This is a genomic window from Halomonas sp. HAL1 (assembly GCF_030544485.1).
Classification (GTDB): domain Bacteria; phylum Pseudomonadota; class Gammaproteobacteria; order Pseudomonadales; family Halomonadaceae; genus Vreelandella; species Vreelandella arctica.
The window spans coordinates 2918003-3147785 of the sequence record NZ_CP130610.1; the positions used below are offsets into that span (position 1 = coordinate 2918003).

The window sequence follows — 229783 nt, forward strand, 5'->3', positions numbered from 1 at the left end:
CTTGACCTTCCGCCAGGGCAGGCACGCTACAAAACTGGCGGTGGGCACGGCGGCCATAATGGTCTACGCGATATCATTAGCGCGCTAGGCGATCAAAAGCAGTTTCACCGGGTACGTATCGGCATTGGCCACCCTGGGGAGGCACGCCAAGTCACTAATTATGTACTAGGGCGGCCCGGCAAGGCCGAACAAGAAGCGATCACTCATGCCATTGATGAGTGCATTACCACGCTGCCATTAGCGCTAGCGGGAGACTGGGCCAAAGCGATGAACCAGTTACACAGCCTTAAGTCAGAATAAACGCTGTCGAAAGCTGGCTGGCAACGCCGGTAGCTGACGGCTAGTGCATCTCGTAGAATGGCGATTATATTTACGCCCTACCACCTTATTTTCAGGAACATTTTATGGGTTTCAATTGCGGCATCGTCGGTCTGCCTAACGTCGGCAAGTCCACGCTATTTAATGCACTGACGAAGTCAGGCATCGATGCAGAAAACTTCCCTTTCTGCACCATTGAGCCAAACGTCGGTATCGTTCCGATGCCGGACCCGCGTCTTGATAAGCTCGCCGAGATCGTCAAGCCGCAAAAGGTACTGCCGACCACCATGGAGTTCGTCGACATTGCTGGCCTGGTCGCCGGGGCTTCCAAAGGCGAAGGGCTGGGCAACAAATTCCTGGCCAACATCCGTGAAACCCAGGCGATAGCCCATGTGGTGCGCTGCTTCGATAACGACAATGTTATCCACGTGGCGAATCAAGTCGATCCTCGTGCCGATATCGAAACGATCAATATAGAATTGGCGCTGGCCGACCTGGATACTGTCGAAAAAGCTAGCCAACGCTTGGTTCGTTCGGTGAAAGGGGGAGATAAAGACGCTATTGCCACCAAGGCGATTCTTGATCGTATTCAGCCCCACGTTGCGGAAGGCTTGCCGCTGCGCAGTTTTGGCTTGAGCGAAGAAGAGCAGCGTCAGGTGAAAAGCTTCGGCTTTTTAACCCTGAAGCCGACCATGTACATCGCCAACGTCAACGAAGACGGTTTCGAGAACAATCCTTACCTGGATATTGTTAACGAGATTGCCGCCGAAGAAGGCGCGTTGGTAGTGCCCGTGTGCAATCAGCTGGAAGCTGAAATCGCCGAGCTGGACGATGAAGAGCGCTCCATGTTCCTGAGCGAGATGGGCATGGACGAGCCGGGCCTTGATCGCGTGATTCGTGCGGGTTACTCCCTGCTAGGCCTGCAAACCTACTTCACAGCTGGTGTTAAAGAAGTTCGCGCCTGGACAGTGAAAGAAGGCGCAACAGCCCCAGAAGCAGCAGGCGTCATTCACACCGACTTCCAGAAAGGCTTTATTCGTGCCGAAGTCGTCGCTTATGACGATTTTGTTTCGCTGGGTGGCGAGCAAGGCGCTAAAGATGCCGGTAAGTGGCGTCTGGAAGGCAAAGAGTACATTGTTAAAGATGGCGACGTAGTGCACTTCCGTTTTAACGTATAAACGGCCACGCCAACATTCTTAGCAATAAAACATTGACTAAAATCAGTGTTATCAGTATCATTCGCCCCCGTTGAAAGGCTACGTAGCTCAGCTGGTTAGAGCACATCACTCATAATGATGGGGTCCCCTGTTCAAATCAGGGCGTAGCCACCAAAGCTTATTGAAAAGCCCGCTGATTCTGTCAGCGGGCTTTTTTTGCTTTAACTCGGCTGTGGCTATAGGCGCAACACGATCAACTCAACGTGGTGCGGTTTAAAAATTGCGTCAGCGCGCGAGTAAGGTACTCCACATCTTTAGTACCTGCAGTTTCTCGAATGGAGTGCATCGCCCATTGCGGGATACCAACATCAATAGTGGGTACGCCTAACTCGGTCGCGGTAATCGGTCCAATCGTGCTGCCGCAACCCATATCAGCCCGGGTCACGAACGACTGCACCGGGACATCCGCTTCACGACACACATCACGAAACAGCGCGCCGGTAACGCTATTAGTGGCGTAGCGCTGGCTCGCATTCACTTTGATCACCGGGCCGCCGTTAATCGCCGGGCCGTGGCGCTCATCGTGCTTGTCGCGAAAATTGGGATGCAGCGCATGGGCGTTATCGCACGAGATCATCAGCGACGACTGAATCAGCTGAATCAGTGACTCATCACTGCCCTTTTCACTTCCCTTGCCTCCCAGCTGACCATTAATGCGTTTTAGCACATCTGCCAGGAAAGGGCCTTGAGCTCCACAGGCGCTGGCACTACCCACTTCCTCATGGTCATTGGCCACTAGCACAGCCCCTTGACTACCATCGCTCTCTAGCAGCGCTTCTAACCCTATGAAGCAGGAAAGCAGGTTATCCAGTCGGGCGCTCGCCACCAGCTCTTGCTTGACGCCAACGAGTGATGGTGGCTGCACATCGTAAAAACCCAGCTCAAAATCAACCACTTCTACGGCACTCAGGCCGTGCTGCTGCTCTAGCCACTGCGCCACTAACTCGGCTAACGTGGCTGCCTCACTTTGCATCAACACCGGCGCCATTTGTGTCTGCGGATTTATCGGGCGGCCGCTGTTCACATCTCGATCAAGGTGGATCGCTAAACTTGGGATGGTGGCAATAGCACGATCGACATTGAGCAGCACGCTTTCTAAGCGCCCATCAGCGTGGCGCACATGAACGCGCCCTGCTAACCCTAGATCACGGTCAAACCAAGGCGCCATCAGCACACCGCCGTATACCTGTACGCCTAACTGCAGCCAACCCGCAGAACGCTGAGTAGCATTGGGCTTTAAATGTAGGCCGGGGCTATCGGTATGCGCACCAATCATGCGCAATTCGGTTAATCTAGACTCAGGTAATTGAAACGCAATAATGGCTGAGTCGTTACGGGTAACGTAGTAGCGCTTGCCCGGCGTCAGCTGCCAATTCGCCTTTTCTTCCAGCCGCTGAAAACCGGCTTGCTCCAATCGCGAGGCCATATTGCCTGCAGCATGCCAGGGTGTCGGTGATTGACGCAGAAAGTCACAGAGACGTGTTAAACGATCAGCGTTGAAAGTCTCGGACATGGAAATCCTCTTAACAGTAATGATTGAGTCTCATAGCGCAGGCGACCTGCTACAATACTCCCTCGACCTACGCAACTCATGGGTCACATTGCGTGTCTAGGGAAGAATGAGTGTACACAAATCCGGGAGAGCTTGACTGATGAGCTTGTTTGCAACGCTTTCGCGTTCGGTCGCCCTGGCTGTCATGCTGGTTGTTTCCAGCCCAGCCGCCTTGGCGCAACTCGAGCCGACCGACGAACAACGCCAGGCGGCAGTGGAAATTGCGGACTCGCTCCGCTACGGACACTATGCTGACGTAAATTTTGACGAAGCATGGTCGCAAGACACATTCCAACGCTATTTGGACATTCTTGACGGTCAGCGCGCTTACCTACTGCGCAGTGATATCGAAGCCTACCGCCATCTAGAAACCAGCATGGCAGACGCCATTTTTAGTGGCGATCTAGACGACGCTTTCAATCTGTATAACACGTTTAGTGAACGTCAACGCACTCGTGTTGAGTCGCTACTTACTCAGCTCGACGAAGGCCTTGATTTTAACTTTGAGAGCAATGAACGCTTAGAAATTGATCGTGAGGAGTCCCCATGGGCCTCCCGGCAAAGCGAACTCGACGAGCTATGGCGCAAACGGCTCAAAAATGACGCTTTAACCCTTGCCTTAACCGACCAGGACAGCGAACAGATTGAAACCAATCTGCGTCAGCGCTATGAAGGCCAACTGACCCGCCTGGAGCAAACCGAGCCTGAAGACGTGTTTGGCGTACTCATGGCAGCGGTCACTGGTAGCATCGACCCGCACACCGGCTACCTCTCCCCCCGCCAGGGTGAGTCGTTTGATATTCAGATGAGCCTCTCGCTTGAAGGGATCGGCGCCCTGCTTCAATCGGACGGCGAGTACGTTAAAGTTGCAAGCTTAGTACCCGGTGGCCCAGCAGAGCGCGCAGGCGTTTTGGAACCAGCAGACCGCATCATCGCTGTTGGCCAGGAAGAAGGCGAGATGGTTAATGTCGTCGGTATGCGTCTGGATAACGTTGTTGACTTAATTCGTGGTCCTAAAGGCTCCATCGTTCGTTTAGATGTGGTACCTGCCCAAGCAGTCGATATGACTCGCTCGCAAATCGTTGAAATTACCCGCGATACCGTCAGCCTTGAAGATCAAGCTGCCAGCAGTGAAATCATTGAAGTCGAACGCAACGGCGAGCCGCACCGCCTTGGGGTCATTAACGTGCCCACGTTCTACGTTGATTTTGACGCTTGGCAAGCCGGTGAAGAGGAGTATCGCAGTACCACACGCGATGTTGCCAAAGAAGTCGAACACCTTAAAGAAGAGGGCGTAGAAGGTATCGTGCTTGATCTGCGCAACAATGGCGGTGGCGCCCTGCAGGAAGCCAATTCATTGATCGGCTTGTTTATCGATCGCGGCCCCACCGTACAGGTACGCGACGCCCAGGGCCGCATCCAGCTCTACGGCGACAGCGAAGCAGGCACGCTCTATGACGGCCCGTTAGGCGTCTTAGTGAACCGCCTCTCTGCCTCTGCATCGGAAATTTTCGCTGGCGCTATTCAGGATTACGGCCGCGGCCTAGTGCTCGGTACGCCTACGTTCGGCAAAGGCACCGTGCAAACACTTAATGACCTGAGCCATGGCCAGATCAAGCTAACTCGCGCCAAGTTCTACCGTATTTCTGGCGATAGCACCCAGAACCGCGGCGTAGAGCCGGATATCGACTTCCCCAGCTTGATCGACCCCGAGCGTATTGGTGAAAGCAGCCTGGATAACGCACTAGCATGGGATACCGTTCAGAACGTTCAATATCGCCGCTATGGCGAACCTGAAAACATGCTGGAGCAACTCATTGCCCAACATGATGCCCGTGCGCAGGATAATGCCAATTTCCGCTATCTTGAACGCCAGTCCACACTTGCTCGTCAGCTACGCGAACAGCACACCAGCGTGAGCTTAAACCGCGAACAGCGCGAGCGTGAAATGGAAGCCCAGGAAGCCGAACAGCTCTCACTGGAAAACCAACGCCGCCGCGCGCTGGGCCTGGAAGAGCTGGATGAGTGGATGGACGCTAGGATAGACGCCACGGCAGGAATAGGCGGCGAAGAGAGTGATGATGCTGCTGCCTCACAAGAGAGCGAAAGCGAAGAGGATGAAGCACTGGCCGTCGATCGCGCCTACGTGCTGGAATCAGCAGAGATACTTCTCGATTACGTCCATTTGCAGGATTCTCAGCGGTTAGCGGCCAAGCGTTAACACGCACGGTTAAAGCACACTGAGAAAAAACGCCGACTCCTTTATAAGGGTCGGCGTTTTTATTGCGCTATTTTTTTAATCTATTTTTTAATCGCCTGCCTCTGCATCGCGTTAACACAGCGCCGCTCGGCGGGCAGGCCGATCACCCATTCGCGTTAAGCGCTGCGTGAGTGCCGCTAATTGCACAGCGCTGCCTTGGGTGCCCGCCTGAACAATATCGTGGGCCCAGGCAGGTAATTGAGAGGCAAGGCGGTAATAGACCCACTGCCCCTCACGCTGATCGCTAAGCAACCCACATTGACGTAACTGAGCCAAGTGCCGTGATACTTTGGGCTGTGACTCCTGCAGCGCATGGGTCATTTCACACACGCACAGCTCCTGCTCTTGAGCAATTAGCAGCACCAGCATCAAACGCGTTTCATCGCTTAAACACTTAAATACTTGCAGCGCCTGAGGCGCAGTAACGTTGCCCACCATAAATTTCCTAAACCAATGGATTATCAATGTAGTTTACGTCACTAAATCGGTTGACGGTAAGCACCGATACTTCTAATGGCGAACCGGCTCACAACGCCAGACACGACAAAACTGCCTAGGCATTAGCTGGCAATGGATATAGCAAAGGAGAAAAGGAAACACTAGAAATGAACACTTTCAGTCAACGCAGAGAAAACTGGGCGCTAATGAAAAGCAAATAAGAAGGGGGAAATTAATTGGCTCCTCGAGCAGGACTCGAACCTGCGACCCAATGATTAACAGTCATTTGCTCTACCAACTGAGCTATCGAGGAATCATGCACTACCCAGAACGGTACGCCGTAAAAAGGCAGTTAAAGAGATACTAACGGTATTACAACTTGGCTCCTCGAGCAGGACTCGAACCTGCGACCCAATGATTAACAGTCATTTGCTCTACCAACTGAGCTATCGAGGAACATCATAAGTTGTCGTGTTTTAAGCAAAGCCCTTCGCCTTAAAGCGGTAGCGAAGATTGGCTCCTCGAGCAGGACTCGAACCTGCGACCCAATGATTAACAGTCATTTGCTCTACCAACTGAGCTATCGAGGAACTGCTCAAACACGGTGCGTAGTATACCCATTGAAATGTGGTGGTCAAGTATCGATTATGGCCGAATGCTAGCCCCAGGTTTCTTGTGCCCGTATAATGGGGATATCCAAAAGTGGCATGGCCCACTATCCGACACTCCATTCATCCTCGTCCCTTGACGACTCATAGATGACAGGTACCGATGGCGAAGAAGCTCTTCATCAAAACGCACGGCTGCCAAATGAACGAGTACGACTCCTCCCGCATGGCGGATCTACTCGGCGAATCTCACCAGCTCGAACTCACTGATAATGAGCGTGAAGCCGATGTCATTCTGTTAAACACCTGCTCGATTCGCGAGAAAGCGCAGGAGAAAGTTTTTCATCAGCTGGGCCGCTGGAAAAAACTTAAAGATGCCAACCCCGATCTAGTGATTGGCGTGGGTGGCTGCGTGGCCAGCCAAGAAGGCGAAGCCATTCGCAAGCGCGCACCGCACGTGGACATGGTATTTGGGCCGCAAACCCTGCACCGCGTCCCCTCAATGCTGGATGCCCGCAGCAATAACCAAATTGCCGCCGTGGATGTCACCTTTCCTGAGATCGAAAAGTTCGACCATCTGCCCAAGCCCTCCTCCGATGGCGCCACCGCATTCGTGTCGATCATGGAAGGCTGCTCCAAGTACTGCACCTTCTGCGTGGTGCCTTACACCCGTGGCGAAGAAGTTTCACGACCCTTCGAAGCGGTTATGGATGAAGTCATCCACCTTTCCGATCAGGGCGTGCGTGAGATCAATTTGCTGGGCCAGAACGTGAATGCCTATCGCGGTGAGAATCAGCTTGGCGACGAGATCGACCTGGCCGAGCTGATTGCCTGTGTGGCGGCAGTAGACGGGATCGATCGCGTCCGCTTCACCACCTCGCACCCGGTTGAGTTTACCGACAGCCTCGTAGACGCCTTCGCCGATATCCCAGAGCTGGTGAGCCACCTACACCTGCCGGTACAGTCGGGTTCAGACCGTATTCTTACCGCCATGAAGCGCGGGCATACGGCGGCGGAATACATCGAAAAGATGGAGCGTATCCGCGCCAACCGTCCGGATATCAGCTTCTCTTCAGACTTTATCATCGGTTTCCCCGGCGAAACGGAAGAAGATTTTGAAGCGACGATGAACCTGATTCACCAGATTGGCTTCGACCACTCGTTTAGCTTCGTTTACTCCGCACGCCCCGGCACACCTGCTTCCGGCCTGCCAGATGAAACACCAGAAAGCGTGAAAAAGCAGCGCCTGGCAATTCTGCAGGAGCGGATAATTCAGCAAACTGCGCAAATTAGCCGCCGCATGGTGGGTAGTACGCAGCGTGTACTGGTTAACGGCTTTTCGCCCCGTGACCCTGGCCAACTCTCAGGGCGTACCGAGAACAACCGCGTGGTGAACTTCCGTGCCGCCAACCCTACCGAGCTAATCGGCTACTTTGTCGATGTGGAGATCACCGAGGCCTTCCCCAATTCGCTGCGCGGCGAACTGGCCTCACCCGAGCGCTATTAAACGTTCACTTAGCATAGATCATTGCCCCGCTTCAGGCGGGGCAGTAAGCTGAACGATACACACACTAACGAGGGGTTCCCCACTCTTGAGCCAGCCAACACCTCAGGCCAATCGCATCATCACCTTAAGCCTTGAACCCAATGATCCGCAGCGCCTTGCTAGCCTTTGCGGCCAGCAGGACGAGCATTTGAAGCTGATTGAAAGCCGCCTGGACGTGACGCTGCGCAACCGAGGCAATGTGTTCCAACTGGCGGGCCCCGCCAATCGCATTAAAGCAGCGGCAAACGTACTGGAACATCTCTACCGCGAAACGGCATCCAGCGAACTTGAAGCCGATACCGTCCACCTCTTCCTACAGGAATCGGGGCTTGAAGCGATAGAAGATGAAGAAGATGGTAGCGGTAGCAGCGACGAAGTGATCATGCGCACGCCGCGCACCATGATCAAACCGCGTGGCCTTAATCAGCAGCGCTATGTGTCCAGCATCCGCGAACACGATATCAATTTTGGTGTTGGCCCTGCGGGCACAGGCAAAACTTATCTAGCGGTCGCTGCGGCGGTTGAAGCGCTCAATCAACAGGAAGTACGCCGCATTCTGCTTGTGCGCCCTGCCGTCGAAGCGGGTGAGAAACTTGGCTTTCTACCTGGTGACCTGGCCCAGAAAATCGACCCCTACTTGCGTCCTCTTTATGACGCTCTGTACGAGATGATCGGTTTTGAACAGGTGGCCAAACTGATTGAGCGTCAGGTAATTGAGATTGCCCCGCTGGCCTATATGCGCGGTCGTACGCTCAACAACTCCTACATCATTCTGGATGAGAGTCAGAACACTACGCCAGAACAGATGAAAATGTTTCTGACCCGGATTGGTTTTGGTTCCACCGCCGTCATTACCGGCGATGTGACCCAGGTCGATTTGCCCAAAGGGCAGCGTTCAGGGCTGATTCAGGTGCTCGACGTATTGAAAGACACCCCAGGCATTGGCGTTACTCACTTTGCCGCCAAGGATGTGGTTCGCCACCCGTTGGTTCAGCGCATTATCGAAGCCTACGACATGTTCGAGTCTCAGCAAGAAGTGGAAGAGCGTGCCCGCCGTGAAGTGCGCCAGCAAGAACGTGATGCCCGCATGCAAACGCGAGAAGGCTCCTGGGATAGCTCGCGATGAACGAGCCTACGAGTGATGAGCTAATAATTGATCGTCAGGCAGCGATCAACGAACCCCTGCTCCCCTCTCTGACACAGCTCACCCACTGGGTGGGCTGTGTTTTTGCGCACCACCCCGATGACCAGCGTCGGGAAGTGACTATCCGCTTCGTGGATGAGAGAGAAAGTCAGACGCTTAACCGCGACTACCGGGGCAAAGACAAAACCACTAACGTGCTGTCGTTTCCCTTTGAGAGCCCGCCCGGGGTTGAATTACCGCTACTGGGTGATCTCGTGATTTGTCACGCTGTGGTGGCTCAGGAAGCTCGCGAGCAGCGCAAACCGCTTGAGCATCACTATGCTCATATGGTCGTGCATGGCATCTTGCATTTAATGGGCTACGATCATATTGATGATCAGGAAGCAGAAGAAATGGAGCAGTTCGAGCGCGAACTATTGGCTGAGCTGAACATTCCCGACCCTTATGCTGACAATACCTCCGATGGCATTAATGGCTAAACGCTTTGGGTTTTTATTATTTGATAGTGGGTGCGTTAATTCAGGTAACAACGAATCTGGTACTATCCCCCGCATCAGTGATAAAACAGCTACCTGACAACGCCGTAAATAAGATAGCAACTGTCTGCCCGCAAACGAGAGAATTGACGCATGAGCGAAGACCGATCGAGCAACCCCAATCAAAAATCCTGGCTCGAGAAAATCTTTGGCGCCCTTTCCGGAGACAATGACGAACCCAGCTCACGCGATGAGCTGATGACGTTTTTACGCCATACCGCAGGGAAACTAAAGCTGGACCAAGACGCCATCATGATCATCGAAGGCGCGCTTGAGATCAGCGACCAGCAAGTACGCGAAGTGCTGATACCGCGCTCCCAGGTCTCAGCCATCGCGCTGGATCAAACCAGCGACGGCTACCTACCCCTCATTCAGGAAACCGGTCACTCCCGCTACCCGGTGATTGGTGAAAACCTGGATGATGTGAAAGGTATTCTGCTGGTAAAGGATCTGTTACCGCTACTTTCCCAAACGCAGGCCCAGCGTGACGCTTTCAAACTTGATGACATCTTGCGCCCAGCGATGTTTATTCCTGAGTCAAAACGCCTTAACAGCCTGCTCAAAGAGTTTCGTGATACCCATAATCACATGGCCATCGTCGTTGACGAATACGGCGGCACTGCGGGCATTATCACCATTGAGGATATCCTTGAGCAGATTGTCGGCGACATCGAAGATGAACACGATACCGACGAAGAGGATGATATCCGCGAGATCGAAAATGGCCGTTTTGCCATTCGCGCGCTAACCCCCATCGAAGACTTCAACGAACGCTTTGACACTGAGTTCTCCGACGATGAGTTCGATACGGTTGGCGGCCTGGTAATGCAACAGTTCGGCCATCTGCCTCGGCGCGGAGAACATACCATTCTTGGTGGCTGGCGATTTGTGATCCTCAATGCTGACACCCGTCGTATTCGTCTCCTCGAAGCCTACCGTGACACTCGTCGTGAAGACGAAGAAGATGATGACCAGGAAAACAAGCCAGCCTAGTCGCTGATCGTCACTCTGCTCTCTATCCGCTTTCTCGCACTTTACCGTAGATAGGTTATCGCTATGGGTTTCCCCCCCGCGTTTTTGTTACAGCTGCTTGCCGCCCTGATTGCTGGTGGATTCACCACCCTTACGGCCTCACCGTTTGAACTGTGGTGGCTTGGCCCGGTGGCCATTGGTTTACTTTACACGGGCCTGCACACGTTAACCCCCGCTCAGGCGGCCCTAAAGGGGTGGCTATATGGCGTGGCGCTCTTCGCCAGCGGCACTTCGTGGGTGTATGTCTCTATTCACGACTATGGCTATACCGGTGTACCACTGGCCGTTTTCCTAACCGCGCTGTTCGTGACGATTTTGGCGCTGTTTTTTGCCGGCACCTTCTGGCTCTACCGCCGCTTCACCTCCGCCCGGTTAGCGTTCATCAGCTTTGCAGGCGCCTGGGTGTTGGGCGAGGTGCTACGTACCTACCTGTTTACCGGCTTTCCCTGGCTGCTGCTGGGCTCTGGCTATGTCGATTCGCCACTAGCCGCCTGGGCACCCGTTGGTGGCGTCTATCTGCTTTCTCTATTAGTAGCACTTAGCGGTGCGCTTGGTGCTGAACTACTGCTGCGCCGCCGGTGGTGGGCACTCGCACCACTGGCAGCGATTTGGCTAGTCCCGTTGGCATTGCCTCAGCAGTGGACCACGCCAGTAGATGAGCCCACTCGTGTCGCCCTGTTACAAGGTAATCTGCCGCAGCTGTTGAAGTGGACCCCTGAAGGGCAACGGGAGGCCGCTAACACCTACAGCGAACTAACTCGCGAAGTTGCCGACGACGTTGACCTGATTATCTGGCCTGAAACCGCTCTGCCGATGATGGAAACCCAGGCCCGCCCAGTGCTGGAACGAGTGCAATCTAACCTACCGCCCGATGTCGCCCTGCTCACCGGCATCGTTCAGCGCGACGACCAAGAGCGCTATTTCAATAGCGTCATTGGCGTAGGCAATGTAGAGGGCAGCTACCAGAAAGAGCACTTAGTGCCTTTTGGTGAGTACTTGCCGCTGGAAAGCGTACTCCGCGGGGCGATCGATTTCTTTGACCTTCCAATGTCGACCTTTACCAAAGGCGAGCACGAGCAAACACCCATGCAGGCCGCGGGGATAAATATAGGCAATGCGATCTGCTATGAAATTATCTACCCGCAGTTAGTTGCCCGCCGCGCGCAAGACAGCGGTGTTATCATGACGGTCTCCAACGACACTTGGTTTGGCGCCTCAATTGGCCCTCATCAGCATTTGCAGATGGCCCGACTGCGAGCGCTAGAGAATGGTCGCTATGTGGTCCGCGCCACCAGCAACGGTATTACGGCGATTATCGACCCCAAAGGCCATATCGTTGAGCGCGCACCGCAGTTCGAAACGACTCTGATAACCGGTGAATTCTACGCCATGGAAGGTTTGACACCGTTTACCCGCACAGGCAGTTGGCCCGCTTGGCTGCTAGCAGGCTTGTTGCTTTTATCCGGCGTTGCTGCGCGAGGCGGCCAACGTGACGCAAAAAGCTGATACAGAAAAAACTGATACATAGTACTCGCCCGTAGCAAAATGGCCCGCGTCCTTTGTAGGACGCGGGCCATTTCGTTGGTTCAAGCTAGCGCTATAGGCAAGTGAATGCCAATAGATTAGGCAGCGCTGTTTTTCAACGTCGCCATATCAATCACAAAGCGATAGCGTACATCGCCTTTTTCCATGCGCTCAAAGCCTTCGTTGATGTTGTTGATATCCAACATCTCGATATCACAGGTAATGCCTTGGTCAGCACACAGCTTGAGCAGCTCTTCGGTCTCTGCAATGCCGCCAATCAGCGAACCGGCAACTACACGACGTTTGAAGACCAAGTTAAAGGCTTCAATGGCTGGCTCAATAGGTTCAAGCAAACCGACAATAATGTGCGTACCGTCGTACTTCAGCGACTTCAGGTAAGGGTTAAGGTCATGCTGTACGGGTACGGTGTCTAGCATAAAGTCGAAGGTTTCAGCCACGGCATCCATCTGCGCCTGGTCGCTGGAAACCACCACGTGGTCAGCACCGTTGCGCTTAGCTTCTTCAACCTTGGCATCTGAGCGGGTGAATACGGTGACTTCCGCACCCAACGCCTTAGCCAGTTTAACGCCCATATGGCCTAAGCCACCCATACCAATCACACCAACTTTATGGCCTTTACCGACGCCATGATGCTTGAGCGGTGAATAGGTCGTCACGCCGGCACAAAGAATCGGCGCTGCTGAGGCTAGATCGATGCCATCAGGCATCTGCAGTACAAAGTGCTCACTCACTACGATGGAGTCGGAGTAGCCACCCTGGGTCATAGTGCCGTCTTGGCGGTCTTCGCTACCATAGGTCATGGTGAAGCCTTCCAGGCAGTACTGCTCTACGCCATCTTTACAGGCGGCACAGGTACGGCATGAATCCACCATGCAGCCAACGCCGACTAAATCACCGGCTTTAAAACGTGAAACTTTATCGCCGACCGAGGTCACGCGTCCGACAATTTCATGGCCGGGGACGACAGGGTACTGGCTCATTCCCCAGTCATTGCGGGCAAAGTGCAGGTCGCTGTGGCACACGCCACAGTAGAGAATTTCAATCGCCACATCGTCCGGGCGCGGTTGGCGACGGTCAAAGTTGAACGGTGCTAACGGTTTGTTCGCAGCAAATGCTGCAAAGGATTTGGCTTGGTTCATCGGTGGGGCTCCATCTTGACTTCACAACCAGACTTAAAAACTGTTTTTTTTCAAAACCAACTTTCAAAACAGCAGACATTTCCCCGCGTGCGAGATATGTCGATAGTATTGGCCTAATCCATGAGGATAGCGATGAACGAAGCTACGTCATTTTTGCCAATTACTCCGATAACACGTAATAAAATAACAAAAAATAGCTTAAAATCGCTATGATTATGCAAAAGCTACCAGAAACCAGAGAGAACCCCATGGCCTCCACCGCTCAGGCTGGCAATGCGCTGGCTACGGTTATCGCACCACTCGTCAAAAGCGACGGTATCAGTCAAACGACTCTGCCCGGCGTATCGTTACTCTGTTTAAGCCGCCACCAAGTGCGTACGCCGCTTCTCTATGAGCCAAGCCTTACCATTATTGCCCAGGGGCAAAAGATGGGGTATCTGGGCGATCGTGAAATCCACTACGACCCCGGCCACTATTTAGTTCAAACGCTGCCCATGCCGTTTGAGTGCGAAACTTACGGTTCACCGGAAGCCCCGTTGCTAGGTATATCGGTACGCCTGGACCCGGCACTGTTGAGCGAGATGGTGACCGCCATGGGCGAGGCGGTACAACAGAACCAAACGCCACTGCCAATGGCATCAGTCGCCATGAACGATGGTATGCAAGACGCCGTACAGCGTTTGGCGCGCACACTGCATGCGCCTGTTGAATGCAAAACGATGGGCACGGCGCGTATTCGTGACGTGGTATTCGAGGCATTAAAGGGGGAGCAAGGCCAAGCGCTAAGGGCGTTGGTATTGGGGCATGGCAACTATTCGCGCATCGTGCAGGTGCTTTCGAGGCTTCATGCCAATTTTGCTGAAGACTTTAGCATTGAACAGCTGGCAGCCCAGGCCAATATGAGTCCGTCGACATTTCACCAGCACTTCAAGCAGATTACCCGCGCGTCACCAGCTCAGTACTTAAAGCGGCTGCGCTTAATCAAAGCCCAGCAGTTACTTTTGCAGGACAACCACAACGTCAATCAGGCCGCTGCGGCGGTTGGCTACCGCAGCGTGCCTCAGTTTAGCCGCGACTATAAGCGCTATTTTGGCGAGCCTCCGCTTCAACATCGTCGACAGGAACAGGCGTTACAGGCCTGACATTGGGGCGCCATAGCGTTTTACAGTCACTACTGATTACTTGGCAAAGTCTATTTTGCAAAGATCTGGCTCATATCTTTGAACGCCTTGAACTCCAGGGCGTTTCCGCAAGGGTCGAGCAGGAACATCGTGGCCTGTTCACCCACTTCGCCTTTGAAACGTACGTAAGGCTCAATCACAAATTGTGTATCCCGCGCTTTCAGGCGCTCGGCCAACGCTTCCCATTCGTCCCATTCTAGAATCACCCCGAAGTGCGGCACCGGTACATTGTGCCCATCCACCGGGTTGGTGTGAGCGCTCTCTTGCCCCGGCGTTTTGGGTTGCTCGTGAATGACCAACTGATGGCCGAAGAAATTAAAGTCAACCCACTGCTCACTGGAACGCCCCTCTTCCAGGCCAAAAACGTCATTATAGAATGCCCGTGCCAGCGCAACATCGTAAACAGGAATCGCCAAATGAAAGGGTGAAAGGCTCATCGTCATCTCCAGCTTAAGTCGGTTTATGGGGATTGAGTGACACTTTGTGCTGCCACGCTGTATTCATCCTAGGGCGACGCATGGGAAAATAAAATCAATAACTATTTGGCTGATTCACAAAAAGGATTTATCAATGATCCGTGAGCTAAAGACGCTGATCGCGGTTGCCCAGGAAGGCACCTTTGCTGCAGCGGGTAACAAAATTGGCCTGACTCAAGCAGCGGTCAGTGCGCAGATGAAACGCCTTGAGGGAGAGCTAGGCATTGCCCTGTTTGAACGCAAAGGGCGTGCCGCCATATTGACCCAGCGAGGGCAAGAGACGTTGAAGCAAGCCCACGCCCTGCTGACGCTGTATAGCACGCTGGGCGTGTCCATGTCAGGCCAGCCAGCCACACAACGGATCAATATCGGCGCCATCGCCTCCATCCAGCGCTCGCTACTGCCTGATGCGCTCGCGCGCTTTCATCACGCTTATCACGATTGCTGTACCCGCGTAGTACCGGGGCTTTCCATGGAACTGGTAAATCAGGTCGACGCTGGCGAACTGGATATGGCAGTGATTATTCGCCCGCCCTTTTCGCTACACAGTGATTTGCGCTGGACACCCCTAGCTCACGAGCCTTTTCGGTTAATCGTGCCACCGCATATCAACGGCGATCAGTGGCGAGAACTGCTCTCCAACCAGCCGTTTATCCGCTACGACCGTGCCTCCTTTGGGGGCAGGCAGGTGGAGCGCTTTCTACGTGATAACCACTGCAATGTGCGCGAGGTGTGCGAAGTCGACGAACTGGAAGCGATCATTAAGCTGGTCGCCAAGGGGGTAGGCGTGGCCCTGGTGCCCGAGGCCATCGCCCACTCACGTTGGCCAGCCGGCGTGCGTTCGATTGATTTAGGCGAGCGTACCTTTCATCGTGATATAGGGCTGATTCATCCTACCAGTGGTCATTTGAGCGAACCCGCCCGAGCGCTTTCCCAATTGATTGGCGAAATCGCCCAGGGACCTGTGCACTAAAATGCAATAACGACCAGCGATTAACGCATATAAAAACGCCACCTCCAATGAGAGAGGCAGCGTTCTAGCTCTTGAGATTAAGTGCTGAAGAAGAGGACGTTACACTTCTGTAATGATCTCTTCTTCACTTTCGGTTTCAGGCTCTTCGCTTGCTTCACCCTCAATATCGTCAGTGGTTTTATCTTGCCCATCATCTTCGCTGGCTGGCTGCTGATCGTTACTATCACTAACTGCCTGAAGGTTTAAGAGCTCATCAAGCTGGAGCGTTTGCGCAGTATAAGCACGCATTTCACTGAGCAGCTCAGGATTGTCCGCTAAGTGCTGCCCATAAGAGGGCACAATCTCGTTAAGGGTTCGCTGCCATTTGGCGCTTGCAATCTGCTCGGGGAAAACACGGTCAAGTAAGTTGAGCATGATGGACGGGGCCGTGGAAGCACCCGGCGATGCACCTAACAGTGCGGACATGGTGCTATCTTGCGATGTCACGACTTCGGTACCGAACTGCAGTACGCCACCACGCTCTTCATCTTTTTTAATGATTTGTACCCGTTGACCTGCTGTCCACAGCGCCCAGTCGTCCTGGTTTGCTTCAGGGTAGTACGCCTGCAATGCTTCAAAGCGATCATCGTCGGACATCAGTACCTGACCAATCAGATAACGCACCAGATTAAAGTTATCCATTCCCACTTCAGCCACTGGCCAAGTGTTCTGCAGCGTCAGCGAGCTGAACAAGTCGGTCCAAGAACCTTCTTTCAGAAACTTGGTGGAGACTGCCGCAAAGGGGCCAAAAAACAGCGCAGGCTCCCCGTCCAGGTTGCGCCGATCCAAGTGCGGCACGGACATGGGCGGAGAACCTTCACCCGCTTTACCATAGGCCTTCACGTCATGCTGGGCCACCACGTCTGGATCGGTGGTGTAAAGGAATTCTCCACTTACCGGAAAACCTGCGTAAGCTTCGGCTTCAGGAATGCCAGATTCCTGTAGCAGCAATAACGCAGCACCACCCGCACCGATAAAGACGTAGCGGGAATCGACGCTGGTTTCCCCACCGTTGACGAGATCTGCCACGGTCACTTTCCAGGTATCGTCATCATTGCGCTCTAGACCGCGCACTTCACTGCTAAGACCCAGCGTAAAGTGCTCACTTTGGGCCAGTGACTCGACCATTTGGCGAGTTTGCGCGCCATAGTTAACTTCGGTACCCATCTGCATGCGCGTTGCTGCTACGGGCGTATCGCTACCTTCACGCCCTGCCATCACCAGCGGCATCCACTCGGCCAGTTCGGCGCGGTCTTCAGAGTACTCCATGCCCGCATATAGGGGGTTTTGCGTCATCGTCTGGTAGCGCTTACGCAAGAAGTTGACGTCGTCGCCTCCCCAAACCACCGCAATGTGAGGCACACTTTGGATAAATGAATCAGGTTCACTCAGAAGGCCAGCATCTACCTGATGAGACCAAAACTGACGGGAGACTTCGAACTGTTCGGTTACCTTAGTGGCACGCTCAATTTGAACTTGACCGTCAACTTCCGGGGTATAATTTAGCTCCATGAAGGCCGAGTGCCCACTACCGGCATTGTTCCAGGCGTTGGAACTCTCTTCTGCAACTTGATCCAAGCGCTCATAAAGGTGGATATTCCACTCAGGCTCAAGCTCTTGCAAATAGGTACCCAGCGTAGCGCTCATGATGCCGCCGCCAATCAGTACCACATCAACAGGCTCGTCTGCAGCAAGGGGCATCGCAGCCAGTGCCAGCAGCGGTGAACAAAGTAAAAGTCTAAAACGTTTTTGCATGTCATGTCCCTGACGATACAGAAAGGACGCGCCGGAACGGTAGGCGCCCGGCATTGAGGGGTATTATTTATCGACCAAAGTCTAACAAAATTTCGGCATGCCGGAAATATGCAATCTTACTTAAATGAGAATGAGGGTATTTTAAACCATGAAACCAGAGGATCTGGAAAAGCTGGTCACCCGTACCATGCCCTTTGGCAAGTATGAGGGCCGCCTGATCGCCGACCTCCCCGGCCCCTATTTAAACTGGTTTGCCCGGGAAGGGTTTCCCTCTGGCGAGATTGGCCAACTGCTGCATTTGATGCACGAAATCGACCACAACGGGCTTGGCCCGTTACTTGACCCGCTGCGTAAAAAGCCTAGCCAGCGCGGCGAAACTTAACGCTGGCAATCGTCGCGCTCGTTAAGGGCGCTCTGAAACTCAGCCCGGTAAGCCGACTCGTGGAGGGTCGAATCTTTGGGAAAACGGCCTAAAGCGACAGCTAACTCAAAAAAGCCCGTAGCGGGTAACCCATCGCCCCGGCGGCTGACGACTAAGGCGGCGATAAAAGGTGTTTGTTGCGCGGCGTCTTCACGCATTAACTGTTCAAGCGCTTGGGTAACCTGGGCAATGGTGCGCGGCGGCGTCAGCCCCAGCTCGGTGGCCACCTGCTGGTAGGTCATTGGCAGGGTTTCTTGCGGTGCGCTGAGAAGCAACTGACGCAAAGTGGTTATGTGATCGGTCATGTACATCCTATCGTCAGGTATCAAACATTCAGATTGCCAATTGGCGTTGTATTTGTGCTAAGAATAGCTGAATACGATGTGACAAGGAGGGAACATGGCAACGCAACTGAAAGCGTCACACCCGCGCGGTGGCCGCTGGCCAGGCATACTGGCAGGTTTAGCCATTCTGCTGCTTGTAGCGGCGGTACTGATGATGGCGGGCGCAGGCCCGGCTTATCGGGGCGAACTTATCAGCCTGGGCGAGGCGTTTAACTTACTACGTAACGGCGTCTATGCCGCAGGTGGTGCGGTGGCAGTCAGCATCATTACGCTGCTGCTGAGCATGCTCGCTCGTCGCTTCACATCAGCCTTGATGGCCTCAATGGTCATTATCGCTGCGGCGGCGCTGCTTTTTGTGCCTTGGCAGCACTGGCAACGTGCCCAAGAGGTACCGGCCATTCACGACATCACCACCGATACCCAGAACCCACCTGCTTTTGAAGCCTTAGCCAACGCACGGCGTGCTGCACCTAACGCGGTCGATTACCCTGGTGAGACAACCGCCCTGCAACAGCGAGCAGCCTACCCTCACATCAAGCCGATAATTGTAGATGAATCTCCGCAAACCGTACTGGCAGCTGCCCAAGCAGCGGCGGAAGAGTCTGGCTGGCGCATCGCCCGAATTACCGACAATCACATAGAGGCCACCGCAACCACGCGCTGGTTTGGCTTTGAGGATGACGTGGTTATTCGATTAACCGAGCTGGACCAGGGTGTGCAGGTCGATATGCGCTCGGCTTCACGCCTGGGCGCAAGCGATGTGGGCACCAATGCAGCGCGTATTGAAGAATTTTTAAGTGCGCTGGAAGCACGGCTCGAATAACGGCTCTACTTCCTTCCCAGTCCCCTTCTCAGCCGCCGTTTTTAATGTAAGGAGTCCTGCCTGTTGCCAGCTTCACGCGCTAAAATTTGCTCCGCGTCCAGCGTGGCTATGGGTACTTGGTGCTGGACTGGAATATCGCCGCTCAATTGAAGCGCTTGGTAACGCAGGGCGCAAACGCGTAAAAACGAGGTGAAGTTACCCAAATCGTGCCCGGCATCGATCGATTCATGATACAGCCGGGTAATCATCTGGGCAGTATTCATTCCATCTCGCTGGGCGATCTCTTCAAGAATGTGCCAGAAATAGTTTTCCATCCGCACACTGGTGACCATGCCATCGATACGCAGCGAGTGCGTCGCACTGCGCCACAGCTCGGGATTGGCTTGAATAAAGAGTTTACACATAGGTGTTGCCTCTCGGCGTAATCTGTTCAAACGTATGTTGCAAACTACAAGCATAGCGGGGAAAAACATAGCGCGCCCAGCCGGGGCTGGGCGCAAAGGTAATTATGATAGTGCGGCTAGCTTTACTTATTTAACAATGCCATAAATTGCGCCAGCCATGCCGGGTGGGCAGGCCACGCGGGAGCGGTGACCAGATTGCCATCGGTCACCGCATCCGTCACTTCCAAATTGGCGAAGTGACCACCAGCAAGTTCTACCTCCGGCTGGCAGGCCGGGTAAGCGGAGCACTGCCGGCCCTCAAGCACTTTTGCAGCAGCCAAGAGCTGCGCACCATGGCAGATGGCCGCCACGGGCTTGTTGGTCTCGAAAAAGTGCTGAACCATCGTCAGGACTTCCTTGTTGAGACGAAGGTATTCCGGTGCGCGGCCACCCGGTACAACCAGGGCATCGTAATCGGCAGGGTTCGTGCTGGCGAAATCAGCATTGAGTGCGAAGCGGTGCCCAGGCTTTTCAGAATAGGTTTGATCACCTTCAAAGTCATGAATCGCGGTTGCCACAGTATCGCCCGAGGCTTTACCAGGGCAGACAGCATCTACCTGGTGGCCGACGGCCATAAGTGCCTGAAACGGCACCATGGTTTCATAGTCTTCAGTGAAATCGCCGGTGATCATTAAAATGCGCTTGCTGCTCATCTCAGTACTCCTTTTACCTATTTATCTTATGGTTATTGATCGAGTGTGTGAGCACACGCGAGGCGTGTGAAATGAGACTAGCAAGCGCTTTCCACCAGCAGGTAGTAATTGCTTACTACGTTGTAATTTCTTCCTTCTGCGGGAGTGACAGATGACGCTGTCCTGCCGTATCGCTTACCCGAAAGCGCCCTGCCAGTGAATGCATATCACCGGCACGATCATCCAGTGTATGACTGGCTGTCGTGGCTTCTTGTACCAAGCGGGCATTTTGGTGCGTCACCTGATCCAATTGCGAAATCGCTTGGTTGATCTGGTCAATGCCTGCCGACTGTTCGTGGGTCGCCCCAGCGATCTCGGTAACATAGCGCGTCACCTCACCCAGGCTATCAATGATCTCCTGAAGGTGCTTACTGGATGCGTTGACGAGTTGCTCGCCCTCGCTAACCTTAGCGACACTATCATCTACTAAATGACGAATTTGGGCCGCCTCTTCAGCGCTGCATCGCGCTACTTAAGCACTTCCTGAGCCACCACATCGCCCAACCGGGCGGCTTCAACGGAGGCACTCAGTGCCAAAAAGTTGGTTTTAAAGGCAATATTTGAAATGAAGAATAAAATTAAGTTATATAAATTAAGCAACTGTTAATCAGGACGTTCTATCGCAAAACGATCGCTAATGCGGATGTAGTCGCTGCCCGCTAGGCGACCTACTGGTTTGAGAAGGTCCATATCCACATGGCGGCCGTCCCATAACGCGTCATCAATATGAATGGAAACCACTTGCGCCAGTACCAACGTACCTGCCAAGGGTTGGTCACCGAACCGAATCATATCGAACAGTTTGCAGCCAAACGCTACAGGCGCATTAGCAATCCGCGGAACGCTCACACCCGGCATAGCAGCCTTTTCAAGCCCGGCCAGGGTAAACTCATCCTCTCCTGGCGGCAGGCTGGCACTAGTGGTATTGAGCGCTTCAATTAACGCTTCACTCCCCACATGCACAACGCATTCTGCAACGTCATTTAAATTACGCACCGTATCTTTAAGCTCACCGCTGCCATTGAGCAGTGGTGAAAACGCCAGCACCGGCGGGTTGACACTAGCGACATTGAAGAAGGAAAACGGCGCTAAATTAGTATTTCCCTGCTTATCCTGGGTAGACACCCAGGCAATGGGCCTTGGGCAAACAACGCCGGATAACAAACGGTAAATAACACCGGGGCTTAGGGGGGAATCATCTAACAGATAGTTACTCATTTTTGACTCCTTGGCGGTTAGTGTTCAGGTTAGTATCACTTTATAACAACAAGGCCCACTAGGCCCTGTTTTACTATTATCGATGCGACCAGTTTAAGGAATCCTCTCCATGAAGATTGTTATCCCCGATGACTACCAGGACTGCGTGCGCAGTTTAGATGCCTTCAAGCAGCTAGAAGGCCACGATGTAACGGTCTATCACGACACCCTTACCAACCTGGACGCGCTAAGTGCGCGTTTTCAGGACGCCGAGGCGTTAGTGCTGATTCGTGAACGCACGCCTATCACGGCTGCCCTACTGGCGCGCCTGCCCAACCTGAAAGTCATTAGCCAAACGGGTGGTGGTGCAGCGCATGTGGATATGGCGGCCTGTCGCCGCCATGGCGTCACTGTCATGGCGGGCACTGGATCGCCTTATTCAGCGGCAGAATTAACCTGGGGTTTAGTCCTGGCGGCAATGCGTCATATACCGGCAGAAGTTGAGAATCTGAAAGCGGGCCGCTGGCAGCGCACGTTAGGTACCGGCCTTAAAGGACGCACACTAGGCATTTTTGGCTACGGAAAAATCGGCAGCCTAGTGGCACGCTATGGTCAGGCGTTTGAAATGAACGTGTTGGTGTGGGGTCGGGAAGGCACCCGCCAACGCGCCGTTGAAGCCGGGTTAGAAGTGGCCGAAAGCCAAGCTGCGTTGTTTCAGCGCTCAGATGTGCTGAGCCTGCACCTTCGCTTGAACGACGAAACCCGCGGTATCGTCACTGCTGAATCACTCGCCCAGATGAAACCTACATCTCTGCTGGTAAATACCAGTCGTTCACAGTTAGTGGTGCCCGGTGCGCTTGAGCAGGCGCTTATAGCTGGGCGCCCTGGTCAGGCAGCGGTGGATGTCTTCGATGCGGAACCGGTCATTGAAAACTCGTTGCTGGCATTGCCTAATCTAGTCGCCACGCCTCACCTTGGCTATGTAGAAAAAGATAGCTATGAGCTCTATTTTGGCGATGCCTTTAGCAACCTGCTGGCTTACATGGATGGTCAACCGATTAACAATTTAGCGGACTAACAGTGCGCGCTAAGTAGGCTAGCCATCCCCGTCTCTGTGCCAATTGTGCTAGCCTTATGGGTTCACAAGTAACACAGGGGCCATTAATGCTCACCATTTCTAATAACGTTACCCTGGCTGATTGGGAGATTGATATCAGCCAAATTCGCGCCCAAGGTGCTGGCGGCCAGAACGTCAATAAAGTCGCTTCAGCAGTACATCTACGCTTTGATATTCTGAGCTCTACGCTGCCGCCTCTGTATAAAGAGCGCTTAATGGCGTTATCGGATCAGCGCATTAGCAAAGAGGGCGTGGTAATTATTAAAGCCCAGAGCCATCGAAAGCTTGAACTCAATAAAGAAGATGCGCTGGCACGTTTAAAAGAGCTGATTCAGAGTGCCACCAAGCAGCAAAAAGCACGCCGCCCCACCAAGCCCACCAAAGGCTCGCAGCGCCGTCGTGTTGATCACAAAACCCGAAAAGGGAAAATCAAGTCATTGCGCGGTAAAGTGTCGGCGTCATAATGCGCCAGCCAGTTCTTCAGAGCCTATCTTAATGAGCACATCTTCTACCGTTCGCCCACTCTCGCCGTGCGTGCAGATCTGCCAGATCGAGCCATCCACTTCATTGTGCAATGGCTGCGGCCGTACGCTAGATGAAATTGCTGTCTGGGGTGCCATGACCGAGGCCGAAAAAGCCCCGGTATGGGAACGCTTGGAAAGCAAAGGCTATGTCTCTGATGGCCATGTTTCTAAAGACCAGGTTTCCAAAGACCAGGTTTCCAAAGACTAAGTTTTCACAGACTACGACTCTAAAGACAATGCCGCAGGCTGATGACGGTCACTCAAGATATGATGCAACTCACCGCACGCCACCATCGGGTCGTCACAGTTGATCACAATATCCGAGCGCGACAACACGTAACTGCGGCCGGTAATGGTATTTTCCACTACTTGGTAAGCGCCTTCCTGATGCGTGCCAATGAAGGTGCCGATAAACCCCGTTTCACGCAGTGAAACCGTCTCTAGTTTGTCGCCTATACTCAAACGCCCTTCATAGTTCATCAATGCCAGGCGTGCCGAGGTACCAGTACCCGTTGTACTACGGCAAATAACGCCAGGATGAACATAGGTGGTTGAGCGTGAACGTATATAACCTTCCGTTACCTTCTCTTCAGGTCCCATAAAGTGCAAAAACGGCAGTGGCCCTACGTCACCCAGCGTGTAGTGGGAAAAGCCTCGCTGCGCTTTAATCGCTTCGACGATTTTATAGGCACACTCGGATAGCGCACGCTCTTCATCACGCGTCAGTTTAAAGCCCAATTCAGTGGCATCCACTAACGCATAAAAACCGCCGCTGTAGGCGATGGAGTATGTGACATCACCGATGCCCGGCACATCAATCGTATCGCGATAGGTGTCGATATAGCTGGGCAAGCCGCCACAGGTAACTGACTCCACCACGCCGTTATGCACTTTGGCTTCGATCTGCACCAAACCTGCCGGCGCTTCCAGCTTAAAGCGCTGTATCCCTTCCTGCTTGGGCACAATACCGCTCTCCAGCACAGCTGTCGCAGTACACAAGGTGTTAGAGCCAGAGTAAATGGGATAGCCCATTACTTCCATAATGATATAGCCCGCGACCGCTTCCGGGTGGCTGGTAGGCACTAACAAATCGACTGACATTTCTGGAATGCCGTAGGGCTCTTCAAGCAGCAAGCGACGTAAACCGTCGGCGTCATCGCGCAGGTACTCCATCTGCTCGCGTACAGTGGCGCCAGGCAAAATATCGATGCCACCGGTGACAATACGGCTAACATCGCCACCGGCGTGAGTATCCATTAACTGGATAGTATGGAGGTTAGGCACTAGTGGCGCTCCTGAGCGTCAGAAGAGGAATTTTCGAGGGCGAACGGAGCACCATGAGAGGCCCACTGGGCATCGGGAACAAGCACAATTTTACCCAGATAGTTGCTGTCCCGATTAACAAAATAGCGCTCGGCCGCATGCAGGTCGGAAAGCTTAAATGCCGCATGAAGCACAGGCTTTAATTCACCGCTGCGTATCCATGCCACAAGCTGTTCGGCCTCTTCACGGGTGCCGTGGGAAACGCCAAAAATCTGCACTTGGTACAGATAAACGCGCGTCCACATCATTTCGCTCAGATTGCCACCGCTGGCACCCGCAATGGAAAGGCGCGGGTAGCTCTTACGCCCCTGCATATCGACAATCATGGTATCGATAAATAGATTGGTCATTTCACCGCCGACCAGATCCATCACCGCATCGATCGGTTTACCGCTGGTCGTTTCCAGCACGCGATCCACAAATGTCGGCAAGTCGCCACGGTCAATCACCGCTTCTGCGCCTAGTGCTTTGAGTGCGTCAGCTTTGTCTAGCTGGCTTACCGCATAGGGAATAGCGCCCACAACGCGGCAGAGCTGAATCAGTGCGGTCCCCACGCCACCGCTGGCGCCACTGACCAACACGCGCTCACCAGCACTCACCTTGGCGGCGGTCATCATGTGGTAAGCGGTTTGATACGAACACATGCCCATTGAGGCAAGCTCTGCATCGTGCAGCTCAGGATTGGGCACATGATAGAACTGTTCAGCAGGGACAGCGATATACTCAGCAAAGCCGCCATCGGCGCCATGGCCGTAGTAATCAGGAGTGAGGTTAATATCACGGCGCTCGTCGGCGTAGATATTAAAATCGAGCAGCCCTCGCTGGCCAATGCGCTCAGCATCGACCCCCTCTCCGACCGCCACGATACGACCTGCCACATCGGCCCCTTGAATACGCGGGAAGGTAAGCGTCGGGGTGCCACCCATGGCAAAGGAAGTCACATCACCTTTATCTTTGGTGGGATAAAGGCCTTCACGCGCTTTTCGGTCAGTATTGTTCTTTGCTGTCGCCGTCACCTGCACCAGCACTTCGCCCGCCTTGGGCTTAGGTGTAGCGACATCCGGATGGTACTCCAATTTGTCGATACCGCCATGTCCAGTCAATAGCATGGCGGCCATCGTCGGCGGCACCGTGTGTTCAGTTTCGGCCATGAGCTGACTCCTTAATATGGGTATATTGGCGCTCAAATGACAATAACAAACTCTTGCCGAGTCTCAAAAGCCATATAAGCGGCAATGGCGGCAACGCGTGGTTGCGAGGCCGCCAGAAGAACAAAGCACACTTATTAATATTAGCCAATACAGATATTAATTAAACATAAGCATTAGCTAAAGACAGGGACACCAATCAACACGGTGTGCAAGTAAAAAGCAAAGACGACATACGCCACCAGCCCGATGAGTACGGTAGAAATAGTAGCCATTTTCGTGGTGCTAACTGGCGCAGCTGACGTCAAACGATCACGCTTTTTGGCAGCTTTAAACGCCAGGATTGCCCAGATAAGAAAGGCTGCAAAAAAGATAATATCGCCTAAGCGGCCGTTGGCTAGCAGGTGGGCAAACGCCCATATTTTTACTGACAGCATCATCGGGTGGCCAAGCTTGGCCTTAATAGCATTATGGGGAACATACGCCGCCACTAGCATAATAAAGGCAGGCAGCATGAGCAGCGCGACCGCATGGCGCATTCCCATGGGTGGTTGCCACACATAAATAGGGTCAAGGCGCATCTGGCCAAACCCATAAATGGCAACCGCCAAGCCGATCACGGACACTGCCGAGTAGGCTATTTTCCACGTGGTTTCGCCGAATTTGGCAATTTGCTGCTGACGCCAATTTTCAGCGAAAATACGCACAGAGTGGCTGCCTAAAAAAATCAGCAGCCCGATGATCATTATGGTCATGAAAAATGCTCCCAGTGAAAATGCTAGTCGACGGCTTGATGCCTTATAGTCTTGGTCGCTGCAGAGGATGCCACACTCACCCCTCAACCACCTATGCATGCGTCAACTTTTCGTTTCCTGGCGAGTCGCTCACTGACAAGCTTAAAACCAGTGTTTGCGTTTAAATAACCAAATCAATATCCCGCCGATGCCCAGCATCGCTCCTAAGACAAAAAAGTAGCCATACTCATAGCGCAGCTCGGGCATATTTTCGAAGTTCATGCCGTAAATCCCAGCAATAAATGTCAGGGGTACAAAAATTGCGGTAATAACGGTGAGAACACGCATGGTGATATTTAGCTGATGAGAAGAAATAGAGATATAGCCATCGACTAAGTCACCACAAATGTCATAGTACATCTGGGTCAAGGTATAAAGACGTTCAAAGCGGTCCGCCACATCGTTAATAGCGTGCAGGGTTTCGCTCTCTTCGCGGGGCAGATGCTCGTAGTCATAAGCCGTCAGTTCTTGAGTAATACCTTTGTGGTAACTAAAAATGCGGCGCATTTTGACCAACCGAGAACGATAAGTAATGATCTTGCGCATCAAAACATCGTTGCCGTTTTCTAACAGTTCATCCTCTAGATCGCTTAATTCAGTTTCAAACTCAAGTAGGCTATCGATATAAAACCCAGCGGAGATATACATAACGCGCAGCGCGACCTGCTCCGGCGAATGCGCCAAAAGTGCTCTGCCGTGCTCGTTAAACAGCCGCTCAATGCTTAACGCTTCACCAGGATGGAGCGTAACCAAAAACCGTTCGCCCACAAAAAAACAGACCTGTTGAGGTAAATAGTTCAGCTCGGCATCGAAGGAGGAGATGCCGCGATAAATAATCAGCGTATGGTTATCAAACTCTTCTATTTTAGGTGGATGGCGCTCTTTATGGGCATCTTGAATCGCCATCGGGTGAAACTCGAATGCCTCTAAAATCGACCGTTCGCTCTGCTGGGTTTCTCCCTGCATATCAATCCAGATATGGCTTCCCGGCGTAGCCCGCCACACAGCCATTAGGCTTTCACCGCCCTCATGGGTCTCGCCTTCAGGCGTGGTCAGAATAGTTCGAATCATGATCGTCCTTGAATATTTCCGGTCTTTCTTAAGAAGCACTACCCAAAGGCTGCACTATGCGAACTTGGGCTTTTCCCAAGCGCTTGGCATCATACATGGCAACATCGGCTCGCTTTAATAGCTCGTTGGCCGTTTCAGCACTAGTTGGCATGTACATGACAACACCTATGCTTGCACTGATATTCAGCGCCGCATTGCCAGCAGCAAACGGCTCTTCAATCACCTGTATTAATTTTTTGGCCAACGGCTCAATCGCCATGGACTCACTGCTTTCTAATAGCAAGACAAACTCATCTCCGGCCCACCGCGCTATATAGTCGGTTTCACGGACGGTCTTCACCAATCGTTTAGCCATCACGCGCAGCAGCTCATCCCCCATGGCATGGCCATGAGTGTCGTTAATCGCTTTAAAACCGTCCAGATCCATGAATAAAACTGCTAAGGGCTTTTGAGTACGCCGAGTACGGGCCATTGCATCAGGCAGGCGTTCATCTAGGGCGCGCCTGTTAGGCAGTTTAGTTAATACGTCTTCACGGGCCTGTTGATCGCGCAAACGCTCTAGCTGCTGTCGTTCGGCAATATCATGGATAAAAAGACTGCGTCGCTCGCGGCCATCAATTATTAATGTCTTGATGCGAACCTCGACGGGCAGTTCCCTGCCATCATGGCACCGCGCTGTATAGGTGATAGGGGCTTGATCACTCTCAGTTGGCAAGCCATTAGGAAAGAGTAATTGTGTGACTGGCCTTGCCAGCACCGCTTTGCGTGGCCAACCAAACATTAGCTCAGCCGCTCGGTTCCAATCGAGAATGACGCCCTGTGAATCAATACTGATATAGGCGTCATAGGCGGATTCAATGACTAGGTTGAGCTCGTTGGTGCGCCGTTCAATTTGGCACTCCATGCTGTAATGAAGCTCGCTCAACGCTCGCTGAGATTCCTGTGCTTTTTTTCTCTCTCTGATCAGCCGTTCACGCAGGCGAATTTCATCAGTCACAATCGCCGCTAAATCTTTCAAAGCCGCCAGTTCCTGCTCACTAAGAGTACGAGGTTTAATATCAATCGCGCAGAGGGATCCCAACGCAAGTCCATTGGAGGTGCACAGCGGAATACCCGCATAAAAGCGAATCCCATTCGGGGCGGTCACATGGGGGTTCTGCGCAAAGCGAGGGTCCTTGCGTGCATCTTCAACAATTAACGGCTCTGAGGCCGTCACTGTATAAGCGCAAAAAGCCACATCTCGCCCTGTCTCGCGGGTTTCCACGCCCACGCGCGACTTAATCCACTGACGCTCAGCATCAATCAACGTGATCGTTGAGATAGGCACATTTAGTAACTGGGTAACCAACCTGGTGACGCGGTCAAACGCCGGTTCATCCGGGGTATCTAATAGTTCAAGCTCATAAAGAGCGGCTAACCGCGCCTCTTCATTAGATGCTGTGGGGTAGCTCATTGTCATGTCACCCATTCAGGGAGGTGTAGGTCTACCAGCATATCGCGACCAGCACTTTCCTGCTTACTGCTTATTGTTTTTACTCATACTCGCGAGCAACACACTAACCAGCGTAGAGGCGACTATCGCGCCGACAAACGGCCCCAGCGTAGGAATACTGCCCGGAAAACTGGCAGCTACCACTCCCGCGATGGGACTGCCCTGACTAAACCACCCTGGAATAATGGCGCCCAGCAATCCTGCAACGCCTCCCGCGATAGCCGCGAAAGGGGTCATGCGTTGCCACAGACCTAGCAGCACAGGTACCACAATAGCGGCACACAGTAAGTCAGCAATCAAGAACAGCCGCAGTACCGACAACCCCTGTAAAGCAATCACTACTACCGGCATCATCAATGCAATCGTGACCCAGCGGGCAGCGGCGATGGAAACACCCCGCTGTTCGCTGCGCGACACCACCAGGGAGGCGATACCATTTTGTAACGTATCAACACTGGAGGCTACCAAAGTGACTGCCAGCACTAAAGCGGGGAGTGTCAGCCAAGCTGGGGCCTCCGTTAGCAGGGCGAAAAACGGCATCGGCGGCTCGCCAAGGGGAACCCCACTCATTGTCGCCAGCATGCCCAAACCACCAATTAGCATCACAACAACGACGGTCATACCGCCGCCTAGCCAAGCGCCACGGCCCAGGCTTTGATCATCCCTTGCCGCCCAAACGCGCTGCCAATACCCCTGATGAAAAAGGTTCGCTGCGGTGACGGCGATGACCAGCGTTAACGCAACGCTCAGCGCGCTGGTAACGGGGATTGAAGGCAGCGTTGCCTCGCTAGGCATTGTGGGTAGGCGCCATAACGTAACGCTACCCACCGCCAACAGAAGCGCTAGCAACAGCCATGCCTGCCACCGGTCCGTGGCAAGGCTGGCGCGCAAACCGCCAACCGCCGTATACACCAGAGTGGTGAGGGCAACGCCAATAATCACCAGCGCGGGCGGCACATCTGACAATAGCGCTGTGATGGCCCCTATGGCGGTGAGCTCCGCTGCCAGAAAACAGGCCATATAGCCAACCGACACTAACGTTACCCAGCGCCGCACGCCTGGGCCATAGCACGCTTCTGCAAACTCGGCGATGCTGCGCCCTTCCGGCAACGCACGGCGAATTTTTGGCCCGTAGAGTCCTAACACAATAAACGGCAGTGCCGACCCGAGCGCATAACCTGCTAATGCGAGGGGGCCAACAAAGGCGCCAATTTCGGGCGGGGCAAAGAGTATCCACGCCCCCATGCCGGAGGCAAGAAAGGAGAGACCAAGGGTTGAAGCTGTTTGTGAGTTGCGAGCCGTCACATAATCATCAACGGGGCCATCCACCCAGCGAGCCCGTAGGCCTAAATAAGCAAAGCAGCATAGCGCCGCGCCAAGCACGGCTGACGTCAGATATAGCATGTCGCACTTCCTCCGCCGGTACGAACCGGATCAGGTTCCAGGGTCTGCGCAGCGCGCATTCTCAGCCCTTGCAAGCAGGGCTCCCCTGGCGACAGTGAATGAAGACGGTATCGTCAACCAAAAACGCGCCTTAGTAAAGTTTCGCGTCTTGGTAAGATTTAAGGTGTGTTGGCAGCCTCTGCGCGGGGCACTCGCCCCATCAAATAGAACTCCGCATTGGGCGGCGTACCCGCCAGGGTGACCAATCGATTCGACAGACCAAAAAACGCCGCGATGGCGCCTATATCCCAGCAGTCCTCTTGGCTAAAGCCTTCTTGCCGCAGGCGCGTGCGCCACTCATCGGTCATTTCACCGACCTCAATGGCACAGTGCATGGCAAAGTCGAGCATGACTCGGTGGCGCTCACTAATCGGTGCCACGCGATGGTTGATGGCGACCTGATCCGCAAGCAGCGGGTCTTTGCTATAGATGCGCACCAGTGCCCCATGCGCCACCACGCAATACAAGCAGCGATTGCGCGCACTGGTAGCGACCACAATCATCTCTTTCTCGGCTTTAGTGAGCGTGTCAGATTCACGCTCCATTAGCGCATCATGGTAGGCAAAGAAAGCACGAAACTCAGCAGGACGATGGGCCAACATTAAAAATACATTAGGCACAAACCCTGCCTTTTCCTGGACGGCCAAAATAGTATGGCGAATATCGTCGGGCAGATCATCTAACGTTTCTGGTACATTAAAACGGCTTAATGGAGCAGACATAATCACCTCTTTATTGTTAAGTTTAACCATCTCATAAAAACGACTTAGCCTTTACGTAACAAAACGCTAACTTAAGTGACTTTTAATTAGCGGCCCTGCTCGCCATACTGATGTAACGACCTGCAATAGCTGGCATAAAAGAACCGCGCGCATAACGCTTAATAATCAGTTCGTTCAAAGGGACACTGACATGAGCCATAACGAAGCAAAAGAACACATCTCCGGTCGTCTAAACGAACTGTTTTCTGACCCCTACCAAGCGTTTGAAAATGATACGGATGAGCGCCAGCTACATATTCGGATCATGCTGCATATGTTACTGGCCCGCCCCATGACGCGGGGCCAAATGACCTTGAGAGTCATTCATGGCTGGGAAAATGGTGGGTTTGAGCCCGACGATCTTCAGCATGTCGACTACACCCTCAGTAACGTTTCTGACTTCAAACGAGCAGTGCAGGATTTTGAACACGCCTCCAAGCACAACACACCTTTACCTGCTGACCAAACCGCCATTCTAGCTGCCCCGCTAGCCGATGCGATTGCAGAGGCCAGAGCAGAAGGTCAAGACCTCGCCAACGGCATTCGTCATACACCAGCGCGCTGGCCAGCGTTTGAGGGCGGCTTGGCACTCTATACGCTGTTTAAAATGTACCACCGCCTGATTTATGGCGAAGATGACACCTACCGCTGCTCGCAATGCATGACGCCGCTTGGTTTGCGCGAAATACATGAGTTTCACCTTGAAGAAGGTGAGTTCGCGCTGCTGGTGCCGCCAGCCCAGGACTTCATGAACGAACACTCCCTGCTGGTGCTGCATGAAAGCCAACTTGGCCCCATTGAACAACTGTTGGAAGAAAGCTTGCCGTTGTTTGATAACTTTTAAATCACGATATGCCGATTCATCGGCTCGGCTTTGGCCGCACCCGCTATCAATTGACCCCGCTTAATGCGGGGCCAGCATCAGGCATTGAATAGTGCTTCATTTAGCCAAGCGAAATCGTACTATTAATGCCACTGGAAACATTCTCTGGTTCAAACCAACGCGCTGTGACGGTTTTGGTTTGCGTCCAGAAGGCAATCGCCTGTTTGCCGTTAGGCCCTAAATCCCCCAGCTTTGATGCCCTCGAACCGGTGAAGCTGAAGTAGGCAACCGGTACGGGGATGGGCACATTGATACCAATCTGACCCACGTCGATATCGGTTTCAAAACGGCGAGCAATCCAACCAGAGTTAGTAAAGATAGAGGTGCCATTGCCGTTGGGGTTGGCGTTGATAAATTCGATCGCTTCATCGAGGGTTTCAACACTGACCACACACAGCACAGGCCCAAAAATCTCTTCGCGGTAAATGGTCATATCCGCGGTCACATCCGAAAACAGAGTGGGGCCCACGAAGTTACCGTTGGGGTAGCCGTCCACTTGAACATTGCGACCATCGACCATCAGTTTGGCGCCCTCTTTTTCGCCTGCATCGATTAAACGCAGCACACGATCACGAGCAGCCGGCGATACCAGTGGCCCTAAATCGGCATCCAACTGGGTGCCCGGCCCCACTTTCATCGCCCGCGCCGCCTCAACAATGTCGCTTAGCCATTCGCGTGCCTCACCGACTAGCACCACCACCGAGTTGGCCATGCAGCGCTGGCCAGCCGCACCAAAGGCTGAGCCCAACAGGTTGTTAATCGCCTGACTGCGGTTAGCATCCGGCATCACCACGCAGTGGTTCTTGGCCCCCATCATCGCCTGCATCCGCTTGCCCGCTGCCGCCGCGCGGTTATAAAGCAGCGAACCCACGTGGGTAGAGCCAATGAACGAGAGCGCTTTGATATCCTGATGGTCAGCAATTTGATTAGCCACATCCGGACCACCGTGTACCACATTGAGCACGCCGGGCGGGATGCCGGCTTCGTGAGCCAGTTCGACTAAGCGCATAGTGGAGCTTGGGTCTTGCTCTGAGGGTTTGAGAACAAAGGTATTGCCGGTGGCAATCGCCAGCGGAAACATAAAGCACGGCAACATAATGGGGAAGTTGAACGCGGTAATCCCTGCGCCCACACCCAGCGGCTGATGCATGGTGTAAACATCCACCTCGTTGGCAGCGTTTTCAGCCAGCTCTCCCAGTTGCAGCGAGGTAATCGAGCAAGCGTGCTCCACCACTTCCAAGCCGCGACCTACTTCACCTTCCGCATCCGGCAGGGTTTTGCCGTGCTCTTCAGTAATCAGCGCCGCCAGCTCTGCGGTATTGTCATGAATTAACGCCTGAAGCTTAAGCATGATGCGCATTCGCTTGCCAAGCGGCACTTTACGCCACTCCTTGAAAGCCTCCTTAGCATTACTGATGGCACGCTCCACTTCGTCAGCGGTGCAAAACGGCACCCGCGCAACGACCTCTTGTGTAGCGGGGTTAACCACATCGCGCCATTCCTGACTTTGCGACGGTACGGGCTGACCATTGATATACATGGGTATTTCGCGAACGGACATAACGTTGCTCCTGTTTATAGTTTTGGTTGTGGTGGCTGTGATGGTTGTGGCTATGGCTGTAATTGTTATGGCTGTGATTGCTGTCATAAAGCAGTGATTGGCTGCGCATCGCGGTAAGCAAGAACACAGGGTATAGCAGCAAGTTGACGTTAACGTCAACCAAGTATCCTACGAGTAAACAAAATCTGCCGTATGGCGTCAATTAGCCTTTCCATTGTTATTCCGTGCTGGCTATGCTTCGGCTAATCAGGGGCGCCGTGGCTTTTCAAACCGTTCACGGCAAACGCTACGCATAACGTGTTTAAGCACAGGGAATTAACGATGCAGACCTTCAGCTGCCGCTGTGGCAATCCACTTTTCTATGAAAACACCCACTGCCTTACCTGCCAGTCAGACGTCGGCTGGTGCCCCGTCTGTAGCAATATTGTCGCGATTGAGCCGTTGGACAACGGTGGCTATCGCTGCGCACACCCTGGTTGCGATACAGCGCTGATGAAGTGCCACAACTACGCCGTTGAGAACGTCTGTAACCGCATGGTGGTGATGGAACACGGCCAAGCGGATGCCCTATGCGATTGCTGTCGTTATAACGAGGTAATTCCCGACCTCAATATTGAAGGTCATCGTGAACGCTGGGCGGCGCTTGAAGCAGCGAAGCGGCGGCTATTTCATACCCTCGATCTACTCAAGCTGCCACACGGCACTAAAGACGATGCTATTAACGTGCCGCTAAGCTTTTCATTTATGGCCGACGCCCTCCCCGACCAGGGGTTATGGCGCTCTACCGCGAAGCAAGAGAAGGTGTATACCGGCCATGCCTCGGGCCATATCACTATTAACGTCAAAGAAGCCGATGACGTTGAGCGTGAACGCTTGCGCGTCGATATGAACGAATCACACCGCACGCTCATCGGTCACTTCCGTCATGAAATTGGCCACTATTATTGGGATGTACTGGTAAAGGATCGCGATGAAGAGGCGTGTCGTGCGGTGTTTGGCAACCACCATCGGCCAAGCTATGCCGAAGCGTTAGAGCGCTACTACCAACAGGGCGCTCCCAGCGACTGGCCTGAGCGTTTTATCTCTGCCTACGCCACCATGCACCCCTGGGAGGATTTCGCCGAAACCTTTGCCTATTACTTGGATATGGTGGCTGTGCTGGATACCGCACTGCACATGGGCATTACCCATGTCGAATACGACGGCAGCCTGGACAGCATGCTGATGGCTTTTCATCAGGTCGGCTTAGCGGTGAACGAACTCAACCGGGATATGGGGCTGCTCGACCTATCGCCGACGGTGCTCGCCCCCGCCGTGCGCGATAAGCTGGCGTACCTGCATCAACTGATCCAAGCCGCCAGCCCTGTTGAGCGCTAGCCCGTCAATCGTTGTCGTTGTCCCCCGCGTGGCTTTGGCTTTGCGTCTGACTCTGCGTTTGTGCCACTCGGGGCACAGTGTCGTCATTCACAAAGTAGGTCGCACTCAGCGTATCGTGAATGGCGGCAAAGCCAATTTGCAGCTCGTCGATAAAGGCATGCAGCTTGCTCGGCGAATGGGCAAGCGCTTGGATATCGGCATCGACTACGTCCGCGCGAACCAGCGAAACCGTGGCCGCGGGGCGGTCTTGACGGGGAAGCAAAGTAAGCTCATGACCTAGCGTTTCTAGGCTGCAGGCAATCGAACGTGGCAGGTTGGGGTCTTGGAGCAAAAAGCGCAGCACATCCGGTCCCCGCACGCGTAAACGCACCTGCTGACGGTACATTTGATACGCGGTGAGTGATTTAAGCACACTCATCCACTGCAGGTTTTCAAATGGCAGCAGCTCCTCAGGGTTTTGCGGCAGCAAGCTGGCAGAGCGCACGTCCACAATGCGCGTCGTCATATCCGCCCGCTCCAACTGGCGCCCTAATTCAATAAACGTACGCGCCGGGCCATGACTCAAGGTGCCCTCAATGAGCCCCGTTAACGCTTGGCAACCACGAATCACGCTTTTGAGAAAGCTATCGCGGCGGCGCGGGCTAACGCCATGTTCAGCATGGTCGACGACGCTCAGATAGAGCTGATTAACCTCCTCCCAAATCTCCCGAGGCACCACATCCCGGGTGGTTCTGAGGTTCTCGCGAGCACTGGCGAGGGCGGAGATAATCGAAATATCATTCTCGGTATCGGCACATAAAAAATGTACGACATTGCGCTCATCGAAGTCTGTATGGCGTGCGGTGAAGGCTTCCAGGCTGCCGGTCATTTCGATAAGTGGGGCCCAACCTAACGGCAAGCGTCCCGGCAAATCCAGCATAAGGTGGCTGTTAACGCTCAATAGGCGCGCGGTATCTTCCGCTCGTTCAATATAACGCGCCATCCAGTAAAGATTCTCAGCAACGCGTGACAGCATGGCGTTAGGCTCCTTTCACCGCGGCCGCTGCCGCCTTATCGTCGGTTTCTACAATCCAGGTATCTTTACTGCCGCCGCCTTGTGAAGAGTTCACCACCAGCGATCCTTCTATCAAAGCCACCCGCGTCAAACCACCGGTCGTGACATGAATTTCAGGCCCTGAGAGTATGAAAGGGCGTAAATCCACATGGCGCGGCTGCGGCAACCCATTCGCTAGCGTAGGCGTAGTAGAAAGCGCCAGGGTGGGCTGGGCCATATAATTGCGTGGATTTGCCTTGATCAACTGCGCAAACTCATCGCGGGTCTCTTTGGTTGAGCGCGGGCCAATCAACATGCCGTAGCCGCCCGACTCATTAGCGGGCTTGACGACCAATTCATCCAGGTGGTCGAGCACATAGCGGCGGTCGTCTTCAAACATGCACAGGTAGCTCGGCACGTTGGGCAACAGCGGCTCCTGATCGAGGTAATAACGAATCAGCGCAGGGACGAAAGCGTATACCACCTTGTCATCCGCCACCCCAGCGCCCGGCGCGTTGGCCAGCGCGACTTTACCCGCCCGCCAAGCGCGCATCAGGCCCGCCACGCCCAGCATAGATTCAGGGTTAAACGCTTCCGGGTCTAGAAACTCATCATCAACACGGCGGTAAATAACATCCACGCGGCGCATGCCCTCGACGGTCTTGCAATTACCCACAAGTCGATGATGCATCTGGATTGGCAGCTTGGAATCCAGCAACGAGATCTGCTAAGCGGATGAAGCCTCGCCATAGAACGGTGGATCCTGGGAGAGGATCACTTGAGCGATCCAGATAACCACCCAGGCGAGCGACAGCGGTCATATAAAAAGCTGTATCGCGTCGTGTGCCTTGTCTGTTTGACGGCATTGATCGGTCGAGAAGAGCTCTTTCAATATCAGTAAAAACAGCTGCAGGAGAGGTCGTTGAGGATTGGCGCCGCAGTATAGTCAACCATGATATTCGCCAGGACACGACACAGCAGAGCGCAATGCAGTTGGCAAGTCGATCTGCGGTAGCGAGACGTATATCCTCAATGCGGCAACCCGTTTTCAGCGTCTTGAAGAATGTCTCGATATTCCAACGCCGTGAATACCAAATAAGCTTTTGCACTGCGTCGGCGTGAGTGGCAACGGGAAGGTTAGTGGCCAACTTCCAGATTATAGGGAACGCCCTTCGGGCGGGTTTTTCTCTTCTGCAAAAATAATACCAAGCTTCTGTTTTGGGTATTTTTTCTGTTTTCCAATCGGTGGACAAACTGTCATCTTTGCATGCTTGACCGATAGGGTCGCCTGCTGTTGATTGCCTCGCTTGTCACGAAAGTGAATATCGTGTGTTCCACTGACCTGAGTCTCGGCCATCACTTGAGAAATCGTAGTGCCTCCCTCCTCGGCGAGACGATCAACGCAACTGCGGATCAAAAAGTAAGTGCCAAGATCTTGAGCCAGACAAAAGAGTTCAAAAATGTCACTCTCGCGATCACCGATATGCACGCACCGTTCAGGTGAACCTGCAAGCTCAGTAGAACGCTGCAGGTTGTCGAGCCAACGCATGCTTTCTTTCTGCTCGATGGGTACGCGGGTCGGATTAACTTTGCGCTTGAGAGCTTCTGTGCCTTTGAATTTATTCCGCGTCCAGAATTTGGCAGCTGTCAGGCCCAAGGGCAGCCCTTCCGTTGTGATAGCCAGACTAGCGTGCATTAAAAGCCCGCAGACGGTATGTTTAAGGTGCCGTCCTTCTTTCATCTTGCGCCCGGTTGATTCATTGATGAAACCAATCTTCTCAGGTGACGAGCGCTTGAAGGAAAATTCGGTTGTATCCTGCAGGATCAATATGGGGCCATCGGTGGCTTGGATGCGCAAAGCAGAGGCGGCAAAATGTCCCTCCAAAATCTTGTCCTCGCTGACATTCTCATTCGCGAAGAAGCGATAGGCGGCCTTGGTATTGGCCCAGTCCTGGAATGCGGTGGGTAGTGATTTGTCTGGCCGATCACCGAGTGCTTCCAGCATGACAGCCAACCTTTGATTCAGTCGCGCGTCCCCCAAGTCGCAGCCAGTCATTTCCTCGTTCACCCAGTGTTGTCCCATATTGATACCTCTTATCATATCGAACGAACTGAGAAGCCAAAAAAACACATCGGGCTTTACTTTATCAACGGTATGCTTATGTAGCTGATGACTTGTGGGTAATTGCAAGCTCGACGGTGCGCATATACACCACATCATCGTCATCCACTAACAGGTCACTTCCCTGCACCAGTTCAACACCCATTTGCTGGGCAAGATAGGCGTGCTCGAAGTAGGCAGAGTTATAAATCCCTGGGGTCAGCACCACAATTTGCGGGTCATCGCCAGGGCGCGGCGACATCGACGCTAGCATGTCGTAAAGCTGCGCCACGTAATCATCAACCGGCAAAATCTTGCCCGAGGCGAATAACTCCGGCAGCACTCGCTTAGTGACATTGCGATTTTCAAGCATGTAAGAAACGCCGGAAGGAATGCGCAGGTTATCTTCCAGCACATAAAGCGTACCGTCGCCATCGCGCACCAGGTCTGACCCGCACACATGGGCCCACACGCCGTGAGGGGGATTAATGCCTACACACTGAGGGCGAAAATTAACCGACTGCGCCAATACCTCAGCGGGTAACACTTTGTCCTTGATCACCTTTTGGTCGTGGTAGAGATCATCAATAAATAAGTTTAGCGCCTGCACGCGCTGCTTGAGCCCCGCCTCGGTTTTACGCCACTCATTGGTGGGAATAATGCGCGGCACAATATCAAACGGCCAGGCACGGTCGATCATTGCCCCTTCTGAATAAACGGTGAAGGTAATCCCCATAGTACGGATGGCGATCTCCGCCGCCGTTTTCCGCTCTGCTAACTCTTCTGCGCTAAACCTTGCCAACATGTTGCACAATTCACCCGCTGACTCGCGTGGCTGACCGGGCGCGGCCATCAGCTCATCGTAAAAATCACGACACGCATAGTTATTCCAATTCACTTGGCTCATGGGCGCTCTCCTGGCGCTGGGGTGGAAGCGGCAACTTCCTCAATGCTCAGTGTAGGCCTGCCGCGTGCAAAACAATCAAACAATTGAGAGCAAAATACGTACCATCTTTTGCGATATTTCAACGTTCGCTTACTTAAACACTACTCAAACATTACTTGGCAGAGCATCAGCGCCCAACAAACCCCTTTTATGCTTTTTTTTGGTGCGGCCAGTTGGCTTCAAGTTGGTGCATAACGCCATTTCCACTTTAGTTAAACGCCTTACTTAATATAGCGGCTGCAAAAAAGTAAAAGTGGAACGATACTTGCGAAACGTTCGGTTATTCCCTAACCCAGCCGACTATCCGGTTAATAACGGTTCTCTTGAGGGTGGCCCATGACCATTCGCGTTGCCTTGTACCATCGTACGACATACCACTTTGACCGCCCGGTGCGTCTATCACCCCATGTTATTCGGCTACGTCCGGCGCCCCACTGCCGCACCCATATTGAGTCGTACTCGCTCAAGCTCTCCGGCGAAGACCACTTTTTAAATTGGCAACAGGACCCGTTTGGCAACTTCAACGCCCGCGTGGTGTTCCCAGAACCGCGTAAAGAGCTAACCATCGCCGTCGAGCTGATCGCCCCGATGACGGTGATTAATCCGTTCGATTTCTTCCTGGACGACATTGCGCAACAGATTCCCTTCGATTACCCGGAAGCGCTGCGCCAGGAACTGGGCCCCTATCTTGAAATCACCGAGTCCGGGCCGCGCTTGATGGAGTGGCTCAAGGGCGTGCCCCGCGAACCGACCACCACCGTCGATTTCCTGGTCGCACTTAACCAGCGCCTACAAGACGATATCGGTTACCTGGTGCGCTTGGAGCCCGGTGTACAAAGCTGTGAAGAGACCCTGTCCCTGGCCAGTGGCTCGTGCCGCGATAGCGCCTGGTTGCTGGTACAGATTTTTCGCCATCTAGGCCTCGCGGCACGCTTTGTATCGGGCTATTTGATTCAGCTTAAATCCGATGTCAAAGCACTCGATGGCCCCAGCGGTACAGAAGTAGATTTCACCGATTTACACGCCTGGACCGAAGTGTTTCTACCTGGTGCAGGCTGGGTAGGCCTTGACCCCACCTCGGGCCTGTTTGCAGGCGAAGGCCATATCCCGTTGGCCGCAACCCCCACCACGGGTAGCGCAGCCGCCATTACCGGTTTTTCGGATAAGTGCGAAGTCACGTTCGATGTGACCATGGAAGTGGAGCGTATTCACGAAGACCCACGGGTCACCAAACCGTATAGCGATGAGCAGTGGCAGCGTATCTGCAACCTCGGCGACGACGTGGATGCCGAGCTTCTTCAGCAAGATGTGCGCCTGACCATGGGTGGCGAACCTACCTTTGTATCGGTCGACGACATGGAGAGCCCGCAGTGGAATACCGAAGCGCTCGGTGAGCACAAGCGCGAGCGGGCCGAAGCACTACTGACGCGCCTTCAGGCCGCCTACGCCCCCGGCAGCGCGATTCAGCAGCAGCAGGGCAAGTGGTACCCCGGCGAACCGCTACCCCGCTGGGCGCTGGCCTGCTACTGGCGTAAAGATGGCGTGCCGCTATGGCGCGACCCCCGGTGGCTGGCCTGCCTGGAGGCTGCCCCGAAAGTGCACGTGGATAACACCATGGTGCAACGCTTTACCAAGGCACTCAGCGAGCGGCTGGGTGTGGCCGAACGTTACTGGATACCGGCGTACGAAGATGCCTACTACTACCTTTGGAAAGAGCAGTCGCTGCCAGTTAACGTTGACCCACGCGAAGCCAACCTCAAAGACGATGCCGAGCGCCACCGTTTAGCCCGCCTATTGGAACAAGGCTTAGACGAAGTCGTTGGTTACGCTCTGCCACTGCGCCACTCGATCAGCCAAGCTCACCGCTGGGAAAGCGGCCGCTGGCCACTCAAGCGCGACCATCTTTTCCTGGTGCCCGGCGACTCCCCCATGGGGCTGCGCTTACCGCTTTCGGCGTTGCCCTGGGCTGACCCAGATGAGCAGCCCCAGCCTGAATCACTGTTCGCACCGCGCCCTGAGTTGGGCGATATTCACGGCGAAGTCGCCCGGCGCAACGCTGAGCAGCTGCATATCAGCGATGCCGAACGCCTGGGGCGATCCAGCCACCCCAGCCCATCGCACCCTGAAGGCGAAGATGTCCAGCAGCAGCCACGGGCAGAAAGCGATCGCGAGAGTGGCATTATTCACACCAGTCTATGCGTGGAACCCCGGGATGGTCGCCTGCATATTTTCCTGCCACCGCTCACCAGCTTAGAGCACTACCTGGACCTGCTCAGTACGGTTGAAGAGTGTGCTAAAGAGCTCGCTTGCCCGGTGATGGTAGAGGGCTACTCACCGCCTCGGGATCCGCGTCTGGAAAACTTTATGATCACCCCCGACCCAGGCGTGATCGAAGTGAATATTATGCCTGCGGCCAGCTGGCAAACCCTGGTCGCGCAAACCGAACGGCTCTACGCTGAGGCACGAGAAACTCGCCTGGGCACCGAAAAATTCATGCTCGACGGACGCCACACCGGCACCGGCGGTGGCAACCACGTCACGCTAGGCGGCCTGACGCCTGACGATTCGCCGTTCTTACGTCGCCCAGATCTGCTCGCCAGCTTAGTGACTTATTGGCAGCATCACCCTAGCCTCTCTTATCTGTTTTCGGGTCTCTTTATTGGCCCAACCAGCCAAGCGCCGCGGGTGGACGAAGCGCGTCACGAAGCACTTTATGAGCTGGAAATCGCGTTACAGCAAATGCCCGAAGGTGACGTAGTACAACCTTGGTTGGTCGATCGCTTACTGCGCCACCTGTTAACTGACCTAACCGGCAATACTCACCGCGCCGAGTTCTGTATCGACAAACTCTACTCGCCGGATAGCGACAGCGGTCGACTCGGCTTATTAGAACTACGCGGTTTTGAGATGCCGCCCCATGCGCGCATGGGACTGATGCAAATGCTGTTAATCCGCGCCCTTGTCGCGCGCTGCTGGAAAACGCCCTACCGCGCCAAGCCCGTGCGCTGGGGAAGCGCACTGCAAGATCGCTGGATGCTGCCTCACTACCTGTGGAATGATCTTGACGACGTGCTGGCCGATTTACGCCACCACGGCTTCGACTTCGACCTTGAGTGGTTTGCCCCCTTCCTGGAGTTCCGTTTCCCGCTGCATGGCCGTTTGCATACGCCCATGCTAGACATCGAGCTGCGCCAAGCCATCGAACCCTGGCACGTGCTGGGCGAAGAGGCCTCGGCAGGCGGCACGGCTCGCTATGTGGACTCCTCGGTGGAGCGCCTGGAAGTCAAAGTCAGCGGCATGAGCGGTGACCGCTACGTGGTGACATGCAACGGACGCCGGGTACCGCTTTCAGCCACCGGCAGAAACGGGGAAGCAGTCGCCGGGGTGCGCTACCGCGCCTGGCAGCCGCCCTCGGCATTGCATCCGCAGATTCCTATTCATGCACCGCTGGTATTTGATGTAATTGATACCTGGAATCAGCGCTCTGTAGCGGGCTGTACCTATTACGTGGTGCATCCGACCGGGCGTAATTTCGACACTTTCCCGGTCAATGCGTTTGAAGCCGAAGCCCGTCGACTGGGGCGTTTTAGTGCCAGTGGCCATAGTCATGGTCATCAAGCTCCCAAGCTGGAAACCCCCAGCCTGGAACTGCCACAAACGCTCGATCTGCGCTGGACGCCTAGCTAATGTTTTTAACTAAGGAGCCCCTGATTAACGTAATGAGCGAAGGCCAGACAAGGCAAAAATTAACGAAAAAGCGGAGTTTACAGGGTGTAAATGAGCATTTTGAGGCGATTTTTAACGCCGTATGGCCAAGCGTAATAGTTAATCAGCGGGTTTCTAAGCTAATGCTTTTCTCTTAATAGCCAGTGCTGGATAATCCGCCCCCTTACCTCTCAGGATTACAAGGATAATGACGGCCCCTGTCTCACCCGCACTTCTCGCGCCCGTGGCTAACGGGCTCGTTGAAGATTACTTGAACCAGCTAGGCAAGGGACAGCCCGGCACGTATGACGCCATGCTCGATAGCCAAGGGCAGTTACGCCCTGGCTGGGAAAGCTTACTGGGCTCGCTAGAGGGCATGGGCCCCACGGGGCGTTTACAGCAGCATGAAGAGATTCAGCGCCTGCTGGCCGAAAACGGCGTCATTTTTAATATGCATGATGAAACCCAAGGGCGTTCGTGGCGGCTCGACCCACTACCCTGGGTGATTGATGAAGTGCAGTGGCAAGCGCTGGAGGCGGGGCTTACTCAGCGCAGCCGCCTGCTGACCGCCCTTTATAACGATATATACGGGCCCAAAACACTCTTTGACCTAGGCCTGTTGCCGGCTCAGGAACTGCTTGCGTCACCGCTTCTCTTGCTGCCCTGCCATCGTTCGCTACCCAACGACCGTGCACCGATCGGTTTTCACGGTGTGGATGTTATTCAGGACACCCAAGGACAATGGCGAGTTATGTCCGACCGGCTACAGGCACCGTCAGGTACGGGCTTTGCGCTTGAAAATCGCATATTAATGGCCCGCGCCCTCCCCGGCATGTACCGTAATGCGCCCCTAAAGAGGTTGGCGGGTTTCCTGGATTTGCATCACCGAACGCTCATCGCCATGGCCTACCAGCACCGCGATAATCCCACCCTGATTCTATTAACGCCGGGGCCAGCGAGCCCGCGTTATTTTGAGCACGCCTATTTGGCTAATTACCTTAATATCGCGTTGGTAGAAGGGCAGGATTTGGTGGTGCGCGATACGCAGGTTTGGCTGCGCACTCTAGGCGGCTTGCAACCGGTCGATGTGATCTTACGCCATTGCGATGACGCTTACTGCGACCCGCTGGAGCTGCGCGGCGATTCGCAGCTCGGCGTGCCGGGGCTGTTACAAGCTATGCGTTCAGGCGGTGTAGCGTTATCGAACGCACTGGGTGTGGGCATTTTAGAAGCCCCGGTATTAGCTGACTACTTGCCAGCACTGTGCGAACACTTACTGGGTGAGACACTGTTGCTACCCAACGCTGATGCCTCTACGCAACCGGCCAGCGCACCGATATTTGACAGCCACCTGCAGCGACTTGAGCCCACGACGTTAAACCTGCGCTGCTTTGTGACCCACACCCCGGCTACCGTCAACCGCAGCACGGCGGACGAATACCAGGTGATGCCCGGCGGTTTAGCCTGGGTCGGTGCGCCTGGCTCGCCCTCACTGAGCACCAGTATTGTCAAAGATGTGTGGGTCACCGCAGCCTCACCCCAGCCGCATGTCAGCCAGCTGCGCCAAGCCCGCGGCCCGGTGGTGGCGACGCGGGATGGGACGGATCTACCCAGCCGGGTGGCTGAAAGCCTGTTTTGGCTAGGCCGCTACGGTGAGCGATTAGACACCCGCGCCCGCTTGCTGCGTGAAGCACTGCTAAGGCTAATGGAGTACGACCAGGACGCGATCGCCGACCAGCTGTTGGATGAGCTGCTGTTAGCCCTGGATATCACCACACTCAGCAAAGACGACGAGCACCGCTTACAAGCGCCACTGATCGGTTTTGAACAGAAGCGTGCGGCACTATTGGCGCAGTTCGATGACGTGGAGCCCCAAGCGCTGCAGCCACTATTCTCGCAATTAATGCGCAATGCACGCAGCGTGCGCGACCATTTAGGCGACGACTCCTGGCGGGTCGTGCACCAGTTGCGCCAACGCATGGCCACCTTCAACCCCAGCTTGGGAGCCAGCGCGGCGCGGCGCGCTTGCGAAGGACTATCGGCCCAGCTGGCTGCGTTTTTCGGACTCTGCAACGAAACCATGCCGCACCACTATGGCTGGCGGTTCATGGATATTGGCCGCTTCCTGGATCGCGTGCTGGGCTTGCTCTCGCTACTCAAACTTACCCTGAATGCGCCGCATTCGCCGGGCTTGGCACTGTGGGAAGTCGTGCTTGCCACCACCGATAACTTTACCGCTTATCGACGCCGCTACCGCAGCGAACTACACCCAGCGGCGATTCTTGACCTACTGCTGTTCGACGAGACTAACCCACGCTCGGTGGGTTATATGCTCAAGCGCATTGAGAGCCAGATGGATCGCCTGCCCGGCACTACATCCCCCTACCGTAACGCCGAACGCAGGCTGTTGATTCAGGCGAATGCAGCGCTCCATCTTGCCGATATTGATCGTTTGAGCCATTTAGCGGATACCCCCGAGGCGCAAGAGGCGTTAGAACAACTATTGGACGCCCTGATTGAGCCCCTGAGTGCGCTTTCTGAAGCGATCAGTCAAAGTCATTTCAGCCATGTGGAACGACCTCGCCAGCTAGTCAGCATGGAGCCAGACGCATGAACTACACGTTGCGGCATACCACCCGCTACCACTACAGCGCTCCGGTAACGTTGTGCCATAGTGAAGCGCGGGTGCTTCCACGCAAAACGCCCCATCAGCAGTGTGGCGCTTCAAAATTGCATATTAGCCCTGCGCCGCAGGTACAAAAGGAGCGCTGCGATATATTCGGCAACCGGGTGCTCTATTTCGCCATGGAAGAGGTACATCAAACGCTGGATGTCACCGTGGTAACACCACTGAATACTCAACCGCTCACCGCCCTGCCAACTGTTTCACCAGCGTGGGAAAACGTTGCCCAGCTGCTGAGCCAGGACAACAGCTTTGACGTTCAACTCTACCGGTTGGACTCACCGTTTATCCGTCGTAACGACGAGCTAGCCGCCTTTGCCCGTAGCTGCTTCACCCCAGGCAGACCACTTATTGAGGCGGCGCTAGCGCTAAATGAGTTGATTTATAGCACTTTTGAATACGACCCCAGCTTCACTACGCTGGCGACACCGTTAAGCGAGGTGCTCGCCAACCGGCGTGGGGTTTGTCAGGACTTCGCCCACCTGGCGATTGGCGCATTACGCTCGGTAGGACTCGCCGCACGCTACGTCAGCGGTTATCTGGAAACCCAGCCACCGCCCGGGCAGCCGCGGCTGATCGGCGCTGATGCCTCCCATGCGTGGCTGGCGACCTGGATTCCCGAGTGGGGCTGGCTGGCGCTTGACCCCACCAATGGCTCAGTGGCTGGTGAACAGCACCCCGTGCTGGCTTGGGGGCGAGATTATGCAGATGTCGCGCCGCTCAAAGGGGTTATGAACGGCGGCGGCGAACACCGTCTGGAAGTTGAAGTCGATGTCATGCCATTAGCTGTCTAATGCAAACAACCCCCGCCTAAGGTATAAAAGAGGCTCGGTTAGCTTGCTTAGGGAAGGTTTAATGCAGCACGAGGTAAGTAGTAACAATACAAGGTATACGCCTCAGAGGGCTTCCCAGTGCCTGCTTTTAGGCTGTTTTTTAATCCTCCTGTTTGGCGCTATTGAGCAATTCCATAAACCGCATTTTGCCGTCTTTCAACAAGCCGATGAAAACATACTGCGCCAGTCAACCCATTACGGTGTTGCCCCGCTTCCCGCTAAATTGCGCATACAAAATGATTCATCCAAGCGTCAAGCGGATGAAGAGCTTTTACAATTATTTGAACTCTCTTCTGGCGATGCGTTGCCGCCAAACGTCTATGACATACGCCTACTGACGTTATCTTACGGCCCTATTTTAAACCGAGTAGCCCCCAGCTACCTGTGTTCCTGCCGCACCTTGTTACCCCCCAATCGAGCGCCGCCGATCGTGGCAAGTTAATTCTCGGTGGTTTAATTGTTGCTGGCGGCCCTAAAGGGCTTACTGCCAGTGCGTGCGATAGGTACCGTTTAAAAGGGTTGCCCTTTATGTTTCCCGTTGATCAGCTTATTTTACTTGCTGCCATTTTGATATTAGTCGGCATTGTGTCGAGCAAGCTATCCGCCCGACTTGGCCTACCTGTTCTAGTCCTTTTTTTAGTCATCGGCATGCTTGCCGGAGAGAGTGGGATCGGTGGTATCGCCTTCGACAATCCCGTGGGCGCTCATGCGCTAGGTACGTTGGCGTTGGCCATGATCCTATTCGATGGCGGGCTTCAAACCCCTACTTCGTCGATTAAAAAAGTCTGGAAACCTGCCTCATTACTTGCCACGTTCGGGGTATTAATCACCGCACTGATCACTGGCTTAGCAGCCGCTTATATCTTAGGCCTGCCGCTGCTGGAAGGCTTTTTGCTGGGTGCGATTGTCGGTTCTACAGATGCGGCAGCGGTCTTCTCGCTACTGCGTAATGCCGGCATACATATTAATAAAAAGCTGAAATCGACCTTAGAAATTGAAAGCGCCTCCAACGATCCCATGGCCATTTTCTTAACCGTTGGGCTGTTGGAGGTACTGGTTAATGATATGGCGCCAGGCCTAGGATTACTGAAGCTTTTTGTGCTGCAAATGGGGGTAGGCGCCCTGGTGGGCATTGGGGTCGGTTGGGCGTCAGTTAAAATCATTAACCGCATACACCTTGTTGCTTCTGGGCTCTATCCGGTGCTGGTCGCGGCCTGTGGTTTCCTTTCGTTTGGCATTTCAGCCAACGCCGGTGGTAGCGGTTTTTTGGCCATTTTTTTGACCGGTGTGTTCATAGGCAATCACCGGATCGCCTTCCAACGTAGCACTTTCTTGTTTCACGACGGGCTTGCATGGTTAAGCCAAATCGTGATGTTCGTGGTATTGGGTCTGCTGATTAACCCGGTGTCATTACTGGATGTGTGGCTGGAAGGTTTATTGATCGCTGCAGTGCTTATTTTGGTAGCTCGCCCTATCGCCGTCCTCCCTATCATGAAAATGTTTGGCTTTAATGCCCGTGAAGCCAGCTTAGTCGCTTGGGTAGGCTTACGCGGTTCAGTGCCCATTATTTTAGCTATTTTTCCGCTTATGTTTGGCTTGGAAGGGGCAGAATTAATTTTCAACGTCGTGTTTTTCGTGGTGCTTATTTCAGCCACTATTCAGGGAACCACGCTGCCTATCGTAGCGCGTCAACTGAGGCTGACCGAAAAGCCACCGGCAGTACCAGCCGCCAGCCTTGAAATTACCGCACTTGAGGAAGTAGATGCCGACATTGTGGAGTACACCTTGAGTGATCACCCGCGTGCGGCGGGGCGGCGGCTTTCACAAATGGCCCTCCCGGATACCACCGTTGTCGCCATGATCACCCGTGGAAAAGATGTGATCCCCCCACGGGGCTCGACAGAGCTAATGGCGGGTGACCATCTATTTGTGGTGCTACGACCGGAAACACGAGCCTTTATTGACTGTGTCTTTTCAGAGGCCGTTGGGGTCGTCAGCGACGAACTGCCTGACCAGGAGCTAAAGCTCAAAGGTAGCACCAAAATAGACGATTTATGCCATTCGTATGGCTTGTTGATCAAAGCAGAGGATGGACAAACAACGCTGGATTCGCTGATTCGCGATACTCTCCCCAGCCAGCCTGAGGTGGGAGTCTCAATACACATTGATGGAATGAGGCTGACGGTACTGGAAACACTCGGTGGCCGCATTACCACCGTGGGTTTAACGGTAGAGAAAAAGCCTAGCGAATAGGGGAAGAAACAGCGCTTAGCCTCGCAAGAGGCTAAGCAAGCAGCAGCGTTTAAGCCGAGGCGGTTTCGTATGCAGCCTTGAGACGATAAAACTCTTCTACAATAGCGGCCATTTCATCGGCGTCGTAATCGCATAGGCCGCTCACGACAAGCTTCTTAGAGCCCACCCCCACCGCTTCACCAGCGGACTCGATCGAGAACTCCAAGCGGGCATCGGCACGCTTACCGTGAACCTCTAGCGAAGAGTGGTTCAGCGTCAATCCCGGCGAAAAACCATCTAAACGCTCAAGTGAAAAACCCATGCTATCGTAGATCACCAGCGGGCGTTTAGGGTTAAACATAACCCCATGTTGCTCCATTAAAGGTTTGAGATAGTGCGGAAAATTTTTACCTGAAAACGCCACATAACAGCGTGCAAACGCTTCCACCACAGCGGGATCGTGGGTAATGTCACCACTACGCACTACCTGTAAGTAACCTTTGCCGCTCTCATCACAGACATGAAGTGTACCGTCGTCTGCTTCGCTGAACTTTAGCGGTGTATCGGCGCCCACCATGTTGGTGAAGCGAAATTCCATTTGCCGCGACAACCCAAACTTTGTGAGCACCAATGCAAACAGCAGATCACCGGGCACACAAAAGCGGCGTGCATCCGGATTATGAATAGGGTTGTAGTCACCCGCCACGCCTTTGGCGAAGCGACTGGCCTGCTCTGCGGAGATCACCACATACTCTCCACGCTGCGTATAAAAATCCTTGAACATGGCGTTTGTTGCCTGCCTAGCGTTGAAATCGAAAACCCGTCACTGCCCAACGCCGCGCATAATGCCATAAAACACGCCCCAACAGGAGTTATCTGCTAGGGAAGCCACTATGTCAGACGTGAACACTCGTAAAAATCGCCTACCCCGACTGCTTTTCAGGGTGTTGATTGGCTTGCTATTTATCATCCTGATCTGGGTAGCGGGCAGCTATTGGCTGCTTAATAGTCAGTGGCTACCCAAACGCATTTCCCAATTTGAAGGCATCGACATCCGCTGGGAGCAAGGAGCCAGCCGACACCCTGGCCGCTGGGAAGTCGAGGGGCTGTATCTCGCACGTGAAGATGAAGCCTTACCCATCTCCATTGAGGCTGAACGCGCGACCCTTTCGCTCTCTTTGCTGGCCCTGCTACGCGGCGAGCTGCATATTAATGCCCTCGATGCTGAGGGCATTCGCCGCCTGACCGTCGGTGATATCGCGCTGGAAGCGGAAGGCCAGCTACACGTAGTAGAGACCACATTGAGTCGCGACACCCTAGCTATCCCTAATGTTTCGCTCGCCATTACTAATGGTCGTTTAGTTCGCCTGAGTGATCAAGCAACCCTAGTGCACGATATTGATCTTACCGCTGATGCGACACTCGACACGATAACCCCCGTCAACGCCACCAGTGGCCAACTTAACCCCAAACTGCTGGCGGCGCTTTCGGCACAGCTTCAGTTGAATGCCCAAGCGGATGCCTGGGATGTCTTTATGCCCTATTTAGACGCCCTGCCCTGGCTAACCCTGGAGGGGCGTGGCGCACTCACCGGCACACTTGAGCTAACCGCTGGTAAGTTACAGCCCGGTAGCGAATTAATGCTGGACGCGCCAGTGTTGCGCTTAGCGGTAGATGAGCAGCGTTTACGTGCTCCAAGCGACTCACCCCGCTGGCTAATCGCTGACAACCCACCACCACGTCACACCGCCACCGGTAAAGGCCAGGTTCGCTTGGCAGTTGAGAGCGATCAACTGCATTTTTCGACCCAGCTTGCCGATGTTGAGCTAGCTGAAATAGAACTGGCTGAAGTAGAACTGGACGAGCCGCACCCCTATGCAGAGCACGCTGAGCTTCGCCTGGCGACCCAAATTCCCAATCAACGCCTGGATCAGCTCGACCTTCCCACAGCGGCTACCTTGGCATTACAGGGCGATATCATCCGTTTGGACATGCTTGACCGTTATCTTACGGCGTATGCTGACGAACAGGGCATCCGCCTTTCTGGCCATGGCCAAATGGATGCCTCAGCCAGCATTCGCGAGTCGCGCCCATACGATGCTCAACTGAACATTCAAGCACCGGAACTGGCAGCCGATACGCTCGGCTTTATCGCCCAAGGCAGCGGTTCACTCAATGCCCGGTTAACGCCGCAAGAGATAATGGAAGCCACGCTCATCTTTAACGATGCCACGCTGCATCACCAAGAGCGCCTGCTACTTGACGACGCTGACATCAACATTATCGCCACAAGCCCTATTAATCCGCAAAAAGCGCCTGATGAAGCCACCGCCATGCTCAGCTGGCAAGCGGCTCGCCTGCCCGATGTTAGCGTGTTACAGAGCTATTTAGCGGCCATTTTACCCACCCCTGCACCTCTGCAGTTGCTTAGCGGCCAAGCCACGAGTCACGGCCAGCTCACTATGACGTCAGAGCAACTCAGCGGTGAGGTGCATTTAGCTGGAAACGGGCTAGCGACTCGCTGGCAGCACGGCGAACAGGCGGGCACGTTAACCAGTGATATGCAGCTATTCCTGCCACTCCAGCAAGTAGCGATGGATGGTTCAGAGTTGAACATCAGCGGCACCCGGCTGAGCTGGCAAGTGGCCGATATCGACCGACCTAGAGAGCGCCTAGAGAGCGTATTAGTGTTAACCGACGGACGTTTTCAGCGCCGCAATAGCGTGCCTAGTGGTCAGTTTGCACTTGAAGGTAGTGTGCAACGGCTAGGCTTTTTAAATGCGTTTCTGCCTGACGCCCATGGTTTGGCCATTGCTGGCGAAGGCCAGCTCTTTGCTCAGGGCGCCTTTCGCGATAACCGCCTGCTGGCACCGACTCGATTGCGGGTCAATGCCGACCAGTTAGAAGTCACTTTTTTAGACTATCTCACCACCGGACGCGGCGAACTCACCGCCCAGTTGGATAGCACCGAGCAGGCCCAGCTCACGCTTGGCATTCCCCGCTTTGACTTAAAGCGCCAAGACGATGACAGCCCACACATGCAGGGGCGCCACTTTGCCCTCACCACGCAAACCAAGCAGTTTAGCGAAGTGCTTGAATCGCCCCAACCCGAGCACTTCACCACGCGTATTGCGCTACCGTTTACCGAGGTGCCCGACTTCACCCGTTACAACCGCTACCTGCCAGAAGGGGCGGGCATCACCTTGCTTGATGGGCAAGCCAGCCTAGCCAGCGAATGGCTGCTGGAGGGCTTGAACGCCCAAGGAGAAATAACGCTGCGCGCCTTTGGTGCCGAGCTGGCGCTACTGGATCAGCGCCTACGTGGCGATATGCACTTGTATTTGCACCTAACCGACGGCGATCTGAATACACGCCGCTTTACTGCTAATGACTCTTTCCTACGCCTGGAAAACGTTAACCTTCAGAGTGAAAACGGTTCATCGGATGCGGGTTGGTGGGTGCAACTTTCCATGTTTGATGCGCAGTTAGCGTGGGAAGACCCTGTTCGACTAGCCAGCCAACTACGTTTGGAAATGCGCGATACGGGCTTGCTCGCCCGGCTATTTCTCGCCCGAGCAAGGGATAGCGACTGGTTAGGGCGACTGTTAAATGTTCACGATATCGAGGGCACTGCACAGCTAGAGATCAGCGGCGAGCAGATTAGCCTTAGCGACTTGACGCTCACCGGCGGCCCACTACTGCTGCTTTCGGATGTCGCTCTGGCAGACCGCAGTGCCAATGGCGCGCTCTATGCGCGCCTTGGCGTGCTTGGATTAGGGGTTGAACTTGAAGACAGCGAACCAACCTTGCGCTTTATTCAACCGCGCCGCTGGTTTGACCGCTGGCGGGAGGCGAATGGCAGGTAACACAAATAACCGTTGCCTAGCGTTTTTTGCGCTCACGACGAATCATCCTGACTCGTTCTTTAGCTTTTTGCGGCGTGGAGAGCGGCGCTGCCGTCTCATCATGGGTTTTCGGGGGCACCGTGACCCAGGCAAATACCGGCAACGCCAAATGCCAATGGATCGCCGCCAAACGTAGCCCTAATGTCACGCTTAATGAAGCGGCAATCGCTATAGTGAGCGGCACACTCAAAGCATGCAGTGCCACGTAAACGATCCCTCCCGCCATCGCAGCGGTGGCATAGATCTCTTCGCGCAATACCATGGGAATTCGTTGGGCCAGCACATCACGGATCATGCCGCCCGCCACGCCAGTCATCATGCCCATCAACACTGCCACCATGCCAGACGTGCCCAGCAGCAGTGCTTTATGGGCGCCAATAACGGTGAACAGCGCAAGGCCGAACGCATCAGCGATTGGCAAAAAGCCCCGCGACAGGCGGTGGATATAGTGAAAACCCATTACCGACACACCCACGGTGGCTAAAATCACCCACAGGTAGGTCGGGTCTGTCACCCAGAACACTGGCCGAACGCCGAGCACTAAATCACGCAGCGTACCCCCGCCAATACCGGTCACCGCTGCCAACACCAGCATGCCGATCGGGTCCATGCGCGAACGGCACGCCAAAATCACGCCCGACAGCGCGAACACGATGACACCCGCCATATCCAGCCAGTAGACAACGCCCGACACGCCCTTCTCCTTTATTTTCACTGTTTATGAAGGCAGGCAGGATAGCACTCTCCTCGACATGATTGGCACAACTCAGTGGCGACATCACGTTTAGAGGCCTTGACGTTTCAACCACGCTTTCAAAAAAGCAATTTCACTCTCCTGAGCGGCAATAATTTCCTCGGCCAGTTGACGGATCTCGTCGTCTTCGCCGTGTTCCAGCACAATTTCCGCCATGGCGATGGCGCCTTCGTGGTGGGGGATCATGCCTTGCGCGAAGTCGACATCGGGATTTCCTGTGAACGCCATTGCCATGTCTTCATGCATACGCTCACTGGCAGCTTGGTAGGCGGCTACGGCAGTGTTGTCGCCGTGGGTATCAGCGGTGGCACTGTGCTCGCCGTGGCTGCCATGGTGTCCATGCTCTTGGGCATAGATAGACGGCGCGATCAGCACTCCAGCTACGACACATAGGCTTGCAGCCGTTTTCAAAGCGAAGAGTGGTCGGGATGTGGACAATGGGCTGTCGGCATAAATCGGCATAGCAATGCTCTTTTGGGCAATAGTAGTAATTAAAGTTTAAAACCTACAGGCAGCCCACAGGTCAAGACGTGCCAAGTGGGTTACCCTGTAAGCATCACCGATACATTGCATTGGAGAGCACATGGACTGGAATCCGGCTTACAGCTGGCTGGTACTCGCCCTACTATTAAGTTTGGCAGAGCTGACTTCTGGCGCGATGGTACTGCTTGCACTGGGTATTGCCGCAGCGCTAACGGCGGCCGTTACTGCGCTGGGGTTAACGCTCCCATGGCAACTGCTTAGCATGGCTATTTTTACCGGGGTACTGCTGCCGCTATGCATTATGGTCATTCGTCCTCGTTTCTCTCCCCGTGGCGTGGCTTACGGCACCACGGGCACGGGCGTCGAGAAAGGTAATCGCTACACCACCCTACGTCGAGATTTTGATGATGCCACGGGCATTAAAGTTAACGGCGATTTCTACCGTCTCCGCGTCGTTGAAAGCGGTGAAACCGAGCTACCCAGCGGTACGCTGGTCATATTTAAACGATTTGAAGGCACCACTGCGCTAGTCGCGTTACATCAGCCTGATGACATAGCCCCTCACGAAGACGATTCCCAACGCAAGGAGCCTTAACAATGGATTTACCTATTAGCCCAGGTTTATTAATAAGCCTTATTATTGTGGTGATCGCGGTACTGATCATTTCAAAAGGTCTGATCATTATTCGCCAATCGGAAGTCATGGTGGTAGAGCGCCTTGGTTCATTTCATCGCGTTTTAGAAAGCGGTATCAACATCATCATTCCGTTTATCGAACAACCTCGTGCGATCACCATGCTGCGTTATCGCAAAATGGGTGAGGATTATACCGCCATCACCACAGACGAAACCCGTATCGATCGCCGCGAAACGGTGATGGATTTCCCAGGCCAGCCGGTCGTTACCACCGATAACGTCACCGTGCGCATTAACGGCGCCCTTTACTATCAGATCATTGACCCAAAGCGGGCGGTCTATGAGGTAGAGAACATGAGCCAGGCCGTCGAGGTTCTGGCAAAAACCACGCTGCGCTCAGTGGTCGGTAAAATGGAGCTGGATAAGCTGTTTGAGTCTCGCGCAGAGGTGAACAACGAGATTCAGGCTGCCATGGAAGAGCCTGCTTCCAAGTGGGGGGTCAAAATCTCCCGTGTAGAAGTGCAGGATATTGCCATGCCGGAAGAGGTGGAAACCGCCATGCGTCTGCAGATGGCCGCGGAGCGTAAACGCCGTGCCACCGTTACCGAAGCAGAGGGTGAAAAATCAGCGGCAATTGCCATGGCCCAGGGCCAGCGTGAATCTTCGATTCTTAACGCTCAAGGCGATAAAGAGTCCGCTATTCTGCGCGCTCAGGGTGAGCAGGAATCCATCAAACTAGTGCTTAGCGCCATTGGCGATAGCGAAGAGAACAAGCGTACGGTGGTGGGCTACCTGCTCGGCCAAAGCTATATCAAGGTACTGCCCAACATGGCGAAGAATGGCGAGCGGGTATTCGTGCCTTATGAATCCTCTGCACTGCTTGGTTCGATGGGCATGTTCCGTGAAATGGCGGGATCACCTGAGGACACGGTGGCTAACCACCTCAAAAGCCGAAGCGGCAGTGACAGTGACTTCCGAAGTGGAATCGTCGGTGGTGCCGTCAGCGGCCACTAATAGCGCCATCAAGAAACCGCAGGAATTACCTTAAGCCGGGCCCCGCGGGTCCGGCTTTTTTGCTGCGACTCGCCGACGAAGCACTTTATCTGATCAAGCACAGCGGCCGTAACCGCTGTGTAGTATGGGCTGAATCGCATCACGCTCAGCAGTTCATGCTGGCCCCAGCAGGCATTTCCATCGGCCTGGCGACTAGGGTGAATCGGTCGCCAGAAAGTGATCAATAAACACTGCGTAGTCCTGCTCAGTGCAGTCGGCGTAAGCGACTGCCAGTGTTGATACTACCTCCACGAACTGTGCTTCCCGCCCTTTTAACCGCTGACCTACCGCCTTAGCAAAGCGTGTCGCGTCACCTCGATTAAGCGCCTGGGCACCGCGCAGGTGTTCACGGGCAAGAATTTCCCCCCACTGCTGCGCCAGCTTTTTATACGACTTACCACCAGAGAGCTTATGGGTCGGCATGTCTTTCTTGAACGGCGAGCGCTCGCGAACCGAAAACACCTTGCCGTTCATGGTTAGCCAGCCAAGATAAGCATCCGGGTGCTCGGCAATGGCATGGAATGCCGCAGCATGGCGGATACCTTCATTGGGAAATAGCTTTCGCCATGCCTGCTGCTGTGGCTTGTCCATCAGCTGGAACGCTTCTGGCGACACCTGCTCTTTGATATCCAGAATGATATCGTCGTGCTCGTGCTCAACGCCTCCTTCAATCAATACGTAGTAGCGCTCCACGCCCAGCGAGCCGGTACCTGCATCCAGACGTCGAGCCGTATCTTTCACACGAAAATGGTGAGGGTCGCTCTCTTTAAAGGCGTGTTGCAGCGTTTGCTGGTACTCCTGCTCAATCAGTCGGCCTAGCTGGCTGGCGACATCCGCCGGTAGATTAGCGAGTTTACCGGGCCGTTCGGCAAATTGACGGCCTTTCTGATCATCAAGCGTCGTCCACTTTTCGAGCATCCGCGCACGGCTCTGTTTATCCGCCACCTTATTCATGAACGGCTTCAGCGGGCCCTTGGCGGTGTCGAGAGTTACGGCGTGAATGGGTTTACCATCGACATGATCCGCCAGCGTTTGGTAATAGCCCTCTATTAACTTTTTAAGGGCTTTATCAATCGCCTTGGCATCCAGCTCCGCGTTCTCGCGACCATCCAGTACCAAGCTGATAGCCAATCGCCAAACGTCGTACTGGTAATCGCCAATTAACGCATCGTCGAAGTCGTCCATACCATAGCGCACCTGATCATCATGATGCCCATAAGCGCCAAAGTTATAGGCGTGAGCATCGCCTTGCAGCCATGTTTGGGTTTCCGGCCAGCCGCCGAACAGGGCAAAGCGCCAATCATGCCAAACGTCTTGCCAGAAAAGATGATTGCTTCCCCGATAAAATCGGTAAGGCGACGCAGCCATTTTGGCGTACTTGGCTTGGCGCGTGGCCGTGGCCAATGTCTTGTTCGCCTGATGGGTTGCCTCAATCACTTGCTGAGGGCGGTTATGTCCAGTCAGTGCATGGCTCATTGCGTTGCCTTTGTTAGTGCATTCATTCGCTGTGTTTGCCCGGTGCGTAAAAAGCGCTCGGAGCATAAAAGCGGTTATCTGCAAGGGTAAGCGATGAACATGAATAGATTAAGTCAGCGTTTACTATCCACCCTTGCGCCCTAAGCGTGTTAACCCGCGTGGAGCTGCGATACGAAAGAAGCGCTCAACCACTTCTGCGTTGGTAGATGGCGTCATTAATGAGATCACAACAAATACCGGCAGATTGAGCATTAGCCCCCAAAAGCCTGCATGAATACCCATCGGGTGTGGCCAAAGGATAGTAAATGCTGTGGTAATCAAAAAGCCCACCACGATACCGGCCATCACGCCCAGGCGAGACGCTCGCGGCCAGAAGAACATCCCGATGAACGCAGGCATTACCTGGGAGGCAAAGCCCAGCCCCACCAACAGAATCATCACCAGGCTACCGGGTTCGGCAATTGCCAGTGGCGCTATCACCAAGAACATGATGGGTAGGATCAACAGTCGCGCCAACTTGCCGGTGACAGCGTCGGATAACTTCAACACGGGCTGAATCACATCCTTACTGAGCGACAACGACACCGAGTGAATAAAAGGTTCGCTGGAGGACATAGAGGCCGCCAGAGTGCCCGCTCCCAGCAACCCGACCAGTACGACAGGCAAATGCTGCATGGCGTATTCGAGTACCACAGTATCGGCGCGGGCGAGTTCAGGCAGCGAAAAAATGCCGATGAAGCCCACCACTACCATCGGCAAAATCACTACGTAATAAGTGGGCAGCCACGTCGCGCTACGACGAATGGTGCGCGCGGAGGAAGCGCTCATCCACTGCGTCCAGACGGGTGGCATGAACGAGAACATCGAAACGATGATCGAGGTCGTCCAGAAACTAAAGCTCATATCACCACCGGCGCCTGGCAAGGTGAGAAACTCGCTATGCTCGGTCTGAATACGTTCGAACACCCCAGCAAAACTCAACCCGCCAGTGGCGCTATGTACGGCCCACAGGCCGACGGCCCAGGCAACGATTAGCATCAGCACGCCTTGAAAGGCATTGGTGCGGCCAATCGCCCGCTGTCCGCTGACGTAGAGATACACGGCAATACAGGCCAACACCAGCACGACTCCCAGCCAAATCGGCATCAAGCCGCCGCTCATCACAAACAAAATATAGGCAGAGCCGATAGTTTGAAGCACCGCATAGGCAACAGAGCCGATCGCCATAACGAGTGCCGCCAGTGCCCCCAGTGCAGGACTCTGGTAACGGTCAGATATAGCGCTTGCTTGGGTTACGTGACCAAACTGCTCGCCGAATTGCCACACTTTCGGGCCGAAGTACCATGCGACCAACGCGAGATAGGCAAGGTAAATCGCTACATAAAATACCGCGACACCTTTGGAATAAGCCCAACCGGGCGCACCCATGAAGGTGTAAGCACTCACACTACCGGCGGCGATCAGCAGGTAGAGCGTTACCGGCCCCATGCTGCGACCCGCTACGCCCCACTCCTCCAGGCTGTTCATGGAGCGGCCTGCCTTGGCGCGCAGGCCAATCACCATCGCAATGGCCACATACGTCAGCGTTATCAGCAATGGCCAAGGGCTATTCATGGTCGTCTCGCTCCACAATCCGATTACCGATCAGCATGACCACCACGCAGGCAAAAATAACCAGATAGCTCCATACCACCATTAACGGGAGCCCCAACACTAGCGTTGCCTGGTTCACCAGGCCAATCACTGGCCAGGTTCCCGCCAGCACCAGTGCCACGAAAGCAATCAATAACCCCCACCCTGCCCGAGAGGTGGGCAGTACCAAAAAGCGTCGCATGAGCATTCCCTTCGTTATTAATGATTAAACGTATTCAGAGGCAGAGCCATGTAAAGACCGATGTTAACTGACAGTTGCCATTACGCTGGCAGCATCGGCCAGCGTAATGGCAACGCCAGGCGCGTCTCCAATTGATGAGCCAATTTCAGCACGAAATGATCGTCGAAACGTGGGCCAATCAACTGCACACCAATAGGCATGTTAGCGGCCAGGGCCGGTGACGTTGCTGGACTGCTGAATCCAGCGTTAAGCGAGATTGCAGGCTGCTCCCCCATGTTCCAGGGCACGGTGTAGGCAATATGCTCGAACGGTTGGCGCGGATCATTGCTGGGTGATGGCCACTCGGCAGGAAAGGCGATAGTGGGCGTTGAGGGTGAGATTACCGCATCGACCTTATCAAATACCGCTTCAGTAGCACGCCGCATGGCCATCGTCTGCTGAAACCCCTGCAACGCGGCTACGCCACTTAAACGTTCACCACCATCTGCCCAGGCCAAAATCGCAGGCAGCACTTTTTCGCGCTCCTCAGAGGAGAGCTTTAGCAGCTCTCCCCACTGACGAGCCTGCCAAAATTGATCCAGCCCATCCAGCATCTCTCGAGTCAACACTGGTGCTAACGGCACCAGCGTTGCACCTGCGGCTTCCAGTTGCTTTGCTGCCTGCTCGACATGACGGCGAATCTCGTCATCCAGCGGTAAGCCGCAGCCTGCCTCCATCATCACCCCTATGCGCAGGCCCTTCATCTCTAGCGATAAATCCAGCCAATCGATCTCTTCCGGCGGCAGGCGCATTGCATCGCGCCGATCCGTCCGGGCCAGCGCTGTCATCATTAGCGCGGCATCTTCTACACTGCGCGTCATGGGCCCTGCACAACGGCCCACATAATACGGGTCTATCGGTATACGACCCAGGGTCGGCTTAAATCCCACTACGCCGCACCACGCGGCGGGCAACCGTATCGAACCACCGATATCGGTACCTACGTGCAGCGGCCCAAACCCGGCAGCCGCCGCAGCGCCTGCGCCCGAGCTGGAACCGCCGGTATTACATGCCAGCTTCCAGGGATTACGAGTCAGGCCATGAAAGGACGATAGCCCTGATGACAGCATGCCAAAATCAGGGCAGGTGGTTTTCGCCACCACCAGCGCATGGTCTTCCGCAAGCCGCGCAGCCGGAGGCGCATCTTCTCGAACAACGGCCTGCTCCCCCAGCCCTGTCCCTCCAGGAACTGGCATTCCCTTGGTGGCAATCAGCTCTTTCAGGGTTATCGGCACTCCATCCAGTGCGCCGCCTGGCTCGCCTTTGGCCCAACGCCGGGTCGAGGCCTCCGCGGTTTCCAGCAGCGACTCGGGGCGATAGGTGTAAAGCGCGTTGATATGCGGTTCCCATTGATCAATATGGGAAATCAGTGTTTCAGCAACATCCAGAGGAGAAAATGCTTGAGTGCGGTAACCTTCGAGTAATTGAGTAGCGGTCAACTGGTGTAGTTCGGGCATCACATCACCTTTGCTGTTGTTATCATGTCGTCATTACCACTAATGTCAGCATGAACCCACTCAGTGCCTTCTGCTATTTCAATATTGACCACAGCGTGTCCACTTTTTGTGTGCACATTGCTTTCAAGACGACGCTTCCGTCATCGTTTGCAGGGCACTCGCCAGTAAATCAATCTGACGGCTGATTGCCGTGGGGGCGATATGTAACTGAGCTGCGGCTTGGCGCAAGGAGTGGCAATGGGCAACCGTATCGAAGTACCGCAGAGCCCGGCCGCTGATCATAACTACCTCGATCTCTCAGATGGCCAGTCCGCGACTACGCTGGTATTAGCGTTGTGGGTGTAAGGCCGTTGGAGGGTGATATCGCTTTGCATTCATGGCACTCAGTTTTTTTAGCACAAGCGAATACAGTAGCGATAAACGAAACGCCTCGCTAGAGGAAACGACTCAAACAGCTTTGTAGTGAAAACAACATGGTTTAAAGAGCGCTATTACTGTTCGCCCAACGCCTTTTCAAGCGGGCTGCCTGCCAAGGATTGCCCCCACTTATCCCCATGCACCAGTTCGCTCAATGGTAAGCGGGAGCGCCAGCCTTTGGCTTCAAGCTCCGGCTGATCTAAAAACTCGCTCACATAGCCAAGGCAGAGATACGCCAGAGGATAGACATGTTCAGGCAAATTCAACGCCGCGCTTAGCTGCTCTTGATCGAGAATACTCACCCAGCCAACGCCAATACCTTCTGCCCGCGCCGCTAGCCAAAGATTTTGCACTGCTAAGCAGGTACTAAACAGGTCGGTATCGACAATGCTATTGCGCCCCAGCACATGCGGGCCGCCCCGGCTTCGGTCACAGGTAATACAGAGATTGAGTGGGCTTTCCAGAATGCCTTGCAGTTTAAGGCTGCGGTAATGCTCCTTGCGCTCGCCTTCAAAGCGCTCGGCGGCCTTCCGGTTCTCCTGCTCGAACATCGCCAGCACGGTTTCCCTGACGTCACGACTTTCAATCACGATGAAATCCCAGGGCTGCATAAACCCTACTGACGGCGCATGGTGTGCAGCTTCTAAAAGACGGGCCAGCACATCAGGGGGAATCCGGTCGGGCAGAAATTGCGAGCGCACGTCGCGCCGTTCGTGTATGGCGCGGTAAAGCCCACGGCGCTCAGCATCGGTAAAACGGTGATTCGAGGTGGTCATGGCGCTTGTCGGACCTTTTGCTGATCTGATTTATAGACGAGTGAAGAGTCTACACGAGGTCAGCCCAGCCTCCATCGCAATGGCGTTGTTTGGCGTAATACGCCGTCCTCGTCCCAGTCATCCCACCCAGCAAATGGGATGGCCAGCTCATTCTCCAGACTCTTCAGCCGAAATATCCAGGCCGCTTTACAAGCCTCCAGGTGACCCGGGAGGTCAGCTTCCGCTTGATAACGAATACCGCCGCCCTGAATGCCGTAGTTCACCTGGGGCGCCAGTACGTCAAAGCCAACGTAGTACAGGGATGAATGAATCGGCCAAAGCCAGTGAACCATGTCGCCTGCACGACCAAAGGGCTGAAATGTCTTTTCAGGCGAGCCCGTGGTCACTGAAAGTATGGCCCTCTTGCCACGATAGTAGCCTTTATCGTAACGCATGCGACTCGTGTAGCGTCCTCCATACACCAGCACCCGATCAAACCAGCCTTTCAAAATGGCAGGCTGGGCGTGCCACCATAAGGGAAACTGGAAGATCACCAAGTCAGCCCACTCCAACCGCGCCAACTCCCGCTGGACGTCCTGCGGCAATGTGTTTTCTTCGTGGTGAGCCCGCTGCTCATTGAGGGGATAGAAGTAGTCCGATGCCACAGCGCTATGCGGATAGTGCCCAGCGCGCTCCACTGGATCAAACTGCTCAGCATAAAGATCATCCACTTCCACTGTGTGACCCTCGCCTATCAGCTGTGCTACCGCTTCATCTACTAGGCCGCCATTAAACGACTTGCATTCAGGATGAGCCAAGACGATCAATACATTCATACTGCGCTTCCCCTATCGATTGGTTCAACGACACACTAACCTGTTCATATATGTTCAAAAATTGGCTAAAAATGAGAACCAGGCTTGCATGAATGAACAACGGATAAGATGGGACGACCTAGAAATTGTGCTAGCGATTGCCGAGGCGGGTTCGCTATCCGGCGCCAGCCGAACGCTGCGGATCAGCCACGCCACTGTTTTCAGGCGCCTGAGCGAGATGGAGAGACGTCTGGGCGTTACTCTTTTTGAGCGCAGCCGTAACGGCTATACGCCGACCATGGCGGGCGACGATTTAACAGCGTCGGCCCGCCGCGTGCAGCATGAGATCAACGGCGCAGAGCGCCGAATCATCGGGCAGGATTTAACGCTTACCGGTAGCCTGCGAATCACCACGACCGACACACTTTTCACGGGCCTGCTCTCCCCGCTGCTGGCAAGCTTTCGACAAACCTATCCGGCTATCACGCTGGAAGTGGTCATCTCCAACCAGCTTCACAGTTTGACGCGACGTGAGGCCGATATCGCGATCCGTCCGACTCGAACACCACCCGAAACCCTAGTAGGTCGCAAGGCAGGCGATATCATCCTGGCAATGTATGGTCAAAAGGCATATTGGCGAAACACGCCGTTGCCATTGGATCCTGCATCCTTGGCAACAGCGAACTGGATAGGCCCGGATGTATACCTAGGCGATACAGCACTTGAACAGTGGATGGTGGGTAAAAACGCGGCCTACCGGCTGGATAGCATGCTGGGGATGCAATTGGCGGTACGCCACGGGGCGGGCATTGCGGTACTGCCTTGCTATCTTGGTGATGCCGATGAAGCGCTACTCAGGCTCAGCGAACCGATTGATGTGTTGACGACTCAGCTCTGGCTACTCACCCATCCAGATTTACGTCATGTGGCCAGAGTGCGCGCGTTTATGGAGGCGATCACTGAAGGGCTGCGCGGAGGGTAACCACAAGCTCTGGTGCCTGATCGATGGATCAAGTGACAGCGCCCCCCTATGGCAAGAGCGATCACTCCTGCTCAAACTCCGCCAGGAACTGCGTCAGCAACTCATCCAGTTGCTGACGTTGTTCGTCAGTCAGCCCACTCACTAGCTGCGCCTGTGTCTCTACATGGGCAGCCACCGCTTCGTCTATCAGATCAAATCCGCGCTGCGAAAGAGAGATCAGAAAACCGCGACCATCATCAGGGTTCTTGACCCGCTCGATCAGTCCTGACTTTTCCAATTGATGGATACGGTGAGTCATGGTGCCTGAGGTCACCATGGTGGATGCCATCAAATCGCTCGGCGATAGCGCATAGGGCGTCCCCTCTCGGCGCAGCGTGGCCAATACGTCAAAGCCCGCATCCGTCAGACCATATTTTGCCCAGGTCTTCTCCATCGCGCGCATCAAGGTGTGGTTCAGCCGTTTGACCCGCCCGATGGTACCCATCGGGGCTACGTCGAGGTCGGGCCGTTCCTGCCGCCACTGTTTGAGTATGTGGTCTACATGATCCATCGGTGTATTTTGCACCCAGTTATCTTGACGTCAAGATTAATCACACATAACTTGATATCAAGATATCAATTAAAACGCCGCTCTCGAGAACTTCGCCAATGCCACCATCCAGCGCCACCCGTACGCCTTCAACCAAACGAGCCTGGCTTGCTCCGCTACTGTACTTGTTGTCAGGGGGTGCTTTGCTGGGTCTATCGACTAATTTGGCTAAATTTGCCAACGATATGCAACTGCCCGCGCTCTCTTTTCTGTATTGGTCAATTTCAGGGGCGGCACTTATTCTGCTTGCGCTCGCCGCCTATCGCCGCAATCTGCCACCGTTGACCGTTCGTAGCGTCGAGTACTACCTGATCTCTGCGCTGCTGGGCGTGGCGGGCGCCAACCTGCTCTTCTTTTCGGCTATCCCCCATGTCGGAGCAGGGTTTGTGGCATTGATCATCACGCTGCCACCGCTGCTCACCTACGTTGGTGCGTTGACGTTAAAAATGGAGCGCTTTCAGCTCTTGCGTGCGGCTGGCGTCATGTCAGCCCTTGCGGGAGCCTTCACCCTGGCTTTCCATAAGCTTTCCGCCCCTGATGCTGACTACCTTTGGATTCTTCTCGCCTTGATTGGCCCTGTGCTGCTGGCCATCGGCAACCTCTATCGAACCCTGCGCTGGCCAGTGGGGGTATCCAGCGATGCGCTGGCGCCAGGGATGCTGATAGCTGCCTCTATTCTGCTGCTGGGGGTGGGCCTACTGCCAGGCTTCTCACTTCACGTGCCCATGGATCGATCTCTGCCGATGTTTTTGATTGCCATCCAGGCGGTGGTTTTCGCGGGTCAGTTTTTACTGCTCTTCCTGCTACAGAAAAGCGGCGGCCCGGTATTTCTGAGCTTGCTGGGCTCTGTCGGTGCCGTGGTGGGTGTGCCGGTCGCCATCCTGTTACAGGGAGAAACCGCCCCCGAAGGCTTGCTGCTTGGCATCTTATTGATTGGTGCCGGTATCGCCCTGCTTAATATTGGTAAAGCGAAGCAGGTGCCTAATAGATCAGCCTAAACGGTGGGCCTAAGTGATGGGGTGATGATCATGGCAGGACGCTGTGGAGAGGGAGTCACAAGAGCCGTTATACCATCCTACTTACTGCTACAGAATGAGACGCTCCATGGAGTGCATTCCTCCTGCGGTTTTCACTATCCTAAACCCCATGCGCTCGTACAAAGCGATGGCTGGATTGATACAAAACACGCGAAGCCGAAGTAAGTGAATGCCCGCGTGCTGGGCAGTTTCACCCGTGAAGCGGATCGCCTCTGCACCCAAGCCTTGGCGCTGCCACGGCGGGGCAATTTGTAGTTCCCGAATATAGTAGGCGTTTTGATCGTGATTGATGCATAGCAGCCCCACGCGTGACGCGTTTATGACTAACGCGTAGCTGTCCAACTCGCCCCACTGTCTATTAAACAGATCGATATCCCATCGCATATCCAACTGCTTATAGTAGCTAGACATATTTTGACGAATTAGTTTTTCCGCGAACGCCTTGTCGTCAGTCGGCCGAATGATAGGCGTCATATCTCGACTCCTGGTGCTTGCTTCAGGTCTATGTGATGGCCCTTCCTTCGCGTTGCATGGACACTATCAATATTGAATCCGCTTACGCTATTCCTACCCCAACTGAAACGGATACACAGGGCCGATCTTGAGCAACTGGGTGAGTTCATCCAGTGCCGCAAGCGACTCCTCCGCCAGCTGTGGGTCGGCGAGATCGTCAGGAGCTAGGCGATCACGGTAGTGGCGCTCCACCCACGCGGTCAGATCGGTGTACAGTGCATCATTGAGCAGCACGCGGCCAGAGAGCGCGGCACGTTCGGCTTCCGTTAGCACCACGCGCAAGCGCAGGCAGGCGGGGCCGCCACCGTTGCGCATGCTCTGCTTGACGTCTTTTACGATCACTTCGCCGATGGGGTTATTGCCCGCCAGGATGAGATCCTGGATCGTCCGCCAGACCGCTTCTCGCTCCTGACATTCGCCGGGTACCACCAGCGTCATGGTGCCGTCCGGGTTGGAGAGCAGTTGGGAGTTGAAGAGATACGATGCGACCGCGTCTTCCATGCTCACCGCCTCGACCGGCACGCGCACGGGAATCAGCGGCGTGTTCATTTTCGCACGCAACGCATCGAGCGTGCCCTCTTCGTCCAGAAAGGCCATTTCGTGGTAGAGCAGCACGGGGCCGTTGCCCACTGCAATGACATCGTTATGGAACACGCCAGCATCGATGGCATCCGGGTGCTGCTGGGCGAAGACGGTTTGCGCTTCCGTAAGCCCGTGCTGGCGGGCTACCGCTTGGCTGGCTTCCAGGGTCTGCCGGGCAGGATAGCGCTGGGGTTCACGCTCGCCGCTACGCCCGTCACCAAACGCTTGGCGGCCATAGACAAACAGGTGAACGCCTGGCTCACCGTATTCGCCGCCAAGGCGGGTGTGATTGGCCGCGCCTTCATCGGAAAAGGCCGGCGTGGCAGGCAGCACGGGATGATGAGCAAAATGTTGCTCATCATGGAAAATAGCTTGCAGTACCCTTCCGGTGGTTTGCGGCTCCAGGTAGCGGTGAAAGCTTGACTGCAGATTGGCCGGCGTGAAGTGCACCCGGCCATCCGTTGCGTCGACACTGGGAGTAATCGTGCCTGCGTTAGCGGTCCACATGCTGGAGGCCGAACATACCGCCCGCAGCAGCTGCGGTGCCTCGATAGCAGCGCGGGCCAGCACATCGCTATTACTGCCGCTGAAGCCTAGATCACGCAGTGCCCCAACATCAGGCCGCTGCTGTGGGGGTAGCACGCCCTGAGCGTAGCCCGCATCCATCAGTGACTTCATCTTGGCCAGCCCCTGGAGCGCGCCCTCCTTGGGATTGGAGAGCAGGCCACCGTGGCTCATCGAAGCGACGTTACCGACGGCCAGCCCCGAGTAATTATGGGTAGGGCCGACCAAACCGTCGAAATTGACTTCCCTGATATGGCTGAAGGCACTGCCGTTCATAGACTCACTCCTGGTGGCAAGGTTTCAGGCATCTCCAGAGTGTCGGCTTCCATGGAAGCAACCGGATAAGCGCAGTAGTCTGCCGCGTAATAAGCGCTGGGGCGGTGGTTGCCGCTGTCACCTACGCCGCCAAAGGGTGCATCGCCGGAAGCGCCGGTGGTCTGGCGGTTCCAGTTAACGATGCCCGCGCGAATGCGCAGCAGGAAGTCGTCCCAATCCGTCTGCTCACCCCCAATCAGTCCTGCTGAGAGCCCGTAGCGAGTGTTGTTGGCAAGCGAGAGCGCTTCATCCCAATCGCGATAGCGATGGATTTTCAGCAGCGGCCCGAAGTGCTCCTCGTCGGGAACGTCCAGGCCCGTCACGTCGATCAGCGCGGGGCTCAACAGGCTGGTGTTCTCTACCAGGCGACGCATGCGATTGATCACCGTGCCCCCCATGGACTCCAGTTCCTCTTGCGCCTTGAGCAGGCCATCTGCAGCGGCCACGCTCACCAAACCGCCATAGAATGGCGCAGGGTTCTCTTCGAACTGGCCCGCCACGTGCAGCTTAGCGATCGCCTCGGAAAGCGCATCGATCAGCCGGTCGCCCACGGCGCCCTCCGGCACCATCAAACGACGAGCGCAGGTGCAGCGCTGGCCACCGGAGAGAAACGCCGACTGCAGAATGGTGAGTACCGCTGCACGCTCGTCATCAATGTCCTTCACTACCAGCGGGTTATTGCCACCCAGTTCGAGCGCCAGGATTTTATCCAACTGCCCGGCAAACTGCTGATGCAACATGCCGCCCACCTTGGCGCTGCCGGTAAACAGCAGGCCATCAATACCGGGGTTGCCTGCCAGCGCTTGACCAACGGCGACGCCTCCCTGCACCAGATTGATCACCCCAGCAGGCAGCCCGGCTTCCAGCCAGCACTGAAGGGTTAAATCGGCGGTCAGCGGGGTCTGGTCGCTGGGTTTGAAGACGACGGTGTTGCCCGCCAATAGCGCAGGAACCATATGGCCGTTAGGCAGGTGGCCTGGGAAGTTATAGGGGCCGAATACCGCCATCACGCCGTGGGGGCGATGGCGCAATACGGCTTTTGTATTGCCAACGGCTTTTTCACGCTCACCGGTACGCTCGTTATAAGCCTTGACCGATAGTGCGACCTTGCCCACCATCGCACCCGCTTCAGTGCGCGCTTCCCAGAGGGGTTTGCCGGTTTCAGAGGCAATCGCCACGGCTAGCGCCTCCCCTCGGGATTTCAGCACCTCGGCAAAACGCTCGACGAGGGCCTGGCGCTCGGCAAAGGGAGTGCGCGCCCAGCCAGGAAAGGCGCTGCGGGCAGCCTTTACGGCGATCTTGACCTGATCCGCGCTGGCCGTGGTGGCCTGCCAGAGCAGCTGACCGGAAACGGGATCATGCTTGCTCAACGACGCGGCGTCGCCTGCTAGCCAGGCGCCATTGATAAGTTGCTGCTGTTGGGCGTGCATCGTTCTCTCCTTGCCATGTAAATGCGGGCTTATGTACGTACAGGCTTTCGGGCTCAGGTTTCCAACAGGCGAAGGTAATCACCGGTAGCGACACCCAAGCGGCTCGCTTCCTGCTCGTTAAGCACGATAGTGTTGTCGTCGGCGGGCGCGCGACCTATCCAGCTGGCAGTAAAGTTCAGCATATGGGTGGTAGCCGCCAGCCAGCGGCTGACGCTCTCTTCACGGGCAGCGGCAGACACCTCAACCTGACATAGCCTTGAATTACGGATAGCGCGCACATCATCGATGTAAGCTTCCACCGTGGGACCACCGTCGAAAATGTCGATATAGCCTTCCCAGCGCAATCCCTCTTTCTTCAACATTTCCAGTGCTGGGCGGGTGTGGCGATGTACCTGGCCGATACAGGCGCGCGCCTCTTCGGCCATAAAGGTAGTGTAGATCGGGAACTTGGGCATCAACTCACCGATAAAGCTCTTCTGCCCCAAGCCGGTGAGTCGGTCCGCTTCGCTGAAATCCATGGGGAAGAAGTGTTTGCCCAGGCTCTCCCAGAAAGGGCTGGTGTTGTTCTCGTCGAACACACCGCGCATTTCCGCCAACACTTTATTGGGGAATCGATCACGAAACTGGGCGATAAACAGCCAGCGCGCTTTGGAAAGCAGCGCGCCGTTGCGTAAGTGGCGATTTGCTTCACCACGATACTCTGGGCGCAGGAACAGCGAGCACACCTCGGCATCGCCGGTGTGGTCGGAGCTTAAAAACAGCGTGTCGATGGTGCGGTGAAGATCCAATTGAATGGATGAGTGCGCCAAAGTACCCAGCCGATAGTTGTAAAACGGCACTTCGCGCCCTACCTGGCCTTCAATGGCACAACAGCCAGCAAGTTCGCCGCTCTCTTCATCTTCAAGAACAAAAAAGTAGAGCCGGTCATCCACCGGGGTGCGCTCTTCAAAGGCACTGGCGGCGGCTTCTATCTTGCCAGCCAGAAACTCGCGGTTATCCGGCAGCGAGGTAAACCCTACCCCGGCCTGCTGCGCAAGCGCCTGCAGCCCATCCAGGTCATTGCGGGCAATGGGTCGAATGCGCATTACATTTCTCCTTCATCGAGCGCGTCCACCGCGGCGGGTAAGGTAAGCGGTGCGGCCAGCACGGCTCGCCCTTCCGAAACGCCCAGCCGCTCGGCGTGCTCCGCCGACAGCATCAGCTGGCCCGTGGGCGACAACGCATAACGCGCGACGATACAGCGGAAATCACCCAGCTTCTGGTTGGCAATCATCGCCGGTTCGGCATCTGGCAAAGCGTGTTCGGGACGTATGCGCACCGGGTGCCAGGCGGCTCGACGAAAGGTTTCCAGCCGCTCACGCTCGGCTTTGACAATCGGCCCAGCGTCGAAAATATCCACATGGCGCGAACGCACAAAACCCTCTGCCAGCATCTCTTCCAGCGCCTCTTCATGGGCGGGGTGTTCACGACCAATGGCGGCCCTCGCCTGGGGCGTCAACAGCGGCAGGTAGAGCGGGAATTGGGGCATCACTTCGGCGATGAAACTTTTCGAGCGCACCCCCGCAACGTGGTTGATGTCCTGGAAGCTGCGGGCAAAGAAGTGCCTGCCGACGCTTTCCCAAAACGGCGATTCACCGCGAGTATCCAGGTAGCCGGGGAACGCGACCGCCAGGATGCGCGAAAAGCGCTCTGGATATTGGGCAATAAACATCAACCGCGCCCGACGCAGCAGATTCTCGGCACTGGTGCCCTTATAGCGGGGATTCAGCGAAAAAGCGCACAGCAGGGTGGCATCCGAAACTTCGTGGGAAAGTGCCAGTGTCTGAACTTCACGACGCACATTCAACTGCTGCGAGGCGTGAATAAGCGTTTCCTGACGATAGGTATAGTAAGCCTCATTGGCACCTGCCTGGGCACGGATAGTGGCCGTTCCCAACACTTCCTCACGACTATCGTCAGCGAGCACAAAGGTATAGTGCTCGTTTTCTGGAAACTCGACCTCGCCATTGAAAGCCTCCTGGGAGCGCGCGATGCGCTCCTGAAGCCGCTCGCGATTGGCAGGCAAGTTGGTCAACCTGGGCACTGCATGCTCAGCCAACTGTTCGAGCGCCGGGAGATCCGACGCTTTAACGGGTCGCACTACCAGCATCTTCGACGCCCCCTCTGTTAACCCAGTAGGCTGCTCACTCATGCTGAGGCAACTAGCCGCTCAATGGCACGCTCTAGCCGAACCATGCCTTCGGCGATATCCGCCTCGGGAATCACCAGCGAAGGTGCCATGCGCAGTACATTGGGTCCTGCAATCAGGGCCATCAAGCCCTCTTCGATGGCCAGCGGCAGAATGTCCTTGGCGCGACCTTCATAGGCATCCGACATCTGGGCACCCATCAGCAGGCCCATACCACGAATCTCCTTGAACACCCCGTGCTTGCGGTTGATGGTTTCCAGATGCTCGCGGAACAGATCGTGGCGCTTTTTCACCCCATCCAACACTTCAGGGGTATCGATAAACTCGACGGCCGCCAGTGCCACGGCAGACGCCAGCGCATTGCCGCCGTAGGTGGAGCCGTGAGTACCAATGACCAGCGACTTGGCGACGTCATCGGTGGCCAGCATGGCGCCAATGGGGAAACCACCGCCCAGCGACTTGGCGCTGGTCAGGATATCCGGGGTGATGCCGTAGTTCTTGTAAGCGTAGAGCTCACCGCTGCGACCCACGCCGGTTTGCACCTCATCAAAAATCAACAGCGCGTTATGTTCGTCACACAGATCGCGCAAGCCCTGGAGAAATGCTGGTGTTGCGGGCACGATGCCGCCCTCGCCCTGCATGGGCTCGACCATGATCGCGCAGGTGTCGTCGCCCATCAGCGCACGAACGCTTTCCAGGTCGTTGTAGTTGGCGTGATGAATGCCGCCCGGCACCGGGCCAAAGCCCTGGGAATACTTGGGCTGGCCGCCCACGCTGACGGTAAAGAAGGTACGACCGTGGAAAGATTGATAAAACGAGATGATCTTGTCTTTCTGTTCGCCATGGTTATCGACGGCCCAGCGGCGTGCCAGCTTCAGCGCGGCCTCGTTGGCTTCACCGCCTGAAGAGCATAGAAACACTTTATCAGCGAATGTACGCTCGACCAGCGTTTTGGCCAGGTTCAATGCGGGCTCGTTGGTAAACACGTTAGAGAGGTGCCAGAGCTTTTCGCCCTGCTCTTTCAGCGCATTGACCAGCACCGGGTGACAGTGACCCAGGGAGTTGACGGCGATGCCCCCAGCGAAATCGATATATTCCCGCCCCTGCTGATCCCACAAGCGGCTACCTTCACCGCGCACGGGAATGACCTGCTGCGGAGAGTAGTTGGGCGTCATGTAGTGGTCGTAATCTTGACGGCTTGGGGTATGACTCATGGCGCGTTATCTCCGGTGGAGGAAAGGAATGAAAACAGTATAAGGGGCCAACGCGGTTAACCGCTTTCAGCAATGGGACGGCAAATTATGAATAGCGACGCCCATTGAGTCGCGTTAACGCCTTGAAGAACGCTATAAGACCCCCATACTTATTGGCAAGCGATAAAGTCATGCTTGGATAGCGAGGTATCGCGACGTACTGACACTCAGGAAGAGAGGAGTACACCCTATGCAGATTGATCTAAGCGGTAAGCACGCCATCATTACCGGCTCGACGGCGGGTATCGGCTTTGCGATTGCCCAAGGGCTTGCCAACGCTGGCGCCAAGGTTGTCGTCACAGGCCGTTCGCAGGCACGTGTAGAGGAGGCAATAGCCAGCATTAAACAGGATGCCCCGAATGCCCAGGTAGAAGGCGTAGCCGCCGATCTCGGCACCGCTGAAGGCTGCCAAACACTGATCCAGCAGCAACCCAGCGCAGATATCCTGATCAATAATGTGGGAATTTTTGGTCCACAGGACTTCTTCGAGGTTGATGACGCGACCTGGCAACAATTTTTCGACATCAATATCATGAGTGCCGTGCGCCTTTCTCGCCATTATGCCCAAGGCATGCGCGACCGCGACTGGGGCCGCATCCAGTTTATCTCCAGTGAATCGGGCATCAACATCCCGACCGAGATGGTGCATTACGGCATGACGAAATCAGCACTACTATCGGTTTCGCGCGGGCTGGCCAAAGTGCTCAGCGGCACGCAGGTAACTGTCAACGCTATCTTGCCTGGGCCAACGCGCTCTGAAGGCGTGCTCACGATGATTGGTGAAATGGCAGAGAAAGAAGGCATTTCTCAGCAGGAAATGGAGGCACGCTTTGTTAAAGAGAACCGCCCGACTTCTATCATCCAACGCTTAGCAACACCTGAAGAAGTGGCTAGCATGAGCGTCTATGCCGCATCGACCCAAGCGAGCGCCACCACGGGAGCGGCACTGCGCGTGGAAGGCGGCATTGTCGATACCTTAACCTGAATCTTTCTAACCCAGACGCTCTTCTCTGGGTGTCATGCCAAAATGATTTCGGTAGGCGGTGGAAAAATGCGCGCCGGAGGAAAAACCGGTAGCGAAAGCGATATCGCCTACCGGCCGGTCACTTTCACGCAGTTGTTTGCGCGCTTCCTGTAAGCGTAAATCCAGATAGTACCGGCTTGGCACCGCCTGCAGATACTTCTTAAACAGTCGCTCCAGCTGGCGCCGGGAAATCCCCAGGTGCTCGGCCAGCTCAAGGGTCGAGAGCGGCTCCTCGATATTGGCTTCCATCAGCGTGACGGCATCTATCAGGCTTTTGGGCGCATGGCCTAAGCGGGTGCGTAGTGGCACATGCTGGCGCTCGTCCGCCAGCCGAATGCGATCACACACAAACTGTTCCGAGACCTGCTCTGCCAAGCGTGCGCCGTGGTGCTGACCTATCAGCGTTAGCATCAGATCCATTGCCGCCGTGCCACCGGCGCAAGTCAGTCGGTCGCGGTCAATTTCGAACAACTGCTGGGAGAGGGTGACTTGCGGGTAGGCCTGCGCAAACGCCTCAAAGCGCTGCCATGGCAGCGTGGCACGATAGCCTTCCAGCAACCCACAGCGAGCCAGCACTTCCGTCCCTCCGGCCAAACCGCCAAGCGCCACACCGCGCCCCTGGTGGCCGCGCAACCACTCGTTAAGCTTTGCTGGCAATGTATAGGGAAGCGGCGTGGGCGCGCATATCAGTAACAAATCAAGCGGCCCCAGTGCGGTACCCAGCTCATGCTGTGCAATCAGGGAAAGCTGTGCACCGCTGCGCACCGGTTCGTCGCTGAGGCTTAGCGTAACGGTGTGATAAAGCATCTGGCCGCTTAACTGGTTCGCCATTTGCAGCGGCTCCAGCGCGCTGGCGTGGGTCAACAGCGAGAACCCCGGCAGTAGCATAAACGCGACCCGCCGACGGGCTATCGCTGCTTTTGATGCTAAGTGATTGGACTGCATAATTATTGAAGAAACTGCATGAGAACCGCCAACGGCTTGGATAAATAACCATCTTACCCAATTGCGCAAATGAAGGCAGCGCTTGTTACTCATACATAAAAAAAGATGTCGCCGCGTTAATAGCGTTAGCGCAGCTACCAAAAAGGGCAAGGCGTATCCGCCTTGCCCTCTTCATTAGTCACTAACGATTGACTGTATCAAACAGCACCTCTGTTAGTGTTGCTGCGTTACTGTTGCTGCGCCTCAGATAGCGTCATGTTGCCATCCACTTCGCTGTACTCATCTTCTTGGTAATTATTCGATGAAGCTTCAATTTCATCTTCGCCATAGTTTGTGTTGACAACGAGCTGATCATTTTCAAGCTGCATGTCATTGATAGGCAGCGCAATGTCCGTTGCGCCAAAGCCCCAAATACCACCTACCGAAACAATAGCAAACAAATCGCCAGACTCATCGTGCTTTGCAATATGTTGTACTCCACCGATCTCTTCATCTTCCTGATTCATCACTGTCATCCCTTCCAGGTCGCTGACCTGACGTGACATCAGTGAGTTGGACTGGTCATTTTGATCGGCCTGATCATTTTGATCAGTTTGGTCACTCTGCTGATCATTCTGCTGGCGCTCTTGCTCGTCTTCATTGACATTAACCTGGGCGTCTTCCGCTTGCTCAATCGTCACCTCAGGCTCGCCAGTTTGCTCAACGGTGACATTAGGTTCGGCTTCTTCCACGGTCACATTGGGCTCAGGTTGCTCAATAGTGACTTTAGGTTGAGACTGCTCCACCGTGATATCAGGTTTCTCTTGCTCTACTTCTACTTCAGCAGGCTTTTGTTTAACGTTGATGTCCCTAGTTTCGTCGTTGCTACCCTGCCCTTGTGCATTTGTGTCTTGTTGCTGGATCGTTTGATTGCTTCGATCAGTGTCATTCTCGTTCTCTTCCTGAGCAAGAACGCCAGCTGATAAGCCTGCGCAAACCGCACCGATGGCAATTGCTAATGCTGTCCGTTTCATACAATCTCTCCTTGTGTTGGTTTACACTTAAGAAGCTAGTACACCGAAGTGTACTAAATCAAAGCCAAAACGAATTTCTTATAAAAGATTAATAAACATTAACCACTTGCCAACTACATCTATTATTTATGTAGACAAAGTATTCACTACCACTTTTACTATTTAGCCCTTAGCTAATAGAGCGCTAAAAAACACTGTTCAGCTATTTACATACTGAATATTACACCGAGACTGGCTAGCTGATTAATAATACAACTACCCAGGAAAACGCTTACCCGCCTGTTCATCCGACGCATCATAATCCTGAGTATCATCAGGGTCGGAGCCAAGCTCCTCGGCTGTTTTGGCTTCAAAACGCCGTGCAGCGTCAATGGCTTGAGGTTCAGTTTCATGTTGAGAGATTTCCTGAGGCTCACTAGGCTCAGTTACATCTATCACTCGCCAACCCGAAATAATAAGCTTATTGTCTCGCTTTTGACTGATAGGCTCCACGCGTGCTACTCGTGTCATATATCCTCCTGCTTGAAAGGTATTAACTTTTTATAACCTCTTCCTTTCTTAGCAGAACTTTCGTCCTCTGACGAATTTATAGACGAAATTTAACAACTATTGAAAGTAATAAGCCTCTTTCTAAATATTAAACGCTCTTGCCAAAACAAAATTGCCGGGCGCTCGGCCCGGCAATACGTCAGCATGGTGACTCGCTAGTTACCCCGATTAATGATGCCTAGCACAATAATGCTCACCACGATCACACCAAGAATGATAATCACCAGCGGGAGTAACTTATACATCCCGCCGGGGCGCTTCTTGGCTTCAGGCTGAAGATGTGGCTTGGAAGATTCAAAATCCTCAGGCACCCGCTCACCAATGATGTGCTCTTTCTGTTCTTCCGGGGTTTTGCTTTCCTTAGTATCCATAAACACCTCCCGCGTTCCGGTCGAATAGGCGTCACTAACGCCTAGGTGAATGACTTACAGATTGACGACATCGAACGTAACCTCTGGGTTGACGTCAGCATCGTAATCTACGTCGTCACGCTCGAAACCAAACAGCTTCAAGAATTCGTGCTTATAACCAGCATAGTCGGTAATGTCGAACAAGTTATCGGTCGTCACCTCTGACCATAGATCCTGACAAGCTTGTTGAACGTCGTCACGTAGCTCCCAGTCATCCAAACGCAGACGCCCAGCTTCATCTGTCACGAGTTCGCCCCGCTGTCCTTGGGCTGAGTAGAGGTGCTCGCCGAATAGGCGGTTTAATTGATCAATAGTGCCTTCGTGCAGCCCCTGCTCTTTCATGATGCGATAGACCATGGCGATATACAGCGGCATCACCGGAATCGCCGCACTCGCCTGGGTAACGACCGATTTTAGTACAGCAACGTTGGCGCCGCCGCCGCTCGCTTTTAATTTGCTGTCGATTGCCGTGGCAGCACGGTCCAGATCTTCCTTGGCTTTACCTAACGCGCCATGCCAGTAGATCGGCCAGGTGATTTCGGTACCGATATAGCTAAATGCCACACTGCGTGCGCCTTTCGCCAACACACCGGCTTGGTCAAGGGCATCCATCCACAGTTCCCAATCTTCTCCACCCATGACGGTGATGGTGTCGTCGATCTCTTGCTGGGTGGCAGGCTCTACTTCCGCTTCAATGATGGCGTCTTTATTAGTATCGATTGCGGTGGCACGGTAGGTTTCGCCAATCGGCTTCAGGCTGGAACGCTTCAGCTCGCCGCTGTCCGGCAGCTTACGCACGGGCGATGCCAGCGAGTAGACCACCAGATCGATCTCGCCCATGTCCTGCTTGATCAGCTCAATGGCTTTTTCCCGCGCTTCATGGGAGAACGCATCGCCGTTGATCGACTTGCTGTAAAGCCCTTCCTGCTTGGCAAACTTATCGAAAGCCGCACTGTTATACCAACCGGCAGTACCCGGCTTTTTATCGGTGGCGGGCTTTTCAAAGAAGACGCCTAGCGTATCGGCCCCATAGCCAAACGCCGCGGTAATACGTGCGGCCAAGCCATAGCCACTCGAAGCTCCTATCACCAATACTTTTTTCGGGCCAGCCTGCTTATCCAAACCGCGGGCGCGGGTTGCTTCAATCTGCTCGCGAACATTCTGCTCACAGCCAATGGGGTGAGTGGTGGTACAAATAAAGCCGCGCACTTTGGGTTTAATAATCACATTGAACCTCGTTATAGGATTGATTTGGTTACCAACATCGCCTTGCCAAGGCAACATTTTGACTCAGTGGGGCTATTCTAGCTGTCTCCGTGCCGTGTGTCCGCTCTTGAGCTATTGTGTAGCCGTGCGCTATTGTCCGCCCTTGAGCTAGGGGCGCTTTCACGTCACGATAGTTGCCTAAGCACCGACTTCTCCAATGAGGCGACCATGAATGCACAGCAGCTAGTAGATGAACGTGGTGACCTTTGGCTAGCGCTAGCCCCGCTGTGGCTGGATCGTGAACCCAGCGAACGCGATTACGCCCATATGGTAGAGGTCGTGCAGCGCTACGATATGACCCTGAGTGAACTTGAGTGGATGTTTCGCTTGGAAATGGCCCCGGTAATGTCTCGCCACCAACTTTCAATCGCTAGCGAGTGGCGACAATTTGATGATTATAAGCTGATGAAGCAGTTGGTTAATCACAACATGCGCTTGAAGGGCTGGCGACGCAAAAGCTGGGCGCTGTTTTCGGGATTGACCACGATGATGGTTCGCCACCGCTGGAATGCGCTAATGAACCGCGTCGCTGTCGTGCGGGGAGAACAGATTTAGGCTGACTTTTTCAGGCAGTCTCACTCTTGTTTTACAGATTAGCGTTATGGATAGGCTTGATCCAGCGCTTGCTCTAATGCCAGACGCAGCGGGCTCCCATGGTCGCGGGGCCCAAAGCGCGCTATCACTTTGCCATCGCGGCCTATTAAGAATTTGGTGAAATTCCACTTAATCAATTGGGTCCCCATCACACCGGGCGCTTCACGTTTAAGCCAGCAAAACAGAGGATGGGCCTGGCTGCCATTGACGCTAACCTTTTCCATCAGTGGAAAGCTCACCCCAAATTTCTGTTCCCCAAACTGGCAAAAGGCTTGCGCGCTCTCGGGTGACTGGCGGCCAAATTGGTTGCAGGGGAAACCAAGCACGGTAAAGCCACGGTCCCGATAGCGCTGATAAAGTGCTTCCAGCTCACTTAACTGAGGGGTAAAGCCACATTGGCTGGCAACGTTGACCACCAGCAGTACTTGGCCACGCAGCGCGCGTAGGTTAAACGGCAGCCCTTGGTGGGTATAGCAGTCTTGGTCGTAAATTTGCATCACTCGACCCCACAAAACCTCAAACGGCATAGCTATCACCATGCCACGACTCTACTTTTTACACCAGCGGCCCAGCGACCACTCTTAGCGCCAGCGCGATCAGCAGTACCCCGGTAATGCGGTTAATCCAGTGGGCACGCTGTTGCAGCCAAGGCAAAATGCGTGAGTAGGAAAACAGCACAGCCACCAACACGTACCAACCACCATCAATAATCATCGCTGTTAGCACTATAATCGCTTTGGCCAGCGCACTCATGTCCGGGGTTACAAACTGACTTAGCAGGGCGACAAAAAATAGGATCAGCTTAGGGTTACCTAACGCGACGAGCACGCCCTCTTTGGCTGCTTGGCCCCGGGTAGTAGTCATCACTGTCGGCTGTAAGGCGCCCGCTTGACCGGCCCGCAGTGCTTTAATTCCCAGCCATGCTAAGTAGGCGGCACCGCACCAAGTGATCAGTTGAAACAGTAAAGGAAAGCCGGCAATTAATGCCCCCAAGCCCCACACGGTCAATAGCGCGTAAAAACCCACGCCCAGGGCATGAAATATTGCGGCGGTCACGCCAGCAAAGCGGCCGCCGCCTAGTGTGTGGCGTAGTACCAGTGCCAAACTTGGCCCCGGCGACATAGCACCCATGGCGCAGATCGCGGCAAGTGATAGCCACAGCGTCAATGGCATGTGGTTGTCTCCTTGAGAAGTCGATATCACGATATAAGGCGTAAGCGCCAGTATACGCTAAGCCAAGTAACACTTCGGCCAGCTTCTTAAATAACGCTGTTAGCATGGTACGCTGTTGGGTAAAATTTGCTTTTTCGCTCTTTTTCACTCTTTTGAAGACACCCGCCCCGCTGCTCAGTGCGCGGGGCATATAGAAAACTTAAGTCTAGAAAAATTAGGTCTAGAAAACATACATAGGACGGCAACATGGGTAGGGCTTTTCAGAACCGTAAGGAATCCATGGCCAAAACGGCCGATGCAAAGACCAAGGTCTACAGCAAATACGGGCGCGAAATTTACGTTTGCGCTAAAGCTGGTGGTACCGACCCGAACGGTAACTTAGCACTGCGCGGTTTAATGGAGCGTGCCAAGAAAGATCAGGTACCCTCTCACGTCATTGATAAAGCGCTCGACAAAGCCAGCGGTGCCGGTGGGGAAGATTTCTCTGCCGCGCGCTACGAGGGCTTTGGCCCCGGCAATGTGATGGTGATTGTCGACTGTCTAACCGACAACCCCAACCGCACCTTTGGCGATGTACGCGGCTGCTTTACCAAAACCAAGAGCAAAATTGGTACGCCCGGTAGTGTGAGCCATATGTTCGACCACTGCGCTATCTTCTCCTTCGCCGGAAGCGATGAAGACGCCGTACTGGAAGCATTGATGGAAGCCGATGTAGATGTCACCGACATCGAGCAGGAAGGCGAGCGCATTACGGTCTTCGCCCCGCATACCGATTACGCCAAAGCGAAACAGGCGCTGCTGGATGCATTCGGTGAAATTGACTTTGAGGTTGACGAGATTCAGTTTCTACCGCAAACCACCACGCCGGTTGAAGGCGATGACGTGGCAATGTTTGAAAAATTCCTGGGCATGCTCAACGAGCTGGACGACGTGCAAAATGTCTATCACAGCGGTGAGCTGCCCGAGGAAAGCGAGAGCTAATCACTACCTCTTGAGGAAGCCGAGCCCACCGCGTTGCGAGTATCCAAGGCCGCATCCGGTGGCAACATTGCTGACTGTACGCCCGCGGCACTCAGCACTTTTTTGCCGCGTAAGGTGAGATCGGTAATAAACAAAAATTGCTGGCGAGGGTCCACCGGGTAGGCGCGAATGCGATAGTGGGTACCCCAGGGTTTCTCTTCAGCCACGACAATAATTGGCTTATCGAACTTCAGATAGGCGCTGGTTAGCGCCACATCGCGCAATGCTTTGCGCACCCAGCCTGCTTCGTGCTCCGGGTGAAGATAAAAGCTCGCCACGCACTGCAGGCTGGTACCGCCGTTGTTGGCATTATAAACGGCGTGATCCCACAGCTTTAAATGCGGCACATAGACCAAGTCATCGTCAGGGGTTTGGATGTCAACGGTGCGCAAGCCAACGTGCTTGACCTCGCCGTAGGTATCTTCAATCTGCACCCAGTCACCGGGCCGATAAGGCAGCTCTACCGCTGAGACAACGCCCGCTATCAGGCTGCTGACGTAATCTTTCATGGCAAAGCCAATGGCTAAGCCCAGCGCCCCCATCACGGTCACCATGTTGCGTAGCGACGGCTCAATAATAGTCGGTACGATGATGGCGAGCGCAGTAATCAATATCAGCAAGCGTGTCATCGGCACCAAGGCGAAAATACGAAAACGCACTTGGCCGTGCATTCGATTGCCGATCCAGTTCAGCCCGCGTTGGCTGACAATAATCAACACAATGGTTGCTAGCAGCACAACACCTAACGTAATCAGCGTTTGGCTATCGATATCGTTAAACAGTCGCGCGTACTTCTGTTGTTCTTCCATGGAATGCCCTCCGTGGGCCTATCGAGAAGGGCTGCTTAAAGAGGGTCGACCAGATAATTACGCGACGCCAATAACTGACGAACGCTCGCGTAGCTTAGCGGTGTGATCTGCCAGCGCCCTTCGCAACTTGAAATAATGCCTTTGCGTTGCAGGGCTAAACGGGCATTCAGTGCTTCATGGTGTGAGAACGGCAGCACATCTCCTAGAGCGTGGTCATCCAGACCGCCATGAACCAGTAACGCATGCAGTACCAGTGTGGCGATGTCCCCGGTGTCGGCGGAAAGCTCCGCCTCGGCGAGGGCATCCACCAGCCATAGGGCCTCTTCATCTTCTGCTTTTGGCTCACGCAGCCGCTCGCGCCAGTAGTGCCAAGCAAGTCCTATATGACCACGGCAGTGAGCCGCTAAGCGCTGGAGCTCTTTATTAGGCGCTTTACCGTTTTGCTTAGAGGCTGAATCGGACAATACCTGCTTGCCGGTTCGCGTACTGTAGACCGCTGGAGGCTGCCCCTCATGAGTCGCCATCGCCGCAAAGTAGTGTGACAGCTGCTCACCCTCCATCGATTGCAGGGTAAACACCGGCGCGCCATCAATTCCGATCACCTGCTGAAGATACGCATAGGCCCAGCTGTCACAGCCAATCACGCCCTGTCCCAGACGGCCGCTTAAAGCGCGCTCAAGAAACTCACGAATACCCTGAATCCCTTGGGTATGGCGTAAAAAGTGGCGCTCAAGGGCCGGCACTGCCCACTTTTGTTGATTGACACAACGCTCTACCCACTCAGTACCCCCCTTGGTGAGTTCGTTAAGCGTGGGTGGCGGTAAACAGGCAACTTGGTGCTCTTCCGCCCACTGTTTAACCACCGATGTATGGCCGCTATGAGGTGGGGTAATAAAAAAGGTGACCGGTGCTTCGCAGCTTTCAAGCTGTTGCGCTAACGCCTTAGCTGCAAACGACCAATCGATGGGTGGCACTAGATGCGCCAGCCGAACCTCAGGTAGCGCGTGTAGCTCGCTCTCTTCTTTCACTTGCTGCTCGGCAGCGCTCTTGCCTACTAGCCATGTTGACGCCGAGCGTAATGAACGTCTCCACTGGCTGGCCTGGGTCTGCTCGGGGGTATGAAATTGATCAAGCTCAACGACTTCCCACAAAGGTGTGTCGGCTGATGATGGCTGCTCCCCCATGTACCTGTTCCTGTCGCTAGAAATACCAGCACTTTAGCACGGCATTCCTAATGGCTAACCTCATAACCGAACTTATAGTCTAAAATAAAGTCGTTAAAAGCAGTATTTAACGCTCTTATAGGACGGATGTCGTAGGCAACAGCTAAAGGAGAAAGCGATGAGTGTTGTTCAGGTCAGCGAAGAAGAGCTACACGCCAAATTAGAAAAATGCATTGCTGGTGAGCGGCTATTGATCGAGCATGAAGGTAATCGATTTAGTGCCAGAATTCAGCATGTCGGCTTGTTTGGCGTGAAAGTAATTCCAGAAACTGAAATTAAAAACAGCCACCGTACGCCAGGCGATGTGGAAGGGATTACAGTGCCCTACAAAGAAATACTTGAGCTTGAAGCAAAGGGGGTAGTCTATAGCCTATTGCCGGAATAACGTGAATTTGATCTTGCACGCCCACAAGTTCGGCTAGGCGTGCAAGCTTTCTGGCTATAGCGATTGTAGAAATGACTATGCCAACTGGCTTAAAACGTTAGACAAATCTTACCGAAGTGCTGACCAGACTCCTGGTGGTGAAAGGCGTTAGCGATTTCTGTCAGCGGAAATTCCCGGTCAATCACCGGATGCATATCGAACGTTTCGAGTGCACGGATCATTTCGATCTGTTGGCGACGACTGCCGACGATCAAGCCTTTCAAACTCGCCTGCTTGGCCATTAATTTAGCTGTCGGTATCTCACCCTCACGCCCCGTGAGCACGCCTATCAGGGCGATATGACCACCAATTTTTACTGCTTCAATGGACTGCGGTAGCGTACCAGGGCCGCCCACTTCGACAACATGATCAACGCCTTCACCGTTGGTAAGCTCTTTAACTCGCTTACCCCACTCAGACGTCTCTTTATAATTGATGGTGTGCTCGGCGCCCATTTCCCGCAGCCGCGCCAGTTTTTCATTCGACGATGAGGTGGCGATCACACGCGCCCCCATCAGGCGGGCAAACTGCAGTGCAAAAATGGAGACCCCGCCGGTGCCCAGCACCAGCACAGTATCACCCGCTTTAATGTCACCATCGACCACTAAGGCCCGCCAAGCGGTTAAGCCCGCGGTCGTTAACGTCGCTGACTCAGCATGGCTGTAACCCTTGGGCTGATGAGTAAACCACTCCACGGGGCGCACAACCTGCTCACGGGCATAGCCGTCTACGCCGTCGCCCGGCGTAGTGCGAAAATCGCCTACTCTAGCCGGGCCTTCAAGCCAATGCGGGAAGAAGGTGGATACCACGTGGTCGCCCACCGCGAATTCGCTGACATCTTCACCGACCGCCTCTACCACTCCGGCCCCATCAGACATGGGAATGCGCTGGTCTTCCGTTGGAATCATTCCGGCGACCACAGCATAGTCGTGGAAATTCAGCGAGCTGGCGTGTAGACGTACTCGGATTTCACCAGGGCCCGGTTCACCAGGCGCGTCCATATCGACAACGTCCAGCTTGTCCAAACCGCCGGGCTGATTCAGCTTGATCGCTTTCATCGTTACCTCAGTATGTACAGTGATGTATGTATCTACTGTTGGTTGGGGTCGTTGCCATCGATATCAAGCCCCAGGAAGCCACCTGACTGGCGCTGCCAGAGGCTGGCATAAATGCCGTTGTGTGAAAGCAGCTGCTGATGCGTGCCGCTTTCCACCATGCGCCCTTCATCCACCACAATTAACCGATCGAGCATGGCAATGGTCGACAGCCGATGCGCAATGGCAATCACCGTTTTGCCTTCCATCAGCGTATCCAGCTGTTCTTGAATAGCGGCCTCCACTTCCGAGTCCAGCGCCGAGGTGGCCTCGTCCAGAACCAGAATCGGGGCGTTTTTGAGCAGCACCCGGGCGATCGCAATCCGCTGGCGCTGCCCGCCGGAAAGTTTCACTCCGCGCTCGCCCACATGGGCATCCAGTCCGCGACGCCCTTTCGGGTCGACCAGATCATTGATAAAGGTATCTGCATGGGCGCGGCACACCGCGTTCCAAACGTCGTCATCACTGGCGTGGGGGCTGCCGTAACGGATGTTGTCACGCAGTGAGCGGTGCAGCAGCGAGGTGTCCTGGGTAACCATGCCAATCTGGTGGCGCAAGGAGGTTTGAGTCACCTCGGCAATGTTTTGCCCGTCGATCAATATCTGCCCACCTTGCAAGTCATAAAAACGCAGCAGCAGATTGGCCAGGGTAGATTTACCTGCGCCGGAACGGCCGATCAGGCCGATTTTCTCGCCGGGCTTGATGGTCAGGCTGAGTCCATCAAAGACGTTTTTACTCTCCCCTTTCGCCTGGGCGTATTGAAAGCGCAGCGCGTCAAACACAATTTCGCCATGGGGAACCTGAAGCGCTTTCGCATTGGGCGCATCGTTGATCGTTGGCTTCTGAGCGATGGTGTTCATGCCATCTTGAACCGTGCCAATATTTTCAAACAGCCCGGCGACTTCCCACAAAATCCAGTCGGACATAAAGCGGATACGCATGACCAGCGCGATGGCAATCGCCAAAACGCCCAGGGAAATCGCCTCCGTGTACCAGGCGCTGATCGCCATGGCCGCAGTACCCACCAACAGCGCCGTGTTGAGCAGCGTCAATCCCACGCTCATGATCGTTACTAAGCGCATCTGGCGGTGAACGGTGACCATAAAGCCTTCCATCGCGTCTTTGGCGTAGCGCTGCTCGCGCTCGGTATCGGCAAACAGCTTGATGGTTTGGATATTGCTGTAGCTGTCCACCACGCGGCCGGTCATCTGGGCACGAGCGTCCGCCTGATCCATGGAGACATCACGCAGACGCGGTACGAAATAGCGCATGATCGCCAGGTAGCCCACTAGCCATAAGCCCAGCGGAATCAGCAGCAACAGATCCGCCCGGCCCAGCAGGTAGGCCGCGCCAGTGAAATAGACGATGGCATAGACCAATAAATCCATCACCTTGGTGACGGTCTCGCGGATCGCCAGCGCCGTTTGCATCACTTTTTGCGACACCCGCCCGGCAAATTCATCCTGATAAAATGCCAAGCTCTGGCTCAGCATATGGCGGTGGGATAGCCAGCGGCCGATCATTGGGTAGTTGCCGAAAATACTCTGATGGGTGACCAGTGACTGCATCAGCACCAACAGCGGCAAGCCGATCAGCAGCACTAGCCCCAGGCCAGCAAGCCACAGGCCGTTTTCAGCCCAAAAGCCTGCACGTTCAACGTTGCCCAGCCAATCGACTAGTTGACCCATGTAGCTGAAGAAAACCACTTCAGCTGCCGACACCAGCGCCGTGAACAGCGTCATGAGCAGTAACAGCGGCAGCATCGGACGGGAAAAGTGCACAATAAACGGCATTAAGCCCTTAGGCGGCGTTTTGACCTCGCCTTCTGGGTAAGGGTTAACCCGTGTTTCGAAATAACGAAATAGCGGCTGTAAAACACGCGATAGCATGATGTTTCCTTACGTCACTGGCGTTGGTATTGACGGTCTTTAGGTTCTTTATAATTTAACGTTGGATTGTTCGAGTATCAGGCGGCGGAACGGCGCATCAGCCAGCGCGCCCAGAACGGGGCAATGATCATTAGGGTGACCATACGCAGTAAGTGGTGGAAGGCAACAAATACCGGATCGATATTTAGCGCTACCGCTAGGATCGCCATTTCACCAATGCCACCGGGTGCCAGCGCCAGTAGCGCCACATCGCGCCCGACGCCCAACAGCTGGTGGATTAGCTCGGCAAACAGCGCCAGTACCAGCAGTGCTAACAGCGTCGCCACGCCGGACTGCCATAAATAGCGGCCAAAAAGCTTGCGTGTCATGCCTTGAAAGCGCGAACCAATGGCACTGCCCAACACCCATAGCATGAGGTTCATCCCCCACCCTGGCAGAGCGAGACTAGCCATATCACTACCGGATAATAAAGCCGCGACTAGCAGTGGTGCCAGTAATGCGGGGCTGGGAATTCGCAGCCAGCGGCCTAGCGGCAATATTAGCGGGATCATCAATAGCATCCAGCCATGTTCCAAGCCACTGTGAACAGGGCTAATGCTGTCGCCACCGTCCTCGTAGGCCCAGAACAGCGGCGGAAGAAATAGAATCACTAAAATGACCCGCAGAGACTGCGCCACCGCGATGCGTTGCGGGTCCCCGCCACACTTTTCACCCAGCAGGATCATCGCTGTCATGGCACCAGGAGAAGCGCCAAACCAGGCACTGACCGGGTCAAAACCACAGCGGCGATACCAGGCAGCGGCAACGGCGGTGGAAGCTGCCACCCCTAGCAGTAATAGCGCGGCGGAAACAGGCCAGTCCAGTACGCGGTGCGCTAACTGTGGGGTCACCTGGCTACCCAATACCATGCCCATTACCGCTAGAAACACGTTACGCAGCGATTCGGGTACCGCGACCTTCACGCCTTGTGAAGAAGCCAGCAGATTGGCAATCAAGGGGCCTAGCATCCAGGCGAGGGGTAATCCGGTCAGTTGAAACAGCGTACCGCCGACGGCGCCAATGGCTAACGATGTTAATAGCGCTTTTGCACTTCCTGCCGACACTCCCTTTACGCTGCCCCTCACACGCACTCCTCACCTTAGCCATGTTTTCACTGGCAGCCCTGCCAAGAAGCGAGCGGCCAACAACCGTTAACAAGCTAAGGATATCGATTTACGTCAGCTATGGCTATTGACCGGGGCTGTTCTTCAAGGACTATTGCTCAAGGGCTATCAACTGCGCTGATTCAGTAAGGCTGCGGAATCTCGCCGTCGTCATCATCATCGCGCATACGCGCCTGGCGGTCGGCCTCTTCCTCTTTGGCATCGTCGATGACTTCCATCAGCTCATCGACGTTAGCAATATGGGTATCGGCATCGAAGTGGCCGGTGAGCTTGCTATCCGGATGTAGTTCGCCGGTTTCATAAAGCGCCCACATCTCTCTGCCATATTCGGTATTCAGAAGCGCTGGTGCGTACTTACCGAAATAATCTCGCATGTTATCGACATCGCGATAAAGCATGGCCGCTGCGCTGTTATTACTCGCCGCATCGACAGCCTGGGGTAAATCGATAATCACCGGGCCAGAAGCATCGACCAGCACATTAAATTCCGACAAATCGCCGTGAATCAAACCTGCGCACAGCATCCTAACCACGTCTTGAATGACTTTGGCGTAGTAGGTCTCAGCCTGCTCTGGCGTTAGCGTCACTTCGTCCAGGCGCGGCGCCACATTGCCTTCGGCATCGCTGATCATTTCCATCAGCAGCACACCGTCGACAAAACCGTGGGGCTCGGGCACCCGTACGCCTGCAGAGGCAAGGCGATAAAGCGCATCGACTTCGGCGTTGAGCCATGCCTGCTCCTGCTCTTTTTGGCCGTAACGGGTTTTTTTGGCCATTGCCCGGGAACGGCGGCTGTTGCGCTCTTTACGCCCTTCTTGGTACTGAACAGCCTGTTTAAAGCTGCGCTGTTTGGCCTCTTTAAACACTTTGGCACAGCGCACTTCTTCACCGCAGCGCACCACGTAGACCTGCGCCTCTTTACCGCTCATTAACTGCACCAGCACCTCGTCGATCATTCCATCATCGACCAGCGGCTGTAATCGCTTAGGGATTTTCATGGTTAGCTGCGTCGGCTCCTCTTTGGTACGCGTTCAATAACGGATACGGCGAACACGGAAAGCCCGCCCTTTTAATTTATCACGCTCAAGTTTGGCCTGGGCCTGCTGAACCACATCGCGCTCAACGGCCACATAGGCACTGCGCGCCAGCACTTTAATCTTGCCCACTTGGTTACCACGCAACCCGCCTTCGCTGGTCAGGGCGCCAAGAATGTCACCGGGGCGCAGTTTATCTTTCTTACCACCGGCTAATTGTAACGTCGCCATTAGCGGCTCAAACGGCACTGAGTGCTGGGGTTTAGGCAAAGGTTCGGTGGCAATAGGTTGCTCCAGCAAACCTTCTAGCCTCTCCAGCCGGTAACTCTCTTTAGGGGTCACTAGCGTACAGGCAATACCGCTAGCCCCGGCACGCCCTGTGCGCCCTACCCGGTGAACGTGAACATCTAGCTCGCGGGCGATCTGGTAATTGAACACGGCGTCCAGTTGGGCAATATCCAAGCCGCGGGCGGCCACATCGGTGGCCACCAGAATAGAAGCACTCTGGTTAGCAAACAGAATCAATATACGGTCGCGATCTTTCTGCTCCAAATCGCCATTCAGCGCCACGGCGCTAAAGCCGACATCCGTTAGCTGCTCAGCCACTGCCTGGGTTTCGCGTTTGGTGTTGCAAAACACCACACTGGTGGCAGGCCGGTAGACCAGCAGTAGTTGACGCAGGGCGTCAAATCGAGCGTCTTCATCGGCGATGCTATAAAAGTGCTGCTGAATCGTCGTGGCATCGTGCACTTCGGCGATTTTAACCATCACAGGCTCACGCATTACGCCGCGGGTCATCACCGTTAGGCCGCCCGATGACTGCTCATCGGGGAACGTCGCGCTGAACAGTAGCGTTTGGCGGTCAGTCGGGGTGTCAGCAATGATGTCATCGATGGTGGCCTGAAACCCCATATCCAGCATGCGGTCGGCTTCATCCAGCACCAGTATCGAGAGCGAATCGAGGGTCAGCGATCCTTTGCGCAGATGCTCGTCAATACGCCCAGGTGTACCCACAACAATGTGCGCGCCATGCTCTAAAGAGCCGAGCTGGGGCCCAAACGGTGCTCCCCCGCAAAGGGTGAGTATCTTTATATTCGCCATGCCACGAGCCAAACGGCGCAGCTCTTCTGCCACTTGGTCAGCGAGCTCACGAGTGGGGCACAGTACTAAGCCTTGCACCGCAAAGCTCTCTACTTTCAATTTAGCCAGCAGCGCTAAGCCAAAGGCCGCCGTTTTACCTGAGCCGGTTTTCGCCTGCGCCAGCACATCGCGTCCGGCCAGCATAGGCGGCAGGCTTTCAGCTTGCACTGGCGACATTTCATGGTAGCCAAGGGACGCAAGGTTGCTCAGCAAAGCTTGTGGCAACGCTAACGAGGAGAAAGAGGAGTCAGACACGATATTACCTTGCTTGGGCCACACGTGGGCGGCCATCGGAAACACAGCGTGCGCCCCCTGGAGGGCAAGTGACGCACAAACGTAACGGCACCATACCAGAAAGTGCTTCGGCCTGCGCCGCCATCACATCGACATTACGTTGCCAACGGTACAAAAGTGGCCTGGCTCAAGGTGGCGAGATCCCGTGGCGAGAGCTCAATCTCGAGCCCTCGGCGCCCGGCACTGACATAAATGTTGGGAAAGCTTTCTGCGGAGTTATCGATAAACGTCGCCAGCCGCCTCTTTTGCCCCAGCGGGCTCACGCCTCCCAATACATAACCGGTAGTGCGTTCTACCTCGTCGGGTTGCGCCATCGTTGCTTTCTTCGCCCCAGCAGCCTGGGCGATCTGCTTCAAGCCTAACTGGCAATTCACCGGCACAATGCCCACTGCCAGCTGCTTACCGTCCAGCTTCACAACTAACGTTTTAAATACCTGCTCAACCGCTACGCCCAGCTTTTCCGCCGCTTCCAACCCATAGGAGTGCGCGGAGGCATCGTGCTCATACTCATGAAGCTGAAAGGCAAAGCCTGCGTGTTTTGCGCTATTAATAGCCGGTGTCATGTCGCTCTCTTGGTTAACAGCGTTGATGCTAAGGATTTTACTGTCAGGCGCATTTCGCCCTTTAGGTTAATAGCGCGACAGGTAAAAGAAAGTCAACCGATTAGAACAGGTGGAAGGTCTGATTGATGCTTCTGGAAAGCTGCGCCCCAGCTACTATGCTCAACAGTGCAGTGTTTAATAGTTCAGTGCTCAACAGTGCAGTCGATAAAAGGAAGCTAACCGAAAGGAGTCCAGCAATGCCAGCAACCTCTAAAGCACAACAGAAAGCGGCGGGCGCCGCACTTTCCGCTAAGCGCGGAGAAACCAAGCCCAGTGAACTTTATGGTTCGTCTAAAGAGATGTATGACTCGATGAGCGAGGAGGAACTAGAAGAGTTCGCGAGTACAAAGCGTGAAGGTAAGCCGCAAAAGAAAGACGATTAATCAACCGCTTGCTGATCAACAAAAACGCCAGCTTCGTTAAGCTGGCGTTTTTTTGGCACTGCCTGATTAGCGGCTACTGCTTGCAAGGCACCACTTTACGCAGGGTGTCTTTTGCCCATAGCGTTTGGTCATCGGGCGTACGACCATGCTCGTTCCAGCGTTCTGCAGTTTCCAGGCAGAACGATCCAGCGCTTTCTACCGTCGCATCGCGATTGGCTGGGCGCTCTCCGCCAATCCGCATGACATCTGGATTGCTGGAGGTATAGCTTGGGGCAATGGTAGAACTTGCACAGCCAGCGACCATAACGGTCAGCAGCAGTACGGGTAAACAGCGGCGCAATGGCATGTTTTTACAACCCTCAACGTATCAATAGTAAGCCGACACCTATTGTCGGTAGCGCTAAATAGCATTGCCTTAAACAGAACGTCAATCTTTTTCGTACACCTTAGCCAGCGACCAGCGTCAGACTGGTGACTGGGCGCAGATTTAGCCGCTTACAACGCTGCTCGACACTATCAACAATCTCTTGGGCGTCGTTGAACTGCTGCTTGTCGAGCTGAATATCCACCATCAGAAAACTGCCTACCTGGGCAAGCCTCACATCGTCGGCGGTGACATCAAAATCAGCGACATCTTCCACCACGTTCTGGCGCACGCTGCTGCATGAGCCGCCAAACATAAGCTCACGTAATGCCCCCTTCACCATGCGAATAGGCATAGGCAAGAAATAGCCTGCAATGATCAGCACCATCACCGGGTCGGCAAAGCGCGCATAGCTGGCCCAGGGCGATTGGGTCAACACCCAGGTAAGCCCAAATCCGAGCATGACAGCAGCACTCAGCCAGGTATCCATCTGCCACTGTCGCAACTCGGCGGCTAACAGCGAGGAGCGCGCAACCCGGGCGTAGCGCGCCAGCCACCACCAGGTTAATAAACAGCCTGTTACGTTGGCGACGCCAAACATCAGCGCCAAATCCAGCGTCACCAGACGGCCACCCTCAAGCAGGCTCCACATAGCGGACACCAGCGACACAATACACACCATAGCGATCACTACGCCTTTGAGCAGCACCGCAAGCGGCTCCACCGTCAGCCGCCCAAAGGGGTAGTGATCATCCGCTGGTTTGCGCGCCTGCTTGAGGGCATATAGCGACAGCGATGCCAGCACTAAGCTTAAGAGCGAATAGCCACTATCAAACAAGATCGTTATTGAACCACTGGTAAGCCCTAGCGCTAACCCGGTAAACGCAAACAGGCTAGCTGAAATGGCTGAGAATTTTAGCGCACGGCGCTCGGCAACAAAGGGGGTCACGCGGATAACTCCATAGCATTAGACGATTTGTGGGCCATAATAGAAGGGAGTGATGACAATCACGAATCGCTCAGCGCCAAGTTAAATGGCGCTCAATGTATCCAGCGGAACGATTATGCGTGCGGAACAGGTTCAAGCCTTTATTGATGTTACCGAACATGGCTCTTTTGCCGCCGCAGCGCGGCATACTGGCCTCAAGCGGAGCACCCTAAGTGCTGCGGTTAATGCGTTAGAGGACAGCCTGGGTGTGGCGTTATTTGAGCGCTCTGGCAATAGCCTTACGCTGACCGCCGTGGGCGATAGTGTGCTGCCCGACTGCTACCGGTTACTGACCAGCGCCAGCCGGATCAAAAAGCACTGCCACCAACATTTGCAGGGCGTTGAAAGCCAACTCTGCATTGCCCGCGATGACGCTTTGCCTGAAGTGTTTTGGCGCCAGGTGATGCATGACTTAAAACAGCAATTCCCGCTCACCGCGATTTCGGTGTATTTAGTGCCTCCCCAGGAGCATACCCAGTTTGTGCAGCGCCAAACGGTGGATATTGCCTTCGGCCTGTATACCGCCGAAGGCATTGACGCCAACGCAGCCAATCTTGCTCCCGTCAGTATGCGTTTAGTGGCCGCGCCTAAACACCCGCTGAGTCGCTTGCCTAGCGTAAACCGCGACGACTTAGCCCAGTACACCCAAGTGTGTTTGACCCACGTACAGGATGACAAGCTGATCAGCGAAGCGCTGTTTTCAGGCAATTATCTTGGGCTAACGATGTTTGAGGTCATTCGCGATGCCGTTATCAACGCTACCGGTTGGGCGCTGCTGCCTTACCCACTGGTAAAAGACGCCCTGGAGGCTGGCACCCTGGGCATACTAAATCATGACCTCGCGCTAGATAGCCACTACTACCGCTATGTGGAGAGCGATAATCGCGGCGTGGTTGCCACTGCCTTATTGACGAAGGTGGCGCACTTCTTAGCCTCCCAGAACTGATACACAGAACTAGTACACAGAACCGGCTGACATATCGTTGAAATCTTTTTTGTGGCGAAAAACACCAAAGCCTTCCACGCTATTAAAAATAGCTAAATAAGGAGCCGCCAGGACACGCCACGTGAGGGAGACACAGGCAAGTGTCATCTAGGCGTAATACGCACCTGCCAGTGTCGAAGTTGCCGTCAACCAAGGAGTGATTCCAACGATGGTACGACTCGATAAGAAAGCCACTCGGCTATATGTGTTGGACACCAATGTCCTCATTCATGACCCCACCGCGCTTTATCACTTTGATGAGCACGATGTTGTTATCCCCATGACAGTGCTGGAGGAACTTGATAAGCACAAAAACGGTGTTCGTGAAATCGCTCGCACGGCTCGCCAAATCAGCCGTACGCTCTCTGACCTTACTAGCCAAGTCACTTTTGACGAGATTCAACGCGGCATTCCCATTCCTCGAATCAGCGGCGAAACAGGACGCCTGCACTTCTTATGCTATAACGACTTAAAGCTCTTTGACTCACTCGATGATAGCCCTGACAACCGCATACTGGCGGAGACCTGCCGCCTACGCGAAGAGCGCCCTGACGCCTCCGTCATCCTAATCACCAAAGACATTAATCTTCGTGTTAAAGCCGCCGCATTGAAGGTGCCGGTCGAGGATTACCTTAACGACCGTGCTTTCTCCGACAGCGACGCCATGATCGAGGGTGCCCAGGTCTACGCTTCAGCGGGCCATGATGGCGCGTCACTCTGGGAAACGCTGAATGTTGACGTGACCGTTGAGCGTGTTGGCCATCACACGTTCTATCAGCTCACTGGCAACATGCCCCGCCAGTGGCACGTTGGCATGCTGGTCTCGGATAGCGAAAACGGCGCCGAATTTGAGGCGATCATTCGTGAACTGGGGCCTTCCTCGGCTCGTCTGCAACTGCTAACTAATTACCGCCATCACGCGGGCGTCTGGGGTGTGCATGCCCACGACAGCCGGCAAAATTTCACCTTAAACCTCCTGATGGACCCCGATATTGATCTGGTGACCATTGCAGGTAATGCCGGTACCGGCAAAACCTTCATGACCCTGGCCGCCGCCTTTCAACAGACACTGGATGCCAAGCTGTTTGAGCGTATTGTGTTTACCCGCGCGCCTATCCCAATGGGTGAAGATATTGGCTTTCTACCCGGCACGGAGGAGGAGAAGATGTCGCCGTGGATGGGGGCCTTCCACGACAATATGGACAACCTGTTGCGCAACGAGGAGGGGGAATCAAGCTGGGACAACGGCGCCACACGGCAGTTAATTGGATCGCGTGTTCAAATACGCTCACCGAGCTTTATGCGCGGCCGCACCTTAAACGACACTTTCTTAATCATTGACGAGGCACAAAACTTCACCCCCAAACAGCTCAAATCGCTAGTTACCCGGGCGGGGCGCAATACTAAAATTGTCTGCTTGGGCAACGTCGGGCAAATCGATACGCCGTATCTGACGGCTAACACCTGCGGCATGGCGGCGGTGGTGGAACGCTTCCGCGATTGGCCCCACGCAGGGCACATCACACTGAAAAGCGTTGAGCGCTCACGCTTGGCACTGGCGGCAGAAGAGCTGCTTTAACCCAACTGCCTCCCGCCGCTGGTATGGGGCGGGAGGCAAGGTGCCATCAAAAAGCCTTATGATTACGCTGACTTACTCACTATCGGCGTCTCTATCTACGTCCTTCCACGGCCGAGGAGTACCAATAGTATCCGCGGCAAATGCCTCGCGCTCGCCTAGCGGGCGCGCCTCGCCAATCGTGGTGTCGTTGTAAGTTTGACGCTCCATTTCGCAGTTCACTTCCGCACCGAACAGCACCACAAAGGCGGAAAGCCAAAACCATAGCATTAGCGCCACTACCGCCCCTAACGACCCATAAAGCTCGCTAAAGGTAGAGAAATAGCGCACATAGAGCGAAAGACCGCCGGAGCCTAACAGCCACATCACCGTCGCCAGCAGCGTGCCATAACTTAGCCAGCTCCACTGCGCGGACCGTCGATAGGGCGCGTAGCGGTACAGCAGCGCAATAAGAAAACTCATAATCACCAGTAGCGCAGGCCAACGCAGCCACTGCAAAATTTTGTTTAACGGCGGGTCGATCGCCAGACTATTGACCACAGCGGGCACAATCGCAATAAAACCCAGTGAAATCAGGGTCATAATAATCAGGCCAAAGGTCAGCGATACCAGTACGGTGCTACGGTGCAAAAGGCTGCGCTTTTCAGTTTCGCCATACACCACGTTAAGCCCGATCACCAATACCCCTACCCCCTTGGAGGCAATAAACATCGCAATCAACAGCCCCACCAGGGCACCCAGAAAGTTACCTGACTCCGCGCTCTCCACCACCTGCTGCGCCTGTTGATCAATGAGCTCGGCAGCATCCGGCGGCATAAAGCGGCTGATCTCATAGAGCTGTTGGCCTGCCTCGTAGGGGTCAAAGAGCAATCCCCAGAGTGAGATCACCGCCGCGATGGTCGGAAACAGCGCCAATAAGGCATAGAAAGCCACCCCAGCGGCCAGCATGGTAATACGATTACGGCGCGCGGCGCGCACCACACGCCAAGCAATATCGTGCCAACCACGCTGCGGGATATCGCCAGGCACAAGAGCGCGGCGGCCGCGCGCAAGTTTACCCACAGAGTGCTCCTAATAAGCGCCTGCTTGAGTACGTTCCAGACACCCTTTTTTCTAACAGACGTATCATCGCTGGCCTTCCCACATCAGTAGCGCCGCAAGTAGTACGGCAAGCATCATCATTAAACCGCTAGTATGGTGACGCAACCAGGACTCCCCCGACAATAGCCGAGTTAAATGGCCCATCAACGTCTCTTCCGCTTTTTGAGCGGTTACCACGCTTGCCGATTTAAGCCGGCCGCAGCAGTGACCGAAAGCTCGGATAGGCACCAGCACCGCGCCAACGACAAAAGCATAGAGCCACCATAGATCGCCCGCGGGAAGCGTTTTACCCGTCAACGGACGCGTTAGGAACCAACCCAGCGCGGCGAACAGTACCCCTACCGGAAATGGCCACATAATTCCCAGCCACTCTTTCAGCGGCGGCATCTCGATGCTGCCAGCAGGCAGGGGAAGCCAAAGCGGCGTCAACAGCGCGGCGATGACGGCCACTAACCAAGCGCTCCACTGCTCTCGGTTGCTGCCCCCTTGATGGCGCTGCTGCCACTGTCGCCAAAGCGCAGCGCTCACCAGTGCAGCGGTACCAACAGCAGCCCAACTGAGCAGCTTGATCAATGATTCATGATGCATTTCATAGAGCGGGGCTTTCACTCCCCATTTACTGACCATGCCCGCGCCGATAGCACCTGCTAGCGAGATACCTGGCAATGCCAACAAGCCCCACACCAGCGGCGGCGGCCAGCGCGGGAGATGTTCGCTGATGCTGGTCCCCATGAACAGCGAGCCTTTTGCCAGCGCATGATGAGCAGCAAACAGTACTAACCCTGGCCACAGCAGCGGCCAAACATCTGGCGCTACCAATCCCATGGCCACCAATGCGGTCATCATGCCCATCTGGCTGATACTGGAGTAAGCCAACACGGCTTTTGGATGGCGCTGAAAAACCCCATACACAGCAGCTGCAAAGGCGGCTGCAAGCCCTGCCACTAACATCCAATGACCAAACTGGGCTAAAGCGCCTGAAACCTGAGCGTGGCCTAGCGGCAGCACACTGATCCACCCCAGTAAGCCCGCCTTAATCATCACTCCACTCAGTACTGCGCTGGCAGGTGCTGGCGCCGCCGGATGCGCCAATGGCAACCATACGTGCAAGCCAATCACACCCGCTTTGACACCAAAGCCAAGGCACAGCAAAGCAGCCATCCACACGCCGTGTTCGGCGCTTACAATGCTTTCGCGCACCCCCTGCAGCATCAGCGTGTCGGCGGCTCCCGCCGACCATAAGAAACCGCCTAAAATTAGCCCTTCGCCCAGCACCGCTAATATCAAATATGCCTTGGCGCCCAAGCGTGCCTCTTGCGTTCCTGTGTGCACTACCAGGGCGTAGGCGGCAAAAGTCATCACTGCAAAGCCTAAATAGAAACTGGCGATATCCTGGGCAATGATGAGCAGCACATTACCCAGTAATGTTAACGGCCATAGCAGCGCCAGCCGCAGCAGGCGTCGCTGTGCGTCTTGATCCCCTCGCTGTGCTTGCGCCTGCTCCGCTGCAAAATATCCCCTCGCGTGTACCGCTGCCAAACTCCAGAGCAGTGTGGTGAATGCTAGCCATGGGCGGCTCAGCGAGTTTAATTCCCACTCCCCACCTAGCATCCAGGCATCCATTGTCCACTGCGCTTCCCCAACGTAAGCCAATAACAGCGCTGGCCAAGCGGCGCTTAGCCATAGCACTGTAAAGTAGTCACGCTGTGCCTCGGGCGTGCGGTAGGCAAGCCACACCGCATGACCCATGACGCCAAAAGGCCACAGCAGTGCCAGCGTAAGCAGTAGCGTTATCATGGCAGGTACTCCCCGTTTGCTACCCGGGCTGCCCAATCCAAGGGACTATACGGGAGCCCTGCAAACAGTCCGGCCCCAAGGCTTATCAGCGCAGTGAACACCATGGGCCACAGCAGCCAGCCATGGGTTTCTAAACGCCCTAAGCGCTGCTCATGAGGCCAACTGCCTTTGCCGTGGGAAGGCCCTGGGCGAAACCAAAGACGATGCAAAATCGGCAAAAAGTACATGGCATTGAGTGTGCTGCTAGCCACCAACACAGCGACCACCCAATACATTTCAGCCTGTATCGCACCAACGCCGAGATACCATTTGGTAATAAATCCAGCGACGGGTGGAAGTCCAATCATGCCTAACGCGCCGATGGTAAACGCCATACTGGTCAACGGCATTCGTTTACCGGCACCGTCCATTTCATCAATGCGATGAATGCCCAGCTCTTCGGCGTAGTTGCCCGCACAGAAGAATAACGTAACCTTCATTAAACCTTGGTGAAGCAAGTGCGCCAATGCCCCGACCGTACCAAAAGGGCCGAATATGCCTATTCCCAGAATGACGTAAGAGACTTGGCTGACCGTAGAAAATGCCAGGAGTGGCTTCAGCTCTTGCTGAGCAATGGCTCTGAGCGAGCCATAAATAATCGTAATAGACGCCGCCACCGCTAGCCCGGTAATAACGCCCAACTCCACGCTAAGTTCAATCCCATACAGATCGTAAACGACCCGTAGAATCCCGAAGGCACCTGCCTTCACCACCGCGACCGCGTGCAGTAGCGCACTGACCGGGGCGGGTGCCACCATCGCCCTAGGCAGCCAGCCATGCAGCGGCACCATGGCAGCCTTAACCGCCAGCCCACTGACTAGCAGGATAAATATTAGCGTTAGCAGGCCACGATGATCATTTAAGTAGTCGCCCAAGCCCTCTTCAGAAGAGAACGATTGATCACCCGTTAAGTTATTCAGCAGTACTGCGCCCAGCAGCAATACCACTCCCGCGCTTAGCGTGTAGCGCAAATAGACGCGTCCCGCATTGAGCGCTTGCTCCGTCCCCCGGTGAACCACCAGTGGATAAGTGGAGAGCGTCAACATTTCGTAGAAAATCAAAAAGGTAAATAGATTATCAGCCAGCGCAATGCCGATAGTGCTCGCCACGCAAAGACTAAAAAAGCCAAAGAAGCGCTTTCGATTGGCAGAGCCTTCCAAGTAACCAATGGCGTAAATCGTGGTACAGAGCCAAAGCAGTGACGATAACCCCGCAAACATCACGCCCAAGGCATCAATGCGCAGCACAAAATCAAGGCCGCCTATCACCTGGAAACTAAAAATGTCTTCATGCCCGGCGGCCACTCGCCTGACCATCAGGGTGACCAGAATAATCTTCACCACCGCCGCGCCAATGTTAATTGTCGTGCGTAGCCGCCTGGCCTCTTCCGGCAGGGCGAAAATAGTCACGGCCACCAGCAGGGAGGTGGCCAAAGCGGTTAACGGTAACCATGCGGCGTTCATGGGCTGCCTCCGTGCATCAATTCCAGCGGGAAATGAGCCAATAGCCCAAGTGCGAAAGCCGTTAAGGCGAGCAACATGGCAATTAAATCCATGCCTGGCGCGAGCGGTTGATAACGATGGCGCGGCGCCGTCTCATCAAAAGAGTAGCGAAACATGCGAAATACATAAGCCGCCGTCAGCAGCGTACCGGTTAATAGTGCCGCCACCGCCCACCACTGCTGGGTGATGATCATGGCCTCAAGCAACATCCATTTAGCGGTGAAGCCAGAACTGGGCGGTAGGCCCATCAAGGTAATCGAAGCAATGCCAAACACGAGTAACGAAAGTGGCAAACGGCGGCTGGTGCCTGCCAATCCTTTAAGGGTGTGCTCCCCAGTGGCCAATATCAGATTGCCAGCCGCCATAAACATGGCCGCTTTGGCAAAGGCGTGCCCCACCAGTTGCAGCCAAAAACCTTCCCAAGCCAAGGCACGCGGTAACGGCGCAATATCCGGCCCCAGTAACAGCGGGAAAGCCACCATCAGATAGCCCAGCTGCGCGACCGTAGACGAAGCAACCAAGGTTTTAAGCGAGTCGGTACGCCACGCCAGGAGCCCACCCCACACAATCGCCAGCAAGCCTAACCAGGCAATGATGCGAGGAGCATAGAACGTATCCGGAAGAAGGATGCTCCATAGCTGTAGCAGCATGAACAGAGAGGCTTTGATGACCAGCCCGGCATGCAGCGCGCTCACCGGCGTCCAAGCATTTTCGTGAACGGGGGTCAGCCAAGCGTGCAAGGGAAACAGCGCCGCTTTCAAAGCCAACCCAGCGCCTATGAGCGCAGCGGCGAACCAAGCCACCGGGCCCGGCTCTATGACCTCAGCCAAGCCCTGCAGATCCAAACGCCCCCAGTGGCCCAAAATCAGTGCGATTCCCAGTAGATATGTTAGCGACCCGACTAACGCCAACAGCAAATAGCGCATACCCGCCAGCAGCGCAGGCGCCTTTCCGGACAGCATTAGCATGCCTACCGCGGCTAGACCCATTAATTCCAACGCTATATACAGAGTGAGTAAATCGGTGGCTAACCAAATTAATGACAGCGCGCTCAGCACCAAGCCCATTAATGGCCACAGCCAACGTGCCAGCGGCCCGGTTTCGCTTAGACGCAAATAGCCAGGCGTGTAGAGCGCTGCGGCAACGCCGATACACTGAGTGGTCAGCAGTAACAGTACGCTCAACCCGTTTAAGCGCAGCGACAGGATAAGACCGGCGATTTCCCACTGCCAACTCAGCAATCCCGACTGGTCAAAGGCAGATAGCAGCATCACCCCAGACGCCAATACGGGCAGGCTAGCCAGCGCTACGGGAAAGGCACGCTTGGGTGGAAGTAAAGCCCCCAACACTCCCAGCAGTAGCGGAAAAACAAGGGCTACCAATAGCGCCCAGTGGGTAGTGGCAAGCGGCGCAAACGTGCTATCGAAAAGACCAAAGCGCCAACTCATGTCGTACTCTCTTTGGGCTCGCCGTCACGCCCTAGCGCCTCGACTCCCTCTAGGTGCATTAACTGTCGGATGAGTAAGGCCCCGAGCATCGAACCCAACCAAGCAACCAGCAGCCCCACACTTATTAACGCTTGGGCAGCTGCTGAGCTGCCTGCCACACCAGACAACAGTATAAATACACCCGAACCAAGCAGGTTAAATGCCAACAGGCGCCTGAATAGATGGCGGTGTAGAGCAAACGCAGCCAAGGCAGTAGCGGCAATGAGCACCCCGGCCAGCAACAGTGGATGCTCGGCAGGTGAATACACCATGTCGGCGATAACGAAGCGAATGGCCGCACCCACCATGACAAACCAGGCCAGCGCCAACGCCACGCGCATGGCCACTCGAGACCAAGGCTCGCTAAATTGATCACGCTTAAGAGGCGCTGAAGCGCCTGGGGAAAGATGGCCCAGCGCATAAAAAAAGCACGGACTGGTCAGCAATACACCCAGCAACAGCTCGGCCGCTGCCAGCCAGGGCGCGCCAAGTTGCCACCAAGCCAGCACCATCGAGATTGCAAACACGACAAAGAAACAACAGGCGCGAATCAGATGGCGATCAAACAGGCACACAAATGCCGACCCCGTTAAGCACAGCGCCAGCAGCACTTCTATTGCATCAAAGGAAGCTATCATTCGTTTTCGCTACATCCTTGCATCGGTCACGAATAAGCGCTCAGCTTAGGCGAGTACTTAGCCACTTTCCAATATCGTTAACCTGCTGCGGGCAGAGTGCATGCGCCATGGGGTATTGGCGATAATTGACCGCATAGCCCATCGCTTTTAAGCGATCGGCACCGCTGCGGCCCAGGCTCTCGGGTACAATCGGATCAAAATTCCCGTGCTGAACTTCGATCGGGATCTGGCGATTGGCTTCCGCTAGCTCAATATTGTCGGCCGTCGCAAAGTAGGTCGACATCGCCAACAGCCCGCCCAGCGGCGCGGGGAAAGTAAGCGCTGCGTGATAGGCAACAGCGCCCCCTTGTGAAAAGCCCGCCACAATAATGCGCTGGCTGTTGATACCCTGGTCGATCTGCTCTTGGATCAGCGCCTGGATGCGTTCAGCGGATTTCTTAAGCTGGCTCTCATCTACCCGGCGCCCCAAATCCATGGCAAGAATATCGTACCAAGCGGGCATGACCATACCGCCATTGATGGTCACCGGCAGGCGTGGCGCATGGGGCATAATAAAGCGCACATGTGAATCTTTAGGTAGCGCTAATGCGGGTACCAGCGGCTCAAAATCATGCCCGTCCGCACCTAAGCCGTGAATAATAAACACACACGCATCGGCGGGTTGACCATCTTTCGGTTCAATAATCAGTTCGCCAGGAGCAGTCATAACATCGTATTCCTTATCCAAAAGGCGTCACCCTAGCGCAAACCTGCGTTAACAGCGAGCAGGCCAGCGCTTTAAATGACCATCGTCTCTTAAAAAGGACGTACATCGCTTAAAAGGGCCACACCAAAGGGATCAAGAGTAGCGCTATCGCCCCGGTCAGTATATTCAAACCACTCCCCAAGCGCAGAAAATCGCTCACCCGATAGCCCCCGGGGCCATATACCATCAGGTTGGTTTGATACCCAATGGGCGTTAAAAAGCTGGCTGAGGCAGCAAACATCACCGCCACCACATAAGGCATCGGGCTAACGCCCAGGCTTTCTGACGCGCTCATCACCACCGGAAAAATAATCACTGCGGCGGCGTTATTGGTCACCAACTCAGTGAGCAGCGCAACCACACAGTAAGTGCCGATCAGCAGTAGCAAAGGGTTACCCGCCACTAAGGTAAGCAAACTACCGGCAATGACCTCAGCGGCGCCGGAGCTTTGCAGCGCGGCTCCCACGCCAAAGGAAGCGGCAATGGTTAACAACACTTGGGTATCAAGACCACGTTTGGCCGCCCCCACCGAGCAACATCCCGTCAACAGCGCTAATGCCGCCCCCAACATCGCGGCGTTCAACATACTCAGCACGCCCAGGGCGGCGAGCAACACAGCCCCTAACAAAAGACCCCAGGCGAGTGGCGCTTTTTCGTGTATCGGCCGGGCGGCACCATTCAGCTCGCTAATCAATAAGAAGTCGCGTGACTGACGATGACGCTCAATAAACGGTGGTCGTGCTTCCAGCAGCAGAACGTCTGCAGGCTGTAACTGCACTTGGCCCAGGTTGCCTTTCACGCGCTCGCCACCTCGGCAGATCGCCAGCACCGCCGCGCCATATAAGGTTCTGAAGTGGCCGTCGCGAATACGCTGACCGATAAACTGGCACTGATTAGAAACCACCGCTTCGACTAAGCGTCGCTCCTTGAACTCTTTCTCCAGACTGGAGGTTTCATCGCGAGAAGGTATCAGGCCACGAATCTGCTGCAATTCCACCGCGGCATCGGAAGTGCCCGCAAACACTAGTCGGTCGCCGCCTTTTAACTGCTCGCCGGGACCCACCACGCTCACCACGTTGCCTGCGCGCTCTATTTCAACCAGAAATAGCTCCTGCAAATGGCGCAGCCCGGCTTCTTCAACACTGCGGTCAACCAATACGCCCGCCGGGTCGACCTCCATTTCAATGGTGAACTCGCGAGGGTTGGCAAACGCATTGTCCACTCCTTCCCGGGAAGGCAGTAAACGCGGCCCAAGTACGATCAGATAAACGAGCCCTACCACTGCCACAGGAATACCCACCCAGGCTAAATCTAACAGCCCCATTCCCAGTTCGGGGTAACGTTCCAGCAGCAGCCCATGCACCACTAAGTTAGTGCTGGTACCAAATAGAGTAATGGTGCCGCCTAGAATAGACGCAAAACTGAGTGGCATCAGCAACCGCTGTGGAGATAAACGCAGCCTTCGGCTCCAGCTCATTACGGCCGGAATATAGGTAGCGACCACAGGCGTGTTATTAACGAAGGCGCTGAGTGCTGCTACGGGCAGCAAGAGGCGTACCAGCGCGCCGCTTTCTTTATGGGGGCGGCCAAGCACATAGCGGATAATAAGATCGATACCACCGGTTTCGCGAATGCTGGCTACCAGCACGTACATGAAGGCAACGGTAAACAGACCGCTGTTTGAAAAGCCCCCCAGCGCCTGCTGCGGATCGATCACGCCCAGCGTCATCAACACGATCACCGCACCCAGCAGAATAATATCCGGGCCTAGGCGGGAGAACGCCATTAGCGGGAAAATAGTCAGCACCACTCCTACGGCAATCCAAGCATCCAGCGACATCACCACCACATCCTAATAAATAAGCTGGGTAGTATTGTGAGGCCAGCCTTATATTCTAAAAAGTTATTTTTAGAAACATTTAAAGATCAAAATGGAATATGCGGGTGTGAGGTGTGAGGTGTGAGATGTGAGGTGTGAGGTAAGTATTTTTGTTATAGATACAAAAAACCCCGCACTGGGCGGGGTCCTTTGGTCAATCAACGCTAGGCGGTGATTGCTAACATCTCAATGCTTAAGAATTAACTTAAACAACTTTGATGTTAGAAGCCTGAAGGCCTTTTTTACCCTGGGTGACGTCGAAGGAAACCTTCTGGCCGTCTTGCAGAGATTTGAAACCTTCAGACTGAATTTCAGAGAAATGCGCGAACAGGTCGTCGCCATTGTCGTCAGGAGAAATGAAGCCGAAGCCTTTAGTGTCGTTAAACCACTTAACTGTGCCAGTTGCCATGATCGAAATCCTCGATTTAGCTAATTAAATCCGGGAAATACCCGAAGTGCAGTGGGTAGAACAAGAAACCTTCACCAGATTTAACGCTTGAGGCGCTTCTATGCTGCTGACAACGTTCGACTTGCTAACCAACTGACGTCATTTTGCGCCTAACCTGTGTGCGCGTCAACACACTTATAATCACGGCTATGCTGGCTCGTGTGGCGGGGTGTTGGCCGATCATTGACCGCGCTCAGCAAGGAGCCAACCGGCTGCTTTCTCCGCAATCATCAGCGTGGGTGAGTTGGTATTGCCACTGGTAATCGTCGGCATAATACTCGCATCAGCCACGCGTAGCCCGCTAATGCCATGTACTCGCAGCCGACTATCGACTACCGCCATGGCGTCATCTTCACGGCCCATTTTGGCAGTGCCAACGGGGTGAAAAATCGTCGTGCCTATATCACCCGCCAACCGGGTTAGCTCGTCATCGGTTTGGTACTCAACGCCGGGCTTCACTTCTTCTGGAGCGTACTTGGCAAACGCGGTCTGCTCGGCGATCCGCCGGGTGACACGCAGAGAATCCGCGGCCACCTTGCGATCCTCTGCCGTGCTCAGGTAATTGGGCGAAATAGCCGGTGCCTGTCGGGGGTCGCTGCTTTTTAGCCGCACCGTGCCACGACTGGTCGGATTCAAGTTACACACGCTAGCGGTAATCGCCGGGTACGGATGCAGCGGTTGGCCAAAAGCTTCCAGGCTCAGCGGTTGCACATGGTATTGAATATTGGGGTAGGTTTTCTCCTCAGAGCTGCGGGTAAATGCGCCCAACTGCGAAGGCGCCATACTCATTGGCCCAGAGCGTTTAAGCAGGTACTCCAAGCCAATCCCCGCTTTACCTAACAGGGTACTGGCCACGGCATTCAGGGTTTTGCCATTGGTGATTTTATATATCAAGCGAATCTGCAGATGATCCTGCAGGTTCTCCCCCACCCCGGGCAATTCATGCACTAACTCAACGCCATGTTCGTCTAGCAATCCCCTCGACCCTATGCCGGAAAGCTGAAGTAGATGCGGCGTACCAATAGCGCCTGCGCACAGCACCACCTCGCCGCTCACCATGGCACGCTGCACCTGACCATTCCGCTCCACCTCCACACCTGCGCAGCGCAGCGCCTCCCCACGCTTTTCAAATAGCAGTCGATTGACCTGAGTGGAGTGCCAGAGCGTTAAGTTGTCGCGCTTCAGCGCGGGGCGCAAAAACGCCTTGGCGGTATTCCAGCGCCAGCCCGAGCGCTGGTTGACCTCAAAGTAGGCCACGCCTTCGTTAGAGCCGCGGTTAAAGTCCTCGGTACGCGGAATGCCTGCCTGGACGGCAGCCTCGGCAAAATCATCCAGCACCTGCCATTTGAGGCGCTGCTTTTCGATCCGCCATTCGCCACCGTGACCGTGGAAATCTCGATGCTTCGCATCGGCATCACCGCCGCCGTCAAGACGATAGTGATCTTCGTGCTTGATGAAATCGGGTAAGCAGTTCTCCCACCTCCAGGCATCGTCGCCCGCCACCTCAGCCCAGTGGTCGTAATCCCGGGCCTGCCCACGCATGTAAATCATGCCATTGATGCTGGAACAGCCGCCCAGCGTCTTGCCCCGCGGATAGATCAACGAGCGGCCGTTAAGGCCTTTGTCGGGTTCAGTCCGAAACAGCCAGTCGGTACGTGGGTTATTAATGCAGTACAGGTAGCCCACCGGAATATGAATCCAGTGGTAATTATCGCGCCCGCCCGCCTCTATCAGCAGTACACGGTGGTTGGGGTTGGCGCTCAGCCGGTTCGCTAGCAAGCACCCGGCGGTGCCTGCTCCCACCACGATATAGTCAAACTCTAAACCCGCATTCGGCGCTGCTTGTGATTGTTGTTGAGCCATTATTGTTATCTCCGCTGAGCTTACTTCGCGGTCGGCATGACGAACTCAGCACCCGCATCAATTGAGTCCGACCAGCGCTGCATAATTGATTTCTGCTTGGTGTAAAAACGCACGCCCTCTTCACCGTAGGCATGAGTATCGCCAAACAAGGAGCGCTTCCAGCCGCCAAAGCCGTGCCACGCCATCGGCACCGGGATAGGCACATTGATCCCCACCATGCCGACCTGAATACGGCGGCCAAACTCCCGCGCCACCGTACCGCTTTCAGTGAAGCAGCTGACGCCGTTGCCAAACTCGTGATCGTTAATCAACTGGATCGCGGTGGCGATATCCGGCACTCGCACACAGACCAGCACCGGGCCAAAAATCTCCTCCTTATAGATCGTCATCTCGGGGGTGACGTTGTCGAACAGCGTACCGCCCATCCAGAAGCCTTCGGCACAGCTCTCACCCGCCGCTGAGGCCTCAAAGGCACGGCCATCGACGACCAGTTCAGCACCTTCCGCCACGCCTTTTTCGATATAGCCAGTAATACGCTGGTGGGCTTGGCGGGTCACAATGGGGCCCATTTCCGCATCAAGCTGCATACCGTCTTTTACTTTTAGCGCTTTAGCCCGCTCAGCCAGTGCCGGGACGACCTTATCCGCCACGTCGCCGACCAACACCGCCACGCTAATCGCCATGCAACGCTCACCGGCAGAGCCGTAGGCGGCGCCGATCAGTGCATCGACTGCTTTATCAAGATGGGCATCCGGCATCACCACCATGTGATTTTTAGCCCCGCCTAGTGCTTGAATACGCTTGCCATTCCGCGCGCCGCGCTCGTAGATCAAATTGGCAATCGGCGTAGAACCCACAAACGACAGCGCCTTAACGTGGGGATGGTCGAGCAGCGCTTCCACCGAATCCTTGTCGCCCTGGACGACGTTGAAAACGCCATCGGGCAGACCCGCCTGCTTTAGCAGATCGGCCATCAACAGTGAGGCGCTTGGGTCAAGCGGGCTTGGCTTCAAGATAAACGTATTACCCGCCGCAATGGCGAGTGGGAACATCCACATCGGCACCATGGCCGGGAAATTAAATGGCGTTATACCCGCGACCACGCCTAGGGGCTGGCGCATCGTCCAGTTATCGATGCCGGTACTTACCTGCTCGGTATAGTCACCCTTGAGCAACTGGGGAATTCCGCACGCGAACTCGACAATATCAATACCGCGTGCCACTTCACCCTGGGCATCGGTAAATACTTTACCGTGCTCTTTGGTAATCGCTTCGGCTAGCTCGTCTTTGTGAACATTTAACAGCTCTAGAAACTTGAACATCACACGGGCACGGCGAATGGGCGGTGTGTCGGCCCAGGCCGGAAAGGCAGCTTGAGCCGCTTCGACGGCGGTGTTCACATCTTTTGATGAAGCGAGCGATACACGGCCAGTCACGCTACCGGTGGCGGGGTTAAAAACGTCCTGCGAGTTTGAAGACTCGCCAGCGGTGACCTGGCCATTAATAAAGTGCTGAATCGCTGTTGTTGTCATGGGAGTACCTGTTTTAAGAGCGTATGTTAAAGCCTGCGTTTAGCCTAGCCTACTGGGCGCTGGGAACAGATCAATTGAGTTATTTAAAAGCCAGTTATAAGCTTTGCTAATATCACCGGCATGCGTTGAGGCCTATCATGCAAGACTACGCGACACTCCGCGCCTTCGTGGCCGTTGCAAGAACGGGCAGCGTATCGCGCGCCGCTGAACAGTTACATTTGACGCAACCTGCGATCAGCCTCAAGTTGAAGCAGTTACAGGCCAATTTAGGTCTCACGCTGTTTAGTCGTCGCCCCCAGGGGCTAGCGCTGACATCCGATGGTCATGCCCTGCTCCCCGCCGCTGAAAAAGCTCTGGCCAGCGCCCAGGCGTTTGAGCAAACCGCTGGAACGCTGCACAGCACGCTACGCGGCAAACTCTCCATCGGCACCATCGTTGACCCAGAATTTCTTCGCTTAGGCGCCTTTTTAAGCCGCCTGATGGCACGAGCACCTCAATTAGAAACCGAACTGCACCATGGAATGAGCGGCAGCGTGCTAAACCGCATCGCACAGGGTGACCTGGATGTCGGCTTTTATCTGGCACCACCTGGTGAAGGCCCTGGATTGAACCAGGGATATAAGGCACTGGCTTGGCGCGAACTGACGCACTTTGATTATCATGTGATTGCCCCTGCAGGCTGGGAAAACCGACTTATTGATACCCGTTGGGAGCACTTAGCCACGCTGCCCTGGATTGTGACGCCACAGGATTCCGCCCACCACCGGCTGCTGAAGCAAGCACTCGCCAAGAGCGGCGCAGTGCCTAACCGGGTAGCCCAGGTTGACCAAGAAGCCTGTATGTTGGATTTGGTCCGCGCAGGCGTTGGCTTAAGCCTGGCCCGCGACGCCCTGGCAATGACTGAGCGCCAAGAGAGTGGCCTGGCAGTTGCAGACAACATCCGCCTGCCCTGCGCATTAAGCTTTGTATGGCGACACGACAGCACTGCCGAATCGACCGTGAACGCGGCACTCAACACGCTAGACGAAGTATGGCCACATCGCTTGGGCTAGGTTGCCAGAAAAGGGTGGTAAAGAAAGGGAACGCTAAGCCACCAATCGACTCAACATAAACGATGACTCGCCACCGCCACTGGAGTGCTTGCAATGACCCGATTGCCCCTTCTTCGTCCATTCACGCTTAGCGTGTTGGCTGCCGCTGGTCTCGCCAGCACTTCGCTTCAAGCTCAGGCCACTCAAGCGGAGGCCACGTTTGCAGGCGGCTGCTTCTGGTGTATGGAACCCCCTTACGACAACCAACCCGGTGTTAACGCCACCATCTCCGGCTATATCGGCGGCGAACTCGAGAACCCCACTTACGAGGATATCTCCAGGGGTGGTACGGGGCATGCGGAGGTTGTGCAAATCGAATATGACTCAGAGCAGATCAGCTACGAGCAATTGTTGGATATTTTCTGGCGCAACATCGACCCCTTCGCGGTAGATCGTCAGTTTTGCGATGTGGGCGATCAATACCGCTCGGCAATCTTCTATCACGACGAAAGCCAGCGTGAACTCGCCGAAGCCTCCAAAGCGGAAATGGAAGAACGCTTTGACCGAGAAATCGCCACCCAAATAGTACCTGCCACCACCTTCTGGGCGGCCGAGGAGTACCACCAGGATTATTATCAAAAGAACCCCGTTCGCTATAAATTCTATCGCTTCAGCTGTGGGCGCGATGGACGCCTGGAAGAGGTGTGGGGCGAAGAAGCCGGTGGACCAACGTTTTAATAAAAAGCCTTAATAGTGAACTGATTGATTAAATCAATGCCCGAGACTGAGTACCTCTATTATGCAGGGGCACTCAGTTTGTACTAAAGTGGTACTGCATTAGAAATAGACCGGTCGATTAAGCGCCCAGGAGCTGGACGTCATGACCCACACGTTGATCTATAGATAGGAGATCTTATGAGCAACAGCATCACGACGATTAACCCGACTAACGGTGAAGCGCTCGATACTTACGCACTGATGAGTAGTGCTGAAGCCAAGCAGGTAGTCGATGCCTGCTACGATGCTTTTCTCGATTGGCGCCTTGAGTCACTCGAAAGCCGCGCCAAAACGGTGAAGGCGATTGGCCAAGCGATGCAAGCGCACAAAGAAGAGCTTGCTGACCTGATGGTCAAAGAGATGGGCAAACTACCTGAACAAGCGCGCCAGGAAGTCGATCTGTGTACCGCTATTTGTGACTACACCGCGGAACACGGTCCTAAGAAGCTAGCCGATGAAGAGCGTCAGCCGGGCAATGGCGAGCGTGGCTTTGTGACTTATTCACCCATGGGCGTCATTTACGGCATTCAGCCCTGGAACTTCCCCGCTTATCAAGTAGTTCGCTACTCTATTGCCAATATTATGGCGGGTAACGGCGTCCTGTTGAAGCACGCTGAAAACGTGACGGGTAGCGGACTGCTGTTGGAAAAAATCTATCGTGAAGCGGGACTTCCCGAGAACGTTTTCCGCACGCTCGTGATCTCTCATGACACTTCCGACGAAGTAATTGCTCACTCTGCAGTTCGCGGCGTCACTCTGACAGGCAGCGACGCCGCGGGTCGTAAAGTGGCCGTTAAAGCCGCTGAGCACCTCAAAAAGACCGTGCTTGAGCTGGGATCTAACGATGCTTATCTGGTGCTTGATGATGCCGACATGGATGTGGCGATCGACACCTGCGTTCAGGGGCGTGTCTACAACGGCGGTCAAACCTGTGTAGCGGCCAAGCGTTTTGTAGTGACTGAAAAGAACTATGAAGCGTTCAAAGAGCGCTACGTAGAACGCATGCAGTCGCTAAAGGCGGGTGATCCGACCCAAGAAGGTAGCGACCTTGGCCCCATGGCCCGCGTTGACCTGCGCGACGGTCTTCACGACCAAGTAGAAGAGAGCGTGCGTAAAGGCGCGAAGATCCTCTGCGGTGGCGAGAAACCATCCGGTAAAGGCGCATTTTACCCGGTCACCGTGCTGGATAACGTGACCCCTGGTCAGCCAGCATACGACGACGAACTATTTGGTCCGGTTGCCGCGCTGATTCGCGCCAAAGATGATGAAGATGCGATGCGTATCGCCAACGACAGCCGGTACGGCCTGGGCGGCGGCATCATCTCTAAAGACGTTAAGCGCGCTACCGAGCTTGCCAGCAAGTACTTCGATACTGGCATGGTGTTTATCAACGGCTTTGGTGTCGCTACACCGGAAATGCCCTTCGGCGGGGTGAAAAACTCCGGTTATGGGCGTGAACACGGCGGCTTTGGCATGCTTGAGTTCGTTAATGCCAAATCAGTCATCGTCGTACAAGAGTAATACGGTGAGCAACCTCAACAACATGTTGTGAGTTGTAAAAAACTAGCGCCGCAGGCCTTCATCAGGCCTGCGGCGTTTTTGTTGTGCGTATGATTAAGAGCTTAGATTAAGAGCTTAAATGTTGTTCAGACGCTCGGCGCTGCCATAGCTTTATGCCTATCGCCATAATCACCCACGTTATCAACGCTGCGACAACATCGTCTAAAACAATACCGAAACCGCCATGCACAAACTCAGTTAGATGAATCGGCGGTGGTTTTAACGCATCAAAGAAGCGGTAAACACCAAGCCCGAGCGCGATTACCAAGGGATGGCGCGCTGCCGCTAAACCAATAACCGCAAGCGGAAAGGCTACATACTCGTCGGCGACAATACTGCCATGATCCAACCCATCATAATGCCAGGCGGCAACGTGGCAAACCAGCACTGCCAGCACCAACAGAACCGCCATAACGATCCCTTGCTGGCCCAATGGGCGGCTCAATAACCACCACGCCAAGGGAATCCCCAACAGAGAGCCAAACGTACCGGGTGCAATCGGCGCTAGCCCTAGTCCAAAGCCCGTCGCTAACCAAAAATTAAACGTATCCAGCATTAACCCGCCTGCTCAGCTTGACGCTCAAGTTCGGCCGTCATCTCTTTGGGTAAGTTAAGGGCACTGGCCAACTGGTCCAGCCAAGCGCGTTCCATAGGGTTTTGATCGTCGGTCACTGCCACACTAATCAGGTACATCTCGCGTGCCGCCTGAGGGGAATCTGCCTCACGAGCCAGCGCCTGTGCATCCAGCGGTGCTTTTAACTGCTGCTCTACCCAGTTATGCATCTCTTGATCGGCACCTAAGGCATCGATCTGCTCGGTGATCAACGCCTGTTCCTGCTCATCAATATGACCGTCGGCACGTGCCGCCATAATCATTGCCTGCAGTAGCTCCAGGCTGCGACGCTCTTGGTTCTCACCGCTGAGGACTTCAACCCGTTCGCCCTCTGACGCATGTTGGGCAGTATTTTGCCCACTGTCAGTTTTTGCCGCCTGAGAGCTTTGCCATGCTTTCCACGCCAGCATGCCTACCCCGGCAATCGCGCCATATTTTAGCGCTTTGCCACCCATGCTACGACCACGCTTAGAACCGACCAACATACCCATGGCACCGCCACCAAGCAGGCTTTTAACATCAAAACCACCGGATGAGCTGCTTCCTTGGCCACTACTACCGCCGCCTAATTGCTTAGAAAGCCCACTCAGGATGCCTTTAACATCGACACCGCTGCTGCTACCGCCCTTCTGGCTGCCGCCGGCTTGCTGCATCAGCTGCTGTAAAATCTTGCTCGCGTTCATCCTTGTACTCCTAAGTCGGTATTATCTTTAGAGCGATTGAGTCGATTCGTTCTCTTTATAAAACATTCTGTATGAACGCAGCATGAACTAACGCTGCTTTAGTCTTTAAATGTATTAAGCATTAAAGCAGTGCGCCCTTTACTTCAACCGAGCTCCCATGGCGGCTCGCGCGTACCTCTATACGGATGGGCATTTGCTCTTTGAGCTCGCTGACATGGGAAATCACCCCAATCATGCGCCCGCCCATTTGCAGTTCGCTAAGCATGGCAATGGCTTGATCCAGGGCATCCTGATCGAGGCTACCAAACCCTTCATCGATAAATAGCGTATCCAGTTGAATACCGCCAGCGTAAGCCTGCACCACATCCGAAAGGCCCAGCGCTAACGACAGCGCTGCCATGAAAGACTCCCCGCCGGAAAGTGTCGCTACCGAACGGTTCTTGCCAGTGTAGGTGTCCGCCACATCCAGCTCGAGGCCTGACGCTTTATTGCCCTTAGTGGGGTCCTCGCGGCGCACCAACTGATAACGCCCGCGGCTCATGCGTACCAGCCGTTCAGACGCTTGAATCAGAACGTCATCCAGCAGCACCCCCAGCACAAAGCGCTGCAGGCTAATGCGGTGCCCAGTGCGGCCGTTAGCGACCTCGCTCAACGTGCCCCACACCTGATACTGGGCTTCAAGTTCAGCCTGAGCCGTGTGCGCCTTGGCCAGTTTTTGGCGGATGCCATGCAGTGTGGTTAAGCGTCCATCCAGCGTCCGCCACGCCTCCAACTGGATATTTTCTTCCGCTTGGGCGGCCTCGGTTTGACTAGAAAGCGTAGCCCAATCCGGGGACGTTTTTTCAGCCAGTTGAGCGTGGTAATTCTGCAGCGCCCCTTCTAATTCGGCCAAACGGCGCTGGTACGTTTCTACCTGATGAATGAGCTCCTGACGCTGAGCGTCATCCAGTTGGGCTGCCTGAAAGGCGGCCTCACCCTCAAAGGGGCTGGCCTGAAGCACTGCCTGCCACTCTGCTTGGGTCTGTTCAAGTGTTTGTTTAGCCTGCTCGACTCGCTCGCTGGCTCCCCTTAGCTGCTCTTCCGCTCGCGCCAGTTGGGTTTGGCTGCTCGTCAGCGCCTGCTGAGCACTATCCCAGGCTTGTTCAATTTGGGTAACTTGGCGCTCGAGTTCCGTGAGCGTTTTTTGCATTGCGGCAGGATCACGAGCGTCGTCAGGCAGCGACTGACTCAACTGATCGCGCTGGCTTTCTAGCCTCAACGCGTCCTCTTTGGCTTTTTCAACCGCGGGCCGCTGGGCTTTAAGCTGTTTATCCAGTGCGCCCCACTCACGCCTTAACGCATCACGGACAGTGATTTGTTGGCTAATCTCGCGCTCAACGCTTGCCTGCCGAGAGACCTGGCGATGCAACTCATCGCAGGTTTTTTGTAGCTCATTCAGCGGTTGGCTAGCCCACTCGCCTAATTGCTGATTGAGTCGCTGTACTTGCTCGCTGTGGTAGCTTATCTGCTGCGCTAGCCGTTGGTGATGGCGTTCAGCTCCCTGGAAAGATTGACGGGCCTGCGCCTGGGCTGAGCGCGCGTCTTCCACCTGCTCTTTGGTGACGATATCTGCGTTATTAACGGCCGGGGTCGGATGCGCCAGGCTGCCGCAGACAGGGCAAGGGGCATCGTCCTCAAGCGTGAGCGCTAACAGCGCAGCCTGCCCTTGATGCCACCGCATCTCCTGCTCGGTAGCGAAGCGTTCCGCCTGTTCTGACTCACTGCGCCGCTGGTCTAGTGCTGCCGCCGCCTGCTGTTGCTGCGTGGTGAGCTCGCGTCCCTGGTCGGTTAGCGCATCCAGTTCTTTACCTTGAGTTAGCAGCGTTTCATAGCGGCTTAGCTCGACAGGGGCGCTGGCCAGCTGCTGGCGTTCCGCCTGTAACCGTTCGAGATTAACGCCTGCCGCCTCGCCCTGTTGGCGAATGGTGTCCAGTTGCTCCTCATCGCGCTTGAGGGCACCGTCAGCTTGTTGCCAAGCGGCCTGTGCCGTTTGGAATCGCGCCTGTAGTTCGCTTAATTGTTGGCCTTTTTGAATAAACTCGCTCAACTGGCGATGACGCTCGCGCAGCTCAGGGAGCCCTGTCTGACGCTCGCGGGCCGCCTCAAATGCACGCTGCGCCTGCTCCGCGCTAGTGCGCTGGCTGCTCAGTGCGGCGTCTGCCTGCTGCTGTTCCGCGTGCGCGGTGCTTAGCGCCTGCTGCGCTTGGGTTAACGCCGTACGCTGGGGGCGCAACGCCTGTGCGTGTTCACTTTGGGTCAAATGGTCTTGAATGCTGACGACCTGGCCCTGCTGTTCAAGATGACGCGTTTTTTCAGCCGCCAAGCTCTCCCGCGCTTCAAACTGACGCTGAAGTGCCTGGGCATCATCACGCTGTTTTTCGGCTTTACGTCGCTGCAGTTGGGCGGTTTCGAAGTCCTTTCGCGCTTGCTCAACCTGGGGCGTCAACGCTTCCAGCTCTTGCTCTAAAGCAGCTTCACTCTCCAGCTCACCACCGGCGAGAATGCCACTGATATGTTGGCGATGCTCTTTCACTTCTCGTTCTATCTGATTGGCCTGAAGGCGCAAACGCTCTTCAATACGCTGAAAGATTTGCGTTTGAAACAGCTGGGAAAAAATCTCCTCGCGCTTTTTGGAGTCAGCGATCAGCAATTCGCGAAACTTGCCTTGGGGCAGCACCATCACTTGGCGAAACTGGTTGGCATCCAGGCCTATCAAGGTTTGCAGCTCAGCGGTGGCATCGTTGACTTTGCGCGCCACCAAGCAGGTCTCTACCTCGCCCTCCGCGTTTAAGCGCCATAGCTGCGCTTCCGCGTTATGAGTAGTGGTGCCTTCGCCACGTGCCTTGGGGCGCTCCTGTTGAGGTACGCGGCGCACTCGGTAATCCGCCCCGCGCAAGCGAAAATCAAGCGTAACTTCCGTTAGCAGCGTGGCGTTCGCTTGGTCACAGCGCATCTGAGAAGGTTCACGCTCATTACCCGTCGTTTGGCCATAGAGCGCAAAACATAACGCATCGAGAATCGAGCTCTTGCCCGCCCCGGTGGGCCCGTTAATCAAAAACAACGGGCTTCTACCAAGCGCGGTGAAATCAATAGTTTCCGTACCAGCGAAAGGGCCAAAGGCCTGCATGGTAAGGGTTAACGGCGTCATTCTTGGGCCTCATCGCGCTGCAGCTGGCTAATCAACTCGGCCATGGCACTAGCCTGCTTATCGCTCATGGCATCACCGCTGGTCTGAGTAAAGAAGTCACTAAACATATCTAGGGCATCAAAGCGTAACCGCTCGCGATCAAGTTGCTGAGTGCCTCGTGCTTCCAGCATGCCGGGCTTTTCCAGATGCAGCACATTGGGATACACCTCACGCAGCTTGCCCATAGGGTCGAGAATGGCGTGGCGATCGGTCAACCGCACTAGCAAGTAGTCATCTGCTTGTGCGTCCGTTCTTCCCTGGGCGATTAGCGTATCAATCTCACCCTCTAATACGCGCACTTCACGGCTGGGTATTAGCGGAATCTGTTCAATGTGCTTTATCCCGCTCGCGCCTACTTCCACCAGCGTGACGCCTTTGCTCTGACTGGCTTCTGAGAAGCTGTATTTGAGCAAGGAGCCGCTATAGCGAATATGTTCACCGCCGCGATACTGGGGGCCGTGCAGGTGACCAAGCGCCACGTAATCAAAGTGCCGCATAGGCTCCCAGGCCACGCTTTCGGCACCGCCTAACGTTAGCGGGCGCTCCGAATCAGACGCGCTGCCGCCATCTACAAAGCAGTGGCTCATCAGTAGGCAGGGGCGTGTTGCATGGCGGCGCTCGCTAATCTGTTCAACCAGGTAGCGATGGGCAGCGTCAAAGTCGCGCACTTCCACGTTAAACAGGCTGCGCACATGCTCAGGGTCGGCGTAAGGTATCCCGAATACATCCACCTCTACGCCGTCAATGGTCAGCGTGACGGGCGTGGCGAACTCAGCTAAATCGGAGAGAATATGCAGCCCCGCTTGGCGCAGGTGGCGCGCGCCAAAGCGCAACCGTTCGGCGCCATCGTGGTTGCCCGAAATCATGATGACCGGCAGCTTGCGCACCTCGCATAGCGCATGTAGCACCTCGTCGAGCAGCGTTACCGCCGCCGAAGGCGGAACCGAGCGGTCGTATATGTCGCCCGCAATCAGCACCGCATCGACGTTTTCCCGGTCGATTATCTCGATGAGCTGGTTAAGCACATGGCGCTGGTCTTCCAGCAACGAAAGGTTGTGAAATAGCCGACCCAGGTGCCAATCAGCGGTGTGGAGTAAACGCATAACAAGCTCAACAGCCAATAGTGTCGCGGCATCATAGCAACCTATTGGCGCTGCGTTTAGCGCTGACGTTGAGCTTGTAAAAAATGCCGCTACGGCATTCTGGGGAGCTGGCGTTTATGATCGGTGCGTTGATAGGTGTTGGTAATGGTGGTGTAGGCCTGTTCGCTAACCTGCTGACCGGTAAGAAAGGCATCGATTTCGGTGTAAGTGACGCCTAATGCCTCTTCGTCAGCCAATTGAGGTTTAAGCGACTCTAAATCTGCAGTGGGCTGTTTCTCTACCAGTATAGCGGGCGCACCTAACGCAGCACCGACCTCTCTCACCTGTCCTTTGGTAAGTCCTGTCAGCGGCACCAGATCGCAGGCGCCATCACCATACTTGGTGAAAAAGCCCATCAATGCTTCTGCTGCTTGGTCGGTCCCCACCACTAAACCCGACTTGGCGCCAGCAACCGCGTACTGCGCCACCATTCGTTGACGCGCCTTAATATTGCCTAATACAAAGTCGCGTTGGGCGGCATCTTGAAACGTTAATCCACCCTCCTCCAAGGACGCTAGCAAGGCGTCACTGGCTGGCTTCACATTGATATCAAGCACTTCATCAGGGGTAATAAACATTAGTGCCTGTTGAGCATGGTCCTCATCTTTCTGCTCGCCGTAAGGCAGCCGGATGGCATAAAAGCGTGCCTCAACCCCTTTATCGCGGGCCTTTTCGACGGCCAGTTGAGCTAAACGACCAGCAACGGTGGAGTCCACCCCGCCGCTAATACCCAACACAAGCGCGTGCTGCCCTGTCTCTATCATCTGGCTGCACAGAAAATCGACGCGAGCCTCGATTTCATACTGCGGCTCAATCGATGCTTTTACCTGCAAATCTGCCTGGATACGCTGCTGAGTTACTTGGTCAGTCATGTGGCTTCCTGCCTCCGGGTTACGGATAGAGATTTCATCATTAAGATTCATCAACGCGGGGCGCTTTGCCTGCCAATACATCACCATGATGCTTTGGCACCATTTCTAGCGCATAGTGCGCGGCGGCGAGCCGTACCTCATTACGATCACCTGAAAAGCGTTTCGTCTCCACTATTATGTATACCTCTTGGGCATGTCGAAACGCCCAGGCAAAGCAAACGGTTCCCACCGGTATATCAGCATGGGGCTTCGGGCCCGCAATACCGGTGTTCGCTATGGCAACATTGGCATCGTTATTGTTTAAAGCGCCTAACGCCATTTCGCGCGAGGTGACTTCGCTAGTTAGGCCATACGTATCAATGGTGTCAAAACTGACGGATAAATAGCGATTTTTGGCCTCGGGCGAGTAAACAGCCAATCCACAATCGATCGATTGCCCGCTACCAGGTATGCCCGCTAGCTCTGAAACAATCAACCCCGCCGTGCACGATTCCGCCGTAGCCATTTTGAGCTCGTGCTTTTTTAGATATTCACTAATATTTTCAAGCAGTTCCATTGCTTATCTCCTTATAACGCCATACCTCTGACTCCATTTACTCCTTTGAGGCACTATAGTTAAGCACCGTTATTTGTCTAAAGCCTGTCGCCATTATTAACATTGTTTATGTGTATGAATTAACGGCAAAACAGCTATAAAAAAGCCCCGCCCGAAGGCGAGGCTATGCTTTGCTAATGGTTATATTAGCGCCGAAATGCATCGGGATAGTTGGTTAGATCCACGTTCCATAGCACCGGCAGTAAGAAATAAACCGCCGCGACGATGAGTAGCATGGCAATAATGTTGATCCAAAAACCGGTGCGCACCATCTCAATGATTTTGAGTTTGCCGGTGGCGAAGATTATCGCGTTTGGCGGCGTGCCCACTGGGAGCATAAAGGCACAATTGGCGGCCATGGCGGCGGGCACCATCAGTACAAAGGGATGAATATCCAGTGCTAGGGCCAACGACGCTAGCACCGGCAAAATCATCGTGGCCGTGGCGGTATTTGAGGTAATTTCGGTTAAGAACAACACCATGCCGGTCGCTATCAGGATAACCAGCAAGAAGTTAACGCCTTCCAGCACGCTCATTTGCCCACCGATCCACTCGGCCAGGCCCGAAGAGCCAAACCCTGCGGCAATCGCTAAACCACCGCCGAACAGTAGCAAAATACCCCAGGGTACGTCTTTGGCAACGTCCCAACCCAACAGGCAGCCGCCCTTATTTTTGGAAGGGATCAAAAACAGCAGCAGGGCCGCGACCACCGCAATCATGGTGTCATTGATGCCGGGGATATTGATGATCTGGCCTTGCCATAAAAACGAGCGGGTAATCCACATAAAGGCCGCAAACAGGAAGACCACCAGCACCGCTTTCTCTTCAAAGCTGGTTTTACCCAGAGCCTCTTTTTCATTGTGAATTAGCTCCCGCCCACCCGGCAAGTGACTAAATTCAATCCTGAAAAATACCCGTGTCAGTAGCACCCACGCGCTAAACAGCAACACCAGCACGACAGGGAAAGCAAACATTAACCAGCCAGCAAAAGAGATTTCGATACCAAACAGCTCATTAACAATCGCCGCCAGGATAATGTTCGGTGGCGTGCCAATCAGCGTGCCGAGGCCACCAATGGTACCGCCGTAGCCAATACCAAAAATCAAAGCCTTACTGAATTTTTCGATTTCGTCACTATGGTCACCATCACTTTTTTCAAGTTCCTGGCTAACCTGGTAAACAATCGCAGTACCGATAGGCAGCATCATCATCACCGATGCTGTATTAGATACCCACATTGATAAAAAGCCGGTCGCGGCCATAAAGCCGAACACAATGCTATTAATACTGGTGCCTAGTACGGCAATAATCGACAGGGCGATACGCTTGTGCAAATCCCACTTTTCCATCGCTAAGGCGATCATAAAACCGCCCAAAAACAGGAAAATAATCGGGTTGCCGTACGCCGCCGTTACCGTATTGCCATCCAGTGCGCCGGTAATGGGTAATAGTACAATGGGCAGTAGCGAGGTAGCAGGAATGGGGATAGCTTCGGTGATCCACCACACCGCCACCCACAGCGTAGTGGCCAACACCATACGCCCTTCAAAACTTAAATCTTCAGGGTGAAAAAACATCACCACAAAAGCGAACAGCAGTGGTCCAAGCAGCAATCCAACTTTCTGTGGGTTGGTATAGGCAGGTGGCTTAGGTTGATGAGATGGCTCGCGCTTGGCACTGGAAGCCGCCGCCTTCGCGGCACCGCCCGTTGGCAACGCGCACATCAATAGTTTTTTGGCTTGGTAGTGGGAGTGCCATAGCTGATCCCATACCGTCATCAGGGCTGTTTTATGCATAACGTAAGCGCCACTTGCGGTCAGAGTGAAAAGAAAAGGTCGGAGGCAGCTTTCCGATAAATAAGCCGCCCCACGGGCCATACTGGATCTCCTTTGGCGCCCTTTATTAACTGCAATAGGCAATTAGTCCAGTCATTTGCCCAAAATTGCCACTAAAGTCTAACGACTTTAGTTTTATTATTAGCGCTTACTAACAGTGACATGAGCACATTGCCCACGTAAGTTAGCGCTACTATTAAATAAATAGTGACGCATTAAGATTAAGGAGAATCGAGTGTTCGACCGCTGGACAATGCCGCTTACTCATCGCCCCTTAAAACGCATCGCGCAGCCGTTGTATCAACGTCACATCACACCCGACCAGGTGACGCTAACCGCTTTTGTGATCGGCATTTCCGCGTTGCCGCTGCTGGCATACGAGCAGTATGGGTTGGCCCTCCTGGCGATTGTGCTTAACAGACTCGGTGACGGTGTGGACGGGGCCTTGGCACGGTTGAGTGGCCGCACTAGCGACGCTGGCGGTTTTCTGGATATCGGACTCGATTTTGTTTTCTACGCGGCCGTGGTGCTGGGGTTCGCGCTGGCAAACCCTACCCAGAACGCACTCGCAGCTGCCTTACTGCTATTTGCTTTTATCGGCACCGGCACCTCCTTTTTGGCGTTTGCGATTGCAGCCAAACAGCAGGCAATAGAGCGCCCTCACTTCCCCAATAAAGCTTTCTACTATTTAGAAGGTTTGACCGAAGGCACCGAAACCATCATGGCCTTGGTAATTTTTTGCCTGTTCCCGGAGCACTTTTCAATACTGGCTATACTGTTCTCAATTGCCTGCCTCATCACCACGGCAACAAGATTATGGGGAGGTTACTGGACACTGCGTCGGCATGAATCCCACTAACATTGCGAATGCTGACGGATAGATAGAGTGATGTGCTCTCAAGAACAATGGAATATTAGTATTGCGAATAGAGCGCGATTAGAACCGTTGAGCTGTGAGTGTTATGCCGTGGTCAAAAGCGGAAGTGATCGCTTAATGCCTTACTCAACCCAATACCTAGCTCAGCGTGTTTAGCGCTAACTAAAAGCGCTTAAATTCGCCCACCGTAGGCAAATAAAACACGCAATGTGCGCTAGCGCACGGACGCCACCCCCCGGCACGACCATTGTTCTGGTAAGGAAGCATCGTTTGTGCGGCCATAAAAGCGCACTTTCACCAGGATGGAATCTGTGAACCAATTTCTCCGTTTTGTGCGTCCGCACCATGCGTTTGCAGCGCCGTGGGACTCGACTATTCCCGTAAGAGAAGAGCTCTTCAGCCCGGAACGACTTGAGCAGCACGCAGGCAGTCTGGCGCTAGCCCAGACGGTCACCAGCAGCCCACCCAAGGTAGTGTCGTTAACGCGGCGACTCAACGATAACGCGAAAACTCTGTTGAGTGTTTACCGAGCCAGTGCCGCTGCGCTGGCCGAAGGTCGCGATATTGTCCCTGCGGCCGCTTGGCTGCTCGATAATTACCACCTGGTTGAAGCCCAAATTCGTGAGATTCGCAGCGACCTTCCTCCCGGTTATTATCGCCAGTTACCCAAATTAGCCAAAGGCCCGTTTGCCGGTTACCCAAGGGTGCTCGGCATTGCCTGGGCATTTGTGGCGCATACCGATAGCCATGTTGACCTGGATAATCTGCAAACTTTTATTATGGCCTATCAGCGCGTTCAGCCGCTTACCATTGGTGAGCTTTGGGCCGTTGCTATTACCCTGCGCATTGTACTGATTGAGAACCTTCGGCGCCTTGCTGACCAAATTATCAGTGAACAAACGGCAAGGGACGAAGCGGATACTTTAGCTGCTAAATGGCTAAAACCCATCGATCAGCAATCAGCGCTAGAGCGCCACACCTTTAGCGTTGAGACCAACACGCTTAACTTTCACCAAGGGCCACTGGCTGAGCCCTTCACCGCCCAATTGGCAAAGCGCTTACGTGGCTTAGACCCACGTAGCAGCCCTCTTGTCGGCTGGCTTGATGAACAGCTTAGCTTCCAGGGTGAAACCATTGACGAGATGGTTCAACACGCACAGCAGCGCCAAGGCGCCGCAAACGTTACCGTCCGCAATATCATTACCAGCATGCGTTTTGTCTCCAGCATCGACTGGGCAGAGCTGTTTGAAGGCGTCAGCCTGGTGGACGAGCGCTTGAATCAGCACAGCCATTTTGCACAGTTGGATTTCCCCACCCGCAACCAGTACCGCAGTGCGGTAGAACAACTCGCCCGTGGATCACGGCGTGCCGAGCTTGAAGTGGTGGATGCCGTGCTTTCGCTCTGTCGACATGCATTCGCCAGCAACGGAAACCCGGTTGAAGCGGCCCGTATGGGCGACCCCGGCTACTTTCTAATCGGCTCAGGCCGCACCACCCTTGAACAAACGCTGGGATTTACGCCTACCCTTCGTCAGCGCCTGCGTCGAACGCTTATTCACCACGGCATTCGCAGCTATATCGTAATGATGGCGGTAGTGACGCTTAGCTTGATGACGTTGGCGGCCGTGCTACTGCTTTCATTGCCGCTTGAAATAGGCGAGGTGCCGTTACCTTGGCTAATGTTGCTGGGCTTATTTGGCTTTCTACCGATTATTGAAGTGGCGACGCTGATCGTTAACCGTCTGATCATCTATTGCATCGATGCCCAGCCGCTGCCCAGTCTCGACCTTGCCAAGGGAATACCAAACCATCTACGCACGCTGATTGCCGTTCCTACGCTGCTGACCAGTGAAGATGACTTACAGGAACAGATCGAACGGCTTGAAGTGCACCACTTATCGAGTGGCGAGGGTGCCCTTTCCTACGTCCTTCTTCTTGACGGCGTTGATGCTCCCCAAGCGGAATTACCCCATGAGGCAGCGCTTCTCTCGGCCGCCCACGCCGCCATTGAGCAGTTAAATGAACGTTACCGTCTACACGCTCCAGGCGGTTTACATACCCCAGGCGATTCACAAGCCTCCGGTCAACACGCGCTGGGCAGCGATAAACGCTTCTTTCTGCTGCACCGTCGTCGGATATTTAACCCCAGTGAAAACACCTGGATGGGCTGGGAGCGTAAGCGTGGCAAGCTGCATGAGCTAAACCGTTTGCTACGCGGCGCGCAGGACACCACCTTTATCGATCCACCCCCGCTGCCTGGGGATGTTCACTATGTCATTACCCTGGATGCCGACACTCGCCTTCCCAGAGGCGCAGCCAGCCGGTTGGTAGGCAAGATGGCACATCCGCTGAACCAGCCGCTGATGGATGAACAGCAACGTCGCGTGGTGCAGGGTTACGCCATTTTGCAGCCTCGCGTCACACCGTCATTGCCTACCGGTGGGGAAGGCTCTATCTATCAGCGGGTATTCTCTGCGCCTGGCGGGCTGGACCCTTACGCCGCCGCTATTTCAGACCTTTATCAGGATTTGATCGGAGAAGGCTCATTCGCGGGCAAAGGGATCTATGCCGTGGATGCATTTGAAGCATCGTTGGCAGACCGAGTGCCCGAAAACAGCCTGCTCAGCCACGACTTATTTGAAGGGGTGTTTGCCCGAGCGGGGCTCGCCTCCGATATCGAAGTGATTGAGGATTTTCCCGCCCGCTATGACGTGGCCGCCAAGCGTCAACACCGCTGGACCCGCGGCGATTGGCAGTTGCTGCCCTGGCTACTTGCGCCCGCGCTGCCACTAACGGGGCGCATGAAAATGCTCGGCAACTTACGCCGCTCAGTATTGCCACCCTTAGTACTCGCCAGCCTGGCAGTCAGTTGGCAGTTCCCGCTCAGTATGGCCATCGCCAGTACGCTGTTGCTCTTAGCCGTAGTGGGAGCGCCGGTTCTATTATCCCTAGCCACCTCGCTTATCCCCTTCCGGGCCACAACTAAACTGCGCCACCATTACCATCTCTGGTTTGATGAGCTGAAGCTAGGCAGCGTGCAAATTCTGCTGCTGGTCATTTTTTTACCCGACCAAGCGTGGCGCATGCTGGACGCCATTGCCCGAACCTTGGTTCGAGTTCTGCTTACCCATCGTCGACTGCTTGAGTGGACGTCTGCCGCTCAGTCGATGAAAAGCCCTGCGCTATCCGTTATAGGGTTCTACCAGCGAATGGCTCCCGGCACTGCGTTGGGTCTAGCAGTGACGATCGGTACGCTCTGGACAGCCACTAGCGCCTGGCCCATTGCGCTACCGATGGCGCTACTTTGGTTGGCCGCACCGGCCGTGGCGTCATGGTTAAGCAGCAGCAAAAGCGCTGTTGTCCAGCCGACTATTTCGGTGGACGAGGCACGCGAGCTACGGCTGATTGCACGGAGAACCTGGCGCTATTTCGAAACGTTCGTGACCGCCACAGACAACCGTTTGCCGCCCGATAATTTTCAGGAAGACCCTCAACCCGTGCTTGCCCAGCGCACCTCGCCGACCAACATGGGGCTTTACCTACTTTCGACCCTGGCAGCGCGTGATTTTGGCTGGGTGGGCACTCAAGCTGCCCTGGAACGTCTTGAGGCTACCCTTGAGGTCATGCAAGGACTGCCGCGCTACCGGGGGCACTTCTATAATTGGTACGCCACCCACGATTTGCGCCCGCTCGACCCCCGCTATGTCTCCACGGTAGATAGCGGCAATCTGGCAGGACATCTTATCGTTATCGCCAATGCCTGCGAGAGCTGGCAGGCGGAACGCTGTTTAGCGGATCCCCGTGTGGGTATTGCCGACACGCTGAACCTTGCGTGTCAGGCACTCCAACACGCTTCAACACTGTCAGAGAAGTTAACGGTCCAGCTGGCCTTGCAGTTTAAAGCCATCGACGCGCAGTTAAACGGGGCATTGATGTCCTCGGAGTGCCTGGCCGATATCGCTGAGCTCACCCATAAAGCCCTGAGCCTGGTCCGCGCAGCGCTGAATGAAAAGGCCGACACGTGCAGCGAAGATGTCCTGTTTTGGGTCGAAGCATTGCACTCTTCAGTGGCCCAACACCGCGATGACCGTCATAGCCAGGCAAACGTAAATGAGCTTGAGCCATCACTGCGCTTGCAACAGATCGCGGCGTCAGCGCGACGCTTGGCAATGAATATGGATTTCGCCTTTCTACTCAACAGCGAACGCCAACTGCTATCAATTGGTTACTCCCTGGACGACAACTGCCTGGATACCAGTTGTTATGACCTGCTGGCATCGGAGGCACGGCTTGCCAGCCTGTTCGCCATTGCCAAAGGGGACATTCCCACCCGTCACTGGTTTAGGTTGGGCCGGGCGGCAACGCCGCTTTCGTTTGGCTCTGCCCTGATCTCCTGGTCGGGTTCGATGTTTGAGTACCTCATGCCGTCCCTAGTGATGCGCGCTCCGGGCGGAAGCCTGCTTGAACAAACCAACCGGCTCGTCGTGAAGCGTCAAGAGATCTATGCCACGCACCTCTCTGCGCCGTGGGGTATCTCCGAATCCGCCTATAACGCCCGTGATATGGAGTTCACCTATCAGTACTCCAATTTTGGCGTGCCTGGCTTAGGACTCAAGCGGGGGCTCTCTGCGGATCTGGTGATTGCCCCTTACGCCACCGGTCTAGCCACGATGGTCGACCCCAACGGCGCTTGCCGTAACTTTGAGCGCTTAGCGGAAATGGGCGCTCTAGGCCGCTACGGTTTTTATGAAGCGCTCGACTTTACCCGCTCGCGTCTGCCTGCGGGGGAAAGCGTGGTCATAGTACGCAGCTTTATGGCCCACCATCAGGGCATGACGATCGTCGCTATCGCGAATACCCTGCACCATGGCCAAATGCGCGCGCGCTTTCACCGTGAGCCGATGATTCAAGCCAGTGAGCTACTGCTGCAAGAGCGTGTGCCGCGCGATGTGGCAATTGTTCACCCCCGCGCGGAAGAGGTGAAGTCAAACGCCAGCCAGATTATTAACGAGGCACAAACCATTCGCCGTGCATCGACGATAGCCAGTGGCCCGCCCGTGACCCACTTGCTCTCTAACGGCTGTTATTCCGTGATGTTAACGGCTACCGGCGGTGGCTACAGTCGGTGGCGCAATATTGCGATTAGTCGATGGCAGCCCGACGCCACCCGTGACCATCTGGGTAGCTTTATTTTTCTACGCGACACCCAGTTCCCCGGCGTATGGACGGCAACCGGCCAGTCTGTCGGACACTCCCCCGACGCTACCGATGACCACAATCATGTGATATTCGCCGAGGATTACGCTCGCTATATGCATCGCCACGACGATATCACCAGTCACATGGAGGTATTGGTGTCAGGCGAAGATGATTGTGAAGTGCGCCACCTCTCGCTCACCAATAGCAGCCGGCATGCCCGTGATATCGATATTACCTCCTACTCTGAATTAGTGTTGACCACACCCAGTGCCGACAATGCGCACCCTGCCTTCGCCAAAATGTTCGTGGCGACCGAATACTTAGAAGCGTTCAATGCGCTGATTGCGACAAGGCGACGGCGATCGCCTGACGAAGACCAGGTTTGGGTGGCCCACTTTGCCGTGGTAGAAGGCGAAACCGTGGGTGAGCTGCAGTACGAGACTGACCGAGCTAGGTTCTTGGGCCGCGGAAGGCGTACGCTGAACGCTGCAGCGCTGAACAAAGACCAACGCTTATCGGGCACCGTGGGTAGCGTACTGGATCCCGTGTTTGCATTGCGCTACCGACTGCGGGTCGCCCCCGGTAAGGCCACCCGCATCGCTTTCTGGACGGTAGTAGCCTCAACCCGCGAAGCATTGATGGATCTAATCGATAAGCACCATGACCGTAGCGCTTTTGAGCGTGCCAAAACACTCGCCTGGACACAGGCGCAGGTTCAGCTTCGCCACTTGGGTATTCAGCCTGAAGAGGCGGCCGATTTTCAGCGTCTAGCCGCGCCTATCTTATATCCAGACCCACGCTTCAGAGCGCCAGCCGATGCCATCGAGCGCGGCGCAGGGCCGCAGTCACGGCTATGGCAACACGGCATCTCCGGTGATCTACCGATTATTTTGATGCGTATCGACACCCTCGATGACATTGCCCAGGTACGCCAACTATTGCGCGCCCATGAGTACTGGCGCATGAAACGGTTAGGCGTCGATATGGTGATTATTAATGAGCGAGGCGCCTCTTATGTTCAGGATTTGCAGCAAGCGATAGAAACGGCCATTCTCAGCAGCCAAACCCAACCGCGGTTTAAAAAGGATCACACTCAGGGTGCGGTAATTTCGCTGCGCGCGGACCTAATGAGCCTGGAAATGCGGACACAGCTGCAGTCAATTGCATGCGTTGCGTTCATGGCACATCGTGGCAACCTTGCTAACCAATTAGCCCTAACGCTGCCCGAACAGCGCTCTTTGCCATCACGCTCTTTTATCAGACGCCATCTGCCCAAGCACACTCCCACTAAACCCAGTGAGACTGCCCTACCCCCCCTTCCAGCGCTTGAGTTTTTCAATGGGCTGGGGGGCTTTGCTGCGCAAGGCCGTGAGTATGTGACCGTACTTGAAGCAGGCCACGCTACGCCTGCACCGTGGATCAACGTGATTGCCAACCCAGGCTTTGGTTTTCAAGTATCGGCGGAGGGCGCGGGCTATGTATGGGCAGACAATAGCCGTGAAAATCAGCTTACTCCCTGGTCTAACGACCCAGTGGCAGACCCCAGCGGCGATGTGATTTATGTTCGTGATGAGGAGTCGCTGGCGCTCTTCACCGCGACCGCACACCCCCTGCGCGATCATGGTCGCTATATAGCCCGGCACGGCTTCGGCTACAGCCAGTTTGAGCATCAGTCAGATGGTATCGGCCTTGAGCTACTGCACTTTGTGCCGTTAGATGCCCCGCTTAGAGTATCGCGGCTACGCCTTAGCAATCACTCAGGGCGTCCCCGCAAGCTTTCCGTGACGGCCTATGCCGAGTGGGTATTGGGCACTTCGCGCAGTGGATCAGCGCCGTTTCTTATCTCACGACCCGACGCTGAAAGCGGCGCACTAATGGTAGAAAACCCTTGGAATATCGCCTTCCCTGGCCGGGTGGCGTTTCTGGATATCGGTGCTCAACCCACCCATTGGACAGCCGATCGGTGCGAATTCATCGGCAACGGGGGTAGCTTGGCTGCGCCTTTGGGGTTACGCAGCAATACGCCCCTTTCCGGTACTCACGGTGCGGGATTGGATCCCTGTGCCGCACTACAGCGCAGCGTAACGCTCGCTGCAGGTGAAAGCGTTGAGATGATCGTCCTACTGGGTCAAGCAAGCTCAATGGCCGAAGCCCAGACGCTCATTGCCCGCTATAGAGAAGCCGATATTGACGCTGAACTGGCCACGATAAACACACACTGGCAAACGCAGCTCAATGCCGTGCAGGTGACAACGCCCGACCGCGCCATGGATATCATGCTTAACGGCTGGCTGCTTTACCAAACCATTGCCTGCCGGATCACGGCGCGTTCAGGGTTCTACCAGGCCAGCGGCGCCTATGGTTTCCGCGACCAGTTGCAAGACGGCATGGCGTTGACGTTCACCAGTCCAGAAACTACCCGTCAACATTTGTTACGTGCGGCTTCTCGCCAGTTTGTCGAAGGGGATGTCCAGCACTGGTGGCTGCCCCACTCCGGCCAAGGAGTGCGTACGCACATATCCGATGATCGGGTGTGGCTCGCCTATGCCTGCGCTCGTTATATAGCCACCTCCCATGACGTAGCGGTGTTGGACGAGCCCGTCAGCTTTCTTGAAGGCGCGTTATTGGCACCGGATGAGCACGACTGCTTTTTTCAGCCCATGATAGCCGGGGAAACGGCATCACTCTTTGAGCACTGCGCCCGAGGCTTGGACCAAAGCTTGACGCTGACCGGCGAGCACGGTTTGCCATTGATCGGTGGCGGCGATTGGAACGACGGTATGAACCGTGTTGGCGAGGCGGGCAAAGGTGAGAGTGTCTGGCTCGGTTGGCTACTGGTGCATACTCTGGAGCTGTTTTTACCCTTTGCAGAACAGCGTGAACAGTCGCTATCTAGTGCCTCCCCTTCGGATGAGCAGGAAACAACACGTACCGAGCGTTGGCGGGCCCATGCGATCTCGCTTCGTAGTGCGCTGGAAAGCAGTGGATGGGACGGCCAATGGTATCGGCGGGCCACCTACGATGACGGTCATTGGCTGGGCAGTAAAGAGAGCGAGGCGTGCCGAATAGATTCGATTGCTCAGTCATGGGCGGTGCTTTCAGGCGCAGCAGAACCCCACCGGGCAGCGCTCGCCATGCGTTCGCTAGAGCGCGAACTCATCCTGCACGATGAGCAACTTGCGCTACTGTTCTGGCCTCCCTTTGACCAACCCCAGCGCGATCCCGGTTATATCGGCGGCTACCCACCAGGTATGCGCGAAAACGGCGGGCAATATAGCCATGCTGCCATGTGGGCGATACTGGCATTTGCCAAGTTAGGCGAAGGCGGTAAGGCACACGCGCTTTTCTCGCTGCTGAACCCCATCAATCATGCCCGCACGGCTGAAGAAGTGGCTCGCTATCATGTCGAGCCTTATGTGGTTGCCGCGGATGTTTACTCCGTTGCGCCACATACCGGGCGCGGCGGCTGGACATGGTACACGGGCTCGGCAGGTTGGATGTACCGCGCGGGGGTTGAAGGCATCTTGGGCATCCGCCGGGAAGGGAGCTGGCTGGTGATCGCTCCCTGCCTTCCCCACGATTGGCCAGGATTTAGTGCAATGCTGGCCATTGCTGGCACGCACTATGCGGTTAAGATCACCACTACCGATGAGGCGCCCAGCGCACAGCTTGATGGCCGGCAACTGACACGCCAGCAAGGCGAAGTGCGCATTCCGCTGGATGGTAAACAGCACCAGTTAGAGGTGTTTATCAAGCCAAACACAGTCGACGAAAAGTAGTCTTTTTCCGCAGGCTTTTCTCATTTGCTTCTCACTCACGGCTATATTAAGCTCAGTTGCGTACCGACAGGTACCATTCAAATTCAGGCGGTTACCTCAGGTTAACCGCTGTCGCAATCACACGGAGCCGTGATATGCATAGCGAAACGTTAAACGACCTTTCCCTGGCGGGCCTTCAAATCGCCATTCAAGATATCAAGGATGATCTGTTCGACACTCCCGAGTGCGACTACGCGATTGCCCAACTGCTTAACCGCTGGGGCCAAGCTGAAAAAGCCGAACAACTGCTGGATGAGATGCTGCTCAAGTGGGGCACCTCCCCTGACGTTCTAGCCTTAACGCAGCGTGGCCATACAGAAATGAAAGCTGAAATGACGTCAGAGATGACCGGGAGTGAACTGCTCGCGGAGAATGACGAACCAATGCGCAAAGCACCCAAAACAGCACCGGCACAAGTTCGCGTTGTTGCGGCTTGACCCGCTAATTTAGCTTTTATCAATGCCCCTGGCCGCGTTCTCGGCAGGGGCATTTTTATCTACATCAGCAGGCGTTAATCGAGATGATCCAGCGTCACGATAATGTCTTCAGTTGAGACATCCACGTTCAAGAAGGTGTAGCTGTCATTATCTTCATCGACGAGGCGGATATCGAAATAGGGGTTGGTATACCCGGTTAACGTCACCCGTTGAGTATCGCCGTTCATCAACACATCACTGCCCAACACATCCTCTTCCCAACTTTTTGAGCTCCCCGGGCTCACGTACATGTAGTAAATGGTGTAGCCGGTTCGATTCGTGATATCCACATAGTAATCTGCCGCTACCGCCAGTGATGACGCTATTAGCGCCACGAGTGCAACCAACACCGTTCTGATACGCATTGGAAAGTTCCTTGGACTTTTTTAGGTAAACAGCAAGTTACGAGTAAAACACCGCTGAGTTTAAACACTCGGCGACATTTTCAGTATATAGCCTGCGAGTCTTCTAAACAGCCGCCCGCAGCATACAAGCAACTGATAGAATACCGCCCCTTTCAGGTGCGTTAGTGGCCCATCGCCGTAATGCCCTCCTTTTCACTACCTGAGAGTTGCGCAATGTTCGCCACCGCCCACGCAGTTTTCCAGCCGCTCATACGGCTGGGCCTTATCCCGCAGATTTTAATCGGTATCGTGGCCGGGGTATTGCTCGCCCTGTTTGCACCGGGCGTTGCCAGCGATGTGTCTTTACTGGGCCAGCTATTTATTGCCGCTTTACAGGCAGTGGCACCTATTTTGGTGTTTGTACTGGTGGCGGCAGCCATCTCTGCTCATCAAAAAGGTCAACCTACCCACATGCGCCCTGTGCTGGTGCTGTATGTGGTTGGCACGTTGATCGCCGCATTCATTGCGGTGGCGGCCAGTTTTCTTTTTCCTACAGAGCTTTCATTGAATGCAGGTGAAGTGGAAGGCACCCCACCTGGGGATATCTTTAGCGTCCTGCGCGACCTGCTGTTGAACGCCGTGGCCAACCCCGTTAGTGCATTGATGGAGGCTAATTTTATCGCTATTTTGGCCTGGGCCATCGGCCTGGGTTTAACGCTGCGCCAAGCCAGCGATACCACCCGACAGGCACTAACCGATTTATCCGCAGCAATTACCCGCATCGTTACCCTGGTCATTCGTTTAGCACCGCTGGGCATCCTGGGTTTGGTGGCAGGCACACTGGCAGAGTCTGGCGTTGAAGCGCTGCTCAACTACGCACAGCTGTTAGGTGTAATCGTGGGCTGCATGCTGTTTGTCGCGCTGGTCAGCAATCCGCTACTGGTGTACGTCGCTACCCGACAAAACCCTTATCCACTGGTATTTACGTGCCTGCGGGGCAGCGCGATTACCGCCTTTTTCACCCGCAGTTCGGCCGCGAATATTCCGGTCAATCTAGAACTTTGCCGCCGCCTGAAGCTCGATCCTGACACTTACTCTATTTCGATTCCGTTGGGCGCAACGATCAATATGTGCGGGGCGGCCATTACGATTACGGTGATCACCCTGGCCACGACTCATACCCTGGGGATTAATGTTGATTTCGCCACGGCGCTGCTGCTGTGCGTGGTTTCAGCGCTGGCGGCCTGCGGCGTTTCAGGCGTAGCGGGCGGCTCACTGATGCTGATTCCCATGGCTGCCAACCTGTTTGGCATTCCCACCGAAGTAGCCATGCAGGCAGTGGCGATTGGCTTTGTGATTAGCGTGGTTCAGGACTCTACCGAAACCGCGCTCAACTCCTCTACGGATGTACTCTTCACCGCTGCCGCCTGCCAGGCACAAGAGGCGAAGCGTTCATAAACGTTCATTCCTGGGAGTGTTTTTTATAATAGCCACTCCCGGTCGCTGCCCACATTAACTATTGGATGGCTTAAAAAGCCCAGCCAAACGCTCACGCTCATCCTCTTCATAAAAACTCGGATCATCGAATAGATCACGCTGAGTGTCATCGAAGATCATTTCTAACGCCCCTGCACTGCTTTGTACCATGGGCTCAAAATGCGCGGTGTGGGTAATCAATGCCGTCACGTGGCGACGACGATAAATGGCGTACAACCCCAATAGGGTAAATACGCAGGCGATATAGATTGGCAGGCCTTGGCTACCCACCGCCGTCATTAGTGAACCCGCCGCAATCGGCGCGACTGCACAGCCAGCGCCATGCATCACCAGCATATCCGCCGAGCCGGAAACAATTTCATCCGGGTGCAGTTGGTCGATCAACTGGGCCACCGCCAGCGGATAGAGCGAAAACGCCAGGCCACCCCAGATAAAATAGAGCCCCAGCAGCACTTCATGGCTGGGCGCAAAAGGCATACCTGCGGCGATCAGCGCCGCTAAGAGCACTACCCAAGTCATTACCCTGGGGCGGTCATGCTTATCAGAGAAACGCCCAATAGGGATTTGCAGCAACGCCCCACCAATAATCGCCACGCTCATCACCAGCCCAACGCCGCCAATATCAAACCCCAGCTGTGTCGCATAGACCGGGGTCATCGACCAAAAAGCCCCCATGGCGAGCCCCGATAATGCCGCTGAAGCCACCGCTAGTGGCGCAAAGCCTAGCAATGCTCGCAGGCTGCTTTTGGGTCGCTCGGGAATGGTAGGCTGAACGCGGCGAGTGAGGGTGATAGGTAGTAGCGCCCAACTGATCAAAATAGCGATGACCACGAAGAGCAAAAAGCCTTGCGGTGAGGAGAGCCGCAGTAACTGCTGAGCAGTGGCTAAAGCGCCCAAGTTAACCACCATATAAACCGCGAAAATACGCCCCCGCTCATGGCTGGCGGCTTGGCTATTCAGCCAGCTCTCGATCACGGTGATTAAGGTAATAAACGAAAGCCCGTAGACCACCCGCAACGGCAACCATACCCAAGGGTTAACAAAGATAAGGTGCAGAAGCGCTACCGATGCACAAATAGAGGCGCAGAAGCCAAAGGTACGGATGTGACCCATACGGCGGATCAATCGCCCGCTCACCCAGGTGCCGCAGATAAAGCCGACAAAATAGCCGGACATGATCATCCCGAGCACCGCACTGGAAAAGCCCTCATCAGTCCCCCGCAGCGTTAGCAGCGTATTCAATAAGCCGTTGCCCAGCAGCAACAACGCCACGCTCTGCAGTATCGATTTAACCGGTTTGAGCATTGCCAATGAACGCATTGCGTTTCCTCGTAGCAGACAACTTAAAGTTCATCAAAAAAGTTCATGCAGAAAGTAGATGCATAAAGAGTGCCACTGAAAGCTTTCGCCACCACCGTTGACAGGCTAACGTTCTTTATATAGAACGTTCTATATAAAGAACAGCCGGACACCCCATTATGGATCAGCTCTCCCTAAGCACCTTAGGTCAACATTTACAGTCACTGCGATTAGCGCGGGGTTGGTCACTTTCGCAGTTAGCCAATGATGCGGGCATTGCCAAATCCAATTTGTGCCGCCTGGAGCAAGGGAACGGTAATCCAACGCTGGATACTATTTGGCGGTTGGCGGTGCAGCTAAACGTCCCTTTCGGTACATTAGTCGCGCCCATTACCGTACCGCTAGGCGAAGATGGCGTGCAGGTGCGCTTAATTGATCAGGGCAAAGATACCCCCCAAGTAGATGCCTATTGGATGCGCTGCGCGCCCCACACCCTTCGCCATGCCGAAGCCCATACCGCTGGCACTCGCGAGTCGCTGACGCTGATTAGCGGCTCGCTTGAAGCGGGGCCAGAAGGCGACACTACCCAGCTTAGGCCAGGGGATACGGTCACCTTCGCCGCTGACCAGCCGCATCTTTATCGTACCCAAGAAGCAGAAGCCACCTTGATGATGACCATCACCTACGGCATAAAAGGCGACACGCCATGAACCACTTTGCCAACCACTCCCCAATCCGCAACGCCTTCAAAGGCGTGCGGGAAGCCATTCCCCTGCTGGGCGGCTATATTCCTGTTTCACTCTCGTTTGGAGTAGTCGCCACCCAGGCGGGGTTTAGCATGTGGGAAGCCGCCGCTATTTCAGCGCTGATTTACGCCGGCGCCTCACAGTTTTTGTTCGTAGGCATGGTGGCGGCGGGCTCTCCGCTTTGGCTGGTGGTAGCGATGACACTACTCATAAACGTACGCCACGTGGTTTACGGGCCGAACCTAGCAGCCTTATTACCGCGCAGTCGCCACTGGCCCTGGCTGATGCATGGCCTAACCGACCAAGTATTTGCCCTGGCGCTTACGCGGCTTCCACAGTTACCTGCCCCTGAACGATTTGGCTGGTTTGTCGGCGCATCACTGCTGGCTTGGGGGGTGTGGATTGTCGGCACCATGGTCGGTGCCACGGCAGGCGAAACGTTAACCGCCCGCTGGCCACTCCTCGGTGAAGTGATGCCCTTCGCCCTGCCCGCGCTGTTTCTGACCATGGTCGCGCCGCGCTTTACCGACAAACGCTGGGCACTGGCGCTGAGCTGCACCATTATCGCTGCGCTATTGTTTACTTTTTACGGTTGGAGCAACGTGGCCATTCCGCTGGCAGCCGTCTGCGGCGCGATCTGTTTCTATATGGTGACGTTTCAATCGAGGAGGTGTAACCCATGAGCACTGCACTCTGGCTAGCCGTCGTGGTTTCGGCATTGGGTACTCTGCTCATGCGCGTAGTGCCTTTCCTCTGGATGCAACGCCGTTTAAACAGCGCGACCGGGATTAATAACATGCCCCAGTGGCTCGGCATTCTTGGCCCGCTGATGATTGCGGCGGTTTTGGGTGTCTCCATCATGCCGGTTAACCCAAGCGCGATCTCCTGGTTCGCAACGGCCATCGGGCTCTCTGTGACACTATTGGTATGGTGGAAATTACGCTCATTGGGCTGGCCAGTGGCGGCTGGGGTAGCGGTATTTGGACTAGTGCAGGTGATAGCCTACATTTGATAATGCTTTGCATTAGCTTTTGCGTCATGCCATCATCTTGGCTCTGCCGCCTATGTTAATCGTAAAGTGACATCAATGTTTAAAGCACACACCTATCACCGTAACGTATTAATACGTGTGCTACTGGCGGCCATGATCGCGCTACTTTTTTTAAATGCGGCGCCCAGTCGGGGCCAAGCGCTTCCTTCCCAAAATAACCCCACTTTTTTCACCACATCACCGCGCATAGTGACGCTATACCAGGGGGCTACCGATAGCGCTGTGGCGCTCGGACTGACACCTGTCGGCGTGGTTGATTCATGGCTTGAAAAACCTACCTACCGTTACTTGCGAGCTCCGCTTGAGGGGGTCGAGCACGTTGGGCTCGAAACCCAGCCCAACCTGGAAAAAATTGCCTGGCTTCAACCGGACCTGGTGATGGCGAGCGATTTTCGCCACGCGCGCATAGCACCGCTACTCACCGCCATTGCTCCGACCGTTTCGGCCAATAGCGTATTTGATTTTAAAACCACGCTGACGCTTTTGGCGAAAGCCACTGACCACACAGCAGAGGCCCGCGAGTTACTCCAGCGCTGGGAGGCCCGAGCTGCCGATTTTCGCCAGCAAATTGCGACAGAGCTTGGCCATCATTGGCCGCAAAAAGTAGCCGTCGTTCGGTTTAAAAGCGACCACGTGCGCATTTATACCAGCGGCTTTGCGGGCTCAATTTTAACTGAACTGGGTTTCGAACAGCCGGAAACACTACAAAGCCAGAGTTGGGGAATGAAGCTTTCCAGTACCGAGAACATTCCCGTACTGGATGCCGATGTCATCTTCGTGCTGCTTGAGCCGAACGACCCAGCCATTGTGGACAACTACCAGCACTGGACGGCTCACCCCCTTTGGCAGCAGCTTGCCGCCGTGCAAAGCGGGCGCGTGTTTGAAGTCGACCCAGTCAGTTGGATGATGGGGGGCGGCATCCTCGCGGCTAACGCCATGCTGGATGATCTCTACAGTCATTATGGGCTTGATGAGACCATAGTGGCTAACCGCGACGCGTGTTCCCTTGATGCCTATCGCCAAGTGGATCTAGGCATATGCTAAACAGCGCGAGCGCTAAAATGGCGGGGCTTCTACTAGGAGGTTTGGCAGCGCTCGGTGCTTTTCTTGCCAGCATCATGCTGGGCACGACCGATATTGCTTGGTCATCGTTGCTGTCAGCATTTAATCACTACAACCCAAGCAAGATAGCCCATATTATCCTGCTCACCGAACGCCTGCCGCGAGCGCTGATTGCCGCCTTGGTGGGCGCTAGCTTGGCTATTGCCGGTGCGTTAATGCAAACGATGACGCGCAACCCCCTTGCCTCGCCAGGTATTTTGGGGATTAACGCTGGCGCGATGTTTTTTGTGGTGGTCGCCGTGTCGCTGCTCCCCCTGCATACCCCTGCCCACTACGTGTGGGCGGCGCTTTTGGGCGCACTGGTGGCCGCCATACTCGTCGTGCTCCTTAGCCGTGGCCGCCATGGTGAACTCTCGCCATTACGTGTTGTGTTGGCAGGCGTTGCCGTCACAGCCATGTTTGTATCCTTCAGCCAAGGGCTTTTAGTTATTGATCAGCAGAGTTTTGAAAGCGTTCTTTACTGGCTGGCAGGCTCCGTATCTGGACGTGACCTCTCGTTAATCCTACCTTTATTGCCCCTTTTTGGTGGAGCGCTTCTGCTCAGTGCGTTTTTGGTGCGTCATGCCAACGCGCTTTTACTGGGGGATGACATGGTTACCGGGCTTGGCATGCAGGCTACAACGATTAAGCTACTGCTGGGCATAGTGGTGATTGTTCTGGCAGGTAGCTCTGTGGCGCTGGCAGGTATGATTGGTTTTGTGGGACTGATTGTGCCCCATATGGCGCGTGGGCTGTTTGGTATTGACCATCGCTGGCTACTCCCTGCCTGCGCTCTGCTAGGTGCCTGTTTACTGCTATTAGCCGATGTGGCCTCGCGGTTTATCATCCCGCCGCAAGAAATACCGGTGGGGGTAATGACAGCGCTGATTGGTACGCCCTTCTTTATTTATCTAGCACGACGCAAGATGACCAGCCAATGAGACCGGTAGCAGCATTGACCCTTACCAATTCAGCGCCCCGCCTACGCTTTATTCCTAAGCTGCTTCTGTTAAGCCTTCTACTTTTAGTCAGTGCTGGTCTATCGCTCTGTTTGGGAAGTTTTCCCACCACACCGTTTCAGGTTTTGCGTGCGCTGGCCGCCCCGCAAAACAGTGATATCGCGTTTATCATTTGGGAGCTGCGGCTACCCCGAATTGCGCTAGCGCTGGTGGTTGGCGCTGCTTTGGCGATAGCGGGGGCTATTTTACAAAGCATTGTGCGTAACCCGCTGGCATCCCCGGATGTCATTGGCATCACCAGCGGTGCTGCACTGGCGGCGGTGCTGTTTCTATCACTATTAAGCGCGACGGTGAGCATTCACTGGTTACCCATGGCCGCCATGACTGGCGCATTGGCGTCGGCGCTTCTGGTGGTCAGCTTAGCGTGGAAAAATGGCATCAGCCCATCACGCATGGTGCTCATCGGTATTGGCCTTGCGGCTGCCATGGGAGCGGGCACCACACTGTTAATCGTGATAAGCGATGACGCCGCCGCCATGACTGCCTATGTTTGGCTAACCGGCAGCCTATATGCAGCGCAGTGGAACGATGTAAAAGGCCTGTTGCCGTGGGTATTGGTAGCGGCGCCTATCTGCTTGATTTTCGCCCGCCATGCGGATGCCATGGCACTGGGCGATAACATTGCTGAAGGGCTTGGGGTACCGCTTCTGCGTAGCCGATTAGTATTGCTGGCTTGCAGTGTTGTACTGGCAGGGGCCGCCGTTGCCTTTGCGGGCGGCATCAGCTTTGTGGGATTAATTGCACCGCACTTGGCTGCCAAGCTAGTGGGGCGTAATCTGGCGCGGCTAGTACCCGCCTCTGCGCTGGTCGGTGCATTGATAGTGCTAAATGCTGACCTGCTGGGACGAGTAGCGTTTCTACCCAAAGATTTACCTGCGGGTATCTTTGTCGCTGGGATAGGCGCGCCCTTCTTCGTTTATTTACTGCATATGGCGCGCTACAAAGATTAGAAATCGACGCGATACCCAAAGGTGACTGTTCTGCCTCGACCAGCGAAGTAGCGCTCGTCATTCACCAGGGCACTTTGCGAGTAGTAAGTGACGTACTGTTCATCTAATAAGTTGGCCACCCCAACATTCACCTGACCGACAGGCAGTTGATAGCCCACCGCCGCGTCCATCAATAAATAGCCATCAAACTCGCGATTCGCCTCATCAAAGGTTTCATCGAAGGCGTAATTGGCTTGCACAAAGGTTGAGAGCTCATCGGTCCAGTTAGCCGACCAACTGGCTACTAGGCGATCCGGCGATACATCCAATCCAGACAGTTTAGAATCCAGGCTGCCGTTATCGTCGCTATCGTAGCGCCCTTCCATGCGTGAGTAGGCTAAGCGACCAGCGTGTTGATCGGTAAACTGATAATCTACCGCGGCCTCAAAGCCTTTGATTTCGGTCTCCTGGCGCTGCATATAGAAGACATCATCCACTTCTGTTAAGCGGCTACCAAAGTCAGAAGACGATTCATAATAGCTAAGCTCAGCGGCTAGGCGCCCGTTTTCAAAACGCACACCTGTCTCGACGTTATCGGTCACGATAGGGCTTAGATTCTCGATGCTATTGACCGACTGCCCTGGGGTACTGATGCCTCTCAATGCACGTCCCACATCGGGAATCGAGAACCCCTCAGAGTAATTGGCAAACAGGCTCCAATGATCGACGGGACTCCACACAGCCCCCAGGTTATAAAGCGTTTCGTTGAAACTGGGATCGCCTCCCTCTACGTTAACGCCGTTGTTGGCCGCTACGGTCTGATAATCACCTATATCCAGCTTGGCATACTCATAACGCACGCCAGCGGAAAGCAGCAACGAATCAACCGGGCGTAAGTCTGCCTGGAGGAAGGGTGAAAGATCGGTATATTCAGAGGAAGGCACATAGGTTCGGTTTGATTGATACAAGTACTGCTCTGTTTCATCAAACAACGTATCGAAGCCGGCGGTCAGTTTAAGCCGATCATCCAACAGATCATCTTTGGTTAGAGAAACCTTGGTGCCAAACTTGCTGGTCGCCGCCATCGTTTGGTCATAAAAAGTCCCCACTGGCGCGATAGTGGGATCTTGGAAAGTTGCTGAGTTAGTGGCACCAAACAGCGCCTCATAATCCTGGTAAAACGCCTGAGCACTTAAACGCATTCCGGCAAGGTCGTAATGATCGTAGCTTAGGCCAGTGGTCCAAACACGATTATAGGGTGCATCGCCTTCGGGTGTACCACGCTCAGACGTCGTCACCACACCATTGGCACGATCCCCCGTTACGCTGACATAGTTATTATGATTTTCAATATCGTAATGATTGAGCGTTAATTGAAGGCGTTGATCATCATCAAGCCAATAGGCCACCTTGCCCAAAAAGTCATAAGAGCGAGAGTCCATCAGGTCGCCCTGGGTGTTATCAACGCCCACAGGGTCACTATTACCATCAAGGAAAAGGCCTTGATCCTCAAAGCTCATTGAGAATAGATAATCAATATTGCCGCTGTTGCCACTCACCCCATAATTGGTTTCGTAGCTTAATGTATCGCTGTCCAGCTCGCTGGTGGGGGTCGTCACCTTCACCTCAGCATGCTGGTTGAGCGAGCCCGGCTCTGGGCGTTTAGTAATCAAATTAATGACGCCACCCGCAGCCCCTACTCCGTTGGTGGCGTTCGCCCCCTGAATGACTTCAATCTGCTCAACCATCGAAAAATCGATAGCGTGCGCTTCACGGCCAGTGGGCCGTAGCGGATTTGATTGCGGAATACCGTCGATAAGAATCAGCGGTGTACGCCCCCTTAGGGTTTCACCGCTACCGCTCATCTTTTGGCGACTGGGTGAATAGGAAGGCAGCAAATTGCTTAATATCTGCGAGGAATCGCTGGAAATTTGCAGCTGCTGATTGATCTCTTCCTCGCTAATAATGCGCACCGTTTGAGGCGAGTCTTCCTTTGTGGCATTGGTGCGTGAGGCAGTGACGACCATGGTTTGGTTAGTGTCCCCACGGCTACTTTGCGACTCTGTATTAGTGGTTGCGGGTGCCTGCCCATAGGCTTGGCTAGCAGCCACTAAACTGGCAAGCGTCAACGTGGGCCAAAATACCGAGTGTTTCTTAAAGTACATCTTCTTTATTATCCCCTGCGTTTAAGTGGACGTTCCCTTCAAAACGTAATGCAGATCTAAATGATAACGATTATGTTATGCATATAATAACAGCAAGATCTACTGCCATGGAACAAACCGTTCGATATAACGAAATTCTCTAGACCACTTGCAGCAGTGAATGGTTATCGATTAGCTAGCAGCAATTATTGAAAATGAGAATATTTTGCCTTAGGGTTCTGTCTGTTTCGATAACCCCAATGAGCGTCTCATGCCATACCCACTAACCCCGCCGCCCCGCCTAACGGGCGAAGCACTGCATGCAGGCTATGACGCCCGACAGGTATTGAACGGTGTGGATATCGCTATTGCGGAAGGCAAACTCACGGTTCTCTTGGGGCCCAACGGAAGCGGTAAATCGACACTACTTAAAACCCTAGCCCGCACGCTTTCGCCGAGTAGCGGGCACGTATACTTGGATGGCAAAGATATCCATCGCAGCAATACGCGAGAGGTCGCAAAACGTCTGGGTATTCTTCCCCAAGGGCCAGTGGCGCCGGAGGGGCTGAGCGTAAGGCAATTAGTGGGAATGGGCCGCTTTCCACATCAAGGGTTATGGCAGAAAAATGCACAACAGGACGCCAATGCCATTCGTGAAGCGATGGCGTTTACCAACGTCACTGAGTTTGCCGAGCGCAGTGTGGATGCGCTTTCCGGTGGGCAGCGCCAACGCTGCTGGATCGCCATGGTGCTGGCACAACAAACCGACTTAATCCTGCTAGATGAACCCACGACCTTTTTGGATCTAAAGGTGCAGGTTGATTTGCTGGAACTACTCTCACGCCTGGCCCACGAGCACGGTCGAACCCTTCTATTAGTGCTCCACGACCTCAACCTGGCCGCCGCCTATGCTGACCATTTAGTAATGATGTGTGATGGCCAAATCGTCACCAGCGGCGCACCCACTGAGGTATTCACCGCTGCTAACCTTAAGCGCGTTTTTGACCTGGATGCCCACGTGATCCACGACTCTGAAAGCGGTATACCAATTTGTGTACCGCGAAAACGGCGTCAGCACGCTACTGAAAAAGAAGCGCTTATTCAGTAGCGATGTTTGCAGTTAGCCATGGTTGGTGATTTTACTGCAGGCACAAAAAAGCCCGGCGAGTCGCCGGGCTTAGGGCTTAGCATCGGATAATTGTCTTACCAGCTATATTTCACGCTGCCAATCACACTGCGGGATTCGCCGTAGTAGCACCAGTATTCACAGCTTGCTACGTACTCTTTATCGGTAAGGTTATTAACGTTGACCTGAGCTTCCCAGCCCTCGGCAAATTCGTAACCCACCATGGCATCCACCAGGGTATAGCTATCCACTTCTGTGTTATCTGCGACACTGGTATCAACGGTACTGCCCACATAACGCACGCCACCGCCCAGGGTAACGCCATTTAGCGCACCGCCGGTAAAGGCGTAATCCAACCAGGTGGAAGCTTGGTGACGCGGAATTAACGGCGCACGTTCATTTTCTTCCAAGCGCGAATCGTTGTAGGTGTATGCCGCTGTCACTCGAAGGTTATCGGTCACATAGCCAACACCTTCCAGCTCAAAACCCTGAGAGGTGCGCTCCCCTTCTTGTACCTGGAAGCCTGCCGGTGAGTTCACCAGCGTGTTGCTCTCTTGTAGATCAAAAACAGCGGCCGTTACATAGCCATCCCAGCCAAAGGGAGCCACCTTCACACCGGCTTCCCACTGCCGCCCTTCACGGGGGTCGTAAAGCTCGCCATCACTGTCAACGCGACCCACTGGGTCGAACGACTCGGTATAGCTGATATAGGGGTTAACACCGTTTTCACCCAGGTACATTGCGCCACCTGACCAAGATACCTGGTCATCGTCTGAACGCTGGGTCGTGCCCGCCGTCAGGTTGCTATTGTCCGTTTCGGCTTGGTCGTAACGCACACCACCCAGTAACACCCAACGGTCATCTATGCGCAGTTGGTTTTGGGCATATAAACCAGTTTGCTCTTTATCGATTTCCCGACTCACCAGATCATCTTGAGCAATCGGTGTGTAGTTACCATAAGCCGGGTCGAAAATATCGATCGGATCACCGAATGCGTAATCGTCCCCTTCCTGACCACTCAGGCTTAGGTTCTGGTAATCAACCCCTAGCAGCAGCGTATTCTCGGTACGATCACCGTACCAAGTACCCACCATGCGGTTATCGACAGTCCAGCTATCGATAGAGCCATCACGATATACCAACCCGCGTGAGGCGCGGCGATCATCCACCATAGACAGCGCATAGCTGCTGCGCAGCTCTAAATCTAACTCGCTGTAGCGTAAATCTTGCTCAAACGCCCAGGTGTCATTAATGTTATGTTGAAGCTCATAGCCCAGCCCCCATTGGGTACGTGTGTCCTTATCGTACCCTGGCTCGCTCAAATTGGTTTGCGGATCAATACGCCCGAAAGGTGTGTTTTGGACGGTGCCGTAGGGTAGCTTAAAACCGTTGACCGGTACGCCGTCATCCTTTTGCACACTGGCTAAAAAGGTGACGGTGGTGTCTTCGCTAAAATCAACCGCTAGGCTCGGCGCAAAGTAATAACGCTCGTTATCCGTCGCGTTTAAATCGCCATCGCGCTCTTTGTACATACCCACTAAGCGATAGCGTACATCGTCTGACTCACCCAGCGGCCCGCTGGTATCAATCCCTACTTGGCGATGGTTGCGGTTGCCAAGCTGCAAATTGACTTCCCCTTGGGGCGTTTCGGTAGGACGCTTGCTCACCGCATTGATCAAACCGCCAGGAGGCGCCTCACCGTAGAGAATCGATGACGGCCCTTTGAAGACTTCAATACGCTCCAACCCATAAGGCTCGGGTAGCCACTGATAAAACCCTTCACGGTAAATGCGCAGACCATCTTGATAGGTAGACTGATCAAAGCCACGCACCTTGAGCCAATCGGTGTTGTTATCACTACCATAGTGGCCAGAAAGCACGCCCGCACGGTAGCGGAACGTTTCATCTAGCTGCTGAACATTGCGGGTTTCCAGCTCTTCACGGTCAACACTTGAAACGGGACGCGGCGTTTCTACCAGCGGTGTATCCACCTTTAGCGCAGTGGCAGTCACTACCACAGTGTCGTTGGAAGTGACTTCATCTTGAGCAAGCACCGTGAGCGGAACAACGCTCAGCATGCCGCCTAGAGGTAGGATAAGTGAACGTCGCACAGCGACAGCGAGCGGTAAACGCGCGAAGGGCTTAGTGTTCCGGAGCATGAAGAGGGCCTCAAAGGTGATAAAAAGCGTATCTCTATTATAGTAAAGCGAATGATACGGATTTTTATTCACATCCACAATAAGCACGATGAGGCAAGACAGGGCTGTGGAACGGAATGTTTCACGGCAGGAGGGCTAAGGAACGCAGGCATAAAAAACGCCAAGTGTGCTTCTGTGAGAGGCATGGCGAATTTGTCATGAAATTGGTGGGCCTTGGAGGACTAAAACATACGAACAAGGGGCTATAAGCCGTGTAAATAGCGTGCCAAGAACTGCTTTTGATCGTTTTCTCAGTTACTTACTCACAACCTCACTGTATCAATTCGCCTTCATAATTCGCCTTCATACGTCGTTTTTGTTGACGTATTGTGGACATTATTTTTTCAAAACTCATTTAATTGAAAATATGCAATAATTATATCACCGCATTAGTTAGGGTTAAAAACTCATGTTCAGACCTTTTATTTCCGCTACATTTTCGTAAAAATCGAACCTTTTACTGGAACACTCTCTTAACTCACTATCAACAATTGACCTATATTTTCTATTCAAATCATGCTCTTCCATCACAAGAGCCACTTTATAACTTCGGTCAAAATAATCGTCAGAAAAAACCACCTCTTTTCCATTTTCGGCGTAATCACTTTTTAGTGATTCCATTTGTTCATTAGCTTCAGCTATAGCTCGCTTTTCAGAACCTACTAAATCTCTATAATACCTTGACTCAATTTCATTAAAATCAGGCCTTTCACATCTTAAATTCTCTATATTAACTGTAGCTAGACTCCTTAATTCATTTAAATATTCAGGGGGGTACCTATCTCCATTTGCGTTCCTATCTTCCATTTCATCAATTGTATTTAATATTGAAAGGTATAGATTTGGCCAATTTTCTGATACGTCACTTAAGTACTCAGTTACTGTAAAATCACTGATACTTCCAAAAGTACTGAGTGACCCAACGAGCTCAACAATTCCAATCTGCTGAATATCCGTTAAAACCAACTCCCATCGAGCAAGTTCAAGAGCATCAAGTTCAGTTTGCACCTGCTGTTGTATAGCTTCAATTCTATCTGAAGCTTCTCTCTCTCTAAGTTCAGCAATTTCAACTTCTTTTAACAGTACATCGCTGCGCTCTCGCTCTTCTTGTAAACTCAAATATGCTTCCCTGGCTTCTTCTTCTAATTCATTCCTTGTAGCTAAAAGGCCATTAATTTCACTTTCGTATGACGCTATATTTTCTTCAAGTTTTTCATTACGCAACGCAACTTCGTTCAACTCAAACCTTCTATCAGCCAAATCTGTCTCAATCCTTTTCAAATCAGCTTCCAACCGTACTTTATCTAACTCAACCTGTGCATTTTTTTCTTCTAATAATTGATGCTGAAAAACAGGTCTTACTGTATAAAAATAACCAAAAACGACAACTAAAAGGGTGCCTACCTGTGCGGTCGTGCTAAAAAAATCATTATAATTAAATTTTTCAGCATTACTACTGCTGCCTTTATAGTTTCTTTTTTTTAAATAAAAATTTAAATTATCTTTTTTACTCACTTAGTATCCCTAGAAAACAATATCTCTAATTTCAAACATATTTAAATAAATGGCTTTAAAAACATATGGTTATTCTTCTTTTTTGAACATTGCATTTATTTTAAACTTTTATCCACAATGCCTTCTTCCTGGATACCATCTATCCAAAACCCGTTGGGCTAATAGTTATCCGTCCCTGTTTGCTTCAACGTACAGCGCGCCCTCTCTATCTCAGGGCTTACTTGGCCGCACATGTAAAAACCAGCGAGGACCCACATTACTCATCTGCGATTAATTTTACTTGATACTATGGACAGAAAACCACCGATCATGTCCTCTAGTCAACAATAATGGCTTGGTATCGGTAGGCTGATAGCCTTAGCAGGGAATTTTCTGTATCGCAGACATGCAAAAAACCCGCCCGGCGTTTGAGGCCTGCGATCTTTGAATGAAGACAATGAAGGAGAGAGCAAATGCAGAAATGGTGGGCCCAGTAGGACTTGAACCTACGACCAAGGGATTATGAGTCCCCTGCTCTAACCAACTGAGCTATAGGCCCGAAAAGCGTGCATATCATAGCGAATGTGGCAGAGTGAGGCTACCCCCTTTGCGCTATCTTGATGTCATTACGGCACTTTATGTGGATTGGGCAGTCTGGTGAGTAGTTCTTTATGCGGAGACGCGTTGTGAAAGCATTGATTGCTCTATTTCCCCTATTGTTGGCAGTGCCAGCTTTCGCTGACTGGCAGCTTGACCCTGCCCAGTCCCAGGTGCAGGCGTCGATTACTCAGTTGAACGGCGAAGCACCGCAAACTCATCACCACCAAGTACGTGATCTCCAGGGTGATATCTCCAGCGATGGTACGCTTCGACTGCCGTTAAAACTTAGCCAAACGGACGTGCTTGAACGTTTTGGCGAGCTGCCTCCGTGGATAGGTTTGTTGGCGAACACCACTTTAGTGACGCTGGTGGCGCAGATGCCACCCGAGCGGTTGGACAGCTTAGATATTGGTGAATCACTGGTGGAGACGCTGGAGTTTCGCGTTCAGTCCGACATGATAAACCAGCAGGAATCCGTGCCGCTGCGGTTTACCCGCGAAGGTTTGAATGAGATACGCGTGACCCACGCAGAGCCCATGGCGATGGATGGCAGAGCGCTGATGGCCAACAGCACGGTGCGTACCGTGTTGTCGATGCTGGGCTATCAGGAGATTGACGAGCATGTACCCGTCACCCTCAATGCGCTTTTAGTTAACCGTTAAAGATTAGCCCCTGAGTACTTCTACATCACCCGCCTGGGCTTCGCCGGTTTGTACTCGCCACTGGGCGGCGTAGTGGCCGTTAGCTTTTAATAGGCTTGTGTGGCTGCCGCGCTCAGCCACTTGGCCTTTCTCTATCACTACGATCTCATCGGCATGCACGATGGTAGAGAGCCGGTGAGCAATCATAATCACTGTGCGGCCATGGGCAATACGCTTGAGCGAGCGCTGAATGGCCGCTTCGGTTTCGTTGTCCACTGCGCTAGTGGCTTCATCCAGCACCAAAATAGGCGGGTCTTTCAGCAGCGCCCTGGCTAGAGAAAGCCTTTGGCGCTGGCCGCCGGAAAGCCGCACGCCCCGCTCCCCCACTGGCGTGTCCAGCCCTTTGGGCAACGTCTCGATAAAGCTCCACGCTTCGGCCGTTTTGGCGGCATCGATAATCGCCGCTTCGTCCGCATCAGGTTTGCCGTAGACGATATTGTCGCGAATGCTGCCTTCAAATAGATACACGTCCTGGCTGACCAGGCCAATCGACTGGCGTAGCGAGTTCATGCTGACGTCGGTTATCGGTTGCCCGTCGATAAGCACCCGCCCACTTTCCGGGTCGTAAAAACGCAGTAGCAGTTTGATCAAGGTGGATTTCCCCGATCCCGTCGCCCCCACCAGCGCTAAGGTATTGCCCGCAGGCACGTGCAGGTGAATGCCATCGACCCCGACAAGGCTGGTCGCGTAGTGAAAACTCACATTATCAATCGTTACTTCGCCACGTACTGGCTGGGTAAGCGGTGTCGTGCTGTCATCTTTGACCGTAATCGGCACTTCGAGCAGGTCAAGAATGCGACGCGTGCTCGCCATGGCACGCTCAAACAGGTCAATCACCTGGGCCAGGCCGGTGAGCGGCCAGAGCAGTCGCTGAGTTAAAAACACCAGCACGCCGTAAGCGCCTACGTTCAGGTTGCCGTTGAGCGCCATCATGCCGCCAACGGTAAAGGTGGCGAGAAAGCCTGCCAAAATCGCCATGCGGATGACCGGAATAAACGCGGAGCTAACCTTAATCGCTCGTCGGTTGGCCTCTACATAGGCTTCGCTGGCATCGCGCAGGCGCTCGGCTTCGCGGTCTTCGCTGGTAAAGCTTTTAATCGTGGCGATGCCGCTGAGGTTATTGGTTAACCGGCTGGCCAAATCACCGACATTTTCACGCACATCGCTGTACAGCGGCCCGGCTTTACGCTGGAAGAAGAACGCCCCCCAGATAATCAGCGGAATCGGTGTGAACGCCAGCAGCGCTATCAGCGGCGAAAGCACGAAGAACACCGCGCCCACGGCTACCACGGTGACCACCACCTGAATCAGCGCGTTGGCTCCGCCATCCAGAAAGCGCTCAAGCTGGTTCACATCATCGTTCATGGTCGCTACAAGCTGGCCGGAGCTTTTCGACTCAAAGAACGCCATATCCAGCCGCTGGGCGTGCTCGTAGGTATCCTGACGCATATCCGCCTGCAGCCGCTGGGCTAAGTTGCGCCATAAAATCTGGAACAAGTACTCAAACAGTGACTCCCCTGCCCAGATAAAGAACGTCAGCACCGCCAGCATCGTGATCTGCTGTTGGGGCGTTTCAAACCCCAAACTTGCCACAAAGCTCTGCTCTTGATTCACCACCACATCGATGGCGACACCAATCAATATCTCTGGGGCAATATCAAACAGCTTGTTGATAACTGAACAGGTAGTGGCGGCAATAATGCGTCGCCGATAGCCCTTGGCGTAGCGCAGTAGCCGCACCAAAGCTTGAAAACTGTGCGCAGGAGAGGACACAAGTATTCCTTTCTAAGTTTGTTGTTGGCTTAATCTATTGGCTAAGCACTAGCTAACCGCCGATGAGCGCCGCACATTTGCAAGCAGCGGGCTGCCGGTATCAGGGTCGGTTAATAGTGTGCACTCTACTTGATAAAGCGTGCGTACTAAATCTTGAGTGACCACGGTAGCGGGCGGCCCTTCCGCCACAATCTGCCCTTCGCGCATGGCGATTAAGTGATCCGCGTAGCGGCAGGCGCTGGCGAGGTCGTGCAGTACCATGACCACGGTGCGACCGTGATGGGCAAGGTGCTGAACCAATTCGAACACTTCAATCTGATGACCAAGATCCAGTGCCGAAGTGGGTTCATCCAGCAACAGTAGCGGGGTTTGTTGAGCGATGGTCATGGCGATCCAGGCGCGTTGCCGCTGCCCACCGGAAAGCGCGTCAATTGGCCGATCGGCGAGTTGCTCAAGCCCTGCTGCGGCCAGCGCGTGCTGGACGACTCGCTGGTCCTCCGCTGACCACTGGCGGAGCCACCCTTGATGGGGCTGGCGGCCAAAGCGAATTAGCTCGGTCACGGTTAAGCCTTCAGGCGCAACGGCCTCTTGAGGCAATAGCGCCAGCTGCGTCGCCAACTGGCGGGTAGGCAGGCGCTGAATATCGGCACCGTCCAGCAACACCGTTCCGCTATCAGGTTTATGCAGGCGCGCAAGCCCGGCCAGTAGCGTCGATTTTCCGCAGCCGTTGGGGCCCACAATGGCGGTGACTTGGCCGCTGGGTAGGGTAATATCCAAGCCATCAATCACCTGCCGAGCGCCATAACTCATGCCCAGTGATTGGGTCGCCAGCGAAGGCATTGATAAGGGGATTGATGTCGACGGGGAGTGGCTCATGTGTAGCTCCGTTGCGGACGCATTAATATCCAAAGTAGCCAGGGGCCACCCACCACTGCAGTGACAATACCCACCGGAATCTCGATGGGAGCGAGCAGCGTGCGCCCGGCTAAATCAGCGAGCACCATCACTAACGCACCCGCCATCGTTGCCGCCATGATAGGTACCCCCCGTGAACTCGACAGCGACCGGGCAATTTCGGGGCCAATTAGCCCCACCATACCTACTGGCCCGGCAACAGCGACCGCCAACCCCGTCAGCGCAACCGACAGCAGCAGCACTTCCAGCCGGCGTCGTTTGACGTTAACCCCCAAACCGCTGGCGGTGGCATCTTTAAAACGTAGCAGCGTTAGTGAACGTGCCAGCGCCAGCGCGATTGCCAGCCCTAACGCTAACCCGAGCATTAGGAGCTGTAGCGCGCCACTAGGTCGGGCATTAAGCGAGCCGACCGTCCAGGGGTAGGCGGCGTTGGCGGTATCAATCGCCACCCGAGCAAGGAGCAGCTGCGTCACCGCACCAAATACCGCGCCAACGCCAATCCCCGCAACGATAAAACGGTAGCCCTGGGTGCCACTACCCGCCGCTAAACCAAAGGTAAGCACTGCCGCCGTGGTCGCGCCTGCCAATGCCATGGCGGGCGGTGCAATTGAAACACCTATCCCTACGATGGATGCCACGGCAAACGCCGTTGCGCCATTATCAATGCCGATAATACCCGGCGTCGCTAGGCGATTGCGGGCTAACGTTTGCATCAAAATGCCTGCCAGTGCGAAGGCAGCTCCGGTGAAGCAAGCGGCAGCCAACCGTGGCAAGCGTAGTTCTTGCACCACAAAGGCTGCCATCATATTAGCGTTGCCCACCAGCGCTTGTAACACCGCCGTCGGGGCGACCTTAACGCTGCCCAGACTTAGATAAATAACGCTGGCGACGAGCAACGCGCCGAATAGACCCAGATTGACCACCACCGCACGCTGTTCAAACAGTACGCTGTTCGCACCCTGTTGATGGCGCCAGGCGAATCGCCAATACCCTTGAGGCGGCGAGACTGTGTCGTTGTCACCCGAAGCCGCTCGGGTTGTATAAGAGAAAGGCATAGAGGTGGATTTAATTGATGTGGTTTTCATGAACCAGCTCATAACATCGGTAAGCGGCGCGCACGCACGACCGCTATCAATACAGGTGCACCGCATAGCGCAGTGAGTACGCCCAGCGGTAACTCTGAAGGGGCGACCACAACACGCGAAATGATATCGGCGGCTAACACGATCAGTGGCCCAATGGGCAGACAAAACAGCAGCGTGCGGCGAATATCAGGCCCGGCAAAGGCCCGTGCAACAAACGGCACCACCAGCCCGACAAAGGCGATTGGCCCGGCGATAGCAGTGGCCGCGCCAACCAATAGCGCCACACAGGCCACGACCAGCCAGCGAATAAGGTTAGGGTGGTGACCTAATCCCGACGCAACCCGCTCACCTAAGGCCAGCGCGGCTAATGGCCGGGCGGTCAATATGACGACCACAGCCGCAACCAACATGCTAGGCAGCACCGCTAGCAAGTCGTCTAAGCGGCGGCCTGCCAAACTGCCAATCACCCAGAAACGAATTTCATCCGCGGCGCGCTGATCATAAAGCAGTATCAATGAGGTGAGTGAGGCCAGCAGCCCAGAAAACGCAGCCCCGGCGAGCACCAACCGGATAGGGTCATTGCCTACGCCACGAAAGCGCGCCACGCTCAATACACATACGCAGCCCACCAACGCACCTAGCTGCGCCACTGAAATACGCAAGGTAGCGGCACTGGCGCCGAGCACTAGCGCCAGCGCCACGGCAAAGGCAGCTCCTGCGCTAACGCCTAAAAGCCCCGGCTCAGCCAGCGGGTTGCGGGCCACCGCTTGCAACAGCGCCCCCGCCACCCCTAACGCCATCCCCACCACGATGCCGATTAACGTTCGCGGTGCGCGCAGCTCCCACACGATAAAATGCGCTTCGCTATCCTGGGCACCGAAAAGTAGCGCCAACACCCGACCGGGGCCAACACTTCCCGCGCCAATCAGTAGGCTAACGAGGCTCACCGCCATTAAGGCGGTGAGGAGTAGCAGTATCAGCGTACGCGGATGGGTACGGAGGTTAGTCGTTGCAGAAGATGGAACTGTCACGGCAATAGCGCCGCCTCTATATCATCAAGGATTGCTTGCGCGGCCAGCGGTCCGTTGGCGCTGGTCCATAGCTGGCCGTCTACCGGGACCACTCGCTCTTGCTGCACGACATTAAGCCGCGTAAAGGCACTGCTCTGTTTGGCCGCCTCCAACGCTGCTTGGCCGTCTTCGTTTAGCGTTGCCAGGAACAGCCAGCCACCGTCCACTTGTGAGAGGTTTTCCAAGCTAAGCACATCGCTATGCACGCCCCGCTCACCCACCAATCCGCCGTCCTGAACATCCAAGCCGGCTTGGGCTAAAAGTCCTGCTGAGAAGAGGTTTTGCGACATGACCATTGGGCCACCGGGCATCCAGCGAACCAAAAACGTACTGCCACCAACGCCTGCGGCCTCCACTGCCTCGGCCACTTCTGCAGCGCGCTGTTCCACGTCCTCAATGGCCTCTGCAATCGCCTCTTGTCGATTAAGCGCTTCACCGTAAAGGCGGGCTTCGTCTTTCCAGTTATCCGGTGCAAGTGGCTGGGTCGGTGGCACCACGGTGGGCGCAATACGTGACAGCAGTTGGTACTGCTCATCAGACAGCTGGGCGGGCGCCAGAATTAGATCCGGTTGCTGCGCCAACACGGCTTCGATGTTGATCTCGCGCACCACGCCCATGATAGCGGGGCGATTTTCGCCAAGATGCGCTTCAATGTAGCCCGCCACGTTATCGCCACCACGGGTGGTAACGGCACCTAGCGGGTTAACGCCTGCCGCCACGGCGGCATCCAACGCACCTTCGTACAGCGTTACAACGCGCTCCGGGGTTCCCTCAACGTTTACTTCTCCAAAAGCGGTTTCCAATGTACGGGCTTGCGCGGTAGCTGACCCTAAAACAGTGACGATCAAGGCACACAATAGCGTGCTGGCAATGTTGAGACGCCAGCTCCTAGTGTGAATCGAGGTATGGCTGCCCATTTTTGATGTCGTTTTAACCCACATAGCTTTCTCTCAAGACAAAACATTGGCATAGATAGTAACGATTCTCAAAAGCGCCTGCACTATTATTCAATAGAATCTTGCGTTCCACTTCTTGCAACCCATCGACCGTTTATACGTTTCATTTTATGCAACAAAACGTTCCTCAATTTTGCATCGCAAATAGGAACTTTTCTTTTTAGACTCTCAGCCCTATTTGATAATAAATATCATTAGCAATCGAAAATTATTACCAAGGGGTCCTTCATGCAAGACTTTACTCGTCGCACTTTAACCAGTGCCATTGCACTAGCCGCTTTCTCTTCGGGTGCTTATGCGCAAGAAACCGCTCAGTTAGACAACATGGTGGTATCTGCCAGTGGCTTTGAGCAAGCCATGGTAGACGCCCCGGCCAGCATCTCGGTGATCTCACGTGAGGAGCTTGAGCGCACGCGTGTCACTAGCATTGCCGATGCCCTGCGCGATATTGAAGGCGTCGATGTAGGTGGCCAAGTGGGTAAAACGGGTGGCAGTAATATCAGCATCCGCGGTATGCCGAGCGACTACACATTGATACTGATCGACGGACGCCGTCAGAATGCGGCGGGCAGCGTTACGCCTAACGGCTTTGGCGAAACCTCGACCAGCTTCTTCCCCCCCGTATCCAGCATCGAGCGCATTGAGGTTATTCGTGGGCCGATGTCGACGCTTTATGGCTCCGATGCCATGGGCGGTGTCATCAACATTATTACCCGCCGTGTTGGCCGTGAATGGACGAGCTCGGTGGGCATCGAGAATACCTTTAACCAGGATCGTGACTTTGGCGACCGCCGGGAAATCAACCTCTATACCAGTGGCCCAATAGTGGCAGACACACTGGGTCTTCAACTACGTGGACGCTTCTATGAGCGCGACGCCTCCGAGCTTGTCTATAGCGACGAGAACGGTGACCCGATTGAAGTAAGCCAGCGCGGCCCCAGCCCGGTGGAGGGCGATATTTACAACCTGGGCGGCAAGCTGACCTGGACGCCTAATGACAACAATGATCTCTGGATGGATGGTGAGGTCAATCGACAGCGCTATAACAACGATGAATGCCAGCTAGGCACGCTTGACGGACGCACTCGTAGCTGCGACCCGGAACCAGGCGAAGCATTTGGCTACTCTGACGAACTGCGCTTTGAGCGTGAACAAGTCGCGATTGGTCACACGGGGCGTTTTGCATCAGGCACGTTGGAAACGAGCCTAATGCGCAACACTACCGAAACCAAAGGGCGCACCATGCCAGGTGCAATCGGTGAAGCTTACGACGGTTTTCCAGGCATTGTCGGTGGCGACCCGCGCGAACTCGAGACCACGAATACGGTACTCGATAGCAAGTTCATCATGCCGTTAGACAATCATATGACCACGGTTGGAATGCAGTGGTGGGATGCGGAACTCGATGACGGCCTTGCAGGGGAAACTTTCGAGCAAACCACTTGGTCGCTATTTGCTGAAGACGAGTGGCTGCTACAAGACGATTTAGCCCTTACCTTAGGCGGTCGCTATGACCACCATGATGCTTTTGGCAGCCAGTTCAGCCCACGCGGCTACTTGGTTTGGAATACTACCCCGGAGTGGACGCTAAAAGGCGGTGTTAGCCGCGGCTATAAGACCCCAACGCTTAATGCGCTGCACGCTGGCATTAATGGTGTCACCGGACAGGGTACCGTGCTGACCATCGGTAACCCTGACTTGGAGCCGGAAACCAGCACCAGCAGCGAGATCGGCGCTCACTACGATAATCAACAGGGTTTCACCGCCAGCGCGACGCTGTTCTACAATCAGTTTGACGACAAGATCGCCAGTGGCAACGATATCTTGATCGAAAACGATCCGCTGATTCCCGACGGTCTGTATGGCCAAGATATCAATATTGATGAAGCCATCACCCAGGGCATCGAGCTAGCCGCGAGCTATCAGTTCAATCCCGATTGGCGTTTGAATGCCAATTACACCTATACCGATAGTGAACAGCAAAGCGGCGAAAATGAAGGCGATCCGCTTACCGATACCCCAGAGCACGCGGTCAATGCCACGCTGCGCTGGCAAACCACTGCGAAACTGGATACATGGCTCTCAGCGGAATACCGCAGCGAGCGCTACCGTAATCGCGAAAGCGTTCGGGGCGCCCCTTCCTATGATGATTTAGGTGATTTTAAAGCCTACTCGCTGTTTCACCTGGGCGGTAATTACGCGGTGACCGATAGCCTTAACCTCAGCGCCACGATCTACAACCTGTTTGATAAAGACTTTGTTGATTACCGCGCCTATGGCGATGGCACTAGCTTTGGCAATGTATACGCCAATAGTGAGGAAGGCCGCCGCCTGTGGCTGTCCGCCCGTTACGAGTTTTAATCGGTTTCAGCTCGCTACTGTTTCAATGCTGATTTCCGCCCCGGCCATGCGCCGGGGCTTTTTTGTTTATTAATGTGCACTTTTCTTAGCCAAAAAAGCGGCTATCGCTGGATAGCCGCTGCAGTGCGCTGATTGCTTGAACGTAATATCTAGAACGCGACGTTAAGGCCTAGCCAAACCCGGCGGCCATCTTTCACATAGCCGTACTCGTCGTAATCGATCGCTTCGTCGAACAGGTTGTAGATGCCTGCGTTGAGCTGCGTTGTTTCATTTAGCTGATAGCCAACGCCTGCATCTACAAAGGTGTAGGAAGGTGCCACGATAGCGCTTTGTGAGGGGCCGGTATTGGGCTGGCTCTCTTCACCGCGGTAGGTCACTTTGGTCCACTGGCGCAGCTTGGGCGAGACTTGCCAATCTAGCGTGGCCGATACCTGATGGCGCGGCAGCTGTGTGAGCGGCTCGCCTGCGTACTCACCGCTTTTCTGCTCACTGTCGGTAAAGGTGTAGCTGGCTGTTAGTTCAACCGCCTCGCTTAGCGGCGCCGCTACGCTTGCCTCTACCCCTTGAGTGACCGCTTCATCAATGTTGATGCGATAAGGAGGATCGCTGCCGAACTGGTTGGGCTCATCGGCACACACACCTTCGGGGCAGGCAATACGGGTGATTTTATCTTTAAAGTCATTATGGAACAGTGTGATACCGCCACTTAGCCCGGCGTCATTGGCATACAGCAGCGCCAGTTCCTTATTGAGCGAGGTTTCTGGTTCTAAATCCGGGTTACCGTAAACGTCACCGCCTCGGCTGATTTGCCCCCAGTCAGCAGTGGCTTCGCGCAGGTTAGGCGAACGGAAGCCGGTGGAAACTCCGCCTTTTAACGTCCAGTCCGGCGTCATGTTCCACACGCTATAGAGCCGCGGGCTGATGTGACTACCGTAATTCTCGGCATCGTCTAACCGCATGCCGCCGGTCAACGCCCAAGTGTCGGTCAGCAGCCACTCATCTTCTGCAAACAGAGCCCACTGCTGCTGCTCTACGTGGGTACGATCAGATATCTGGTTGGTTTGGTAATCGTCCAGCGACTCCTCTTCGTAACTCGCACCCAGAGTGAGCATGTGCGCGCCTAGCGGCATCACCAGGCTGGTTTTAGCGGTGGTGTTGGTGATCTCAATTTCCCGCGATGGGTTTTCGCTGGTTTCCCGCTGGACAAAGCTTTCGCTGGTGCCAATATCAAAGCGGCCGCTATGGGTCAGAGCAACATGCCGGTTAGTATAATCGTTGAAGCTATCCGTGCAGCCACCTCGGCAGCCTTCTGAGGGCGCCGAGTTACCCATTAGCGATTGTCGCTCCTGCTCGGTAATCCCGGCTTCAGCGGTAAAGTCGTGGTTATCCGAGGCGGCAAGACTGAACCGTGCCGTCAGGCTTTGCAGGCTTTTATCTTCGTAACCGTTAATGATGTTGTCTTCGTCGCGCCGTGAGGTACGACCATAGAGTTGGAGACCTAACCGATCATCTATTAATGGCCCACTCAGATAAAAATTGGCTTGGCGGCTGTCACCAGAATCATTGCTCTCTTGCAGTACCGTGTCGAGCTGGACATTACCGTGCCACTCCTGGGCAACTTTGCGGGTAATCACGTTAATCACACCGCCAATGGCATCGGAGCCGTAGAGCGTCGACATTGGCCCACGCACCACTTCAATACGCTCGATTGCCTGCAATGGCGGCAGCCAATCCTGTTCAAAACCGGCGCTACCATTGGGCCGAGACTCACGAGAATTTTGCGGGCGCCCATCCACCAGTATCAACGTGTATTGGGAGGGCATGCCGCGGATAGAGATATCGTGGCCGTTATCCCCCGCGCCGCCACCGGTCACGATCACACCGGGCACATGGCGCAGCGCATCGGTAACATCTTGATAGTGGCCCCTTTCCAATTCCTCGCGTGAAATCACACTAATAGACGCTGGCGCATCCGAAACTGACTGTTCAAAGCCGGAGGCAGTCACCACCATATCATCTAGCCGTGGCGCTTCTTGTGCCCATAGGGTGCCGCTGAAAAGAGTAGAGATAGCACTTGCCAGCAGCGTTCGGCGCAAACAGGGAGACATAGAAAAGTCCTTCATGTAAGTGAGCAATTTCCCCACAAATGGGAATTATTAGCATTTGTATTTTTGCACACTCTTTACATAATGAGGTGAGACAGTGCGTTCAGCTAAGCGGAACACAAATGCCTATTATTTTCATTCTCACCAAACAGTGGCACAATTAAGCCTCACCCTTTGCCCGTGGGCCTGACCATGTATGACTTTGACGAACTCACCGCTTTTGCCGATGTAATGACCACGGGCAGCTTGACCCGCAGCGCGCAAACGCTCGGTTTAGCCAAATCGACCCTAAGCCGACGCATCAGCCAACTGGAAGCTCGGCTTAACCAGCCGCTGCTAAGACGCCAAGCCAACCGCTTAATCCCCACGGAAGCTGGGCTGCTGTTTCACAACTACTGCACTGAGCTTTTGGCGATGGCAGCCCATAGCCAGGAGGCGCTGGCGGAGCTGCGAGAGGAGATCAGCGGTGAAATAACCCTTGAGGTACACGGTGCCTTAGCGCGTAGTTGGTTAGCTAGCGCCATTGATGCCTTCTTGAACCGGCACCCCAAGGTAGAACTAACACTACACACTCGTGAAACGCCGCCGACTAAAATGCACAGTAATAGCGTGCATGTTTGGTTGGGGCCAACGCATGAGTGCGGGCTTAATCAGGAGCGCTTGGGGTATTTAACCCGTGGTTTATATGCCAGCCCCCGCTATTTAGAAAGGGCTGGTATGCCAAAGCACCCCGAAGAACTTAATCAGCATGCATGGATAGACCTGTTGAACTCAGCGCCAAATGGGCTACTGCTCTCACATCCTGAACACGGCGAGTACACCTTTAACCCGCCCCGCTCACGGTTAAGGGTGGATCTCACCGCCCTGCATATTGATGCCATCGCGCGTAGCCAGGGCATTGGCCTACTCGCTCACTGGCTAACCGCCAAACGTGAACAGCATCATCCGGGCGAGCTGATTAACTGCCTGCGTGACTGGGAGCCAGCCCCTTTACCGATCACGCTGCTTTACGCTTATGGCCACCAGTCACGCCGAACTCACGCCCTGTTGGAGTTTTTGCGCAGCCAAGTGCCCGCCCAGTGGCGTACGTCCACCGCCGCTGCATAGACCCATTAAGTGTTTACCTTGCCAGTTAGCCCGCTTATTAACGACAATAGGCGCTTAATTATTGCCAAGGACAGTCAATGCTTGCCGAACTTTTTGCCGTCATGGCGCCCGTACTTGCCGGTGCAGGGCTTGGCTATTTATGGGTACGCTTAGGCCACCCTTACCCGGTCGACTTCATTACCCGTCTGGTATTTAACATCGGAACACCGTCACTGGTATTAGCGTCCCTGGCAGGCGCCGACATTGATGCCACCACCTTTGGCCAGACAATGCTGGCCGCCGCGTTGGTGATTCTCACCATGGGGGCCGCGACCTTTCTGGTCGCGAAACTGTTGCGCCGCAGCTGGCGGGTGTTAATTGCTCCCATGATGTACCCTAATACCGGCAACATGGGCTTACCGGTGGTGCTTTACGCTTTTGGCAGTGCAGGCTTTGCCTATGGCATCACGGTGATGGTTACCGTCTCGTTATTTCAATTCACCCTGGGCGCTGTCCTTAATAGCCAAGGTAATCCACTCAAAACCCTCGTTAAAACACCCACCGTTTACGCCATTCTTATTTCTATGGCGCTGTTGCTGACCGGCACCTCGCTACCGCCCTGGTTGGCGAACACAGTAGATTTAATGTCCGGTTTCACAGTACCGCTAATGCTGATTACGCTGGGCGTCTCACTGGCCAGCATCAAGGTCAAAAACCTGCGTTCGGGGCTAGGGTTTAGCTTAGTGCGCATCCCTCTTGCTGCGGTAGCCGCTTGGTTGATCGCTGGCTGGGTGGGCCTTCCCCCCCTCGCACAAAGCATTTTAGTGGTGCAGATGTGTATGCCCGTGGCGGTATTTAACTATCTATTTGCGCAACGCGCTCAGCGCGAACCTGTCTATGTTGCCAGCCTGGTGTTCTGCTCAACGCTGCTAGCGTTGGTTTATATACCGGTGCTGCTCGCCATACTCATGTAAGCCCGCTTCTTTCAATAACGCCGTTTAAGCACTCTTAGCGGAACCCCGACGTGAGTGAAGAGTCACTGCTAGACTGTTATTAATAACGGGTACTAATGATAACGGGCATTAACATCACAGAGGGCACGCTATGCATTATACCAATAAGAGTCACTCTACCCGCCACTGGCTCGCGCCGGGGATTCGAGTAGCGGGGATTAGCGGGTTGATACTGGCGGCTACGATGAACAACGCGAACGCAGAAGTGATTCAGGCGTCGCTTGAAACTGAGCATTTAACCCTTTCTATTGAGCGTATCGCCGAGGGTTTCGAACACCCCTGGGCGGTTGCGTTTTTACCCGATGGGCGCTCGCTGGTCAGTGAACGCAGCGGGCAACTGACGCTTGTTGACCCCGAAAGTGGCGAAACACGCTCCCTGGAAGGCATGCCAGACGTCAGCACGCAAGGCCAAGGCGGCCTGTTAGATATCGTTTTGCACCCTGATTTCAAAGGTGGCAATGGCGCGGGTGACAACGACTGGATTTATTTCACCTGGAGCAAGCCCGATGGCAATAACACGCGTTCGGCGCTATCACGCGTACAATGGCTGGGCGACGAACTGGGTGAGGTAGAACACTTATTTGAACAGGATCGCGCCTCTGGGCCTGGCCGCCATTATGGCTCGCGACTCGCTTGGCTACCTGATGGCACGTTGCTAATGAGCATTGGCGACCGCGGTAGCGAGCCGCCTCGCGCCCAAGCAAGCGATGATCACGCTGGCTCAACATTGCGCCTTACCGCCACCGGCGGCGTGCCTGATGACAACCCTTTTGTAGACGACGACGCCACACTGGACGAAATCTATACCATGGGTAACCGCAATATTCAGGGCATGACCGTGTTGAGTAACGGCCAAGCTTGGGTATCCGAGCACGGCCCGCGAACCGGCGACGAGCTTAACCATATCGAAGCAGGCAATAACTATGGCTGGCCAGAGGTCAGCCAGGGCAATGACTACGCCACCAATGAACCGATTGGCGAAGACTCACTGCCCGGCATGGTGAACCCGGTATATGTGTTTGAAGGCCGCTTTGCACCCGCCGGGCTTGCAGAAGTGACTAGCGACGCGTTTGACGAGTGGAAAGGTAATTTATTGGCTGGCGGTCTCGGCAGTGAAAAGCTACTTCGCTTGCGCTTAGAGAATGGTAACGTAGCCGAAGAGGAGCTGATTCTTAACGGGGACATTGGTCGTATTCGTGATGTTCGCCAAGGTCCGGACGATGCCATCTATCTGCTTACCGATGCCCCTCAGGGTGGTCTTTATCGCTTGGCGCCAACGAATCAGTAACGCCTCACGCATTTGCTGATACTAAAATGTATTAACACCACTATGGGCGCCGCATGCGACTACGCAATTTAATAATTTTAACGGTAATTGTGCCGCTTTTCGTCGTCCTAGTGGTGTTTAGCTTAGTCGCCATTAAATCGCTTGAGGATAACGTACGCTCAAAGCTACAAACGGAAGTAGAGATTATTACCCGCACGCTGAGCTCTTCGCTGAGTTACGCGGTCACGCCGGACAGCAGCACCCCGCTCGAAGAAGCGCTACAATCGGCGTTCTCGTTCCACCGCATTTATGGCGCCTATGTATTCGATACCGACGGGCGCGACATTTACGGTCTAGGCCTTGGCAAAGACATTTTCAGCCGGGAAGAAATTCAGCAAGTCATTGAGCGCGATGATTTATATAGCAACTATCGACAGCACGATGGCTGGAATTACTACTCTGCGTTGCCCCCCCTGCGCTCACAAGATGGCACTGTGTATGGCGTGCTGCAGGTTAACCGGCTCAATAGCTATACTGGCTTTATTAGCATTGTGGCCGTGTTGGTATTTGTGGTCGGCGCTGCAGGGATTGTATTTAGTATTTGGTGGGGGTTTCGCCGCCATATCGAGCGCCCGCTTAATCGGCTACTGCACGTAATGCTACTGGTGGAAGATGGTGACCGCAGCCAGCGCGCCACCGAAGACGGCCCTACCGAATATCGCCGCCTCGCCTCTGGGTTAAATGGCATGCTGGACGCGATGGCAGAGAAAGACCAAGAAATCGAAGACCGCCAGCGGCGTGAAATAGAGCTTGAAAAGCGTCTACGCAAATCGAAAAAACTAGCCGAACTAGGCGTTCTTGCAGCGGGGGTAGCCCACGAAATAGGTGCACCGCTAACGGTAATCAATGGTCAAGCTCAACGCCTGGCTCGCCGCGATGTGATTGGTGATGACGAGCGAGCAAGGCTCGGGCGTATTCGCGGCGAAGTGGAGCGCATCGTTGAAATTGTGCGTCAATTGATGGAATTAGGCCGTCAACATAACGTAGAGAAAGGCGAGTTAGCACTCGATCAGCTTATTATAAGTGCCAGCGATTTGGTTGAAGAGGAGCTTGAACCACGCAACATTCGTCTAGACATTGAATTACCGTCACCGACACCCAACTTAATCGCCAATGGTCAGCAGCTTATTCAGGTGCTGACCAATTTACTCAGAAATGCGGCGCAAGCGCCCGAAGTAAGCCGCATCAGGGTACGAGCCCAACAGCAAGAACACGAATTAATACTGTGGGTAGAAGATGATGGCCCGGGCATACCCAACTCCCATCATCATAAAGTGTTCGATCCATTTTTTACCACCAAACCCGTCGGCAAAGGCAGTGGTTTGGGGCTCTCTATGGTGCATCGCATTATTAACGACCACGGCGGCACGATCGGCGTGTTTGACAGCGTCCTTGGTGGCGCTGGTTTTGAAATTACACTACCCCTTAGTGAAACCGCATCCGCGTGAGGACAACGTTTGTGACCCATCAGGAACACCTTTTACCTTTATTGGTGGTGGAAGATGACGCCGCTATACGTGAGTTATTAGAGGAAGAACTGCAGGATGCAGGCTATACCACGCTGGGCGTCCCTAGCGCTGAAGAAGCTATTGCCTTATTGAGCCACACCACCGTCTCGCTGGTAATTACCGACGTACGTTTGCCGGGTATGACAGGCATACAGTTACTTCAGCAACTCCGCCAAGCGGGCAGTGAGTTGGGCATTATCGTGATTACCGCCTTTGGTACCATTGATCAGGCGGTCGAGGCATTAAAGCTCGGCGCTGACGATTTTTTAACCAAACCACTCGATTTGGATGCTATTCGGGAAGCCGTTTTTCGTGTGCTTGAACGGCAGCGTTTAGCCGTTTCTCATGATTCAGAGATCAGTCACTTCCATGGCATTGTGGGTAAAAGCCAGGTCATGCAGGCGCTGTTTCATGACGCCTCCCGCCTTGCCAAGAGCGACGCTCCCATACTGATATTAGGTGAAAGCGGCACGGGTAAAGAGCTACTTGCTCGCGCCATTCATCAGGAAAGCCCGCGTAACGACCAGCCCTTCGTACCGGTTAACTGCGCGAGCATTCCCGCCGATTTGATGGAAAGTGAGTTCTTTGGCCATGTAAAAGGCGCTTTTACCGGCGCTAGCGAAGCGCGCAAAGGGCTATTTCAAAGCGCCCAGGGCGGCAGCCTGTTCTTAGATGAAATTGGTGAGATGCCGATTAATCTGCAGGCTAAATTATTGCGTGCCCTGCAGGAGAAAACCGTGCGCCCAGTGGGTGGCGAGCGCGAAGAGCCGGTGGATGTGCGTATCATTGCTGCGACCCATCGCAATCTAGAAAAAGAGATAGAGCAAGGTAACTTCCGTAGCGACCTTTTTTACCGGTTGGAAACTTTTTCGCTTCGCATTCCGCCGCTGCGTGAGCGCGGCACCGATATCGAGCACCTTGTTTTTGCCCTTATCGATAAGCACTCTGAGGCACAGGGCAAGCAGATTGAGCAAATCGAACCCGAAGCACTCAATAATTTGCTCAATTACGCCTACCCCGGCAACGTTCGCGAATTGGAAAACGCCATTATGCGCGGCGTTACGCTGAGCGAAGATGGCTCGCTAAGCCACAAGGATTTACCCGAGCGCCTGCGGGAGCAATCAACGGTTGAAGCCGGCACACCTATAGTGCCTTCCGTCAGTGGCGAACTGCTCGCGGGAGGCCAACTGCCAGTCCCGCCGCCGATTCGCTGGCCCAGCTTGGAAGAAGTCGAAAAACGCTATATTAACAAAGTCTTGGAAGCCACAGGTGGCAATAAGCGGCGCACGGCAGAGGTGCTGGGCATCGCGCGCAGAACACTCTACCGCCGCCTTGAAGATAATGAAGAGTAATTGACGCGACCCTGCTAGCTGATTAAACAGGATTAAAAAAACCCCCGCGGGCGCGGGGGCGAAAAGGATGGCAAACCGTGTGGAGCAGCCGCAGGGAACAGACAGCTGATGCGATTTACCATCGTAGGGAGCGGTACACTAACAATTACTAATGACTAGCCATTACTGATTACTGGTTTCCTCATCATCGTCATCTGGGGTGGCATCTGTATCTTCACTGTCGCCCGGCATCGGGTCAGTGCCTTCACCGAAACCCGCTTCATCTTCTTCGGGGTTCATTGTCCCCGTGGCGGGTTCATCCATTGTGTCTTCAGGCATGTTCTCTTCTGACATGCTCTCTTCAGACATAGGCGCTTCAGATTCAGCGCCTGTACTTTGCGTCATAGATCCTTCTGAACCTGAATCCTGTTCCATTGCAGGCTCTTCACTCATGCTCGGCTCAGGCTCAGTGGTGGCATCTTGCTCCAACGGAGACGGCTCTTCCGTGGGTGTCGCCGGCTCTTCATTATCGCCGCAACCAGCCAATACGATGACACTTGCTGCGGTTGCCATCATGCACAGCGTTAACCAACGTGGGCGCTTGGTAGCTTGCTGACTTTCAATTTGGTCATGTTGATTATCCATAATACCCACCTCCATTGATGAGACCGTTAATCTCTACTCTGCAACATGCAATTAATAAAACGTTTACTTGGTTAAATGAAAATTTGTCTTATACAAATAGTGTCACGGCTATTAAGCACATTCATTTAACGTGCCAATTTACGAACAAAGAAAAAAAATCTTTTAAAATCATAACGTTAAAAAATGATAAATATCAGCATCGAAGGCAGCTGCTCGAAATCAGGTGGGTAAAAAATGACACATGTAGCGTTAATTGCCCCGTTGAGCGAGCCGTTGTGACACACAGGCCCTACCTATGTATAATAATTATTAATAAATTAACCAACACAAGTTATCTTTTCTTTTATGAATGACGTTGTGCCGCGGCTAACGCTGCCATCAATGCACATTCATTCTGCTCAACAAAAAGGCACCGCCGATGGACGAGACACGACCCGTCAAAATTAAAGTGCGCGGCTTAAGCAAAGTCTTTGGCAAGCACCCTCAAAAAGCAATCGAGCTACGTAACCAGGGAATGAAGCGCCCGGAAATTCTGGAGAAAACAGGCCAGACGCTGGGGCTATCGAATATTTCGTTTGATGTCTATGAAGGCGAACTGCTGGTTATCATGGGGCTTTCAGGGTCAGGCAAGTCGACGTTGATTCGCTGCCTTAACCGCCTGATTGAAACGACCGAAGGCGAGATCGTCATCGACGGTGAAAATATCCCGACGCTGAAAGAGAAAGCGTTGCTGGAGTGCCGTCGCCGCCACTTCTCTATGGTGTTTCAGAATTTCGCGCTATTTCCTCACCGCACTGTGCAGCAAAACGCCGAGTTCGGTTTGGAAATTCGCGGCGTAGAGAAAGCAGAACGGCACAAGATTGCTCATGACTCTCTGAAACAGGTTGGCTTGGAGGGCTGGGAAGACGCCTACCCCAATCAACTCTCCGGCGGCATGCAGCAGCGCGTTGGCCTAGCCCGTGCATTGGCCAACGATGCCACCGTGCTGTTAATGGATGAAGCCTTCTCCGCACTCGACCCGCTGATTCGTAAAGACATGCAGCAAGAGCTTTTGCAACTGCAATCCAAAATGCAAAAGACCACCGTCTTCATCACCCATGACTTAGATGAGGCGCTCAACATTGGCGATCGCATCGTCCTGCTGAAAGATGGTGAAGTGGTGCAGATCGGCACGCCGGAAGAAATTCTGACCAAACCTGCGGATGACTACGTGCGGCGCTTTATCGAAGGGGTTGATCGGTCACGTATTCTGACCGCTGAAAGCGCCATGCGTCCGCTACGCACCACCGCCCGCGAAAGCGATGGGCCACGTACCGCACTGCACCGTATGCGCGACCACACTATCGACTCTATCTATGTCGTTGATCGCGACCGTCGTCTGCTTGGCCTGCTGGAGGTGGATGCCGCTAGCCGTGCGATTGAAGAAGGGGCTGACTCAATCATTCCCTATTTAACCCAAGATTTCCGCAAAGTCCCTATGGATGAGCCGCTGCATAACCTGTTTGCCATGTTTAGTGAAAAGAGCTTCCCTATTGCCGTGATTGATCAGCAAGAGCAACTGCTTGGCGTGGTGGTAAAAGGCGCAGTACTTGATGAACTGGCACGAGCAGGAGAGCAATAATGGAAATCCCACGCATCCCGCTAGGTGATTGGATTGAAAGCGGCCTGACCTGGTTGACCAGCGAATACTCCCTGGTTACCCGTGGCATCTCACGCTTCACTCAAACCGGCATTGATTTTTTAAACGACAGCCTCATGTGGCTGCCTGAGTGGGCACTGCTCGGCTTGATAGCCCTGCTCTGCTGGAAGCTGGCGGGCTCTCGTTTAGCAATCGGCGCCGTCGCCGGGTTGGCTCTGATTTGGAACCTGGGCCTCTGGAACCCGATGATTGAGACGCTTACGCTGGTAGTGTTCGCTACCATGGTGGCTGTGGTCATCGCGTTACCTGTAGGCATTGCGGCGGCGCTCTCCAATCGGCTTTACCGGGTCATTATGCCGATTCTGGACTTTATGCAGACCATGCCAGCGTTTGTTTATTTGATTCCCGCGATTCCGTTTTTCGGCATTGGCTCCGTCTCAGCAATTTTTGCGACGGTCATCTTCTCGATGCCACCAGCGATTCGCTTTACCACGCTGGGTATTCGTCAGGTTCCTGTGGAGCTTATCGAAGCCGCGGATGCTTATGGCGCTACGCGGGGTCAGAAACTGTTTAAAGTGCAGCTGCCGCTTTCATTACCCACTGTCATGGCGGGTATCAACCAGACCATTATGTTGGCGCTCTCCATGGTGGTGATTGCCGCCATGATCGGTGCGGATGGTTTGGGCAGCGAAGTATGGCGCGCTATTCAACGTCTGCGTCCTGGCGATGGTTTTGAAGCGGGCATTGCAGTGGTTATTCTAGCCATGCTGCTTGACCGCTTGACGCAGTCACTGAGAAAGACCCGATAATCGGGAAAACGCATCAATTAAGCAAAACGGCAAAAGCGACTGTGTTGAGCCAATCGCTTGCTAAGTCGCTTCTGGCTAACCATGCTGTGTTTGGCAGCAGATTGACACATTAATAAATGTATACCCAAGGGAGAAAGTGAATGAAACATCGCACATTGAACCTCCGTATCCGTATTGCTTCACTGGCACTGTTGGCCGGCACAGGCGTCGCTATCAGCAGTGCAGCGCAAGCCGAGGAAGAGAAAGGTACCATTAATCTGGCCTACGTCGAGTGGTCATCTGAAGTTGCTTCCACCAACGTCGTTGCCGCGGTACTTGAGCAAGCAGGCTATGAGGTGGATCTCACCTCACTTTCTGCTGCTGCCATGTTCCAAGCGCTCTCTTCTGGCGATGCGGATGCGATCGTTGCAGCTTGGCTGCCAACCACTCACGCCGATTACATGGAACGCTTGGGTGATAGCATAGAAGACCTGGGTCCCAACCTGGACGGCACCAAGCTAGGCCTCGTTGTACCTGAGTACACCGACGTCGACTCCATTGCTGACCTTAACGATAATGCTGACAGCTTTAATAACGAGATCATCGGTATTGACCCCGGCGCAGGCTTAATGTCGCTGTCCGAAGAGGTTGTGGATACCTATGACCTTGACCTGGAACTGCGTAGCGGTAGTGGCGCCACAATGACGGCAGCGCTGTCGAGTGCCATTAATAACGAAGAAAACGTTGTTGTTACCGGTTGGACGCCTCACTGGATGTTCGCCCGCTTTGACCTGAAATACCTAGAAGATCCTGAAAACGTCTACGGTGGCGCAGAGCAGATCCATACCGCGGTTCGCGAAGGCCTGGAAGATGACATGCCAGAAGCCTATGCCATTCTCGATGCTTTCGAATGGACGCCAGAGCAGATGGGGGAAGTCATGCTGATGAACCAGGAAGATGGCAGCGACCCCTATGAAAATGCAAAGCAGTGGGTTGAAGATAACCAAGATGTAGTGGAACAGTGGCTCGATAGCTAAAACCATACGAGCAAGCTATGACAGGGGGCTTCGGCCCTCTGTTGTCGTTGTAAGTACCGTTTTAAGTAACGTATTAAGCGCTATGGTTCACAATACGTTGAACACTGTTTTAACAGATTTGCTATTGTGCGCCTTAACGCACGCCATGCAATGTTGGTTGATGGCCACATTTTGGTTTTTGTTCAACATCTTTTGATCGACATACCTTGATCGAAATAGAGAGGCTCCAGTGGATAACCACGACGATAAACGCCCCCCTGAAGAGCAGGTCTCTGAAGGCATACCTGCCCCAGAGGGTGCGGCGAATCTGATTGACACCGATTATGTCATCGGGCAAGACAACATCACCACGAATTCCATGGGTCTCAATCTTGACCTGCACGGCAAGGTGTTTAGCATTTCGGCAGTCGTAGTATTGCTGTTTGTGGTGCTAACACTCGCGCTACAAGACACTATTGCGCCTATTTATGACGCCATTTTCGGCTTCTTGACCGGCAATCTAGCTTGGTTCTTTATTTCAGCCGCTAATATATTCGTCATTTTGTGCTTAGGCCTGATTGTCTCTCCCTTAGGTAAAATCCGCATTGGTGGTGCCGATGCCAAGCCTGATTTTACCTATATGGGCTGGTTCTCAATGCTGTTTGCCGCAGGTATGGGCATTGGACTGATGTTCTTCGGCGTCAATGAACCGCTGACTCACTTTGGCACATCCTTTGACGGTGGAGACTGGGCTCCGCTGGCGGGCGCCGAGGGAGATGCCGCAGGGGCGGCTGCATTAGGCATGGCTGCCACGATCTTTCACTGGGGCCTTCATCCCTGGGCAATTTACGCGGTCGTGGCGCTTTCGCTGGCACTGTTCTCGTTCAATAAGGGCCTGCCGCTCTCCATGCGTTCAGTGTTCTACCCAATTTTGGGTGAGCGTGTTTGGGGCTGGCCAGGCCATTTAATTGATATTCTGGCCGTCTTCGCTACTCTATTTGGCCTAGCCACATCACTGGGCCTAGGTGCCACTCAGGCCGCTGCGGGCCTTACCTACTTGTTCGGCGCACCGGAAAGCGATATCACCATGATCCTGCTGATCGTTGGTATCACGATCATCGCGATTGGCTCCATTCTAGCGGGTGTCGACAAGGGCGTGCAGCTGCTCTCCAAGATCAATATTGTGATAGCGGCGATGCTGCTGTTCTTTGTGATCGCGGTTGGCCCTACGCTGCTGATTGCCACCGGCTTCTTTGAGAACCTGTGGAACTATGCAGTTCACCTGCCTGCGCTATCAAATCCATTTGGCCGTGAAGATGCCAACTTTAGTCAAGGCTGGACGGCCTTCTACTGGGCATGGTGGATCTCCTGGTCTCCGTACGTCGGCATGTTTATCGCACGGGTATCGCGTGGCCGTACCGTTCGCGAGTTCCTGATATCCGTATTGATAGTGCCTTCTGTGGTGTCAGTACTGTGGATGACCACCTTCGGCGGCACCGCCATTGACCAATATGTCAGTCACGGTATTGAAGCCGTACGTGACGCTGGCGTCGACCTGCAGCTCTTCATCATGCTGGAGCAGCTGCCGCTGTCACAAATCACATCGTTCATTGCGATCGTTTTGGTGATTATCTTCTTTGTGACCTCCTCTGATTCCGGCTCGCTGGTGATCGATTCGATTACGGCAGGCGGTAAGGTCGATGCGCCGAAACCACAGCGCGTGTTCTGGGCAATCATTGAAGGCGCGATTGCCATTGCGCTACTGCTCGGCGGTGGTCTAACGGCACTCCAGACCATGGCTGTATCCACAGGCTTCCCGTTCACCATCATATTGCTAGTGGCGTGTTATGCCATTATCAAAGGGTTGATGAGCGAGCCAAAAGCGGTTTAAGCCTTCGGTATACTTACTCCGTAAAGCAAACGGGCAACCCACTGGGTTGCCCGTTTTTTGTTGATAGCCTTTAACACCAAATATCTTTTAAGGGTGTATCAGGCCGGTAATGGGTAGCAATTTGCGCCTGTAGCAACTCTGCAGTCGCCAGCGCATCCACCAGGGCGTGATGTCCTTGATAAGCGGGCAAACCATAGCGTTCGCGGCTAGCGTGCAAACGTATCGAAACCGGTGGACGACCCAACCAGCGACGAAAACGCGCCCAAAGCGTTTGGCGATGGAGCCGCGCCTCCAGCGACATGGTATCGATCATCGGAAACAGCACCCCTTCCCCACGGCGAGCTTTGACAGCGGCATCTAAAAAAGGCCGCTCGATATTGCGGAAGTGAACGACGACTAATCGACCCGCTAACGCCGCTAACACCTCATCCAATATCACTTCTAAATCTGGCGCCTGGGCAATCTCCGAGTGGGTAATGTGATGATAGGCAATCGAAGCTTCCGCCAGTGGCCGTGAAGGATTGACCACCCAGTAGCGCCGCTCGGCAAGCTTAATGCGATTAAGGGTAAACGGCACAAGACCAATACTGACAATGGCATGACGTCGCTCATCCAGCCCGGTGGTTTCCATATCAAGTGCCACCATGGGCACCTCGGCAATCGGGGTTTCCGGGTCAGGCAGTGGAGTACTGAAAAACTGTTGGATCGCCGCACTGTCGGCTTGCTGCGCCCGCTGGGCCATATAGCCCGCCCAATCGGCCTGAGTGATTTTCTGACGTGGTCGTATTCCAAACATTTCAGCGCCCCTGCCGCTGAGCGGGCATCGGGTAGCGAAACTTCAGAAATTTTTGCGCATTGCTAAGCACCTGGAAAGCGTCTTTCAGGGTGTGGCGCTCGCTATCCTCGACATTCTCAGGCTCGATATTGTTATCCGGTAGACGATCTTCTTGCAGGTCGATCATTTGATGGCGAAGCCGTGACATGCATAGAAACTCAAACGCATAGCTCAATTTTTCACTCATCCCGGTCGCTAATAACTGGGTATTTCCAATGTCATTCAAACGCTGGAAAGAGTTCTGCGCTTTGGAGCCGCACGCCAAGGCATGGATACGTACCAAATCCACCATCGGTGCGGTGCCCCGGCGTTTTAGATTGATGGAGTTGTTATGCTTGCCGTCCTGCTCCATAACAAAGGTGCGGAAAAATCCTAACGGCGGTGTACGGTTTAAGGCATTTCGCGCCATGGCGGCTAAAAATAGCGGCGATTTGGGTGCCGTTTCAGCAATCAGGTCTTGCAACGTTTCTACATAGTGGTCTTCGCCATAGCAGCTATCCAGGTCAAAAAATATCGAACTGTGTAGCAGCCTTTCTGGCGTCGGATTGGCCATCCAATCCTGAAAATAGCGCTTCCAAACACTTAGTGGCTGGCGCCACTGCGTATTGGTCGCCATCACGTCACCTTTGCAATAGGTATAGCCGCAGGCGTCCAAACCATCGCTAACAATTTTCGCCAAGGCGTGAAAGTAAACGTCGTGCTGTTCGGGAACAAACTCATCGGAGAGGATCAGCGCATTGTCTTGATCGGTAACAATGCTCTGCTCATTACGTGCCATGGACCCATTGACCATAAAGCAGTAAGGCACTGGCGGCGGACCTAGTTCCGCTTCGGCCATTTCTAGCAGTCGGCGGGTAAAGCTACGCCCGATGGTGGAAAGCGCGCTACCCACCATCTGAGAATTGGCTCCCTCTTGCACCATCCGTACAAACGCCGCACGAACATCCGGCGCTAAGCGTGCTAACCCTTGAGCGCTGGATTGGTTAAAAATATTACTAACCAGATAGAGGCCGCTATGAGTTTCATAACGAATGATATCGGAAAGATGCACGACGCCTACCGGACGCTGTCGATAGAGCACAGGCAGATGATGCACGTTACTGCGAAGCATCGTCAGCATGGCTTCATAGACCGAGGCATCTGATTGAATGGTAATTAAGCGTGAGGAAACCACTTCGCCCACCGTGGTTTGTGGCGATAACCCCTCAGCCACAACGCGAGTGCGAAAATCACTATCGGTTAAAATTCCACACATCTGCCAAGTTTGACCTTCGCTGTCTTGGAAGCTGAAGCGTGGGTTGTCACTCCCCTCTTTCAATACCAATAGCGCAGAGGCTTGGGCTTCGCTCATCTGCTGGGCGGCTTGCTGAACGCTTGTCGAGACTTCGACCATTACCGGGTAACGAGTCAGCAATTTGCGTATCCGCGTGACCATCATGTCGTTGGATTTCTTTTGCTGCTCGGCGGCGGTTTCTAGTCGCGGCCGCTCTAACTCAACAAAATCAGCAAAATGGTCATCTTCTTCACACAGACGTTGGAAGACTGCGTTAGGGATAAAGTAGATTAAAGTATCTTCAATCGCTTGAGCTGGAAAACGCACTTTGTGGTTACGCAGCAGGCTGAAGTGACCGAAAATATCGCCTTCGCCCAGGCGATTATATAACTCTCCCTGACTACGATAGACCTCTACAGCGCCACTACGAATATAGCAAAGGTCACTTAATGTCTCATTGAGTTCTAAAATACTACTACCGGTTTTGAAATAGCTCACTTCTACCTGTTCTGCGATGGCATCGAGAAGATCATCCGACAGCCCATCAAACGGGGGAAACCGCCCCATATGCTGGCGTATTTCTAGCAGTTCGACATCCATACGGACTCCTTAGGCTTGCCGGTCAATTGACTGAATAATCAACATATAACGTAAAGTGTGGCGGGTAGGCTAGGTAAGGTAAACCCACGATGCACTTTAAGATGACCTTGTTGAAAAAATTCATCATTGAAAAGCCGACATGAAAAAGCCCGATGCGATAAGCACCGGGCTTTGGTGGCCGAAGCCGAACTGATAGTTACGTGGCTAATTAATTTAGTAAACTAGCTACACTAGAAAGCTATCAGCTGATATCAATGACCCAGCTTAGGATTGGCTAGCCATTTCCTGAACACGCTGCATCATTTCTGGGTCTTGCTGAATAGATTGACCAATTGCATTGAAGGTATCAACATCTAAACCGCTGTCTTCGACCACTTCGATCATGCGGTCATTAGCTTCAGTGCGCACTTCCTGCTGCGCTGATTCATCTTCCGCTTCCTGCAGACGCTGGGTATATTCTTGAGAAATAACCGCAATTTCTTGAGAAGCATCGGCGAACTGCTGGAGCTGATCGTCAGAAAAATCCTGGGCAGGTGCTGCTTGCTGGGTTGCCATTGGATCTTGTGTCGAGCCTTGCTCTTGTTGGGCATGAGCGGTAGCCGTCATTAGACCAGTAGCGAGCAGGGCAGCAGAGAACAGAGCAGTCATACGTTGCATAGTAATAAACCTCAATATTGCGTTATGTATGTGCCCAGTGTGACGCGCTGTTTTCGAGCAGGTTCAATTTATTATGTAAAAGTTAGTAACAAAAAGAACCATATGTATCAAAAAGATGATTTAAACACGCCACCACGGAAAAATAATGACCAGCAAATTCAATAGCTTAAAATACAATGACCTCTCTTCTGCCGGCTTGGCGGCTATGCCCGCTATTTTTGTTCTTCTCTGGAGCACAGGCTTTATTGGCGCCAAATTTGGCCTGCCTTATGCTGAACCCTTCACATTTCTGTTCATACGCTTCGTGCTGACCCTACTGCTGTTAATCCCGTTGGCACTTTTAATGCGCATTCCTTGGCCATCATCGCCTAGGTTATGGTCACATATCGCCATATCGGGTTTTCTAGTCCACGGTGCCTACTTGGGTGGCGTCTTCTATGGCATTTACTTAGGCATGCCGGCCGGGCTAGCGGCGCTGCTTGTCGGTCTTCAACCGCTTTTGACCGCCGCCTTTGCCGGACCACTATTAGGGGAAAAGCTGACACGGCTTCAGTGGGTGGGGTTAAGCCTGGGTTTAATCGGAATCTGCTTAGTCCTCGGCAGTAAGCTAGAGATTGGTGAATCCCTCTTTGATGGCTTCGGCATTAGCGCTTTACTGTGCGTCACCGCCGCATTAATGGGCATTTCGTTGGGTACGCTCTATCAGAAAAGATATTGCACCACTATGCCGCTGCTTTCTGGGGCGGTTATCCAATACTTGGCGGCAGGTGTCCTACTAGGGAGTGGCGCACTGCTATTTGAGACACGCCAGGTGGAATGGAGTAGTACTTTTATACTAACCCTTGCTTGGCTGGTGTTGATTCTCTCAATTGCCGCTATCCTGTTACTTATGGCCTTGATTAAAAAGGGGGAAGCCTCGCGGGTAGCGAGTCTTTTTTATCTTGTGCCACCGGTCACGGCGCTTCAGGCGTGGTGGCTGTTTGACGAACGTCTACCCCTACTGGGGCTTGCGGGAATGGTGATTGCCATCACTGGGGTAGTGATGGTGATTCGAAAACCCGCTCATGGGATGACTAAACGATAACAAGGTTTTGTAGACCAGGGTTTGGATAAACATGTCAGCACAACACCACTGTGCCAGGGTGAACGGACACTGTAACCGTTGCGATTCACCGGTACCTTTTGCATTTACGATGGCATTTCAACCAATCGTCGATGTTAGTCAGCGAGAAATTATTTACTACGAAGCGTTAGTGCGCGGGCCCAATGGTGAATCTGCCTTTTCAATACTTGAGCAAGTAACTCAAGATTTGATGTACCGTTTTGACCAGGCGTGCCGTATTAAAGCTATAGAGCTAGCCAGTGAACTAGGTATGCAGGAAAAGCTCTCTATCAACTTTCTTCCCAATGCGGTTTACGAACCAAGAGCGTGCATGCAAGCCACCCTTGAAACAGCGCACCGTATTGGCTGGCCTATCGAGCGGCTCAATTTCGAAATAACCGAAACTGAGCGAGTTACCGATCGTGGACATTTGCGCAGAATTATCGAAAGTTACCGCGAAATGGGGGTTACCACCTCGTTAGATGACTTTGGTAATGGCTATGCCAACCTTGACCTATTGACCGACCTGCAGCCAGATTCACTGAAACTTGACCGCGACCTGGTAATGACATGCAATAGCGATAAGCGTCGCCAAGCCATACTCCGTAGCCTAGTGGCGCTAGCCAGCACATTGGGAATACCACTAATTGCTGAGGGCGTTGAAACCCGTGAAGAGTCTCGCTGCCTAGTTGAACTGGGCATTCCGATGCAGCAAGGCTACTACTTTTCCTACCCAAATTTAGAGGCATTGACGGAAATTGACCACGCCAAATACGATTAGGTCATGTGAATAAAGACCATGACCAAATCGGTTATAGATGCTTTTATATCAGCATCCTAAACTATAGTTGTTGCAGATAATCAGCTCCGCCTAAGTTACGCATCTGCTGGCGTATCCATTGGCTGCGCCGCTCAACCTGGGCGTCGGGCCTTGCGGCGCTACGCGTTAACGGGCTGGGTAAAATAGCGGCCAACAAGCTGGCTTGGCGCTCGGTCAGGGAATGGGAAGAGGCGCCGAAATAGTGCTTAGCCGCTGCCTCCAATCCAAACACGCCGCGATCCCACTCAGCGACATTGAGATAAACCTCAAGAATACGTTGCTTACTCCAAAGTATCTCAATCAGCAGCGTGAACCACGCCTCTAGCCCCTTGCGCGTCCAGCTTCGGCCGGTCCATAGAAACACGTTTTTCGCCGTTTGCTGGCTCAGGGTGCTGGCACCGCGTAGCCTTCCGCCGTCCCGACTGGCCTGCAACGCGCGGCGTAATTCGACAAGATCAAACCCACTATGGTGTGGAAAGCGCTGATCCTCTGCGGCAATCACTGCCAGTTTGGCGTTGTCAGAGAGAGAATCCCAACCGCGCCACTCGCGCTGTATCCGAATCGGCTCACTATGGATCCAACTCTGTATTTTGCGCTCAACCATCACCATCGAGCCCGGTGGAGGAACAACGCGAAACAGCAGTACCAGCGCGACTGATAGCAGCACAAACGCTAATACGCCGCGCCATACAATCCGCCATAGCAGACGCATAAAACGGCGCAGCGAACGATTGAGCATCCAGTTATCCTTAACGCTTCATGAGGTGGTCTGCATGATAGCGCAGATGATCCTCAATGAACGAGGCAATGAAGAAGTAACTGTGATCGTAGCCCGGCTGACGGCGCAGTGTTAACGGATGATCGTGCTCCTCACAAACGGCTTCCAAACGCTCTGGCTGAAGCTGCTCTTCTAAGAACTGATCCGCTTCGCCCTGGTCGATAAACAGTCGCTGACGTGATGCGCCGTTGGCAACCAACTCACAAGCGTCATACTGGCGCCAGCGTGACTGATCTTCACCCAGGTAAGCAGTAAAGGCTTGTTGGCCCCATGGGCTGTTCATCGGATTCACCACCGGTGAAAAAGCCGATACTGAACTAAAGCGCCCCGGATGACGTAATGCGAGGATCAGCGCACCATGCCCACCCATCGAATGGCCGCTAATGGATTCGCGACCATTCACCGGAAAGTGCTGGCGTACCACCGAAGGCAGCTCCTCAATCACATAGTCGTACATGCGATAGTGAGACTTCCAAGGCTCCTCAGTCGCGTTGACATAGAAACCAGCCCCGGAACCTAGATCAAAGCTTTCGTGCTCGCCAGGCAAATCCGTGCCTCTAGGGCTGGTGTCAGGGCAGACAATCGCCACACCCAATTCGGCGGCAATACGGTGAGCGCCCGCTTTCTGCATAAAGTTTTCGTCATTGCAGGTTAGCCCCGAGAGCCACCAAAGCAGCGGTACGCGCTCGTTTTCCGCCTGGGGTGGCAAGTAAACGGCAAAGACCATGTCGCAATCCAGCGCACGGGAGTAATGGCGGTAGCGCTTATGCCAGCCACCAAAACTACGGTTAGCAGACACCAGTTCTAAAGTTTCACTCATGCTCATGGGCAGGTTCCTTTAAATGCAGCAAACGCGGCAGGTCTCCCCGCCGCGTTTTAAACGTGCTAGCTATCAGTTTCAGCAATGATACTCAGTAATGCAGTACGGTACGAATGCTCTTACCTGCATGCAGTAAATCAAACGCTTCGTTGATCTTCTCAAACGGCATATCGTGGGTAATGAAGTCGTCGATATTGATCTCACCGTTCATATAACGATCAACGTAACCCGGTAGCTCACTGCGCCCTTTTACACCGCCAAACGCAGAGCCTTTCCAGACGCGCCCGGTAACCAGTTGGAACGGCCGTGTTGAGATCTCTTCACCAGCCCCGGCGACACCGATGACAATCGATTCGCCCCAACCTTTGTGGCAGCACTCCAGCGCCGAACGCATTACATTGACGTTGCCGATGCACTCAAAGGAGTAGTCGACGCCGCCATCAGTCAGATCAACGATAACCTGCTGGATGGGGTCTGAATACTCTTTCGGGTTCACAAAATCGGTAGCGCCAAACTGCTTGGCCAGCTCAAACTTATCAGCATTAACGTCGATGGCAATAATTCGTCCCGCTTTGGCCATCACCGCACCCTGAATAACAGCAAGACCAATCGCACCAAGGCCAAATACCGCTACGGTAGCGCCCGGCTCTACTTTGGCGGTATTAAGCACCGCGCCAATGCCGGTAGTCACACCGCAGCCCAACAGGCAGATTTTATCCATGGGCGCTTCTTTAGACACCACCGCCAGGGAGACTTCGGGCAACACTGTGTACTCACTGAACGTAGAGGTGCCCATGTAGTGGTGAAGCATCTTACCGTCTAGGGAGAACCGCGAGGTACCGTCAGGCATGACCCCTTTACCCTGGGTAGCGCGCACGCTGCCGCACAGGTTGGTTTTACCCGACAAACAGAACTTACACTTACCGCACTCGGCGGTATAGAGCGGAATCACATGGTCGCCCGGCTTAAGGCTGGTGACGCCCTCGCCTACTTCCTGAACGACGCCTGCGCCTTCGTGACCCAATACTGCGGGGAAATTACCTTCCGGGTCAGCTCCAGAAAGCGTGTAGGCATCCGTGTGACAGACGCTTGTCGCCGCCATTTTAACCAGCACTTCACCCGCTTTCGGGCCTTCAACATCAATCTCAACCAGTTCAAGCGGCTTACCCGCTTCTAGTGCAACAGCTGCGCGTGACTTCATTTTGACTCCTAAATATTCATTACTTCAAAAATATTAACTAAGGCTTACTCTTCAGTTGCTATCGGGGCAAATTCAATTGGCAGCCAGCGATACCCTTGTTCATCTTCTACGATATGACCAATGCCGGGGAAAGGCATATGGGCACCGGCAATCCAGTGCTTATCTTCAACGGCACTTTCGAGCACTTCTTCACGAGTGCGAATGGCCTGCTCAGGGTCAGAATCAAACTCAATGGCAACAGTGGGGTCGGCAAATTGAACGCCGTAACTGTGTACCACATCTCCCCATACCAGCATGGCCTCATCATCGCTATTGAGCATAAAGCTTGAGTGACCGGCGGTATGGCCATGAGTATCTTGGGCCACAATGCCCATGAGCACTTCATCGCCTGCCGTAAAGGGGTTGAAACGATCCGCTTCCTGATAAGGCGCTACCGCGTCTTGGGCCATTTCAAAGAACGCTCGATTACCTTCGGGCGCCGCTGCTGCACGCTCCTCATCCAACCAAAAATCAGCATCGGCTTGGCTGGCACGTAATTCAGCGTTTGGATAAACCGCTTCACCGCTCTCATTGGCTAAACCGCACACATGATCCGGGTGCAAATGAGTCATCAACACCGTGTCGACGTCTTCTGGCGAGTAACCCGATGCGCGTAGGTTGCTCTCTACCTGGCCAAGCGAGGGGCCAAAGCAGGCGGCAGACCCAGCATCAACCAGTACTAGGTTCTCACCAGTATGAACAAGAAACGCATTAACCGCGGTTTGCATACCGCTTTCCGCATCAATAAATAGCGCATCCAGATGACGGAGAATCTCTTCTTGCTCCATGCCTTTTAGTAAAGAGGTGTCAATCGTTGTATGGCCGTCGTATAGAGCGGTCACCTCATACTCCCCAACCATCATACGGAACCAGCCGGGTGCCTGCTCTTGCTGTTGCGTAGGTAGCTCTGCCTGAGCACTAGCGGCACAGCCAGCACTAATAGCAACGGCCAGCGCACCGCGCGACCACTGAGATAAGAATTTAGACATAAGCTATACACTCCATTGATACGCTAAAGATGCTAGCAGTGTAGGTCAGTTAGGCGCAGTAGATAAAGCGGGATACACTCATAAGATTATTGCCACTCAGCAACAATCGCTGTCAACCTAAGGAATTTCAACATGCAGCACTGGAGCCGTATCGAAGCGTTTGTCGAAGTAGTGCGTTTAGGCACGTTTTCTTCTGCAGCCCGCCACTTGAAAGTCTCTACCTCACATATCAGCCGCTTGGTCAGCCAGCTTGAAAACCAGTTGGGTGTACAGTTGCTGTATCGCACCACCCGCCAGATCCGCTTGACCGACGCGGGCGCTACCTATGTAGAGCACTGCCGCCACCTATTTGATGGGCTGCGCGATGCCGAGCAAGCACTGAGCGAACTCCAGGCCAAACCTAATGGGCTACTTAAACTTACCTCGGCCACGACCTTCGGCGAGCGCTTCATCGCCCCACTAGTTAATGACTTTCAGTGTTTGCATCCGCAGCTGGATGTACATATGCACTTCACTAATCGACCAGTGGAACTGATTGAAGAGGGCTACGATATTGCCATTCGGATGGGAGTGTTAAAGGATTCCACACTGATCGCCAGGCGCCTATGCGACCGGCGCGAGTATATCGTCGGCTCGCAGAACTATTTTCGCCAAGCGCCGCGCCCACACACCCTAGGTGAGCTTAGCCAACACCGCTGCCTAATTGGCTCGCGACCTAACTGGCTATTTGAAGTGAACGGCCAACGCCGGGAAGTGCGTGTCGAGGGATGCTGGACCGGCAATTCCGGCCCGGCGCTGCTGGACGCCGCACGCAAAGGCCTGGGGCTTGCCCAGCTGCCGGACTACTACGTGGCCCCCTACTTAGCCAGCGGCGAGCTGGTCGCCGTGCTGGAGCCTTTTCAGCATCACGATACCGCTGTGTGGGCGGTCTACCCCCGCCACCGCCATCTATCGCCTAAAATACGCCAGCTGGTAGATTATCTGGTTGCCAATATTGCCAGCGTCTTACCCAAGGACTCGCTTAGTTGAGAAATCGCTACTTAGCACTCAATAGCATTAACGGCGAGCCCACCTTTAGAGGTCTCCTTGTACTTATCCTGCATATCGCGACCGGTATCGCGCATGGTGCGAATCACTTTATCCAGCGATATAAAGTGCTCACCATCGCCATGCAGCGCCATACGCGCGGCATTAATGGCTTTGACGGAAGCGATCGCATTGCGCTCTATACAAGGCACTTGGACAAGGCCGCCCACCGGGTCGCAGGTTAACCCCAGATTATGCTCCAAGCCGATCTCAGCAGCGTTTTCCACCTGGCCCGGTGTGCCGCCCAGCACTTCGGCAAGCCCAGCGGCCGCCATTGCACAGGCGGAGCCCACCTCGCCTTGGCAGCCTACTTCAGCGCCCGAGATAGAAGCATTCTTTTTACACAAAATACCGACTGCCCCGGCTGTGAGCAGAAAATCCACCACATCCGCCTCGCTAGCGTCGGGCTCAAATTTCAAGTAGTACGCCAATACGGCTGGCACGATGCCCGCCGCCCCGTTAGTCGGCGCGGTGACCATCCTCCGCCCAGCGGCGTTCTCCTCGTTCACCGCCAGCGCAAATACATTGACCCAATCCATCACAGTAAAACTCGACACAATCAGGCGCTGATTTTCTGGCGGATTCAGTAATTGCTGATGCAACGACTGCGCACGGCGGCGCACATTTAATCCCCCAGGCAAATTCCCTGTGGCACGCAGGCCATTGTCAATGCTGTCACTCATCGCTTGCCAAAGAGTCAGCAGCTCTTCACGAATGGCCGATTCGCTACGCCAAGCCTTCTCGTTTTCAAGCATCAACTGGCTAATGCGCAGTTGATGCTGCTGGCAGAGTGCGAGCAGCTCCGCCGCCGTATTGAAGGGATATGCCAGCGGCGTGCTGTCCTCGCCCACCTCGCCTTGATCCGCTTTGGCTTGATCAACATAGAAGCCGCCGCCTAGTGAGTAATATGTATTCGTCGCTACCAGTGTGTTATGGCAGTAAGCGCTCAACACCATGGCATTAGGATGAAACGGCAGGCAGGTTTCATCCCACTCCACATCGCTGCCAACCTCAAAGGCGATTTGCTGACCATTGGCAAGCAACAGTGGTTCACCCTCCTCAAGTTGTTTTAATCGCGATGCAATAGTGTCGGGGTCGATGCTTTCGGGTGCCTCCCCCATCAGCCCCATGATCACCGCTTGATCGGTACCGTGCCCCACCCCGGTGGCGGCCAATGAGCCATGCAGCCTTACCACCAGCCGAGTGATGGTTCTATCACCCAGCGCCAGGGCAAAGTCACGAGCGGCGCGCATCGGTCCCACCGTGTGGGAACTCGAGGGACCGATGCCGATACGGAAAAGATCAAACACACTAATAGCCATGCCGATGACACCTCACAACGTTGTTATTGCCTGTCGAATAGACACTTTGCAGGGACGATGACCAAACGTCGAGGGATTAACCGCAATATCGACGTGCGAACATACAAGTGTGACGATATAATGAACATTCACCCTTGCATGTTTATATATGCGAATTGCGACGCTGCTTACCCACAAAGGATGTCGGTATGTCTTCTCCCCCTCCCTGGCCAATAGGGTTTCAAACCATTTTAGTGCGTGCAGTGCTGTACGTACTATTTATCGGTGCGATTGCCCAAGGTGCCTATTTAGAAGCACTCTATCTCCCTTCAGTACGGTTTTCTGAGCTGGGCTTTACCGAGTTTACGCAAACACTGGTGCTTGCCACCTGCTGTGCAATGCTGATTTATATTCGCCAAGTGCTTAAAGTCTGGCCCACCGTCACCCTACTTCTACTAGCGTTTGTGGCCGCCTCATTAGTGCGCGAACAGGATCACTTTTTAGATAACTATGTGGCTGAAAACACCTGGAAGGTACTGGTGGCACTGATTATTCTCCCGACACTCTTTTGGGTGGTGAAGCAGCGCCAACGCTTTCTTGCGGAATTCGTCCATTACAGTAACACCTTCGCTTTTGGCTTGTTTACGGCAGGCGTGCTGACCACTTATATATTCTCGCGCCTATATGGACGACAGGAATTCTGGCAAGCCATTCTTGAAGACAGCTACTCTGGAACCTTTAAAAGTGTCGCCGAGGAAGTGGTTGAGCTGCTCGGTTATAGCTTAATTTTGATCGCCACATTGGAGCTACTTCTTCTGGCTCGCCGCGTCTATAGGACTCGGCTCACCGCCCTTTAACGCTGGCACTGACTTACTCTACTGGTCACGCTTTTAGTCGCTTTTTATTAGTCACCTTCTATCACGCCGCCTTTGCTTTGCAAGGCGGCGTTTCATTTTTCAAATCTCGTCATGCAAAAAGCCGTTTGCGGCCCGCTACGCTTCAACGTAGTGTCGCGCGCTATGCCATATAGGTGCGATTTTTACTAAAAAACCCCACATAGACGATATAAATCTTATGAATAAAACCAAATATGATGAAAAAAACCTGCAGCGTGGTTTTTTCACTCGTTTTCTGGATAGTGTTGAGTGGCTAGGCAACCTGCTTCCGCATCCCGTGACGTTATTTGCGATGCTGTGCGTATTGGTCGTTATTGCCAGCGGGATTGCAGCAGCACTGGGGGTTTCTGTAGCCGACCCGCGGCCCGCTAATGAGGGTGAATGGATTGCTGTTAACTCACTGCTTAATGCTGAAGGTCTGCGGCGGTTAATAACCGAGGTGGTGACCAACTTTACTAGCTTTGCTCCGCTTGGCACCGTGCTGGTAGCGATGTTGGGTGTAGGCGTTGCTGAACACTCGGGACTGCTTTCTGCCAGCATGCGGGCGCTAGTACTGAATCGTTCACCGCGCATCGTTACCTATGCGGTGGTATTTGCGGGCATCATGTCGAACACCGCCTCTGAGCTGGGCTATGTAGTTCTTATTCCGTTAGCAGCCATGATTTTCCATTCACTAGGCCGCCATCCGCTAGCAGGTTTGGCAGCAGCGTTCTGCGGTGTCTCCGGTGGTTATAGCGCCAACCTGCTTATCGGCACGGTAGATCCGCTGCTCTCTGGGATCACCCAAGAAGCCGCCCGCCTGCTCGATCCTGCCTACAGCGTTGGTGCCGAAGCTAACTGGTTCTTCATGTTTGTGAGCACTTTCTTTGTCACCATTATTGGCGGTCTGGTGACTGAGTACATTGTGGAACCCAAACTGGGCAAATTTGATTCAGCCTATGCTGAAGATAATATTGATCAGCAGCGTATGGAGGGCCTGTCCGATACCGAGAAGCGGGCTCTAAAAGGTACTGGGCTGACGATGCTGGCAATCACCGCCCTGCTCGTTGCGATGGTGGTTCCGGAAGGTGGTATTTTACGCAATCCTGAAACAGGCTTAGTCAGCGGCTCGCCGTTCTTGCGCGGCATTGTGGTCATTGTGGCGGCCGCTTTTATTATGCTTGGTTTTATCTACGGTCGACTTGCGGGCACCATGCACAATGACCGCGACGTGGTAAATGCCATGGCTAAAAGCATGAGTAGCCTGGGCTTATATATCGTACTGGTATTTTTCGCCGCTCAATTCGTAGCACTGTTTAACTGGAGTAACTTCGGCACCGTCATCGCCGTAGCGGGGGCCAGCTTACTAGAGTCCCTTGGGTTAAGCGGGCCTGGCTTGTTCGCACTCTTTATTATTATGTGCGCCATCGTCAATCTTTCGCTGGGTAGTGCCTCTGCCCAGTGGGCAGTTACAGCGCCTATTTTTGTTCCCATGCTGATGCTAATGGGCTACGCCCCTGAAGTGATTCAAGCGGCCTACCGTATTGGCGACTCGGTGACTAACTTGATTACCCCCATGATGAGCTACTTTGGCCTGATCATGGCCATTGCTGCTCGTTACCGAAAAGACCTTGGGATTGGCACGCTGATAGCCCTTATGCTGCCCTATACGCTATTTATGCTGATCGGCTGGAGTCTGCTGTTCTTCATTTGGGTGTTTGTGTTTGGCCTTCCTGTAGGTCCTGGCTCTGCTACTTACTACACGCTGTAAGCTCACGCATAGTTTAATTAAAAGAGGAGCAATGCAAAAAGCCCGCCATTCAATGAACGGCGGGCTTTTTGATCTTAGCGGCTACTACTTGCTATTCACCACTTATCACTCACGGCATTCACTCGTCGAGGAACGAACGCAGCGGTTCAGAGCGGCTGGGGTGGCGCAGCTTACGCAGCGCTTTGGCTTCAATCTGACGGATTCGCTCACGCGTCACGTCAAACTGCTTGCCCACCTCTTCCAGCGTATGGTCGGTATTCATATCAATACCAAAGCGCATACGCAGCACTTTCGCTTCGCGAGCGGTCAAGCCGCCTAACACGTTACGTGTCGCTTCGATAAGGCCTTCACCGGTGGCCATATCGATCGGCAGCAGCATGGTGCCGTCTTCAATAAAGTCGCCCAGGTGTGAATCATCATCGTCACCAATCGGCGTCTCCATGGAGATCGGCTCTTTGGCGATTTTGAGTACCTTGCGTACTTTATCTTCCGGCATTTCCAAGCGCTCGCCGAGTTCTTCCGGCGTCGGCTCACGGCCCATTTCCTGCAGCATTTGGCGTGATACGCGATTGAGCTTGTTGATCGTCTCAATCATGTGCACCGGAATACGAATGGTGCGCGCCTGATCCGCGATGGAGCGGGTGATTGCTTGACGAATCCACCAAGTGGCATAGGTAGAGAACTTGTAACCGCGGCGATACTCGAACTTATCGACCGCTTTCATCAAGCCGATGTTGCCTTCCTGAATGAGATCCAGGAACTGCAAACCACGGTTGGTGTACTTCTTGGCAATCGAGATCACCAAGCGCAAGTTAGCCTCAACCATCTCTTTCTTGGCACGACGCGCTTTGGCCTCACCAATCGAGAGCTTGCGGTTCACCTCTTTAAGATCGGCAACAGACAGTTGCACCATGTCTTCTTCAAAGGCGATCTTGCGCTGGGCACGGGCGATATCGGCGCGCAGCGGCTCAAGACGGTCAGCGTACTTGCTCTGCGCTGCCTGGAAATCATCAAGCCACGTTTTACGCGATTCGTTGCCAGGAAACGACTTGATAAACGTTTTACGCGGCACCTTGGCTTTCTTCACGCACAGCTGCATCACCGCTTTTTCCTGGGCGCGCACCTGCTCAACGCTGATACGCACCTGGCCGACGAGGCGCTCAAAGTGCTTAGGTACCAGCTTGATGGGTGAGAAAAGCACGGCCAGGCGGGCCTGCTCTGCCTTCAGCTCGGCACTGCCTCGGCCATGCTTGGCAAACGCCGCTTCTACCAGGGCGTTCTGCTCGCGAATCTGCTCAAAACGCGCGCGCGCCTCTTCTGGATCCGGACCGCCTTCGCTGGCCGTAGAGTCTTCGTCCTCCTCATCCCCTTCGCCTTCAACGTCCTCTTCTAGCTCGGACTCGGGCTCTGGTTCAGGTACCTCTGCTTCAGCGACACCAGGAATACCTTCATCCGGGTCGATGAAACCAGAAAATAGATCCGAAAGACGCCCCGGCGCTTCTTCATCCTGGGTAGCGTCGTAAGCGTCCAAAATAGACGCGACGGCACCCGGCAAATAGGCCAGAGACGACATCACTTCACGGGTGCCCTCTTCGATCCGCTTGGCGATTTCAATTTCGCCTTCACGGGTCAAAAGTTCAACCGTGCCCATTTCACGCATGTACATGCGGACGGGGTCAGTGGTGCGGCCTACATCGCTTTCCACGGCGGCAAGGGCCGCTACGGCCTCTTCCGCAGCGGACTCGTCCGTGGATTGATCCGACATCATCAAAGTGTCTTCATCTGGCGCTTCTTCAGCGACACTAATACCCATGTCGTTGATCATGCCAATGATGTCTTCCACTTGATCCGGGTCGGCGATATCCTCGGGTAGATGGTCGTTGACCTCGGCATAGGTCAGGTAGCCCTGTTCCTTGCCGCGTGCGATCAACTCCTTCAGACGTGACTGCTGCTGCGCATTTCCAGCCATAGAAACCCTATCTCGACGAAGAAGAATGAAACACCTGGAGCGCTGAATCGATTAAACTCAACAAGCCGTACAGTATAGCGTAAATAGCAGGAAATTTTCCAGCTCGACGTATTTGCGCGGTCATTTAGGTGTGTTAGGTTGTTCGGTTAGGCCAACGCTCGGTGGCTGACCTTATATCTGGTGTTGATACGGCAGGAATTCAACCCCATCGCTCAAAACACCGCCTTATTGGCGCTGCGCAAGCTCCATTACCAAGCTTGCCAAACGCTGGCGCTGCTCCTTATCTAGCTTTTGCCCGGCGCGCTCCTGCGCCAGCAACGCTGCGTACTCCTCTTGTGGAGAACGCTGACGCTGAACATGCTGCAGATGTTCCACCCAGCCATTCAGCTCTGCTTCCCTATCTGCCTTTGGAATCAACAATTCGCGCTTAGCGAAGGCTGCCAAAGCTTGCCCCTGCTGACTGCCCTGAAAATGCGCCAACACCACCTGCGGACTGCGGTAACGCCCTGCTTTGAGCAGTGCAATCAACTCTTGGCATAGCGGCGTATCGTCATCTTCTGGCAACCACTCCAAATGATCAGGCAGCGCTGAAACCAAATTAGGCTCATGTAGCAGAAGCTGCACAATACGTCCGACAGGAGAAAGCACCTGAGAGCGGGAACGCGATGACTGAGTAGACGCCAATTTGACCGCGCTGGTGCTCTCTGAAGACGAGCCTATTTCACCCTGCTCTGGATCCCCTTGCGCAGGATGGCGCTGTGCCGCTTGGATACGTTTTTCGAGCAATACCTTCAACTGCTCCTGCGCCAACCCGCTACGCTGCGCCAATGATTCAAGCAGTAGTGATTTGAGCATGCCATCGGGCACTTTGTTCAATGCTTCCAGCACCTGGCTGGCAAATCGTTCGCGCCCTTCCACTGTATTCAGGTCGCGCCCTTGGGCCGCTTGCTCGAACAGAAACTCCGACAGCGGCATGGCACAGGTGACGCGATCCTGAAACGCCTGGGTGCCTTCACGGCGCACCAGGGTATCCGGGTCATCACCTTCCGGTAGAAATAGAAAGCGCGCTTCACGGCCATCAATCATTTGCGGCAACGCGGTTTCCAACGCCCGGCTAGCCGCCTGCCTTCCCGCACGGTCGCCGTCAAAACAGAACACCACACGACTCACCAGTCGAAACAGGCGGGTTAAATGGTCTTCCGTGGTGGCGGTACCCAGCGTCGCCACGGCGTTATGAATACCGAATTGGGCCAGCGCCACCACATCCATATAGCCTTCGACCATCACAAGCTGCTCAAGCTTGCTAGAGGCTTGGCGCGCTTCATATAGGCCGTAAAGCTCACGGCCTTTGTGGAACACGGGTGTTTCCGGCGAGTTGAGGTATTTGGGCTGATCATCACCCATTACCCGCCCGCCGAACGCAATCGTACGCCCACGCAAATCACGAATCGGAAACATGACCCGATCCCGAAAGCGGTCATAGGTACGCCCGGTATCTTCACGATGAATCAGCAGGCCATACTCCACCTGAACCGGCTCACCAATACCACGCTCACTGAGATGCTGCTTCAGCGCCTCCCAACCACTCGGGGCATAACCAATACCATAGGTCTTGATCACCTCATCCGAGAGCCCACGCCCCGTTAAATAACGCTGGGCGGACTGCCCTTCCTGCATCTTCAATCGCTCACGATAAAAACTGGCGGCGAGTTCAAGCAGGTTAACGCCCTCTTTGCGCTTCTTTTCGCGCTGCTGAGCACGTGGGTCGTCAGCACCTTCGCGAGGCACCTCAATACCCAAGCGCCCGGCCAACTGCTCTACCGCTTCGGGAAACGGCAGCTTGTCGTACTCCATCAAGAAGCGTAGTGCATTCCCATTAGCGCCGCAGCCAAAGCAGTGATAAAACTGCTTATCCGCGCTGACGGTGAACGACGGTGTCTTCTCTTGATGAAAGGGACATAGCCCGGAGTAGTTACGGCCGGCTTTTTTAAGCTGCACACGCTCACCGACCACCTCGACCACATCAACGCGGCCTAACAAGTCATCAATAAAACGCTGTGGAATTTGGCCTGCCATGAACTACGGGCATCCTCGCGCAAAGCGCTATTCACTGACTTTCGAGACTGTTTTCAAAAACTATCTTCAAAATAGTTTTCAAAAACCGTTTTAAAACTGATCTTAAAAACTACTTAAGGCCATCAGACCTATTGCCAGATCAGATCATCATAAACAGCGACGGTCTTGAAAAACGGTAATTTTGAAAAACAATAACCTTGAAAAACAGCGATCTTGAAAACGACAGTCAAAAACAAACGGCCACCTAGTGGCGGCCGCTTGACATCCCTCTTGAGACGACCAGCTAACTGCTCCGGCCCCCTCGGGTACGGATCAATAGAGCCGTTCGAAACGCTTTTGCTCACGCTGGACTTTCTTCGCGTGGCGTTTTACGGCAGCTGCCGCTTTGCGTTTACGCTCAGCAGTCGGCTTCTCATAGTGCTCGCGGCGGCGTACTTCAGAAAGAACACCGGCTTTTTCGCAAGAACGCTTGAAGCGACGCAGGGCGACGTCAAACGGCTCGTTATCACGTACTTTTACAGAAGGCATTAAGCACTCACCTACCTTAAGGAGTCTTGAGTTCGGATAGTACGTACACTGCGATATTGCGGTTCAGAATACAGTGTACGACCCAGTTTTACAGCGCACAGTAGTCTAGTCGCCGCTGACCATCTTTGCAAATGCTTACGCTCGTTTGCAGCGACAATGTTAGACTACTGGCCTTGCGATTTTCACCTTTATATTTTTTGCACATCCTTTGAGAGTCCCTTTTTATGCGTGTTCTGGGCATTGAGACATCCTGCGACGAAACGGGCGTTGCGCTTTATGACACTTCGCTGACCGGCGGCAAAGGGCTGCTTGCCGACGCGCTCTACAGTCAAATCGCCATGCACGCCGAATTTGGTGGCGTGGTACCCGAACTCGCTTCTCGCGACCACACCCGCAAACTGCTACCGCTGATTGAGCAGGTGCTTAGGGATGCCAAGCTAACGCGTCACGACCTGGACGGCATTACTTATACCGCTGGCCCGGGCTTAGTCGGTGCATTAATGGTGGGTGCCAGCACCGCCCACGGCATGGCACGAGCGTTAAATATTCCCGTACTGGGTGTGCATCATATGGAAGGCCACTTACTGGCACCGATGCTGGAAGACGAGCCGCCTGCGTTCCCTTTCGTGGCACTGCTGGTATCCGGCGGACATACCCAGTTGGTCGAAGTGCAAGGGCTGGGCCGCTATCAGCTGCTCGGCGAATCAGTGGATGACGCCGCGGGTGAAGCGTTTGATAAAGCTGCCAAAATGCTGGGCTTGGCCTACCCAGGTGGGCCTCAAGTCGCCAAACTGGCTGAACAAGGGAATCCCAAGCGTTTTCGCTTCCCACGCCCGATGACCGACCGACCAGGGCTTGATTTCAGTTTTTCCGGCTTAAAAACCCACACCATGACCGCCATTCGCCAATTGGAGGCAACTGGTGAACTCGACGACCAAGCACGTGCCGACGTAGCCCGCGCCTTTGAAGAAGCCGTGGTTGATACATTGGTCATTAAGTGCCGCAGGGCGCTGGATCAAACCGGTTTGAAACGTTTAGTGGTGGCGGGTGGGGTTAGCGCCAATCATCGCCTGCGTGAACGACTGCACGCTGAGTGTGAAAAACGCCAAGCCCGCGCCTACTACCCACGCGGGCGCTTCTGCACCGACAATGGCGCCATGATTGCCTACGTAGGCGCTCAACGCTTGGCAGCGGGCGAGTGCGATACCTACGGCATAATGCAGGCGACCCCCCGTTGGCCGCTGGAACAACTGACTCCCCCGGCGGCCTCTGACAGCTAGCAGTGAGCGCTCTAGGAGCCGCGAAATGGCGGCTCTTCACCGCATCGCAGTCGACGAATATTGAGCCCGTGGCGGGCCAGCACCAGCAGGCTAAAGCCACCAACCACCACAAAATACGCAGGCGCTAGCCAAGCGCATATCAGCGGCGCCACCAAAGCACTGACCAGCGATGCCATCGCCGCCGTCTTTAGCCGCCACGCCAGTAGCGCCCAAATGGCGGCACTTAATAGCGCCACATTGGGCACCAATATCAGCAGTACACCAAACGCACTGGCGACTGCCTTTCCGCCACGAAAGTGATGCCATAAGGGAAAACTGTGTCCTAGCAACACGGCCAGCCCAACCAGCCCTTGCAACCATACTGGGCAGTTCATGAGCTTGGCCCCCAAAACAGCGGGCATGGCTTTTAAGGCATCTAGCAGCAGAGTGACGGCCGCCAAACGGGGGCCATAAAGGCGCAATACGTTAGAAAACCCAGGGTTAAACGAACCATGTTGGCGTGGGTCACCCACACCCGCTAGGCGGCAAACACTCAGCGCTGCCAACCAACTGCCGCTTAAATAACCCACTACTATCCATACCATGGCGCTCTGCTCGCTTTATAGACCGTCTCGATAGCCTGGCTCACTGTCGTTTAGCCCCATCCTAACGTACAATCGCCCGCTTGTTGCAGCTGGGGGAAGGCAGATGGATCGCATTTTTATTGAAGCGTTAACCGTCGACACAGTTATCGGTGTCTATGATTGGGAGCGTTCGATTCAGCAATCGCTGAGCTTGGACTTGGTGCTGGCAACCGATATACGTTCAGCGGCAGCGACCGATGATTTACGCCTCACGCTGGATTACGCGGCCATTTGTCAGCGCATCCAGACATTTGCTGATGCTCATCAATTCGCCCTGGTCGAAACTTTCGCCGAACGCCTCGCAGAGTACCTGCGCACAGAATTTCCAATCAGTTGGTTGCGCCTCACCGTGCGTAAACCCGGCGCAGTGCCCAACGCTGTCAGCGTCGGTCTGGAAATTACCCGCGGCGCCTTACCAGAGGCAACGCAGGAGCCCAGCGCATGAAGCTGGTCACTGTCAGCTTAGGCAGCAATATTTATCCCACCCGGCATATCCGCTACTGCCTTGATGCGCTCGCGGACACCTTTGGCTCGCTGCAAATCTCACGTGTATTTGAAAGCGAGCCAGTGGGTTTTACCGACAGCCGCAATTTCTATAATTTGGTAGTAGCCTTTCACAGTGACTGGTCACCTGGGGAGCTTCAGGCTTGGAGTAAGCAGCTGGAAATAGAACACGGCCGCCTTCCCGACACTGCTAAATTCAGCCCCCGCGCGCTGGATATCGACTTGCTTACCGTGGGCAGCCTCTGCGGCACCATCGATGATGTCACGTTGCCACGCAGCGAAATCACCCATAATGCGTTCGTGCTGCAGCCGCTTGCTGAATTGCTACCCACTGAACGCCACCCCTTGTGTGACACCTCTTACGCTTCGCTATGGAAAACCTTCGAACTAGGCAGCCAACGCCTCTGGGCGGTTGATTTTAGCTGGCGTGGCCGCTGGATCTCTCAGTCAGACGAGCTTCCTCGCTTGGCAGCGGCCCGTCGGTAACCGGCTACTCAAGTGCTACCGCCACGGCTTGCCCGCGCCGCACGCGTATTGCCTCACCCAGCGCCGCCCCTTGATATCCTTCCGCCATTAACGCCTGCGGCCCCACCTCGCGAGCCGCTAGCCAAGCGCTGCCAAGCCGCTCCACTTGCTCCGGCGCCAGCACGCTCACTAATGCCAACTGCGCCTCGACCTGCTCGGGCTTGCGCCATCCATCCAATCGTTCCAGCCAATGCAGCACGTTCGGGCCATCCAGTGGCGCGGCAAGCAGCGTATGAGTGAGCGCGGTATGGCGGGCAAGCTGGGCCACGCCGTTGGGCAACTTTAACCGTGCTGCTAAAGTATCGCGCTGTTCAGTGGTGAGCGGTGACACCAACTGCGCGTAGCGCCAGTGGGCCACTGCTATCGTGCTGCTTTGGGGCGTTTGATCCAGCGCAGCTAAACCTTGCAGTAACACCGACCCCATAAGTTCGGGAAACCAGAGAGGCAACGCCTCGCAGCGCTCCAGGGTGGTGAAATAAACGTCCGGACTCGGTTCGCCCAGCGCCTTTTCGGTTTCCACCCACACCCGTTCGGCGGCCAAATGCTCAAGTTCACCGCTGTGGCTCACTTGGCGCATCAATGTCAGGGTTTCATCAGCAATGGTGAATCCCAGCGATGCATAGCGGGCTAAAAAGCGCGCGGTACGCAGTACCCGCAGCGGGTCTTCGCTAAACGCCATTGAGATATGCCGCAGCACACGCTGTTCAATATCGCCCTGCCCATTAAACGGGTCGGTTAACTCCCCCTCAATGCTCTGGGCAATCGCATTGATGGTTAGGTCACGGCGTAACAAATCCTCTTCCAGCGTGACATCGGGGCTGGCGTGAACATCAAACCCTGCGTAGCCGTGACCAGACTTACGCTCGGTGCGGGCAAGAGCATATTCCTCAGCGGTCTCTGGATGCAAGAAAACCGGAAAGTCGCGACCCACTGGCTTAAAACCACGCTTGCGCATGGCCTCTGGCGTGGCGCCCACCACGACCCAATCGTTATCGACAACCGGCCAACCTAGCAAAGCGTCACGCACCGCGCCGCCTACACGATAAACCTGAAGGCCTGCTAAACGGGGATCAGTCCATTTTTTAGTGTTACTTTTCTCCATTGTATCCTCTATCTCCCCCGCTGCTGACTGGGCACGCTAGTGCGCTCGCCATTGGTCAGGTTTAGCGCGGTTAATCGCCCACCCCAAACACAGCCTGTATCAAGCGCCTCGACGGGCACCTGCGCCTGAGGAGCCTCCCCTTCAAGGGCAGCCCAGTGGCCAAACAGCAGTTGAATATCATCGGCACGCGGGTATTGAAACCAAGGTAGAAAACCTTCTGGGGCACTATCAAGCCCCTCTTTCGCGGCAAACTCTAAACGCCCTTGGGCATCAATAAAGCGCATCCGAGTGAACACATTCACAATCAAACGTAGCCGGTCCATGCCCTCCAGGTCATCGCGCCAGATGTCCGGCTGGTTGCCAAATAGCAGGGTTAAAAATTCACCCGCTGTTTCGCTTGCCAGCGCCGCCTGAACTTCCCGCCCGAGCGCTTCGGCCTGGGGAACGCTCCACTGGGGCAGCAGCCCGGCATGGGTCATTAGTATTCGGTGCTCAAACACGCTAAGGGGCTGGCTTTGAAGCCAATCCAGCAGTTCCTCCCGGTCAGGGGCACCAAGAATATCGCTCAGGGTGTCATTTTTTTTAAGCTTACCTCCGCCACGGGCCACGACCAGCAAATGGAAGTCATGATTGCCCAATACGCTTTTTGCGGCGCTACCGAGCGCGCGCACCTCCCGCAAGCACGCTAAAGAACCGGGGCCGCGATTAATCAAATCGCCGACTAGCCAAAGCGTATCCTGCGTAGGGTTAAAACTGAGTTTCTCCAGCAGCGCTACGAATTCAGCATGACAACCATGTAAATCGCCGATCGCATAGGTGCTCATGCGTGAGGCCTTTTTAATGAAATGAGTGGGCTAAATACTACCACCTCACTCGCCTCTTCTGCCTGCCGTCGGTTATTTATCTTGATGATTAACGCTGGTGAAAATAGCGAACCTGGATCACTATAAAAATGCGCGTTGGCGTTCTCAAGACACACGTCCAGCAGCGAAATCGCCTTTCATAAGATCGCTGCCTCGTCACTACTGTTAAGGAAAACGATACTCATATGGCTATGGATCATACGCGGCGTGGGCTACTACGAGTAGTTACCCTGGCGGGCATCGGCGCTGTAGTGCTGCCCGGTACAACACTGTTGCCGATCGCCCAGGCCTTTACCGCTAAAACTTCCCCACCTATCGCTTCGGTGGTGGTGAACGGTTGGTTGCTTAAGGCTAGCGACCGCTGATGTATATTGATTTTGAGGCTATCAGCGAACAGCGCGACGCTGTGGATGTCTGCATTATCGGCGCGGGTGCAGCAGGCATTTCCATGGCGGTCACCCTATCGGAGCGGGGGCACCGTGTGCTGCTGTGCGAAGGTGGCGATGCTGATTACAGCGAGCGATCTCAGGAGTGCTATCGGGGCGAAACCATCGGCGATCCTTATATTCCTTTATATGGCGCTCGCCTACGCCATTTGGGTGGCTCGACCAATCACTGGGGCGGCGTCTGTCGTCCTTTGGATCGCTATGACTTCACCGCCAAATCAGCCGCCAGCGAGACAGCTTGGCCCATTGGCCGTGATGCGCTTTCGCCCTACTACCACTCTGCCGCCAAGTTACTCGACTTGGCGACGACGCCCGCAGACCAAACTATCGCTGGGGCTGGGTTTAAACGTATCTATTTTTCTCTGGGCAACCCGACACGGCTGAAAGATAAATTTGCCGCTATGCTGCGCGATTCGATGACGCTTGAGTGCTGCTTAACGGCCAACCTAGTGGCACTGGAAACCCAAGATGGCCACGTCACCAGTGCCACTTTCAAGAATTACCAAGGGGACTACCGCTTGGTACATGCGCGCTATTTTGTGCTCGCCTGCGGCGGTATCGAAAACTCACGCCTGCTGCTGTGGTGCAACCAGCAAGCCAATGGACAGCTAATACCGCAGGCGGGCGCACTGGGGCGCTACTGGATGGAGCACCCTCACGCCACTGTGGGCAAGGCGCTGTTGTTCAAGCCAGCAGCATTGGGGCTGGACGACGAATACAACGTGTTTCTCTCCCCCACTGCTGCGTCCCTCGACTCACGTCAAATACTCAACTGCGGGCTGCGCTTGCACCGTATGAACGCTGAAACCACTCAGGCGCTGATTGATGAGCTCGCTGATCAAGCCCCTACGCTGGCGGGACGAATACGTATCTGGCAAGCCCAAGGGCAGATAATCCATGGCGTGGTGCTACGAGCCGCCTGGGAACAGGAGCCGCGCTTTGAGAACCGTATCGAACTGAGCGATGAGTTGGATGACCTGGGCGTTCCCCGCAGCCGCTTGGTATGGCAGCAATCTGAGCTGGATCGCCGCACTATTCGCGAGAGCATGCTACTGCTAGGTGAATACCTGCGTGACAATGAGGTAGGCAGGCTACAGATGGCTGATTGGCTTGCCGATACGCCGGTGCAGCTGCCCACGGAAGGCGAACTTGCTGGGCGTCACCACATGGGCGGCACGCGCATGAGCCTTGTTGCCGAGGCCGGTATCGTTAACCCCGACTGCCGTCTGTTTGCCCAGGAAAATTGCTACGTGGCGGGCTCCAGCGTGTTTACCAGCGCAGGGCACGCCAACCCCACATTAACGCTGGTGCAACTGGCCCTGCGACTTTGCGATCACCTGGAAAGCAGATTAGCGCAAAATGCTAGTGGAGCTGGAGCGGCACCGCCAGCCTGAACGGTGTGATGGCCACTTCAAACGCGCGTTGCGTGGAAGTGTCCAGCAACGTATAGGCGCCTTCCATGACTCCCACCGGCGTTTGAAGAATGGCACGGCTGGTATAGCGAAAGCTCTGCCCAGGGCCAATCAGCGGCTGCTGCCCGACGACGCCTTTGCCGCGCACCTCCTGGCACTCGCCGCTGCCCTGGGTGATTTTCCAATAGCGCGCCATGAGCTGCACGCTATGGGGACTTTGATTATGGACGGTGATGGTATAGCTGAAGACGTAGCGCGACTCCGCATCATTGGACTCATCGGCACGGTAGCTAGGCGCAACGTTTACCTCGATAGTTAGACCACTCACGCTTGGCTGCCCCGCTCACCGCTCGCCGGCTCATCGGCGGCGACTCGATTGGCAATCGCCACGTATTCGGCGACCGTCAGTGTTTGCGGACGGCGGATAGGATCAATACCCAATGCTTCAAGGATTTCAGGACTCACGCGCCCTTTAAAGTTATTGCGCAGCGTTTTGCGCCGCTGACCAAACGCGAGCTTCACCAACTCAAACAGCAACGTGGGGTCTTCTGCCGTATGGGGCAGGGTCGCATGAGGCGTTAAGCGCACGATGGCCGACTCAACCTTGGGCTGCGGCACAAAGGCTTCCGGCGGCACAATAAATAGCTGCTCGACATTACAGTAGTACTGCGCCATGACCGAAAGACGCCCCCAATCGGCACCGCCCGGTTCAGCAGCCAAACGCTCAACGACTTCTTTTTGCAGCATGAAGTGCATATCTTCTATCGCACTTCCTGCGGCCAAGAGATGAATTATCAGCGGCGTGGAGATGTTGTAAGGCAGGTTGCCCACCACGCGCAGCGCAGGTCCATCGCCTTTCAGCGCGGCAAAATCAAACTTCAGCGCATCGCCTTCATGTATCACAAAGTCTGGGTAGTTAAAAAACTGCACGCGCAGGCCAGGGATCAGATCGCGGTCGAGTTCAATGACTTCTAAATGCCCTGCCGCTTCCAGCAGCGGCTCGGTCAGCGCGCCCTGCCCTGGGCCAATTTCGACAAGGCGATCCGTCGAGCGCGGGCCAACGGCACGAACGATCCGCGAAATAATGCCAAGGTCGCGCAAAAAGTTCTGACCAAAGCGTTTACGAGCGCGGTGTTGGGGCACAGTAGACATCAAACGGTGTTCCTTGGAGTGCGGATTCAATCGGGAGTATTTCGCAGCAAACGCTAGACAGTAGCAGACAACCGCTGGGTAGATAGACGGCGTGCAAGGGCGATAGCGACTTTCAGGCTGCCGGGGTCTGCCACGCCTTTGCCAGCCAGATCCAACGCGGTGCCATGGTCGACCGAAGTGCGTACCAATGGCAAGCCCAGGGTAATATTGGCAGCCTGACCAAAGCCTGCATATTTTAACACTGCCAAGCCCTGGTCATGGTACATCGCCAGCACCGCATCGACACCTGCCAAGTGCCGCGGGGTAAATAGTGTGTCGGCGGGCAACGGGCCAAGGATATCCATTCCCTCAGCGCGAAGGGCATCAAGCGCGGGAATAATAATATCCAGCTCTTCGTGGCCCAGGTGGCCATTTTCACCGGCATGCGGGTTTAAGCCACACACTGCAATGCGCGGTTTGGCAATCCCGAACTGGCGCTGCAAATCAGCCTCCAGTAAGCGACTAATCCGAGTGACCCGCTCAAAGGTGATAGCGTCGGCGACGTTGCGCAGAGGCAAGTGGGTGGTCACCAGAGCAACACGTAAATCGCCACTACCCTGCCAGCTTGGCGATGCCGCATGTAGCGCCGCGTCGGTGGCCAGCATCATCACGACGTCATCAACGCCACAGGCATCACGCAGCCATTCGGTATGGCCGGTAAAGCCTGGGTGACCGCCGTCAATAATTACGCCTTTGTGCAGTGGTGCGGTCACCATGGCAGCGGCAAGACCGCATTGACAGGCATCGACCGCCATTGCCAGGATGGCAAGTACGTAATCGGCGTTAGCTGGATTAAGCACACCTGGCGAGGTAGGGGCATTAAGAGCGACGGACCAAACAGGTAAGGCATTGTCGCCACCTGGGCACTCACCCACCGAACACTCGACCACCGTAACATCCAGCCCCAGCGCAATTGCACGCTGGCGCAGCATTTGCGGATCGCCAATGGCCACAGTATTCGGAGGCAGAAGCCCCCGGGCTGCCAGCATTAGTGTTAGTTCAGGGCCTATGCCCGCTGGCTCGCCAGTGGTGACGACCACCGGCAGCGCGCTATCAACCCTTGAAGTACCAGCTACCATTAGAGACGAATATCAACAAAAGCCTGTGAGCGAATCTCCTGCTGCCAGGTTTCAAGCTCTTCATTGGCACGGCGTTGGAAGATTGCTTGGCGCACCTGCTCGCGCTGGCTCTCTTGGGTAACGTTCTGACGACGACGCTCTTCCACCTCAATCACGTGGTAGCCAAACTGAGAGCGCACCGGCTGGGATATCTGGTTAACGCCTAGGCCACGCATTGCTTCCTCAAACGCAGGAACGGTTTGCCCTGGGCGCACCCAGCCAAGCTCCCCCCCGTTGAGTGCAGTGCCGCTGTCATCGCTATACTCGCGCGCTACAGAGGCAAAATCATCACCCTGAGACAAGCGCTGACGCACTTCTTCGGCTCGGGCACGCGCCTGATTTTCATCCCTATTAGGCGTCAGCTCGATTAATACGTGGCGGGCACGCGTCTCTTCAATGAAGTTCTGCTCGCCAGCCTGCCCCTGCTGCTGGTCTAGAAAACGCTCAACGTCACGATCACTAACCGTCACACGATTACTGATTTGGCGCTGCTGCACCTGACGCATCAACATTTCGCGGCGAATATCTTCGCGCACGCTCGCCAGCGTCATGCCGTCAGCTTCCACGGCATCAGCAAACTCGTCTAGCGTCATGCCGTTGGATTCGGCAATCGAGCGCACCTGACCGTTTAGCTCAGTATCATCAATAGTCAGACTGGCATCTTCCGCCATCTGTAGCTGAATCTCTTCCAACACCATGCGCTCAAGCACCTGTCGCTCAAGCTGGGAACGAGAAGGAAGATTACCGCCCTGCGTCTGGGCCTGCTGCTCAATTTGCGCCATACGATCATCCAATTCGCTGCGCATGATCACATCATTATTGACCACGGCCACGACACTATCCAATGCCTGACGCTGAGTGGACTGGAATTTCTGCGCCTGGAGCGTCAGCGGGGCCAACGCAAGGCCAGCACCAACACAGAGGGCGAGTAGGCTACCCGCAGAGAGCTGTTTCATTCGGCCTAGCAAGGGCTTTCTCATTTTCATTACAAACGTCTCTTTCATTAGCCATTCTATGGAAGTCATTTACAGGGCGGTCGGACGATAGCCAGGAATGGTCTGTTCAAAATAGCTGTCCGCATTCTGGCCAACGCCACCTAAGCCACGGAACACGAAGCGCAAAAATAGCCCGCGATCATTAAAGTCATCATCAACGCGGGCAGTATCATCGTCATCGACCCATTCACGCCAGACAAGCTGCAGGCCATAACAGCAGTTGTTCCACTGCACACCGGCTAGCTGCTCAAGCGAGCGGTCATTGGTTTGATCGTGAAGGTAGCGACCGATCAAATCAATGCTAGTGCTGGCTTTCCAGGCAAACGACAGATCCCACTCTTCACGGTTATAGTTGCGGAAGCCATCATCGCCCTGCAACACACCCGGGTCGAACCCTTCGATCTCCCAACGATAGCCAAGGTTCACTACGTGCCCTTCGGGATGGCGATAACGTACATCAACGCTTGAGCGCTCGGTGCGATCACGGTGATCATCGTAGAGCCATTCGTAGCCACTGCTCCAGCGATCATTAATTTGCCAATCAAGGCGGGTCACCAGTGGTGAGCGATCCCGGGTGGCCTGATAGTAGCTTTCTGGATTAACGTTGGGGTTTTCTTCTGGGCGATCCGGCAGCGTATCCGCATCGCCTTCGCTATCGATTCGGCGATCATCAAAGTAAACACTCTGCCCGACCCCAAACGAGAGCCGATCACGACCGGACGCATCCTCAAGCAGGCGCGACTGCACGCCATAAGAGATCCGGTTGAGATCACCCACGCGGTCAGCGCCGGAAAAGCGCTGGGCGGACCAGAGCTGATCCCAGGAAAACGCACGTTCGCGGCTGTCAAAGTCCGGCAGCTCAGTTTGATCGGTACGCGGCACGTAGGCGTAATTCAGACGCGGCTCCAAGGTTTGGCGATAGTCGCGCCCGCCAAGGGCCAGCTCGCGCTCAAAGACCAAGCCACTATCGACCGAGGTCAACGCAATGCTGCGGCTGGGCGAGTCGCCCCGCTCCGTTTCACGCTCGCCATAATCCAACTCATAGGCGGTGTTCCACAGTTCAGTACGCGGCTCTAAATAGCCCCAAGGTCGCTCAAAGCGCCATCCAACAACTGGCGTGAGGTGCAACCGGCTACCGGTGGCCGCCTCACGCTCCGGCACACGACGCTCATCCACATCGCGCCAAAAATAGGTCGCGTTAGAGCGCCACTGGGTATAGAGCCCGTTGTCGAACTGCCAGTTCGCGTTGGCGCTCAGGCTCGGCAATTGATAAAAAGGCTTATCGCTATCGCTGAGCGGATCTTCCAAGCGTTGGAATCCCTGGGCGCGGGCATCTAGCTGCCAGCGCTGGCCGCGGTAATCAACCTGGGCTAATCGCTTCATGCTGGCGCGATCACTCTCCCCGAACTCACCGCCAAAGTCATCGAAATAACGCCCGTCACTAGCAGCCCCATAGCGCAGTTGGTAATTACTGCGCTCGTTAACCCGTCCGGCGTGGCGCGCATCCACGTACCAGCGATCATCGCCCTCAAAGCGATTTTCTCCGCCGCCGGAGCCACCGTTATCGCTATTTAAATAGCCGCCTTCAACGATGCCTGCGCTCTCTTCAAACAGATAGCGGTACTCACCGTTCATCAGCAATCCGTGATCGCTCATCCAGCGTGGCGTGATGGTCGCATCGTGGTTAGCGGCGATATTCCAATAAAAGGGCTGGGTGTAATCAAAACCATCTGATGAAAAGCCTATCGACGGGGAAAGTAGCCCAGTATGCCGACGATCATCAATAGGAAAGCGCAGCCAAGGCCAGTAAAATACCGGGACATCTTTAACATGCAGTCGGGCGTGACGCGCGGTGCCAAAGCCTTCTGCTTGGTATAATCGAATATCACTGCTGACCAGTTTCCAGCTATTGGCGCCTGGGTCACAGGTCGTGAAGCTGGCGTCCTGCAAGCGGTACTCGCTTTCCCCGGTTTGCTCTAACTGAGCGGCCTGACCGCGCAGGTGTTGGTCGTAAAGCACATAATGGCTATTACCCAACGTCGCACGGTCTTCATTTAGCCTGAGCATCGCCTGCTCGCCGCGCACCAATGCACGTCCGTCACGTATGGCGATATTGCCTTCAGCATCGACCTGCTCACGGTCGGCGGGTAAAAAGACGCGCTCCGCTTCCACTTCCTCATTGCCGCGGCGCAGCACCACATCACCGCGCAACAGCGCCTCGCCATTGGCGGCGTAATCAACGTCGCTGGCCTCAAGCGAGAGGGTTTCCGGGTTCTCTTCCGCGGGTAAGCGGTAGCTGGGCATCACGTAGCGCCCCCGGCACAATTGATTGGCCGCCTCTTCTTCCCCCCAGGCTTGCCAGTCTAACGCTTCCGCGGGCATGTCTTGACCTTGAGCCACCGCCGTAAACGAGGCGCCAGCAAGCAAACTGCCCATCAGCGTATGCGCAACTGGCAACGTGCGCGAAAATCGCTTGCCCATGTTCGTTATCCTTGGCATCCAGAATCGGTATTATACAGCCCGCATGATGCCCGACCAGCAAGGAGCTTGCATGTCCTCTTATCGGATTAACGCCCTCACCACGTGGGCTGCCCAACAAAACGGCCTTTCCAAGGCCGATATTACGCTTTCATCCGCCGTGGGCGATGCAAGTTTCCGGCGTTATTTTCGCCTCACATTACCCGGCGGCTCCACCCAGGTAGTAATGGATGCCCCGCCTGAACAGGAGGACTCACACCCTTTTGTCGCCATCGCCCAACGCTGGCACAGCGCAGGCTTGGCGGTGCCCAAGGTGCATGCCGCCAACTTGGCGGACGGCTTCCTGCTGCTTGATGACCTGGGCAACACACCGCTACAAAACTTGTTTACCGACGACGCTACCACACAGATGTATCATGCGCAGGCCCTAACGCTCATCGCCGAGCTGCAAAACCGCGCCAGCCCCGAATCATTGCCCGCTTATGATAGGGCGCTGCTTGGTCGAGAGCTCGATCTGTTTCCCGAATGGTGCCTGGGTGCTTGGCTGAAGCTATCGCCACCCGAAAGCTGGCAACCCCTGCGCGAGCAGCTTATTCAGCAAGCGCTGGCTCAGCCGGTGGTCAGTGTGCACCGCGATTTCGATGCTATGAACCTGATGGTACACGACCAGCGTTTATTCATGATCGACTTTCAGGACGCGGTGGCAGGCCCGCTAAGCTACGACCTTATCTCATTGTTGCGGGGGCGCTACTGCCGCTTTAGCGATGAGGAGTTTAGCGACTTCGTCAGCGCATTTTATCAGCAGGCCCGCCGTGATGGTCGTCTTCCCGGCCGGGTCGATTTTGCCACCTTCCTAATCCAGTGCCATGCCATGGCCGCTCAGCGCTCGCTGAAAGTGCTGGGCATATTTTGCCGTTTAACGCTACGCGATCAAAAAAGTGGCTATCTTGAGCGCTTGCCGCACTTTTTGGATCATCTGGAGGATAGTCTTTCGTTCCTGACCGAGCAGACTGATTTCACTGAGTGGGTCACGCTCACCTTTCGCCCCGCCCTCATGAAACGACTAGCGGAAATGGCGCAATGAAAGCAATGATCCTAGCCGCAGGGCTCGGCAAGCGGATGCGACCGCTCACGGACCACTGCCCCAAGCCCCTGCTACCCGTCGCGGGTAAGCCGCTCATCGTGCATCATCTGACGCGTCTTCACGAAGCAGGTATTCATGAAGTCGTCATTAATGTCAGCTACCGTGCCGAGCAGATTATTGATGCCCTAGGTAATGGCGATGCCTTTGGGCTGCGTATCCATTGGAGCCGGGAAACAGAGCCTTTGGAAACCGGTGGCGGTATTCAGCAAGCCCTACCGTTGCTGGGAGAAGCGCCCTTTCTACTCATCAACGGCGATGTTTGGTGCGAAGCGTTGCCCAACGTACAAGCGCTGCAAGGCGATGATTTAGCGCATTTGGTACTGGTAGATAATCCTTCTCACCACCCCGACGGCGATTTTGGGCTAGCGGGAGAACGCGTTAATCAAACCAGCAATGAGCGGTTAACCTATGCGGGCATTAGTGTGATTCACCCAGCGTTGTTAGCTGGGCAGCCTCAGGGTGCCTTTGCATTAGCGCCACTGCTTAGGGCCGCCATTGATAACCAACGGGTGAGCGGTGAGCATTACACAGGGCAGTGGGTCGATGTGGGCACGCCTGAACGGCTAGCGGCGTTGGAAAGCCAGCTTCAATTCCCACGACAGCGCGGGAAGGACTAGTCGATGCATCCAGACTATTTACGTGTGGCAATCGCTGATACGCCCCTCGTAGCGGTCTATGGCACGCTGAAGCAGGGGTTCAACAACGCCCACTGGTTAAACGGCGCCAGGCGACTGGGGAGCGACACCACCCGCGCCCTCACGCTCTACGATATCGGCTCCTACCCCGGTGCTAAGTGGCAACCGTCCAAAGGCGTTAGCATAGAGGTTTATGAGGTTAACATTGGCCAACTGGCCCAGCTAGACCAGTTGGAGGACTACCGTATCAACGCCCCTGCGCAGGGCGAGTATGACCGCCAGCAAATAGCCACCCGTTTTGGTCGTGCCTGGGTCTATCTTTACAATCCGGAAGTGGCGGATAAGCAAGCCATTTGCGAAGGCGGTTGGGAGATGCCCTACACTGACCATGATTAATAATGCCGGTGATGAAAAACAGGGGCGTTGAGAAGAGCCCCTGAGAAGAGGCGCGCAGGCCAAGAAATGTTATGCTGCGCGACTTACCTTTCGTCGCCTAGATGAGGAGAGCCGCGTGAAAGCACGGGTAAAATGGACAGAAGGCCGTCAATTTGTGGCGGAATCAGGTAGCGGGCACAGCGTTGTCATCGACGGTCCGCCCGACCACGGTGGCCGCAATACAGGGCCCCGCCCCATGGAAATGCTATTGATGGGCATGGGCAGTTGCACCGCTTTTGACATCTTGAACATTCTCGATAAAGCGCGTGCCAATGTCACCGACTGCGTCGCTGAACTTGACGCTGAACGCGCTGATGAAGTGCCCGCCGTCTTTACCAAGATCCACGTTCATTTCGTAGTGACTGGGCATGCATTGAAAGAGAAGCAGGTTCAGCGCGCCGTTGAACTCTCTGCTGAAAAGTACTGCAGCGCGTCGATCATGCTGGTTAATGGCGGCGTAGAGATCACTCACTCTTTTGAGATTATCGAGGCTTGAGCGGCTGTTTGCACGGGCAGCGCTTGGCTCCCTCGACTAGCGCCGCCGCTTGCCCAACCGCGGCGGCAAAAAAAGTAGTTCAGTCGGATGCAAGCAATCGCCTTGACGGGCATAATACGCCCGCTTGTTTTACCTTCACCTGTGCTGTCACCGCCCTGCTTTATCGGGTGGGGTTACACCACAGCAATGGTGGCAACGTCTTATCGGTTCCGGCGCTGGCTCGTCGGGGTGTCTTCACCTGCCATAAGGAGGCTCGGATATGACAGATAATCTCCGACTCCACGGGTTTAACAACCTGACAAGCTCTTTGAGCTTCAACATTTACGACATTTGTTACGCCAAAACCGAAGAGCAGCGTGCGGCTTATATCGACTATATTGATGAGCTCTACAACGCCGAACGTTTGACGCAGATTCTGAAAGACGTCACCAACATTATCGGCGCTCATGTGCTGAATATCGCCCGCCAGGACTATGAGCCCCACGGCGCCAGCGTGACGATTCTGATTGCCGAGCATGAGTTGGATGACGCCGCGCCTGAGCAGATTAAGCCGGGCCCCGGCCCACTGCCAGAAACGGTGGTTGGGCATTTAGATAAGAGTCACGTTACGGTGCACAGCTACCCTGAGTCGCACCCTGACAACGGCATCAGCACCTTCCGTCTCGATATCGATGTCTCGACCTGTGGTCATATCAGCCCGCTTAAAGCGCTGAACTACCTGATCCACAGCTTCGACTCCGACATCGTCACCATGGATTATCGGGTACGCGGCTTTACCCGTGACGTAGACGGCAAGAAGCTGTTTATCGATCATGGCATTACCTCCATCCAAGACTACCTTGCTGACGATACCAAGCATGCGTATCAGATGATGGATGTAAACGTGTATCAGGAAAACATGTTCCATACCAAGATGCTGCTCAAAGATTTCGAGCTGGAAAATTATCTGTTCGGTACGTCCCGGCGCGATATTACCTTTGAAGAAGCGCGTGACATTGAGAGCCGTTTGCGTAAAGAGATGCTAGAGATTTTCTACTCCCGCAACTTGGATTAAGCGACGCATCTGAATGCCAAAAGCCAGCTAACGCTGGCTTTTTTTGTGGCGCTTATATGGGATCAATAAACGCTGGGCTCGCCTTCGGGGCGGGTTTTAAAGCGTCTATGCAGCCACAAATATTGCTCTGGGTGCTTGCGAATGGCCTGCTCAATAAATTGATTGACCTTGGTCGCATCGGCAACCTCGTCATTGCTCGGAAACCCTTCTAACGCTGGCAGGCTTTCGATGGTGTACGTCGCATTATCGGGGTTGCGGTGAAACATCATCGGCACCACCGACGCGCCAGTCATACGCGCAAGCTTGGCCGTTAAGCGAATCGTCGCCGCCTGCTGACCAAACAACGGTGCAAACACACTCACATCGCGGCCAAAATCCTGATCTGGCGAGTACCACACCATCCGGCCTGCCTTAAGCTGCCGTACCGCTCCACGCAGGTCGTAACGGTCAATCGCAACACCAAAATTACGCTTTCTAGCGCGGGTCATAAAACGCTCAAACAGCGGGTTATTATGCGGGCGATAGACCGCGTCAGCAGAGAAAAATAGCGCATGGATAGCACCGCCTAAATCGAGCGACGAGAAGTGAACACCGATAATGATCACCCCTTTGCCGCGCGCCTGAGCGCGGGCCATGTGCTCTTCGCCAATATAAGCAACCCGATGGCGCAAGCCTTCACCATTACGACACCAGCCCGTCGCGGTTTCGATGAGACCAATGCCATTAGCGATGAATGACTCTTTGACGAGTTGCCGCTGTTGTTCGGCGCTCTTTTCGGGAAAGCACAGCGCTATATTGGTGTCGGTAATGCGCCGCCGCCGCTTGGCAAAGCGCCATGCGAGCAACCCAAGCCCTTTGCCAATACTCATTTTTAACCGCCAGGGCAGCCAGGCGGCAACATACATGGCACCAATCCCGAGCCAAGTGGGCCAGTAACGCGGGTGGGCAAACGAACGTGGATAACGTGATTTTGACATAAAAAACAACCGTTTAATCAGAACGCCCATGATAACGCCGAGGTGCCCGGGGCAGTACCCCTGTCAGCAGGGTATAGCTGATCGTATCGCAGTAACGGGCCACTTCATCCACCGGCAGTACCTCGCCGTTGCTGGCGCTACCCCATAATACGACTTCGCTGCCAATGGCGGCATCGGGCACGTCTGTTACATCCACCGTGAGCATATCCATAGAGACTTTACCGGCAATCGCGCAGCGTTGGCCGTTTACCAGCACTGGCGTACCATCGCGGGCATGGCGGTCATAGCCGTCACCATAGCCGCAGGCAACCACGGCAATGTGTGAACGCCGCTGCGCACGCCAACGCCCGCTGTAGCCCACGGGCTCGCCCGCTTCTAGCTCTCGCAGGGCGATAACTTCAGAGCGCAGGGTCATCACTGGCTTCAGTTGCCGGGTGATGTCATTGGCGACTTCTAAGGGGTCGCTGCCGTAGAGCATGACGCCTGGCCGGTTCCAGTCACCATGCGCCACCGGCCACGCCAGGGTCGCAGGTGAGTTAGCCAGGCATAGCGGCGCCTCTAGTTCACTGGCCAGCCCCTGGAGCCGTGCCATTTGCTGATTGAAATAACGGCTATCCTGAGCATCGGCAGTGGCAAAATGGCTCATCAGGTGCAGCGAAGCCACACTCGGCGCAGCAAGAAGCTGGCGCCAGATAGCAGCGGCCTCTTCAATGGCGAAGCCTAGGCGGTGCATGCCGGAGTCGACTTTTAACCATACCGGGATGGGCTGGCGTGGCGTGGCCGCCAACAGTGCATCAACCTGCCACTGGCTATGCACCGCGATCCAGAAACCGTGGGTGTCCACCAGCGCCAGCTCATCAGCACTGAAGATGCCTTCAAGCAGCACGATAGGTGTCGTAATGCCACCTTGACGCAACGCGAGAGCCTCTTCGATACAGGCGACGGCAAACGCAGGAGCATGGGCCTCCAGCGCCTGAGCGCACGCTAGCGCGCCATGGCCGTAAGCATCAGCTTTGATAACGGCCACTGAGCGGCTTTGTGGCGCACAGCGGCACGCCAATTGATAGTTGTGACGCAGCGCGTCCAGATCAATATCGGCCACAAGGGGGCGCATAGGTTTTCTCACTTACTTGATTCAGCAATAAATGCTTATTAACAAAAAATGTCAGCGATAAAAAACCGAGCAAGCACCTATAGGTACTTGCTCGGCTTAGAGGGAAGGCGCGTTTAATAATCACCTTTGTTGCGCTTCAAACACTTAAGTTTCAAACAAAGCTTCTAACGAGAGACCCTGTTTTTCCAGCGAACGACGCAGCTTTTTCAGCGCTTCGACTTGAATCTGACGTACCCGCTCACGGGTCAAACCAATTTCGGCACCGACTTCTTCAAGAGTGGCGGATTCGTGACCCCGTAAGCCAAAGCGGCGCACGACAACTTCACGCTGTTTTTCGCTCAGTTCATCAAGCCAAAGATCAACGTGCTCTTTGACATCGCCATCCACAAGACGCGCTTCAGGCCCCTGCACCTCATCGTCGGTCAACGTATCGATCAGCGGCTTATCGCTCTCACCGCCCATCGGGTAGTCGACTGACGATACGCGCTCATTGAGGCCGAGCATCTTTTTGACCACCTCGACCGGCTTGTCCAGGTGCTCGGCGATCTCTTCAGCAGTGGCCTCATGGTCAAACTTCTGGGTCAATTCGCGCGCCGCGCGCAGGTAGATATTGAGCTCTTTGACCACATGAATCGGCAAACGGATCGTCCGCGTTTGATTCATCAACGCACGCTCAATGGTTTGTCGAATCCACCAAGTGGCATACGTTGAAAAACGAAACCCCCGTTCGGGATCAAACTTTTCAACGGCGCGGATCAAGCCCAAATTACCTTCTTCGATCAAATCCAGCAGCGTTAAGCCGCGGTTAAGGTAGCGGCGGGCAATCTTTACCACTAGCCGTAAATTGGACTCAATCATCCGTGAGCGCCCCAGCGGGTCGCCCTTACGCGCTAAGCGGCCGTAATATACTTCCTCTTCTGGCGTTAATAGTGGCGAAAAGCCGATTTCGTTGAGGTAGATTTGCGTTGCATCCAAGCTTTGGGTCGATTGTCGATCCTCACGCCCTAGCGCTTTTTCAAAAGCATCTTCTTCTACCGCAATGTCATCATCGGTATTATCAAGTGCCTCCTCAGCAGCCTCCAGGTCAACCTCCTGTAGATCTTTCTCCAACATACTCATGGCCTTACCCCCGTGTTTCGCCTACCCGCCATTTAGAAAGTCAAAGGGGTGCGCTCTAAGGCGCACACCATATTATTATGTGACAATTGTTATATGACGCTCGAATACAGCGATTCGGGCAACTTTCAAGTTAAACGCTGGCCTCCCACGCTACCGTTGAGTGCATTAGCGGGAAGGCAGGAAGTCCATGGGATCTTGAGGCTGGCCGTCACGGCGAACCTCGAAGTGCAATCGGACATTTTCTGCATCGCTATCCCCCATCGTCGCAATCACTTCACCAGCTTCTACCACGTCATTTTCACTGACCCGCAAGCTGTCGTTATGCGCATACGCACTCAGGAATTGGTCGTTGTGCTTGAGAAGGATGAGGTTGCCATAACCCCTGACGCCGCTGCCCGCATAAACCACAATACCAGGGCCAGCCGCTTTAACAGGTTGCCCCTTTTCACCGGTGATATCAATCCCGGCAGTGATGCTATCGCCTTGTCCAAATTCCCCAACGACGTTGCCATCGGTCGGCCACTGCCAATTAATCGTTTCAGCGGGCGTATAGGTACGCGAAGAGCGATCAACGCTGGTACTTTGTGTAGCAGGGGCAGCTGCAGGCTCGGGTTCTGATACTGGCTGCGGTTCAGGTTCTGACGCTGGCTCAGGTTCAGGCTGAGCGGCAGGCTCAGGGTCGGCAGCTGCGACCACTTCAGGCTCAGGCGTGGAGGCAGAGGTATTACTGCTAGGCGAAGAATCAGCCACTTGTTCCGCAGCCTCTACGGCATCGCGTTCAGCGGTTAGGCGCTGGTTACGTTGGATCGCGGATTCGTCGGGCAAAAGCCAGTCGAGTTCCTGGTCATCACTTGCTACAGAAGCTGCTTGCGGGTTCAGCCCGGTCGCCACGGCGCCACCACCACTGGTGTTATTAGCAGTTGGCTGGCTACTGGCGGCTGATGACGTTGAGGCACCTTCGCGCAGAGCGATGGTTTGCCCTGGCCGAATTTGGTACGGCGCGTCAATATTGTTCATTGCCGCCAACTGGCGATAATCCAAATTGTGCTGCCATGCGATGCCATACAGCGTGTCGCCTGCTTTAACAGTGTACTGGGGTGAGTTTTCCACCGCTTGGCGTGCTTGGCTTAAATCACGCACTTGGGGGCTTCCAACTTGTTGGCTGGCACAGCCAGCAATTGCTAATGCCAGCGCCGACATCATCAGTACTTTAAGACTATAACCTTTACGCATATAAACCTTACTCCTTTTCAGCGCCAAGCTTGGTATCGATGGGCCGACGATCCGCGTGCCGGTTGAGTAACACAACAATCAGTGCCCCCAAGGCCATTAGCGCGACAACGCCAGCTACTTGTGCCGAGGCACCGGTCAATACGGCATAGTCAGCGGGCAACAAATAACGATGCTCCAAAGGGATCATTTGCCCTTCTGGCCCTATTTGATAGCGTAACAGTTCACGCCATGGCCAGAGAACCGGTAACGAACCGACAATAAACCCCAGCAGCAGTTGCATGGTCGAGGTGTGGTGGCGTCGTAGCAGCCAGGACAACAAGCGTGAAAACAACGCTAAACCCACCACGCAGCCCATTCCAAACAGAATAATAATGCCCAGATCAAAGCTGCGAATTGCCCCCATGATGGTGCCGTAGAGCCCCATTGTCAGCAATAGAAAGCTGCCTGATACCCCTGGCAGTAGCATGGCGCTGATGGCAATGCATCCTGCCACCATCACTACCAACGCCTCGTTGCCCAGCAGCAGCACCAGCGGCATCATGCCTGGCAACGCTTGGGCTAGCACTAACCCCACCAACAACGGCAGCAGATACCAGAGTTTCCAGCCGCTACTCGCCTGCCCGACCACCAGTGCGGAGGCCGCCACAAGGCCAAAAAAGAACCCGTCCAACAGCAGTGGATGCGCTTCCATCAACCATAGTGCTAAATGCGCAACGCTAAATAGGCTAACCGCAACACCCGCCAATAGCGGCACCAGAAAGGCTAGATTCAGATGGAGACTCAGGGCTTTCCAACCACCTTGACGCCATACACCAATCGCACTTGGGCCAAATTGCTTGATGGTGTTAATCAGCTCTTCATAAATACCGCTAATAAACGCAATCGTACCTCCCGACACACCGGGTACCGCATCGGCGGCGCCCATCCCTGCGCCACGTAAAAATATTCCCAAGGGTTGCCGCTTCAATCCACTACTCCTTGCAGTAAAGGTACAAAACGTACGGGCTCAAGCCGCCGTTTTTCAAAGGCACTGCCGATGCGCTTTACCTGAGTAAGCCACTGGCTGCCATCGGGATCTTCCAAGGGGGCGATCAGCACCCCGTCGTTACTCAATTGTTCTAGTAGCGATGTGGGCAGTGTATGAGCGCAGGCGGTTAGCAAAATAACATCAAACGGTGCCACTTCAGGCCAACCATAGCCTCCATCCGCCACTGCTAGCGTGGCGGGGGCCGTAAGCCGCCGTAACCGCTCGGCCGCACGCTCGTGCAACGCACCAATGCGCTCAATGGAGTAGAGCTCTTCTACCAAGCGCGACAATATTAACGTTTGATAGCCAGACCCGGTGCCCAGTTCCAATACCCGGCGTGGCCCGGCGCGCAGCACAAGCTCGGTCATCCGCGCCACAATGAACGGCTGCGATAACGTTTGGCCAAAGCCAATCGGTAAGGCGGTATCTTCATAGGCGCGATGCGCCAGCGCCTCATCCACAAACAAATGACGCGGTTCACTGGCCATGACCTTCAGCACGCGAGCATCGTTGATGCCTTGCTGCATGAGGCGCTCGACCATTCGGTCGCGGGTACGCTGGGAGGTCATGCCGCGACCGCGCAGCTCAGCAGGGGAGATATCAGGCAAAAACATCCAACCAATCCTGCACATCGTTAAGCGCGGGGTGGCGCGTCAGGTCTGTTTGTAACGGTGTAATCGATACAAAGCCCGCTTCAACAGCGGCAAAATCGGTATCTTCACCATCATCGGCATTGGCTGCTACCGGCGCAATCCAATAGCGGGTACGCCCTCGCGGGTCTTTTACCGGCAACGGTTTTTCAGCTGGCCCGCGGTACCCCAGGCGGGTAACTTTAACGCCTTTAATCTCTTCCCAGGGTACATCAGGGACATTGACGTTAAGCAGCGTACGCGGCGGTAGCGAGAGTTGATCCGCAGCGCCAATCAACGTGGCAGCCACTCTTCCGGCGGTAGCGAAGTGGCGCTCGCCGCATAGTGACATGGCAATCGCGGTCATGCCTAGGTTGCGCCCTTCCATCGCCGCCGCAACGGTGCCGGAATAGAGCACATCGTCGCCCAGGTTACTGCCGTGGTTAATCCCTGAGATCACTAAATCAGGCTTTTCATCCCATACACCGTGAACGCCTAAATAGACGCAGTCGGCAGGGGTACCATCAACGCTATAAAAGCCGTTATCAAGCGCCGTTAATGAGAGCGGCCGTGACAAGGTAAGCGAATTACTGGCACCGCTGCGGTCTCGATCAGGCGCCACCACGCGCATATTGGCGTGCGACAGCAGCGCATCGTGTAGCGCACGCAACCCAGGCGCGTAAACACCGTCATCATTTGAAAGCAGTAGTCGCCGCATAGTGGCTCTCCCTTTTTATATGTACAAGAGTCATTAGCGCCAGCGTCATGAGCACACAGCATAAACGCGAAAGGTAACAACTCCTATCCATCACTTTTAGCAAACTTTTTAACGTCTTATAGCTATTCTGACGACTGACGTGACGCCGCCCACCGCTATCCACCCATCTCTATCAGCTCACCAAGCACAGCGGTAGCAAAGCTACCGCGAGGCAACGAAAAAGAAAGCCGTACGGCGTCAGCTTCCCAAGTAAGCTGTGGTTCCAGCAGCCGCATCCGCAGCGCACGGCGTGCCTGCTTAACCCCGCTGCGCTCCAAACCACTACACAAGCCGGGATACTGCTGCTGCAAATACGTTTCATAGCTAGCAGCGTCACCCTGACCGGCTTCGCCAACGCCCCAGAGCACCCCCGTTGGATGCACATCCAGCGCCATGGCGCGGGACTGAAGCGTCGCATCGGTGGCGTCAATATGAAACACGCTTTGAGTGCCATCCAACATTAAGGTGTCGCCCGCCAAGGGTTGCGTCCAAGTGCCATCCGCAATGCGAGTGCTGAGCAGTTCGTTAAACAAAAAGCTGCGCGCGGTAGAAAGCATCATACCTTGACGGTCGTCCCGTTTACGCCAACCTCTGTTAAGTAGTGCTTCTGCGCGCTGAAGATTATGCCCTTCGTGACCAAAGCGCTGGGGGCCGAAATAGTTGGGCACACCAGTCTGACAAAGCGCTTCCCAGCGGCTGATAAAATCGTCGCTTGCTATGGCCTCACCGCTCAGGCGTAAGACAAACCGATTAGTACGGTGAACCCCGCGCTTAAGCTTACGCGGGTGGCGCGCCTGCTCAACCACCGTGATGCCCTGGGCATTAAGCGATTGCTCTAAGTCAGGCGGCGCATCGCGCCCTGGCAGATGCACGCTCAGCCACTGGCGGGTCACGGCAATACGATCCTTCATCCCGGAGTAACCAATATCACGGGGCGTTACGTCACAAAGCCGACTTAATAACTTAACCACCTCTAACGTGGATTGGTTGCGTTTTTCAACTCGCAACCACAGGTGTTCCCCGTGCGCCTCGGGAGTAAAATCAAGCTGCTCGTCAACCCAGAAATCTTCCGGCTGAGCACGATACTGACCGGCTTTAGGCGGGCCAAACAGAGGGTCTAAGCTGCACTGCCAGACAGGCATATTAATCATTAAGCGCCTCTGCACGGTCTAGTAGCACCACTGCCTCCGCGGCGATGCCTTCACCGCGCCCGGTGAAACCTAATCGTTCAGTAGTGGTGGCTTTAACATTGACTTGACCAAGCGCGACACCTAGGTCGGCGGCAATAACTTCCCGCATTGCCTCGATATGCGGCGCCATTTTAGGCGCTTGCGCCATTAGCGTGGCGTCCAGATTGACCACGCCATAGCCCTGGCCCTGAACAAGTGTGACCACATGGCGCAACAGTTCGCGGCTATCAGCCCCCGCCCACGTTGGGTCGGTATCGGGAAAATGGCGGCCAATATCGCCCAGCGCACAGGCACCTAACAGCGCATCGCTCACAGCGTGCAGCAGCACATCGCCATCGGAGTGCGCCACGAAGCCATGGTCAAACGGCAGCTTAACGCCACCGATCATCAGGTGATCACCGGGGCCGAAACGGTGGACATCGAATCCGTGGCCAATACGCATTACTAAGCTCCTAATGATTAAAGCCTGTCAGGCAGGTTAGCGGCTTGCGCCGCCATAATCGCAGCTGCCAGCGCTAAGTCGTCTGGGTGGGTAATTTTCAGGTTATCGCGCCGCCCGCTTACTAATTGCGGCCATTCGCCCAGGGCTTCGACTGCCGAGGCTTCATCGGTTACCAGTGTTTGCTGCTGGCGGGCGGTTTCCAGCGCACGCCGCAGTAGCGCGTAACGAAAACCTTGGGGCGTTAGCGCATGCCATAAGCCATCCCGAGGTTCGGTTCGCGAACTCAGGCGCTGGTTATCGGCACGCTTCATGGTATCGGCTACCGGCATCGCCAAGAGCGCGCCAGCGGGGTGTGTCGACGCGGCTTGATAGAGCGCCTGCAGGTCGTTCACAGTAATACAGGGACGCGCCACATCATGCACCATCACTACATCATCACCCTCAGCCGCCATGGCGTGCAGCGCATTTAACACGCTGTCCATTCGCTCGTTGCCACCTGGCACTCGCTGCCAGTCCGCAAAAGGTACCCAGCCCGGTGAAAACCAGCGGTCATCAGCATCTAAACAGAGTACCAAGCGGGCGTGGGGAAAGGCGTGATGCAGCCGAGCCAAGGTATGCGCCAACACCGGCTGTTCATCGGCCAAGGTTAAATACTGTTTAGGCTTGTCTGCCCCCATGCGGCGACCTTGGCCCGCCGCAGGAACGATTAGCCAGGTTTGGCTCACTGTGCCGGCTCCTGGGGAGCGACCAGACCCGCATTAATACCGATCAGCTCATTCTCAATTGCCACACCAGGCACCCAGAAAAATTGTTCATCGGTACGCACCATGCCCATATCGCTACGCGCCCGTTCCTCTATGGCGTCTAAACCGTTTTTTAAATCCGTCACTTCGGCCGCCAGCCGCGCATTGCGCTCGCGCATGGGCACATTGGCCGCTTCTTGCACCGCCACACGTTGCTCCACACGCTGTAAATCGCTCCAGCCGCCGTTACCTAGCCACAATTCGTATTGAAGCAGTGCCACCACCGCGAGCAATGTTATCACTAGCCATTTGCGCATCATTGCTCTCCCTTGGTATATGGCTGGGTTTATTAAAAGCACTGGCTGAATCAACCTCTGCGCTGATCCGCTAAAGAGCGCTTATCGGCGCGCATTATGCCATTAAGGGGCAACACCAGCGAGCCGCGCCTTACTTTAATGTCGGTTTTAATAGCAGTTTTAATATCGGTTTTAATGTCGACTTAAATGACGGCGTAAATGATCGTTAAAATCACTGCTTAAATGGCAGCGCTTGATGGGCCGCTTCGCGATAGGCGCTGACATGCTCGCCCTCTTCCTGGCAAAACTGAGCGACACCGGCAGCAAGCCCCGGATGGCGAATATAGTGCAGCGAGCGCACTCGTTGAGGGGCAAAGCCACGCACCAGCTTGTGCTCACCCTGGGTGCCTGGATCAAACAGCGTTAAGCCATGCTGCAAACAGTACTCAATCCCCTGGTAGTAGCAAGCCTCAAAGTGGAGACAGTCAGCGACGACCTCGCTTCCCCAATAGCGGCCATATAATGTGCTACTGCCACGAAAATAGAGCGCTGCGGCTACCGGGCGGCCTTCACTATGGGCCTGTACCAGCACTAGCGCGTCCGGCATGGTTTGGCGTAGTTGTTCAAAAAAATCATGGTTTAAATAAGGCGGACGGCCACGCTCATGGTAGGTAATCGCATAGCAGCGATAGAAATGCGCCATATCGGCGGGGGTAATCGCTTCGCCTTCCAGGCGCGATACCGTTAAACCTTGCTCAGCAACCAAGCGCCGCTCGCGCTTGATCATTTTGCGTCGCTTTGAGGTCAGGCTGGCCAAGAATCCATCAAAGTCGCCAAAGCCACGATCCCGCCACTGAAACTGAACGCCTTCGCGGGTGATAAGCTCGGGGCACTGTGCCTGCCAAGCGGTGACATCCGCTTCATTGGCAAACAGCAAATGCCAACTTGAAAGGGCTTGGCTTGTGCACTGTTCACGCCATGCCTCGGCAAGAAGCGCTCGCACTGCCGTGGCATCGGCGTGCTCAGCGATCAGCGTGCGCACGCCGGGTACCGGTGTGAACGGCACCGCGCTAAGCGCTTTAGGGTAATAACGACCACCGGCGTGTTCTAACGCTTCCGCCCAGCCCCAATCAAACACATACTCACCGTAGGAGTGATGCTTGCGGTACATAGGCATCGCCGCGACTAGCTGCTCGCCTTGCCATACACTCAGATGACATGGCTCCCAGCCGGTAGCCACACTGACCGAGCCGCTGGCTTCAAGTGCGTGTAAAAAAGCATGGCGTAAAAAGGGCTGATCGTTATCGACGAGTGCATCCCACTGGCTTGCCGCGACGGCCCCAATGGTGGGTAGAATAGTGAGCGACAGTGGATCTAACGGCATAGCACCTTCCAGGGAGTGTGGGGCTAACGCAATATAAATTACCAGCACCACTTTACACTAACTGACTGCATTAACCGTTTACATTAATCATTGTCGTCAGCCGTTTATACCGACTATCTATTCCGACATTGATACCCACGCTTATCACTCGCGCCGATAGCGGCGTACAAGGAGAGGCCATGAAGCGCGACCTAACGGGTGACTTCCAAACGCAGCGTCATGCTGCCGATCAAATGCCCTACCCGACGCTAACGGTGCGACGTGAACGACTGGCCCGCCTTGCGCGCATGACCAAGCATCACCAACTAGAGATTATCCGTGCGATTCAAACCGATTTTGGTCAGCGCAGCGACGTGGAAATACGCATAGCCGAGATCAGCGCGGTACTTCATGCCATTCGTCACGCAAGACTCAATCTATGGCGCTGGATGCGCCCTTGGGCGGTCAGTATGCCCTGGCGGCTACTGCCGGCACGGGCTCGCATTGCGCCTCAGCCACTGGGCGTTGTCGGCGTGATATCACCCTGGAACTACCCATGGTGTTTGTCGTTAATGCCGGTGGTTGACGCCTTTGCAGCGGGTAATAGGGTGTTACTCAAACCTAGCAAGCACTCCCCCGCTACCAGCGCCCTACTGAAGCGATTAGTACCGCAATATTTTACCCCTGAAGAGTTCAACGTGGTGGAGGGCGATGAGGAGGTTGCGCGTCGTTTTAGCGGCTTACCGTTTGATCACTTGATATTCACTGGCTCTACCGCGGTGGGACGGCAAGTCGCCCAAGCGACGGCGGCGAATTTAACCCCAACCACGCTGGAACTGGGCGGTAAATCGCCCGCTATCGTCGCGGGCGATGCCGACCTGGATCAAGCGGCCGCAGCGATTATTTTCGGCAAAGGCATGAACGGCGGGCAAACCTGTATTGCCCCTGACTATGTGCTGGTAGAGAGTCGCCATATTAGCGGCTTGGTTAAGGCGTTAAGCCACGCCATTCAACAGCAGCGACCCGACGACCACGCAGCCACGTCTCCTATTGATGCAGCTCATCAACAGCGGCAGGAGGCCATGCTCCAAGAAGCCCACGATCATGGCTGTAGAATCGTTGATCACGGCCCACATGCGCCTGCACTGATTATCGACCCCCATCAAGACCTTCAGGTGATGCGTGAAGAAACGTTTAACCGCTGCCTACCGGTGATTGGCGTCAGTGATATATCGGCAGCTATCAACGTTGTGAATGCCCGCCCCCACCCATTAGCGCTTTACGCATTTACTCACGATAAAGGTTTACAGCAACAGCTGCTGGAAACCACTCGTTCTGGGGCACTGGTGTTTAATACAACGCTGCTGCATCACGCAGTGCCATCTTTACCTTTTGGTGGTGTAGGAGAGAGTGGCATGGGCGCCTATCACGGCCGCCACGGCTTTGAGCGATTTAGTCATTTACGTAGTGTTTTTTATCAATCAAAACGCACACCCAGCCACATGTTTTATCCGCCTTACCGGCGCTGGCTAATGAAACTGATTGGGCTTGGTTAAAGCTTACGGGTTAATGTCCGATATTTAGTTATACATTGGCATAAAACCCTTATGGTATGTTTTATTAATTCTCAGCTTTGGAATGGTCATGCAAGCCACAGAAACACCTGATAACGAAACACAGCGTTTGGCGGCCTTGCATGCTTTACAGGTACTCGATACCCCTCTCGATACGGCTTTTGAGCGTATGACGCAATTGGCCCGTGACCTGTTTGATGTGCCTATTGCGCTGGTTTCATTAGTCGATCAAGAGCGCCAATGGTTTAAATCGCACCAGGGACTTGATACCTGTGAAACCAGCCGTGAAGTCTCTTTCTGCGCCCATGCCATTGCGCTTGATGCGCCACTGGTGATCGAAGACACGCTTCACGACGAGCGCTTTAGAGATAACCCCCTGGTCGGCGACCTGCCACATATCCGCTTTTACGCAGGTTACCCATTACGGCCAATCAATGGCATGCCGGTAGGCACACTGTGCATCATTGATCGCCAGCCTCGCGCCTTCAGCGAGCGCGACTTAATGTTACTCGGCAGTTTGGCCGGTCAGGTAGAAGAGCTACTGCACCAGCATAAGCTGCAGGTGGACCTCGCCCATACCGCACGCCGTTTTGAGGCGCTGTTCAACAAAAGCGCCACCGCCAAGATACGTATTGATCACGCGGGCCTGATTATTGGCATCAACCCCTTCGCACTGAACCTTCTCGGTTATGAAGAGAGCGAGCTACTCGGCAAAAATGTCTCTGTCCTTACGCCCCCAGGCATAAGCTCACAGCACGATTCGTTTATCGCCCGCTATATTGCCGGTCACGAGCCCAAAGTCATTGGGCGTGGCCGTGAAGTCGAGGCGTTACATAAAGAGGGGCGTTATATACCGGTTCATCTCGCGATTAATGCCATCCACGATGATCACGGAAACGTGGTCGAGTTTTTAGGCGTACTCACCGATTTAACCGATGTTTACAACGCCAACCGCAGGATGCACAAAGAGCAGAAGCTGCTCAAAATCCTCCACCAAGGCATTACGGATTATCAAGCGCTGATGTCGGGAAAACGCCTATGGACCTTCTTAATGGAAGCGCTTCGCGAGCTTACCGACAGTGACTACGCGCTGATTGGCGAAGTGATGACCACCACGACCACCAACGCGCTTAAAATCCATGCGATTACCGACCTTTCCTGGAGCGAAGAGTCTCGCCACCTGATGGAGCGGCTGCGTAGCGGTGATATGACCCTCACCAACCCCAAATCGCTGCTCGGCCGTGTGTTTGCGTTTGGCGAAGTGATTATGACCGATGACGTTTATAGCCACGTCAAACGCGGCGGCTTTCCCCCGGGCCATCCACCGCTGCATAATTACCTGGGTGTACCCATATTCAGCGGCGAGCGGCTAATCGGCATGTTTGCCATCGCCAATAGCAAACAGCCGCTCAATCAGGCACTGCTGGATTGGCTGCAGCCGTTTACCGATACCTGCGCTCTGCTGATCAACCTTTACAGCCAAATGGCTGAGCGTGAAGAGGTCACCAAAGATTTGGCTCACGCCAGAGATCAAGCGGAAATAGCCAATCAGGCTAAAAGCGAATTTCTCTCCTCAATGAGCCATGAATTGCGCACCCCGCTCAATGCCATCATTGGGTTTTCTCAGTTACTAGGCAAAGGGCGGCGCGACCCACTGACTGAAAAGCAGCAGCGCCAAGTAACACAAATTGAGAAAAGCGGGCTTCATTTGCTGAGTTTAATCAATGAGGTACTCGATCTCGCCAAAATAGAAGCAGGTCATCTGACGCTATCTATTGAGGCAATCGTAGTGGCCAACGTGATTGACGATGCTTGCAGTACGCTTGAAGCCAACATCGAAGCGGCGGGCATTACGTTAGTTCGCACACCCCACCCGCTCCACTGGCAAGCCAGCGCGGATTACACCCGCACCAAACAAGTGCTACTTAACCTGCTCTCCAACGCGATTAAATATAACCGTCACCATGGCACTATCGGCATTGCGGTAACGCAAGAGAACGATGAGCTATGTATTAGCGTTACCGATTCGGGAAAAGGCATTGCTGTCGAGCGCCAACATGAACTATTTGAACCGTTTAATCGCCTTGATGCCGAGCAGAGCACAACGGAAGGTACGGGTATCGGCTTAGCCATCACCCGCGAACTCATAGGGCGGATGCAAGGGCGCATCGGTGTGGAAAGCGCGCCAGGACAAGGATCCACCTTCTGGTTTACGTTACCTATCAACGACCAGAGCCTACCGCAAGAAAACGTGCTGCCTAGTGAAGTCGCAGAGACCACCAACGAGACTGAGCACATCTTTCAGCTGCTTTATATTGAGGACAATCCAACTAACCAACGGTTGATGGATGACATTATAGAAGACTATCCCAATATTGAGCTTCAGACGGTGTCCAGTGCAGAACTAGGGCTTGAAATCATGCGTCACTCGCCGCCTGATTTAGTGTTAATGGATATTCATTTACCCGGTATGAATGGCTATCAAGCGTTAGCGGAGATGCAGAAAACACCCGCACTCCAGCATATTAATGTGATTGCCCTATCGGCCAACGCTATGGATCGCGATCTTCGCTATGGTTTAGCCGCCGGGTTTGCTGATTACCTGACTAAACCCATCGATATCGAGAAGCTTAGCCGTACACTTCGCCAGTTTTTACCGACTGTGTTAAGGGAGGTGCCATGAGTCTTACCGAAAAACACATGCTTGTTATCGATGACAACACGGTTAATATCGAATTATTGCTCGACCTACTCGACGAGTATGGCTTCGAGAATGTTCACGGTATCAATGATCCACGGGAAGTGCTTAGCCACTGTCAGTTGCAGATGCCTGATCTGCTACTGCTGGATATCCGTATGCCCCATTTAGATGGCTACGCGGTTATCGAGCAATTGAGTGCCCACTTTAAAGAGCAGATGCCTCCGATCATTGTGCTCACCGCACAAATCGACGACGCCACCCGTCAACGTGCTCTCGCTTTGGGCGTTCGTGATTTTATCACCAAGCCCTTTAAGCAGGATGAAGTCCTGCAGCGTATACGCAATACGTTGAACATTGAGCACCGCTATCAAATACGCGACAAGCAGGCCGATACGTTAGAACTGACGGTCGCTAAACGCACCCAAGAGCTTGATCGCCAGTCGCGCACTGACTCTATTACCCAATTACCTAATCGCCGCGGATTAAGCCAGGCATTGCAAGCGGCGGCCCTTCAAGCCTCCGGCACAGGGCTATTGTTTATTGCGCTCGATAAATTAGATGATGTGGTGCGCCTGCACGGCTACCAGGTCGCCGACCAATTGCTGCGTCACATTAGCCAGCAGCTGCGACAACAGCTTAGCGCTGATTGCCTGCTCGGCTTATGGGGCGGCAGCGAACTCCTGGTTATCACACCAACGGCAGATTCAGCCAAGCTGACGCAACTGGCTGAACAGCTGTTGAGCTGCTTTGAGCAAGATCAGGCGTTGGATGAGCTGCTGCTTCCCCTTAGCGCACGTATCGGGATTAGCGGTGAAACGAGCCATTTTGAGACTGAGCGCCTGGTGCATATGGCTGCCTTAGCGTTGCCGACCGAAGGGGCGCTACGCGTCCAATGTTATACGCCAGCGATTGAGGCGAAGCAGCGCCATCAGCTACACATTCAGCAGGCGATACGCGGCGCCACCGAACGAGGTGAAATGTCGCTCGCTTTTCAGCCCAAACTATCGCTGGCCGATCACAAAATTATAGGCGCAGAAGCACTCCTACGCTGGCACCATCCAGAGTTCGGCGTTATCTCCCCTGGTGAGTTTATTCCACTGGCAGAAGCCAGCGGTGATATTCTTGCCATCGGTGACTGGGTGCTCAATGAGGCGATGCGCTACATCAACCTTTGGCGGGCGCAAGGGCTGCTCAATGACGACTTCCATATTGCCGTCAACGTGGCCGCCCGCCAGCTAACGCGTAAAGACTTTGCCCAACAGCTCTTGGCGCGGCTTGAAGAGCAGCAGATTCCCCAGCGCTTCTTTGCCCTGGAAGTAACAGAATCCGGGTTGATGAGCGATATGAACCACGCTCGCCAACAGCTTGCACAACTGGCCCAAATGAATATCGCAGTCGCTATTGATGATTTTGGTACAGGCCAGTCGTCACTGGCGTATATTAAAACGCTGCCTTTCTCGACACTCAAAATCGATCGCGCCTTTGTGATGGACCTGGAAACCAGCGCCATTGATCGACAACTGGCGCAAACGATAACCCAGCTTGCGCATAGTGTAGGCTGCGATGTGGTGGCAGAAGGCATCGAAAATTCCGCCCAAGCGGCGTATTTAAGCTCAATTGGCTGCGAGGCTGCACAAGGTTACTTTTACGCTCGCCCACTGCCTGCCGAGGCCTTTGTGGCCTGGTGCAGCGAATGGCAGCCGCTTCTTTCTACTTCTCCTAGGGAGGCCGTTAATGGCTCATGACTTACTTGACCGCTTACGCGAACGTTTAGAAGAACTCAATCGCTCGGAGCGTAAAGTCGCCAATGTAATTCTTGAGGACCCAACGGTCGCTACCAGCCTTAGCATTGCCAGCTTGGCTCAGGCGGCAAGCGTTAGTGAGCCTACAGTTAACCGTTTTTGTCGCAATTTTGGCGCCAAAGGCTACCCCGATTTCAAAATCAAGCTCGCTCAGAGTTTGGCCGGAGGCACGCCTTATGTGACCCGGGCCGTTGAGCCTGGCGACACCGCCACCCAGTACACCCAAAAAATTTTTGGCGCCACCATAGCCGCACTAGACGAAGCACAGCGTGAAATCGACATGGCCGCCATCGAGCGCATGGTCGACTACCTCACCCAGGCAAAACAGATCCATATTTTTGGGCTGGGCGCTTCTGGGGCAGTGGCCCAGGATGCCCAACACAAGTTCTTCCGCTTCAACCTGCCGGTGATGGCCTACATCGATGTGTTGATGCAGCGCATGGTCGCCGCCGCCTGCCATACTGGGGATGTGGTGGTGATTATTTCCTACACCGGCCGCACCCGGGAACTGGTGGATATTGCCCGCTTGGCGAGGGATGCCGGAGCGGTGGTGCTGGGCATTACCGCGCCCAATTCACCGTTAGCGCATGAGTGCACTGCCACGCTTGAAGTCGCAACGCCCGAAGACACCGACCACTACATGCCGATGACCTCGCGGGTAATCCAATTAACGCTGATTGATGCGCTGGCCACCGGGGTGACCCTGAGGCGTGGCGAAGACTTCTTACCCCACCTCAAGAAAATCAAAGACAGCCTACGCGACACCCGCTTTCCGGTGGAAAAGCCCGGTAAGTGAGTATTGAGTGTTTACTCACTGACGGCGGCAGTCACGGTAATTTCCACTTTCAGCTCATCGGCTGGCAGCGGTGCGCACACGCAGGTGCGCGCCGGGGCGTAGCCTTCCGGCACCCAGGCGTCCCATACCTCATTCATGGCAGCAACGTCGCTGCCATCTTTTAGGTAAACCGTCGCGCTAAGCAACTGTTCACGGCTTGAACCAATCTCTTTCAGTAACGCATCCACCCGTGCCAGCATGCTTTCCGTTTGCGCGGTAATATCGCCATTACGGGCCTCAGGACCAGCCACTTGACCACACAAATAGGCAACCCCTTGGTGAATCACCGCACGGCTCATGCGGGCTTTCGTATCGTGGCGCTGAATCGTCATAGTGCAAACTCCCAATAAGTAGAAAAAAAGCAGTCTAAACCGCTTAGCTTACCTTTGACCATGCCAAAGGCAGTAAGGCTATCAAAGCCGATCGGTAGGCACCGGGCGATGTTCAAAGACCCGCCGCAGCACAAAGCTGGTGTGCGCCCCCGTCACGCCTTCAATCCGGTTAATCACGTGCAGGAGCAGGTGCTGATAGTCGTCCATATCGCGGACCAGAATCTTGAGCTGAAAATCCGCCGCCTGACCGGTAATAATCAAACACTCAATGACGTTGGGTATCTCGCGAATATGGCGCTCAAAATTATCGAAGCGCTCCGGCGTGTGCTGATCCATGGAGATATGCAGCAGCGCCATCAGTTGATAACCCAGCTGGCGGGAATCTACCTCGGCACGGTAATGCAGGATTAAACCATGCTCTTCCAGTGCCCTCACCCGGCGCAAACACGGCGAAGGCGAAAGCCCAATGCGATCGGCCAACTCCTGATTACTGATGCGCCCCTCCTGCTGCACTATATCCAGGATATGACGATCAAAACGATCCAACACCAATGGCGACACGGACATAACCGGCAGCTCCTACCAAAATAGTTAACCAGAACGACATATTATGCCAATTATGTTCTTATCAGCCCTATCTTCGCAAGAACCTAGCGCGGCAAACCTTTTACACTAAGTAAGCTGCCAAAAGCAGTGAACAAATTAGCACGGTCGCCACAAGCAGCCGATTCAATCACTCAGCTACGATTAGGAAACCACCATGTCTGCTTTTGATCATCGCAAATATCGCCCTGCGCCCCGTGTGCCTGCCTTCAATCGCCAATGGCCGGATCGTGACCTTGATCACGCGCCGATCTGGGTGAGCGAAGACCTACGCGACGGTAACCAGGCGTTACTTGAGCCGATGACCGTTGAGCAGAAACAGCGCTTCTGGCATCAGATCATTAAAGTAGGCATTAAAGAGGTCATGGTGGGATTTCCTTCGGCCAGCCAGCCCGATTACGACTTCGTGCGCTGGCTGATCGAAGAGGAGCAAATTCCTGATGACGTCACGATTGCGGTGCTGGTGCAGTGTCGCGAACACCTGATCGAGAAGACCTTTGCCTCGCTGGTAGGCGCCAAGCGCGCCATTGTTCACCTGTATAACTCCACCTCAACGGTTCAGCGCGAGCGGGTCTTTGAGATGGACCGCGCCGGTATTGTGGATATCGCGGTACAGGGCGCCACTTGGGTCAAAACCTACGCCGATCAATACCCCGATATCGAGTGGTGTTTCGAGTACACCCCGGAAAGCTTTTCCAGCACCGAGATCGACTTCTCACTGGAGATCTGTGAAGCGGTAATGAACGTCTGGCAACCAACGCCGGACAACAAGTGCATTCTCAACCTGCCCACCACCGTGGAAGTGGCGGGTCCCCATCATCACGCCGATCAGATTGAATACTTCTGCCAGCACATCAGCCGCCGTGACTGTGTGATCATCTCGGTGCATACCCACAACGACCGCGGTGGCGCTGTCGCCTCCGCCGAGCTCGCCCTGCTGGCCGGTGCCGAGCGGGTAGAAGGCACCCTGCTGGGAAATGGCGAGCGTACCGGCAATATGGATATCGTCACCCTGGCGATGAACCTTTATAGCCAAGGCATTGATCCTGAACTGGACCTCTCCAATCCTGACGAAATCATTCAGGTGGTCAACGAGTGCACAGGGATTGCGATTCACCCACGCCACCCTTGGGTGGGCGAGATGGTCTACACCGCTTTCTCAGGCAGCCACCAGGATGCGATCCGTAAATCGCTCAAGCATCAGAAGCCCGACGCGCCGTGGCAAGTGGCCTACCTGCCCATCGACCCCCATGACATCGGCCGCGACTATCAGGCCGTCATTCGCGTCAACAGCCAGTCCGGTAAGGGCGGCATGGCCTTCCTGCTGGAACGCGATTACGGCATTAACCTGCCGCGTTGGATGATGCTGGCCTTGGCGCCTTACGTGCAGCAAGAGAGCGAAAAACGCGCCAGCGAACTCTCCAGCAAAATGATTCGCCAGGTGATGTTTGACCACTTCACCCAGGAAGCGCCGCTCTCGCTAGTCGACTACCGGCTTTCCAAAGGCCAGCAGGAAGGTATTGAGCTCACGCTGCAACAAGGTGACGACACGCTACGTCTTTCAGGCAAGGGTAATGGCGCGATGTCCGCATTTACCGATGCGTGGCAACGCCACTCCGGCAGTAGCGTCGGCATTATCGATTACAACGAGCACTCCCTCGGTGCCAGCAGCGAAGCCAATGCCATTGCCTTTGTACAGCTCAATATCGATGGTCAGCGGCTCTGCGCGGTAGCCGAGGATAGCGATACGGTAAGTGCATCGCTCAAGGCGATCATCGCGGGTATCAATTTCGCCGCTCAAACAGTGGCAAAGGAATCATATTCCAAGGAAGCAGAGCTGACGCTGTAACCGCCGCTGTCATCCAATCCTAAACTGGCGATGTAGCCTGACTTAAGCAGGGATTCATCTACATCGCCAGCAAGCGTGTCGAAGACAAATATTGCACACCCTGCTCTACTTTCGGCATTTCCCACGTGGATCGGCGCAAAATCAACACCGGCAGCTGCGCTTTACGCAGCATCGTGGTGGTAGTACTGCCCACCAGCAGGTGGCGAATGCGCGAGTGGCCGTAGGCACCCATCACCAGCATATCAATGCCGTTCTCTTGTTTATAAGTACGTAGCGTTTCTTCTACTTCGCCCGCGCGGATGGACCCTTCGGCGGAGTGATCGGCCCCGCGCAGCGTTTCCAGTGCCCAGGCTAGCTGTGAACGGTTTTCTGCCGTTTCTGCGCCCACAATCACGACGTGGCAAGTGGCGCCTTCAAACAGCGGGCTTTTAGCCAGCATTTCCACGCCTTTACGCGCGGTGTTGCTGCCATCGAACGCCATCATCACATTATGCGGCTGGGTAAACTGTTTCGGCACCATAAGAATCGGCCGGTGCATTTCCCGCACCACACGCTCAAGGTTGGAACCTAAATGCCAGCTGGCTTGGTGCGCCGTCTCGCCACACTTGCCGACTACCAGTAAACGCACTTCTTTTTCGTTCTCGACCAGGGTTTCCACCAGCGCACCGTTGCGCTGCAAGCACTTCGGCTCGGCAATACCGGCGCTTACCGCACGCTCTTTGGCCGCGTCTAGCAGCAGGCGGCCGCGCTCGCGGGAGACCTTTGCGTGCTGCTCTTCAATACCCGAGAGTTTTTCCAGCAGGTGCTCTCGGGTACCTAATCCCAGGTTACCGGTTAAATCGGGCTCGGTGACCTGAGCGTGATTATCTACGGTGTGGATAAAACTAAGCGGCGCATTCAACGCTTTAGCGGCCCAGACTGCATAATCACACACACCTTCTGAAAACTGAGAACTATCGATAGCGGCCAACACGCGATCTGACATGGGGTATTTCTCCTTGAGCGGGTGCATCAACATTGTTGTTATATTCTCGACCTTTTCTACACCAACTGATTGACGTGCGACACCCCAAAACAATCTTGCGTGCTTCGGACGCTATAAAACGCACATGCTAAACTTGGCGGCCTATTTATTTAGCGCCTAAGGGGGAAAGCATGGGTTATGGCTTAACAAACGTCCTATTAGTCGCACTCGGCGGCACGCTGGGTGGCATGGGGCGGTTTGCGGTTTCCAATTTACTGGCCCGCTATCTCGGTAAGGCCTTTCCCTGGGGAACCCTGGCGGTTAATGCCAGCGGCGCGTTTCTAGCGGGCTGGCTACTCGGCAGCCTAGATATCGCCAACGCCCCCTCACCTTTATGGCTGTTCACTGTCGCCGGTTTACTGGGTGGCTACACCACCGTTTCTTCTTTTAGCTTGCAGACCATAGAGCTATGGCAAGGCGGCCAGCAACTGCGCGCCAGCGTGAATGTAGGGGCCACGCTGCTGCTTGGCTTAGCCATGGTCAGCCTTGGCTGGTTCTTGTCTGGAGCGAGCTTATGAGTGCCTGGAAAGCGTACCTTGCGGTGGGTATCGGTAGCGGTGTGGGCAGCGCCCTGCGCTACGGCGTTTCGCTATTATCTCAGGCGGCATTAGGGGGTTATTTCCCGTGGGGAACACTCATCGTCAACGTGCTGGGTTCTTGTTTAATCGGCTGGTTGGCTGCCACCTTCTCGCGCTCATCCCACAGCGCACTCGCGCATTTGCAACCGTTACTGGTCGCCGGGTTTTGCGGCGGCTTTACCACCTTTTCGCTGTTTAGCTTAGAGACGTTGCATTTGGTGCAGGTGGGCAAACCAGTTATGGCGCTGGTTTATATTGTGGTCAGCCTGCCGCTTTGGCTGGGCGCCGCCGTTGTGGGTGAACGCATGGCGCTTTCTCGTTAGGCTTTGTACGAAAACTGCCTGCGCTCGTCTATACGGCGTTAAAAATCATCTCAAAATGCTCATTTACACCCTGTAAACTCCGCTTTTTCGTTGATTTTTGCCTTGTCTAGCCATCGCTCGCCGACTTTTCGTACAAACCCTAGCAAAACCGTCAGCCAAAGGACGATCCAGTATGCGCGATCAGATGGAACAGTATCAGTCTTGGCTCTACCTGCTATTCATTGGCTTGGGTTTAGCACTAGGCATCGGGGCGCCGGGATTTGCTCAGCGCCTAGCGCCGTTAGTATGGCCTCTATTAGGCATACTACTGTATGCCACCTTTACTCAAATCCCCTTACTGAACATTGCCCGCAGCTTCACTGACAAGCGCTTTATGGCGGCATTACTAACCGGCAACTTTATTGCCATTCCCGCCTTTTTAGCGCTTTTCGTTTTGTGGCTACCGCTTTCTCCCGCGGTGCTGGCAGGCGTTCTGCTGGTACTGCTAGTACCCTGCACCGATTGGTTTATCACCTTCACGCATTTAGGCAAAGGCGATGCCGCCCGTGCGATAGCTGCCACCCCGCTACTGCTGCTGGTGCAGATGGTTGCGCTACCGGTTTATCTTTGGCTGTTTTTAGGCAGTGAATGGTTTCAGTTAACGCTTTCTAAAGAGCTACTGAGTGCCTTTACCGGCCTTATTCTCATGCCGTTAGTGCTCGCTTGGCTGACTGAATACCTTGCCCAACGCCACCGCGGCATTAAACGCGGCGTTACCTGCCTAGGACTACTGCCCGTGCCGCTATTGGCGCTGGTGGTATTTATGATTGCCGCCTCGCAGGTTCACACTGTATTCGGGCTTAGTGAGGTATTGGCTCAGGTCGTCTTTATCTTTATCGGCTTTTTACTCTTCGCAGCCCTGCTGGGCAAAGGCCTAGGCAAGCTGTTTGCCTTGCCCACCGCTAGCGCCCGAACCCTGGCCTTTAGCTTTGGCACGCGCAACTCCTTTGTAATGCTACCTATCGCCCTGACGCTACCCAGCGCTTGGCAGGCAGCGGTAGTCGTGATTGTGTTTCAATCACTCATCGAGCTCTTTGGCATGGTGGCATTTTTACGCTGGGTGCCTAGTAAGCTATTGCCAGAGAAAATACATTAACTGATGCGGTGATAGCCTCCCAGCACCCCCTTCTTGCTCATCACCAACTGCCAGAGATGGATTTCCCGGGCGCGGAAAGCACCGGCGCAGCATAATAAGTAGTAGCGCCACATGCGATAAAACCCCTCGCCATACTGGGCTTTAAACGTCGGCCAGTGAGTCTCAAAATTTTGATGCCAAGCCATCAGCGTACGGTCGTAATCAGCCCCAAAGTTATGTACATCCTCTACCACGAAAAGCGCTTCAGCAGCCTCCGTGACTTGCCCCAAGGTGGGCAGCTCCCCATTGGGGAAAATGTACTTATCAATCCAGGGGTCGGTAACCGTGTTACTTAGATTTTTGCCAATGGTATGTAGCAAAAACAGCCCGTCATCTTTTAAGCATCGGTTTGCGACACTCATAAATTCACGATAGTTTTTATGCCCCACGTGCTCGAACATGCCGATGCTGACAATGCGGTCAAACTGCTCGTGCTCATTACGGTAATCCTGCAAGCGAAACTCAACCGGCAAGCCTTTTTTGATCAGCCGCTGCCCGAACTCGGCTTGCTCCTTAGAGATCGTAAGGCCCACGCATTCAACGCCGTAATGCTCGGCAGCGTAGGCCATAAAGCTGCCCCAACCACAGCCGATATCCAGCACGCGCATACCTGGTTTCAATTGAAGTTTTCGACAAACGAGATCAAGCTTGGCTTCCTGGGCTTCATCCAACGTTTCAGCATGTTTCCAGTAACCGCAGGTATACGTCATGCGTTGATCGAGCATGGCAGCATAGAAGTCATTACCCAGATCGTAATGCTTTTCGCCCACTTCCCATGCGCGCTTAACGGTTTGGCGATTTAGTAGGCGCGAACGTAATGAGTAATACACCAGCTGAGTAGGCTTGATACGCTGCCCAAGCTGGGCACGCATTAAGCGGTAAAACAGCTCGTCTAGTTGCTCAGCGTCCCAATCCCCTTTCATATAGCTTTCGCCAAGCCCGAGGTTACCTCGTGAAAGGGCGCTATCGATAACGCCGGGTGCTTTTAGCTGTATGTCCCAGGAGCGTTGGCCATCCAGTTGAATATCGGCTTGGGCCAGCAACTCGGCGACAAAACGATGGGAAGGAGAGGCTTCATCGAAGCCAAGAGGGACTGTTCTCTCTAAGATAGGCATATTCAAGGCAGGCTCCTCGCACTATTCCAGTGTATGAATAGATAACAACCTGACTATCAGCATAGAACCGCATTGCAACATTAGCATTGTTAAATAAGCTACCTTAACGCTAATTAAATACAAAAAAACCGGCCACTCAATTACGAGGGCCGGCGGCAGAGAAGAAGTCGCAATGCGAGCTAAAAGGTGATGCGCTGCTGCTTAGTGAGCCTTAGCGCAAAATCAGTACCGGTATGCGGCTACCACGTAGCATGGCCGTGGTTGTGCTACCTACCAGCAAGTGGCGAATGCGCGAGTGCCCATAGGCGCCCATCACCAGCAGGTCAATACTGTGCTCTTTTTCGTAGGCTTGCAGAGCTTCGTCGACCTCGCCAGCACGAATAGCGCCTTCGGTCTGGTGGCCAGCTTCACGCAACGTGCTTAACGCCCACTCAAGCTCGGAGCGGCGTTCAGCCGTTTCTGCACCCACGATCAGCACATGGCACTCGGTGCCTGCAAACAGCGGCGAACGGGCCAGCATCTCGACGCCTTTTCGGGCGGTTTTGCTGCCGTCAAAGGCCATCAATATCTTTTCAGGCCGATTGAAGGTTTTTGGCACCATCAGGATGGGGCGGTGCAATTCACGCACCACCCGCTCAAGGTTAGAGCCAAGGTGGCCACTGGCCTGATGGGCGGTTTCACCGCGCTTGCCCACCACCAGTAAACGTATGTCCTTCTCAAGCTCCAGCAGGCTTTCCACCAGGGTGCCATTGCGTTGGCGTGTGGCGGGGTCGCTGACCCCATCCTCAATTGCGCGCTCTTTGGCGGCTTCCAGCATCAACTTGCCCTGCTCGCGATTCACCTTCGCGCGCTGTTCATCAAGTTCGGAAAGCTCTTTCATCAGCCGTTCGCGGGCACCGAAGCGCAGGTTGCCGGAAAGGTTCTGCTCTTCGGGTACGTCCGAATGGTTGTCGACTACATGCACAAAGGTTAGCGGTGCATCCATGGCCGAGCTTGCCCAGGCAGCGTAATCGCAGACGCCTTCGGAAAACTGGGAGCCGTCAATAGCGGCTAATACCTGATCTGTCATGTTGCGCTCCTTGCGTTGGTTAGTGGCCGCCCATCAACTTTTCAACCGCTTCGGGGTCGTTATGAACCGCATAGCGATCCACTACCGTCGCGCTGGCTTCGCTCAAACCAACAAGCTCTACTTCAGTACCCTCACGGCGGAATTTAATCACGATCCGATCCAGCGCCTGTACGGCAGTCACATCCCAGAAGTGTGCTCGGGAAAGATCAATCGTCACTTTCTCGATACTTTCCTTGAGATCGAAAGCGGCCGTGAAACGCTCAGAAGAGGCGAAGAACACTTGGCCGACTACTTGATATTCACGCTCTTTGCCAGCTTCGATCTCTCGTGACCCGATGTAGAGAATGTTCCCCACTTTGTTAGCGAAGAACAGCGCGGCAAGCAGAACACCAACAAACACTCCGATCGCCAGATTGTGCGTACTGACCGTGACCGCCACGGTAGCCAACATGACGATATTGGTGCTTAGGGGGTGTTTTTTAAGGTCTCGGATCGATTCCCAGCTAAAGGTGCCGATTGATACCATGATCATTACCGCCACCAGCGCCGCCATGGGTATCTGCGACACCCAATCGGACAGGAAGACCACCATCATCAGCAACACCACACCTGCTATTAGTGTCGAAAGGCGAGTACGTCCACCGGATTTAATATT

203 protein-coding genes, 5 tRNA genes, 2 pseudogenes and 1 riboswitch (2 of these 211 cut by a window edge) are annotated in these 229783 nt (G+C 54.5%); of the genes and pseudogenes, 83 read left to right on the top strand and 127 right to left on the bottom strand.

The window, feature by feature from the left end:
* The 3 genes from pth to Q3Y66_RS13775 form a co-directional block, all read left to right on the top strand.
* Positions 1 to 300, top strand: the 3' portion of a protein-coding gene (gene pth, locus Q3Y66_RS13765; protein WP_008957343.1) for an aminoacyl-tRNA hydrolase. It extends 288 nt beyond the left edge of the window; 300 of the gene's 588 nt are visible here — the last part of the coding sequence; the start codon falls outside the window, past its left edge; it ends in the stop codon at positions 298 to 300.
* Positions 301 to 404: 104 nt separating this feature from the next.
* The gene (gene ychF / locus Q3Y66_RS13770; protein WP_008957344.1) at positions 405 to 1496 is read left to right on the top strand and encodes a redox-regulated ATPase YchF; all 1092 of its coding nucleotides are present in this window, start codon (positions 405 to 407) and stop codon (positions 1494 to 1496) included.
* A gap of 76 nt (positions 1497 to 1572) precedes the next feature.
* A tRNA-Met gene (locus Q3Y66_RS13775) sits at positions 1573 to 1649 on the top strand.
* 79 nt (positions 1650 to 1728) lie between these two features.
* Here Q3Y66_RS13775 and Q3Y66_RS13780 read toward each other — a convergent pair.
* Positions 1729 to 3048 (bottom strand): M18 family aminopeptidase, encoded by a 1320-nt coding sequence (locus Q3Y66_RS13780; RefSeq protein WP_008957345.1) that lies wholly within the window; start codon positions 3046 to 3048, stop codon positions 1729 to 1731.
* 139 nt (positions 3049 to 3187) lie between these two features.
* On the opposite strand from Q3Y66_RS13780, the gene Q3Y66_RS13785 reads away from it, so the two are divergent.
* Positions 3188 to 5308, top strand: coding sequence for a carboxy terminal-processing peptidase (locus tag Q3Y66_RS13785; RefSeq protein WP_008957346.1), 2121 nt, complete (start codon positions 3188 to 3190; stop codon positions 5306 to 5308).
* Positions 5309 to 5419: 111 nt separating this feature from the next.
* On the opposite strand, the gene Q3Y66_RS13790 is transcribed toward Q3Y66_RS13785, so the two are convergent.
* The 4 genes from Q3Y66_RS13790 to Q3Y66_RS13805 form a co-directional block, all read right to left on the bottom strand.
* On the bottom strand, positions 5420 to 5785 hold the full coding sequence (locus Q3Y66_RS13790; protein ID WP_008957347.1) for a metalloregulator ArsR/SmtB family transcription factor: 366 nt from the start codon (positions 5783 to 5785) through the stop codon (positions 5420 to 5422).
* A 237-nt stretch (positions 5786 to 6022) separates the two neighbouring features.
* A tRNA-Asn gene (locus tag Q3Y66_RS13795) sits at positions 6023 to 6098 on the bottom strand.
* A 67-nt stretch (positions 6099 to 6165) separates the two neighbouring features.
* Positions 6166 to 6241 (bottom strand) — tRNA-Asn (locus Q3Y66_RS13800).
* A 58-nt stretch (positions 6242 to 6299) separates the two neighbouring features.
* Positions 6300 to 6375: transfer RNA gene (locus Q3Y66_RS13805), tRNA-Asn, on the bottom strand.
* 181 nt (positions 6376 to 6556) lie between these two features.
* Between Q3Y66_RS13805 and miaB the strand changes: the two genes are divergently transcribed.
* The 5 genes from miaB (at position 6557) to lnt (ending at position 12157) form a co-directional block, all read left to right on the top strand.
* Entirely contained in the window at positions 6557 to 7900 is a 1344-nt protein-coding gene (gene miaB, locus Q3Y66_RS13810; protein WP_008957348.1) for a tRNA (N6-isopentenyl adenosine(37)-C2)-methylthiotransferase MiaB, read from the top strand.
* Positions 7901 to 7985: 85 nt separating this feature from the next.
* Complete coding sequence (locus tag Q3Y66_RS13815) at positions 7986 to 9065, top strand: PhoH family protein (protein ID WP_008957349.1); 1080 nt, start codon at positions 7986 to 7988, stop codon at positions 9063 to 9065.
* Positions 9062 to 9562, top strand: coding sequence for an rRNA maturation RNase YbeY (gene ybeY / locus Q3Y66_RS13820; RefSeq protein ID WP_008957350.1), 501 nt, complete (start codon positions 9062 to 9064; stop codon positions 9560 to 9562). Before Q3Y66_RS13815 ends, ybeY begins: the two co-directional genes overlap by 4 nt.
* Positions 9563 to 9712: 150 nt before the next feature.
* Complete coding sequence (locus tag Q3Y66_RS13825; protein ID WP_008957351.1) at positions 9713 to 10612, top strand: HlyC/CorC family transporter; 900 nt, start codon at positions 9713 to 9715, stop codon at positions 10610 to 10612.
* A gap of 63 nt (positions 10613 to 10675) precedes the next feature.
* On the top strand, positions 10676 to 12157 hold the full coding sequence (gene lnt / locus Q3Y66_RS13830; protein WP_008957352.1) for an apolipoprotein N-acyltransferase: 1482 nt from the start codon (positions 10676 to 10678) through the stop codon (positions 12155 to 12157).
* A 116-nt stretch (positions 12158 to 12273) separates the two neighbouring features.
* On the opposite strand, the gene Q3Y66_RS13835 is transcribed toward lnt, so the two are convergent.
* Positions 12274 to 13335 carry an NAD(P)-dependent alcohol dehydrogenase gene (locus Q3Y66_RS13835; protein WP_008957353.1) on the bottom strand — a complete coding sequence of 354 codons (1062 nt, stop codon included), beginning with the start codon at positions 13333 to 13335 and terminating at the stop codon, positions 12274 to 12276.
* 248 nt (positions 13336 to 13583) lie between these two features.
* Here Q3Y66_RS13835 and Q3Y66_RS13840 point away from each other — a divergent pair, with 248 nt between their 5' ends.
* Complete coding sequence (locus Q3Y66_RS13840) at positions 13584 to 14477, top strand: AraC family transcriptional regulator (RefSeq protein WP_008957354.1); 894 nt, start codon at positions 13584 to 13586, stop codon at positions 14475 to 14477.
* Positions 14478 to 14527: 50 nt separating this feature from the next.
* Here the strand turns inward: Q3Y66_RS13840 and Q3Y66_RS13845 are convergent, their stop codons facing one another.
* A complete protein-coding gene (locus Q3Y66_RS13845) occupies positions 14528 to 14953 on the bottom strand; it encodes a VOC family protein (RefSeq protein WP_008957355.1) in 426 nt (141 codons plus the stop codon).
* A 133-nt stretch (positions 14954 to 15086) separates the two neighbouring features.
* On the opposite strand from Q3Y66_RS13845, the gene Q3Y66_RS13850 reads away from it, so the two are divergent.
* The gene (locus Q3Y66_RS13850) at positions 15087 to 15965 is read left to right on the top strand and encodes a LysR family transcriptional regulator (protein ID WP_008957356.1); all 879 of its coding nucleotides are present in this window, start codon (positions 15087 to 15089) and stop codon (positions 15963 to 15965) included.
* A 99-nt stretch (positions 15966 to 16064) separates the two neighbouring features.
* Here the strand turns inward: Q3Y66_RS13850 and mqo are convergent, their stop codons facing one another.
* Positions 16065 to 17759 carry a malate dehydrogenase (quinone) gene (gene mqo, locus Q3Y66_RS13855; protein ID WP_008957357.1) on the bottom strand — a complete coding sequence of 565 codons (1695 nt, stop codon included), beginning with the start codon at positions 17757 to 17759 and terminating at the stop codon, positions 16065 to 16067.
* Between the two features lie 148 nt (positions 17760 to 17907).
* Between mqo and Q3Y66_RS13860 the strand changes: the two genes are divergently transcribed.
* A complete protein-coding gene (locus Q3Y66_RS13860; RefSeq protein ID WP_008957358.1) occupies positions 17908 to 18141 on the top strand; it encodes a DUF3820 family protein in 234 nt (77 codons plus the stop codon).
* Here Q3Y66_RS13860 and Q3Y66_RS13865 read toward each other — a convergent pair.
* A complete protein-coding gene (locus Q3Y66_RS13865) occupies positions 18138 to 18485 on the bottom strand; it encodes a hypothetical protein (RefSeq protein WP_008957359.1) in 348 nt (115 codons plus the stop codon). The two genes, Q3Y66_RS13860 and Q3Y66_RS13865, sit on opposite strands and share 4 nt — an antisense overlap.
* A 94-nt stretch (positions 18486 to 18579) precedes the next feature.
* Between Q3Y66_RS13865 and Q3Y66_RS13870 the strand changes: the two genes are divergently transcribed.
* Positions 18580 to 19347, top strand: coding sequence for a DUF1499 domain-containing protein (locus Q3Y66_RS13870; RefSeq protein WP_008957360.1), 768 nt, complete (start codon positions 18580 to 18582; stop codon positions 19345 to 19347).
* 41 nt (positions 19348 to 19388) lie between these two features.
* On the opposite strand, the gene Q3Y66_RS13875 is transcribed toward Q3Y66_RS13870, so the two are convergent.
* The 4 genes from Q3Y66_RS13875 to Q3Y66_RS13890 form a co-directional block, all read right to left on the bottom strand.
* The gene (locus Q3Y66_RS13875) at positions 19389 to 19751 is read right to left on the bottom strand and encodes a ribbon-helix-helix domain-containing protein (RefSeq protein ID WP_008957361.1); all 363 of its coding nucleotides are present in this window, start codon (positions 19749 to 19751) and stop codon (positions 19389 to 19391) included.
* 122 nt (positions 19752 to 19873) lie between these two features.
* On the bottom strand, positions 19874 to 20443 hold the full coding sequence (locus Q3Y66_RS13880; RefSeq protein WP_008957362.1) for a DJ-1/PfpI family protein: 570 nt from the start codon (positions 20441 to 20443) through the stop codon (positions 19874 to 19876).
* 115 nt (positions 20444 to 20558) lie between these two features.
* Positions 20559 to 20921, bottom strand: a complete 363-nt coding sequence (locus Q3Y66_RS13885; RefSeq protein WP_238528485.1) for a methyl-accepting chemotaxis protein — start codon at positions 20919 to 20921, stop codon at positions 20559 to 20561.
* Between the two features lie 164 nt (positions 20922 to 21085).
* Positions 21086 to 21700: a flavin reductase family protein gene (locus Q3Y66_RS13890; RefSeq protein WP_008957365.1), complete on the bottom strand. Its 615-nt coding sequence runs from the start codon at positions 21698 to 21700 to the stop codon at positions 21086 to 21088.
* Between the two features lie 109 nt (positions 21701 to 21809).
* Here Q3Y66_RS13890 and Q3Y66_RS13895 point away from each other — a divergent pair, with 109 nt between their 5' ends.
* The 3 genes from Q3Y66_RS13895 (at position 21810) to Q3Y66_RS13905 (ending at position 23528) form a co-directional block, all read left to right on the top strand.
* Positions 21810 to 22757: a D-2-hydroxyacid dehydrogenase family protein gene (locus tag Q3Y66_RS13895; RefSeq protein WP_008957366.1), complete on the top strand. Its 948-nt coding sequence runs from the start codon at positions 21810 to 21812 to the stop codon at positions 22755 to 22757.
* Between the two features lie 86 nt (positions 22758 to 22843).
* Entirely contained in the window at positions 22844 to 23260 is a 417-nt protein-coding gene (arfB, locus tag Q3Y66_RS13900; protein ID WP_008957367.1) for an alternative ribosome rescue aminoacyl-tRNA hydrolase ArfB, read from the top strand.
* A gap of 31 nt (positions 23261 to 23291) precedes the next feature.
* Positions 23292 to 23528: a DUF1289 domain-containing protein gene (locus Q3Y66_RS13905; protein ID WP_008957368.1), complete on the top strand. Its 237-nt coding sequence runs from the start codon at positions 23292 to 23294 to the stop codon at positions 23526 to 23528.
* Positions 23529 to 23539: 11 nt separating this feature from the next.
* On the opposite strand, the gene Q3Y66_RS13910 is transcribed toward Q3Y66_RS13905, so the two are convergent.
* From Q3Y66_RS13910 to Q3Y66_RS13940, 7 genes are all read right to left on the bottom strand, one after another.
* Positions 23540 to 24604 carry a proline racemase family protein gene (locus Q3Y66_RS13910; RefSeq protein WP_008957369.1) on the bottom strand — a complete coding sequence of 355 codons (1065 nt, stop codon included), beginning with the start codon at positions 24602 to 24604 and terminating at the stop codon, positions 23540 to 23542.
* Positions 24604 to 25794, bottom strand: a complete 1191-nt coding sequence (locus Q3Y66_RS13915; protein WP_008957370.1) for a zinc-binding dehydrogenase — start codon at positions 25792 to 25794, stop codon at positions 24604 to 24606. Before Q3Y66_RS13915 ends, Q3Y66_RS13910 begins: the two co-directional genes overlap by 1 nt.
* 173 nt (positions 25795 to 25967) lie before the next feature.
* Entirely contained in the window at positions 25968 to 26546 is a 579-nt protein-coding gene (locus Q3Y66_RS13920) for an NnrU family protein (RefSeq protein WP_008957371.1), read from the bottom strand.
* A 141-nt stretch (positions 26547 to 26687) separates the two neighbouring features.
* A complete protein-coding gene (locus Q3Y66_RS13925; protein WP_008957372.1) occupies positions 26688 to 27656 on the bottom strand; it encodes a magnesium transporter CorA family protein in 969 nt (322 codons plus the stop codon).
* 28 nt (positions 27657 to 27684) lie between these two features.
* A complete protein-coding gene (locus tag Q3Y66_RS13930) occupies positions 27685 to 29109 on the bottom strand; it encodes a diguanylate cyclase (RefSeq protein ID WP_008957373.1) in 1425 nt (474 codons plus the stop codon).
* A 63-nt stretch (positions 29110 to 29172) separates the two neighbouring features.
* Positions 29173 to 30552: a sodium:solute symporter gene (locus Q3Y66_RS13935; protein ID WP_008957374.1), complete on the bottom strand. Its 1380-nt coding sequence runs from the start codon at positions 30550 to 30552 to the stop codon at positions 29173 to 29175.
* Positions 30542 to 30649, bottom strand: a riboswitch (TPP riboswitch). It overlaps the preceding gene by 11 nt.
* Positions 30650 to 30710: 61 nt before the next feature.
* The gene (locus Q3Y66_RS13940) at positions 30711 to 31313 is read right to left on the bottom strand and encodes a peroxidase-related enzyme (protein ID WP_008957375.1); all 603 of its coding nucleotides are present in this window, start codon (positions 31311 to 31313) and stop codon (positions 30711 to 30713) included.
* 190 nt (positions 31314 to 31503) lie between these two features.
* Here Q3Y66_RS13940 and Q3Y66_RS13945 point away from each other — a divergent pair, with 190 nt between their 5' ends.
* Positions 31504 to 32196 carry a hypothetical protein gene (locus Q3Y66_RS13945; RefSeq protein ID WP_008957376.1) on the top strand — a complete coding sequence of 231 codons (693 nt, stop codon included), beginning with the start codon at positions 31504 to 31506 and terminating at the stop codon, positions 32194 to 32196.
* A gap of 100 nt (positions 32197 to 32296) precedes the next feature.
* Here Q3Y66_RS13945 and Q3Y66_RS13950 read toward each other — a convergent pair whose 3' ends face one another.
* Positions 32297 to 33796 (bottom strand): CoA-acylating methylmalonate-semialdehyde dehydrogenase, encoded by a 1500-nt coding sequence (locus tag Q3Y66_RS13950; RefSeq protein ID WP_008957377.1) that lies wholly within the window; start codon positions 33794 to 33796, stop codon positions 32297 to 32299.
* Between the two features lie 321 nt (positions 33797 to 34117).
* Between Q3Y66_RS13950 and Q3Y66_RS13955 the strand changes: the two genes are divergently transcribed.
* Entirely contained in the window at positions 34118 to 35173 is a 1056-nt protein-coding gene (locus tag Q3Y66_RS13955) for a putative zinc-binding metallopeptidase (protein WP_008957378.1), read from the top strand.
* A gap of 4 nt (positions 35174 to 35177) precedes the next feature.
* Here Q3Y66_RS13955 and Q3Y66_RS13960 read toward each other — a convergent pair whose 3' ends face one another.
* The 5 genes and pseudogenes from Q3Y66_RS13960 to Q3Y66_RS13975 form a co-directional block, all read right to left on the bottom strand.
* Positions 35178 to 36188, bottom strand: a complete 1011-nt coding sequence (locus Q3Y66_RS13960; RefSeq protein ID WP_008957379.1) for an alpha-E domain-containing protein — start codon at positions 36186 to 36188, stop codon at positions 35178 to 35180.
* 4 nt (positions 36189 to 36192) lie between these two features.
* A pseudogene (locus Q3Y66_RS13965) lies at positions 36193 to 36870 on the bottom strand (circularly permuted type 2 ATP-grasp protein); the annotation flags it as partial.
* Positions 36871 to 36874: 4 nt separating this feature from the next.
* A complete protein-coding gene (locus Q3Y66_RS20980; RefSeq protein ID WP_368411716.1) occupies positions 36875 to 37459 on the bottom strand; it encodes a transposase in 585 nt (194 codons plus the stop codon).
* Complete coding sequence (locus Q3Y66_RS13970) at positions 37363 to 38433, bottom strand: transposase DNA-binding-containing protein (protein WP_368411717.1); 1071 nt, start codon at positions 38431 to 38433, stop codon at positions 37363 to 37365. The genes Q3Y66_RS20980 and Q3Y66_RS13970 overlap by 97 nt, the downstream gene beginning before the upstream one ends.
* A pseudogene (locus Q3Y66_RS13975) lies at positions 38399 to 39214 on the bottom strand (circularly permuted type 2 ATP-grasp protein); the annotation flags it as partial. The pseudogene Q3Y66_RS13975 and the gene Q3Y66_RS13970, both read right to left, overlap by 35 nt.
* A 375-nt stretch (positions 39215 to 39589) precedes the next feature.
* Between Q3Y66_RS13975 and Q3Y66_RS13980 the strand changes: the two are divergent.
* The 5 genes from Q3Y66_RS13980 (at position 39590) to Q3Y66_RS14000 (ending at position 48727) form a co-directional block, all read left to right on the top strand.
* Positions 39590 to 42940 carry a DUF2126 domain-containing protein gene (locus tag Q3Y66_RS13980; protein WP_008958067.1) on the top strand — a complete coding sequence of 1117 codons (3351 nt, stop codon included), beginning with the start codon at positions 39590 to 39592 and terminating at the stop codon, positions 42938 to 42940.
* Positions 42941 to 43166: 226 nt separating this feature from the next.
* A complete protein-coding gene (locus Q3Y66_RS13985; protein WP_008958069.1) occupies positions 43167 to 45572 on the top strand; it encodes a circularly permuted type 2 ATP-grasp protein in 2406 nt (801 codons plus the stop codon).
* Complete coding sequence (locus tag Q3Y66_RS13990) at positions 45569 to 46435, top strand: transglutaminase family protein (protein WP_008958070.1); 867 nt, start codon at positions 45569 to 45571, stop codon at positions 46433 to 46435. The genes Q3Y66_RS13985 and Q3Y66_RS13990 overlap by 4 nt, the downstream gene beginning before the upstream one ends.
* A 61-nt stretch (positions 46436 to 46496) precedes the next feature.
* Complete coding sequence (locus tag Q3Y66_RS13995) at positions 46497 to 46916, top strand: hypothetical protein (protein WP_008958071.1); 420 nt, start codon at positions 46497 to 46499, stop codon at positions 46914 to 46916.
* Between the two features lie 86 nt (positions 46917 to 47002).
* Positions 47003 to 48727: a potassium/proton antiporter gene (locus tag Q3Y66_RS14000; RefSeq protein ID WP_008958072.1), complete on the top strand. Its 1725-nt coding sequence runs from the start codon at positions 47003 to 47005 to the stop codon at positions 48725 to 48727.
* Between the two features lie 49 nt (positions 48728 to 48776).
* Here the strand turns inward: Q3Y66_RS14000 and Q3Y66_RS14005 are convergent, their stop codons facing one another.
* A complete protein-coding gene (locus tag Q3Y66_RS14005; protein WP_008958073.1) occupies positions 48777 to 49490 on the bottom strand; it encodes a DUF3581 family protein in 714 nt (237 codons plus the stop codon).
* 109 nt (positions 49491 to 49599) lie between these two features.
* Here Q3Y66_RS14005 and Q3Y66_RS14010 point away from each other — a divergent pair, with 109 nt between their 5' ends.
* Positions 49600 to 52572 carry a hypothetical protein gene (locus tag Q3Y66_RS14010; protein WP_008958074.1) on the top strand — a complete coding sequence of 991 codons (2973 nt, stop codon included), beginning with the start codon at positions 49600 to 49602 and terminating at the stop codon, positions 52570 to 52572.
* 16 nt (positions 52573 to 52588) lie between these two features.
* On the opposite strand, the gene Q3Y66_RS14015 is transcribed toward Q3Y66_RS14010, so the two are convergent.
* Positions 52589 to 53305 (bottom strand): trimeric intracellular cation channel family protein, encoded by a 717-nt coding sequence (locus Q3Y66_RS14015; protein WP_008958075.1) that lies wholly within the window; start codon positions 53303 to 53305, stop codon positions 52589 to 52591.
* A gap of 90 nt (positions 53306 to 53395) precedes the next feature.
* The gene (locus Q3Y66_RS14020; RefSeq protein WP_008958076.1) at positions 53396 to 53827 is read right to left on the bottom strand and encodes a DUF305 domain-containing protein; all 432 of its coding nucleotides are present in this window, start codon (positions 53825 to 53827) and stop codon (positions 53396 to 53398) included.
* Positions 53828 to 53948: 121 nt separating this feature from the next.
* Here Q3Y66_RS14020 and Q3Y66_RS14025 point away from each other — a divergent pair, with 121 nt between their 5' ends.
* Positions 53949 to 54443, top strand: a complete 495-nt coding sequence (locus tag Q3Y66_RS14025; RefSeq protein ID WP_008958077.1) for an NfeD family protein — start codon at positions 53949 to 53951, stop codon at positions 54441 to 54443.
* Between the two features lie 2 nt (positions 54444 to 54445).
* Complete coding sequence (locus Q3Y66_RS14030; RefSeq protein ID WP_008958078.1) at positions 54446 to 55498, top strand: SPFH domain-containing protein; 1053 nt, start codon at positions 54446 to 54448, stop codon at positions 55496 to 55498.
* A gap of 192 nt (positions 55499 to 55690) precedes the next feature.
* On the opposite strand, the gene Q3Y66_RS14035 is transcribed toward Q3Y66_RS14030, so the two are convergent.
* From Q3Y66_RS14035 to Q3Y66_RS14060, 7 genes are all read right to left on the bottom strand, one after another.
* Complete coding sequence (locus tag Q3Y66_RS14035; protein ID WP_008958079.1) at positions 55691 to 57013, bottom strand: DUF2252 domain-containing protein; 1323 nt, start codon at positions 57011 to 57013, stop codon at positions 55691 to 55693.
* 123 nt (positions 57014 to 57136) lie between these two features.
* Positions 57137 to 58627, bottom strand: a complete 1491-nt coding sequence (locus Q3Y66_RS14040) for a sodium:solute symporter (RefSeq protein ID WP_008958080.1) — start codon at positions 58625 to 58627, stop codon at positions 57137 to 57139.
* Entirely contained in the window at positions 58620 to 58847 is a 228-nt protein-coding gene (locus Q3Y66_RS14045; RefSeq protein ID WP_008958081.1) for a hypothetical protein, read from the bottom strand. Before Q3Y66_RS14045 ends, Q3Y66_RS14040 begins: the two co-directional genes overlap by 8 nt.
* Positions 58848 to 58927: 80 nt before the next feature.
* On the bottom strand, positions 58928 to 60343 hold the full coding sequence (locus Q3Y66_RS14050) for an amidase (RefSeq protein WP_008958082.1): 1416 nt from the start codon (positions 60341 to 60343) through the stop codon (positions 58928 to 58930).
* 123 nt (positions 60344 to 60466) lie between these two features.
* On the bottom strand, positions 60467 to 60625 hold the full coding sequence (locus Q3Y66_RS20985; RefSeq protein ID WP_368411718.1) for a LysR family transcriptional regulator: 159 nt from the start codon (positions 60623 to 60625) through the stop codon (positions 60467 to 60469).
* Between the two features lie 209 nt (positions 60626 to 60834).
* A complete protein-coding gene (gene bluB, locus Q3Y66_RS14055; RefSeq protein WP_008958084.1) occupies positions 60835 to 61536 on the bottom strand; it encodes a 5,6-dimethylbenzimidazole synthase in 702 nt (233 codons plus the stop codon).
* A 59-nt stretch (positions 61537 to 61595) separates the two neighbouring features.
* A complete protein-coding gene (locus Q3Y66_RS14060) occupies positions 61596 to 62351 on the bottom strand; it encodes an NAD(P)H-dependent oxidoreductase (RefSeq protein WP_008958085.1) in 756 nt (251 codons plus the stop codon).
* An 88-nt stretch (positions 62352 to 62439) separates the two neighbouring features.
* On the opposite strand from Q3Y66_RS14060, the gene Q3Y66_RS14065 reads away from it, so the two are divergent.
* Positions 62440 to 63312 (top strand): LysR family transcriptional regulator, encoded by an 873-nt coding sequence (locus Q3Y66_RS14065; RefSeq protein ID WP_008958086.1) that lies wholly within the window; start codon positions 62440 to 62442, stop codon positions 63310 to 63312.
* 61 nt (positions 63313 to 63373) lie between these two features.
* Here Q3Y66_RS14065 and Q3Y66_RS14070 read toward each other — a convergent pair whose 3' ends face one another.
* Positions 63374 to 63877, bottom strand: coding sequence for a MarR family winged helix-turn-helix transcriptional regulator (locus tag Q3Y66_RS14070; protein ID WP_238528532.1), 504 nt, complete (start codon positions 63875 to 63877; stop codon positions 63374 to 63376).
* A gap of 83 nt (positions 63878 to 63960) precedes the next feature.
* On the opposite strand from Q3Y66_RS14070, the gene Q3Y66_RS14075 reads away from it, so the two are divergent.
* Entirely contained in the window at positions 63961 to 64899 is a 939-nt protein-coding gene (locus Q3Y66_RS14075) for a DMT family transporter (RefSeq protein WP_008958088.1), read from the top strand.
* Between the two features lie 87 nt (positions 64900 to 64986).
* Here Q3Y66_RS14075 and Q3Y66_RS14080 read toward each other — a convergent pair whose 3' ends face one another.
* The 6 genes from Q3Y66_RS14080 to Q3Y66_RS14105 form a co-directional block, all read right to left on the bottom strand.
* The gene (locus Q3Y66_RS14080; RefSeq protein WP_008958089.1) at positions 64987 to 65412 is read right to left on the bottom strand and encodes an N-acetyltransferase; all 426 of its coding nucleotides are present in this window, start codon (positions 65410 to 65412) and stop codon (positions 64987 to 64989) included.
* A 93-nt stretch (positions 65413 to 65505) separates the two neighbouring features.
* Positions 65506 to 66873: an N-succinylarginine dihydrolase gene (gene astB, locus Q3Y66_RS14085; protein WP_008958090.1), complete on the bottom strand. Its 1368-nt coding sequence runs from the start codon at positions 66871 to 66873 to the stop codon at positions 65506 to 65508.
* A complete protein-coding gene (gene astD, locus Q3Y66_RS14090; protein ID WP_008958091.1) occupies positions 66870 to 68342 on the bottom strand; it encodes a succinylglutamate-semialdehyde dehydrogenase in 1473 nt (490 codons plus the stop codon). Before astD ends, astB begins: the two co-directional genes overlap by 4 nt.
* A 53-nt stretch (positions 68343 to 68395) precedes the next feature.
* Positions 68396 to 69427, bottom strand: a complete 1032-nt coding sequence (gene astA, locus Q3Y66_RS14095; protein ID WP_008958092.1) for an arginine N-succinyltransferase — start codon at positions 69425 to 69427, stop codon at positions 68396 to 68398.
* Positions 69427 to 70491 (bottom strand): arginine N-succinyltransferase, encoded by a 1065-nt coding sequence (locus Q3Y66_RS14100; protein ID WP_008958093.1) that lies wholly within the window; start codon positions 70489 to 70491, stop codon positions 69427 to 69429. The genes astA and Q3Y66_RS14100 overlap by 1 nt, the downstream gene beginning before the upstream one ends.
* Positions 70492 to 70529: 38 nt before the next feature.
* A complete protein-coding gene (locus Q3Y66_RS14105) occupies positions 70530 to 71744 on the bottom strand; it encodes an aspartate aminotransferase family protein (protein ID WP_008958094.1) in 1215 nt (404 codons plus the stop codon).
* A 229-nt stretch (positions 71745 to 71973) separates the two neighbouring features.
* Here Q3Y66_RS14105 and Q3Y66_RS14110 point away from each other — a divergent pair, with 229 nt between their 5' ends.
* Positions 71974 to 72768 carry an SDR family NAD(P)-dependent oxidoreductase gene (locus tag Q3Y66_RS14110; protein ID WP_008958095.1) on the top strand — a complete coding sequence of 265 codons (795 nt, stop codon included), beginning with the start codon at positions 71974 to 71976 and terminating at the stop codon, positions 72766 to 72768.
* Between the two features lie 6 nt (positions 72769 to 72774).
* Here Q3Y66_RS14110 and Q3Y66_RS14115 read toward each other — a convergent pair whose 3' ends face one another.
* The 5 genes from Q3Y66_RS14115 to fabV form a co-directional block, all read right to left on the bottom strand.
* Positions 72775 to 73695, bottom strand: coding sequence for a GlxA family transcriptional regulator (locus Q3Y66_RS14115; RefSeq protein WP_008958096.1), 921 nt, complete (start codon positions 73693 to 73695; stop codon positions 72775 to 72777).
* A gap of 284 nt (positions 73696 to 73979) precedes the next feature.
* A complete protein-coding gene (locus Q3Y66_RS14120) occupies positions 73980 to 74765 on the bottom strand; it encodes a PRC-barrel domain-containing protein (RefSeq protein ID WP_008958097.1) in 786 nt (261 codons plus the stop codon).
* 255 nt (positions 74766 to 75020) lie between these two features.
* Positions 75021 to 75275 (bottom strand): hypothetical protein, encoded by a 255-nt coding sequence (locus Q3Y66_RS14125; protein ID WP_008958098.1) that lies wholly within the window; start codon positions 75273 to 75275, stop codon positions 75021 to 75023.
* Between the two features lie 194 nt (positions 75276 to 75469).
* Positions 75470 to 75685: a hypothetical protein gene (locus tag Q3Y66_RS14130; protein WP_008958099.1), complete on the bottom strand. Its 216-nt coding sequence runs from the start codon at positions 75683 to 75685 to the stop codon at positions 75470 to 75472.
* A 54-nt stretch (positions 75686 to 75739) separates the two neighbouring features.
* The gene (gene fabV / locus Q3Y66_RS14135; protein ID WP_008958100.1) at positions 75740 to 76951 is read right to left on the bottom strand and encodes an enoyl-ACP reductase FabV; all 1212 of its coding nucleotides are present in this window, start codon (positions 76949 to 76951) and stop codon (positions 75740 to 75742) included.
* A 207-nt stretch (positions 76952 to 77158) separates the two neighbouring features.
* On the opposite strand from fabV, the gene Q3Y66_RS14140 reads away from it, so the two are divergent.
* Entirely contained in the window at positions 77159 to 77545 is a 387-nt protein-coding gene (locus Q3Y66_RS14140; protein ID WP_008958101.1) for a hypothetical protein, read from the top strand.
* A 44-nt stretch (positions 77546 to 77589) separates the two neighbouring features.
* Here the strand turns inward: Q3Y66_RS14140 and Q3Y66_RS14145 are convergent, their stop codons facing one another.
* The gene (locus Q3Y66_RS14145) at positions 77590 to 78081 is read right to left on the bottom strand and encodes a glutathione peroxidase (protein WP_035586876.1); all 492 of its coding nucleotides are present in this window, start codon (positions 78079 to 78081) and stop codon (positions 77590 to 77592) included.
* A 58-nt stretch (positions 78082 to 78139) separates the two neighbouring features.
* Positions 78140 to 78757, bottom strand: a complete 618-nt coding sequence (locus Q3Y66_RS14150; RefSeq protein WP_008958103.1) for a LysE family translocator — start codon at positions 78755 to 78757, stop codon at positions 78140 to 78142.
* Between the two features lie 246 nt (positions 78758 to 79003).
* Between Q3Y66_RS14150 and Q3Y66_RS14155 the strand changes: the two genes are divergently transcribed.
* Positions 79004 to 79738, top strand: coding sequence for a YebC/PmpR family DNA-binding transcriptional regulator (locus Q3Y66_RS14155; protein ID WP_008958104.1), 735 nt, complete (start codon positions 79004 to 79006; stop codon positions 79736 to 79738).
* Here Q3Y66_RS14155 and Q3Y66_RS14160 read toward each other — a convergent pair.
* Together Q3Y66_RS14160 and Q3Y66_RS14165 are read right to left on the bottom strand one after the other, a co-directional pair.
* Positions 79735 to 80586 carry a mechanosensitive ion channel family protein gene (locus Q3Y66_RS14160; protein WP_008958105.1) on the bottom strand — a complete coding sequence of 284 codons (852 nt, stop codon included), beginning with the start codon at positions 80584 to 80586 and terminating at the stop codon, positions 79735 to 79737. The two genes, Q3Y66_RS14155 and Q3Y66_RS14160, sit on opposite strands and share 4 nt — an antisense overlap.
* 35 nt (positions 80587 to 80621) lie before the next feature.
* A complete protein-coding gene (locus tag Q3Y66_RS14165; RefSeq protein ID WP_008958106.1) occupies positions 80622 to 81770 on the bottom strand; it encodes a hypothetical protein in 1149 nt (382 codons plus the stop codon).
* 157 nt (positions 81771 to 81927) lie between these two features.
* Here Q3Y66_RS14165 and Q3Y66_RS14170 point away from each other — a divergent pair, with 157 nt between their 5' ends.
* A complete protein-coding gene (locus tag Q3Y66_RS14170) occupies positions 81928 to 82194 on the top strand; it encodes a hypothetical protein (protein ID WP_008958107.1) in 267 nt (88 codons plus the stop codon).
* 89 nt (positions 82195 to 82283) lie between these two features.
* On the opposite strand, the gene Q3Y66_RS14175 is transcribed toward Q3Y66_RS14170, so the two are convergent.
* The 6 genes from Q3Y66_RS14175 to ybaK all read right to left on the bottom strand — a co-directional run bounded on the left by Q3Y66_RS14175 (position 82284) and on the right by ybaK (position 89410).
* The gene (locus tag Q3Y66_RS14175) at positions 82284 to 83291 is read right to left on the bottom strand and encodes an NAD(P)-dependent alcohol dehydrogenase (protein WP_008958108.1); all 1008 of its coding nucleotides are present in this window, start codon (positions 83289 to 83291) and stop codon (positions 82284 to 82286) included.
* A gap of 32 nt (positions 83292 to 83323) precedes the next feature.
* Positions 83324 to 85216, bottom strand: coding sequence for an ABC transporter ATP-binding protein (locus Q3Y66_RS14180; RefSeq protein WP_008958109.1), 1893 nt, complete (start codon positions 85214 to 85216; stop codon positions 83324 to 83326).
* A 77-nt stretch (positions 85217 to 85293) separates the two neighbouring features.
* Positions 85294 to 86340, bottom strand: coding sequence for an AbrB family transcriptional regulator (locus Q3Y66_RS14185; RefSeq protein ID WP_238528534.1), 1047 nt, complete (start codon positions 86338 to 86340; stop codon positions 85294 to 85296).
* Between the two features lie 161 nt (positions 86341 to 86501).
* Entirely contained in the window at positions 86502 to 87377 is an 876-nt protein-coding gene (locus tag Q3Y66_RS14190; protein ID WP_008958111.1) for a PA4780 family RIO1-like protein kinase, read from the bottom strand.
* A gap of 33 nt (positions 87378 to 87410) precedes the next feature.
* A complete protein-coding gene (gene dbpA / locus Q3Y66_RS14195) occupies positions 87411 to 88808 on the bottom strand; it encodes an ATP-dependent RNA helicase DbpA (protein WP_035586878.1) in 1398 nt (465 codons plus the stop codon).
* Positions 88809 to 88942: 134 nt separating this feature from the next.
* Positions 88943 to 89410, bottom strand: a complete 468-nt coding sequence (gene ybaK, locus Q3Y66_RS14200; protein ID WP_008958113.1) for a Cys-tRNA(Pro) deacylase — start codon at positions 89408 to 89410, stop codon at positions 88943 to 88945.
* A 236-nt stretch (positions 89411 to 89646) separates the two neighbouring features.
* Here ybaK and Q3Y66_RS14205 point away from each other — a divergent pair, with 236 nt between their 5' ends.
* The gene (locus tag Q3Y66_RS14205; protein ID WP_008958114.1) at positions 89647 to 89832 is read left to right on the top strand and encodes a DUF3008 family protein; all 186 of its coding nucleotides are present in this window, start codon (positions 89647 to 89649) and stop codon (positions 89830 to 89832) included.
* A gap of 73 nt (positions 89833 to 89905) precedes the next feature.
* Here the strand turns inward: Q3Y66_RS14205 and Q3Y66_RS14210 are convergent, their stop codons facing one another.
* Both Q3Y66_RS14210 and Q3Y66_RS14215 read right to left on the bottom strand, forming a co-directional pair.
* On the bottom strand, positions 89906 to 90178 hold the full coding sequence (locus Q3Y66_RS14210) for a hypothetical protein (protein WP_008958115.1): 273 nt from the start codon (positions 90176 to 90178) through the stop codon (positions 89906 to 89908).
* Positions 90179 to 90278: 100 nt separating this feature from the next.
* Positions 90279 to 91145: a cation diffusion facilitator family transporter gene (locus Q3Y66_RS14215; RefSeq protein ID WP_008958116.1), complete on the bottom strand. Its 867-nt coding sequence runs from the start codon at positions 91143 to 91145 to the stop codon at positions 90279 to 90281.
* 115 nt (positions 91146 to 91260) lie between these two features.
* On the opposite strand from Q3Y66_RS14215, the gene Q3Y66_RS14220 reads away from it, so the two are divergent.
* Entirely contained in the window at positions 91261 to 92130 is an 870-nt protein-coding gene (locus Q3Y66_RS14220) for a LysR family transcriptional regulator (protein ID WP_008958117.1), read from the top strand.
* A gap of 208 nt (positions 92131 to 92338) precedes the next feature.
* On the top strand, positions 92339 to 93748 hold the full coding sequence (locus Q3Y66_RS14225; RefSeq protein ID WP_008958119.1) for a PhoH family protein: 1410 nt from the start codon (positions 92339 to 92341) through the stop codon (positions 93746 to 93748).
* A 72-nt stretch (positions 93749 to 93820) separates the two neighbouring features.
* Here the strand turns inward: Q3Y66_RS14225 and Q3Y66_RS14230 are convergent, their stop codons facing one another.
* From Q3Y66_RS14230 to Q3Y66_RS14275, 10 genes are all read right to left on the bottom strand, one after another.
* Complete coding sequence (locus Q3Y66_RS14230; RefSeq protein ID WP_008958120.1) at positions 93821 to 94807, bottom strand: YihY/virulence factor BrkB family protein; 987 nt, start codon at positions 94805 to 94807, stop codon at positions 93821 to 93823.
* 63 nt (positions 94808 to 94870) lie between these two features.
* A complete protein-coding gene (locus tag Q3Y66_RS14235; RefSeq protein ID WP_008958121.1) occupies positions 94871 to 96643 on the bottom strand; it encodes a proton-conducting transporter membrane subunit in 1773 nt (590 codons plus the stop codon).
* On the bottom strand, positions 96640 to 98145 hold the full coding sequence (locus tag Q3Y66_RS14240) for a complex I subunit 5 family protein (RefSeq protein ID WP_008958122.1): 1506 nt from the start codon (positions 98143 to 98145) through the stop codon (positions 96640 to 96642). Before Q3Y66_RS14240 ends, Q3Y66_RS14235 begins: the two co-directional genes overlap by 4 nt.
* Positions 98142 to 99632, bottom strand: a complete 1491-nt coding sequence (locus tag Q3Y66_RS14245; protein WP_008958123.1) for a complex I subunit 5 family protein — start codon at positions 99630 to 99632, stop codon at positions 98142 to 98144. The genes Q3Y66_RS14240 and Q3Y66_RS14245 overlap by 4 nt, the downstream gene beginning before the upstream one ends.
* A complete protein-coding gene (locus Q3Y66_RS14250; RefSeq protein ID WP_008958124.1) occupies positions 99629 to 100309 on the bottom strand; it encodes a hydrogenase subunit MbhD domain-containing protein in 681 nt (226 codons plus the stop codon). Before Q3Y66_RS14250 ends, Q3Y66_RS14245 begins: the two co-directional genes overlap by 4 nt.
* 40 nt (positions 100310 to 100349) lie before the next feature.
* Complete coding sequence (locus Q3Y66_RS14255; protein WP_008958125.1) at positions 100350 to 101015, bottom strand: alpha/beta hydrolase; 666 nt, start codon at positions 101013 to 101015, stop codon at positions 100350 to 100352.
* 109 nt (positions 101016 to 101124) lie between these two features.
* Complete coding sequence (locus Q3Y66_RS14260) at positions 101125 to 102894, bottom strand: SLC13 family permease (RefSeq protein ID WP_008958126.1); 1770 nt, start codon at positions 102892 to 102894, stop codon at positions 101125 to 101127.
* A 244-nt stretch (positions 102895 to 103138) separates the two neighbouring features.
* Positions 103139 to 103342: a cold-shock protein gene (locus Q3Y66_RS14265; RefSeq protein WP_008958127.1), complete on the bottom strand. Its 204-nt coding sequence runs from the start codon at positions 103340 to 103342 to the stop codon at positions 103139 to 103141.
* A 219-nt stretch (positions 103343 to 103561) separates the two neighbouring features.
* Positions 103562 to 105244, bottom strand: a complete 1683-nt coding sequence (locus Q3Y66_RS14270) for a GMC family oxidoreductase (RefSeq protein WP_008958128.1) — start codon at positions 105242 to 105244, stop codon at positions 103562 to 103564.
* Positions 105245 to 105264: 20 nt separating this feature from the next.
* Entirely contained in the window at positions 105265 to 106776 is a 1512-nt protein-coding gene (locus tag Q3Y66_RS14275; RefSeq protein ID WP_008958129.1) for a CoA-acylating methylmalonate-semialdehyde dehydrogenase, read from the bottom strand.
* A gap of 137 nt (positions 106777 to 106913) precedes the next feature.
* Here Q3Y66_RS14275 and Q3Y66_RS14280 point away from each other — a divergent pair, with 137 nt between their 5' ends.
* From Q3Y66_RS14280 to Q3Y66_RS14290, 3 genes are all read left to right on the top strand, one after another.
* Positions 106914 to 107828, top strand: coding sequence for a LysR family transcriptional regulator (locus Q3Y66_RS14280; protein WP_008958130.1), 915 nt, complete (start codon positions 106914 to 106916; stop codon positions 107826 to 107828).
* A gap of 93 nt (positions 107829 to 107921) precedes the next feature.
* On the top strand, positions 107922 to 108545 hold the full coding sequence (msrA, locus tag Q3Y66_RS14285) for a peptide-methionine (S)-S-oxide reductase MsrA (protein WP_008958131.1): 624 nt from the start codon (positions 107922 to 107924) through the stop codon (positions 108543 to 108545).
* A gap of 177 nt (positions 108546 to 108722) precedes the next feature.
* Positions 108723 to 110105 carry an NAD-dependent succinate-semialdehyde dehydrogenase gene (locus Q3Y66_RS14290; protein WP_008958132.1) on the top strand — a complete coding sequence of 461 codons (1383 nt, stop codon included), beginning with the start codon at positions 108723 to 108725 and terminating at the stop codon, positions 110103 to 110105.
* A gap of 106 nt (positions 110106 to 110211) precedes the next feature.
* Here Q3Y66_RS14290 and Q3Y66_RS14295 read toward each other — a convergent pair whose 3' ends face one another.
* The 7 genes from Q3Y66_RS14295 to Q3Y66_RS14325 all read right to left on the bottom strand — a co-directional run bounded on the left by Q3Y66_RS14295 (position 110212) and on the right by Q3Y66_RS14325 (position 119071).
* The gene (locus Q3Y66_RS14295) at positions 110212 to 110700 is read right to left on the bottom strand and encodes a phosphatidylglycerophosphatase A (protein ID WP_008958133.1); all 489 of its coding nucleotides are present in this window, start codon (positions 110698 to 110700) and stop codon (positions 110212 to 110214) included.
* On the bottom strand, positions 110700 to 111440 hold the full coding sequence (locus Q3Y66_RS14300) for a tellurite resistance TerB family protein (RefSeq protein ID WP_008958134.1): 741 nt from the start codon (positions 111438 to 111440) through the stop codon (positions 110700 to 110702). The genes Q3Y66_RS14295 and Q3Y66_RS14300 overlap by 1 nt, the downstream gene beginning before the upstream one ends.
* Before the next feature lie 121 nt (positions 111441 to 111561).
* Entirely contained in the window at positions 111562 to 114627 is a 3066-nt protein-coding gene (locus Q3Y66_RS14305) for an AAA family ATPase (protein WP_008958135.1), read from the bottom strand.
* The gene (locus Q3Y66_RS14310; protein ID WP_008958136.1) at positions 114624 to 115769 is read right to left on the bottom strand and encodes an exonuclease SbcCD subunit D; all 1146 of its coding nucleotides are present in this window, start codon (positions 115767 to 115769) and stop codon (positions 114624 to 114626) included. Before Q3Y66_RS14310 ends, Q3Y66_RS14305 begins: the two co-directional genes overlap by 4 nt.
* Before the next feature lie 89 nt (positions 115770 to 115858).
* Positions 115859 to 116680 carry an ammonia-dependent NAD(+) synthetase gene (gene nadE / locus Q3Y66_RS14315; RefSeq protein WP_035586863.1) on the bottom strand — a complete coding sequence of 274 codons (822 nt, stop codon included), beginning with the start codon at positions 116678 to 116680 and terminating at the stop codon, positions 115859 to 115861.
* A 40-nt stretch (positions 116681 to 116720) separates the two neighbouring features.
* The gene (locus tag Q3Y66_RS14320; RefSeq protein ID WP_008958138.1) at positions 116721 to 117236 is read right to left on the bottom strand and encodes a CinA family protein; all 516 of its coding nucleotides are present in this window, start codon (positions 117234 to 117236) and stop codon (positions 116721 to 116723) included.
* 185 nt (positions 117237 to 117421) lie between these two features.
* Positions 117422 to 119071, bottom strand: coding sequence for a DASS family sodium-coupled anion symporter (locus Q3Y66_RS14325; protein ID WP_238528537.1), 1650 nt, complete (start codon positions 119069 to 119071; stop codon positions 117422 to 117424).
* Positions 119072 to 119345: 274 nt separating this feature from the next.
* Between Q3Y66_RS14325 and Q3Y66_RS14330 the strand changes: the two genes are divergently transcribed.
* The 3 genes from Q3Y66_RS14330 (at position 119346) to Q3Y66_RS14340 (ending at position 129441) form a co-directional block, all read left to right on the top strand.
* Positions 119346 to 119969: a CDP-alcohol phosphatidyltransferase family protein gene (locus Q3Y66_RS14330; protein ID WP_008958140.1), complete on the top strand. Its 624-nt coding sequence runs from the start codon at positions 119346 to 119348 to the stop codon at positions 119967 to 119969.
* Positions 119970 to 120298: 329 nt separating this feature from the next.
* A complete protein-coding gene (locus Q3Y66_RS14335; RefSeq protein WP_035586865.1) occupies positions 120299 to 128965 on the top strand; it encodes a glucoamylase family protein in 8667 nt (2888 codons plus the stop codon).
* A 134-nt stretch (positions 128966 to 129099) separates the two neighbouring features.
* Positions 129100 to 129441 carry a hypothetical protein gene (locus tag Q3Y66_RS14340; RefSeq protein WP_008958142.1) on the top strand — a complete coding sequence of 114 codons (342 nt, stop codon included), beginning with the start codon at positions 129100 to 129102 and terminating at the stop codon, positions 129439 to 129441.
* Between the two features lie 74 nt (positions 129442 to 129515).
* Here Q3Y66_RS14340 and Q3Y66_RS14345 read toward each other — a convergent pair whose 3' ends face one another.
* Positions 129516 to 129845, bottom strand: a complete 330-nt coding sequence (locus Q3Y66_RS14345; protein WP_008958143.1) for a hypothetical protein — start codon at positions 129843 to 129845, stop codon at positions 129516 to 129518.
* A 213-nt stretch (positions 129846 to 130058) separates the two neighbouring features.
* Between Q3Y66_RS14345 and sstT the strand changes: the two genes are divergently transcribed.
* On the top strand, positions 130059 to 131282 hold the full coding sequence (sstT, locus tag Q3Y66_RS14350; protein WP_008958144.1) for a serine/threonine transporter SstT: 1224 nt from the start codon (positions 130059 to 130061) through the stop codon (positions 131280 to 131282).
* 54 nt (positions 131283 to 131336) lie between these two features.
* Here the strand turns inward: sstT and Q3Y66_RS14355 are convergent, their stop codons facing one another.
* On the bottom strand, positions 131337 to 132641 hold the full coding sequence (locus Q3Y66_RS14355; protein WP_008958145.1) for an MFS transporter: 1305 nt from the start codon (positions 132639 to 132641) through the stop codon (positions 131337 to 131339).
* Between the two features lie 158 nt (positions 132642 to 132799).
* Here Q3Y66_RS14355 and Q3Y66_RS14360 point away from each other — a divergent pair, with 158 nt between their 5' ends.
* The 6 genes from Q3Y66_RS14360 (at position 132800) to Q3Y66_RS14385 (ending at position 137487) form a co-directional block, all read left to right on the top strand.
* The gene (locus tag Q3Y66_RS14360) at positions 132800 to 133330 is read left to right on the top strand and encodes a helix-turn-helix domain-containing protein (RefSeq protein WP_008958146.1); all 531 of its coding nucleotides are present in this window, start codon (positions 132800 to 132802) and stop codon (positions 133328 to 133330) included.
* Positions 133327 to 134049: an AzlC family ABC transporter permease gene (locus Q3Y66_RS14365; protein WP_008958147.1), complete on the top strand. Its 723-nt coding sequence runs from the start codon at positions 133327 to 133329 to the stop codon at positions 134047 to 134049. Before Q3Y66_RS14360 ends, Q3Y66_RS14365 begins: the two co-directional genes overlap by 4 nt.
* Complete coding sequence (locus Q3Y66_RS14370; protein ID WP_008958148.1) at positions 134046 to 134378, top strand: AzlD domain-containing protein; 333 nt, start codon at positions 134046 to 134048, stop codon at positions 134376 to 134378. The genes Q3Y66_RS14365 and Q3Y66_RS14370 overlap by 4 nt, the downstream gene beginning before the upstream one ends.
* A 75-nt stretch (positions 134379 to 134453) precedes the next feature.
* Positions 134454 to 135461, top strand: coding sequence for an ABC transporter substrate-binding protein (locus Q3Y66_RS14375; protein ID WP_008958149.1), 1008 nt, complete (start codon positions 134454 to 134456; stop codon positions 135459 to 135461).
* Entirely contained in the window at positions 135455 to 136459 is a 1005-nt protein-coding gene (locus Q3Y66_RS14380) for an iron ABC transporter permease (RefSeq protein ID WP_008958150.1), read from the top strand. The genes Q3Y66_RS14375 and Q3Y66_RS14380 overlap by 7 nt, the downstream gene beginning before the upstream one ends.
* Entirely contained in the window at positions 136456 to 137487 is a 1032-nt protein-coding gene (locus Q3Y66_RS14385) for an iron ABC transporter permease (protein WP_008958151.1), read from the top strand. The genes Q3Y66_RS14380 and Q3Y66_RS14385 overlap by 4 nt, the downstream gene beginning before the upstream one ends.
* Here Q3Y66_RS14385 and Q3Y66_RS14390 read toward each other — a convergent pair.
* Complete coding sequence (locus Q3Y66_RS14390; RefSeq protein ID WP_008958152.1) at positions 137484 to 139631, bottom strand: TonB-dependent receptor; 2148 nt, start codon at positions 139629 to 139631, stop codon at positions 137484 to 137486. The two genes, Q3Y66_RS14385 and Q3Y66_RS14390, sit on opposite strands and share 4 nt — an antisense overlap.
* Positions 139632 to 139881: 250 nt before the next feature.
* Between Q3Y66_RS14390 and Q3Y66_RS14395 the strand changes: the two genes are divergently transcribed.
* Positions 139882 to 140718, top strand: a complete 837-nt coding sequence (locus Q3Y66_RS14395; protein ID WP_008958153.1) for an ABC transporter ATP-binding protein — start codon at positions 139882 to 139884, stop codon at positions 140716 to 140718.
* A 95-nt stretch (positions 140719 to 140813) separates the two neighbouring features.
* On the opposite strand, the gene Q3Y66_RS14400 is transcribed toward Q3Y66_RS14395, so the two are convergent.
* From Q3Y66_RS14400 to Q3Y66_RS14410, 3 genes are all read right to left on the bottom strand, one after another.
* The gene (locus Q3Y66_RS14400; RefSeq protein ID WP_139041555.1) at positions 140814 to 142895 is read right to left on the bottom strand and encodes a TonB-dependent siderophore receptor; all 2082 of its coding nucleotides are present in this window, start codon (positions 142893 to 142895) and stop codon (positions 140814 to 140816) included.
* A 438-nt stretch (positions 142896 to 143333) separates the two neighbouring features.
* Complete coding sequence (locus Q3Y66_RS14405) at positions 143334 to 144449, bottom strand: hypothetical protein (RefSeq protein ID WP_008958155.1); 1116 nt, start codon at positions 144447 to 144449, stop codon at positions 143334 to 143336.
* Positions 144450 to 144910: 461 nt separating this feature from the next.
* Positions 144911 to 144987, bottom strand: a tRNA-Ile gene (locus Q3Y66_RS14410).
* Positions 144988 to 145114: 127 nt separating this feature from the next.
* Between Q3Y66_RS14410 and Q3Y66_RS14415 the strand changes: the two genes are divergently transcribed.
* On the top strand, positions 145115 to 145690 hold the full coding sequence (locus tag Q3Y66_RS14415; protein ID WP_008958156.1) for a hypothetical protein: 576 nt from the start codon (positions 145115 to 145117) through the stop codon (positions 145688 to 145690).
* A 3-nt stretch (positions 145691 to 145693) separates the two neighbouring features.
* Here Q3Y66_RS14415 and Q3Y66_RS14420 read toward each other — a convergent pair whose 3' ends face one another.
* The 5 genes from Q3Y66_RS14420 to Q3Y66_RS14440 all read right to left on the bottom strand — a co-directional run bounded on the left by Q3Y66_RS14420 (position 145694) and on the right by Q3Y66_RS14440 (position 151513).
* The gene (locus tag Q3Y66_RS14420; protein ID WP_008958157.1) at positions 145694 to 147502 is read right to left on the bottom strand and encodes an ABC transporter ATP-binding protein; all 1809 of its coding nucleotides are present in this window, start codon (positions 147500 to 147502) and stop codon (positions 145694 to 145696) included.
* A gap of 48 nt (positions 147503 to 147550) precedes the next feature.
* Positions 147551 to 148378, bottom strand: coding sequence for an ABC transporter ATP-binding protein (locus Q3Y66_RS14425; RefSeq protein ID WP_008958158.1), 828 nt, complete (start codon positions 148376 to 148378; stop codon positions 147551 to 147553).
* A complete protein-coding gene (locus Q3Y66_RS14430; protein WP_050805303.1) occupies positions 148375 to 149472 on the bottom strand; it encodes an iron chelate uptake ABC transporter family permease subunit in 1098 nt (365 codons plus the stop codon). The genes Q3Y66_RS14425 and Q3Y66_RS14430 overlap by 4 nt, the downstream gene beginning before the upstream one ends.
* Before the next feature lie 38 nt (positions 149473 to 149510).
* Positions 149511 to 150455 (bottom strand): iron ABC transporter permease, encoded by a 945-nt coding sequence (locus Q3Y66_RS14435; protein ID WP_232774508.1) that lies wholly within the window; start codon positions 150453 to 150455, stop codon positions 149511 to 149513.
* Positions 150456 to 150529: 74 nt separating this feature from the next.
* Positions 150530 to 151513 carry an ABC transporter substrate-binding protein gene (locus tag Q3Y66_RS14440; protein ID WP_139041557.1) on the bottom strand — a complete coding sequence of 328 codons (984 nt, stop codon included), beginning with the start codon at positions 151511 to 151513 and terminating at the stop codon, positions 150530 to 150532.
* A 243-nt stretch (positions 151514 to 151756) separates the two neighbouring features.
* Here Q3Y66_RS14440 and Q3Y66_RS14445 point away from each other — a divergent pair, with 243 nt between their 5' ends.
* Positions 151757 to 153889 carry a TonB-dependent receptor gene (locus Q3Y66_RS14445; protein WP_008958162.1) on the top strand — a complete coding sequence of 711 codons (2133 nt, stop codon included), beginning with the start codon at positions 151757 to 151759 and terminating at the stop codon, positions 153887 to 153889.
* 149 nt (positions 153890 to 154038) lie between these two features.
* On the opposite strand, the gene Q3Y66_RS14450 is transcribed toward Q3Y66_RS14445, so the two are convergent.
* Positions 154039 to 155997: a ligand-gated channel protein gene (locus tag Q3Y66_RS14450; RefSeq protein ID WP_008958163.1), complete on the bottom strand. Its 1959-nt coding sequence runs from the start codon at positions 155995 to 155997 to the stop codon at positions 154039 to 154041.
* Positions 155998 to 156186: 189 nt separating this feature from the next.
* Between Q3Y66_RS14450 and Q3Y66_RS14455 the strand changes: the two genes are divergently transcribed.
* The 5 genes from Q3Y66_RS14455 (at position 156187) to Q3Y66_RS14475 (ending at position 162280) form a co-directional block, all read left to right on the top strand.
* On the top strand, positions 156187 to 157101 hold the full coding sequence (locus Q3Y66_RS14455; protein ID WP_008958164.1) for a LysR family transcriptional regulator: 915 nt from the start codon (positions 156187 to 156189) through the stop codon (positions 157099 to 157101).
* Between the two features lie 77 nt (positions 157102 to 157178).
* On the top strand, positions 157179 to 158054 hold the full coding sequence (locus tag Q3Y66_RS14460) for an AEC family transporter (protein ID WP_008958165.1): 876 nt from the start codon (positions 157179 to 157181) through the stop codon (positions 158052 to 158054).
* Positions 158055 to 158184: 130 nt separating this feature from the next.
* The gene (locus tag Q3Y66_RS14465) at positions 158185 to 159381 is read left to right on the top strand and encodes a PQQ-dependent sugar dehydrogenase (protein ID WP_008958166.1); all 1197 of its coding nucleotides are present in this window, start codon (positions 158185 to 158187) and stop codon (positions 159379 to 159381) included.
* 53 nt (positions 159382 to 159434) lie between these two features.
* Positions 159435 to 160868 carry a HAMP domain-containing sensor histidine kinase gene (locus Q3Y66_RS14470; protein ID WP_008958167.1) on the top strand — a complete coding sequence of 478 codons (1434 nt, stop codon included), beginning with the start codon at positions 159435 to 159437 and terminating at the stop codon, positions 160866 to 160868.
* Positions 160869 to 160879: 11 nt separating this feature from the next.
* Positions 160880 to 162280 (top strand): sigma-54 dependent transcriptional regulator, encoded by a 1401-nt coding sequence (locus Q3Y66_RS14475; RefSeq protein ID WP_008958168.1) that lies wholly within the window; start codon positions 160880 to 160882, stop codon positions 162278 to 162280.
* Positions 162281 to 162442: 162 nt separating this feature from the next.
* On the opposite strand, the gene Q3Y66_RS14480 is transcribed toward Q3Y66_RS14475, so the two are convergent.
* Positions 162443 to 162904 carry a hypothetical protein gene (locus tag Q3Y66_RS14480; RefSeq protein ID WP_008958169.1) on the bottom strand — a complete coding sequence of 154 codons (462 nt, stop codon included), beginning with the start codon at positions 162902 to 162904 and terminating at the stop codon, positions 162443 to 162445.
* Between the two features lie 418 nt (positions 162905 to 163322).
* Between Q3Y66_RS14480 and Q3Y66_RS14485 the strand changes: the two genes are divergently transcribed.
* The 4 genes from Q3Y66_RS14485 to Q3Y66_RS14500 all read left to right on the top strand — a co-directional run bounded on the left by Q3Y66_RS14485 (position 163323) and on the right by Q3Y66_RS14500 (position 168238).
* Entirely contained in the window at positions 163323 to 164525 is a 1203-nt protein-coding gene (locus Q3Y66_RS14485) for a glycine betaine/L-proline ABC transporter ATP-binding protein (protein WP_008958170.1), read from the top strand.
* Positions 164525 to 165352 (top strand): proline/glycine betaine ABC transporter permease, encoded by an 828-nt coding sequence (locus Q3Y66_RS14490; RefSeq protein WP_008958171.1) that lies wholly within the window; start codon positions 164525 to 164527, stop codon positions 165350 to 165352. The genes Q3Y66_RS14485 and Q3Y66_RS14490 overlap by 1 nt, the downstream gene beginning before the upstream one ends.
* 140 nt (positions 165353 to 165492) lie before the next feature.
* On the top strand, positions 165493 to 166368 hold the full coding sequence (locus tag Q3Y66_RS14495; RefSeq protein ID WP_008958172.1) for a glycine betaine ABC transporter substrate-binding protein: 876 nt from the start codon (positions 165493 to 165495) through the stop codon (positions 166366 to 166368).
* 229 nt (positions 166369 to 166597) lie between these two features.
* Positions 166598 to 168238: a BCCT family transporter gene (locus Q3Y66_RS14500; protein WP_008958173.1), complete on the top strand. Its 1641-nt coding sequence runs from the start codon at positions 166598 to 166600 to the stop codon at positions 168236 to 168238.
* A gap of 70 nt (positions 168239 to 168308) precedes the next feature.
* On the opposite strand, the gene Q3Y66_RS14505 is transcribed toward Q3Y66_RS14500, so the two are convergent.
* From Q3Y66_RS14505 to Q3Y66_RS14515, 3 genes are all read right to left on the bottom strand, one after another.
* Positions 168309 to 169034 carry a 3'-5' exonuclease gene (locus Q3Y66_RS14505; RefSeq protein ID WP_008958174.1) on the bottom strand — a complete coding sequence of 242 codons (726 nt, stop codon included), beginning with the start codon at positions 169032 to 169034 and terminating at the stop codon, positions 168309 to 168311.
* Between the two features lies 1 nt (position 169035).
* On the bottom strand, positions 169036 to 170946 hold the full coding sequence (locus Q3Y66_RS14510) for a DUF294 nucleotidyltransferase-like domain-containing protein (protein WP_008958175.1): 1911 nt from the start codon (positions 170944 to 170946) through the stop codon (positions 169036 to 169038).
* A gap of 264 nt (positions 170947 to 171210) precedes the next feature.
* The gene (locus Q3Y66_RS14515) at positions 171211 to 171603 is read right to left on the bottom strand and encodes a DUF4168 domain-containing protein (protein WP_008956362.1); all 393 of its coding nucleotides are present in this window, start codon (positions 171601 to 171603) and stop codon (positions 171211 to 171213) included.
* Between the two features lie 145 nt (positions 171604 to 171748).
* Here Q3Y66_RS14515 and Q3Y66_RS14520 point away from each other — a divergent pair, with 145 nt between their 5' ends.
* A complete protein-coding gene (locus tag Q3Y66_RS14520) occupies positions 171749 to 172687 on the top strand; it encodes a DMT family transporter (protein ID WP_008956361.1) in 939 nt (312 codons plus the stop codon).
* Between the two features lie 109 nt (positions 172688 to 172796).
* Positions 172797 to 173486 carry an EAL domain-containing protein gene (locus tag Q3Y66_RS14525; RefSeq protein ID WP_008956360.1) on the top strand — a complete coding sequence of 230 codons (690 nt, stop codon included), beginning with the start codon at positions 172797 to 172799 and terminating at the stop codon, positions 173484 to 173486.
* 61 nt (positions 173487 to 173547) lie between these two features.
* Here Q3Y66_RS14525 and mtgA read toward each other — a convergent pair whose 3' ends face one another.
* The 4 genes from mtgA to Q3Y66_RS14545 form a co-directional block, all read right to left on the bottom strand.
* Positions 173548 to 174264 carry a monofunctional biosynthetic peptidoglycan transglycosylase gene (gene mtgA / locus Q3Y66_RS14530; protein ID WP_008956359.1) on the bottom strand — a complete coding sequence of 239 codons (717 nt, stop codon included), beginning with the start codon at positions 174262 to 174264 and terminating at the stop codon, positions 173548 to 173550.
* Between the two features lie 10 nt (positions 174265 to 174274).
* Positions 174275 to 175129 (bottom strand): S-formylglutathione hydrolase, encoded by an 855-nt coding sequence (gene fghA, locus Q3Y66_RS14535; protein ID WP_035586131.1) that lies wholly within the window; start codon positions 175127 to 175129, stop codon positions 174275 to 174277.
* Positions 175130 to 175214: 85 nt separating this feature from the next.
* A complete protein-coding gene (locus Q3Y66_RS14540; protein WP_008956357.1) occupies positions 175215 to 176324 on the bottom strand; it encodes an S-(hydroxymethyl)glutathione dehydrogenase/class III alcohol dehydrogenase in 1110 nt (369 codons plus the stop codon).
* Between the two features lie 44 nt (positions 176325 to 176368).
* Positions 176369 to 177352 (bottom strand): MBL fold metallo-hydrolase, encoded by a 984-nt coding sequence (locus tag Q3Y66_RS14545; RefSeq protein WP_008956356.1) that lies wholly within the window; start codon positions 177350 to 177352, stop codon positions 176369 to 176371.
* A gap of 132 nt (positions 177353 to 177484) precedes the next feature.
* Here Q3Y66_RS14545 and Q3Y66_RS14550 point away from each other — a divergent pair, with 132 nt between their 5' ends.
* The gene (locus Q3Y66_RS14550; protein ID WP_008956355.1) at positions 177485 to 178381 is read left to right on the top strand and encodes a LysR family transcriptional regulator; all 897 of its coding nucleotides are present in this window, start codon (positions 177485 to 177487) and stop codon (positions 178379 to 178381) included.
* 11 nt (positions 178382 to 178392) lie between these two features.
* Here the strand turns inward: Q3Y66_RS14550 and Q3Y66_RS14555 are convergent, their stop codons facing one another.
* The gene (locus tag Q3Y66_RS14555) at positions 178393 to 179760 is read right to left on the bottom strand and encodes an L-serine ammonia-lyase (RefSeq protein ID WP_008956354.1); all 1368 of its coding nucleotides are present in this window, start codon (positions 179758 to 179760) and stop codon (positions 178393 to 178395) included.
* 188 nt (positions 179761 to 179948) lie between these two features.
* On the opposite strand from Q3Y66_RS14555, the gene Q3Y66_RS14560 reads away from it, so the two are divergent.
* Both Q3Y66_RS14560 and Q3Y66_RS14565 read left to right on the top strand, forming a co-directional pair.
* Positions 179949 to 180596, top strand: a complete 648-nt coding sequence (locus Q3Y66_RS14560) for a hypothetical protein (protein WP_008956353.1) — start codon at positions 179949 to 179951, stop codon at positions 180594 to 180596.
* 217 nt (positions 180597 to 180813) lie between these two features.
* Complete coding sequence (locus Q3Y66_RS14565; protein ID WP_008956352.1) at positions 180814 to 182385, top strand: AbgT family transporter; 1572 nt, start codon at positions 180814 to 180816, stop codon at positions 182383 to 182385.
* A gap of 118 nt (positions 182386 to 182503) precedes the next feature.
* On the opposite strand, the gene rpoD is transcribed toward Q3Y66_RS14565, so the two are convergent.
* The 3 genes from rpoD to rpsU all read right to left on the bottom strand — a co-directional run bounded on the left by rpoD (position 182504) and on the right by rpsU (position 186958).
* Positions 182504 to 184354 (bottom strand): RNA polymerase sigma factor RpoD, encoded by a 1851-nt coding sequence (gene rpoD / locus Q3Y66_RS14570; RefSeq protein WP_008956351.1) that lies wholly within the window; start codon positions 184352 to 184354, stop codon positions 182504 to 182506.
* A gap of 225 nt (positions 184355 to 184579) precedes the next feature.
* Positions 184580 to 186430 (bottom strand): DNA primase, encoded by a 1851-nt coding sequence (dnaG, locus tag Q3Y66_RS14575; protein ID WP_008956350.1) that lies wholly within the window; start codon positions 186428 to 186430, stop codon positions 184580 to 184582.
* A 312-nt stretch (positions 186431 to 186742) separates the two neighbouring features.
* Entirely contained in the window at positions 186743 to 186958 is a 216-nt protein-coding gene (gene rpsU / locus Q3Y66_RS14580) for a 30S ribosomal protein S21 (RefSeq protein ID WP_008956349.1), read from the bottom strand.
* Positions 186959 to 187182: 224 nt separating this feature from the next.
* Here rpsU and tsaD point away from each other — a divergent pair, with 224 nt between their 5' ends.
* Positions 187183 to 188238, top strand: a complete 1056-nt coding sequence (gene tsaD, locus Q3Y66_RS14585; RefSeq protein ID WP_008956348.1) for a tRNA (adenosine(37)-N6)-threonylcarbamoyltransferase complex transferase subunit TsaD — start codon at positions 187183 to 187185, stop codon at positions 188236 to 188238.
* A gap of 11 nt (positions 188239 to 188249) precedes the next feature.
* Here tsaD and plsY read toward each other — a convergent pair whose 3' ends face one another.
* Complete coding sequence (gene plsY / locus Q3Y66_RS14590) at positions 188250 to 188822, bottom strand: glycerol-3-phosphate 1-O-acyltransferase PlsY (protein WP_008956347.1); 573 nt, start codon at positions 188820 to 188822, stop codon at positions 188250 to 188252.
* 103 nt (positions 188823 to 188925) lie between these two features.
* Between plsY and folB the strand changes: the two genes are divergently transcribed.
* Together folB and folK are read left to right on the top strand one after the other, a co-directional pair.
* Complete coding sequence (folB, locus tag Q3Y66_RS14595) at positions 188926 to 189306, top strand: dihydroneopterin aldolase (protein WP_008956346.1); 381 nt, start codon at positions 188926 to 188928, stop codon at positions 189304 to 189306.
* On the top strand, positions 189303 to 189851 hold the full coding sequence (gene folK, locus Q3Y66_RS14600) for a 2-amino-4-hydroxy-6-hydroxymethyldihydropteridine diphosphokinase (RefSeq protein WP_008956345.1): 549 nt from the start codon (positions 189303 to 189305) through the stop codon (positions 189849 to 189851). Before folB ends, folK begins: the two co-directional genes overlap by 4 nt.
* 4 nt (positions 189852 to 189855) lie before the next feature.
* On the opposite strand, the gene Q3Y66_RS14605 is transcribed toward folK, so the two are convergent.
* On the bottom strand, positions 189856 to 190992 hold the full coding sequence (locus Q3Y66_RS14605; protein ID WP_008956344.1) for a polynucleotide adenylyltransferase: 1137 nt from the start codon (positions 190990 to 190992) through the stop codon (positions 189856 to 189858).
* A gap of 8 nt (positions 190993 to 191000) precedes the next feature.
* On the bottom strand, positions 191001 to 191816 hold the full coding sequence (locus tag Q3Y66_RS14610) for a symmetrical bis(5'-nucleosyl)-tetraphosphatase (RefSeq protein ID WP_008956343.1): 816 nt from the start codon (positions 191814 to 191816) through the stop codon (positions 191001 to 191003).
* A 224-nt stretch (positions 191817 to 192040) separates the two neighbouring features.
* Here Q3Y66_RS14610 and Q3Y66_RS14615 point away from each other — a divergent pair, with 224 nt between their 5' ends.
* Positions 192041 to 192220: a hypothetical protein gene (locus tag Q3Y66_RS14615; RefSeq protein ID WP_008956342.1), complete on the top strand. Its 180-nt coding sequence runs from the start codon at positions 192041 to 192043 to the stop codon at positions 192218 to 192220.
* Positions 192220 to 193695 carry an FAD-dependent oxidoreductase gene (locus Q3Y66_RS14620; RefSeq protein WP_008956341.1) on the top strand — a complete coding sequence of 492 codons (1476 nt, stop codon included), beginning with the start codon at positions 192220 to 192222 and terminating at the stop codon, positions 193693 to 193695. The genes Q3Y66_RS14615 and Q3Y66_RS14620 overlap by 1 nt, the downstream gene beginning before the upstream one ends.
* Here Q3Y66_RS14620 and apaG read toward each other — a convergent pair.
* From apaG to Q3Y66_RS14645, 5 genes are read right to left on the bottom strand one after another with little or no spacing between them, the layout of a single operon-like run.
* A complete protein-coding gene (gene apaG, locus Q3Y66_RS14625; RefSeq protein WP_008956340.1) occupies positions 193664 to 194041 on the bottom strand; it encodes a Co2+/Mg2+ efflux protein ApaG in 378 nt (125 codons plus the stop codon). The two genes, Q3Y66_RS14620 and apaG, sit on opposite strands and share 32 nt — an antisense overlap.
* Positions 194038 to 194865, bottom strand: a complete 828-nt coding sequence (gene rsmA, locus Q3Y66_RS14630) for a 16S rRNA (adenine(1518)-N(6)/adenine(1519)-N(6))-dimethyltransferase RsmA (RefSeq protein WP_008956339.1) — start codon at positions 194863 to 194865, stop codon at positions 194038 to 194040. Before rsmA ends, apaG begins: the two co-directional genes overlap by 4 nt.
* Before the next feature lie 53 nt (positions 194866 to 194918).
* Positions 194919 to 195983 carry a 4-hydroxythreonine-4-phosphate dehydrogenase PdxA gene (pdxA, locus tag Q3Y66_RS14635; protein WP_008956338.1) on the bottom strand — a complete coding sequence of 355 codons (1065 nt, stop codon included), beginning with the start codon at positions 195981 to 195983 and terminating at the stop codon, positions 194919 to 194921.
* Positions 195983 to 197008 carry a peptidylprolyl isomerase gene (locus Q3Y66_RS14640; protein WP_008956337.1) on the bottom strand — a complete coding sequence of 342 codons (1026 nt, stop codon included), beginning with the start codon at positions 197006 to 197008 and terminating at the stop codon, positions 195983 to 195985. The genes pdxA and Q3Y66_RS14640 overlap by 1 nt, the downstream gene beginning before the upstream one ends.
* A gap of 39 nt (positions 197009 to 197047) precedes the next feature.
* Positions 197048 to 199498, bottom strand: coding sequence for an LPS-assembly protein LptD (locus tag Q3Y66_RS14645; protein WP_008956336.1), 2451 nt, complete (start codon positions 199496 to 199498; stop codon positions 197048 to 197050).
* A gap of 70 nt (positions 199499 to 199568) precedes the next feature.
* On the opposite strand from Q3Y66_RS14645, the gene Q3Y66_RS14650 reads away from it, so the two are divergent.
* The 5 genes from Q3Y66_RS14650 to speD all read left to right on the top strand — a co-directional run bounded on the left by Q3Y66_RS14650 (position 199569) and on the right by speD (position 203259).
* Entirely contained in the window at positions 199569 to 200579 is a 1011-nt protein-coding gene (locus Q3Y66_RS14650) for an aminoglycoside phosphotransferase family protein (RefSeq protein WP_008956335.1), read from the top strand.
* Entirely contained in the window at positions 200576 to 201256 is a 681-nt protein-coding gene (gene murU / locus Q3Y66_RS14655; RefSeq protein ID WP_008956334.1) for an N-acetylmuramate alpha-1-phosphate uridylyltransferase MurU, read from the top strand. The genes Q3Y66_RS14650 and murU overlap by 4 nt, the downstream gene beginning before the upstream one ends.
* A 3-nt stretch (positions 201257 to 201259) precedes the next feature.
* Positions 201260 to 201670, top strand: coding sequence for a gamma-glutamylcyclotransferase (locus Q3Y66_RS14660; RefSeq protein ID WP_008956333.1), 411 nt, complete (start codon positions 201260 to 201262; stop codon positions 201668 to 201670).
* Between the two features lie 115 nt (positions 201671 to 201785).
* Entirely contained in the window at positions 201786 to 202205 is a 420-nt protein-coding gene (locus Q3Y66_RS14665; protein WP_008956332.1) for an OsmC family protein, read from the top strand.
* A gap of 259 nt (positions 202206 to 202464) precedes the next feature.
* Positions 202465 to 203259: an adenosylmethionine decarboxylase gene (speD, locus tag Q3Y66_RS14670; RefSeq protein ID WP_008956331.1), complete on the top strand. Its 795-nt coding sequence runs from the start codon at positions 202465 to 202467 to the stop codon at positions 203257 to 203259.
* Between the two features lie 62 nt (positions 203260 to 203321).
* Here speD and lpxL read toward each other — a convergent pair whose 3' ends face one another.
* The 12 genes from lpxL to Q3Y66_RS14730 form a co-directional block, all read right to left on the bottom strand.
* Positions 203322 to 204236: an LpxL/LpxP family Kdo(2)-lipid IV(A) lauroyl/palmitoleoyl acyltransferase gene (gene lpxL / locus Q3Y66_RS14675; RefSeq protein WP_035586136.1), complete on the bottom strand. Its 915-nt coding sequence runs from the start codon at positions 204234 to 204236 to the stop codon at positions 203322 to 203324.
* A 13-nt stretch (positions 204237 to 204249) separates the two neighbouring features.
* Complete coding sequence (gene alr, locus Q3Y66_RS14680; RefSeq protein WP_008956329.1) at positions 204250 to 205350, bottom strand: alanine racemase; 1101 nt, start codon at positions 205348 to 205350, stop codon at positions 204250 to 204252.
* Between the two features lie 144 nt (positions 205351 to 205494).
* Positions 205495 to 206469 (bottom strand): RNA polymerase sigma factor RpoS, encoded by a 975-nt coding sequence (gene rpoS, locus Q3Y66_RS14685; RefSeq protein WP_035558949.1) that lies wholly within the window; start codon positions 206467 to 206469, stop codon positions 205495 to 205497.
* A 165-nt stretch (positions 206470 to 206634) separates the two neighbouring features.
* Positions 206635 to 207702: a peptidoglycan DD-metalloendopeptidase family protein gene (locus Q3Y66_RS14690; protein ID WP_008956327.1), complete on the bottom strand. Its 1068-nt coding sequence runs from the start codon at positions 207700 to 207702 to the stop codon at positions 206635 to 206637.
* A gap of 7 nt (positions 207703 to 207709) precedes the next feature.
* Entirely contained in the window at positions 207710 to 208669 is a 960-nt protein-coding gene (locus tag Q3Y66_RS14695) for a DUF368 domain-containing protein (RefSeq protein ID WP_008956326.1), read from the bottom strand.
* Positions 208666 to 209343: a protein-L-isoaspartate(D-aspartate) O-methyltransferase gene (locus Q3Y66_RS14700; RefSeq protein WP_008956325.1), complete on the bottom strand. Its 678-nt coding sequence runs from the start codon at positions 209341 to 209343 to the stop codon at positions 208666 to 208668. The genes Q3Y66_RS14695 and Q3Y66_RS14700 overlap by 4 nt, the downstream gene beginning before the upstream one ends.
* Positions 209330 to 210076, bottom strand: a complete 747-nt coding sequence (gene surE / locus Q3Y66_RS14705) for a 5'/3'-nucleotidase SurE (RefSeq protein WP_008956324.1) — start codon at positions 210074 to 210076, stop codon at positions 209330 to 209332. The genes Q3Y66_RS14700 and surE overlap by 14 nt, the downstream gene beginning before the upstream one ends.
* 155 nt (positions 210077 to 210231) lie before the next feature.
* Positions 210232 to 211266, bottom strand: a complete 1035-nt coding sequence (truD, locus tag Q3Y66_RS14710) for a tRNA pseudouridine(13) synthase TruD (protein WP_008956323.1) — start codon at positions 211264 to 211266, stop codon at positions 210232 to 210234.
* Positions 211259 to 211747, bottom strand: a complete 489-nt coding sequence (gene ispF, locus Q3Y66_RS14715) for a 2-C-methyl-D-erythritol 2,4-cyclodiphosphate synthase (protein WP_008956322.1) — start codon at positions 211745 to 211747, stop codon at positions 211259 to 211261. The genes truD and ispF overlap by 8 nt, the downstream gene beginning before the upstream one ends.
* A 17-nt stretch (positions 211748 to 211764) precedes the next feature.
* Positions 211765 to 212472 carry a 2-C-methyl-D-erythritol 4-phosphate cytidylyltransferase gene (ispD, locus tag Q3Y66_RS14720; protein ID WP_008956321.1) on the bottom strand — a complete coding sequence of 236 codons (708 nt, stop codon included), beginning with the start codon at positions 212470 to 212472 and terminating at the stop codon, positions 211765 to 211767.
* Positions 212469 to 212807: a cell division protein FtsB gene (gene ftsB / locus Q3Y66_RS14725; RefSeq protein WP_008956320.1), complete on the bottom strand. Its 339-nt coding sequence runs from the start codon at positions 212805 to 212807 to the stop codon at positions 212469 to 212471. Before ftsB ends, ispD begins: the two co-directional genes overlap by 4 nt.
* A 211-nt stretch (positions 212808 to 213018) precedes the next feature.
* Positions 213019 to 214170 carry a GNAT family N-acetyltransferase gene (locus Q3Y66_RS14730; protein WP_035586127.1) on the bottom strand — a complete coding sequence of 384 codons (1152 nt, stop codon included), beginning with the start codon at positions 214168 to 214170 and terminating at the stop codon, positions 213019 to 213021.
* 179 nt (positions 214171 to 214349) lie between these two features.
* Here Q3Y66_RS14730 and Q3Y66_RS14735 point away from each other — a divergent pair, with 179 nt between their 5' ends.
* The 4 genes from Q3Y66_RS14735 (at position 214350) to Q3Y66_RS14750 (ending at position 221022) form a co-directional block, all read left to right on the top strand.
* Complete coding sequence (locus tag Q3Y66_RS14735) at positions 214350 to 215705, top strand: aldehyde dehydrogenase family protein (RefSeq protein ID WP_008956318.1); 1356 nt, start codon at positions 214350 to 214352, stop codon at positions 215703 to 215705.
* 88 nt (positions 215706 to 215793) lie between these two features.
* A complete protein-coding gene (locus tag Q3Y66_RS14740; RefSeq protein WP_008956317.1) occupies positions 215794 to 218406 on the top strand; it encodes an ATP-binding protein in 2613 nt (870 codons plus the stop codon).
* Complete coding sequence (locus Q3Y66_RS14745; RefSeq protein ID WP_008956316.1) at positions 218403 to 220169, top strand: EAL domain-containing protein; 1767 nt, start codon at positions 218403 to 218405, stop codon at positions 220167 to 220169. Before Q3Y66_RS14740 ends, Q3Y66_RS14745 begins: the two co-directional genes overlap by 4 nt.
* Positions 220159 to 221022, top strand: a complete 864-nt coding sequence (locus tag Q3Y66_RS14750) for a MurR/RpiR family transcriptional regulator (protein ID WP_008956315.1) — start codon at positions 220159 to 220161, stop codon at positions 221020 to 221022. Before Q3Y66_RS14745 ends, Q3Y66_RS14750 begins: the two co-directional genes overlap by 11 nt.
* Before the next feature lie 11 nt (positions 221023 to 221033).
* On the opposite strand, the gene Q3Y66_RS14755 is transcribed toward Q3Y66_RS14750, so the two are convergent.
* A complete protein-coding gene (locus Q3Y66_RS14755) occupies positions 221034 to 221393 on the bottom strand; it encodes a RidA family protein (protein ID WP_008956314.1) in 360 nt (119 codons plus the stop codon).
* Between the two features lie 81 nt (positions 221394 to 221474).
* Complete coding sequence (locus tag Q3Y66_RS14760) at positions 221475 to 221960, bottom strand: Lrp/AsnC family transcriptional regulator (protein WP_008956313.1); 486 nt, start codon at positions 221958 to 221960, stop codon at positions 221475 to 221477.
* Between the two features lie 193 nt (positions 221961 to 222153).
* Here Q3Y66_RS14760 and Q3Y66_RS14765 point away from each other — a divergent pair, with 193 nt between their 5' ends.
* Positions 222154 to 223845 carry a 2-isopropylmalate synthase gene (locus tag Q3Y66_RS14765; protein ID WP_008956312.1) on the top strand — a complete coding sequence of 564 codons (1692 nt, stop codon included), beginning with the start codon at positions 222154 to 222156 and terminating at the stop codon, positions 223843 to 223845.
* A 58-nt stretch (positions 223846 to 223903) separates the two neighbouring features.
* Here Q3Y66_RS14765 and Q3Y66_RS14770 read toward each other — a convergent pair whose 3' ends face one another.
* Positions 223904 to 224830, bottom strand: a complete 927-nt coding sequence (locus Q3Y66_RS14770; RefSeq protein ID WP_008956311.1) for a universal stress protein — start codon at positions 224828 to 224830, stop codon at positions 223904 to 223906.
* Between the two features lie 170 nt (positions 224831 to 225000).
* Here Q3Y66_RS14770 and crcB (Q3Y66_RS14775) point away from each other — a divergent pair, with 170 nt between their 5' ends.
* From crcB (Q3Y66_RS14775) to Q3Y66_RS14785, 3 genes are all read left to right on the top strand, one after another.
* Entirely contained in the window at positions 225001 to 225387 is a 387-nt protein-coding gene (gene crcB, locus Q3Y66_RS14775) for a fluoride efflux transporter CrcB (protein WP_008956310.1), read from the top strand.
* A complete protein-coding gene (gene crcB, locus Q3Y66_RS14780; RefSeq protein WP_008956309.1) occupies positions 225384 to 225770 on the top strand; it encodes a fluoride efflux transporter CrcB in 387 nt (128 codons plus the stop codon). Before crcB (Q3Y66_RS14775) ends, crcB (Q3Y66_RS14780) begins: the two co-directional genes overlap by 4 nt.
* Before the next feature lie 172 nt (positions 225771 to 225942).
* On the top strand, positions 225943 to 226905 hold the full coding sequence (locus Q3Y66_RS14785) for an arsenic resistance protein (RefSeq protein ID WP_008956308.1): 963 nt from the start codon (positions 225943 to 225945) through the stop codon (positions 226903 to 226905).
* On the opposite strand, the gene cfa is transcribed toward Q3Y66_RS14785, so the two are convergent.
* From cfa to Q3Y66_RS14800, 3 genes are all read right to left on the bottom strand, one after another.
* Positions 226902 to 228065: a cyclopropane fatty acyl phospholipid synthase gene (gene cfa / locus Q3Y66_RS14790; protein WP_035586125.1), complete on the bottom strand. Its 1164-nt coding sequence runs from the start codon at positions 228063 to 228065 to the stop codon at positions 226902 to 226904. The genes Q3Y66_RS14785 and cfa overlap by 4 nt on opposite strands.
* Before the next feature lie 205 nt (positions 228066 to 228270).
* A complete protein-coding gene (locus Q3Y66_RS14795; protein ID WP_008956306.1) occupies positions 228271 to 229128 on the bottom strand; it encodes a universal stress protein in 858 nt (285 codons plus the stop codon).
* Between the two features lie 19 nt (positions 229129 to 229147).
* Positions 229148 to 229783, bottom strand: partial view of a SulP family inorganic anion transporter gene (locus Q3Y66_RS14800; RefSeq protein WP_008956305.1) — the final stretch only. Its footprint extends 855 nt past the window's final position; 636 of the gene's 1491 nt are visible here — the last part of the coding sequence; its start codon lies off the right edge, out of view; the stop codon is at positions 229148 to 229150.

What these genes read in the sequence shown, in the direction of transcription:
- surE (WP_008956324.1), bottom strand. Translation starts at nt 210,076, where the DNA reads ATGCGGCGACTACTGCTTTCAAATGATGACGGTGTTTACGCGCCTGGG.
- Q3Y66_RS14125 (WP_008958098.1), bottom strand. Translation starts at nt 75,275, where the DNA reads ATGACACGAGTAGCACGCGTGGAGCCTATCAGTCAAAAGCGAGACAAT.
- Q3Y66_RS20985 (WP_368411718.1), bottom strand. Translation starts at nt 60,625, where the DNA reads ATGATCAGCGGCCGGGCTCTGCGGTACTTCGATACGGTTGCCCATTGC.
- Q3Y66_RS14100 (WP_008958093.1), bottom strand. Translation starts at nt 70,491, where the DNA reads ATGCTGGTAGTGCGACCCGTTAAAGCGTCGGATCTCCCGGCGCTCGAA.
- Q3Y66_RS14295 (WP_008958133.1), bottom strand. Translation starts at nt 110,700, where the DNA reads ATGCTGGATACGTTTAATTTTTGGTTAGCGACGGGCTTTGGACTAGGG.
- astD (WP_008958091.1), bottom strand. Translation starts at nt 68,342, where the DNA reads ATGCACGCCCAACAGCAGCAACTTATCAATGGCGCCTGGCTAGCAGGC.
- Q3Y66_RS14110 (WP_008958095.1), top strand. Translation starts at nt 71,974, where the DNA reads ATGCAGATTGATCTAAGCGGTAAGCACGCCATCATTACCGGCTCGACG.
- Q3Y66_RS14325 (WP_238528537.1), bottom strand. Translation starts at nt 119,071, where the DNA reads ATGCATAAAACAGCCCTGATGACGGTATGGGATCAGCTATGGCACTCC.
- Q3Y66_RS14170 (WP_008958107.1), top strand. Translation starts at nt 81,928, where the DNA reads ATGAGTGTTGTTCAGGTCAGCGAAGAAGAGCTACACGCCAAATTAGAA.
- Q3Y66_RS14450 (WP_008958163.1), bottom strand. Translation starts at nt 155,997, where the DNA reads ATGTCTCCCTGTTTGCGCCGAACGCTGCTGGCAAGTGCTATCTCTACT.
- Q3Y66_RS14700 (WP_008956325.1), bottom strand. Translation starts at nt 209,343, where the DNA reads ATGTTTTTGCCTGATATCTCCCCTGCTGAGCTGCGCGGTCGCGGCATG.
- Q3Y66_RS14235 (WP_008958121.1), bottom strand. Translation starts at nt 96,643, where the DNA reads ATGATAACGCTACTGCTTACGCTGGCACTGCTGTGGCCTTTTGGCGTC.
- crcB (WP_008956310.1), top strand. Translation starts at nt 225,001, where the DNA reads ATGGGTTATGGCTTAACAAACGTCCTATTAGTCGCACTCGGCGGCACG.
- Q3Y66_RS13865 (WP_008957359.1), bottom strand. Translation starts at nt 18,485, where the DNA reads ATGACCGATCACATAACCACTTTGCGTCAGTTGCTTCTCAGCGCACCG.
- Q3Y66_RS14690 (WP_008956327.1), bottom strand. Translation starts at nt 207,702, where the DNA reads ATGCGTAAAGGTTATAGTCTTAAAGTACTGATGATGTCGGCGCTGGCA.
- Q3Y66_RS14045 (WP_008958081.1), bottom strand. Translation starts at nt 58,847, where the DNA reads ATGCGACGCTTTTTGGTACTGCCCACCTCTCGGGCAGGGTGGGGGTTA.
- mqo (WP_008957357.1), bottom strand. Translation starts at nt 17,759, where the DNA reads ATGCAAAAACGTTTTAGACTTTTACTTTGTTCACCGCTGCTGGCACTG.
- Q3Y66_RS13980 (WP_008958067.1), top strand. Translation starts at nt 39,590, where the DNA reads ATGACCATTCGCGTTGCCTTGTACCATCGTACGACATACCACTTTGAC.
- Q3Y66_RS14145 (WP_035586876.1), bottom strand. Translation starts at nt 78,081, where the DNA reads ATGCAAATTTACGACCAAGACTGCTATACCCACCAAGGGCTGCCGTTT.
- Q3Y66_RS14520 (WP_008956361.1), top strand. Translation starts at nt 171,749, where the DNA reads ATGACCAGCAAATTCAATAGCTTAAAATACAATGACCTCTCTTCTGCC.
- Q3Y66_RS14560 (WP_008956353.1), top strand. Translation starts at nt 179,949, where the DNA reads ATGTCTTCTCCCCCTCCCTGGCCAATAGGGTTTCAAACCATTTTAGTG.
- Q3Y66_RS13840 (WP_008957354.1), top strand. Translation starts at nt 13,584, where the DNA reads ATGGCCTCCACCGCTCAGGCTGGCAATGCGCTGGCTACGGTTATCGCA.
- Q3Y66_RS14645 (WP_008956336.1), bottom strand. Translation starts at nt 199,498, where the DNA reads ATGGGCAAGCGATTTTCGCGCACGTTGCCAGTTGCGCATACGCTGATG.
- Q3Y66_RS13990 (WP_008958070.1), top strand. Translation starts at nt 45,569, where the DNA reads ATGAACTACACGTTGCGGCATACCACCCGCTACCACTACAGCGCTCCG.
- Q3Y66_RS14620 (WP_008956341.1), top strand. Translation starts at nt 192,220, where the DNA reads ATGTATATTGATTTTGAGGCTATCAGCGAACAGCGCGACGCTGTGGAT.
- plsY (WP_008956347.1), bottom strand. Translation starts at nt 188,822, where the DNA reads ATGGTATGGATAGTAGTGGGTTATTTAAGCGGCAGTTGGTTGGCAGCG.
- Q3Y66_RS13785 (WP_008957346.1), top strand. Translation starts at nt 3,188, where the DNA reads ATGAGCTTGTTTGCAACGCTTTCGCGTTCGGTCGCCCTGGCTGTCATG.
- Q3Y66_RS14505 (WP_008958174.1), bottom strand. Translation starts at nt 169,034, where the DNA reads ATGTTTGGAATACGACCACGTCAGAAAATCACTCAGGCCGATTGGGCG.
- Q3Y66_RS13870 (WP_008957360.1), top strand. Translation starts at nt 18,580, where the DNA reads ATGGCAACGCAACTGAAAGCGTCACACCCGCGCGGTGGCCGCTGGCCA.
- ybaK (WP_008958113.1), bottom strand. Translation starts at nt 89,410, where the DNA reads ATGACACCGGCTATTAATAGCGCAAAACACGCAGGCTTTGCCTTTCAG.
- astB (WP_008958090.1), bottom strand. Translation starts at nt 66,873, where the DNA reads ATGAACGGCAGTGCCTTCAGCCATATCAGGGAAGTCAATTTCGACGGT.
- Q3Y66_RS14660 (WP_008956333.1), top strand. Translation starts at nt 201,260, where the DNA reads ATGCATCCAGACTATTTACGTGTGGCAATCGCTGATACGCCCCTCGTA.
- Q3Y66_RS13880 (WP_008957362.1), bottom strand. Translation starts at nt 20,443, where the DNA reads ATGAGCAGCAAGCGCATTTTAATGATCACCGGCGATTTCACTGAAGAC.
- nadE (WP_035586863.1), bottom strand. Translation starts at nt 116,680, where the DNA reads ATGACTGACCAAGTAACTCAGCAGCGTATCCAGGCAGATTTGCAGGTA.
- Q3Y66_RS14210 (WP_008958115.1), bottom strand. Translation starts at nt 90,178, where the DNA reads ATGCCATTGCGCCGCTGTTTACCCGTACTGCTGCTGACCGTTATGGTC.
- Q3Y66_RS14445 (WP_008958162.1), top strand. Translation starts at nt 151,757, where the DNA reads ATGCAAGACTTTACTCGTCGCACTTTAACCAGTGCCATTGCACTAGCC.
- Q3Y66_RS14525 (WP_008956360.1), top strand. Translation starts at nt 172,797, where the DNA reads ATGGCATTTCAACCAATCGTCGATGTTAGTCAGCGAGAAATTATTTAC.
- ybeY (WP_008957350.1), top strand. Translation starts at nt 9,062, where the DNA reads ATGAACGAGCCTACGAGTGATGAGCTAATAATTGATCGTCAGGCAGCG.
- pdxA (WP_008956338.1), bottom strand. Translation starts at nt 195,983, where the DNA reads ATGGTAGCTGGTACTTCAAGGGTTGATAGCGCGCTGCCGGTGGTCGTC.
- Q3Y66_RS14480 (WP_008958169.1), bottom strand. Translation starts at nt 162,904, where the DNA reads ATGGATAATCAACATGACCAAATTGAAAGTCAGCAAGCTACCAAGCGC.
- Q3Y66_RS14515 (WP_008956362.1), bottom strand. Translation starts at nt 171,603, where the DNA reads ATGCAACGTATGACTGCTCTGTTCTCTGCTGCCCTGCTCGCTACTGGT.
- Q3Y66_RS14435 (WP_232774508.1), bottom strand. Translation starts at nt 150,455, where the DNA reads ATGGCGGTGAGCCTCGTTAGCCTACTGATTGGCGCGGGAAGTGTTGGC.
- Q3Y66_RS14150 (WP_008958103.1), bottom strand. Translation starts at nt 78,757, where the DNA reads ATGCCATTGACGCTGTGGCTATCACTTGCCGCGATCTGCGCCATGGGT.
- msrA (WP_008958131.1), top strand. Translation starts at nt 107,922, where the DNA reads ATGACCCGATTGCCCCTTCTTCGTCCATTCACGCTTAGCGTGTTGGCT.
- Q3Y66_RS14065 (WP_008958086.1), top strand. Translation starts at nt 62,440, where the DNA reads ATGAATGAACAACGGATAAGATGGGACGACCTAGAAATTGTGCTAGCG.
- Q3Y66_RS14750 (WP_008956315.1), top strand. Translation starts at nt 220,159, where the DNA reads ATGGCTCATGACTTACTTGACCGCTTACGCGAACGTTTAGAAGAACTC.
- astA (WP_008958092.1), bottom strand. Translation starts at nt 69,427, where the DNA reads ATGCGCATTCGACCCATTGCCCGCAATGACCTGGATGGGCTGCAGGCG.
- Q3Y66_RS14395 (WP_008958153.1), top strand. Translation starts at nt 139,882, where the DNA reads ATGCCATACCCACTAACCCCGCCGCCCCGCCTAACGGGCGAAGCACTG.
- Q3Y66_RS14365 (WP_008958147.1), top strand. Translation starts at nt 133,327, where the DNA reads ATGAACCACTTTGCCAACCACTCCCCAATCCGCAACGCCTTCAAAGGC.
- Q3Y66_RS14260 (WP_008958126.1), bottom strand. Translation starts at nt 102,894, where the DNA reads ATGTCGCTGGATGCTTGGATTGCCGTAGGAGTGGTGCTGACTATTTTC.
- Q3Y66_RS14375 (WP_008958149.1), top strand. Translation starts at nt 134,454, where the DNA reads ATGTTTAAAGCACACACCTATCACCGTAACGTATTAATACGTGTGCTA.
- lnt (WP_008957352.1), top strand. Translation starts at nt 10,676, where the DNA reads ATGGGTTTCCCCCCCGCGTTTTTGTTACAGCTGCTTGCCGCCCTGATT.
- Q3Y66_RS13890 (WP_008957365.1), bottom strand. Translation starts at nt 21,700, where the DNA reads ATGAGTAACTATCTGTTAGATGATTCCCCCCTAAGCCCCGGTGTTATT.
- Q3Y66_RS14510 (WP_008958175.1), bottom strand. Translation starts at nt 170,946, where the DNA reads ATGGATGTCGAACTGCTAGAAATACGCCAGCATATGGGGCGGTTTCCC.
- Q3Y66_RS14455 (WP_008958164.1), top strand. Translation starts at nt 156,187, where the DNA reads ATGTATGACTTTGACGAACTCACCGCTTTTGCCGATGTAATGACCACG.
- Q3Y66_RS14050 (WP_008958082.1), bottom strand. Translation starts at nt 60,343, where the DNA reads ATGCCCGAACTACACCAGTTGACCGCTACTCAATTACTCGAAGGTTAC.
- Q3Y66_RS13915 (WP_008957370.1), bottom strand. Translation starts at nt 25,794, where the DNA reads ATGGCCGAAACTGAACACACGGTGCCGCCGACGATGGCCGCCATGCTA.
- tsaD (WP_008956348.1), top strand. Translation starts at nt 187,183, where the DNA reads ATGCGTGTTCTGGGCATTGAGACATCCTGCGACGAAACGGGCGTTGCG.
- Q3Y66_RS13995 (WP_008958071.1), top strand. Translation starts at nt 46,497, where the DNA reads ATGCAGCACGAGGTAAGTAGTAACAATACAAGGTATACGCCTCAGAGG.
- Q3Y66_RS13780 (WP_008957345.1), bottom strand. Translation starts at nt 3,048, where the DNA reads ATGTCCGAGACTTTCAACGCTGATCGTTTAACACGTCTCTGTGACTTT.
- Q3Y66_RS14490 (WP_008958171.1), top strand. Translation starts at nt 164,525, where the DNA reads ATGGAAATCCCACGCATCCCGCTAGGTGATTGGATTGAAAGCGGCCTG.
- Q3Y66_RS13835 (WP_008957353.1), bottom strand. Translation starts at nt 13,335, where the DNA reads ATGAACCAAGCCAAATCCTTTGCAGCATTTGCTGCGAACAAACCGTTA.
- rpsU (WP_008956349.1), bottom strand. Translation starts at nt 186,958, where the DNA reads ATGCCTTCTGTAAAAGTACGTGATAACGAGCCGTTTGACGTCGCCCTG.
- Q3Y66_RS14165 (WP_008958106.1), bottom strand. Translation starts at nt 81,770, where the DNA reads ATGGGGGAGCAGCCATCATCAGCCGACACACCTTTGTGGGAAGTCGTT.
- Q3Y66_RS14205 (WP_008958114.1), top strand. Translation starts at nt 89,647, where the DNA reads ATGCCAGCAACCTCTAAAGCACAACAGAAAGCGGCGGGCGCCGCACTT.
- arfB (WP_008957367.1), top strand. Translation starts at nt 22,844, where the DNA reads ATGCTCACCATTTCTAATAACGTTACCCTGGCTGATTGGGAGATTGAT.
- Q3Y66_RS14360 (WP_008958146.1), top strand. Translation starts at nt 132,800, where the DNA reads ATGGATCAGCTCTCCCTAAGCACCTTAGGTCAACATTTACAGTCACTG.
- Q3Y66_RS14795 (WP_008956306.1), bottom strand. Translation starts at nt 229,128, where the DNA reads ATGACAGATCAGGTATTAGCCGCTATTGACGGCTCCCAGTTTTCCGAA.
- Q3Y66_RS14280 (WP_008958130.1), top strand. Translation starts at nt 106,914, where the DNA reads ATGCAAGACTACGCGACACTCCGCGCCTTCGTGGCCGTTGCAAGAACG.
- Q3Y66_RS14245 (WP_008958123.1), bottom strand. Translation starts at nt 99,632, where the DNA reads ATGAGTTGGCGCTTTGGTCTTTTCGATAGCACGTTTGCGCCGCTTGCC.
- alr (WP_008956329.1), bottom strand. Translation starts at nt 205,350, where the DNA reads ATGCGCCCCCTTGTGGCCGATATTGATCTGGACGCGCTGCGTCACAAC.
- Q3Y66_RS14190 (WP_008958111.1), bottom strand. Translation starts at nt 87,377, where the DNA reads ATGAAAATCCCTAAGCGATTACAGCCGCTGGTCGATGATGGAATGATC.
- Q3Y66_RS14465 (WP_008958166.1), top strand. Translation starts at nt 158,185, where the DNA reads ATGCATTATACCAATAAGAGTCACTCTACCCGCCACTGGCTCGCGCCG.
- Q3Y66_RS14425 (WP_008958158.1), bottom strand. Translation starts at nt 148,378, where the DNA reads ATGAGCCACTCCCCGTCGACATCAATCCCCTTATCAATGCCTTCGCTG.
- Q3Y66_RS13960 (WP_008957379.1), bottom strand. Translation starts at nt 36,188, where the DNA reads ATGCTGTCACGCGTTGCTGAGAATCTTTACTGGATGGCGCGTTATATT.
- Q3Y66_RS14060 (WP_008958085.1), bottom strand. Translation starts at nt 62,351, where the DNA reads ATGAATGTATTGATCGTCTTGGCTCATCCTGAATGCAAGTCGTTTAAT.
- Q3Y66_RS14180 (WP_008958109.1), bottom strand. Translation starts at nt 85,216, where the DNA reads ATGCTATCGCGTGTTTTACAGCCGCTATTTCGTTATTTCGAAACACGG.
- Q3Y66_RS13930 (WP_008957373.1), bottom strand. Translation starts at nt 29,109, where the DNA reads ATGAGCTACCCCACAGCATCTAATGAAGAGGCGCGGTTAGCCGCTCTT.
- Q3Y66_RS14555 (WP_008956354.1), bottom strand. Translation starts at nt 179,760, where the DNA reads ATGGCTATTAGTGTGTTTGATCTTTTCCGTATCGGCATCGGTCCCTCG.
- Q3Y66_RS14130 (WP_008958099.1), bottom strand. Translation starts at nt 75,685, where the DNA reads ATGGATACTAAGGAAAGCAAAACCCCGGAAGAACAGAAAGAGCACATC.
- Q3Y66_RS14255 (WP_008958125.1), bottom strand. Translation starts at nt 101,015, where the DNA reads ATGACTGCTCCTGGCGAACTGATTATTGAACCGAAAGATGGTCAACCC.
- Q3Y66_RS14040 (WP_008958080.1), bottom strand. Translation starts at nt 58,627, where the DNA reads ATGAATAGCCCTTGGCCATTGCTGATAACGCTGACGTATGTGGCCATT.
- ispF (WP_008956322.1), bottom strand. Translation starts at nt 211,747, where the DNA reads ATGCGTATTGGCCACGGATTCGATGTCCACCGTTTCGGCCCCGGTGAT.
- Q3Y66_RS13875 (WP_008957361.1), bottom strand. Translation starts at nt 19,751, where the DNA reads ATGTGTAAACTCTTTATTCAAGCCAATCCCGAGCTGTGGCGCAGTGCG.
- Q3Y66_RS13920 (WP_008957371.1), bottom strand. Translation starts at nt 26,546, where the DNA reads ATGACCATAATGATCATCGGGCTGCTGATTTTTTTAGGCAGCCACTCT.
- folK (WP_008956345.1), top strand. Translation starts at nt 189,303, where the DNA reads ATGAAGCTGGTCACTGTCAGCTTAGGCAGCAATATTTATCCCACCCGG.
- Q3Y66_RS14390 (WP_008958152.1), bottom strand. Translation starts at nt 139,631, where the DNA reads ATGTACTTTAAGAAACACTCGGTATTTTGGCCCACGTTGACGCTTGCC.
- ftsB (WP_008956320.1), bottom strand. Translation starts at nt 212,807, where the DNA reads ATGCGCAAATGGCTAGTGATAACATTGCTCGCGGTGGTGGCACTGCTT.
- Q3Y66_RS14370 (WP_008958148.1), top strand. Translation starts at nt 134,046, where the DNA reads ATGAGCACTGCACTCTGGCTAGCCGTCGTGGTTTCGGCATTGGGTACT.
- Q3Y66_RS13925 (WP_008957372.1), bottom strand. Translation starts at nt 27,656, where the DNA reads ATGATTCGAACTATTCTGACCACGCCTGAAGGCGAGACCCATGAGGGC.
- Q3Y66_RS14035 (WP_008958079.1), bottom strand. Translation starts at nt 57,013, where the DNA reads ATGAGCCATGCACTGACTGGACATAACCGCCCTCAGCAAGTGATTGAG.
- miaB (WP_008957348.1), top strand. Translation starts at nt 6,557, where the DNA reads ATGGCGAAGAAGCTCTTCATCAAAACGCACGGCTGCCAAATGAACGAG.
- Q3Y66_RS14460 (WP_008958165.1), top strand. Translation starts at nt 157,179, where the DNA reads ATGCTTGCCGAACTTTTTGCCGTCATGGCGCCCGTACTTGCCGGTGCA.
- Q3Y66_RS13860 (WP_008957358.1), top strand. Translation starts at nt 17,908, where the DNA reads ATGAAACCAGAGGATCTGGAAAAGCTGGTCACCCGTACCATGCCCTTT.
- ychF (WP_008957344.1), top strand. Translation starts at nt 405, where the DNA reads ATGGGTTTCAATTGCGGCATCGTCGGTCTGCCTAACGTCGGCAAGTCC.
- Q3Y66_RS14005 (WP_008958073.1), bottom strand. Translation starts at nt 49,490, where the DNA reads ATGTTCAAGGATTTTTATACGCAGCGTGGAGAGTATGTGGTGATCTCC.
- Q3Y66_RS13945 (WP_008957376.1), top strand. Translation starts at nt 31,504, where the DNA reads ATGAGCCATAACGAAGCAAAAGAACACATCTCCGGTCGTCTAAACGAA.
- Q3Y66_RS14640 (WP_008956337.1), bottom strand. Translation starts at nt 197,008, where the DNA reads ATGAAAATGAGAAAGCCCTTGCTAGGCCGAATGAAACAGCTCTCTGCG.
- lpxL (WP_035586136.1), bottom strand. Translation starts at nt 204,236, where the DNA reads ATGTCAAAATCACGTTATCCACGTTCGTTTGCCCACCCGCGTTACTGG.
- Q3Y66_RS14770 (WP_008956311.1), bottom strand. Translation starts at nt 224,830, where the DNA reads ATGTCAGATCGCGTGTTGGCCGCTATCGATAGTTCTCAGTTTTCAGAA.
- Q3Y66_RS14270 (WP_008958128.1), bottom strand. Translation starts at nt 105,244, where the DNA reads ATGGCTCAACAACAATCACAAGCAGCGCCGAATGCGGGTTTAGAGTTT.
- Q3Y66_RS14155 (WP_008958104.1), top strand. Translation starts at nt 79,004, where the DNA reads ATGGGTAGGGCTTTTCAGAACCGTAAGGAATCCATGGCCAAAACGGCC.
- Q3Y66_RS14430 (WP_050805303.1), bottom strand. Translation starts at nt 149,472, where the DNA reads ATGCCTTTCTCTTATACAACCCGAGCGGCTTCGGGTGACAACGACACA.
- sstT (WP_008958144.1), top strand. Translation starts at nt 130,059, where the DNA reads ATGTTCGCCACCGCCCACGCAGTTTTCCAGCCGCTCATACGGCTGGGC.
- rpoS (WP_035558949.1), bottom strand. Translation starts at nt 206,469, where the DNA reads ATGAGTATGTTGGAGAAAGATCTACAGGAGGTTGACCTGGAGGCTGCT.
- rpoD (WP_008956351.1), bottom strand. Translation starts at nt 184,354, where the DNA reads ATGGCTGGAAATGCGCAGCAGCAGTCACGTCTGAAGGAGTTGATCGCA.
- Q3Y66_RS14495 (WP_008958172.1), top strand. Translation starts at nt 165,493, where the DNA reads ATGAAACATCGCACATTGAACCTCCGTATCCGTATTGCTTCACTGGCA.
- Q3Y66_RS14730 (WP_035586127.1), bottom strand. Translation starts at nt 214,170, where the DNA reads ATGCCGTTAGATCCACTGTCGCTCACTATTCTACCCACCATTGGGGCC.
- Q3Y66_RS14265 (WP_008958127.1), bottom strand. Translation starts at nt 103,342, where the DNA reads ATGGCAACTGGCACAGTTAAGTGGTTTAACGACACTAAAGGCTTCGGC.
- Q3Y66_RS14760 (WP_008956313.1), bottom strand. Translation starts at nt 221,960, where the DNA reads ATGTCCGTGTCGCCATTGGTGTTGGATCGTTTTGATCGTCATATCCTG.
- Q3Y66_RS14160 (WP_008958105.1), bottom strand. Translation starts at nt 80,586, where the DNA reads ATGGAAGAACAACAGAAGTACGCGCGACTGTTTAACGATATCGATAGC.
- Q3Y66_RS14380 (WP_008958150.1), top strand. Translation starts at nt 135,455, where the DNA reads ATGCTAAACAGCGCGAGCGCTAAAATGGCGGGGCTTCTACTAGGAGGT.
- Q3Y66_RS14115 (WP_008958096.1), bottom strand. Translation starts at nt 73,695, where the DNA reads ATGCTACTGCCGGGGTTCTCGCTGTTGACCCACGCCAGCGCGCTGGAG.
- Q3Y66_RS14610 (WP_008956343.1), bottom strand. Translation starts at nt 191,816, where the DNA reads ATGAGCACCTATGCGATCGGCGATTTACATGGTTGTCATGCTGAATTC.
- Q3Y66_RS14025 (WP_008958077.1), top strand. Translation starts at nt 53,949, where the DNA reads ATGGACTGGAATCCGGCTTACAGCTGGCTGGTACTCGCCCTACTATTA.
- Q3Y66_RS14340 (WP_008958142.1), top strand. Translation starts at nt 129,100, where the DNA reads ATGCATAGCGAAACGTTAAACGACCTTTCCCTGGCGGGCCTTCAAATC.
- folB (WP_008956346.1), top strand. Translation starts at nt 188,926, where the DNA reads ATGGATCGCATTTTTATTGAAGCGTTAACCGTCGACACAGTTATCGGT.
- mtgA (WP_008956359.1), bottom strand. Translation starts at nt 174,264, where the DNA reads ATGCTCAATCGTTCGCTGCGCCGTTTTATGCGTCTGCTATGGCGGATT.
- Q3Y66_RS14605 (WP_008956344.1), bottom strand. Translation starts at nt 190,992, where the DNA reads ATGGAGAAAAGTAACACTAAAAAATGGACTGATCCCCGTTTAGCAGGC.
- Q3Y66_RS14105 (WP_008958094.1), bottom strand. Translation starts at nt 71,744, where the DNA reads ATGAGTCATACCCCAAGCCGTCAAGATTACGACCACTACATGACGCCC.
- rsmA (WP_008956339.1), bottom strand. Translation starts at nt 194,865, where the DNA reads ATGTCTACTGTGCCCCAACACCGCGCTCGTAAACGCTTTGGTCAGAAC.
- Q3Y66_RS14075 (WP_008958088.1), top strand. Translation starts at nt 63,961, where the DNA reads ATGCCACCATCCAGCGCCACCCGTACGCCTTCAACCAAACGAGCCTGG.
- Q3Y66_RS14650 (WP_008956335.1), top strand. Translation starts at nt 199,569, where the DNA reads ATGTCCTCTTATCGGATTAACGCCCTCACCACGTGGGCTGCCCAACAA.
- Q3Y66_RS13895 (WP_008957366.1), top strand. Translation starts at nt 21,810, where the DNA reads ATGAAGATTGTTATCCCCGATGACTACCAGGACTGCGTGCGCAGTTTA.
- Q3Y66_RS14755 (WP_008956314.1), bottom strand. Translation starts at nt 221,393, where the DNA reads ATGACGATTCAGCGCCACGATACGAAAGCCCGCATGAGCCGTGCGGTG.
- Q3Y66_RS14550 (WP_008956355.1), top strand. Translation starts at nt 177,485, where the DNA reads ATGCAGCACTGGAGCCGTATCGAAGCGTTTGTCGAAGTAGTGCGTTTA.
- Q3Y66_RS14470 (WP_008958167.1), top strand. Translation starts at nt 159,435, where the DNA reads ATGCGACTACGCAATTTAATAATTTTAACGGTAATTGTGCCGCTTTTC.
- Q3Y66_RS13935 (WP_008957374.1), bottom strand. Translation starts at nt 30,552, where the DNA reads ATGCTATATCTGACGTCAGCCGTGCTTGGCGCGGCGCTATGCTGCTTT.
- Q3Y66_RS14305 (WP_008958135.1), bottom strand. Translation starts at nt 114,627, where the DNA reads ATGACGCCGTTAACCCTTACCATGCAGGCCTTTGGCCCTTTCGCTGGT.
- Q3Y66_RS14540 (WP_008956357.1), bottom strand. Translation starts at nt 176,324, where the DNA reads ATGAAGTCACGCGCAGCTGTTGCACTAGAAGCGGGTAAGCCGCTTGAA.
- dnaG (WP_008956350.1), bottom strand. Translation starts at nt 186,430, where the DNA reads ATGGCAGGCCAAATTCCACAGCGTTTTATTGATGACTTGTTAGGCCGC.
- Q3Y66_RS14785 (WP_008956308.1), top strand. Translation starts at nt 225,943, where the DNA reads ATGCGCGATCAGATGGAACAGTATCAGTCTTGGCTCTACCTGCTATTC.
- Q3Y66_RS14485 (WP_008958170.1), top strand. Translation starts at nt 163,323, where the DNA reads ATGGACGAGACACGACCCGTCAAAATTAAAGTGCGCGGCTTAAGCAAA.
- Q3Y66_RS13985 (WP_008958069.1), top strand. Translation starts at nt 43,167, where the DNA reads ATGACGGCCCCTGTCTCACCCGCACTTCTCGCGCCCGTGGCTAACGGG.
- Q3Y66_RS14290 (WP_008958132.1), top strand. Translation starts at nt 108,723, where the DNA reads ATGAGCAACAGCATCACGACGATTAACCCGACTAACGGTGAAGCGCTC.
- Q3Y66_RS13905 (WP_008957368.1), top strand. Translation starts at nt 23,292, where the DNA reads ATGAGCACATCTTCTACCGTTCGCCCACTCTCGCCGTGCGTGCAGATC.
- Q3Y66_RS14310 (WP_008958136.1), bottom strand. Translation starts at nt 115,769, where the DNA reads ATGCGTTTACTCCACACCGCTGATTGGCACCTGGGTCGGCTATTTCAC.
- Q3Y66_RS14220 (WP_008958117.1), top strand. Translation starts at nt 91,261, where the DNA reads ATGCGTGCGGAACAGGTTCAAGCCTTTATTGATGTTACCGAACATGGC.
- Q3Y66_RS14400 (WP_139041555.1), bottom strand. Translation starts at nt 142,895, where the DNA reads ATGCTCCGGAACACTAAGCCCTTCGCGCGTTTACCGCTCGCTGTCGCT.
- Q3Y66_RS13825 (WP_008957351.1), top strand. Translation starts at nt 9,713, where the DNA reads ATGAGCGAAGACCGATCGAGCAACCCCAATCAAAAATCCTGGCTCGAG.
- Q3Y66_RS14030 (WP_008958078.1), top strand. Translation starts at nt 54,446, where the DNA reads ATGGATTTACCTATTAGCCCAGGTTTATTAATAAGCCTTATTATTGTG.
- Q3Y66_RS13950 (WP_008957377.1), bottom strand. Translation starts at nt 33,796, where the DNA reads ATGTCCGTTCGCGAAATACCCATGTATATCAATGGTCAGCCCGTACCG.
- Q3Y66_RS14000 (WP_008958072.1), top strand. Translation starts at nt 47,003, where the DNA reads ATGTTTCCCGTTGATCAGCTTATTTTACTTGCTGCCATTTTGATATTA.
- Q3Y66_RS14140 (WP_008958101.1), top strand. Translation starts at nt 77,159, where the DNA reads ATGAATGCACAGCAGCTAGTAGATGAACGTGGTGACCTTTGGCTAGCG.
- Q3Y66_RS14120 (WP_008958097.1), bottom strand. Translation starts at nt 74,765, where the DNA reads ATGAAACGGACAGCATTAGCAATTGCCATCGGTGCGGTTTGCGCAGGC.
- Q3Y66_RS14440 (WP_139041557.1), bottom strand. Translation starts at nt 151,513, where the DNA reads ATGTGGGTTAAAACGACATCAAAAATGGGCAGCCATACCTCGATTCAC.
- Q3Y66_RS14765 (WP_008956312.1), top strand. Translation starts at nt 222,154, where the DNA reads ATGTCTGCTTTTGATCATCGCAAATATCGCCCTGCGCCCCGTGTGCCT.
- Q3Y66_RS14545 (WP_008956356.1), bottom strand. Translation starts at nt 177,352, where the DNA reads ATGTCTAAATTCTTATCTCAGTGGTCGCGCGGTGCGCTGGCCGTTGCT.
- Q3Y66_RS14300 (WP_008958134.1), bottom strand. Translation starts at nt 111,440, where the DNA reads ATGAACGCGAGCAAGATTTTACAGCAGCTGATGCAGCAAGCCGGCGGC.
- Q3Y66_RS14735 (WP_008956318.1), top strand. Translation starts at nt 214,350, where the DNA reads ATGAAGCGCGACCTAACGGGTGACTTCCAAACGCAGCGTCATGCTGCC.
- Q3Y66_RS13845 (WP_008957355.1), bottom strand. Translation starts at nt 14,953, where the DNA reads ATGAGCCTTTCACCCTTTCATTTGGCGATTCCTGTTTACGATGTTGCG.
- Q3Y66_RS13955 (WP_008957378.1), top strand. Translation starts at nt 34,118, where the DNA reads ATGCAGACCTTCAGCTGCCGCTGTGGCAATCCACTTTTCTATGAAAAC.
- Q3Y66_RS14565 (WP_008956352.1), top strand. Translation starts at nt 180,814, where the DNA reads ATGAATAAAACCAAATATGATGAAAAAAACCTGCAGCGTGGTTTTTTC.
- Q3Y66_RS14615 (WP_008956342.1), top strand. Translation starts at nt 192,041, where the DNA reads ATGGCTATGGATCATACGCGGCGTGGGCTACTACGAGTAGTTACCCTG.
- Q3Y66_RS14240 (WP_008958122.1), bottom strand. Translation starts at nt 98,145, where the DNA reads ATGAACGCCGCATGGTTACCGTTAACCGCTTTGGCCACCTCCCTGCTG.
- Q3Y66_RS14745 (WP_008956316.1), top strand. Translation starts at nt 218,403, where the DNA reads ATGAGTCTTACCGAAAAACACATGCTTGTTATCGATGACAACACGGTT.
- Q3Y66_RS13790 (WP_008957347.1), bottom strand. Translation starts at nt 5,785, where the DNA reads ATGGTGGGCAACGTTACTGCGCCTCAGGCGCTGCAAGTATTTAAGTGT.
- crcB (WP_008956309.1), top strand. Translation starts at nt 225,384, where the DNA reads ATGAGTGCCTGGAAAGCGTACCTTGCGGTGGGTATCGGTAGCGGTGTG.
- Q3Y66_RS14250 (WP_008958124.1), bottom strand. Translation starts at nt 100,309, where the DNA reads ATGATAGCTTCCTTTGATGCAATAGAAGTGCTGCTGGCGCTGTGCTTA.
- Q3Y66_RS14385 (WP_008958151.1), top strand. Translation starts at nt 136,456, where the DNA reads ATGAGACCGGTAGCAGCATTGACCCTTACCAATTCAGCGCCCCGCCTA.
- truD (WP_008956323.1), bottom strand. Translation starts at nt 211,266, where the DNA reads ATGATTAATATGCCTGTCTGGCAGTGCAGCTTAGACCCTCTGTTTGGC.
- Q3Y66_RS14010 (WP_008958074.1), top strand. Translation starts at nt 49,600, where the DNA reads ATGTCAGACGTGAACACTCGTAAAAATCGCCTACCCCGACTGCTTTTC.
- Q3Y66_RS14175 (WP_008958108.1), bottom strand. Translation starts at nt 83,291, where the DNA reads ATGAAAGCGATCAAGCTGAATCAGCCCGGCGGTTTGGACAAGCTGGAC.
- murU (WP_008956334.1), top strand. Translation starts at nt 200,576, where the DNA reads ATGAAAGCAATGATCCTAGCCGCAGGGCTCGGCAAGCGGATGCGACCG.
- Q3Y66_RS14225 (WP_008958119.1), top strand. Translation starts at nt 92,339, where the DNA reads ATGGTACGACTCGATAAGAAAGCCACTCGGCTATATGTGTTGGACACC.
- Q3Y66_RS13970 (WP_368411717.1), bottom strand. Translation starts at nt 38,433, where the DNA reads ATGACGATGATGTGGTGTATATGCGCACCGTCGAGCTTGCAATTACCC.
- speD (WP_008956331.1), top strand. Translation starts at nt 202,465, where the DNA reads ATGACAGATAATCTCCGACTCCACGGGTTTAACAACCTGACAAGCTCT.
- Q3Y66_RS14740 (WP_008956317.1), top strand. Translation starts at nt 215,794, where the DNA reads ATGCAAGCCACAGAAACACCTGATAACGAAACACAGCGTTTGGCGGCC.
- Q3Y66_RS13850 (WP_008957356.1), top strand. Translation starts at nt 15,087, where the DNA reads ATGATCCGTGAGCTAAAGACGCTGATCGCGGTTGCCCAGGAAGGCACC.
- Q3Y66_RS13940 (WP_008957375.1), bottom strand. Translation starts at nt 31,313, where the DNA reads ATGTCTGCTCCATTAAGCCGTTTTAATGTACCAGAAACGTTAGATGAT.
- Q3Y66_RS14355 (WP_008958145.1), bottom strand. Translation starts at nt 132,641, where the DNA reads ATGCGTTCATTGGCAATGCTCAAACCGGTTAAATCGATACTGCAGAGC.
- Q3Y66_RS14080 (WP_008958089.1), bottom strand. Translation starts at nt 65,412, where the DNA reads ATGACGCCTATCATTCGGCCGACTGACGACAAGGCGTTCGCGGAAAAA.
- Q3Y66_RS14275 (WP_008958129.1), bottom strand. Translation starts at nt 106,776, where the DNA reads ATGACAACAACAGCGATTCAGCACTTTATTAATGGCCAGGTCACCGCT.
- bluB (WP_008958084.1), bottom strand. Translation starts at nt 61,536, where the DNA reads ATGACCACCTCGAATCACCGTTTTACCGATGCTGAGCGCCGTGGGCTT.
- fghA (WP_035586131.1), bottom strand. Translation starts at nt 175,129, where the DNA reads ATGAGCATGAGTGAAACTTTAGAACTGGTGTCTGCTAACCGTAGTTTT.
- Q3Y66_RS14020 (WP_008958076.1), bottom strand. Translation starts at nt 53,827, where the DNA reads ATGCCGATTTATGCCGACAGCCCATTGTCCACATCCCGACCACTCTTC.
- Q3Y66_RS14345 (WP_008958143.1), bottom strand. Translation starts at nt 129,845, where the DNA reads ATGCGTATCAGAACGGTGTTGGTTGCACTCGTGGCGCTAATAGCGTCA.
- Q3Y66_RS14320 (WP_008958138.1), bottom strand. Translation starts at nt 117,236, where the DNA reads ATGGAACTGCTTGAAAATATTAGTGAATATCTAAAAAAGCACGAGCTC.